Annotated in this window: 183 protein-coding genes, 2 tRNA genes, 2 pseudogenes and 1 riboswitch (2 of these 188 cut by a window edge); of the genes and pseudogenes, 78 read left to right on the top strand and 109 right to left on the bottom strand. The window is 60.5% G+C overall.

Features of this window, described 5'->3' with window-relative positions; all coding sequences use genetic code 11:
• Both pncB and nadE read left to right on the top strand, forming a co-directional pair.
• Positions 1-1,071, top strand: the 3' portion of a protein-coding gene (gene pncB, locus E4O98_RS14135) for a nicotinate phosphoribosyltransferase (protein WP_248135551.1). It extends 144 nt beyond the left edge of the window; only the last 1,071 of its 1,215 coding nucleotides appear in the window; its start codon lies off the left edge, out of view; it ends in the stop codon at positions 1,069-1,071.
• Between the two features lie 3 nt (positions 1,072-1,074).
• Positions 1,075-1,902: an ammonia-dependent NAD(+) synthetase gene (gene nadE / locus E4O98_RS14140; RefSeq protein ID WP_078820150.1), complete on the top strand. Its 828-nt coding sequence runs from the start codon at positions 1,075-1,077 to the stop codon at positions 1,900-1,902.
• Between the two features lie 109 nt (positions 1,903-2,011).
• Here nadE and azu read toward each other — a convergent pair whose 3' ends face one another.
• Positions 2,012-2,458, bottom strand: a complete 447-nt coding sequence (gene azu / locus E4O98_RS14145) for an azurin (RefSeq protein WP_122732382.1) — start codon at positions 2,456-2,458, stop codon at positions 2,012-2,014.
• Positions 2,459-2,790: 332 nt separating this feature from the next.
• Here azu and E4O98_RS14150 point away from each other — a divergent pair, with 332 nt between their 5' ends.
• Positions 2,791-2,973 carry a hypothetical protein gene (locus tag E4O98_RS14150; RefSeq protein WP_005784271.1) on the top strand — a complete coding sequence of 61 codons (183 nt, stop codon included), beginning with the start codon at positions 2,791-2,793 and terminating at the stop codon, positions 2,971-2,973.
• 46 nt (positions 2,974-3,019) lie between these two features.
• Here the strand turns inward: E4O98_RS14150 and E4O98_RS14155 are convergent.
• The 8 genes and pseudogenes from E4O98_RS14155 to E4O98_RS14190 all read right to left on the bottom strand — a co-directional run bounded on the left by E4O98_RS14155 (position 3,020) and on the right by E4O98_RS14190 (position 15,067).
• Positions 3,020-3,911: pseudogene (locus E4O98_RS14155) on the bottom strand (transglutaminase family protein).
• Positions 3,911-6,397 (bottom strand): circularly permuted type 2 ATP-grasp protein, encoded by a 2,487-nt coding sequence (locus tag E4O98_RS14160; RefSeq protein ID WP_032878180.1) that lies wholly within the window; start codon positions 6,395-6,397, stop codon positions 3,911-3,913. The pseudogene E4O98_RS14155 and the gene E4O98_RS14160 overlap by 1 nt, the downstream one beginning before the upstream one ends.
• A 158-nt stretch (positions 6,398-6,555) precedes the next feature.
• Complete coding sequence (locus tag E4O98_RS14165; RefSeq protein WP_248135553.1) at positions 6,556-9,846, bottom strand: transglutaminase family protein; 3,291 nt, start codon at positions 9,844-9,846, stop codon at positions 6,556-6,558.
• 201 nt (positions 9,847-10,047) lie between these two features.
• Positions 10,048-10,539: a hypothetical protein gene (locus E4O98_RS14170; protein WP_103733903.1), complete on the bottom strand. Its 492-nt coding sequence runs from the start codon at positions 10,537-10,539 to the stop codon at positions 10,048-10,050.
• Positions 10,536-10,976, bottom strand: coding sequence for a hypothetical protein (locus tag E4O98_RS14175; RefSeq protein WP_103733904.1), 441 nt, complete (start codon positions 10,974-10,976; stop codon positions 10,536-10,538). Before E4O98_RS14175 ends, E4O98_RS14170 begins: the two co-directional genes overlap by 4 nt.
• Before the next feature lie 206 nt (positions 10,977-11,182).
• Entirely contained in the window at positions 11,183-11,632 is a 450-nt protein-coding gene (locus E4O98_RS14180) for a hypothetical protein (RefSeq protein WP_103733905.1), read from the bottom strand.
• Positions 11,629-12,561 carry an NAD synthetase gene (locus tag E4O98_RS14185; protein WP_103733906.1) on the bottom strand — a complete coding sequence of 311 codons (933 nt, stop codon included), beginning with the start codon at positions 12,559-12,561 and terminating at the stop codon, positions 11,629-11,631. The genes E4O98_RS14180 and E4O98_RS14185 overlap by 4 nt, the downstream gene beginning before the upstream one ends.
• Positions 12,562-12,763: 202 nt before the next feature.
• Positions 12,764-15,067: a YgiQ family radical SAM protein gene (locus tag E4O98_RS14190; protein ID WP_248135555.1), complete on the bottom strand. Its 2,304-nt coding sequence runs from the start codon at positions 15,065-15,067 to the stop codon at positions 12,764-12,766.
• A 314-nt stretch (positions 15,068-15,381) separates the two neighbouring features.
• Between E4O98_RS14190 and E4O98_RS14195 the strand changes: the two genes are divergently transcribed.
• Entirely contained in the window at positions 15,382-21,684 is a 6,303-nt protein-coding gene (locus tag E4O98_RS14195) for an NEL-type E3 ubiquitin ligase domain-containing protein (RefSeq protein WP_248135557.1), read from the top strand.
• A gap of 12 nt (positions 21,685-21,696) precedes the next feature.
• Here E4O98_RS14195 and dnaB read toward each other — a convergent pair whose 3' ends face one another.
• From dnaB to rnr, 7 genes are all read right to left on the bottom strand, one after another.
• Positions 21,697-23,094 (bottom strand): replicative DNA helicase, encoded by a 1,398-nt coding sequence (dnaB, locus tag E4O98_RS14200; RefSeq protein WP_003188079.1) that lies wholly within the window; start codon positions 23,092-23,094, stop codon positions 21,697-21,699.
• Between the two features lie 111 nt (positions 23,095-23,205).
• On the bottom strand, positions 23,206-23,652 hold the full coding sequence (gene rplI, locus E4O98_RS14205; protein WP_003171376.1) for a 50S ribosomal protein L9: 447 nt from the start codon (positions 23,650-23,652) through the stop codon (positions 23,206-23,208).
• Positions 23,653-23,670: 18 nt separating this feature from the next.
• Positions 23,671-24,564: a hypothetical protein gene (locus E4O98_RS14210; RefSeq protein WP_005784252.1), complete on the bottom strand. Its 894-nt coding sequence runs from the start codon at positions 24,562-24,564 to the stop codon at positions 23,671-23,673.
• A gap of 36 nt (positions 24,565-24,600) precedes the next feature.
• Positions 24,601-24,831, bottom strand: coding sequence for a 30S ribosomal protein S18 (gene rpsR / locus E4O98_RS14215; protein WP_002551829.1), 231 nt, complete (start codon positions 24,829-24,831; stop codon positions 24,601-24,603).
• Positions 24,832-24,860: 29 nt separating this feature from the next.
• The gene (gene rpsF, locus E4O98_RS14220; RefSeq protein WP_005784250.1) at positions 24,861-25,277 is read right to left on the bottom strand and encodes a 30S ribosomal protein S6; all 417 of its coding nucleotides are present in this window, start codon (positions 25,275-25,277) and stop codon (positions 24,861-24,863) included.
• Positions 25,278-25,588: 311 nt separating this feature from the next.
• Positions 25,589-26,344 carry a 23S rRNA (guanosine(2251)-2'-O)-methyltransferase RlmB gene (gene rlmB / locus E4O98_RS14225; protein WP_021493242.1) on the bottom strand — a complete coding sequence of 252 codons (756 nt, stop codon included), beginning with the start codon at positions 26,342-26,344 and terminating at the stop codon, positions 25,589-25,591.
• Complete coding sequence (rnr, locus tag E4O98_RS14230) at positions 26,341-28,971, bottom strand: ribonuclease R (protein ID WP_032878192.1); 2,631 nt, start codon at positions 28,969-28,971, stop codon at positions 26,341-26,343. Before rnr ends, rlmB begins: the two co-directional genes overlap by 4 nt.
• Before the next feature lie 226 nt (positions 28,972-29,197).
• On the opposite strand from rnr, the gene E4O98_RS14235 reads away from it, so the two are divergent.
• The 4 genes from E4O98_RS14235 to E4O98_RS14250 all read left to right on the top strand — a co-directional run bounded on the left by E4O98_RS14235 (position 29,198) and on the right by E4O98_RS14250 (position 32,249).
• A tRNA-Leu gene (locus tag E4O98_RS14235) sits at positions 29,198-29,284 on the top strand.
• A gap of 154 nt (positions 29,285-29,438) precedes the next feature.
• A tRNA-Leu gene (locus E4O98_RS14240) sits at positions 29,439-29,525 on the top strand.
• 145 nt (positions 29,526-29,670) lie between these two features.
• Positions 29,671-30,696 (top strand): iron ABC transporter substrate-binding protein, encoded by a 1,026-nt coding sequence (locus tag E4O98_RS14245; RefSeq protein ID WP_032878194.1) that lies wholly within the window; start codon positions 29,671-29,673, stop codon positions 30,694-30,696.
• Positions 30,696-32,249 (top strand): iron ABC transporter permease, encoded by a 1,554-nt coding sequence (locus E4O98_RS14250; protein WP_032878196.1) that lies wholly within the window; start codon positions 30,696-30,698, stop codon positions 32,247-32,249. The genes E4O98_RS14245 and E4O98_RS14250 overlap by 1 nt, the downstream gene beginning before the upstream one ends.
• A 112-nt stretch (positions 32,250-32,361) precedes the next feature.
• Here E4O98_RS14250 and E4O98_RS14255 read toward each other — a convergent pair whose 3' ends face one another.
• The 12 genes from E4O98_RS14255 to E4O98_RS14310 form a co-directional block, all read right to left on the bottom strand.
• The gene (locus tag E4O98_RS14255; protein WP_248135559.1) at positions 32,362-34,296 is read right to left on the bottom strand and encodes a methyl-accepting chemotaxis protein; all 1,935 of its coding nucleotides are present in this window, start codon (positions 34,294-34,296) and stop codon (positions 32,362-32,364) included.
• Positions 34,297-34,435: 139 nt separating this feature from the next.
• Positions 34,436-35,725: an adenylosuccinate synthase gene (locus tag E4O98_RS14260; protein WP_005784238.1), complete on the bottom strand. Its 1,290-nt coding sequence runs from the start codon at positions 35,723-35,725 to the stop codon at positions 34,436-34,438.
• Positions 35,726-35,779: 54 nt separating this feature from the next.
• The gene (locus tag E4O98_RS14265) at positions 35,780-36,967 is read right to left on the bottom strand and encodes an ATP phosphoribosyltransferase regulatory subunit (RefSeq protein ID WP_032878199.1); all 1,188 of its coding nucleotides are present in this window, start codon (positions 36,965-36,967) and stop codon (positions 35,780-35,782) included.
• Between the two features lie 293 nt (positions 36,968-37,260).
• Positions 37,261-38,127, bottom strand: coding sequence for a protease modulator HflC (gene hflC, locus E4O98_RS14270; protein WP_003188064.1), 867 nt, complete (start codon positions 38,125-38,127; stop codon positions 37,261-37,263).
• On the bottom strand, positions 38,127-39,302 hold the full coding sequence (gene hflK / locus E4O98_RS14275; RefSeq protein WP_005784234.1) for an FtsH protease activity modulator HflK: 1,176 nt from the start codon (positions 39,300-39,302) through the stop codon (positions 38,127-38,129). Before hflK ends, hflC begins: the two co-directional genes overlap by 1 nt.
• Positions 39,303-39,398: 96 nt before the next feature.
• Positions 39,399-40,700, bottom strand: a complete 1,302-nt coding sequence (gene hflX / locus E4O98_RS14280; RefSeq protein WP_032878202.1) for a ribosome rescue GTPase HflX — start codon at positions 40,698-40,700, stop codon at positions 39,399-39,401.
• A gap of 12 nt (positions 40,701-40,712) precedes the next feature.
• A complete protein-coding gene (hfq, locus tag E4O98_RS14285; RefSeq protein WP_003188059.1) occupies positions 40,713-40,973 on the bottom strand; it encodes an RNA chaperone Hfq in 261 nt (86 codons plus the stop codon).
• Positions 40,974-41,067: 94 nt separating this feature from the next.
• Entirely contained in the window at positions 41,068-42,039 is a 972-nt protein-coding gene (gene miaA / locus E4O98_RS14290; protein ID WP_248135561.1) for a tRNA (adenosine(37)-N6)-dimethylallyltransferase MiaA, read from the bottom strand.
• Positions 42,039-43,940 carry a DNA mismatch repair endonuclease MutL gene (mutL, locus tag E4O98_RS14295; RefSeq protein WP_164699556.1) on the bottom strand — a complete coding sequence of 634 codons (1,902 nt, stop codon included), beginning with the start codon at positions 43,938-43,940 and terminating at the stop codon, positions 42,039-42,041. The genes miaA and mutL overlap by 1 nt, the downstream gene beginning before the upstream one ends.
• Positions 43,941-43,954: 14 nt before the next feature.
• A complete protein-coding gene (locus E4O98_RS14300; protein WP_248135563.1) occupies positions 43,955-45,376 on the bottom strand; it encodes an N-acetylmuramoyl-L-alanine amidase in 1,422 nt (473 codons plus the stop codon).
• Between the two features lie 17 nt (positions 45,377-45,393).
• Positions 45,394-45,864 (bottom strand): tRNA (adenosine(37)-N6)-threonylcarbamoyltransferase complex ATPase subunit type 1 TsaE, encoded by a 471-nt coding sequence (gene tsaE, locus E4O98_RS14305; RefSeq protein ID WP_032878210.1) that lies wholly within the window; start codon positions 45,862-45,864, stop codon positions 45,394-45,396.
• Complete coding sequence (locus tag E4O98_RS14310) at positions 45,852-46,712, bottom strand: NAD(P)H-hydrate dehydratase (protein WP_032878212.1); 861 nt, start codon at positions 46,710-46,712, stop codon at positions 45,852-45,854. The genes tsaE and E4O98_RS14310 overlap by 13 nt, the downstream gene beginning before the upstream one ends.
• Positions 46,713-46,775: 63 nt before the next feature.
• Between E4O98_RS14310 and queG the strand changes: the two genes are divergently transcribed.
• The gene (gene queG / locus E4O98_RS14315) at positions 46,776-47,840 is read left to right on the top strand and encodes a tRNA epoxyqueuosine(34) reductase QueG (protein ID WP_005784221.1); all 1,065 of its coding nucleotides are present in this window, start codon (positions 46,776-46,778) and stop codon (positions 47,838-47,840) included.
• On the opposite strand, the gene E4O98_RS14320 is transcribed toward queG, so the two are convergent.
• Positions 47,837-48,454, bottom strand: a complete 618-nt coding sequence (locus E4O98_RS14320) for a trimeric intracellular cation channel family protein (protein ID WP_172833454.1) — start codon at positions 48,452-48,454, stop codon at positions 47,837-47,839. The two genes, queG and E4O98_RS14320, sit on opposite strands and share 4 nt — an antisense overlap.
• A gap of 207 nt (positions 48,455-48,661) precedes the next feature.
• Entirely contained in the window at positions 48,662-49,204 is a 543-nt protein-coding gene (gene orn / locus E4O98_RS14325; RefSeq protein ID WP_005784217.1) for an oligoribonuclease, read from the bottom strand.
• Positions 49,205-49,312: 108 nt separating this feature from the next.
• Here orn and rsgA point away from each other — a divergent pair, with 108 nt between their 5' ends.
• Together rsgA and E4O98_RS14335 are read left to right on the top strand one after the other, a co-directional pair.
• Positions 49,313-50,344, top strand: a complete 1,032-nt coding sequence (gene rsgA / locus E4O98_RS14330; protein WP_005784215.1) for a small ribosomal subunit biogenesis GTPase RsgA — start codon at positions 49,313-49,315, stop codon at positions 50,342-50,344.
• A 240-nt stretch (positions 50,345-50,584) separates the two neighbouring features.
• Complete coding sequence (locus E4O98_RS14335) at positions 50,585-50,794, top strand: hypothetical protein (protein ID WP_078820139.1); 210 nt, start codon at positions 50,585-50,587, stop codon at positions 50,792-50,794.
• A gap of 61 nt (positions 50,795-50,855) precedes the next feature.
• Here the strand turns inward: E4O98_RS14335 and motB are convergent, their stop codons facing one another.
• Together motB and motA are read right to left on the bottom strand one after the other, a co-directional pair.
• Entirely contained in the window at positions 50,856-51,875 is a 1,020-nt protein-coding gene (gene motB / locus E4O98_RS14340) for a flagellar motor protein MotB (RefSeq protein ID WP_032878216.1), read from the bottom strand.
• 3 nt (positions 51,876-51,878) lie between these two features.
• Entirely contained in the window at positions 51,879-52,730 is an 852-nt protein-coding gene (gene motA / locus E4O98_RS14345) for a flagellar motor stator protein MotA (RefSeq protein ID WP_005784209.1), read from the bottom strand.
• A gap of 166 nt (positions 52,731-52,896) precedes the next feature.
• On the opposite strand from motA, the gene E4O98_RS14350 reads away from it, so the two are divergent.
• Genes E4O98_RS14350 through asd form a run of 3 tightly spaced genes read left to right on the top strand, consistent with a single transcriptional unit; the run spans position 52,897 to position 56,181 of the window.
• Positions 52,897-54,432, top strand: a complete 1,536-nt coding sequence (locus E4O98_RS14350; RefSeq protein WP_032878218.1) for an HDOD domain-containing protein — start codon at positions 52,897-52,899, stop codon at positions 54,430-54,432.
• Between the two features lie 57 nt (positions 54,433-54,489).
• On the top strand, positions 54,490-55,305 hold the full coding sequence (locus E4O98_RS14355; protein WP_248135565.1) for a rhodanese-like domain-containing protein: 816 nt from the start codon (positions 54,490-54,492) through the stop codon (positions 55,303-55,305).
• A gap of 15 nt (positions 55,306-55,320) precedes the next feature.
• Entirely contained in the window at positions 55,321-56,181 is an 861-nt protein-coding gene (gene asd, locus E4O98_RS14360) for an archaetidylserine decarboxylase (protein WP_032878223.1), read from the top strand.
• A 141-nt stretch (positions 56,182-56,322) separates the two neighbouring features.
• Here the strand turns inward: asd and serB are convergent, their stop codons facing one another.
• Entirely contained in the window at positions 56,323-57,537 is a 1,215-nt protein-coding gene (gene serB / locus E4O98_RS14365) for a phosphoserine phosphatase SerB (protein ID WP_057702577.1), read from the bottom strand.
• Between the two features lie 133 nt (positions 57,538-57,670).
• On the opposite strand from serB, the gene E4O98_RS14370 reads away from it, so the two are divergent.
• Positions 57,671-59,206, top strand: coding sequence for a histidine kinase (locus tag E4O98_RS14370; protein WP_248135574.1), 1,536 nt, complete (start codon positions 57,671-57,673; stop codon positions 59,204-59,206).
• A gap of 116 nt (positions 59,207-59,322) precedes the next feature.
• On the opposite strand, the gene E4O98_RS14375 is transcribed toward E4O98_RS14370, so the two are convergent.
• The 8 genes from E4O98_RS14375 to E4O98_RS14410 all read right to left on the bottom strand — a co-directional run bounded on the left by E4O98_RS14375 (position 59,323) and on the right by E4O98_RS14410 (position 68,209).
• Positions 59,323-60,036 carry an ABC-type transport auxiliary lipoprotein family protein gene (locus E4O98_RS14375; protein WP_005784196.1) on the bottom strand — a complete coding sequence of 238 codons (714 nt, stop codon included), beginning with the start codon at positions 60,034-60,036 and terminating at the stop codon, positions 59,323-59,325.
• Positions 60,037-60,209: 173 nt separating this feature from the next.
• The gene (gene parC / locus E4O98_RS14380) at positions 60,210-62,474 is read right to left on the bottom strand and encodes a DNA topoisomerase IV subunit A (protein WP_032878231.1); all 2,265 of its coding nucleotides are present in this window, start codon (positions 62,472-62,474) and stop codon (positions 60,210-60,212) included.
• A 73-nt stretch (positions 62,475-62,547) separates the two neighbouring features.
• A complete protein-coding gene (locus E4O98_RS14385) occupies positions 62,548-63,543 on the bottom strand; it encodes an esterase-like activity of phytase family protein (protein ID WP_248135576.1) in 996 nt (331 codons plus the stop codon).
• The gene (gene parE, locus E4O98_RS14390) at positions 63,543-65,447 is read right to left on the bottom strand and encodes a DNA topoisomerase IV subunit B (RefSeq protein WP_005784190.1); all 1,905 of its coding nucleotides are present in this window, start codon (positions 65,445-65,447) and stop codon (positions 63,543-63,545) included. The genes E4O98_RS14385 and parE overlap by 1 nt, the downstream gene beginning before the upstream one ends.
• A 46-nt stretch (positions 65,448-65,493) precedes the next feature.
• Positions 65,494-66,102, bottom strand: coding sequence for a YqiA/YcfP family alpha/beta fold hydrolase (locus E4O98_RS14395; protein WP_248135579.1), 609 nt, complete (start codon positions 66,100-66,102; stop codon positions 65,494-65,496).
• Between the two features lie 141 nt (positions 66,103-66,243).
• On the bottom strand, positions 66,244-67,056 hold the full coding sequence (gene cpdA, locus E4O98_RS14400) for a 3',5'-cyclic-AMP phosphodiesterase (protein ID WP_248135581.1): 813 nt from the start codon (positions 67,054-67,056) through the stop codon (positions 66,244-66,246).
• A 95-nt stretch (positions 67,057-67,151) separates the two neighbouring features.
• Positions 67,152-67,601 carry a DUF1249 domain-containing protein gene (locus tag E4O98_RS14405; protein WP_003209507.1) on the bottom strand — a complete coding sequence of 150 codons (450 nt, stop codon included), beginning with the start codon at positions 67,599-67,601 and terminating at the stop codon, positions 67,152-67,154.
• Positions 67,592-68,209 (bottom strand): NUDIX domain-containing protein, encoded by a 618-nt coding sequence (locus E4O98_RS14410; RefSeq protein WP_032878236.1) that lies wholly within the window; start codon positions 68,207-68,209, stop codon positions 67,592-67,594. The genes E4O98_RS14405 and E4O98_RS14410 overlap by 10 nt, the downstream gene beginning before the upstream one ends.
• 205 nt (positions 68,210-68,414) lie before the next feature.
• Between E4O98_RS14410 and E4O98_RS14415 the strand changes: the two genes are divergently transcribed.
• Complete coding sequence (locus E4O98_RS14415) at positions 68,415-69,161, top strand: RsiV family protein (protein ID WP_032878238.1); 747 nt, start codon at positions 68,415-68,417, stop codon at positions 69,159-69,161.
• Here E4O98_RS14415 and E4O98_RS14420 read toward each other — a convergent pair.
• Positions 69,130-69,471 (bottom strand): annotated as a pseudogene (locus tag E4O98_RS14420) (putative hydroxymethylpyrimidine transporter CytX); the annotation flags it as partial. The gene E4O98_RS14415 and the pseudogene E4O98_RS14420 overlap by 32 nt on opposite strands.
• A gap of 226 nt (positions 69,472-69,697) precedes the next feature.
• Positions 69,698-71,602, bottom strand: a complete 1,905-nt coding sequence (gene thiC / locus E4O98_RS14425) for a phosphomethylpyrimidine synthase ThiC (RefSeq protein WP_032878242.1) — start codon at positions 71,600-71,602, stop codon at positions 69,698-69,700.
• Positions 71,603-71,751: 149 nt separating this feature from the next.
• A riboswitch (TPP riboswitch) is annotated at positions 71,752-71,857 on the bottom strand.
• 196 nt (positions 71,858-72,053) lie between these two features.
• Here thiC and E4O98_RS14430 point away from each other — a divergent pair.
• The gene (locus tag E4O98_RS14430) at positions 72,054-73,493 is read left to right on the top strand and encodes a TolC family outer membrane protein (RefSeq protein WP_005784173.1); all 1,440 of its coding nucleotides are present in this window, start codon (positions 72,054-72,056) and stop codon (positions 73,491-73,493) included.
• Between the two features lie 318 nt (positions 73,494-73,811).
• Here the strand turns inward: E4O98_RS14430 and E4O98_RS14435 are convergent, their stop codons facing one another.
• The 6 genes from E4O98_RS14435 to E4O98_RS14460 form a co-directional block, all read right to left on the bottom strand.
• Positions 73,812-74,732: a hypothetical protein gene (locus E4O98_RS14435; protein ID WP_248135583.1), complete on the bottom strand. Its 921-nt coding sequence runs from the start codon at positions 74,730-74,732 to the stop codon at positions 73,812-73,814.
• Between the two features lie 7 nt (positions 74,733-74,739).
• Complete coding sequence (locus E4O98_RS14440) at positions 74,740-76,665, bottom strand: hypothetical protein (protein WP_248135585.1); 1,926 nt, start codon at positions 76,663-76,665, stop codon at positions 74,740-74,742.
• Positions 76,662-77,885 (bottom strand): metallophosphoesterase, encoded by a 1,224-nt coding sequence (locus E4O98_RS14445; protein ID WP_248135587.1) that lies wholly within the window; start codon positions 77,883-77,885, stop codon positions 76,662-76,664. Before E4O98_RS14445 ends, E4O98_RS14440 begins: the two co-directional genes overlap by 4 nt.
• The gene (locus E4O98_RS14450) at positions 77,875-78,687 is read right to left on the bottom strand and encodes a Dam family site-specific DNA-(adenine-N6)-methyltransferase (protein WP_248135589.1); all 813 of its coding nucleotides are present in this window, start codon (positions 78,685-78,687) and stop codon (positions 77,875-77,877) included. Before E4O98_RS14450 ends, E4O98_RS14445 begins: the two co-directional genes overlap by 11 nt.
• Positions 78,688-78,864: 177 nt before the next feature.
• Complete coding sequence (waaA, locus tag E4O98_RS14455) at positions 78,865-80,142, bottom strand: lipid IV(A) 3-deoxy-D-manno-octulosonic acid transferase (RefSeq protein WP_248135591.1); 1,278 nt, start codon at positions 80,140-80,142, stop codon at positions 78,865-78,867.
• A gap of 23 nt (positions 80,143-80,165) precedes the next feature.
• On the bottom strand, positions 80,166-81,056 hold the full coding sequence (locus E4O98_RS14460) for a LysR family transcriptional regulator (protein WP_032878246.1): 891 nt from the start codon (positions 81,054-81,056) through the stop codon (positions 80,166-80,168).
• 103 nt (positions 81,057-81,159) lie between these two features.
• Here E4O98_RS14460 and E4O98_RS14465 point away from each other — a divergent pair, with 103 nt between their 5' ends.
• Genes E4O98_RS14465 through E4O98_RS14480 form a run of 4 tightly spaced genes read left to right on the top strand, consistent with a single transcriptional unit; the run spans position 81,160 to position 84,545 of the window.
• Positions 81,160-81,495, top strand: coding sequence for a multidrug efflux SMR transporter (locus E4O98_RS14465; protein ID WP_005784167.1), 336 nt, complete (start codon positions 81,160-81,162; stop codon positions 81,493-81,495).
• A 55-nt stretch (positions 81,496-81,550) separates the two neighbouring features.
• Complete coding sequence (locus tag E4O98_RS14470) at positions 81,551-82,726, top strand: FAD-dependent oxidoreductase (RefSeq protein WP_078820133.1); 1,176 nt, start codon at positions 81,551-81,553, stop codon at positions 82,724-82,726.
• The gene (locus E4O98_RS14475) at positions 82,723-83,535 is read left to right on the top strand and encodes an aldo/keto reductase (protein WP_032878250.1); all 813 of its coding nucleotides are present in this window, start codon (positions 82,723-82,725) and stop codon (positions 83,533-83,535) included. Before E4O98_RS14470 ends, E4O98_RS14475 begins: the two co-directional genes overlap by 4 nt.
• Before the next feature lie 41 nt (positions 83,536-83,576).
• The gene (locus E4O98_RS14480) at positions 83,577-84,545 is read left to right on the top strand and encodes a hypothetical protein (protein ID WP_005784162.1); all 969 of its coding nucleotides are present in this window, start codon (positions 83,577-83,579) and stop codon (positions 84,543-84,545) included.
• Between the two features lie 68 nt (positions 84,546-84,613).
• On the opposite strand, the gene E4O98_RS14485 is transcribed toward E4O98_RS14480, so the two are convergent.
• From E4O98_RS14485 to msbA, 3 genes are all read right to left on the bottom strand, one after another.
• On the bottom strand, positions 84,614-85,549 hold the full coding sequence (locus E4O98_RS14485) for an NAD-dependent epimerase/dehydratase family protein (RefSeq protein WP_005784161.1): 936 nt from the start codon (positions 85,547-85,549) through the stop codon (positions 84,614-84,616).
• The gene (gene hldE, locus E4O98_RS14490; RefSeq protein ID WP_005784159.1) at positions 85,542-86,966 is read right to left on the bottom strand and encodes a bifunctional D-glycero-beta-D-manno-heptose-7-phosphate kinase/D-glycero-beta-D-manno-heptose 1-phosphate adenylyltransferase HldE; all 1,425 of its coding nucleotides are present in this window, start codon (positions 86,964-86,966) and stop codon (positions 85,542-85,544) included. Before hldE ends, E4O98_RS14485 begins: the two co-directional genes overlap by 8 nt.
• A 189-nt stretch (positions 86,967-87,155) precedes the next feature.
• Positions 87,156-88,961 carry a lipid A export permease/ATP-binding protein MsbA gene (gene msbA / locus E4O98_RS14495; protein ID WP_032878254.1) on the bottom strand — a complete coding sequence of 602 codons (1,806 nt, stop codon included), beginning with the start codon at positions 88,959-88,961 and terminating at the stop codon, positions 87,156-87,158.
• Between the two features lie 157 nt (positions 88,962-89,118).
• On the opposite strand from msbA, the gene E4O98_RS14500 reads away from it, so the two are divergent.
• Positions 89,119-90,960 (top strand): bifunctional O-antigen ligase/aminoglycoside phosphotransferase family protein, encoded by a 1,842-nt coding sequence (locus tag E4O98_RS14500; RefSeq protein WP_078820132.1) that lies wholly within the window; start codon positions 89,119-89,121, stop codon positions 90,958-90,960.
• Between the two features lie 19 nt (positions 90,961-90,979).
• Here E4O98_RS14500 and E4O98_RS14505 read toward each other — a convergent pair whose 3' ends face one another.
• The 6 genes from E4O98_RS14505 to E4O98_RS14530 form a co-directional block, all read right to left on the bottom strand.
• Positions 90,980-91,861, bottom strand: a complete 882-nt coding sequence (locus E4O98_RS14505) for a glycosyltransferase (protein WP_032878256.1) — start codon at positions 91,859-91,861, stop codon at positions 90,980-90,982.
• Positions 91,858-93,006: a glycosyltransferase family 4 protein gene (locus E4O98_RS14510; protein WP_032878257.1), complete on the bottom strand. Its 1,149-nt coding sequence runs from the start codon at positions 93,004-93,006 to the stop codon at positions 91,858-91,860. Before E4O98_RS14510 ends, E4O98_RS14505 begins: the two co-directional genes overlap by 4 nt.
• Before the next feature lie 85 nt (positions 93,007-93,091).
• Positions 93,092-94,498 (bottom strand): PIG-L family deacetylase, encoded by a 1,407-nt coding sequence (locus E4O98_RS14515; RefSeq protein WP_248135593.1) that lies wholly within the window; start codon positions 94,496-94,498, stop codon positions 93,092-93,094.
• Positions 94,495-95,391 carry a GNAT family N-acetyltransferase gene (locus tag E4O98_RS14520; RefSeq protein WP_122732419.1) on the bottom strand — a complete coding sequence of 299 codons (897 nt, stop codon included), beginning with the start codon at positions 95,389-95,391 and terminating at the stop codon, positions 94,495-94,497. The genes E4O98_RS14515 and E4O98_RS14520 overlap by 4 nt, the downstream gene beginning before the upstream one ends.
• A complete protein-coding gene (locus E4O98_RS14525; RefSeq protein WP_003187998.1) occupies positions 95,392-97,149 on the bottom strand; it encodes a carbamoyltransferase in 1,758 nt (585 codons plus the stop codon).
• A gap of 119 nt (positions 97,150-97,268) precedes the next feature.
• Positions 97,269-97,604, bottom strand: coding sequence for a YceK/YidQ family lipoprotein (locus E4O98_RS14530; RefSeq protein ID WP_032878260.1), 336 nt, complete (start codon positions 97,602-97,604; stop codon positions 97,269-97,271).
• 206 nt (positions 97,605-97,810) lie between these two features.
• Here E4O98_RS14530 and E4O98_RS14535 point away from each other — a divergent pair, with 206 nt between their 5' ends.
• Complete coding sequence (locus E4O98_RS14535; RefSeq protein ID WP_248135595.1) at positions 97,811-99,904, top strand: TonB-dependent receptor; 2,094 nt, start codon at positions 97,811-97,813, stop codon at positions 99,902-99,904.
• A 48-nt stretch (positions 99,905-99,952) separates the two neighbouring features.
• On the opposite strand, the gene E4O98_RS14540 is transcribed toward E4O98_RS14535, so the two are convergent.
• The 8 genes from E4O98_RS14540 to glnE all read right to left on the bottom strand — a co-directional run bounded on the left by E4O98_RS14540 (position 99,953) and on the right by glnE (position 110,067).
• Positions 99,953-101,398, bottom strand: a complete 1,446-nt coding sequence (locus E4O98_RS14540; RefSeq protein WP_223017955.1) for a lipopolysaccharide kinase InaA family protein — start codon at positions 101,396-101,398, stop codon at positions 99,953-99,955.
• Positions 101,398-102,150 carry a lipopolysaccharide kinase InaA family protein gene (locus tag E4O98_RS14545; RefSeq protein ID WP_032878263.1) on the bottom strand — a complete coding sequence of 251 codons (753 nt, stop codon included), beginning with the start codon at positions 102,148-102,150 and terminating at the stop codon, positions 101,398-101,400. Before E4O98_RS14545 ends, E4O98_RS14540 begins: the two co-directional genes overlap by 1 nt.
• A complete protein-coding gene (locus tag E4O98_RS14550) occupies positions 102,147-102,881 on the bottom strand; it encodes a lipopolysaccharide kinase InaA family protein (protein ID WP_005784139.1) in 735 nt (244 codons plus the stop codon). The genes E4O98_RS14545 and E4O98_RS14550 overlap by 4 nt, the downstream gene beginning before the upstream one ends.
• Positions 102,881-103,687, bottom strand: coding sequence for a lipopolysaccharide core heptose(I) kinase RfaP (gene rfaP, locus E4O98_RS14555; RefSeq protein WP_032878264.1), 807 nt, complete (start codon positions 103,685-103,687; stop codon positions 102,881-102,883). Before rfaP ends, E4O98_RS14550 begins: the two co-directional genes overlap by 1 nt.
• Positions 103,684-104,808, bottom strand: a complete 1,125-nt coding sequence (locus E4O98_RS14560; protein ID WP_005784135.1) for a glycosyltransferase family 4 protein — start codon at positions 104,806-104,808, stop codon at positions 103,684-103,686. Before E4O98_RS14560 ends, rfaP begins: the two co-directional genes overlap by 4 nt.
• Positions 104,808-105,869, bottom strand: coding sequence for a lipopolysaccharide heptosyltransferase I (waaC, locus tag E4O98_RS14565; protein WP_005784134.1), 1,062 nt, complete (start codon positions 105,867-105,869; stop codon positions 104,808-104,810). Before waaC ends, E4O98_RS14560 begins: the two co-directional genes overlap by 1 nt.
• 1 nt (position 105,870) lies before the next feature.
• Positions 105,871-106,905: a lipopolysaccharide heptosyltransferase II gene (waaF, locus tag E4O98_RS14570; protein ID WP_032878265.1), complete on the bottom strand. Its 1,035-nt coding sequence runs from the start codon at positions 106,903-106,905 to the stop codon at positions 105,871-105,873.
• Between the two features lie 222 nt (positions 106,906-107,127).
• Positions 107,128-110,067, bottom strand: a complete 2,940-nt coding sequence (gene glnE, locus E4O98_RS14575) for a bifunctional [glutamate--ammonia ligase]-adenylyl-L-tyrosine phosphorylase/[glutamate--ammonia-ligase] adenylyltransferase (RefSeq protein WP_078820123.1) — start codon at positions 110,065-110,067, stop codon at positions 107,128-107,130.
• A 383-nt stretch (positions 110,068-110,450) separates the two neighbouring features.
• Between glnE and aceE the strand changes: the two genes are divergently transcribed.
• The 4 genes from aceE to msrA all read left to right on the top strand — a co-directional run bounded on the left by aceE (position 110,451) and on the right by msrA (position 118,465).
• Entirely contained in the window at positions 110,451-113,096 is a 2,646-nt protein-coding gene (aceE, locus tag E4O98_RS14580) for a pyruvate dehydrogenase (acetyl-transferring), homodimeric type (protein ID WP_003187985.1), read from the top strand.
• Between the two features lie 11 nt (positions 113,097-113,107).
• On the top strand, positions 113,108-114,748 hold the full coding sequence (gene aceF, locus E4O98_RS14585; RefSeq protein WP_103733920.1) for a dihydrolipoyllysine-residue acetyltransferase: 1,641 nt from the start codon (positions 113,108-113,110) through the stop codon (positions 114,746-114,748).
• Positions 114,749-115,051: 303 nt separating this feature from the next.
• Positions 115,052-117,745: a GGDEF and EAL domain-containing protein gene (locus tag E4O98_RS14590; RefSeq protein WP_032878268.1), complete on the top strand. Its 2,694-nt coding sequence runs from the start codon at positions 115,052-115,054 to the stop codon at positions 117,743-117,745.
• Between the two features lie 72 nt (positions 117,746-117,817).
• Positions 117,818-118,465 carry a peptide-methionine (S)-S-oxide reductase MsrA gene (gene msrA, locus E4O98_RS14595; RefSeq protein WP_078820121.1) on the top strand — a complete coding sequence of 216 codons (648 nt, stop codon included), beginning with the start codon at positions 117,818-117,820 and terminating at the stop codon, positions 118,463-118,465.
• A gap of 136 nt (positions 118,466-118,601) precedes the next feature.
• Here the strand turns inward: msrA and rlmJ are convergent, their stop codons facing one another.
• The 4 genes from rlmJ to putP form a co-directional block, all read right to left on the bottom strand.
• Positions 118,602-119,438, bottom strand: coding sequence for a 23S rRNA (adenine(2030)-N(6))-methyltransferase RlmJ (gene rlmJ, locus E4O98_RS14600; protein ID WP_248135596.1), 837 nt, complete (start codon positions 119,436-119,438; stop codon positions 118,602-118,604).
• Positions 119,439-119,535: 97 nt separating this feature from the next.
• A complete protein-coding gene (locus E4O98_RS14605) occupies positions 119,536-120,261 on the bottom strand; it encodes a DUF4123 domain-containing protein (protein WP_032878271.1) in 726 nt (241 codons plus the stop codon).
• Complete coding sequence (gene tssI / locus E4O98_RS14610; RefSeq protein WP_248135605.1) at positions 120,261-122,282, bottom strand: type VI secretion system tip protein TssI/VgrG; 2,022 nt, start codon at positions 122,280-122,282, stop codon at positions 120,261-120,263. Before tssI ends, E4O98_RS14605 begins: the two co-directional genes overlap by 1 nt.
• Before the next feature lie 214 nt (positions 122,283-122,496).
• Positions 122,497-123,981 carry a sodium/proline symporter PutP gene (gene putP, locus E4O98_RS14615; protein ID WP_005784119.1) on the bottom strand — a complete coding sequence of 495 codons (1,485 nt, stop codon included), beginning with the start codon at positions 123,979-123,981 and terminating at the stop codon, positions 122,497-122,499.
• 461 nt (positions 123,982-124,442) lie between these two features.
• On the opposite strand from putP, the gene putA reads away from it, so the two are divergent.
• Positions 124,443-128,396, top strand: coding sequence for a trifunctional transcriptional regulator/proline dehydrogenase/L-glutamate gamma-semialdehyde dehydrogenase (gene putA / locus E4O98_RS14620; RefSeq protein ID WP_103733923.1), 3,954 nt, complete (start codon positions 124,443-124,445; stop codon positions 128,394-128,396).
• Between the two features lie 211 nt (positions 128,397-128,607).
• Positions 128,608-130,410, top strand: coding sequence for an acyl-CoA dehydrogenase (locus E4O98_RS14625; RefSeq protein WP_248135607.1), 1,803 nt, complete (start codon positions 128,608-128,610; stop codon positions 130,408-130,410).
• Here E4O98_RS14625 and E4O98_RS14630 read toward each other — a convergent pair.
• Both E4O98_RS14630 and E4O98_RS14635 read right to left on the bottom strand, forming a co-directional pair.
• A complete protein-coding gene (locus tag E4O98_RS14630; protein WP_032878275.1) occupies positions 130,407-130,697 on the bottom strand; it encodes a cell division protein ZapA in 291 nt (96 codons plus the stop codon). The genes E4O98_RS14625 and E4O98_RS14630 overlap by 4 nt on opposite strands.
• Positions 130,694-130,924 (bottom strand): hypothetical protein, encoded by a 231-nt coding sequence (locus E4O98_RS14635; protein WP_003187970.1) that lies wholly within the window; start codon positions 130,922-130,924, stop codon positions 130,694-130,696. The genes E4O98_RS14630 and E4O98_RS14635 overlap by 4 nt, the downstream gene beginning before the upstream one ends.
• 277 nt (positions 130,925-131,201) lie before the next feature.
• On the opposite strand from E4O98_RS14635, the gene E4O98_RS14640 reads away from it, so the two are divergent.
• The 5 genes from E4O98_RS14640 (at position 131,202) to trxC (ending at position 140,216) form a co-directional block, all read left to right on the top strand.
• Complete coding sequence (locus E4O98_RS14640) at positions 131,202-132,827, top strand: methyl-accepting chemotaxis protein (protein ID WP_248135609.1); 1,626 nt, start codon at positions 131,202-131,204, stop codon at positions 132,825-132,827.
• Between the two features lie 230 nt (positions 132,828-133,057).
• The gene (locus tag E4O98_RS14645) at positions 133,058-134,800 is read left to right on the top strand and encodes a potassium/proton antiporter (RefSeq protein WP_005784108.1); all 1,743 of its coding nucleotides are present in this window, start codon (positions 133,058-133,060) and stop codon (positions 134,798-134,800) included.
• A gap of 49 nt (positions 134,801-134,849) precedes the next feature.
• A complete protein-coding gene (mscK, locus tag E4O98_RS14650; protein WP_078820112.1) occupies positions 134,850-138,233 on the top strand; it encodes a mechanosensitive channel MscK in 3,384 nt (1,127 codons plus the stop codon).
• Between the two features lie 48 nt (positions 138,234-138,281).
• On the top strand, positions 138,282-139,745 hold the full coding sequence (gene selO / locus E4O98_RS14655) for a protein adenylyltransferase SelO (RefSeq protein WP_248135611.1): 1,464 nt from the start codon (positions 138,282-138,284) through the stop codon (positions 139,743-139,745).
• Positions 139,746-139,781: 36 nt separating this feature from the next.
• On the top strand, positions 139,782-140,216 hold the full coding sequence (gene trxC / locus E4O98_RS14660; protein WP_032878279.1) for a thioredoxin TrxC: 435 nt from the start codon (positions 139,782-139,784) through the stop codon (positions 140,214-140,216).
• Between the two features lie 130 nt (positions 140,217-140,346).
• Here the strand turns inward: trxC and E4O98_RS14665 are convergent, their stop codons facing one another.
• Both E4O98_RS14665 and E4O98_RS14670 read right to left on the bottom strand, forming a co-directional pair.
• Positions 140,347-140,565, bottom strand: a complete 219-nt coding sequence (locus E4O98_RS14665) for a DUF6124 family protein (protein WP_103733928.1) — start codon at positions 140,563-140,565, stop codon at positions 140,347-140,349.
• A gap of 391 nt (positions 140,566-140,956) precedes the next feature.
• Positions 140,957-141,727 (bottom strand): ParA family protein, encoded by a 771-nt coding sequence (locus E4O98_RS14670; RefSeq protein WP_248135613.1) that lies wholly within the window; start codon positions 141,725-141,727, stop codon positions 140,957-140,959.
• A gap of 315 nt (positions 141,728-142,042) precedes the next feature.
• Between E4O98_RS14670 and E4O98_RS14675 the strand changes: the two genes are divergently transcribed.
• From E4O98_RS14675 to E4O98_RS14770, 20 genes are read left to right on the top strand one after another with little or no spacing between them, the layout of a single operon-like run.
• A complete protein-coding gene (locus tag E4O98_RS14675; RefSeq protein ID WP_078820110.1) occupies positions 142,043-142,765 on the top strand; it encodes a beta-ketoacyl synthase chain length factor in 723 nt (240 codons plus the stop codon).
• Positions 142,741-143,553 (top strand): lysophospholipid acyltransferase family protein, encoded by an 813-nt coding sequence (locus tag E4O98_RS14680; protein ID WP_248135615.1) that lies wholly within the window; start codon positions 142,741-142,743, stop codon positions 143,551-143,553. The genes E4O98_RS14675 and E4O98_RS14680 overlap by 25 nt, the downstream gene beginning before the upstream one ends.
• Positions 143,531-143,800: a phosphopantetheine-binding protein gene (locus tag E4O98_RS14685; protein WP_248135617.1), complete on the top strand. Its 270-nt coding sequence runs from the start codon at positions 143,531-143,533 to the stop codon at positions 143,798-143,800. The genes E4O98_RS14680 and E4O98_RS14685 overlap by 23 nt, the downstream gene beginning before the upstream one ends.
• 9 nt (positions 143,801-143,809) lie before the next feature.
• Entirely contained in the window at positions 143,810-144,064 is a 255-nt protein-coding gene (locus E4O98_RS14690) for an acyl carrier protein (protein ID WP_003187949.1), read from the top strand.
• Complete coding sequence (locus E4O98_RS14695) at positions 144,061-144,606, top strand: hypothetical protein (RefSeq protein ID WP_078820107.1); 546 nt, start codon at positions 144,061-144,063, stop codon at positions 144,604-144,606. Before E4O98_RS14690 ends, E4O98_RS14695 begins: the two co-directional genes overlap by 4 nt.
• The gene (locus E4O98_RS14700; protein ID WP_248090452.1) at positions 144,603-146,273 is read left to right on the top strand and encodes an acyl-CoA synthetase family protein; all 1,671 of its coding nucleotides are present in this window, start codon (positions 144,603-144,605) and stop codon (positions 146,271-146,273) included. The genes E4O98_RS14695 and E4O98_RS14700 overlap by 4 nt, the downstream gene beginning before the upstream one ends.
• Complete coding sequence (locus tag E4O98_RS14705) at positions 146,266-147,000, top strand: glycosyltransferase family 2 protein (RefSeq protein ID WP_078820105.1); 735 nt, start codon at positions 146,266-146,268, stop codon at positions 146,998-147,000. Before E4O98_RS14700 ends, E4O98_RS14705 begins: the two co-directional genes overlap by 8 nt.
• Positions 146,997-147,932, top strand: coding sequence for a glycosyl transferase (locus E4O98_RS14710; protein WP_248135619.1), 936 nt, complete (start codon positions 146,997-146,999; stop codon positions 147,930-147,932). Before E4O98_RS14705 ends, E4O98_RS14710 begins: the two co-directional genes overlap by 4 nt.
• Positions 147,916-149,457: an aromatic amino acid ammonia-lyase gene (locus tag E4O98_RS14715; protein WP_248135621.1), complete on the top strand. Its 1,542-nt coding sequence runs from the start codon at positions 147,916-147,918 to the stop codon at positions 149,455-149,457. Before E4O98_RS14710 ends, E4O98_RS14715 begins: the two co-directional genes overlap by 17 nt.
• Complete coding sequence (locus E4O98_RS14720; RefSeq protein ID WP_032878289.1) at positions 149,450-149,878, top strand: acyl-CoA thioesterase; 429 nt, start codon at positions 149,450-149,452, stop codon at positions 149,876-149,878. Before E4O98_RS14715 ends, E4O98_RS14720 begins: the two co-directional genes overlap by 8 nt.
• Positions 149,872-150,567, top strand: a complete 696-nt coding sequence (locus E4O98_RS14725; RefSeq protein WP_032878290.1) for an outer membrane lipoprotein carrier protein LolA — start codon at positions 149,872-149,874, stop codon at positions 150,565-150,567. The genes E4O98_RS14720 and E4O98_RS14725 overlap by 7 nt, the downstream gene beginning before the upstream one ends.
• Positions 150,539-152,869, top strand: coding sequence for an MMPL family transporter (locus E4O98_RS14730; RefSeq protein ID WP_248135624.1), 2,331 nt, complete (start codon positions 150,539-150,541; stop codon positions 152,867-152,869). The genes E4O98_RS14725 and E4O98_RS14730 overlap by 29 nt, the downstream gene beginning before the upstream one ends.
• 33 nt (positions 152,870-152,902) lie before the next feature.
• Positions 152,903-154,150 carry an NAD(P)/FAD-dependent oxidoreductase gene (locus E4O98_RS14735; protein WP_248135625.1) on the top strand — a complete coding sequence of 416 codons (1,248 nt, stop codon included), beginning with the start codon at positions 152,903-152,905 and terminating at the stop codon, positions 154,148-154,150.
• The gene (locus E4O98_RS14740) at positions 154,147-154,896 is read left to right on the top strand and encodes a class I SAM-dependent methyltransferase (protein ID WP_078820101.1); all 750 of its coding nucleotides are present in this window, start codon (positions 154,147-154,149) and stop codon (positions 154,894-154,896) included. Before E4O98_RS14735 ends, E4O98_RS14740 begins: the two co-directional genes overlap by 4 nt.
• Positions 154,893-155,375 carry a DUF3261 domain-containing protein gene (locus E4O98_RS14745; protein ID WP_032878294.1) on the top strand — a complete coding sequence of 161 codons (483 nt, stop codon included), beginning with the start codon at positions 154,893-154,895 and terminating at the stop codon, positions 155,373-155,375. Before E4O98_RS14740 ends, E4O98_RS14745 begins: the two co-directional genes overlap by 4 nt.
• Entirely contained in the window at positions 155,372-156,538 is a 1,167-nt protein-coding gene (locus E4O98_RS14750) for a beta-ketoacyl-[acyl-carrier-protein] synthase family protein (protein WP_248135626.1), read from the top strand. Before E4O98_RS14745 ends, E4O98_RS14750 begins: the two co-directional genes overlap by 4 nt.
• Complete coding sequence (locus E4O98_RS14755) at positions 156,535-156,996, top strand: hotdog family protein (RefSeq protein ID WP_078820098.1); 462 nt, start codon at positions 156,535-156,537, stop codon at positions 156,994-156,996. Before E4O98_RS14750 ends, E4O98_RS14755 begins: the two co-directional genes overlap by 4 nt.
• The gene (gene fabG, locus E4O98_RS14760) at positions 156,993-157,721 is read left to right on the top strand and encodes a 3-oxoacyl-ACP reductase FabG (protein WP_032878297.1); all 729 of its coding nucleotides are present in this window, start codon (positions 156,993-156,995) and stop codon (positions 157,719-157,721) included. The genes E4O98_RS14755 and fabG overlap by 4 nt, the downstream gene beginning before the upstream one ends.
• The gene (locus tag E4O98_RS14765; RefSeq protein ID WP_223017970.1) at positions 157,721-158,947 is read left to right on the top strand and encodes a beta-ketoacyl-ACP synthase; all 1,227 of its coding nucleotides are present in this window, start codon (positions 157,721-157,723) and stop codon (positions 158,945-158,947) included. The genes fabG and E4O98_RS14765 overlap by 1 nt, the downstream gene beginning before the upstream one ends.
• 26 nt (positions 158,948-158,973) lie before the next feature.
• The gene (locus E4O98_RS14770; protein WP_078820097.1) at positions 158,974-159,369 is read left to right on the top strand and encodes a hypothetical protein; all 396 of its coding nucleotides are present in this window, start codon (positions 158,974-158,976) and stop codon (positions 159,367-159,369) included.
• A gap of 128 nt (positions 159,370-159,497) precedes the next feature.
• Here E4O98_RS14770 and E4O98_RS14775 read toward each other — a convergent pair whose 3' ends face one another.
• Positions 159,498-160,391, bottom strand: coding sequence for a LysR family transcriptional regulator (locus tag E4O98_RS14775; protein ID WP_216090630.1), 894 nt, complete (start codon positions 160,389-160,391; stop codon positions 159,498-159,500).
• Between the two features lie 124 nt (positions 160,392-160,515).
• On the opposite strand from E4O98_RS14775, the gene E4O98_RS14780 reads away from it, so the two are divergent.
• A complete protein-coding gene (locus tag E4O98_RS14780; protein WP_228309255.1) occupies positions 160,516-161,790 on the top strand; it encodes an MFS transporter in 1,275 nt (424 codons plus the stop codon).
• Positions 161,791-161,890: 100 nt separating this feature from the next.
• On the opposite strand, the gene hemE is transcribed toward E4O98_RS14780, so the two are convergent.
• From hemE to pilM, 10 genes are all read right to left on the bottom strand, one after another.
• Positions 161,891-162,958 (bottom strand): uroporphyrinogen decarboxylase, encoded by a 1,068-nt coding sequence (gene hemE, locus E4O98_RS14785; RefSeq protein ID WP_032878303.1) that lies wholly within the window; start codon positions 162,956-162,958, stop codon positions 161,891-161,893.
• A 252-nt stretch (positions 162,959-163,210) separates the two neighbouring features.
• Positions 163,211-164,629 (bottom strand): FAD-dependent oxidoreductase, encoded by a 1,419-nt coding sequence (locus tag E4O98_RS14790; RefSeq protein ID WP_003187920.1) that lies wholly within the window; start codon positions 164,627-164,629, stop codon positions 163,211-163,213.
• A gap of 32 nt (positions 164,630-164,661) precedes the next feature.
• Complete coding sequence (gene gltB / locus E4O98_RS14795; RefSeq protein WP_248135627.1) at positions 164,662-169,107, bottom strand: glutamate synthase large subunit; 4,446 nt, start codon at positions 169,105-169,107, stop codon at positions 164,662-164,664.
• 355 nt (positions 169,108-169,462) lie between these two features.
• Positions 169,463-171,034: an AAA family ATPase gene (locus tag E4O98_RS14800; protein ID WP_148852995.1), complete on the bottom strand. Its 1,572-nt coding sequence runs from the start codon at positions 171,032-171,034 to the stop codon at positions 169,463-169,465.
• A gap of 10 nt (positions 171,035-171,044) precedes the next feature.
• Positions 171,045-172,145, bottom strand: coding sequence for a 3-dehydroquinate synthase (gene aroB / locus E4O98_RS14805; protein ID WP_032878306.1), 1,101 nt, complete (start codon positions 172,143-172,145; stop codon positions 171,045-171,047).
• A 125-nt stretch (positions 172,146-172,270) separates the two neighbouring features.
• Positions 172,271-172,789 carry a shikimate kinase AroK gene (gene aroK, locus E4O98_RS14810; protein ID WP_248135628.1) on the bottom strand — a complete coding sequence of 173 codons (519 nt, stop codon included), beginning with the start codon at positions 172,787-172,789 and terminating at the stop codon, positions 172,271-172,273.
• Positions 172,790-172,793: 4 nt separating this feature from the next.
• Positions 172,794-174,119 (bottom strand): type IV pilus secretin PilQ family protein, encoded by a 1,326-nt coding sequence (locus E4O98_RS14815; protein ID WP_248135717.1) that lies wholly within the window; start codon positions 174,117-174,119, stop codon positions 172,794-172,796.
• A 69-nt stretch (positions 174,120-174,188) separates the two neighbouring features.
• Positions 174,189-175,160: a pilus assembly protein PilP gene (locus tag E4O98_RS14820; protein WP_078820090.1), complete on the bottom strand. Its 972-nt coding sequence runs from the start codon at positions 175,158-175,160 to the stop codon at positions 174,189-174,191.
• Positions 175,157-175,711 carry a PilN domain-containing protein gene (locus tag E4O98_RS14825; RefSeq protein WP_005784037.1) on the bottom strand — a complete coding sequence of 185 codons (555 nt, stop codon included), beginning with the start codon at positions 175,709-175,711 and terminating at the stop codon, positions 175,157-175,159. The genes E4O98_RS14820 and E4O98_RS14825 overlap by 4 nt, the downstream gene beginning before the upstream one ends.
• Positions 175,708-176,364 (bottom strand): type IV pilus assembly protein PilM, encoded by a 657-nt coding sequence (gene pilM / locus E4O98_RS14830; RefSeq protein WP_248090477.1) that lies wholly within the window; start codon positions 176,362-176,364, stop codon positions 175,708-175,710. The genes E4O98_RS14825 and pilM overlap by 4 nt, the downstream gene beginning before the upstream one ends.
• 230 nt (positions 176,365-176,594) lie before the next feature.
• On the opposite strand from pilM, the gene E4O98_RS14835 reads away from it, so the two are divergent.
• Positions 176,595-179,060, top strand: coding sequence for a penicillin-binding protein 1A (locus E4O98_RS14835; protein WP_148853004.1), 2,466 nt, complete (start codon positions 176,595-176,597; stop codon positions 179,058-179,060).
• Between the two features lie 206 nt (positions 179,061-179,266).
• Here E4O98_RS14835 and E4O98_RS14840 read toward each other — a convergent pair whose 3' ends face one another.
• From E4O98_RS14840 to rpmE, 3 genes are all read right to left on the bottom strand, one after another.
• A complete protein-coding gene (locus E4O98_RS14840) occupies positions 179,267-180,535 on the bottom strand; it encodes a malic enzyme-like NAD(P)-binding protein (RefSeq protein WP_005784034.1) in 1,269 nt (422 codons plus the stop codon).
• Between the two features lie 182 nt (positions 180,536-180,717).
• On the bottom strand, positions 180,718-181,524 hold the full coding sequence (locus E4O98_RS14845; protein ID WP_248135629.1) for a thermonuclease family protein: 807 nt from the start codon (positions 181,522-181,524) through the stop codon (positions 180,718-180,720).
• Positions 181,525-181,538: 14 nt separating this feature from the next.
• Positions 181,539-181,772, bottom strand: a complete 234-nt coding sequence (gene rpmE / locus E4O98_RS14850) for a 50S ribosomal protein L31 (protein ID WP_005784030.1) — start codon at positions 181,770-181,772, stop codon at positions 181,539-181,541.
• Positions 181,773-181,987: 215 nt separating this feature from the next.
• Between rpmE and E4O98_RS14855 the strand changes: the two genes are divergently transcribed.
• The 10 genes from E4O98_RS14855 (at position 181,988) to E4O98_RS14900 (ending at position 194,919) form a co-directional block, all read left to right on the top strand.
• A complete protein-coding gene (locus E4O98_RS14855; protein ID WP_216090625.1) occupies positions 181,988-184,207 on the top strand; it encodes a primosomal protein N' in 2,220 nt (739 codons plus the stop codon).
• A 206-nt stretch (positions 184,208-184,413) separates the two neighbouring features.
• On the top strand, positions 184,414-186,150 hold the full coding sequence (gene argS / locus E4O98_RS14860; protein WP_248135630.1) for an arginine--tRNA ligase: 1,737 nt from the start codon (positions 184,414-184,416) through the stop codon (positions 186,148-186,150).
• A gap of 1 nt (position 186,151) precedes the next feature.
• A complete protein-coding gene (locus tag E4O98_RS14865; RefSeq protein ID WP_005784023.1) occupies positions 186,152-186,853 on the top strand; it encodes an SPOR domain-containing protein in 702 nt (233 codons plus the stop codon).
• Between the two features lie 258 nt (positions 186,854-187,111).
• Positions 187,112-187,642: an ATP-dependent protease subunit HslV gene (hslV, locus tag E4O98_RS14870; RefSeq protein ID WP_003171209.1), complete on the top strand. Its 531-nt coding sequence runs from the start codon at positions 187,112-187,114 to the stop codon at positions 187,640-187,642.
• Between the two features lie 37 nt (positions 187,643-187,679).
• Entirely contained in the window at positions 187,680-189,017 is a 1,338-nt protein-coding gene (hslU, locus tag E4O98_RS14875; RefSeq protein WP_003171208.1) for an ATP-dependent protease ATPase subunit HslU, read from the top strand.
• A gap of 149 nt (positions 189,018-189,166) precedes the next feature.
• Positions 189,167-189,544 (top strand): DUF971 domain-containing protein, encoded by a 378-nt coding sequence (locus tag E4O98_RS14880; RefSeq protein WP_078820086.1) that lies wholly within the window; start codon positions 189,167-189,169, stop codon positions 189,542-189,544.
• 249 nt (positions 189,545-189,793) lie between these two features.
• Positions 189,794-191,473 carry a class II poly(R)-hydroxyalkanoic acid synthase gene (gene phaC, locus E4O98_RS14885; protein ID WP_248135631.1) on the top strand — a complete coding sequence of 560 codons (1,680 nt, stop codon included), beginning with the start codon at positions 189,794-189,796 and terminating at the stop codon, positions 191,471-191,473.
• Between the two features lie 179 nt (positions 191,474-191,652).
• A complete protein-coding gene (gene phaZ / locus E4O98_RS14890; RefSeq protein ID WP_005784015.1) occupies positions 191,653-192,498 on the top strand; it encodes a poly(3-hydroxyalkanoate) depolymerase in 846 nt (281 codons plus the stop codon).
• A 90-nt stretch (positions 192,499-192,588) separates the two neighbouring features.
• Positions 192,589-194,271, top strand: a complete 1,683-nt coding sequence (gene phaC / locus E4O98_RS14895) for a class II poly(R)-hydroxyalkanoic acid synthase (RefSeq protein ID WP_248135632.1) — start codon at positions 192,589-192,591, stop codon at positions 194,269-194,271.
• A 27-nt stretch (positions 194,272-194,298) separates the two neighbouring features.
• Positions 194,299-194,919, top strand: a complete 621-nt coding sequence (locus E4O98_RS14900) for a TetR/AcrR family transcriptional regulator (protein WP_148853015.1) — start codon at positions 194,299-194,301, stop codon at positions 194,917-194,919.
• A 174-nt stretch (positions 194,920-195,093) separates the two neighbouring features.
• Here the strand turns inward: E4O98_RS14900 and E4O98_RS14905 are convergent, their stop codons facing one another.
• The 3 genes from E4O98_RS14905 to E4O98_RS14915 all read right to left on the bottom strand — a co-directional run bounded on the left by E4O98_RS14905 (position 195,094) and on the right by E4O98_RS14915 (position 196,845).
• Positions 195,094-196,041: a phasin family protein gene (locus E4O98_RS14905; protein ID WP_078820082.1), complete on the bottom strand. Its 948-nt coding sequence runs from the start codon at positions 196,039-196,041 to the stop codon at positions 195,094-195,096.
• 12 nt (positions 196,042-196,053) lie between these two features.
• Positions 196,054-196,476, bottom strand: coding sequence for a phasin family protein (locus E4O98_RS14910; protein WP_032878324.1), 423 nt, complete (start codon positions 196,474-196,476; stop codon positions 196,054-196,056).
• A gap of 93 nt (positions 196,477-196,569) precedes the next feature.
• Positions 196,570-196,845: a polyhydroxyalkanoic acid system family protein gene (locus E4O98_RS14915; RefSeq protein WP_005784005.1), complete on the bottom strand. Its 276-nt coding sequence runs from the start codon at positions 196,843-196,845 to the stop codon at positions 196,570-196,572.
• 145 nt (positions 196,846-196,990) lie between these two features.
• Between E4O98_RS14915 and ubiE the strand changes: the two genes are divergently transcribed.
• The 11 genes from ubiE to E4O98_RS14970 all read left to right on the top strand — a co-directional run bounded on the left by ubiE (position 196,991) and on the right by E4O98_RS14970 (position 207,082).
• Positions 196,991-197,761: a bifunctional demethylmenaquinone methyltransferase/2-methoxy-6-polyprenyl-1,4-benzoquinol methylase UbiE gene (ubiE, locus tag E4O98_RS14920; protein WP_003171186.1), complete on the top strand. Its 771-nt coding sequence runs from the start codon at positions 196,991-196,993 to the stop codon at positions 197,759-197,761.
• Positions 197,761-198,384: an SCP2 domain-containing protein gene (locus E4O98_RS14925; RefSeq protein WP_005784000.1), complete on the top strand. Its 624-nt coding sequence runs from the start codon at positions 197,761-197,763 to the stop codon at positions 198,382-198,384. The genes ubiE and E4O98_RS14925 overlap by 1 nt, the downstream gene beginning before the upstream one ends.
• Entirely contained in the window at positions 198,381-199,985 is a 1,605-nt protein-coding gene (ubiB, locus tag E4O98_RS14930) for a ubiquinone biosynthesis regulatory protein kinase UbiB (protein ID WP_005783998.1), read from the top strand. Before E4O98_RS14925 ends, ubiB begins: the two co-directional genes overlap by 4 nt.
• Positions 199,986-200,026: 41 nt before the next feature.
• Positions 200,027-200,419 (top strand): phosphoribosyl-AMP cyclohydrolase, encoded by a 393-nt coding sequence (gene hisI / locus E4O98_RS14935; protein ID WP_005783996.1) that lies wholly within the window; start codon positions 200,027-200,029, stop codon positions 200,417-200,419.
• A 2-nt stretch (positions 200,420-200,421) separates the two neighbouring features.
• The gene (locus tag E4O98_RS14940) at positions 200,422-200,754 is read left to right on the top strand and encodes a phosphoribosyl-ATP diphosphatase (protein ID WP_003187881.1); all 333 of its coding nucleotides are present in this window, start codon (positions 200,422-200,424) and stop codon (positions 200,752-200,754) included.
• Between the two features lie 26 nt (positions 200,755-200,780).
• Complete coding sequence (locus E4O98_RS14945; RefSeq protein ID WP_005783993.1) at positions 200,781-201,059, top strand: twin-arginine translocase TatA/TatE family subunit; 279 nt, start codon at positions 200,781-200,783, stop codon at positions 201,057-201,059.
• A gap of 10 nt (positions 201,060-201,069) precedes the next feature.
• Positions 201,070-201,468, top strand: coding sequence for a Sec-independent protein translocase protein TatB (gene tatB / locus E4O98_RS14950; RefSeq protein ID WP_248135633.1), 399 nt, complete (start codon positions 201,070-201,072; stop codon positions 201,466-201,468).
• The gene (gene tatC, locus E4O98_RS14955; RefSeq protein WP_248128476.1) at positions 201,465-202,256 is read left to right on the top strand and encodes a twin-arginine translocase subunit TatC; all 792 of its coding nucleotides are present in this window, start codon (positions 201,465-201,467) and stop codon (positions 202,254-202,256) included. The genes tatB and tatC overlap by 4 nt, the downstream gene beginning before the upstream one ends.
• Complete coding sequence (locus E4O98_RS14960) at positions 202,253-202,960, top strand: 16S rRNA (uracil(1498)-N(3))-methyltransferase (protein ID WP_228309251.1); 708 nt, start codon at positions 202,253-202,255, stop codon at positions 202,958-202,960. Before tatC ends, E4O98_RS14960 begins: the two co-directional genes overlap by 4 nt.
• A 119-nt stretch (positions 202,961-203,079) precedes the next feature.
• The gene (locus tag E4O98_RS14965) at positions 203,080-204,996 is read left to right on the top strand and encodes a methyl-accepting chemotaxis protein (protein ID WP_005783986.1); all 1,917 of its coding nucleotides are present in this window, start codon (positions 203,080-203,082) and stop codon (positions 204,994-204,996) included.
• 178 nt (positions 204,997-205,174) lie between these two features.
• Positions 205,175-207,082 carry a methyl-accepting chemotaxis protein gene (locus E4O98_RS14970; RefSeq protein WP_103733947.1) on the top strand — a complete coding sequence of 636 codons (1,908 nt, stop codon included), beginning with the start codon at positions 205,175-205,177 and terminating at the stop codon, positions 207,080-207,082.
• Positions 207,083-207,086: 4 nt separating this feature from the next.
• Here E4O98_RS14970 and E4O98_RS14975 read toward each other — a convergent pair whose 3' ends face one another.
• The 8 genes from E4O98_RS14975 to pip form a co-directional block, all read right to left on the bottom strand.
• Positions 207,087-207,821, bottom strand: a complete 735-nt coding sequence (locus tag E4O98_RS14975; RefSeq protein WP_032878328.1) for an amino acid ABC transporter ATP-binding protein — start codon at positions 207,819-207,821, stop codon at positions 207,087-207,089.
• Positions 207,814-208,773 (bottom strand): amino acid ABC transporter permease, encoded by a 960-nt coding sequence (locus E4O98_RS14980; protein ID WP_248135634.1) that lies wholly within the window; start codon positions 208,771-208,773, stop codon positions 207,814-207,816. The genes E4O98_RS14975 and E4O98_RS14980 overlap by 8 nt, the downstream gene beginning before the upstream one ends.
• A 129-nt stretch (positions 208,774-208,902) precedes the next feature.
• Positions 208,903-209,700, bottom strand: a complete 798-nt coding sequence (locus E4O98_RS14985) for a transporter substrate-binding domain-containing protein (protein ID WP_005783978.1) — start codon at positions 209,698-209,700, stop codon at positions 208,903-208,905.
• A 219-nt stretch (positions 209,701-209,919) separates the two neighbouring features.
• Positions 209,920-210,720 carry a transporter substrate-binding domain-containing protein gene (locus E4O98_RS14990; protein ID WP_032878330.1) on the bottom strand — a complete coding sequence of 267 codons (801 nt, stop codon included), beginning with the start codon at positions 210,718-210,720 and terminating at the stop codon, positions 209,920-209,922.
• 187 nt (positions 210,721-210,907) lie between these two features.
• Positions 210,908-213,478, bottom strand: coding sequence for a glucans biosynthesis glucosyltransferase MdoH (gene mdoH, locus E4O98_RS14995; protein ID WP_005783974.1), 2,571 nt, complete (start codon positions 213,476-213,478; stop codon positions 210,908-210,910).
• Positions 213,471-215,207, bottom strand: coding sequence for a glucan biosynthesis protein G (locus E4O98_RS15000; protein WP_005783973.1), 1,737 nt, complete (start codon positions 215,205-215,207; stop codon positions 213,471-213,473). Before E4O98_RS15000 ends, mdoH begins: the two co-directional genes overlap by 8 nt.
• Positions 215,208-215,473: 266 nt before the next feature.
• Complete coding sequence (gene dtd / locus E4O98_RS15005) at positions 215,474-215,911, bottom strand: D-aminoacyl-tRNA deacylase (protein ID WP_005783971.1); 438 nt, start codon at positions 215,909-215,911, stop codon at positions 215,474-215,476.
• Positions 215,908-216,879, bottom strand: a complete 972-nt coding sequence (gene pip / locus E4O98_RS15010) for a prolyl aminopeptidase (RefSeq protein WP_005783969.1) — start codon at positions 216,877-216,879, stop codon at positions 215,908-215,910. Before pip ends, dtd begins: the two co-directional genes overlap by 4 nt.
• Positions 216,880-217,169: 290 nt before the next feature.
• Between pip and E4O98_RS15015 the strand changes: the two genes are divergently transcribed.
• Entirely contained in the window at positions 217,170-218,555 is a 1,386-nt protein-coding gene (locus tag E4O98_RS15015; RefSeq protein WP_158254342.1) for a M10 family metallopeptidase C-terminal domain-containing protein, read from the top strand.
• Positions 218,556-218,695: 140 nt separating this feature from the next.
• Here the strand turns inward: E4O98_RS15015 and hutG are convergent, their stop codons facing one another.
• The 10 genes from hutG to hutU form a co-directional block, all read right to left on the bottom strand.
• On the bottom strand, positions 218,696-219,496 hold the full coding sequence (hutG, locus tag E4O98_RS15020) for an N-formylglutamate deformylase (RefSeq protein WP_248135635.1): 801 nt from the start codon (positions 219,494-219,496) through the stop codon (positions 218,696-218,698).
• A gap of 11 nt (positions 219,497-219,507) precedes the next feature.
• On the bottom strand, positions 219,508-220,713 hold the full coding sequence (hutI, locus tag E4O98_RS15025; protein WP_032878334.1) for an imidazolonepropionase: 1,206 nt from the start codon (positions 220,711-220,713) through the stop codon (positions 219,508-219,510).
• A gap of 15 nt (positions 220,714-220,728) precedes the next feature.
• On the bottom strand, positions 220,729-222,138 hold the full coding sequence (locus E4O98_RS15030; protein ID WP_032878336.1) for an amino acid permease: 1,410 nt from the start codon (positions 222,136-222,138) through the stop codon (positions 220,729-220,731).
• 158 nt (positions 222,139-222,296) lie between these two features.
• Positions 222,297-223,829, bottom strand: a complete 1,533-nt coding sequence (hutH, locus tag E4O98_RS15035) for a histidine ammonia-lyase (RefSeq protein ID WP_032878337.1) — start codon at positions 223,827-223,829, stop codon at positions 222,297-222,299.
• A 32-nt stretch (positions 223,830-223,861) separates the two neighbouring features.
• Positions 223,862-225,370, bottom strand: a complete 1,509-nt coding sequence (hutH, locus tag E4O98_RS15040; RefSeq protein ID WP_032878339.1) for a histidine ammonia-lyase — start codon at positions 225,368-225,370, stop codon at positions 223,862-223,864.
• Positions 225,371-225,491: 121 nt separating this feature from the next.
• Entirely contained in the window at positions 225,492-226,316 is an 825-nt protein-coding gene (locus tag E4O98_RS15045; protein WP_050549364.1) for a glycine betaine/L-proline ABC transporter ATP-binding protein, read from the bottom strand.
• A complete protein-coding gene (locus E4O98_RS15050; protein ID WP_032878340.1) occupies positions 226,313-227,164 on the bottom strand; it encodes a proline/glycine betaine ABC transporter permease in 852 nt (283 codons plus the stop codon). Before E4O98_RS15050 ends, E4O98_RS15045 begins: the two co-directional genes overlap by 4 nt.
• A 71-nt stretch (positions 227,165-227,235) precedes the next feature.
• Entirely contained in the window at positions 227,236-228,201 is a 966-nt protein-coding gene (locus E4O98_RS15055) for an ABC transporter substrate-binding protein (RefSeq protein WP_148853046.1), read from the bottom strand.
• A 69-nt stretch (positions 228,202-228,270) separates the two neighbouring features.
• Positions 228,271-229,716, bottom strand: a complete 1,446-nt coding sequence (locus tag E4O98_RS15060) for a cytosine permease (RefSeq protein WP_103733952.1) — start codon at positions 229,714-229,716, stop codon at positions 228,271-228,273.
• Between the two features lie 140 nt (positions 229,717-229,856).
• Positions 229,857-230,686: the end of a urocanate hydratase gene (hutU, locus tag E4O98_RS15065; RefSeq protein ID WP_032878345.1), read on the bottom strand. 841 nt of this gene lie beyond the right edge of the window; the window shows 830 of its 1,671 coding nt (coding positions 842-1,671); its start codon lies beyond the right edge, outside the window — the gene reads right to left on this strand; it ends in the stop codon at positions 229,857-229,859.

A 230,686-nucleotide genomic window follows, 5' to 3' on the forward strand; every position in this document is an offset into this window, starting at 1 on the left:
CTGCGCCCGTACCTGGCGGAAATCCGTTACCAGATCGAACGCCTCGCCGAGTTGAGCCTGAGCCCCGATCAATTGGGTTTTCTGGAACGCATCAGCTTTATGAAGCCGGATTTTTTGCGCTTCCTCGGGCTGTTCCGCTTCAATATGCGGTATGTGCAGACCGGTATCGAGAACGGTGAGTTGTTTATCCGCCTGCGCGGACCGTGGCTGCATGTGATCCTGTTTGAAGTGCCGATGCTGGCCATCGTCAGCGAAGTGCGTAACCGCTATCGCTACCAGACCGTGATCCTCGAACAGGCCCGCGAACAGCTGTACCGCAAGTTCGATTGGCTGACGGCCAATGCCGCCAGCGATGAACTCTCGGAACTGCAAGTGGCCGACTTCGGCACGCGCCGCCGCTTCTCGTACCGCGTGCAGGAAGAAGTGGTAAGCGTGCTCAAACACGACTTCCCAGGGCGCTTTGTCGGCACCAGCAACGTGCACCTGGCTCGCGAATTCGATATGAAACCGCTGGGTACCATGGCCCATGAATGGATCATGGCCCACCAGCAACTGGGCCCGCGCCTGATCGACAGCCAGATCGCCGCCCTGGATTGCTGGGTACGCGAGTACCGTGGCCTGCTGGGCATCGCCTTGACCGACTGCATCACCACGGACGCCTTCCTCGGTGACTTCGACTTGTACTTTGCCAAGCTGTTCGACGGCCTGCGCCACGACTCCGGCGATCCGATTCAGTGGGCGGAAAAAGCCATCGCTCACTATCACAAGCTGGGCATCGAGCCGATGAGCAAGACCCTGGTGTTCTCCGACAGTCTGACGCTGCCCAAGGCGTTGGAAATATTCCGCGCGTTGCGGGGTCGGATCAATGTGAGCTTTGGTATCGGCACCAACCTCACCTGCGACATTCCGGGGGTGGAACCGATGAGCATCGTGCTTAAAATGACCGCCTGCAATGGCCAGCCCGTCGCCAAGATTTCCGATGAAGCGGGCAAGACCCATTGCACCGACCCGAATTTTGTCGCCTATTTGCGTCACGTTTTCAAAGTACCTGCCCTATCCAGCAAGGAGTGAAGCATGCAAGCCGTACAGCGTGAGATTGCGCAGCAGCTCAAGGTGCAAGCGCCGTTCAAAGACCAGGCCGCACTGGAGGCAGAAGTCGCCAGGCGCGTAGCCTTTATCCAGGACTGCCTGCGCAATTCCGGGCTCAAGGCCCTGGTGCTGGGCATCAGCGGCGGCGTCGACTCCCTGACCGCAGGCCTGTTGGCCCAACGTGCCGTGCAGGAACTGCGCGCCAGCACTGGCGATGAGGCTTATCGTTTTATCGCCGTGCGCCTGCCCTACGAAACCCAGTTCGACGAACACGAAGCCCAGGCTTCGGTGGACTTCATCGAGCCGGACGAGCGCCACACCGTCAACATCGGCCCGGCGGTCAAAGCCCTGGCCAATGAAGTAGCAGCGTTTGAAGGCAAGGCGGCGGTGTCCCGCGACTTCGTACTGGGCAACACCAAGGCGCGTATGCGCATGGTGGCGCAGTACACCATCGCCGGCGCGGCCAGTGGCCTGGTCATTGGTACCGACCATGCGGCGGAAGCGGTGATGGGCTTTTTCACCAAGTTCGGTGATGGTGCCTGCGATCTGGCGCCATTGAGCGGGCTGGTGAAAAACCAGGTGCGAGCGATTGCCCGGCATTTTGGTGCGCCCGAGTCACTGGTAGAAAAGATCCCGACGGCGGACCTGGAAGACTTGTCGCCGGGCAAGCCGGACGAAGCGTCACATGGCGTGACCTATGCAGAGATTGATGCGTTCCTGCACGGTGAGCCGGTGCGTGAGGAAGCGTTCAGGATTATCTGCGAGACGTATCGCAAGACTGAGCACAAGCGGGTGATGCCGTTTGCGCCGTGAGGTAGACCGCCATCGCAGGCAAGCCAGCTCCCACACTTGACCGAGTTCCAACATGAGAATGCGGTCGAATGTGGGAGCTGGCTTGCCTGCGATGAACGATAACGCGGTCTTACTTCAGAACCACAGTGCCTTTCATCATCGAGATGTGGCCAGGGAACGAGCAGAAGAAGCTGTACTTCTCATCGGCTTTGAGCTTGGAGACGTCGAAGGTCACCGAGTCTTTCTCGCCAGCACCAATGATCTTGGTGTGGGCGATGATGCGCTCATCACCGGCTTTCAGATAATCCTTATCGATACCTGCAGCCATACCGTCAGTAGCCACAGGCTGCATGTTGGCTTCAGTGGTCAGCACCCAGTTATGCCCCATCACGTTCTTGGGCAGGTTGCCCGAGTGAGTCAGCTCAACGGTGAACTGCTTGCAGCTCTTGTCGATGGTGATTTCTTTGGTATTGAAAGACATCTGGTCGGTGGAGTCGACAGTGACCTTGCACTCTGCAGCAAGCAACTGGCCGCTAGCCAGAGTCAGCAGGGAAACAGCAACGAGTTTGGCGAACATGTGAATCTCCAGGGCAGGGTTAGAAAACGCGTATTGCGACAAGGGTGCCTCAAGCAGGCTTAGTTTCTTATGATCTGCATCAACAGATTGTATACAACTTTAGGCTATCAGGTTGATCAACACAATCAACCAGCCAAACTGCCGCACCCTGCCTATGATCGCCCCATCACTCACGGGAGTTCATGCCATGCACCTCAATCACCTGTTCAACGGCCTGCTGGCCGCCTACGCCTGCGGTAAGTGAAAGCAAAGGGCCCCCTGAAGCTGCTACCATGACGACCCAAGGCAGCTGCGCGCCGCCTACCCTCACCTTCGACCCTAGAGGATCGCCCATGGCCAAACCTAATTACTCCTTCGCCAAACGTCAGAGAGACTTGGCAAAGGAACAGAAGAAAGAGGAAAAGCTGCAACGCAAGAAAGCCGCTGCAGACGAAGAAGCCGGCGCGCTGAACCCGGATGCGGAAGGTGAAGCAGCAACTGACGAGACCGAAACCCCGAAAGACCCGGCTGAATAAATTTTGTTGAGGTGAGCAGGCCCTCCCTGTTCACCCCAACCCACCGCTACTCCAGCGGCATCACCGTCACCCGCACCTCCGGGTCATGGCTCCCTCCTCCCAGAATCACCCCACGCAACGGCGACACATCGGAGAAATCCCGGCCCCAGGCCAGAGTGATGTGCTCCAGTGCCGGCTGCACATTGTTGGTCGGATCGAAATCCACCCAGCCCGACCGCGGGCAGAACACCGAGACCCACGCATGGGACGCATCGGCGCCGATCAGCCGTGGCTGGCCGGGCGGTGGCTGGGTCAGCAGGTAGCCGCTGATGTAGCGCGCCGCCAGGCCCCCGTGAGCGCAGGCAGGCGAGCATCAGGTGGGCGAAGTCCTGGCACACACCGCGACGGCGCTCCAGCACCTCCACCAGCGGCGTGGCGACCTGAGTGGCTTCGGCATCAAAAGTGAATTCGCTGAAAATCTTTTGCATCAACGCCTGCGCGCCGACCAACAACGGCTCGCCAGGCGGGAAGCAGCTTTCAGAGAACTCGACGAAGGTTTTTTTCAGATGCACGTAAGGCGATTCGAAGCGATAGCGGCAGGCTTCAATCACCTCCATCGACAGCGCCTGGCTGCTGTAGGTAAAACTGTCACGGGTGCGGTCCCACGCCGGCGATTGCCCCAGATCCAGCGCGGGTCGCGCCAGCACTTCCACGGTCAACCCGGCATTGACCAGCAGCTCATCATGAGGACGCTCGAACGCCAGGCGCGTGATCGGGTTGCCAAACACGTCCAGCTCATCACGGCGTGAAGAGGGCGGCGGGCTGATGTCCAGGGTTTGCCAGGTGCAACGCTGCCACGCACACGGCCGTGGCCACAAATGCGCCAGCTGCTGGGCCAGGGACACCGGGCTGTCGTAGTGGTAATGGGTATCGTGAAAAATCTGATAGCGCGCACTCATCACACCGACACCGTTTGCTGGCTGACATCATCCACATGGGCAAAATGGCGCAGCGCCAGGCGATCCGACACTTGCCCGCTCTCATCGGCGACCGCTTGCAGCAGGTCGGCCAGGCCATCCAGCGCGGCACGCACACTGGGCTCGCCAAACAACGGGTTCTCCAGGCACCCCAGGTCAAAGCGCCCCAGGCGCTCCACCAACGGCGCGAGGCCGGTTTCCCTGGGCACCCCAAAATCATCATTGAGGCGACGCACGGTACGGCTCACCAGTTTGAGCTGGAACAGCACCGCATGGGGATTCTGCTCATCGAGTAACAACAGGTCGAGCACCGGGATCAGCTGCGGCACCGCCAGGTAGCGCGAGCGATAGGTGATGCTGCTGTTGCCCAGCTCCAGCAACCACTCCAGCCCCGCCTGATCGAACACCGCCACACCGCGCAGGAACGCTGCCAGGCTGGTACTCAGAAATTGCAGACGCTCAATGCGCCGGCCCATCATCAAAAAGCGCCAGCCTTCATCGCGGGTCATATCATCCAGGGCAAACCCGGACAGCGCCGCCAAAGACATCACCAAACGGTTGAGAAAATCCAGCAGCTCGCCGAAGTCCGGGGCCTGGCTTTCCAGCTCCATGGCTTCGCGTTGCAGCTCCACCAGGGCCTGCCAGTTTTCCCGCGACAGCTTGCCGCGCACCTGGGACGCTGCCCACTGCAAGCGCTGCAAATTGGCGCGCAGGCTTGAGGGCCAGTCATCACCGAGCAAGGCCGCGAGCAGACGCTCCGGTAGCTCGCCCTCCTCCGGCAACAGGCGCAGGCTTTCTCCAAGTTCGACCGCCGCCTGCAATGCCAACGGATCGTCGCCGTCGACATAACGCGCCAGCACAATGCGCAGCCAGCGCGCACTGTCATCGCAGCGTTCGCAATAACGGCCAAACCAGAACAGGTTTTCCACCACCCGTGACGGCAGATACGGGTCGCGGCGCACCAGATCATGCACGCCAATGGCGCGCTGGGCACGCCACTGTTCACCAGCGCTGGCGCGCTCGCCGAGCACCCATGTGTCCTTGCTCGCACCGCCGCGTTGCATCGACACCACTTCGGCATCGGCGTCGGCGGCCACACGGGTCAGGCCACCGGGCAGCACGCGATACCCCTCATCGCTGGCTACCGCGTACACACGCATCCCGATGGCGCGGTGTTGCAGATGATCTTCTTCGGTATGCCACACCGGCGCCTGGGACAACTGCGCCAGCTCCTGGGCGACATAGGCGTAAGGCCGCGCGCGCATCCGCTCGGCCAGGGCCTGGCGTTGTTGTTCATTCAAATCACGACCGAACACCGGGGCGAAACTTTGCGAAGGAAACGCCGGCTTGATCAACAGTTCCGGGAGCTTCTCCAGTGCCTCGGCCAGCACCGGTGCCTCGCCGCACCACCAGGTGGCAATCGACGGCAGGATCAGCGCTTCACCGAACAGGAACTCGTTGATCTTCGGCAGGAACCCCAACAAGCCCGGCGACTCCAGCACGCCGCTGCCCAAGGCATTGGCCACCAGCACATTGCCTTGGCGCACGGCGTCAAGCAGGCCGGGCACGCCCAGGGCCGAGTCGGTACGCAGCTCCAGAGGGTCGCAGAAATCGTCATCCAGGCGGCGCATGATCGCGTGGACCCGGCGCAGACCGCTGAGGGTTTTCAGGAACACCGTGCTGTCGCGCACGGTAAGGTCGCCGCCTTCTACCAGTGGGTAGCCGAGCTGGCGGGCGAGATACAGATGTTCGAAATAGCTTTCGTTGAAACGCCCCGGCGTGAGCAGCACGATCAGTGGCGGCTGGTCATCGCCGGGCGCCTGGCGGGCCAGGGTTTCCTGCAAGGTGCGAAAAAAACCGGTGAGGTGCTGCACCTGCAAGTCACGGTACAGATCCGGGAAGGCGCGAGACACAATGGTGCGGTTTTCCAAGGCGTAGCCGGCGCCCGACGGCGCCTGGGTACGGTCGGCGGTGACCCACCAACGGCCATCGGGAGTACGCGCCAGATCCACGGCGTACAGGTGCAGAAAAGCACCGTCCGGCGGCTGGATACCCTGGCACGGCCATAAAAAGTTGTTATGCCCAAATACCAGCTCGGCAGGCAACAGCCCCTCTTTGATCAGGCGTTGCGGACCATAGAGGTCGGCGAGTACCGCATTGAGCAGACGCGCGCGCTGGGCGATACCGGCCGACAACTGCCGCCACTCATCAGCGGCCAGCACATGGGGCAGCAGGTCCAGCTCCCACGGGCGATCAGCGCCCTTGGGGTCGGCGTAGACGTTATACGTCACGCCGTTTTCCTGGATCTGCCGCGTCAGCAACGCCTGGCGCTGGGCCAATTGTGCGGGCGTACTGCGTTGCAGATGGTCGAGCAGGCGCTGCCAATGGGCACGCACCGCGCCGCCGGCGTCCAGCAGTTCGTGATAGGTGCCCGCGGTCAGCGGGTAACGGTCGAGCAAGTCGGACATGGAACGCTCGGCAGAGGCAAGGGAAGTCAGGTTAACTCAAATTCACTACGATCCAATGTGGGAGCTGGCTTGCCTGCGATAGCGGTGTGTCAGTCACCAGAACTATCGACTGAACCACCGCTATCGCAGGCAAGCCAGCTCCCACACTTGGATCATGTTCATTCCTTATTTTTTGTAAAACGCCGCAAATCCAGGGTCATTGGCAATTCACCGTTCACCACTACAGTCGGCACCACAAGCTTGCCAGGGCTATGCCCCAACCGGAAAAACCGCGCCATTCGCCGGCTCTCTGCCTCATTGGCATTGACCGGCAAGCTGTCGTAATTGCGCCCGCCCGGATGCGCCACATGGTATTGACAGCCCCCCAGCGAGCGCTGCATCCAGGTGTCGAGCAGGTCGAACACCAACGGCGCATGGACTGCAATGGTCGGTTGCAGGCAGTTGGCCGGTTGCCAGGCGCGGTAACGCACACCGGCAACAAACTCTCCCACCCGACCGGTCGGTTGCAGCGGCACGGGTATGCCGTTGCAGGTCAGCAGATAGCGCTGCGCCGGCAGGCCAGTCAACTTGACTTGCAGGCGCTCCAGGGACGAATCCACATAACGTACCGTGCCGCCTACCGCGCCCTCCTCACCCAGCACATGCCAAGGCTCCAGGGCCTGGCGCAGTTCCAGTTCGATACCGCTGACGGCGTAATCACCCACTTTGGGAAAGCGGAACTCCAGATGCGCGGCAAACCACTCGGCCCGCAGCGGATAACCGGCAGCGTTGAGCTCGACAATGACGTCGGCAAAGTCCTGTTCGATAAAATGCGGCAACAAAAAGCGGTCATGCAGTTCGGTGCCCCAACGCGCCAGCTTCGGCGGCGCATAAGGTTCGCGCCAGAACCGTGCGACCAGCGCGCGCAGCAGCAATTGCTGAGTCAGGCTCATGCGCGCATGGGGTGGCATTTCGAAAGCGCGCAACTCCAGCAGCCCCAGGCGGCCGGTGGCACCCTCCGGCGAGTAGAGTTTGTCGATACAAAATTCGGCGCGATGGGTGTTGCCGGTCACGTCGATCAGCAAGTTGCGCAACAGGCGGTCCACCAACCACGGCGGGCATTCCTCGCCCGGTGCCGGCATCTGCGCGAAGGCGATTTCCAGTTCATACAGCGCATCGTTGCGCGCCTCATCCACCCGTGGCGCCTGGGAGGTCGGGCCGATAAACAGGCCGGAGAACAGGTAGGACAGCGACGGATGGTTATGCCAGTAGCTGATCAGACTGCGCAGCAAATCGGGGCGACGCAGGAATGGTGAGTCCTTGGGCGTCGCACCGCCGAGGACGAAGTGGTTACCACCGCCGGTGCCGGTGTGGCGCCCGTCGATCATGAATTTCTCGGTGGTCAGGCGGGTTTGCCGGGCTTCTTCGTAAAGAAATTCGGTGCGTTCCACCAACTCATCCCAGGTGGCGGATGGCTGCACGTTGACCTCGATCACACCCGGGTCCGGCGTCACGCGAAAATTGCTCAGGCGTGTGTCGGCGGGTGGCTCGTAGCCTTCCAGCAACACGGGGCAATGCAGTTCCTGGGCGGTGGCCTCGATGGCCGTCACCAGCTCCAGATAATCCTCCACGCGTTCCAGCGGCGGCATGAACAGGTACAGGCGTCCTTCCCGCGCTTCAGCGCACAGCGCAGTGCGGGTCAGCCAATCGGCGGATTCGTCGACCTTTGGCACACGCTCATCACTTGGGGCCGGCTCGTCGTGGCTGTGCAACTGCGCGGTCGTGGGCAGCTGCGGCTGATCCTGGTTCGGGTCGGTCGGGTGTATGAACGGATACTCCGCCGCTGTCACCCACGGCTGCGAAGCCAACGGCAGCCGATAACCCAACGGCGAATCGCCCGGCACCAGGCGGCAGTGGTCATCGCGCAAGTACCAGCGCCCACTCTGCCAGCGATCATTGGCGGCGGTGCGCGCCAACGGCAGCACTTGGCCGATGACCTTGTCCAGGCCCTGGACGAAGACTTTGCGCAGGCGTTCGCGCTCCAGTTCGTCGCTCAAGCGCGGGTCCTGGGCGCTAACGTTTTGCGGCAGTGTGCCTTCGCGCCACAGGTAGTAGAAGTTGTCCTCAAAGGCTGGGAACACAAAGCGCGCCGGCAACCTCAGACGCTCGGCGACGCTGGCCAGGAAACGTCCGGCCATCGCGCCGTCAGCCCCATAGTCCTCTTGCTCATCGGCGATCAGCGCACTGTTGTGCCAGATCGGCACCCCATCGCGGCGCCAGTAGCAATTGAGCGACCAACGCGGCAGTTGCTCGCCGGGGTACCACTTGCCCTGGCCGAAATGCACCAGGCCCTGGGGTGCATAGTGCCGGCGCAGGCGCTGGAACAGCTCGGCGGACAGGCGACGCTTGTCCGGCCCCAGGGCGGCGGTGTTCCATTCGGCGCCGTCGGGGTCGTCGATGGACACGAAAGTTGGCTCGCCGCCCATGGTCAGGCGCACGTCATGCTTGAGCAGGTCGCCGTCAATCTGTCGGCCCAGGGCCTGGATCGCCAGCCATTGTTCTTCGGTGTAGGGCTTGGTTACCCGAGGGGCTTCCCATATACGCTCCACCGACATCTCATGAGTAAATTCGCATTCGCACGGTTCCACCAACCCACTGATGGGTGCGGCAGACGATGGATCGGGGCTGCAGGCCAATGGGATATGCCCTTCACCGGCAAATAAACCGGAGGTGGCATCCAGGCCGATCCAGCCGGCGCCGGGCAAATACACTTCGCACCAGGCGTGCAGGTCGGTGAAGTCCACTTCGGTGCCGGAGGGGCCGTCGAGGGCTTTGACGTCAGCGGTGAGCTGAATCAGATAACCAGAGACAAATCGCGCCGCCAAGCCAAGATTGCGCAGCAATTGCACCAACAGCCAGGCCGAGTCGCGGCAGGAGCCGGAAGCGTTTTCCAGGGTGAATTCCGGGGTTTGCACGCCCGGTTCCATGCGGATCAGGTAGCCGATATCGGCGGCCAGGCGCTGGTTCAGCCCAACCAGGAAATCCACCGCAGGCAAGGGTGTGCGGTCAATACCGGCCAGGTAGGCGGCAAACCTTGGCGTCAGCGGCAAGGTTTCCAGGTACGGCGCCAGCTCGCGCTGCTCATCGGCGGCGTAGCTGAAGGGGATTTTTTCGGCGTAGGGTTCCAGGAAAAAGTCGAACGGATTGAACACCGCCATCTCGGCGACCAGATCGACTTCGATGCGCAGTTGGTCGGTTTTTTCCGGGAACACCAGGCGCGCCAGGTAATTGCCCTGGGGGTCTTGCTGCCAATTGATGAAATGCTGCTCGGGCAGCACTTTCAGCGCGTAAGACAGGATCCGCGTGCGGCTATGGGCTGCCGGGCGCAAGCGCACAATTTGTGGGCCGAGTTCGACAGCACGGTCGTAGCGGTAATGCGTAACGTGGTGCAACGCGACATGTATCGACACGGCGGCCTCCTGCGAGCCTGGGCATGAGTACAACGCGCGCAAGACTTATGCCACAGCGGCCGTCATTGCGCTTTATCGTGGAGCCCGGTGCAGTACAGCACCAAAACAGCGCCGTGCCTGCGGTTGTGGTGCAAGGGTTGCACAAATTTGTGGCGGGTGTGGGTGCAGAGGTAGCGATTGGGTGGACGGTGAGGTGGGGGATCACCTCGGTTTTTTTATTCTGATAATTGCGCACTCGTGTTTGCGGCGCTTTTTAACAGCTGCCACGACTTTCGCGCGCATGTGGCGAAGTTCTACGTAGGCGGCACGCATTTCCCGATGGCGTTTGCTGCGAAGCAGTAGCAGGCCGAGGATCGGCCAGAAGAAGCACTCAGCGTAAAGGAAGTTCGGCGAAAAATGATAACCTGGCACAGCAACCAACAGGCAGGCGATAAAAAGGGCATACATGCCCCAGGTCCACTTAGGACGCCCACAGACAATCATGAAATTGCAGTGGGTGATAAAAACGACCAACACCAAACCGGTAATCTCAGCAGCCGCGTTCGATAACAAGGGGAAGTAATAGTTTTCCACTAGCACCACAACAGCGGAGCTGCCAAATAGCCCCGAAAGAATTACGCCAATAAACACGGGGAAGTTACGAATCAGAAAAGGGCGGATGGGGACAAGATACCTCCTTGTGATAAGCCTCATTCTGGGCCCCCCTCATACAACCCAACTGCTATGGGCCGGATATTTCCGGACCGTAAGTTCCCAGCAACCGCCGATGCAGAATCAAGGGCATCAAGCATCTGAAAGATCGTTCCATTCCTGACTTCGGCCGAGGTGTAACGCTTTGGCATCTCTGCGGCGATTTGTTTGAGCTTGATCATTTTTCGGGGCATTTCCGGATGGTTGATCACCGCCGACGTACACGCCAATCCCGTATTCACCGCCTCGAACGCCACCTGCGACTCACGCGACACAATCGCCCGCATCTGAGCATCGAGATACACCACCCTCGCGCCGACAACGGCCGAATCAGCATCAATGGCCGCAAACAACTTACTTGGATCAATACTGCTTTCGACCCACTGCCGTGTCGTCAAATGCGCCCTGGGAAACCCGTCTTTCAACACGCTGGAAGTCATCCCTTTACTCCGGTTTTTCACAAGAGTGCAGAGATTAAAGAGTGGCAGTCCTCAAAAAATGTCAGAAGCTTCGCTTTAGCACGACAGGCACTTCCTGATCATGCCGAGCCGGCCAAGGGATTGCCCATGGGTGTTCTTCCTTGAAACGGTGGAGACTGGATTGATTTTCTGGCGAAGGCGCAGCCACAGCTGGTGAATCTACCCAATCAACGAGCTTTTCGCTGGGCAATCACCGCCTGGCGCAGGTGGCGTATTTCGAGTAACCGCTGGCGCATTTCACGATGGCGCTTGCTGTTGAGCAACAGCAATCCCAGCAGCGGAAACAACACCGCCGAGCCGTACACCAGGCGATTGAGGTCGTATTGAATCATCGGTAATACGAACAGCAGGCACGTGCCAAGGTAACCCGCCACCAGGCGCGCCGCCCATGGATAACCACGCGCGATCATCACATTGCCAAATACCAGCACCGCCACCAACACCAGGATCGCAGCCCCTGAACAGCTGGACTTGAGCGCAGGCTCAACACTGCGCAAATACGTCACCCCTGCCGTTGAGACCGCAACTGAACCAGAGAAAATCGCCATGAAGACGGTGCCCATGAACACGGGAAAATAACGGGCAAGAAAACTGCGCATATCGGGAACGCCGTTCATTCGGTCAAGTCCTCGTACAAGCCGATCGCTATGGTGCTGGCCGTACCGACATGCCCCGTTCGATAGCTGCCGACGACACCCAATACGCCGCCCAGCGCATCCTTCAACTGAGTCAGGGTGGCGTGGCGGATTTCAGTGTTGCTGAAGCTCTTGGTCAGCTTACCGGCGCGCTGTTGCAGTTTGAGCAACTTGGGCGTCAGGCTTGGATCCTTGAGGCTAAGCAGTTCCTTGGTCAACTTCTTGCGCTCCTGGCGGCTCAGGCCTTTGAGCAACTGATACCAGCTCTTGCCCAATGCAGCGGCCTTGTTGGCCTTGAGCAGTCTTAGCGTGGTAAAGGCCCCCGTGCCGATGCCTACCAAAGAGGCCGCATCCAGAATAGGTGAAACCGCGTCATACCATTGCGCATCGTCCATGCGGTCGTTGGCATCGGGATCGAGTATCTCGTTATAGGTACGCGCCACACCGAACCCGCATTGAGCGCTGCTGGCCAATGCCGCCGTGATGCCAATGCCCACCACAAAAGCACTGGCACCGGCCGTGAACGGTACCGCGACGCTGCCGCTGAACACCACGATCCAACCAATCACCGCCGCGCCGCAGGAAAGGCCCATATCAAAGGCTTCCTTTTGGAGGCGTCCTTCACGGGGATCGGTCTTCACCTGTTCTACAAACTGGGCAGGCGAGATGTACTTCTGCGCCTCGCGCAAAATGATGCGCTTGGGCCTGATGCTGCAAATGGGCTTGAATTCGCGCAGGGTTATTACGTTGAAGTCGGCGTCGATGTACACCACGCCGGCGCCGACAATGCCGGGGTCTGCGTCGATAGCCGCGAACAGCCGCGGCAGGTTGATCTGGCTTTCGATGCGCTGGCGCGCCATGAATTGGGAGCGGTTGGAGTCCATGCCGATGTTGAGCAAGGGGTTGCCCATAAGTGTTCTTCCTTGAAATCGAGAGTGCCCAGACCGGCCTCATCGCAGGCAAGCCAGCTCCCACAGGGGAATGCATTCCAAGTGTGGGAGCTGGCTTGCCTGCGATAGCAATCTAATGGGCGCCACCTTACCAAACAGACTCACCACCGACCAGAAAGCAAAACGCCAGCACGAGGCTGGCGTTTTGCATTTCAGGCGTCGATCAACGCGGCACAACCGGCTTGCGCGTAGGCTTGCCGCCCTTGCCCTTGGCCGCATCGCTGCGCTCTTTGGCCGCCTGCTTATTGCGCGCCTGGGCCGCAGCCTTGGCTTGCTCGCGCTTGTCCCACGGGTTGCTGCCGTCGCTGCCACGGGGTGGCAGGCCGGTGTGCTGGGTGAGGATCTTGGTGGTGGTTTCCTTGGCGACCTTATGGCTGCCGGCCGGCGTCGAGTTCTTACGCCGGGCGCTCTGGTAGCTGTCGGTGGACGGCTGGTGCAGCGGGATCAACTGGTCTTTACCCGGCCCGATCAGGTCGGCGCGGCCCATGCGCGTCAGTGCTTCACGCAACATTGGCCAGCCTTTCGGGTCGTGATAACGCAGGAACGCCTTGTGCAGACGGCGCTGCTCTTCGCTCTTGACGATGGTCACCGCGTCGCTCTTGTAGGTGACCTTGCGCAGCGGGTTCTTGCCCGAGTGGTACATCGCGGTGGCGGTGGCCATCGGCGACGGGTAGAACGCCTGCACCTGATCGGCACGGAAGCCGTTGCCCTTGAGCCACAGGGCCAGGTTCATCATGTCTTCATCGGTGGTACCCGGGTGGGCGGCGATGAAGTACGGGATCAGGTACTGCTCCTTGCCCGCTTCCTTGGTGTACTTCTCGAACATGCGCTTGAACTTGTCATAGCTGCCGATGCCCGGTTTCATCATCTGGTTGAGCGGGCCTTCCTCGGTGTGTTCCGGGGCGATCTTCAGGTAGCCACCCACGTGATGGGTCACCAGCTCTTTCACGTACTCAGGCGACTCGACGGCCAGGTCGTAGCGCAGGCCGGAAGCAATCAAAATCTTCTTCACACCCGGCAATGCACGGGCGCTGCGGTACAGCTGGATCAAGGAGGAGTGGTCGGTATTCAGGTTCGGGCAAATGCCGGGGAACACGCACGACGGCTTGCGGCACGCGGATTCGATTTCCGGGCTCTTGCAGGCAATGCGGTACATGTTCGCGGTAGGCCCGCCGAGATCGGAGATCACCCCGGTGAAGCCCGGCACCTTGTCACGGATTTCTTCGATTTCGCGAATGATCGACTCTTCGGAACGGTTCTGGATGATGCGGCCTTCGTGCTCGGTGATCGAGCAGAAGGTGCAGCCGCCGAAGCAGCCACGCATGATGTTTACCGAGAAGCGGATCATGTCGTAGGCCGGGATTTTCTCGTTGCCATACGCAGGGTGCGGCACGCGGGCATAAGGCATACCGAACACGTAGTCCATTTCTTCGGTGGTCATCGGGATGGGCGGCGGGTTGAACCAAACGTCCACGTCACCATGCTTCTGCACCAGGGCGCGGGCGTTGCCTGGGTTGGTTTCCAGGTGCAGCACGCGGTTGGCGTGGGCGTAGAGCACCGCGTCGCCGCGGACTTTTTCCACCGACGGCAGGCGGATCACAGTCTTGTCGCGGGTCATGCGCGGGCTGGCCAGGATCTGCACGACCTTGGCTTCTTCCGGGTCATCCACCGGACCTTTCTCTTGCTCGATGGCGCAGGCCTGGGTGTCCTGGGTGTTCACGTACGGGTTGATGATCTTGTCGACCTTGCCCGGACGGTCGATGCGCGTGGAGTCCACTTCGTACCAGCCCGCGGGTGTATCACGGCGAATGAACGCGGTGCCGCGCACGTCGGTGATGTCTTCGATCTTGTGGCCCCACGACAGGCGCTGGGCGACTTCGACAATGGCGCGCTCGGCGTTGCCGTACAGCAGGATATCGGCGGTAGCGTCGATCAGGATCGAGTTGCGCACCCGGTCCTGCCAGTAGTCGTAGTGGGCGATGCGCCGCAGGGAAGCTTCGATGCCGCCAAGCACGATCGGCACGTTCTTGTAGGCTTCCTTGCAGCGCTGGCTGTACACCAGGCTGGCGCGGTCCGGGCGTTTGCCGGCCATGCCGCCTGGGGTGTAGGCGTCGTCGGAGCGGATTTTCTTGTCGGCGGTGTAGCGGTTGATCATCGAGTCCATGTTGCCGGCCGCGACGCCGAAGAACAGGTTCGGCTCGCCGAGCTTCATGAAGTCGTCTTTGGACTGCCAGTTCGGCTGGGCGATGATCCCGACGCGAAAGCCCTGGGACTCCAGCAGCCGGCCGATGATCGCCATGCCGAACGATGGGTGATCCACATACGCATCACCGGTGACGATGATGATGTCGCAGGAATCCCAGCCAAGCTGATCCATCTCCTCCCTGCTCATCGGCAGGAATGGCGCAGGACCGAAACATTCGGCCCAGTACTTGGGATAGTCAAATAACGGCTTGGCTGTTTGCATGACGGTGACCGGTGTTGAGATGAAAAATCGCGGGCGCGGAATATAGCACAAATTTTGACCAATTCCGACGGCAATGGTCGGCTTTTAGCCACACCGCGCCCGACGGTGCTTATAGCCCGGTTTTGCTGGGGGGGCGAGGCCCACATAGGCGCGCTGATCACGCGTCGTCATTGAGGGTGCAACTACCAGGCGTTTTCAGCGCACAGCTTTATGCACCTCTTCTTCTGGTACTGCCGGCCCTAATGTCGCTCAATCTTTCCAACAGAGCGCCTGCCACGCTGCTGTGCCAAGCGCTCTCTTCCCGAGCACACACCATGACCAACTCAGTCACCTTTGATGCAGAGCAACCTGCATTACTCACCAACGAAAGCTGGGCCGAACAACAGATCTTTCAACTGATACAGGAAAACGTAAATGCCTTCATGGGCAAAATGGGCGTGGACGAGCAAAAAGAATACCTGCGTCTGAGCAAGGATCTGGTGGAGCGCGAGCAAACCCTCGGCAACGCCCTCACAGATCTTTACAACGACTTGAGCCAGCAAATGGTCGACGCTCTGGACAGCGCGCTGAAGAGCAAAACCGGCACGGTCATCAACTCGCGTACCACTTACCTGAAGACGCGGATCCGGCAGCTACCGGCCTCCCAGGATGACCTCCCCGCCAACGACCGCCTGGGCAACAACGTGCGCATCTACAAAGAGGACCTGGGCATACGTGAGTACGAACGCTCGATCACCTTGCTGGAGGCGGCGTATCGCAACTTCGGGTTTACTGCGTATTTCTCCACCGAAGAACAACGCGCCAGCTCTATCAGCGGCGACGTCATCAGCGTCAAAGCCTTCGTGGCCGTAGCAAGGAGCGTGGACATCGGCACGCGCATCAGCGACTACATCGAAAAAGAGTTCAAGAAGCGTCTGTCCAATCCGCTATTCGGCCTGCAAAGCACCAAGCTGCTGGTCGCATTGAGGGACGCCTACCGCACCAATGAGTCCTGGAGTATCAGCGAATGGGAATTCAATGAACTTAAAGACTGGCTGTTCGACACCAGCGTGTATTGGGACCTCTACCAACTGGACGCCGGCGGCGAAAAGATTGCCCTGCCGTTCTTTACTCGTCGCTTTGACACGCCCGACGGCTCTTGCGTCTACAGCTACTTCCCGGACCGCCCCAATGGCGCGCTACGCCGACATGCCTCCAGGCAAGAAGCCGTGGACTCGCTGCAGGACCAGATCCGCAACGACGTGGGGCTGGCACACTTCAGTTGGTTCATGAAGGCCATCTCCCTGAACAATCAGGAAAAGCTGCGAGCCTTTATCAAACCGCTGAAGGTCAACCGGGACGAGCTCGCCTGGCATGCCAAAATCCTGTATGACCTGTTCGCCAGCAAGACCCCAAACAGACAAAAACTGGCGGTGGAAAAAATCGGCACGGACATCCGTTGCCTCGCCCACACCTTGCCGATCCACCAGGCGTGGCCGATACAATCGGACCTTATCCGACTGGCCCGCACCAATAAACTCGCCGACCAGGAGGCCGCCGTTGCGTTGGCCACCTATCTGGTCAGCGAAACCTTGTCGATGCTGCTGATCCCCCTCCCCGGCGGTGTGACGGGCTTGGGCAAAATCATGTTGGTCGCAATGCTGGGCGCCCTCGTCTATCAGACCTGGTCTGCCATTGCGGCGCTGCGCCGAGGCCAGCAGGCCGAGCTGGTGCAAGCTGTCGGCGACATCCTTGACCTGCTGGTGGGGCTGCGCTTGCAGGGGGCGGCAGCCAAGTTGTCTGCACGCCGCACCCGTCAGTTGATGAACGCGCTGGGTAACCCCAACTATGCTCTTGGCACGAACGGCAAGCCTGGGTTGTGGTTCATCAACGACTACACACAAATCGACCCCAACTACCTGTCGGGAGTTGAACAAAACCCTCAAGGCCTGTTTGAAAAGGACAACCGAAGCTACATCAAGCTACAGGTCGACAACCAAACCAGATTCGCCCAGGTCACCCTCGAAAAAATCTCCGGGCGCTATCAACTGGACATGCACGGTTCTTCAAGCATTCAGCCCTACGTTACCTATTCAGCCAAGCATGACCGCTGGACACTCGACCCGATCGATACCCGTGCGCTGAACGAAGCCCAACTGTTGCAGCACATGATCTCGCCCAGCGAGCTGCCGCTGAGCCCGACAGCTTGTAAGCGCTCGCTGGATGTCGCGCGGGTGGATCGCCAGGATCTGCTGGATATCTGGTTCGATCGCCGGCGCGCGCCCGTCGCACTGACGCAGGCCATAGAGAATCAGCAACTGCGCGAAGGGCTCACCCAGTTACAAGCGGCGCTCAGGCAGAGCGATGGCCCGCTGCCGCCCATTGCCGATCAGGTCATGCCTGCGCTACTGGCCGACCTGGGCACCTGCACGATCAAACTGTATGCCCCTGACGGCAAAACCTTGCTGTCCAGCCACGCACCGGTGCTCGCGGGCAACACACAGCCCTTGGCCACAATCGAACTACGCCAGGACGGCCGCGATCGTTACCTGGCACTGGCATTTGGCTCGCCGGTGGGCTCGCTCATGCAACAGGTATTGCAGGAACATGAACGGCTCGTCCCCAATAGCAGGTTGGGTAAGACAGGCCACAGCAGTGAAGATCAACACCTGGCGAGCCGATTGCTTGAGCTGAGAAAAAAAATAGCGACACACCTTCAAGCACATCAAGCCGCTGTGTATGAGGCGTTACGCGACGGCCAACCGCGCGACCACCTGAATGCAAAAAATTCAGCAGCTCGGTTTGCACCCACGGCGCTGTCCGGCCAGCCCACCAGTGATGACCTGGCAATCGGCCTGTTGCGGCGTCGCTTTCCGGACCTTTCACGGGCAATGGCTGCAGACTTGCTGCGTCGTCATCCCTCATTACGCGACGTCGGCCTGTACTCCTTCCTGGAAGCTCCGGTACGCGAGGCCATTCACAAAAGTCTTCAACAAAGCATCATCACTGAGGCGCTCAACGCACTTTCGGACCCAAGCGGCCTCGGCCTCAACGCGCACAGTGAAGCCCTGTTCTGCAATCTGCTGACGCTCTTGCCAGGTTGGCCAAGCGATGTCGGCGTGCAGGTGTATCAAGGCTCTACCGATCAGACCGGGCGGACCATCCGTCGAGGATCCCTGCTGGACACCTATGGGAGCGAAGACGCAGACAGCTTCGTCATGTTGGTCAAGTCCGGCACTGAATATGCTGGCTACCGACCGGACAGTGGCGATCTGAAAACGGCGGCCGTCGGGGAAAACAGCTTACTCGGTGCCACCTTGCGCACTCTCACCGAAACCCAACGCAATGAGCTGGGCCTTGGTCGCCACGACACCGCCGTGCTGGCTCAGGACGTGCTTGAGCAAGCGCGCGTACAGCAGGCGTACCTGCCAGAATTCCTCACACAATCGCGGGAGTCGCCGCTATCGAACCAGAGCATCAGTGGTTTGCGGATACCCCACAAGCAGGTGCCGGACAATGCCGATGCAGACGGCGTCCATGCCCTGAGCGGGCGTCAATACGTGACGATCGACGGCGGCACCTATCAAGTCATGCTCGACCGCGATGCTTCCTCGGCGGCAGGCAAAGTCTGGCGCATCGTCAAACCTGGCGATCCCGTGGCGATGGACGCGGCTAACGTCTACAACAGCAGTCGCCTCGGTGCAAGCCACGCCATCAGGCGCAACGCCGCCAATGTCTGGGTCAGCGCCATCGTCGGCGCACCGGGGGGCGTACGAGGCGAGAGACATGACTGGTCGTTCTTCCGGCAAGTGGCCGACAGTGCCAGCGCAGCCTTAAATCAACTGCGCAGCCCGCAGCGTCGGGTACACAGCTTGTTCCCGTCATTTGACGAAGGACAGATCAACGCGTTTATCCAGTCTCTTGGCAATGACATTGCTGGCGGGCTGGATAGACGAGAAGCCGAGTACAGAAACCTCAGCAGGGAGTTGAAGGCATGGCGACATGCAAACGCTTCCGAATCTACAAGCTGGGCCAAGCTTGCTACCGATGAGATCAAGCGCTGCTGGCGTCGTGAGACCGGGACATCATTCACAATGCCGTCAGGCACCTCCGCGCTTCCCGGGTTGAAAGCCGACTTCAGCCATGTGCGGGAGTTGGATCTTGTGTCGATTAACTGGTCGGATGCGACGGATACGTTCATGGGCAATTTCTCCAACCTGGAGCGACTGAGCATCACACACTCCAAGCTCGACAAACTCCCCACCGCGATCGGCAACATGAGTCAATTGACCACGCTGAACTTGAGTTCGAACCAGATCAGGCTGGATGTACCCAGTGCTGAAAAATTGGCCGGCCTTACCCAGCTTGAACATATCGATCTATCGGAAAACCCGCTGGGGATAACGCCCGACTTCAGCGGTATGTCGAAACTGCAAACACTGGACCTCAGCAGTACAAAGATTGATCAGTGGCCCGCCGGCCTACTGAGTCAGACCAACCTGAAAAGCCTCAACTTGCTCAATAACAAACTGCGTGCAGTTCCCGAAACCTACCTGAAACCGCCGGCCGACCAGTTGGAAACCATCGTCCGGATCAATAACGTCACCCAGCTACAAGGCAATGACTTTCCCTCTCAATACTGGAGAAAATTCGAAAGCTACTGGCGCAATCTGCATGAAAACCATCCGGACCTGATCAAAGACGCAATTGACAGCGCGTTTGACTCGGGTAACCCCAGGATAGAAAGGTATCAGCGGCTATATCCGGGCAAGACCCTCAAGCAGGCTAGGGAGTTTCTTTGGAGCTTGCCCAAAGGAACAGTGGCGGCAGAGTTGGACAGACTCGAACTTGAGTTCCATAAGCTCCAAACCCAACTGGACGCCTGGGCGTTTTCAGGCGGTGTTCGCCGCCAGGGTTATGTTCGCTCTGGCCAACTCGCAACCAATGCAGTGACTTGGGACGATCGTAACATCGCCCTGGAACGCATTTTGAGTTGCTGGAGACAGGAAACACCGCAGATGCTGGCCAAGGATGGCACACCGATTGGCCTGGAACTCGATCTCAGTGGCCTGAGGCTGCCGAGTCTGCCGGACCTGGACGTGGACTTCAGTCACGTAGGCTCACTCAAACTGAACAACATGTACCTAAGCGTTTCTCCAGAAAGCTTCCTGACACGATACCGACACGTACGCTGGCTCGACCTGGCAGACAATCAGCTCAGGGACCTTCCTCCAGCCTTGGGCGAAATGCATGGGCTCACCCGTTTATATCTGCAGAACAACCGGATTCGCCTGACCCCGGACACCGCCCGCATCCTGGCGGAACGCGTCACGCTCAGAGGCCTCGTATTACAGGGAAACCAACAACTAGGCGTGACACCCGACTTCAGCCAGATGCCCGACATCCGCTCGATTAATCTGTCGGGTACAGGCATTGAGACATGGCCGACCGGCCTGGCAGAGCAACCGCTACTGGACACGATCGACCTGAGTGCCAATCAGATAACAGAGATTCCTGACTCCGTCATCGCGCCTACAGACGCGCTCCTGCCCCGTTCGGCACGGCTCAATAACTTGACCTCTGTCACCGGTAATCCGTTGTCCGATCAAACGTTGGCACGGGTCAGGCGTTACGCAGCCCGGTTGATCACAGCCGGACTCGCCGAAGTGGGGCAGCCAAACCGTTTAGTGGTCACATCCACGCTAAACAGACCGCCAGCACCCTTTAGAAATCGGGGCGACGAGTCGTTTCGACGCTTGACCAAGGGATTGGACTCAGCTCAGGTTTCGGCCAGGCGATCGCAATGGACTACGCTACGCGAACAGCAGGGGGCGGATCCCTTCTTCGACCTGCTCAAGCGTCTAGAGCAACTGGGTACGGGCCAGGAGGATCATCGGCGAAGAGTCTGGGAGTTGATCGACGCTATTACCGAAAACTGTTCGGAGTCCGAACAGTTGCGCAAAGAAATCTTCGATCGAGCCGGCGAACCTGCGTGCTGCGACCGAGCGGCCTTCTCGTTCGGCAACCTGGAAACCGCAGTCCTGGTATACAGGGCCCAAAGTCAGGCGATGGATCAGTCACAAGGCAAGCCGTTATCGGCATTGTCCAGAAGCCTGTTCCGATTGCATGAAGTGGACAAAATCGCCTCAGCCGACATCCTGCGCAGCGAAACGATTGTCAACGATCCGACGGTATCGGAAGAAGCGAAGCGCCCGCATCGCCTGCGCCTGGGCGAGGAGGTCGAGATCAGACTGGCTTATCGCTACGGCCTTAAAGACCGCCTCCAACTGCCTGGGCAGCCTCAGCGGACGGCATACACCCATATGGGTGGAGTCACACAGGGCATGCTAGACAGCGCCTATGAAAAAATAGTGGCACTGGATAATTCACCCGAGGAATTCCAGGCGCTGCTTTCCAGAGAGTTCTGGCAAGTCTATATAACCAACAAATACCAGGCGCAATTCGAAGCGCAGCGTCAGCCCTTTCAGGAACGACTTGAGGCACTACGCGATAGTCTTACCGCCGGTTTACTGTCGAAAGCGGCCTACAAGGAGCAAACCGATAGCCAGCAGGCCCTGCTTGCGATTGAAGAAGCCGAGCTGATCCAGACACTGACTCGACAAATCCTGGCCGAGTGACTCGGCCAACGGTTACTCGTCGTCGTCGAAGTTGTAACTGCCCGGCGCCAGGTTCTCGAAGCGCGTGTACTTACCGATGAACGCCAGGCGAATAAAGCCGATCGGGCCGTTACGCTGCTTGCCGATAATGATCTCGGCAATGCCTTTGTGTTCCGTTTCGGGGTGGTACACCTCGTCGCGGTACACGAACATGATCACGTCGGCGTCCTGCTCGATCGCTCCGGATTCACGCAAGTCGGAGTTCACCGGACGCTTGTTGGGGCGTTGTTCCAGGGAGCGGTTGAGCTGGGACAGCGCCACCACCGGGCAGTTGAATTCCTTGGCCAGGGCTTTGAGGGACCGGGAGATTTCGGAAATCTCGTTGGTACGGTTATCGCCGCTGGAGCCCGGAATCTGCATCAACTGCAGGTAGTCGATCATGATCAGGGCGATATCGCCGTGTTCACGTACCAGGCGGCGGGTACGCGCACGCATCTCGGACGGGCTGATACCGGCCGTGTCGTCGATGAACAGCTTGCGGTCATTGAGCAGGTTGACCGCCGAGGTCAAGCGCGGCCAATCGTCGTCTTCCAACTGGCCGGAACGCACTTTGGTCTGGTCGATACGACCCAGGGACGAAAGCATACGCATGATCAGCGATTCGCCTGGCATTTCGAGGGAGTACACCAATACCGCTTTGTCGCTGCGCAGTACGGCGTTTTCCACCAGGTTCATCGCAAAGGTGGTCTTACCCATGGACGGACGGCCGGCGACGATGATCAGGTCGGACGGCTGCAGGCCGCTGGTCTTTTCGTCGAGGTCGGTGTAGCCGGTGGAAATACCGGTAATGGCCGCGTCGGTGTTGAACAAGGTATCGATACGGTCGATAGCCTTGGTCAGCAGGTCGTTGACGCTGACCGGGCCACCGGTTTTGGGCCGTGCTTCGGCGATCTGGAAGATCTGGCGTTCGGCTTCATCAAGGATCTCGGCGGCGGTACGGCCTTCCGGGTTGAAGGCGCTGTCGGCGATTTCGGTGCTGATGCCGATCAACTGGCGCAGGGTGGCGCGCTCGCGGACGATCTGCGCATAGGCCTTGATGTTGGCGACGGACGGCGTGTTTTTCGCCAGTTCACCGAGGTAGCCCAGCCCGCCAACCTGGGAGGTCTGGCCTTCCTTGTCCAGCTGCTCGGCCAGGGTCACCACGTCGATCGGTGAGTTCTGGTCGGCCAGCTTGGCGATGGCGCGGAAGATCAGGCGGTGGTCATGGCGATAGAAGTCACCGTCCGAGACTTGATCCAGCACGCGTTCCCAGGCGTTGTTGTCCAGCATCAAACCACCGAGCACGGCCTGTTCGGCCTCGATGGAATGCGGCGGCACCTTCAGGGCAGCGGTTTGCAGATCGTATTGCTCAGGAGCGGAGATTTCGTTCATGGCCACTTGGAATTTAAGGGTGTGTAGAAAAACAAAAGGCACGACCTGTAAACAGGATCGTGCCCGATGTTAACCGGCTGACACGCGAGGTGCCAGTCAGTTAGGTGCGACTTAAGCTGCTACCACGACAACGCGTACGGTGGCTTCAACTTCGGCGTGCAGGTGCACGGCTACGTCGAATTCGCCTACGTTGCGGATGGTGCCGTTCGGCAGACGAACTTCGCTCTTCTGCACTTCAACGCCGGAGGCGGTCAGTGCATCAGCGATGTCGTGGGTGCCGATCGAACCGAACAGCTTGCCTTCGTCACCGGCGGTGGCAGTGATAGTCACTTCCAGCTCAGCCAGTTGGGCAGCGCGAGTTTCGGCCGAAGCTTTTTTGTCTGCTGCGGCTTTTTCCAGCTCAGCACGACGCTCTTCAAACGCAGCCAGGTTGGCAGCGGTTGCAGCGGTGGCTTTGCCGTATGGCAGCAGGTAGTTACGACCGTAGCCGGCCTTAACGTTCACTTTGTCGCCCAGGTTGCCCAGGTTGGCGACTTTTTCCAGAAGGATCAGTTGCATGTGAAAATCCTCTAACTTTTAACCTTCACCGTTCGCGCTATCGGCATCTTTCGACGCCAGACGTCCGCGAAAATCAATCAGGCCGTCGACAATGGCCAGAACCACGAGTAACGGATAGATCAGCTGCATGAATAGCAACAGCGTGACGTACAACCCCACCAGCCAGAACCTGGCCAGGCGCTTTCGCGCAACCAGCCCGTGAATCAGGGCCAGCCCGGCAAACACCAGCGGTACGCTGCAAATCGGCGCCAGCAAGGCCATCTGTGGACCGAAGTTCGGTCCGACAACCATGCACGCCAGCAGCAACATCGCCGGCCCCGCAGGGATTCTGATACTGCGAAACTCGCGACCAAAACCACCCGGGTTGTACAACAACGCCTGCCAATAACGCCCAAGAATCAGGCTCAGCACGCTGACGACCTGCAACAATGCCGCAATCAGGCCGGTCAGGACCGGGGCAATCAGTGACGCAAACCGCGCTCGCTCATCTACCGACAACTGCTGGTAGAGATCCCCGAGAGCCAGTGGCAGGATCTTGACGATCTCCTGCGACAGCGCCTCGATTTGCGGGCGGAAAGCCGCGCCAAGCATCACTGAGTACACCAACCCCAATGCCACGCTGACCAGCAGCGTACGGACCCAGGACTCACTTGCGCGCAGAACCAACGCAAGGCTCGATGACCCCAGCAGTACCAGAAGTACCCGTGGATCACCCATTTGCAGCCACCAGATCAAGGCCGGCAACAAACCCAGGGCAAGAACGCCAAGGGCGTCCTTCAAACCGCGCCGCAGCAGCACAAGGCAACCTGCGGCAGCACCCAACCAATAAAGCAACGGCAATGCCGCACAGCCAGCCACTACCAGAGTGGCCTGCACGCGACCGCGCATGATGAACTCAGCTAAGGCGCGCATGCATTCAATCCCTTACTACTTGTCGACTGCCCGGTCTCAGCGGCCGTGGCTGTCGGTGTAGGCCAGCAGGGCCAGGAAGCGGGCGCGCTTGATAGCGGTGGCCAGCTGACGCTGATAACGTGCTTTGGTACCGGTGATACGGCTTGGAACGATTTTGCCGGTCTCGGATACGTAAGCTTTCAGAGTGTTGAGATCTTTGTAATCGATCTCTTTCACGTCTTCAGCGGTGAAGCGGCAGAATTTACGACGACGGAAGAAACGTGCCATTTGATAGGCTCCTTAATAAGGTCCGTGGATTACTCGTCAGCGTTATCGCTGTTGTCACTGTCATCAGCGCTATCATCAGCGCCTTCTTCAGGACGGTCGCGACGCTCACGGCGCTCACTGCGGTTTTCTTCAGCCTTGAGCATCTCGGATTGGCCGGTAACGGCTTCTTCGCGACGGATGACCAGGTTACGGATCACTGCATCGTTGTAGCGGAAGTTGTCTTCCAGCTCGGCCAGGGCCTTGCCAGTGCACTCAACGTTCAGCATCACGTAGTGAGCCTTGTGAACATTGTTGATTGCGTAGGCCAGTTGACGACGGCCCCAATCTTCCAGACGGTGGATTTTGCCGCCGTCTTCTTCGATCAGCTTGGTGTAACGCTCAACCATGCCGCCGACTTGCTCGCTTTGATCCGGGTGGACCAAAAAGATGATTTCGTAATGACGCATGAATGCTCCTTACGGGTTGTAGCCTGCCGCTCAAAAACGGTCAGACAAGGAGTGAATGACACTTATGGATCTTGCCGTAGGGGAGGCACATCGGTGCCTGCCAGGAAGGCAAGGGGCGCAATTGTAGAGAAGGGGGAGAAGCGGCGCAAGGTGATTGGTGATTATTTGAACAACTTTCCAAACACCACAAAATTAAATGTGGGAGGGGGCTTGCTCCCGATTGCGGGAGTTCAGTCACATCATCTGTAACTGACCCACCGCTATCGGGAGCAAGCCCCCTCCCACATTTTGGTTCTGTGCCAGGCTCGGGATTACTTCTTGGCTTTGACCTTGGCACCACGCTGACGCTGGGCTTCAAACAGGCACACGCCCGTCGCCACCGATACGTTCAGGCTGCTGACGCTACCGGCCATCGGCAAGTGCACCAGGTAATCACAATGCTCACGGGTCAAACGACGCATGCCTTTGCCTTCGGCGCCCATGATCAGGATGGTCGGGCCGGTCAAGTCCTGGTCATAAATGCTGACCTCGGCCTCGCCTGCCGTACCCACGACCCACAGGCCGCGCTGCTGGAGTTTCTCCAGGGTGCGCGCCAGGTTGGTCACGGCCACCAGCGGAATCACTTCTGCCGCGCCGCAAGCCACTTTGCGCACCACCGGCGTCAAGGTTGCAGACTTGTCTTTAGGCACGATCACCGCAAGCGCGCCGGCAGCATCTGCCGAACGCAGGCAGGCGCCGAGGTTGTGCGGGTCGGTCACGCCGTCCAGTACCAGCAACAGAGGCGCGCCTTCGGTACGGTCGAGCAGCTCGTCGAGCATCGCCTCGCCCCATACCTGGCTCGGGCTGACGTCCGCGACCACGCCCTGGTGTACACCTTCAACCCACACGTCCATTTCACGACGCTCGGCCTGGCCGATGGCAACCTTGTTTTGGGTGGCCAGTTCGACCAGCGCCTGCACACGCGGCTCACTGCGGCCTTCGGCCAACCAAACCTGCTTGACCCGCTTGGGGTGATGACGCAGCAGTGCTTCTACGGCGTGCACGCCGTAGATTTTTTCCAGACTCATGACTTGGCCTTAGGTTTGCGCGACCCGCCGCTTTTCGCGGGGGCAGAGCCCGCTTTTGGCGGGCCTTTACGATGTTTACTTGGCTTGCTCGACGGTTTTTCCGCCCCTTGGGACTTTCCCCCAGACGCCGCTTTACCACCACTTTTGGCTTCGTTGAGCAGCTGCTGCTTCAACTCGCGGCTCTTGCGCAGCTCGGCGTTTTTCGCCGCAGCATCGCTTGGGCGGTAGGCTTCAGGAGCCTTTTCCTTGGCGGAAGAGCGACGCCCCGACTTGGCAGGTGCAGGCTCGGCAGCCGTCTTCGCGCCAGTGGCCTTGCCTTTGGAAGCCGGCGCTGCGGTTTCGCTGCCACGCTTTTTGCGGCCAGCCGGCTCAGCGGGCTTGTCAGGCATACCGAAGTCGATCTTGCGTTCGTCCAGATCGACGCGCATGACCTGCACTTCGACGGTATCGCCCAAGCGGAAGCTGCGACCGGTGCGCTCGCCCGCCAGACGGTGGTGCACAGGATCGAAGTGGTAGTAGTCACCCGGCAAGGCGGTGACATGCACCAGGCCCTCGACGTAGATGTCGGTCAGTTCCACGAACAGACCAAAGCCCGTCACAGCAGTGATCACGCCCGGGAACGATTCGCCCACGCGATCCTTCATGAACTCGCACTTGAGCCAGTTCACTACGTCGCGGGTGGCTTCGTCGGCGCGGCGCTCGCTCATGGAGCACTGCTCGCCCAACTGCTCCAGGGCCGCCTCGTCGTACGGATAGATCCGCGCCTTCGGAATGGTCATGGCACCGGCGCGCTTGACGTGCGGGGTGTTCTGCCTGGAGTGGATCACGCTGCGGATCGCCCGGTGCGTGAGCAAATCCGGGTAACGACGGATCGGCGACGTGAAGTGGGTGTACGCCTCGTAGTTGAGGCCAAAGTGGCCCTGGTTATCGGCGCTGTACACCGCCTGGCTCAGGGAACGCAGCATCACGGTCTGGATCACGTGGTAATCCGGACGATCCTTGATGCTGGCCAGCAAAGCCTGGTAATCCTTGGGCGTCGGGCCGTCCTTGCCTTTATGCAGGGACAGGCCAAGCTCACCAAGGAAGGCGCGCAGTTTTTCCAGGCGCTCCGGCGGCGGACCGTCGTGGACGCGGTACAGCGCAGGAATTTCGTGCTTCTTCAGGAACTCGGCAGTGGCCACGTTGGCCGCCAGCATGCATTCCTCAATCAACTTGTGCGCGTCGTTACGGGTGGTCGGGGTGATAGCGGCGATCTTGCGCTCGGAACCGAAAACAATCCGGGTTTCCTGGGTTTCAAAATCGATCGCGCCACGGGTATGACGGGCGCCCAGCAACACCTTGTACAGCGAGTACAACTGCTTGAGGTGTGGGACCACGCCAGCGTACTCGGTACGCAGGGCCTTGGCTTCGCTGGTCTTCGGTGTTTCCAGAATGGTGCTGACCTTGTTGTAGGTCAGACGCGCCTGGGAGTGGATCACCGCTTCGTAGAACTGGTAGTCGGTCATTTCGCCGGTTTTGGAGATGGTCATCTCGCACACCATGGCCAAACGGTCGACTTTCGGGTTCAGGGAGCACAAGCCGTTGGACAGCTGCTCAGGCAGCATCGGGATCACGCGCTCAGGGAAGTACACGGAGTTGCCGCGCACCTGGGCTTCGTTATCCAGGGCCGAACCGATCTTCACGTAGCTGGACACGTCGGCAATCGCGACGTACAGCTTCCAGCCGCCGGAGAACAGGCGCAGCTTGCCAGGCTTGGCTTCGCAGTAGACCGCATCATCGAAGTCGCGGGCATCTTCGCCGTCAATGGTGACGAACGGCAGATGACGCAGGTCGATGCGTTTTTCTTTGTCTTTCTCTTCGACTTCCGGCTTGAGCTTGGCGGCTTCCTTGAGCACGGCATCAGGCCAGACGTGAGGAATATCGTAGGTGCGCAGCGCAACGTCGATTTCCATGCCGGGCGCCATGTAGTTGCCGACCACTTCAACGATATCGCCCTGGGGCTGGAAGCGCGCCGTTGGCCAATGGGTGATTTTCACCTCGACGAACTGGCCGACCTTGGCGGCACCGTTGCGGCCGGGGGTGATCAGCACTTCCTGCTGGACCTTCGGGTTATCCGGAACCACAAAGCCGATGCCGCCTTCTTCGAAGTAACGGCCGACGATGGACTCGTGGGCACGGGACACCACTTCGACGATCACGCCTTCGCGACGACCGCGACGGTCCAGACCGGAAACCCGCGCCAGGGCGCGGTCGCCATCGAACACCAGGCGCATTTGCGCCGGGCTCATGAACAGATCGTCACTGCCGTCATCCGGGATCAGGAAGCCGAAACCGTCACGATGGCCGGCAATGCGGCCCAGGATCAGGTCGAGCTTGTCTACCGGCGCGTAAGTGCCACGACGGGTGTAGATCAATTGAGCATCGCGCTCCATCGCACGCAGACGGCGGCGCAGGGCTTCGAGCTGGTCTTCGGTGGTCAGACCGAATTCTTCGACCAACTGCTCGCGGCTAGCAGGCGAACCACGATCGGCGAGGTGCGCCAGGATCAGTTCGCGGCTAGGAATAGGGTTTTCATATTTTTCCGCTTCACGAGCGGCCTCGGGATCGAGGGACTGCCAATCGGCCATTAGAGAGTTTTCACCTTGTCTATATGTGGGTTAGTTTGGCATACGCGTATTGAAACGGGAAATTTCAGGTATCAACAAGCGTTTAAAAGACCTTTACGCCCCCCCACCGCGCACCTTGCACGACCACTGGCGAAATTTTCCAGGGTTTTTTCATGGCAGGGGTTTACAGCTCAAATATCGCTCCGTATAGTGCGCGCCATCGACGACGGCAACGTTGTCAGATAATGCCCAGGTGGTGAAATTGGTAGACACGCCAGCTTCAGGTGCTGGTGATCGCAAGGTCGTGGAAGTTCGAGTCTTCTCCTGGGCACCAAATTCAGATCAAACCCGCGAAAGCGGGTTTTTTCGTTTCAGACCTTTGATTTTTAACGGAAAAATTGATTTATATTTTTCGAATCAGGGGTTTACAGATCAAAAAGCCCGCCGTATAGTTCGCCCCATCAACAGCGGCAACGTTGTTAGATAATGCCCAGGTGGTGAAATTGGTAGACACGCCAGCTTCAGGTGCTGGTGATCGCAAGGTCGTGGAAGTTCGAGTCTTCTCCTGGGCACCAAATTCAGATCAAACCCGCGAAAGCGGGTTTTTTCGTTTCTGACGCTCGAAAAACTCCCCAGCGATTTCCCCCCCTCGTCCGCACTTGAGAAGTTTTATCGTTTATCCTTGCAATGATTTGTTGCATATAGCGAGGAACACTTCGGATGATGATCCGCGATAACCGTCTCAAAACATCCCTTCTGCGCGGCCTGAGCCTCACCCTGCTCAGCCTGACCCTGCTCTCGCCCGCCGCCTATTCTGCCGACAAGATCGCCCTGACCTTGTACAACGGCCAACACAAGGAAGTCGGCGATGAACTCGCCAAAGCCTTTGAAGCCAAGACCGGCATTCACGTCAACGTGCGCAAAGGCAGCAGCAATCAGTTGGCCAGCCAGGTCGTCGAAGAAGGTGACCGCTCCCCCGCCGACGTGATCTATACCGAAGAATCGCCGCCGCTGAACAAACTCGGCGAGCAAGGCTTGCTGGCGAAGATCGATGCCAGCACCCTCGACGTGCTGCCCAAGGATTACGTCGGTCGTAATGGTGACTGGATGGGCGTGACTGCACGCACCCGCGTGGTGGCGTTCAATCCAAAACTGATTGCTGAAAAGGACCTGCCCAAATCCGTCCTGGATTTCGCCGGCCCCGAGTGGCAAGGCAAGGTTGGCTTCGTGCCCACCAGCGGTGCCTTCCAGGAACAAGCCGTGGCGATCATCAAACTGCACGGTCGCGAAGCCGCCGAAGAGTGGCTGACCGGCCTGCGCGCCTTCGGCAAGGTGTACAGCAACAATATGGTCGCCCTCAAGGCCGTTGAAAATGGCGAAGTGGCCACCGTGCTGGTGAACAACTATTACTGGTTTGCCCTGAAAAAGGAAAAAACCAACCTGGACTCCCAACTGCACTACTTCACCGATGGCGATGCTGGCGGCCTGATCACCGTATCCTCCGCTGCCGCACTGAAATCCAGCAAACACCCCAAAGAAGCTCAGCAACTGCTGGCATTCATGGCCAGTGAAGAAGGCCAGCGCGTGATCACCAACACCTCGGCCGAGTACCCGCTGCGCAAGGGCATGCAATCCAACCGTGGCCTCAAGCCCTTCAGCGAGCTGCAGCCGCCGAAAGTCACCCCAGCCGACCTTGGCAACGCCGAAGAAGCCCTGGAACTGGAACGTGACGTTGGCTTGAACTGATGACCGCATCGCTAACGGCCGGGGCATTCAGCCCACGGCGCAAACGCCCGTCGATCTGGCTGTTGCTGCCGGTACTGCTGCTAGTGGGCCTGAGCCTGCTGCCGCTGGCGTATGTCGGGCTCAAGGCCTGGCAAGCGGGCTGGGCAGAGGCGGTGCATCTGCTGTGGCGGCCTTATGTGTTTGGCCTGCTGCGCAACACCCTCGCGCTGATGGTCGGCGTGACCGTGACCTGTGGTGTGATCGGCCTGTCCCTGGCTTGGCTACTGGAACGCAGCAACCTGCCGGGACGAAGGATCTGGGGCGTAATCCTGTGCCTGCCGTTTGCGGTACCTGCGTTTGTCAGCAGCTTTACCTGGGTGTCCCTGAGCGCGAGCTTCGAAGGGCTCGGTGGCGCGATTCTGGTGATGAGTCTGTCCAAGTACCCGCTGGTATTTCTACCGGTGGCAGCAACCTTGCGCAACCTTGACCCGTCCCTGGAAGAGTCCGCGCGCACCCTGGGACTGAATCGCTGGGGCGTGTTCTTTCGCGTCACCTTACCGCTGCTATGGCCGTCGCTATTGGCCGGGGCACTCCTGATAGCCCTGCACATGCTGGTGGAGTTCGGGGCCTTGTCGATCATCGGCCTGCAGACCTTTACCACCGCGATCTACCAGCAATTCGAACTGGAATTCAGCAACGCCAATGCCGCGATGCTCTCGGCGGTGTTGCTGGTGATGTGCCTGACCTTGCTGTGGCTGGAGTTGCGCGTGCGTGGCAAAGGCCGACACGTGCGCATTGGCCAGGGCGCGGCGCGACATGCCGAGCAGGTCCGGCTGGGCAAGTGGGCACCATTGGGGCAGGTGTATTGCCTGGCGCTGGCGATCATTGGCAGCGGCATTCCACTGGGGATGCTCGGTTATTGGTTGGCCGTCGGATCTTCCGCCGCGTTTCCACTGGCTGAAATTGGCGAGGCGTTGCTCTCCTCACTTGCCTTGTCGCTGGGAGGCGCGGCGTTGTGCCTGGTACTGGCGGTGCCCGTAGGTTTGCTGGTGGTGCGCTACAAAGGCCAGTTGGCACTGTGGGCCGAACGCCTGCCTTACCTGCTACACGCCCTGCCCGGCCTGGTGATTGCACTGACACTGGTGTATTTCGCGCTGCATTACGTGCCCGCGCTGTACCAGACCTCGGCGTTGTTGCTGATCGCTTATGCGTTGCTGTTTTTGCCATTGGCCCAGGCGCCGATTCGTACGGCCTTGAACAAAGCGGCACCACAACTGGAGGAGGCGGCGCGCACGTTGGGCGCTTCGTCGTTCAGTGCGTTTTGCCGAGTGACGTTGCCGATTATCTTCCCGGCGTTAGGGGCGGCATTTGCGCTGGTGTTTCTGGATGCGATGAAGGAATTGACGGCGACTTTGCTTCTGAGCCCGACCGGGTTGAATACCTTGGCGACGGCCGTGTGGGCGCATACTTCGAATGTGGAGTTTGCGGCGGCGGCACCGTATGCAGCGTTGTTGATATTGGTGTCGGGGTTGCCGGTGTATCTACTTACGACTCGGATGTATCTGAGTCGCTGAGACCGCTATCGGGGGCAAGTCGAATCGTCGCACCGCCCCTCCCACATTTGAATGTGTTCGCAAATCAAGTGTGGGAGGGGGCTTGCTCCCGATGTGGCCGGTATGGACACCACTAAGCCCGGAACTGCCCCAGGCTCGCCTTCAACTGCGCCGCCAACCCATCCAGCACCTTGCCACTGGCCGTCGTCTCCACCACAGCCTGCGCCGCACGCTCGGCCTGGGCATGGATCACTTCCACCCGCCCACGCACCGCATGGGCGCCCTGAGCCTGGTGCTCAGCCGCACGCGTCGCCAGACCAATCGCGGCGTGCACCTGCTCCACCGACGCTTGTACTGTCTGCTGCAAACGCACACTGTCGCGCAACACCAGCAAGCCCTCATTGGCCTGGCGGCCAGCCTTGCCGATTGTTTCCACCGCCTCACGCGCGCCCTGTTGCAACGCCACGATATGCGCCTGGATGTCGCCGGTAGAGCTTTGGGTCTTGCTGGCCAGCGCACGCACTTCGTCCGCCACCACCGCAAAGCCACGTCCAGTCTCGCCCGCCCGCGCCGCTTCGATAGCCGCATTCAGGGCAAGCAAATTGGTTTGCTCGGCGATACCGTGGATCACGGTGAGCACGACTTCGATCTGCTCGCTTTGCTGCGCCAACCGCTCGATCACCTGGGAGCCAGCCTGCACCTGCCCCGCCAACGCCTCGATCAAGCTGCCGACCTCAGCCGAGGTGCGCGAGTTCTCATCCGTGGCCTGGCGAATATCCACCACCTGCTGCAAGGCCGCTTGCATGGCGTGACTTTCGGCCTGGGCCTCGTCAGCCATTTGCGAAAGTGCGCGCAAGCTCTCTGCAACCTCGTCGCGCTGCAAACCCGCTGCCGCGTCGGCGCCCGCGTTACGCAATGTCATGGCGCCGATTTCCACACCGGTACGCTGGGCCACATCGCCCGCCTCACGCACGATGGGCTGCAACTTATCCACAAAGCGATTGACCGCCGAAGCCATATCACCGATTTCGTCCTTGCTGTTGATCTGCACACGCTTGGTGAGGTCGCCCTCGCCTGCCGCCAGGTCGTCCATGGCGGCAATAAGCAGCTTGAGACGATTGACCACGCGCCGGCCCAACACAACAGCGAGCAACAGCAATACGCCAAGCCCCACCAATGCCAGGCCCATGCCGATACGCCAACGCAGGGCGCCCGCCGCTTCTTGCACGGCGCTGGAGGTGTTTGCAGTCATTTGGGTGGCAGTTGCCTGTGCCGACTGCAGCCTGGCGCCCATGGCGCTGGCACTATCAGCCGCCGCCCCCTGGAGGCTATCGCCCACCAGTTGATCACCGCTGGCGATCAGCGCGGCAAAGCGCTTATCCAACGCTTGCAGGTCGGCCTCAACCGCAGCGGTCGACACGCCCATGCGCACCTTGCCGATTTCCACACCATTTGGGCTGATGGAGGCTTCGACGTAGTACACCGACGGGTCTGTCTTGGCCGCGTTCAGCACTTTATCGAGGGCACGCTCACCCGCACACTTTGCCAGCAACGCCTGGTTGATCGGGTTATCACGGTTCAGATAACGCGTCAGGTGCTCACCCGCGGCGTCGTCATACACGACGAACAACACGTTGGGATTGCGTTGGGCACGCCGGGCAAATTCCGAGAGTGTTGGCACATCGCTGTCCCACATGGCGCGGGGCGCGACCGAGGCCAGCAACTGCGCCATGTCATTGGCGGAGTCCTTCAGGTCTTTTTCCAGGGTCGCACGCAGTTGCTTCTGCTCTTCCTGCAGACGCGTGGAAAGTCCGGCTGTCAGGCGCTGGCGCGTGCTGGAGGACAAGCTGTCGAGGCTGGACGTGACCTCCTTGCCGGCCTGGGCCAATTCGCCAGACAGTTTCTGACTATCGATGCCCAGACGATTACCCAAATCAGCTTCCAGCGCGGTCACGGTGCTCCGCGTCAGCGCGACGGCAACCAGCACTTGCACCAAAAGGGCGATACCAAGGGTAACGAACACCGGCCGCAACAGACGGCTTTGTAACAACGAGAGAACGGCAGACACTGGAAACCCCTCCACCACGGGTGCCACTAATTTGATAGCACCTCGAAAGAGGGAAACACAGCAAGGGTCGTGCCGTTTGCCAGGCAGAAACGACAAAGGGCTCCCGAAGGAGCCCTTTGCTTTTTACATCAACAATTTATTAAGCGAACGGGTGCCGCAGAACGATGGTCTCGTTGCGGTCCGGGCCGGTCGAAATAATGTCGATCGGTGCACCGATCAGCTCTTCCACACGCTTGATGTAAGCGCGGGCGTTGGCTGGCAGTTCTTCCAGGGTCTTGGCGCCCACGGTCGATTCGGTCCAACCTGGCACTTCTTCGTACACAGGCTGCAGGCCCACGTAGCTGTCAGCGTCGGTCGGGGCAACGTCGTTGCCTTGCGCGTCTTTGTAGCCGACGCAGATGTTGATGGCTTCCAGGCCGTCGAGTACGTCCAGCTTGGTCAGGCAAATGCCCGAAATGCTGTTCACATCGATAGCGCGACGCAGGATAACGGCGTCGAACCAACCGCAACGACGAGCACGGCCAGTGGTGGCGCCGAATTCGTGACCTTGCTTGGCCAGGTGCGCGCCAACGTCGTCGAACAGCTCAGTCGGGAACGGACCCGAGCCTACACGGGTGGTGTAAGCCTTGGTGATGCCCAGGATGTAGTCCAGGAACATCGGACCAACGCCTGAACCTGTGGCAACGCCGCCAGCAGTGGTGTTGGAGCTGGTCACGTACGGGTAGGTGCCGTGGTCGATGTCCAGCAACGAGCCCTGGGCGCCTTCGAACATGATGTCTTTGCCGGCGCGACGCAGGTCGTGCAGCTCGGCGGTCACGTCCAGCATCAGCGGCTTGAGCAGCTCTGCGTATTCCTTGCACTCGGCCAGGGTCTTGTCGAACTCGATGGCAGGCTCTTTGTAGTAACCCACCAGCATGAAGTTGTGGTAATCCACCAGTTCACGCAGCTTGTCTTCAAAGCGCGGCATGTTGAGCAGGTCGCCCACACGCAGGCCACGACGCGCAACCTTGTCTTCATAGGCCGGACCGATGCCGCGACCGGTAGTGCCGATCTTCAGCTCGCCACGGGCCTTTTCACGGGCCTGGTCCAGTGCAACGTGGAAGGACAGGATCAGCGGGCAGGACGGGCTGATGCGCAGGCGCTCGCGCACCGGTACGCCTTTCTCTTCCAGCTTGGTGATCTCGCGCAGCAAGGCGTCAGGTGCAACTACCACGCCGTTGCCGATCAGGCACTGCACGCCTTCGCGCAGTACGCCCGACGGAATCAGGTGCAAGACGGTTTTTTCGCCATCGATGACCAGGGTGTGGCCAGCGTTGTGGCCACCCTGGTAGCGCACTACGGCGGCAGCATGTTCGGTCAGCAGATCAACGATCTTGCCTTTGCCCTCATCACCCCATTGGGTGCCCAGGACTACGACATTCTTACCCATAACACTTGTCCTCATTCGCGCAAACTTGGTGCCGGCGATGGCCGGCAGGAAAACTCAAGAAGCCAGTGGCGATACTTGCCAAAGCCCGTTCTGCTGAATCAATTGCCGGTCGCAGTCCGCTTCACGGGCGGCGGCCAATGGCTGCCCAGGCAAGGCCTGGACCACACGCTGACCCTCACTGCGTAACTGGCAAACCTGCTGCCAGAGCGCCGCGTCCGTACTGTCGGGCATCCAGATGCCACCAGACGGCAGCTCGACCTCAGCACGCCCCAGGGTCACCAGGGTTTTCAAATCGGTGGAAAAACCAGTGGCCGGACGCGCGCGACCGAAGTCGGCGCCGATATCGTCGTAACGACCACCTTGGGCGATGGCCTGGCCAACACCCGGGACAAATACCGCGAACACCACACCGGTGTGGTAGTGGTAGCCGCGCAACTCGCCCAGATCAAAATACAGCGGCAGCTGCGGGAACCGCGCCGACAAGCGTTCGGCAATCGCCAGCACGTCATCCAGTGCCGCCAATACCGGCGCCGGCGCATTGGCCAGGCGCTCACGCGCAGCCACCAGCACTTCACGACCACCGCACAGGTCCACCAGCGCACGCAGCATACCGGCCAGTTCAGCCGGCACACCCTCGGTCAGGGCGATCACTTCGTCGATCGCCTTGCGCTGCAGGGCATCGAACAACTGTTGCTCCACTTCACCGGACAAGCCAGCCGCACGGGCCAGACCACGATAGATACCGACGTGGCCCAGGTCCATGTGGACATCGGGCACGTCAGCCAGTTGCAGCATGGCCAGCATCAGGCTGATCACTTCAACGTCGCTGCTCGGGCTGGCATCGCCGTACAACTCGGCACCCAACTGGATCGGGCTGCGCGAAGACGACAAGGCTCGCGGCTGGGCATGCAACACGCTGCCGGCGTAGCACAGGCGGCTCGGACCTTCGCGGCGCAGGGTGTGCGCGTCGATGCGCGCCACTTGCGGCGTGATGTCGGCACGGAACCCCATTTGCCGGCCCGATTGCGGGTCGATCACCTTGAAGGTGCGCAGATCCAGGTCCTGGCCCGCGCCGGTCAGCAGGGATTCCAGGTACTCGATATGGGGAGTCACGACAAACTCGTAACCCCAGCTCTGGAACAGATCCAACACCTGGCGACGCGCTACTTCAATGCGCGCAGCTTCTGGTGGCAGTACTTCTTCGATGCCATCTGGCAGCAGCCAGCGGTCTACCGTTGCCATTACGCCATTCCCCTTTGATCCGGGCGGCCAGCCCTCGGCCGAGCCTTGAGTGAAGCAGAAAATACCCGCCTCCTGCATAAACCACGCGCAAGAGCGACGTGACGAACGGCCTGCAAACGGCCTCGTCGGGCACTTTCCTCGAAAAACCTGTCACGCCTGCCGAATCAAACATGCAGACGCAAAAAAGCCGGGAATTTCCCGGCTGCCGCATCATACACCCGTTTTCTGAAAGGATCACCCCGCCAGGCATTTTAGCCGCCCGACGGAGTGCCCCCTACAGAATCACAGGCCTGTTACTTGGACTTTTCCAGGTAGCGGAAGAAGTCGCTGCTTGGGTCCAGCACCAGTACGTCGGTTTTGTTCGCGAAGCTTTCACGGTAGGCACGCAGGCTACGGTAGAACGCGTAGAACTCCTGGTCCTGGCCGTAAGCCTTGGCGTAGATCGCCGCCGCTTGAGCATCACCATCACCGCGGGCCTCTTCAGACTCACGATAGGCCTCTGCCAGCAGGACTCGGCGCTGACGGTCAGCATCGGCGCGGATACCTTCAGCCAGCTCGTTACCCTTGGCACGGTGCTCACGAGCTTCACGCTCACGCTCGGTGCTCATACGTTCGAACACGCTGCGGTTCACTTCCTTGGGCAGGTCAATGGCCTTGACCCGGACATCGACGACTTCGATACCCAGCTCTTTTTCCGCCATGGTGTTCAGCGAACGGGTGATATCCGCCATCAGCGCATCACGTTCACCAGAAACCACCTCATGCAGGGTGCGCTTACCAAACTGGTCACGCAGGCCCGATTCCAGACGACGGGACAAACGCTCGTCGGCAATCTGCTTGAGGCCGGAGGTCGCGGTGTAGAAGCGCTCGGCATCCTTGACGCGCCACTTGGCGTAGGCGTCAACCATCACGGCTTTCTTTTCCAGGGTCAGGAAGCGCTGTGTCGGTGCATCCAGGGTCATCAGGCGGGCGTCGAACTTGCGCACCTGGTTGACGTAGGGGACTTTCACATGCAGGCCTGGCTGGACATCCGCCTGGACCACGCGACCGAATTGCAGCAGCACCGCACGCTCGGTCTGAGCCACGATGTAGAAGCAGTTCCAGGCAGCGATGACCACGACGACGCCCACAATCAGGGCGGTCAGCGATTTATTGCTCATCAACGACTCTCCCTGGTACGTGTTTGCTGTTGCAGCAAGTCAGCGGCCGCACGGGCGCTCGCTTCGTTGGCAGCGGCATTCGAACCGGTGGACGGTGCGCTGGTGCCGCTACGACCACTTTCGATCATCTTGTCCAGCGGCAGGTACAGCAGGTTGTTCTGCCCACCCTTGTTGCCGGTCACGAGAACCTTGCTGGTGTTGCTGAAAACTTCCTGCATGGTGTCCAGGTACAGACGCTCACGCGTGACTTCCGGCGCCTTGCGGTACTCGGCAACCAGCTTGGTAAAGCGATCTGCCTCACCCTTGGCGCGCGAGACCACTTCGTCGCGATAACCGTTGGCATCTTCAAGGATGCGCTGGGCCTGACCACGGGCTTCCGGCACAACGCCGTTGGCATAGGTTTCAGCCTGGTTGCGCGAACGCTGCTCGTCTTCACGGGCGCGGATCACATCGTCAAACGCTTCCTGCACTTCACGCGGTGCCGCGGCGCTCTGTACGTTCACCTGAGTGACAGTGATACCGGTGCGGTAGGTATCGAGGAACCGTTGCAGGCGCTCCTTGATTTCACTGGCCATCAATTCACGACCTTCGGTCAGCACCTGGTCCATGGCGGTGGAGCCCACCACATGGCGCAGGGCACTTTCGGTTGCGTGTTGCAGGCTGATCTCCGGCTGATCAACGTTCAGCACGAAATCCTGCAGGTTGCTGATCTTGTACTGCACGGTCAGCGGCACTTCGACGATGTTCTCGTCTTCGGTCAGCATCTGGCCCTGCTTGGTGTACGCACGCTCACGCGTGACGTTTTCCATGTACTTCTTGTCGATCGGCGGGAAATAGATGTTCAGGCCCGGCCCGACAGTCTCGTAGTACTTGCCGAAGCGCAGCACCACGGCTTGCTCCTGCTCGTCCACCACGTAGACCGCGCTGTACAGCCATACGGCCGCGAGCACGACAAGACCCAGGCCCAGCAGGCCGTAGCCGCCGCCCTTGCTGGTGCGACCGCCGTCGTCACCGCCACGTTTTTTTCCACCACCGAACAACCCATTCAGGCTTTCCTGCAGCTTTCGGAAGGCCTCGTCGAGATCCGGTGGCCCCTTGCGGTCGCCATTATTGCGGCGCTTACCACCCCAAGGATCCTGATTATTCGAGTTGCCACCCGGCTCATTCCAAGCCATAGCGCTCTCCATCTGATAAAGCAAAGACGCACCCACGGCGCGCCGACCAATGCTACAGAATGCCTGCTACTGCGGCACAACCGCTTTCTCAGGCTTTTATTGCAAAGTGTGTTGTTCAATGAACTCCGCCGGCACAACACCCTCGCGACTGACCAGTCGATTGAGCTCCGAGCGTGGCAATCGAACGGCCAGCAAGCTGACACCTTCTTCGTCGTGTTCTTCTTTCTGTACCGCACCCAGTTCGAAAAACTGTGCCCGCAGTCGAGCAAAACGCTGCGGCAAGCGCAAGGTGCCGACAAACAAATCGCTGCCCAGCAGTTCGGCAATTGCTTGCTCAAGCAGGTCCAAACCACTGCCATCACGCGCCGACAGCCAGACCCGCTGGGGCTTGCCGTTTTCGTCACGCTGGATTTGTGGCTCAACACCTTCAAGCAAATCGAGTTTGTTATAGACCTCGAGGATCGGCAAGTCCTGGGCACCAATCTCGCCCAGCACCACCATGACCTGTTCAATCTGCAACATGCGATCCGGTTCGGCCGCATCGATCACGTGCAGCAGCAGGTCGGAATTGCTCGACTCTTCGAGCGTAGACCGAAATGCCTCGACCAGCTTGTGCGGCAAGTGACGAATGAAACCCACGGTATCGGCCAGGACAATCGGCCCCAGGTCGTCTATGTCCAGACGGCGCAAGGTCGGGTCGAGGGTGGCGAACAGTTGGTCGGCCGCGTACACGTCCGATTTCGTCACGTTGTTGAACAGCGTGGACTTGCCGGCGTTGGTATAGCCCACCAGGGACACGGTAGGGATATCCGCACGGGAACGGCCACGGCGCGATTGTTCGCGCTGGCTGCGGACTTTTTCCAGGCGGCCCTTGATCTGGCGCAGGCGAACCCGCAGCAGACGCCGGTCGGTTTCCAGCTGGGTTTCACCCGGACCGCGCATACCGATGCCGCCACCTTGACGCTCAAGGTGAGTCCAGCCGCGAACCAGGCGGGTGCTCATGTGATCAAGCTGGGCCAGTTCGACCTGGAGCTTGCCTTCATGGGTACGGGCGCGCTGGGCGAAAATATCGAGAATCAGGCCGGTACGGTCGATCACGCGACACTCGAAAACACGTTCGAGGTTACGTTCCTGACTGGGCGTGAGGGTGTGATTGAAGATCACCAGATCGGCTTCTTCAGCGTGAACCAGGTCGCGCAGTTCCTCGACCTTGCCGCTGCCGATCAGGTATTTGGCGGTTGGCCGATGACGCGGCACGTTAAAAAACGCAACGGTCTCGGCGCCGGCCGAATTTGCCAACTCCTGAAACTCCTGCGGATCTTCGCGCGCCTCAGGGTCCTGTCCATCCAAGTGAACGAGGATTACTCGCTCACCACCACCGTGGCGCTCAAAGAACAAAGGAGACTCCTATCAGGCGTTACCTGGCTCAGCGTCACCCTGTTCATCACCTGCTGCGCTAGGCAGACGGATTGGACGAACTGGAACGACTGTCGAGATAGCGTGTTTGTAGACCATCTGGCTGACGGTGTTTTTCAGCAGGATCACGAACTGGTCGAACGACTCGATCGTGCCTTGCAACTTGATACCGTTGACCAGATAGATGGAAACCCCAACTTTCTCTTTACGTAAAGTGTTCAAGTAAGGGTCTTGTAGCGAATGCCCTTTTGACATGTGCCGCACTCCTTTAAGGATCAATAATAAAAAATCGGAAAATAGATAGCTTATGGCCGTCACACCCCCAAGGATAGACGGCAATTGCAAGGACTCAGCTCAATATGGAGACCGTTCCCAAGTATTTCAAGGCGCGTGACAGATTGTCGCTGTCCAGGCTGTCCAACCAGTGCAAATCGCTCCAGCTGCGCAGCCAGGTGAACTGGCGCTTCGCCAATTGGCGCGTGGCGATGATGCCGCGCTCCTGCATTTCGGCTGACGTCAGCTTGCCATCCAGATGATCCCAGACTTGGCGGTAGCCTACAGCACGTATCGAAGGCAGCCCGGCATGCAGGTCACCTCTTGAACGCAGTGCTACGACCTCGTCCACAAACCCCTGTTCCAACATAATTGTGAATCTTTGTGCAATTCGTTCATGCAGCACCTGGCGATTTGCCGGAGCGATGACCAGATTCGCCACAGTATAGGGCAATTGTGACTGTCCAGATGCGCCTGCATCAGCACTTTGCGCACTTTGTTTCAGCCGATGTTCAGTCATGGTCTGGCCGCTGACACGCCAAACTTCCAGGGCACGGGTAAGGCGCTGGGGATCATTGGGGTGGATGCGCGCTGCGGACACGGGGTCCACCGCTGCCAACTGGTCGTGCAGGGCTTGCCAGCCAAGGCGTACAGCCTCTTCTTCGAGTTCGGCGCGCACCTGGGCATCGGCAGGCGGCATATCGGCCAGCCCCTCCTGCAATGCCTTGTAGTAGAGCATGGTGCCACCCACCAGCAGCGGGATATTACCGCGCGCGGTGATCTCGGCCATGGCCGCCAGGGCATCGGTGCGAAAATCCGCAGCCGAATAGCTCTGCGCCGGGTCGATGATGTCGATCAATTTATGCGGATATTGGGCCAATAGCGCTTTGGACGGCTTGGCCGTGCCGATATCCATGTCCCGGTAAACCAGGGCAGAGTCGACACTGATCAACTCGCAGGGCAGCACCTTGGTCAGCTCGAAAGCCAGGTCGGTCTTGCCGGCGGCCGTGGGGCCCATCAGGAAGATCGCGGGGGGCAAGGCGCTCATCAACGGCCGCGCAAGAACAGTTTGTCCAGATCGTCCAGGCCCATTTGGGTCCAGGTCGGTCGGCCATGGTTGCATTGGCCGCTGCGCTCGGTGTTTTCCATGTCACGCAGCAGGCCGTTCATTTCCGGCAGGGCCAGGCGGCGATTGGCGCGGATGGCGCCGTGGCAGGCCATGGTGCCGAGCAATTCGTTGATATGCGCCTGGATACGGTCACTGGTGCCGTATTCCATCAGGTCTGCCAGCACGTCGGCCACCAGGCGGTTGGCTTCGGCCTGCTTGAGCAGCGCGGGAATCTGACGGATCGCCAGGGTTTCCGGGCCCAGGCGTTGTAGCTCAAAACCCAGCTTCTGGAACACGCTGTGGTGTTCTTCGGCGCAATCGGCCTCGCGCTGGCTCACGGCCAGGGACTCCGGCACCAGCAGCGGCTGACCGCTGAGGCCTTCGCTGGCCATGGCGATCTTCAGGCGCTCGTACATGATCCGTTCGTGGGCGGCATGCATGTCCACCAGCACCAGGCCATGGGCGTTTTCCGCAAGGATGTAGATGCCCTTGAGCTGCGCCAGGGCATAGCCCAGCGGTGGGATATCACCGCCGCCTTCCGGCAACGAGGGAGCAGCACCCGGCTCGGCACCCGGCAGCGGCGCGAAAAACTCCCGGTAAGCCGCCTGGGCCTCGGCCACCGGCACCGTCGATTGCGGGCGCGGTGTGTATTGGTACTGGTAACCCGCACCGGCACCCGAGTTTGGCGCCGTGTAGGCTGGCTGCGACGGCGTCGATTGCAGCAGGTTGGCCGCCAGGCTCATTTCACCTTGCGGACCGAACTCACCGGCCTCAGGACCGCTCGGGCGCACCACCGCCGTGACAATCGGCGCTGACAGTTGATCATCCGGGCGCACATCGCCCAAGGCGCGGTGCAGCGTGCCATACAGGAAGTCATGCACCATGCGCCCGTCCCGGAAGCGTACTTCGTGCTTGGTCGGGTGCACGTTGACGTCGACCACCGACGGGTCGACCTCGAAGAACAGCACAAACGTGGGGTGCCGGCCGTTGAACAGCACGTCGCGATAAGCCTGGCGCACCGCGTGGGCTACCAGCTTGTCGCGAACCGCACGGCCATTCACAAAGAAGTACTGCAAGTCGGCCTGGCTACGGGAGAACGTCGGCAACCCCACCCAACCCCACAACCTCAGGCCATTGCGCTCGATTTCAATCGGCAGCGCCTGCTCCAGGAAACCGCTGCCGCACACGGCTGCCACACGTCGTGCGCGGGCGGCGTCGTCGTTGGCTTCGTGCAGACTGAGGATGGTCTTGCCGTTGTGGCGCAGGTGAAACGCCACATCGAAACGGGCCAGGGCCAGGCGCTTGATGACTTCTTGCAGGTGATCGAATTCGGTTTTCTCGGCCTTGAGGAATTTGCGCCGCGCCGGGGTGTTGAAGAACAGGTCGCGCACCTCCACCGAAGTGCCCACCGGGTGTGCAGCCGGCTGGACCCGAGGCGCCATGTCGCGGCCTTCGGTTTCCACTTGCCAGGCTTGCTCGGCGTCGCGGGTGCGGGAGGTCAGGGTCAGGCGCGCCACGGAACTGATGGAGGCCAGGGCTTCACCGCGAAAACCCAGGCTCATGACCCGCTCAAGGTCTTCCAGATCACGGATCTTGCTGGTGGCGTGACGGGCCAGAGCCAGCGGCAGATCATCGGAGGAGATGCCGCTGCCGTCATCACGTACCCGCAGCAACTTGACGCCGCCCTGCTCCACGTCGACATCGATGCGCCTGGCACCAGAGTCGATGCTGTTTTCCAGCAGCTCCTTGATCACCGACGCAGGGCGCTCGACGACCTCACCCGCAGCAATCTGGTTAGCCAGGCGCGGGCTGAGCAATTCGATGCGCGAGCCGCTGTTCAACAAGGATTCGCTCATTACTGTGCCGCCAATTCAGTGCCGGGAATGGTCAACACCTGGCCGATCTTCAACTCATCGGTTTTCAGGTTATTGGCGCTGCGCAGGGCCGCAGGCGTGACCTGGAAACGTACCGCCAGCATGGCAACGGTGTCGCCGGGCTGCACACGATGGTCACGCGGGCCCTGGGCGATTTTGCCGGAATCGCGTAGCCAGGCGATATAAGTGCCCGGTGGTGGGTTCTGCTGGAAGAACTGGCGCACGCCCGCACTGATGGAACGCGCCAGCGCTTGCTGGTGGCTGGCGCTGGCCAGCTTGGAGGCCTCGTTGGCGTTGGAGATAAACCCGGTTTCCACCAGGATCGACGGGATGTCCGGCGACTTCAACACCATGAACCCGGCTTGTTCCACCCGCTGTTTATGCAGCGACGTCACACGACCGATATTGCTCAGGACTTTCTGGCCAACGTTAAGGCTGGAGGTCAGCGAGGCGGTCATCGACAGGTCGAGCAGCACACCGGCGAGCATCTTGTCCTTGTCATCGAGGGACACGTTGCCGGCCCCGCCGATCAAGTCGGAGCGGTTTTCACTGTCGGCCAGCCAGCGGGCGGTCTCGGACGTGGCACCGCGATCCGACAGGGCAAATACCGAGGCACCAAATGCAGCAGTTGAAGGCGCGGCGTCGGCGTGAATGGACACGAACAGGTCAGCGCCCTTCTTGCGCGCAATTTCGGTACGGCCACGCAACGGAATGAAGTAGTCACCGGTACGGGTCAGCTCGGCGCGGTAGCCTTTCATGCCGTTGACCTGGCGTTGCAGCTCGCGAGCGATGGCCAGTACCACGTCTTTCTCATGCTGGCCGCGTGAGCCGGAAGCCCCCGGATCTTCGCCACCGTGGCCGGCGTCGATCACCACGATAATGTCGCGCTTGCCTGCCGGCGCGGGCGGCGGCGGTGGCAATTTGACCTGGGGTTGCGACGGGTTGACCGGCACCGCAGGCACGGTAGCCACGCTTGGCGTCGGCGCAGGCGGTGGTGCCGCGTCGGCGGGGGTGTCGAACAGGTCGACCACCAGTCGGTTACCGTATTGGGCGTTGGGCGCCAGGGAGAAGCTCTTTGGCGTCACGGCCTTTTTCAGGTCGATGACCACGCGCAAGTCGGTCGGCGTACGCTGGGCCGAGCGCATGGCGGTAATCGGGGTATTGGCGGTAGACACCTTCAGCGGCGCGGCCAGGCTCGCACCGTTGATGTCGATCACCAGGCGATCAGGCGCCGTCAGGGTAAAGACGCTGTGCTGGACCGGGCCAGACAGGTCGAACACCAGTCGCGTGTTATCCGGCGCTCGCCACAGACGAACGCTCTTTACCTGTGAAGCAGCCAGAGCATTGACAGTCATTGCCGCAAGCAACACCCCCACGACAGCAACCAACGCGCGAAAGCGCATACCTAACCCCACCAATTTTATTTGAATTCCAATGCCAGAGCGGTGCACCACGCTTCAGCGCGCACGCTCTGGGGCAACAACTTCAGCTGACGTCCGTGCTCATGCGGCGTAATGGTAATGGTCATGTCTGGCTTTGGCAAAAAGCCTGTGCCTTTATCTGGCCATTCGATCAGGCACAGCGCATCTTCATCGAAGTAATCACGGATGCCCATGTACTCCAGTTCCTCTGGATCTACCAGGCGATAAAGATCGAAGTGGAAAGCACGCACGTCGCCGATCTCGTAGGGCTCGACCAACGTAAAGGTCGGGCTTTTTACCGCGCCGGTATGGCCCAGGCCGCGAATAATCCCCCGGGACAATGTGGTTTTGCCTGCGCCGAGATCGCCTTCGAGAAAGATCAACCCTGCCCCTTGCGTGACCTGCGAAAGACGCTGCCCCAACGCGACCATGGCCTCTTCATCTGCCAGGAAAAGAATTACTTCAGGCACGGCGACTGCTCCTCCAGCAATTGACGAATGGCAGGGATCAGGTCGCTGGCAGCCAGCCCCCGACCAAAACTGCCCTGGCGGTCGCCAGCGGTAGCGTGCAACCACACGGCCAGGCAGCTTGCCTCGTACGCGGGCATACCCTGAGCCAATAGCGCGCCGACCAGACCAGCCAAGACATCCCCAAGCCCCGCCGTCGCCATCGCCGGGTGGCCTTGATCACAACGGGCAAGCCGTCCATCCGGGCTGGCAATCAAACTGCCAGCACCCTTGAGGATAGCCACTGCATTGAATTTTTGGCTCAACGCGCGCGCCACATTAAGGCGATCGGCCTGAACCTCGGCTGTCGATAGCCCCAACAAACGCGCAGCTTCGCCCGGATGAGGAGTAATCACACAGTTGGCCGGCAGCTCGACGCTGCCAGTGGCCAGTTGATTGAGCGCGTCGGCGTCCCACACCTGCGGCTGGCGGGCATTGGCCGCGACCGACAACAGGCTTTTGCCCCAAGCGGCATCGCCCAGGCCTGGGCCAATGACGATCACCGAGATTTTTTCCAGCAGGCCCATCAACTGGTTGGCCGAGCTCACGCCGACAGCCATGACTTCCGGCAGCCGGGCCAGAGCGGCTGGCACATGTTCCGGTCGAGTTGCCAGCGAGACCATGCCGGCGCCACCGCGCAGGGCACTTTCGGTGCTCAGCAGCGCCGCACCGCCAAAGCCACGGTCACCACCGATGACCAGCAGGTGGCCGAACTGGCCCTTATGGGCGTCCGGAGAACGCGCAGCCAGTTGCGGCAAATGGCCGGGCAACAACAGCTGAACGTCGGTAATTGGGTGTTTTGTCTGAGGCATGCGTCTTCAAGCTCCGATGTCTGGCAGAATTATACGCATCTAACCTGTGGTTTCCCGTGTCTCATGCCTGCTATTACCTCCGATCTGCCCGCCCTCGCCCAATCGATCAAAGACTGGGGCCGCGAGCTGGGCTTTCAACAAGTCGGCATCAGTGGCCTGGACCTGGCTGAGCATGAACAGCACCTGCAACGCTGGCTCGACGCGGGCTACCACGGCGAGATGGACTACATGGGCGCCCACGGCAGCAAACGCTCCCATCCCGATGAACTGGTACCCGGCACCTTGCGCGTGGTGTCACTGCGCATGGACTACCTGCCCGGCGACACCCAGATGGCGCAACTGCTGGGCCAGCCGGAAAAAGCCTATATCTCGCGCTACGCCCTGGGCCGCGACTACCACAAGCTGATCCGCAAGCGCGTGCAGCAGCTGGCCGACCGCATCCAGGCGCAGATCGGGCCGTTCGGCTTTCGCGCCTTTGTCGACAGCGCGCCGGTCCTGGAAAAAGCCATCGCCGAACAAGCCGGATTGGGCTGGATCGGTAAAAACACCCTTGTGCTCAACCGCAAGGCCGGCAGTTATTTCTTCTTGAGCGAACTGTTTGTCGATTTACCGTTGCCGGTGGACCCACCCCACACTACCGAGCACTGCGGCCGTTGCACGGCGTGCCTGGACATCTGCCCCACCAACGCCTTCGTCGGTCCTTACGTGCTGGACGCCCGGCGCTGCATCTCCTACCTGACCATCGAACTCAAGAGCGCCATTCCCGAGGACCTGCGCCCACTGATCGGCAACCGCGTCTTTGGCTGCGATGACTGTCAGATCGTTTGTCCATGGAATCGTTTCGCTCGACCCACTGCCGAAAGCGATTTCAAGCCCAGGCACAACCTGGATAACGCCGAGTTAGCCGAACTATTTATGTGGGACGAGGATAAATTCCTCAGCAGCACCGAGGGCTCCCCCCTGCGCCGCGCCGGTTACGAGCGCTGGTTACGCAATCTGGCGGTGGGCCTGGGCAATGCGCCGTCAAGCATTCCGGTATTGGAAGCCTTGAAGGCGCGGCGGGACTACCCCTCAGAGCTGGTTCGCGAGCATGTGGAATGGGCGCTGAACCAGCACGCGGCCCGCTAGTGTACGTCGTCGTTGTAGACGAACTTGGGCATTTCCCAGTGAAAACGGATCGCCAGCAGGCGCAATAGAAAGCCGCTGAACAGCGTCAACAGAATCGCCTGTTCGCTCGGCAGTTCCAGATACAGGCACAGCAAGTAGAACCAGGCGGCCAGGAACGACACGCTGGCGTACAACTCGCGGCGGAAGATCAGCGGAATGTCGTTACAGAAGATATCCCGCAGGATGCCCCCGAATACGCCGGTGATGACCCCGCTGACGGACGCCACCAACATGCCGTGACCCATTTCCAGGGCGGTCATGCAGCCGATCAGGGTGAATGCCACCAACCCCAAGGCGTCCAGCGCCAAAAACAGTGAGCGCAGGCGGCGCATCAGCGGCGCGATAAAGATCGTCACCAGCGCCGCGACGGAGGTCAGCACCAGGTACTCCGGGTGCTTGACCCAGGTCAGCGGGTAGTGGCCGAGCAGCACATCGCGCACCGAACCACCGCCCAGGGCCGTCACGCAGGCGATGAGCACCACGCCAAACCAGTCCATGCCGCGCCGACCGGCGGACAAGGCGCCGGTCATGGCTTCGGCGGTGATGGCGATGAGGTAGAGCATCAACAGCATGATGGCGATCCTTGCAGGGAGGCCGGCAGTCTAATCATTTGCTGATGGCACCAAAAGGGGGCAAACGCTCTCCAACACTTGGATTTGCAAACCCATTCAAGTGTGGGAGGGGGCTTGCTCCCGATGAGGGAGTGTCAGTCAATGCATCTGGGGCTGACACAACGCCATCGGGAGCAAGCCCCCTCCCACATGTTCAGCAGTCGCCCGTTTTCAAGCCTTGATGAAATGCTTGCGGTAATGCTGCAACTCGGCGATCGACTCACGAATATCATCCAGCGCCAGGTGCGTGCTGCCTTTATGGAAGCTGTCTTTGACTTCCGGCGCCCAACGCGCAGCCAGCTCTTTAAGCGTCGATACGTCCAGGTTGCGATAGTGGAAGTAGCTCTCCAGCGCCTTCATATGCGTATAAAGGAAGCGACGGTCCTGGCAGATGCTGTTGCCGCAGATCGGCGACTTGCCCTTGGGCACCCATTTTTCCAGGAATGCGATGGTTTCGGCTTCGGCTTCGGCCATGCTGATGCGGCTGTCGCGCACACGCTGGGTCAGCCCGGAGTTACCGTGGGTGCGGGTGTTCCACTCGTCCATGGTGGCGAGCACGGCGTCGCTGTGGTGGATGGCGATCACCGGACCTTCGGCCAAGGTGTTGAGGTTGCTGTCGGTGACAATCGTCGCCATCTCGATGATGACGTCGCTGTCGGGGTTCAGACCGGTCATTTCCAGATCGATCCAAATCAGGTTCTGTGGGTTTTGCATGGCTTGATTCTCTTGGCACCTTGGCGTAGCTGCGCAGTTTAGCAGGCGGGGCCGTGCTAGACTCGCGACCGTTTTACCCAACTTTTGCATTATCGACACGGAACACCAATGGCCAAACGCCAGCTCAACCGTCGCCAAAACTGGCGCATCGAAAAGATTCAAGGTGAACGCGCAGCGCGTGCCGCCAAACGTGAATCCTCCGCCGTGGAAGCGCTCGAGGGCGGCGACTTGGGCCCCGAACAAACGGGCCTGGTGATCGCGCACTTTGGTGTGCAAGTCGAAGTCGAGGCGCTGGAAGGCGAACTCGCAGGCTCGGTGTCCCGTTGCCACCTGCGCGCCAACCTGCCTGCGCTGGTGACCGGCGACAAAGTCGTGTGGCGCGCCGGCAACCAGGGCATCGGCGTGATCGTCGCCCAGTTGCCGCGTAGCACCGAACTGCGTCGCCCCGACAGCCGTGGCCAGCTCAAGCCGGTGGCAGCCAACGTCGACATGATTGTGATCGTGTTCGCACCGTTGCCCGAGCCCCATGCCAACCTGATCGACCGCTACCTGGTCGCGGCCGAACACGCCGGCATCCGCCCGCTGTTGCTGTTGAACAAATTCGACCTGATCGACGAGCAAAACGCCCCGGCGCTCAATGCGTTGCTGGCGGTCTATCGCACCCTGGGCTACCCGGTGCTGGAAGTGTCGGCCCATCACGGCAACGGCATGGAACAGCTGCAACAGCAGCTGGACGGGCGCATCAGCGTGTTTGTCGGCCAGTCTGGCGTGGGCAAGTCATCGCTGGTCAACAGCCTGTTGCCGGAAGTCGATACCCGCGTGGGGCCGCTGTCGGAGCTTTCCGGCCAAGGCACCCACACCACCACCACTGCGAGGCTGTTCCACTTCCCCGGTGGCGGCGAGCTTATCGACTCCCCGGGTATTCGTGAATTCGGCTTGGGCCACGTCAGCCGCAGCGATGTGGAAGCGGGCTTTATCGAGTTCAACGACCTGATCGGCACCTGCCGCTTCCGCGACTGCAAACACGACCGCGAACCGGGCTGTGCATTGCTCAAGGCCCTGGAAGATGGCCGCGTGCAACAGCAGCGGATGAACAGCTATCGGTCGATTATTGCGAGCTTGCCTGAGAGCAGTTATTGACGGTCAATTTCTTGATACACATAAACCACGGCGCTGAACGCCCTAGCCCATTGATTTAACAGGAGCGGGAATCAAGAATCCGGATCAACTGGGTGGCTCATACACACAAGCCAGCTTGTATTCAGATTTCCTGATGCCCATAATTGCTCCGTCACCAGCGAAAGCTGGCAGGAGTCTGGATCCTTTTCGGGGTTGATCCAGCGGCGCAGAAGGGGCGAAGCAAGCTCCGCTGCGTGTCGAATGAAGCCGCCTTCGGGCGGCTTTGCTTTTTGTGGGGAATTAACATTGGCTCTCTACTATCACCCCAAACAAGGCGACGTGCTGCTGTGTGACTTCACACGAGGTTTTGTTGCACCGGAAATGCTGAAAATCCGCAAGGTTGTCCCACGCCTGTGCGCCGACGACATGCGAGGCGTAGTTAATGGTGTCAAAGCCTACCTGCCACTCTGACCGCCAATGAAAACGCCCCGAATGATTCGGGGCGTTTTGGTTTCTGCTGTAGAGAGATAAGTTACGAGGCCGGCGCAGGCACCGTAGGATCCTTCATCCCACCGTCATCAAACAGGTTCAGCTTCTGCCGCAACTCATGGGCCGGCAGTGGTTCCTGCTCAGGCGGCAGTGCGTTGGGGTCGGCCGGCACTTCGCCAGGGGCACCATCGCCCTGAGTCGGTACCGGTGGCGGTGGCTGGTCGCCTTCAATCGCACGCTGGGCCTTTTTGGTCAGCACCACGATATCGATACGGCGGTTGACCGGGTTGAACGGGTCTTTGGGATCAAATAACTGCGATGAGGCAAAGCCCACCACCCGTGCCACTTGTGGGTCCGGATAGCTGCCGGCCACCAGCGCACGGCGGGCGGCGTTGGCGCGGTTGGCCGAGAGTTCCCAGTTGCCGAAGTCGCCCTGGCCCGCGTAGGGCTTGGCGTCGGTATGGCCGCTGATGCTGATCTTGTTCGGTACCGCCTTGATGGTGTCGGCCATGGCCAGCAGGATGTCTTCAAAGTACGGCTTCAAGCGCGCACTGCCGGAATCGAACATCGGCCGGTTGGCGGCGTCCGTGATCTGGATGCGCAGCCCTTCGGGCGTGATCTCGAACGAAATCTGGTCCTTGAACTTCAGCAGTTGCGGGTTTTCCTCAACCTTGGTCTGCAACTCCTGCAGCAACAGTTCCAGGCGTTCCTGCTCGACCTGCTCGGCCATGGTTTCGACGGTATCGCGCTCAATCGGGATTTTTTCCTGGGGCGACTCAGTTTGCACTTCCGGGTTGATGGTGCGCTCTGGCGCCAGTTGCGGCGAACCGCCCAGATCGATGACAAATGGCGTACCGCTTTCCGAAAAGCCAATCGGGTCTTTGAAGTAACCGGCGATGGCGATCTTCTGTTCCGGTGTGGCGGTGGACATCAGCCACAGCACCAGGAAGAACGCCATCATCGCCGTGGCAAAGTCGGCAAACGCGATTTTCCAGGCACCACCATGGTGCCCCGCAGCGAAGCGCTTGACGCGCTTGATGATGATCGGCTGGTTGTTTTCCATGGCTTAGCGACCGCGAACCGCTTGTTCCAGCTCGGAGAAACTTGGGCGATGCTTGGGGTACAGCACCTTGCGCCCGAACTCCACGGCCAGCGATGGCGGCATCCCCGATGCTGATGCCACCAGGCACGCCTTGATCGCTTCGTAGAGGTTGACCTCTTCCTTGGCATCGTGGGCCAGGGAAGTAGCGAGCGGGCCGAAGAAGCCATAGGCCGCGAGAATACCGAAGAAGGTACCCACCAGCGCCGCACCCACGTGCATGCCGATGGCCGCTTGATCGCCCTCGCCCAAGGACGCCATGGTCACCACGATACCCAGCACCGCCGCGACAATGCCGAAACCGGGCATGCCATCGGCGATGCCGGTCACGGCATGGGAAGGATGCTCCAGCTCTTCCTTGAGGCTGAACAACTCCATGTCGAACAGGCCTTCCAGCTCGTGGGGAGCCATGTTGCCGGAGGACATGATGCGCAGGTAGTCACAGATATAAGCGGTCATGCGCTCATCTTTGAGCACGGCCGGGTACTTGGCGAAAATCGGGCTGGCGGCGGCGTCTTCGATGTCGCCTTCGATCGCCATCATGCCTTCGCGGCGGCTCTTGTTGAGGATCTCGTAGATCAGCCCCAGCACTTCCAGATAGAAGGTGTGGGAAAAACGCGAACTGAACATGCCCAGCGATTTCTTGATCACGTGCATGGTCATGTAGCCGGGGTTGGCCTGCAAGAATGCGCCAAACGCGGCGCCGCCGATGATCAGCACTTCGAAAGGTTGGATCAATGCGGCGATTTTACCGTGGGAGAGGACGTACCCTCCGAGCACACTTGCGATGACGACAATGATGCCGATAATTTTAGCCATAGGAGATGGGTACTTGCGCCGTCGGGTTCATGGACATAGTGGGTGCAGCAGAAAACTCTTGTTCTACTTATCGGCAAAACTGCGCCAGACTATAGCCCGTTAAGGCGAAAAGCCAATTCGGCCCGTTCCGGGTGTGTTGAACACAAGTGATGATCGCGCCCCAATCATGGCAATCGAAACGACAGTCCCAACGAACCGCCCCACCACCCTCGCCGCTTGGATCAAGCGCCTGGACGACGTGCTGCTGCCCGTTCCCCAGGCCAACCATGAGCGCGTGTGCAAAGCCATCCGCGACAGTCGCAGTTCATTGCGAGATATTGCCGAGCTGATGCAAAACAGCCCGGCGCTGGTGCTGAGCGTGATGCGCGAGGCCAACAGCCAAGCCCATGGGAGCCTGGCCGAGCCCGCCGAAAACCTCGAAGTAGCGCTTAACCGTCTCGGCCTCAAACGTGCCGAGGAGTTGCTGGCACGCCTACCTTCGGTGCCGGCTGGAGAAATCCCAGCCGCATTGCGCCAACTGCTGCTGGTCAGCCAGCACGCGTCCCAGCAAGCCAACGGCTTGTTCGGCAGTCGCCTGGCGCGGCTATGGCAGGACATCCACTGGGGCAGCCTGCTGTTTCTGTCGCCACTGTGGCCGATGGCCGTCGCCTACCCCAAGCTTTTGGAGGAATGGGAGCTGCGGGTGATTCACAAGGGCCAGTCGGCGCGCCAGGTCGAGCAGGAACTGTTCGGTGTGCGCTTGCTGGACCTGTGCCTGGGCCTGACCGAAGCCTGGCACCTGCCGATCTGGGTTTCGCAGGGCTACAAGCTGCTGCTGGCCGAGCAACGCCTGCTGGTCAAGGCGCTGCACATTGCCCGCGAAGACGACGCCTTGCGCCACCAGCAATTGCTCGACGCCGACCCCAACCTGCGCCGCTGGCTGAACCAGCCAGCCAATACCGTGTTGCTGGCCAACGGCCTGGCGATGTCCGCCCAGGAATCCTGGACCTGCCCGCACACCGAACGCTGGCAATACCTCACCGCGCTATACCTGCAAGTGCCCTTGAGTGATGTGCAACAACAGGCGCACCAGCAGGCAGTCACGAGCGCCCGCACCACCTTGATGCCCGACCTCTGGCACCCGGCGCTGTCGCTGATCTGGCCGTGGCATGTGCAAAAAGTCCATCGCGGCTTGTTGCCCGCGCCGCCGCCCACGGCTGAAGCCCTGGCCGTATGGCGCACTCATTGCACCGAGTTGCTGGTCGAGCCGAGCCGCTTTGCCAACGCCATGCACCTGACCACCTGCGCCAAGCACGCCTTGGTTGCCAGTGGCATGCAGCGGGTGTTGTTGTTCATGGCCGATCGCGCCCTGAGCACCCTGCGCGTGCATCAGGCCGACGGTTTGCCCAGGGACGCCGCGCACCTGAGCCTGGATGTGGTCAACAGCACATTGCTGCAACGCCTTCTGGAAAAGTCCGCTCAGGTGCGTCTGACCCCCGACAACCATGCGCAGTTTTCCGCCCTGCTGCCGCCTATCCTGCGTCGCCTGTTTACGGGCGAGCACTTGCTGCTGCGTTCGCTGAGCTGCAATGGCCGCGTGGTGATGCTGGTAGTGGCGGACCAAGGCGGCGGACCATTCTCGGAAACCACCGTGCAGGCGTTCGGCAAAACCGCCCAATGCATCGAAAAAGCCCTGCACAGCTTTACCAACCGCAGCGCCTGATGCTTGCGCTACAATCAGCGGCCTTTATCACCAACATTTGTGCCCAGGAGACCTCACATGCCTGACTTCTCTGGCTTGCCGCTGGTGATCGAATCCAGTGACCTGCTCGCTCAACTGGATGCCGAGCACTTGATTCTGGTGGACCTCACCAGTGCCGCCCGCTACGCCGAAGGGCATATCCCCGGCGCGCATTTTGTTGACCCCAAGCGCACCCAACTGGGCCAGCCACCGGCACCCGGCTTGCTGCCGAGCAAGGCCGACCTGGAAAAACTGTTCGGCGAACTGGGCCACACCCCGGACGCGACCTACGTGGTCTATGACGACGAAGGCGGCGGCTGGGCCGGACGCTTTATCTGGATGCTCGACGTGATCGGTCACCAGAAATATCACTACCTCGACGGCGGCCTGCTGGCATGGCTGGAGGAAAAGTACCCACTCTCCATCGAAGTGCCCGCGCCGGCAGGCGGCCCCGTCAGCCTCACGTTGCACGATGGCCCCACGGCTACCCGTGAGTACCTGCAAAGCCGTCTCGGCGCGGCCGACCTGGGCATCTGGGATGCCCGCGGCCCGCTGGAATATTCCGGCGAAAAAGTGCTCGCCGCCAAGGGGGGCCATATTCCCGGCGCGGTGAATTTCGAATGGACCGCCGGCATGGACAAGGCGCGCAACCTGCGCATCCGTCGCGACATGCCACAGGTCCTCGAAGAGCTCGGGCTGACCCGCGATAAAGAAATCATTACCCACTGCCAGACTCACCACCGCTCTGGCTTCACCTACCTGGTGGCCAAGGCGCTCGGTTATCCACGAGTCAAAGGCTATGCCGGTTCCTGGGGCGAATGGGGCAACCACCCCGACACCCCCGTTGAGATTTAAGGTTTAAGGACAGTTATGAAAAAGCAGTTGTTTATCCTCAGCCAGTACTTGCTGCCACACCACTTGCTCTCGCGCCTGGCCGGCTGCATTGCCGAGTGCCGCGTGCGCTGGTTCAAGAACGCCTTCACCGCCTGGTTCGCCAAGCGCTATCAAGTGGACATGTCCCAGGCCCTGGTTGAAGACCTGAGCGCCTATGAGCATTTCAACGCGTTCTTCACCCGCGCCTTGAAAGACGGCGCCCGCCCGCTCGACCAGACTCCCGGTGCCGTGCTGAGCCCGGCCGATGGCGCCGTCAGCCAGCTAGGCCCTATCGAACATGGCCGTGTGTTCCAGGCCAAGGGCCACAGCTTCAGCGTGCTGGAATTGCTCGGTGGCGACGCGGCGCTGGCTGCACCGTTCATGGGAGGCGATTTTGCGACTATTTACCTGTCACCCAAAGACTACCACCGGGTGCACATGCCACTGGCCGGCACCTTGCGTGAGATGGTCTATGTGCCAGGTCGGATTTTCTCGGTCAACCAGACCACCGCCGAAAACGTACCGGAGCTGTTTGCGCGCAACGAGCGGGTTGTATGCCTGTTTGACACCGAGCGCGGCCCGATGGCCGTGGTGTTGGTGGGTGCGATGATCGTCGCGTCGATTGAGACGGTGTGGGCCGGGTTGGTAACGCCGCCCAAGCGCGAGCTGAAAACCTTCCGCTACGACGAAGCCGCACGTGCGCCGATTCATTTGGAAAAAGGTGCGGAGCTGGGCCGTTTCAAGCTGGGCTCGACCGCCATCGTGCTGTTCGGGCCGGATCAGGTGAAGTGGGCTGAAGAACTGGCAGCGGGTACGCCAGTGCAGATGGGCCAGGGTATCGCATTGCCGAAAGCCTGATATTGCTGGTGACATCCTATGTGGGAGCCGGGCTTGCCCGCGATAGCGGAGTGTCAGTCAACACATCATTGACTGAACTGCCGCTATCGCGGGCAAGCCCGGCTCCCACATTTTTGACTGTATTTCTACAGTGAGATCGGCTTATAACTGACCGTCGCGGTCGCGCAAGCCCAGCAGATACAACACGCCATCGAGCCCCAGCGTTGAAATCGCCTGTTTGGCCGACTGCTTGACCAACGGCTTGGCGCGAAACGCCACACCCAATCCTGCAATCGCCAGCATCGGCAAGTCATTGGCGCCGTCGCCGACCGCAATGGTCTGCTCCAGACGCAAGCCTTCCTTGTGCGCCAATTCCTTGAGCAGGTCGGCCTTGCGCTGCGCATCGACAATCGGCTCGACGGCCACGCCGGTCACTTTGCCGTCCACCACTTCCAGCTCGTTGGCGAACACGTAGTCAATGCCCAACTTCGCCTGCAACTGCTTGGCGAAGTAGGTGAAGCCGCCCGACAGGATGGCGGTCTTGTAGCCCAGGCGCTTGAGTTCGGCGAACAGGGTTTCGGCGCCTTCCGTCAGGCGCAGGGATGCGCCGATGGAGTCCAGCACGCTCACGTCCAGGCCCTTGAGCAACGCCAGGCGCTCCTTGAAGCTGGCACGGAAATCCAGCTCACCGGCCATCGCCCGCTCGGTAATCTCGCTGACTTGCTCGCCGACTCCCGCTGCCTTGGCCAGTTCGTCGATGACTTCGGCTTCGATCAGGGTGGAGTCCATGTCGAACACCGCCAAACGACGGTTGCGACGGAACAGCGAATCTTCCTGGAAGGCAATATCGACATTCAACTCCTGGGCCACGCTCAGGAATTCGGCCCGCAGCGCTTGCGCGTCAGCCGGTTCACCGCGTACAGAAAACTCGATGCAGCCCTTGCCTTTGTCGGCCGGGGTGTCCAAGGGCATACGACCCGACAGACGGTCGATATGGTCGATATTCAACCCGTAGTGGGCCGTGATCGAGCTGACACGCTGCAATTGTTCAGCCGTTACCTTGCGAGTAAGCAGCGTCACGATATGGCGTTTTTTGCCCTGGCCTTCTACCCAGTGTTGGTAATCGGCTTCGGACACGGGGGTGAAACGCACCTGTTGATCCAGCTTATAGGCCGTAAACAGGATGTCCTTGAGTACCGACGAAGCCTGTTCGGTGCTGGGGATCTCCACCAGAATGCCGAACGACAGGGTGTCGTGGATCACCGCCTGACCGATGTCGAGGATGTTCACACCACCCTGGGCCAGGACGCCGGTAATGGCCGCGGTGAGACCCGGTCGGTCTTCACCCGTGATGTTGATCAGGACAATTTCGCGCAAAGCGCACCCCCAGGCTGGAAAAAAACCGCATTCTACCCACTTTCAGTGACCATCGGGCACAGCCAGTGCTTTGCCGGTCATGGGCCTGTCGCTATACTGCGCGTCAACTTCACGGACCAAGAGCCGAGCGCAAGTGAACCGGCCCACGCCAGTAAAAACCGATAACTTCTTCCTGCTGATCTTCCGGGCACTGCGCCACCGCCGTGTACCGATCGCATTACGCATCGCCAGCCATAACGTGATCCTGGTCGCCTTGGCCCTGGTAATCTACGCCTGCGTGATGGGTTTGCAGTTCAAGCAGGCCATGCATGAGCAAGCCGACGCCCTGGGTGCGAGCCTGACGACCCAGACGGCCACCTCGGCGACTGAGTTGCTGGTGTCCAACGACATCCTCAGCCTCAACGTGCTGCTTAACAACCTGACCAAGAACCCGCTGGTGGCCCACGCCGCTATTTATAGCGTGGACAACCGGATCATGGCCGAAGCCGGGCAGCGCCCGAAGAACGGCTTGCTGGGTGAAGCCGAGGGCCTCTACCAGAGCAATATCACCTTTCAGGATGTGAAAGCCGGCCAACTGCGTATCAGCCTCGATATGCAGCAGTTCCAGCAGCCGATGACCATCAGCCTGCAAAGCATGGGTATCTTGAGCGCGATCCTGCTGGCCCTGGCCCTGGCCTTGAGCCTGCGCCTGGGGAGGCATATCTCCACACCGCTGATGCAACTGCGTATCTGGCTGCGGGATATCGACGAACACACCCCGGCCACTGATCGCCAGGATGAAATCGGCGACCTCGCGCGCCAGCTCCATACCAGCTTCGCTCCGGAGCCGAAAGCGCCTGAAGTCGAACCGGACCCCGAATACGACGATACCGACGACTACAGCGATGAGCCTGAGTTTGAAGTACGTGACCTGCGCGACCCGGGCTTTGACGAAAGCGCTCCGGTGGCCGGCCTCAAGCCTGCACCGCGCCATGTGGTCAAGGCCGAGGAAGACGAACTCGACGAGGAAGACCCCTTCGCCGACCTGCGCGATACCTCGGCCGTGGCCCCGGCCGCTGCGACAAAACCCGTTGCGGTGGTCAGGAACACCGAGCCGCAGCACAGTGCAGTACTCGCCGTGCAACTGGGCTCCCAGGAGCAGCTGCGCCGCCTGCCTCGTGCCCGGCTGACCGAACTGCTCGAACGCTACCGCGACTGTCTCGACCAGGCCGCCTCGCTGTACCAGAGCGAGCTGCACACGTTGAACGATGGCAGCACCCTGATGCTGTTCCACAGCGAAGACAGCGGCGAAGACTACCTGACCAATGCAATTTGCTGCGGCGAATTGCTGCGCGCGCTGGGCCATGCCCTGCAGATCGAAGTGGCCGACAGCGGCATTACCCTGCAATTGCAGCTTGGCTTGACCGTGGGTGATGACCTGTTCGGCATGAGCCAGATCGACCTGCTGCTCACCGAAATCGCCCAGGATGCCCTGGCCCTGTCCCAACACAGCCGCAACCTGCTGCTGGTGGAACGCAAGATCAGTGAAGACACGCTGATCCGCCAACGCGCACGTATCCGTCCGATTGCCAGCCCTGAAGGGGCCAGTTGCGTAGAGCGGCTGATGGAACCGTACCCCTCGATGCTCGAACGCCAGCTGGCGCGGATGCATGAGAGCCGCAAGCCCTGAAATACCTACTGTGGAGTGGGTCCCGCTCCCACAGTTGATCTTCAACATGACTCAAATCCTGCGCAAACAAAAAGGCCCGCTTATTCAGCGGGCCTTTTGTTTGGCTGCGATTCAGATCAGAACCTGAACACTTCCAGATCGGTACGAATCGGCGTAGCCATCGGCATCTTCGGCTTTTCCGGGGCTGCCGGTTTGGCCTGGGCTGGGGCCTGTTTACGCGGCTGCACCTCGGCAATCGGCGGCTGGTTCGCCAATGGCTTGAGCGCCACCGACAACTGCTGCGCCAAGTGCTGCAACAGCACACCCTGGGCCTGGACCTGAGAAGCGGTGGTGCCGGTATGTTCTTCCTGCAGGTGCACGATGCGGTTATCCCGTACTTGCCCGCGACGGTCGATCAGGCGCCACTGTGCATCCAGAATCGCCGGTTGCGATTTGCCGGAGTCGAGCCGCGTAATCGTCAGCAGCACCTGCACATCCGGAGTGAATCCCGATGGCCCTGGTGCCAGGACCACACGCTGGCTATCCAACTGCCCTGCAACCTGACGCAACATCAGTTGATTGATATCGGACGACAAGCTGCCCGCCCAACGACCATCAGTGGAACCTTGCAGGCTGCCGTCGTTCTGACGTTGCAGCAGGGTTTCGCGTTGCAGGTAATCGGCAACGACTACCGGACCGAGCAATACCGCCATGCCAGCCGTTTGGGCTGGCTGAGCCGGGCTACCGCTGTCCAGCTGGTACAGCGACACCGGTTGGTGCGTGCTGCAACCCGCCAGCCCCAAAAGGCCAGCGAGCATCAAAAATAGAGGAAGGCGTGGAGCAGTCATCATCCCATCCAAGTGGCTGCCACAAGGCGAACCACAATGTAATACTAAAAATAACCTGAACACGCTCGGCCACGCCGGCGCTGGAAAGGCCATATCATCCGTGAATATGCGCCATGACTCCAGCGCGAAAGCGTCGATCTACGCGTTAAATCGTAGATCGAGGCCTCTAGTACAGCTTAAACCGGCGTTTCCACCAGCAAGGCGTCCACTCGCTGGAAGCCGCGAGGCAGTTTATTACCACGCCGCCCGCGTTCGCCCTTGTAGTGTTCCAGGTCGTCAGGGCGCAATGACAACGTGCGCTTGCCGGCCTGGAGCACCAGGGTAGAGCCTTCCGGGACCACGGCGATGTCGGTCACGTACTCTTCGCGACTGGCCACCCGGTCACCGGGGATCCCGATAATCTTGTTGCCCTTGCCTTTGCCCAGTTGCGGCAAATCGCTGATTTTGAACACCAGCAGACGCCCTTCGGTGGTCACCGAAGCCAGCCAGTTGCTTTCACGATCATCCACCGGCCTTGGCAGGATCACCTTGGCGTTGTTTGGCAGGCTCAACAGCGCCTTGCCCGCCTTGTTCTTGGCCTGCAGGTCTTCGCCCTTGACCACGAAACCGTAACCGGCGTCGGAGGCGATGACGTACAGCGAATCATCGTCCGGCAGCAGCACGCATTCGAAATTCGCCCCAGGTGGCGGCGTGAGGCGTCCGGTCAACGGCTCGCCCTGCCCCCGTGCGGACGGCAGGGTGTGGGCCGGCACCGAATAACTGCGCCCGGTCGAGTCGATAAACACCGCGAACTGATTGGAGCGCCCGGCGGCGGCGGTCTTGAAGCCATCACCGGCTTTGTACGAAAGGCCGGTGGCGTCAATATCATGCCCTTTGGCGGAACGAACCCAACCCTTTTCCGACAAAACGACGGTAATTTTCTCGTTAGGCAACAACTCGGTTTCTGTCAGAGCCTTCGCCTCAGCACGCTCGACGATCGGCGAACGGCGGTCGTCGCCATAGGTTTCGGCGTCTTTGATCAGCTCACTGCGTACCAGCTTCTTGAGCTTGGCTTCGCTGCCCAGCAGCGCTTGCAGCTTGGCTTGTTCCTTGAGCAGCGCGTCTTGCTCGTCGCGCAGCTTCATTTCTTCCAGGCGTGCCAATTGGCGCAAGCGCGTGTCGAGGATGTAGTCAGCCTGGATTTCGCTCAGCTCGAAACGCGCAATCAACTCGGCTTTCGGGTGCTCGGCGGTACGAATGATATGGATCACTTCATCCAGGTTGAGGTAGGCAATCAGCAAGCCGTCCAACAGGTGCAGGCGGCGCTCGACCTTGTCGAGACGAAATTGCAGGCGGCGGCGCACGGTCTGTACGCGAAATTCCAGCCACTCCACCAGCAGGTTGCGCAGGTTCTTCAACTGCGGCTTGCCGTCCAGACCGATGATATTGACGTTGACCCGGTAGCTGGACTCCAGGTCAGTGCTGGCGAACAGATGCTGCATCAGCACTTCATGATCGACCCGGCTGTTGGTCGGGATGATCACGATACGGCACGGGTTCTCGTGGTCGGACTCGTCACGCAGGTCGGCAACCTGCGGCAGTTTCGACGGCTTGGCCTGCATCAACGCGGCAATCTGCTCCAGCACCTTGGCACCGGACACCTGGTGCGGCAGCGCGGTGACAATAATGTCGCCGTCTTCGATATGGTAAACGGCGCGCATACGCACCGAGCCCTTGCCGGTTTCGTACATCTTCAGCAGGTCGGCGCGCGGCGTGATGATTTCCGCTTCGGTCGGGTAATCCGGGCCCTGGATATGTTCACACAATTGCTCGACCGTGGCCTTGGGCTCGTCCAGCAGGCGCACGCAGGCAGTGGCAACTTCGCGCAGGTTATGCGGCGGCACATCAGTGGCCATACCAACGGCGATACCGGTGGTGCCATTGAGCAGGATATTCGGCAAACGTGCTGGCAATACCAGGGGTTCGTCGAGGGTGCCGTCAAAGTTCGGCCCCCAGTTCGCCGTGCCCTGGCCCAGCTCGCTGAGCAGCACTTCGGAATAACGCGACAGCCGCGCTTCGGTGTAACGCATGGCGGCGAAGGACTTGGGATCATCCGGCGCACCCCAGTTGCCCTGCCCGTCCACCAGCGTATAGCGATAGCTGAATGGCTGGGCCATCAGCACCATGGCTTCATAACACGCAGAATCGCCGTGGGGGTGGAACTTGCCGAGTACGTCACCGACGGTACGCGCCGACTTCTTGTGCTTGGAATCAGCGTCCAGGCCCAGCTCACTCATGGCGTAGATAATGCGCCGTTGCACGGGCTTGAGGCCGTCGCCGATATGCGGCAGGGCACGGTCCATGATCACGTACATGGAGTAGTTGAGGTAGGCATTTTCGGTGAAGTCAGCCAGCGACCGGCGTTCTACGCCATCTAAGCTGTCTGCGAGGATGTCACTCATGCGGGCCTCATCATTGTTGGGTAACGCGCAGCGGAACTGCCGCTGCGCCGGGTCAATTGAAAAAACGGCTGGCTCATGGCTGGGCGCTCCAGCCACCGGCAGGGGCGGCGAAACGATAGACCACGGGGCGTTTTTCACCATCGGCGCGGGGGCCGAAATTGTTGTCTATACCGATCCATGCACCGTCGGCGTCCAACAGCAGGGCTTCGGCCAGGCCGTAAGGCTGTGGATAACGCCGCTGCGGCGTCAGGGCCTCTTCAGCAAACGACCAGCACAGCTCAACCTTGGCCGTGACTGTGTCGCGTCGGCAAATCTGGAACGCATTGCGCTCCAGGGTAAACAGCTTGCCATTGAACAGCGCCAGGTCGGCAAAGTCATTGGACACCGCCTTGGCGTTGGTAAACTGCGCCGGTTGCACTTCCTGCCCGGCCTCGCTCAACAACACGCACCGGCCATCGCAATCCCATACGCTCTGCCCGCGCTTGATCGAGATCAGGCCGCGACGCTCACGCTCGGCGGCCAGCCAGATCTGGTTGCCTTCGGGGTTCACCGCCAGTCCCTCGAACAAGGCATTGAAGTGCAGCAACATGCCACTGGCCCGCGCCTCACGCACCATGCCCGGGGCGATTTTCAACCACTCGGGCGCGCCCGTCGCAGGTACCTGCAGCACTGCAGCATGGGCTTCGCTGACAATGTAGCGGTTACCTGCGGCATCACAGCTGATGCCCTCGAAATCCAGGTCACCACCGCGAATGAACGACGCGGCCTTGGTGCGTGAACGCAGTCCCCAGGGCAAACCCGACTCGGGCACGGGCGGCACGTCAATCTTCAGAGCTTCGGCGTTCCAGGTCGGTGCGCGGGTATCCAGGCGGTAGATCTGATCATCATCGCGGTCGGAAACCGTCCACAGTTCTGCGCCACACAACGCCAGGCCCGATAGGTTACCGCCGCGCATGCCGTCCACCGGGTGCTCGGATACCAGCTTCAGCTCTGCCACGCCGGCTGCAACCACGTGGGGAGTTGCCAGTGCGCTCAACATCAGCATCGCCAGGGCGAAGCCTGTGCGCATCAGCCCAGAACCTCGGCCAGGTTGCCCTTGGATTCCAGCCAGGCTTTGCGATCCGGCGCACGCTTCTTCGCCAGCAGCATGTCCATCATTTCCGAGGTGCCGGCGAAGTCTTCCAGGGTCAGTTGCACCAGGCGCCGAGTGTTCGGGTCCATAGTGGTTTCGCGCAACTGCGGTGGGTTCATTTCACCCAGGCCCTTGAATCGCGTGACCTGTGGCTTGCCGCGTTTTTTCTCGGCCACCAGGCGATCGAGGATGCCATCGCGCTCGGCTTCGTCCAGGGCGTAGAAAATCTCCTTGCCCAAATCGATGCGGTACAGCGGCGGCATGGCGACGTAGACGTGACCGGCATCCACCAATGGGCGGAAATGCTGCACGAACAACGCGCACAACAACGTAGCAATGTGCAGGCCGTCGGAGTCGGCGTCGGCGAGGATGCAGATCTTGCCGTAGCGCAGCTGGCTCATGTCCGCCGCGCCAGGGTCGACACCGATAGCGACAGCGATATTGTGCACTTCCTGGCTGGCGAGCACTTCGCTGCCGTCGACTTCCCAGGTGTTGAGGATCTTGCCGCGCAACGGCAGGATCGCCTGGAACTCTTTGTCCCGCGCTTGTTTGGCGGAACCGCCGGCAGAGTCACCTTCCACCAGGAACAGCTCGGAACGCATCGGGTCCTGCCCGGCGCAGTCGGCCAGTTTGCCGGGCAATGCCGGGCCCTGGGTGATGCGCTTGCGCTCGACTTTCTTGCTGGCCTTCAGGCGACGACCGGCGTTGTTGATCGCCAGCTCCGCCAGGGCCAGGCCCAGTTCCGGGTGCTCGTTGAGCCACAGGCTGAAGGCATCCTTGACCACACCGGAGACAAATGCCGCCGCCTCACGGGACGACAGGCGCTCTTTGGTCTGGCCGGAGAATTGCGGCTCCTGCATCTTCATCGACAGCACGAACGCGATGCGCTCCCACACGTCTTCCGGCGCCAGCTTCACGCCGCGCGGCAACAGGCTGCGGTATTCGCAGAATTCGCGCATGGCATCCAGCAAGCCTTGGCGCAAACCATTGACGTGGGTGCCGCCCTGGGCGGTGGGGATCAGGTTGACGTAGCTTTCCTGTACGCTGTCGCCACCTTCGGGCAACCACAGCAGGGCCCAGTCGACGGCTTCCTTATTACCCGCCAGGCTGCCGCAGAACGGCTCGTTGGGCAGGCGTTCGAAGTCGCTGACGGAGTCTTCCAGGTAGGAGCGCAGGCCATCTTCGTAATGCCATTCGACCTTCTCGCCGGTGCCTTTGTCTTCAAAGCTGACCAGCAGGCCGGGGCACAATACGGCCTTGGCCTTGAGCACATGCTTGAGGCGGCTAATGGAGAATTTCGGCGAATCGAAGTATTTGGGGTCCGGGGCGAAGTACACGCTGGTGCCGGTGTTGCGCTTGCCAACGGTGCCAACCACTTCCAGGTCGGTGGCTTTATAGCCATCGGCGAAGGTCATCTGGTACTCGTTGCCGTCGCGCTTGACCTTGACCCGCACTTGCGTCGACAGGGCGTTGACCACCGAAATACCCACGCCGTGCAAACCACCGGAGAACTGGTAGTTCTTGTTGGAGAACTTGCCGCCGGCGTGCAGTTTGGTGAGGATCAGCTCGACGCCCGACACGCCCTCTTCCGGGTGAATGTCCACCGGCATGCCGCGACCATCGTCGGACACTTCAAGGGAGTGATCGGCATGGAGGATGACTTGTACCGACTTCGCGTGCCCGGCCAAGGCTTCGTCGACGCTGTTGTCGATGACTTCCTGGGCAAGGTGGTTCGGCCGGCTGGTGTCGGTGTACATGCCGGGGCGTTTGCGCACCGGGTCGAGGCCCGAGAGGACTTCGATGGCGTCGGCGTTATAAGAGCTAGCGCTGGGAGTGGCCATGGGGTCTCGTCGTGAGTCGTTCGATTAAAAAGTGACCTGCGATTTTTTACAGTGACGAAAAATCGAAGGATTGATACTGATCTGCGCCAATGCCGGCAAAACTCAACAAGGCCGGCAGTTGCTCGGCGAACCCTTGGTAACCATGATCGCCACCGGCCTGGATGCGCAAGGCACAGGCTCGGTAATACGCTTGGGCGAGGCGATAATCCAGGGTTTCGTCCCCGGTCTGCAACCACACCTGATACCGCCCTGCATCCTGCGGCGCCGATACTTCCAGCTCGGCCAGCGCTGCGACGTGATCATGGGTCAACTCCCAGGTCTCATCGGTGTAGAGGTTCTTCTGGGTGCCCAGGTAACCGTCGAACATCCGATGGGGGCTGACCGCCGGGTTGACCAGCAGCGCCTTCAGGCCATGGCGTTCGGCAAGATGGGTTGCATAGTAGCCGCCGAGTGAGCTGCCGACCAGCAGCGGCCGCCCCAGTTGGTCAATGGCCTGCTCCAATTGCAGAATCGCCTGACGCGGGTGGTGATGCAGGGCCGGCACACGCAAACGGTCGGACAGGCCAAGCTTGCCCATTACGGTGATCAACTGGCTGGCCTTGTTGGAGGCTGGCGCACTGTTGAAGCCGTGGATATACAGGATCGAAGCGGACATGCCGGGCTCTCCGTGCTTGGGCCAAAGAGGCGCAGTTTACAGGGATCGGAGTGAGGTGTGAGCACCCGATCTTCCAGACACCGCAGAACCCATGTGGGAGGGGGCTTGCTCCCTCCCACATTTGATCAGTGTTTGCAGGTCTTAATAGCCGTTGCTGCCGTAGTCGACGGTAAACGCGAAGTCCCGAAGCCGCTCTACCCCCGTCTCCAACCGCCCGTCGGCATACAGGCGCAGCCAGCGATACCCCGGCGCTTGCTCGCTGACCTGGAAATCCTCGCTGCCCGGCGCGAACTGGATGCAGGTAGACGGTGAGGCCAGCAACCGCACGCCGTTGCGCTCGCGGTCGATTTCCTGATGCACATGCCCCCAGAGCAGCGCCTTGACCTGCGGGAAGCGGTCAAGCACGGCAAACAGCGCCTCGGGATTGCGCAGGCCGATCGGCTCCATCCACGCACAGCCGATGGACACTGGATGATGGTGCAAGCACACAAGATGATGGCGGCTGGGCGCCTCGCTCAGGGCCTGGGCGAGCAATTGCAGTTGCGAATCCTGCAGGTAACCGGGCACCGAACCCGGTACTGCGGAGTCCAGCAGGGTTATGCGCCAGTTGCCCACGTCCACCACGGGCTCGAGCAAATCGCTTTGCACAGCGGCCTCGGCCATGACCTGCGGCTCGTCATGATTACCCGGGATCCAGCGCGCCGGCGCACCGATGGGCGCGGTCATGTTCCGAAATAGCTGGTACGACGCCAGTGTGCCGTCCTGGGACAAGTCGCCCGTCGCCAGCACCAGGTCAATACGCGGCTGTTGCTCGTGCACCAAGTCGATCACGCTTTGCAAGCTTGCACGGGTGTTCATGCCCAGCAGCGTACCGCCCGCTTCGGCAAACAGATGGCTGTCGGACAATTGCACCAACAACGCAGCATCAAGGTTCATGGTCGGTACGCGAGGCAAGGCGCTCTCCCTGGCAATCACAGGCATGGATAATTTGACGATTATGCTAGGGCAGGACTCAAAGAGGAAACCTGAGAAACAGGCTCAATTCACATCTAGCGCACAACTTCGAACTCATGGCCCAGGGCCAGGCAGTGGCTCAGCCATTCACCGAGGAACACATTGAGCTGTGCTTTCTCATCGGGTTGGTGCATGAACACATTCGGGTAAGGATAGATGCTGCGAAAGCGTCGCGCATGTTCGGCGCTGATCACTTCGGCCATACGCGCGTCGTGGTACACCTGCACTTCAAGTTGCGGCACCGGCAGCCAGGGCAGGCTGTGTTCCTGGCGTACGCGCAGGGTGGTGGTGTACGGGCAATTGACGATGACTTCCAGGGTCAGCACACCAAGCATCTGGTCGCCATGGGTCACGGCGATACGCCGCGCCTCGGGAGTGTGGCGCATGTCGGGAAGCAGGCGCATCAGCCGCGCATAATTGGCCTCGCAGGCGGCTTGCAGCCCGATCAGGTCAACTCGATAACGTTCCCGTGCCTTTACTGCCATAGCCCCCTCACTTCCGCGCGGTTAAGCGCAAGCCACTGCAGGGCGATGATGCTGGCTGCATTGGAAATTTTGCCGTCGCGCACCGCTTGCAGGGCGTCTTCGAATGCCCAGACAGTGACGCGGATATCTTCTGCCTCTTCTTCCAATCCATGGATGCCACCAGCACCCGTGCCGTCGCAACGGCCCAGGTACAGGTGGACAAATTCGGTACTGCCGCCGGGCGACGGGAAGTACTTGGTGATCGGCCACAGCGCGGAGAACGTCAACCCAGCTTCCTCCTCGGCCTCGCGGTGTGCAACCTCCTCCGGTTGCTCATCCTTGTCAATCAGGCCGGCGACCATCTCTACCAACCACGGGTTGCCGGCGCGGCCCATGGCGCCCACGCGGAACTGTTCGATCAGCACCACCTCGTCACGTTGCGGGTCGTAGGGCAGCACGCACACAGCGTCATGGCGAACGAAGACTTCGCGGCTGATCACGCGGCTCATGCCACCGTCGAATTTCTCGTGGCGCAGTTGCACGTGATCGAGCTTGTAGAAGCCCTGGTAGCTATTGTCGCGCTGAACGATCTCGATCTTGTTCGGCGTGGACTTCGCGGTGTCCGTCATGTGTTTCCTCTCTTTGACAAGGAGTGTGCTTGTGCAATTGGCGCCATCCTAACGCGCCGTTGCCCGTTGATGCAGCCCCTTTCCGGTTGCCGGGACCGGCGGCGGACGTCAAACTCTCCCCCATCAGTCTAGTGGCGAACTGACTGCCTTGTTGGCAGTCCAAGCGCTACTCTTTTCGCTTTCCATCGATTTACGAAGGACACACATGTCGCTTTTCAAAATCGCCTCCATGGCCTGTATTGCCTTGACCCTGGGTGCTTGCCAGAGCCTGTTCCAACCCGGCCAGCTCAAGCCGCTGGACGTCACGACCGACAAGTCGGAACAGATCAAGCCTGGCTGTGATAGCCCGGACTGCCCACTGGTGAACATCGATACCGTGCACTTCCCCGCCGACCCGCAACTCGACAGCCTGGTGGAACAGCGCCTGCTGCAGATGACCCGCACTACGCCCGGCGCCAGTGTGCCTGCCACGCTCAATGCCTATCGAGACAAGTTCCTGCGCGAATCCGCGGACCGCCACAGCATGTATCTGCAAGCCAAGGTACGCGAGCAACATGACGCACTGGTGATCGTTGAAGTGTCCAGCTACCTCGACACCGGCGTCGCTCATGGTGAGCCGGGCCGTGGTTTCATCAACTATTCGCGCCTGCTGCACAAGGAGTTGAGCCTGGCTGACATGTTGCTGCCGGGCCAGGAGCAGGCATTCTGGAACACCGCGAAAGTTGCGCATAACAGTTGGTTGATCAACACCAAGATGGACCGCGATCCGGAGTTCCTGAAGAACTGGCCGTTCCAGAAAACCCCGAACGTGGCCTTGACCAGTGGTGGCGTAGTACTCAAGTACAACGTTGCCACCATCGCCCCTTACGCACAGGGGCTGATCGAAATTACCATCCCCTATACGCGCCTCACGGGTGTGATCAAGCCTGAACTGATGCCTGCACGCCACTAACCCGGCCCAGAATCAACTGCAACAGCCCTGCCAGCAGCAATGCCGGCAGGGTCGCACCGACCACGCCGAACAGCGGCGCAAACACTGAGCCGATCAGCAGCAGGAAGTTCTGGTATTGCGCCAAGGGTGCAAAACAGGCAATCAAGGTACAGACCAGGCCAATGGCCAACGCCAGGTGCTCGACTTTCATACGCAATAGCATCCCACTGGACACCGCCGCCGAGTGAATATCGGCAAAGGCGTTTTCCGGCTCATCGAGCAGAATCAACAGCAGCGGAATGCCGAGCCCGGCGCCCGCCAGTGCCAGCAGCCAAATCCCCCATTTGCGCAGGATTTGCCGTACAAACGTCAGCGGGCCACTGACCGCCCAAGGGTGTGATCTCTAAGGGGCACTTGTTGTTTGGGAGATCGCTATCGCGGGCAAGCCCGCTCCCACAGGGGACCGGCTGTGGACACAAAAATTGTCTACAACTCGATCAACTGTGGGAGCCGGGCTTGCCCGCGATGACGGCCGTGCAGGCACCGCCGACTCGGGATCAGACCTTCTTGTAGAGCTGACTGCCTTCGCGCTTGAACCGCTCCGCCTGCTCGGCCAACCCCTTGGCCACGTCCACATCCACCGCTTCAATACGCTGGTTGGCCGCATACTCACGCACTTCGTGAGTCACCTTCATCGAACAGAATTTCGGCCCGCACATGGAGCAGAAATGCGCCACCTTGGCCGACTCCTTCGGCAGCGTTTCGTCGTGAAACGCCCGTGCGGTGTCTGGGTCCAGGCCGAGATTGAACTGGTCTTCCCAACGGAATTCGAAGCGTGCCTTGCTCAAGGCGTTATCGCGAATCTGCGCACCCGGATGGCCCTTGGCAAGGTCTGCGGCGTGTGCGGCGATCTTGTAGGTGATGATCCCGGTCTTCACATCATCCTTGTTCGGCAAACCCAGGTGTTCCTTGGGCGTGACGTAGCAGAGCATGGCGCATCCGAACCAGCCGATCATCGCCGCGCCGATACCTGAAGTGATGTGATCGTAGCCCGGCGCGATGTCGGTGGTCAGCGGGCCGAGGGTGTAGAACGGCGCCTCGTCGCAGCACTCCAGTTGCTTGTCCATGTTCTCCTTGATCAACTGCATCGGCACATGGCCGGGGCCTTCGATCATGGTTTGCACGTCGTGCTTCCAGGCGATCTTGGTCAACTCGCCCAGGGTTTCCAGCTCGCCGAATTGCGCAGCGTCGTTGGCATCGGCCACCGAACCCGGGCGCAGGCCGTCCCCCAGGGAGAAGCTGACGTCATAGGCCTTCATGATTTCGCAGATTTCTTCGAAATGCGTGTAGGCGAAGTTTTCCTTGTGGTGGGCCAGGCACCACTTGGCCATGATCGCGCCGCCACGGCTGACAATGCCGGTCACGCGGTTGGCAGTCAGCGGTACGTAACGCAGCAACACGCCGGCGTGGATGGTGAAATAGTCCACACCCTGCTCGGCTTGCTCGATCAGGGTGTCGCGGAACAACTCCCAGGTCAGATCCTCGGCCACGCCGTCGACTTTTTCCAGGGCCTGGTAGATCGGCACGGTGCCAATTGGTACGGGCGAGTTACGGATGATCCATTCGCGGGTTTCGTGAATATGTTTGCCGGTGGACAAGTCCATGATGTTGTCCGAACCCCAGCGGATCCCCCAGGTCATTTTCGCCACTTCTTCTTCAATGGACGAACCCAAGGCGCTGTTGCCGATATTGCCGTTGATCTTCACCAGGAAGTTACGGCCGATGATCATCGGTTCCAGCTCGGTGTGGTTGATGTTGGCCGGGATAATTGCGCGGCCGCGGGCGATTTCTTCGCGCACGAATTCAGGCGTGATGATTTTCGGAATGCTGGCACCAAAGCTGTGCCCGGCATGTTGTTGCTTGAGCAGGCCGGCTGCACGGGCTTCTTCGAGCTTCATGTTTTCGCGGATGGCCACGTATTCCATCTCGGGCGTAATGATGCCTTTTCGTGCGTAGTGCATCTGGCTGACGTTGGCACCGGCCTTCGCCCGACGCGGGTTTTGCAGGTGGGCAAAGCGCAGGTAGGCCAGGTCCGGGTTATCCAGGCGTTCCTGGCCGTATTTGGAACTCAGGCAGGACAACCGCTCGGTATCGCCACGCTCTTCGATCCACGGCGAGCGCACATCAGCCAGGCCTTTGCGCACATCGATGATGACGTTGGGGTCGGTATAGGGGCCGGAGGTGTCGTAAACCACCACAGGGGCGTTGATTTCGCCGCCAAACTCGGTGGGGGTCACATCCAGGCTGATTTCCCGCATCGGTACGCGGATGTCGGGGCGCGAGCCCTGCACGTAGATTTTCTGCGAGCGGGTAAACGGCTGCACGGAACCGGAGTCGACCTTGGCCGATTCACTCAGGTGCACAGTATTTTTTGGTTTTGTACTTTTTATCTCAGTGCTCATCACGGGCTCTCCAACTGATCCAGGCGGTGGATTTTTGTCGGAGCGAACCTGTGACGGACGGACGCACTGGAATCAGTGCTGTGCTTGGCGCACGAGGGCTGTTCGATTGTCGAACAACATCCCGGACGAAGCACAAGAGGACTCGCCGGGTGACGAGAAATCTTGTTCCCTACGCAGGCGCTAACCTGATCAGGTTCAACGGGATCCGGTATTTACCGATCTCAGCCTTCCAACAAGGCACCCCGACAAGAACGCGGCCAGTCTAGACCATGGCGTGGGCAAATTGCCAATAGCGGTGCATTCAGCGTGATGAATGGCGTGATCGTGGGATTGTTGTGCGCAGGTCCGGCAACTACACTCGGGCACTGCTTCAAGGCTTGACGCCAGGAATGGCCAGCCTTAGCCTTGAGCGCTAAATTATTGCCGTAATATTTAAATTAGGGATCGCCTCATGCTGCGCAAACTTTCACTGGCTCTTGCCGTGTCTTGTGCGACCAACGGACTGGTCTGGGCAGCTGAAGCGCCCTTGTCCACCAACACCGATCTGGTCAGCGTTTATCAGGAAGCGGCGAGCAACAACGCCGACCTGGCCGCTGCCCGCGCTCAATATGGCGCGCAAAAAGAGGTGGTGCCCCAGGCGCGCGCAGGCTTGCTGCCGAACCTGTCGGCCGGCGCCGACAGTAACAATGTGCGCACCCAGATCGACCAGCCCGCCGCCACGGCCAACCGTGACGCCCACTCCTGGCGCGCTACCCTGAGCCAGCCGCTGTTCCGCGCCGATCGCTGGTTCCAGCTGCAAGCTGCCGAAGCCGTCAACGAGCAAGCCTCGCTGCAACTGTCGGCCAGTGAGCAGAACCTGATTTTGCAAAGTGCCGAGAGCTACTTCGCCGTGCTCCGTGCCCAGGACAACCTGGCGTCGACCAAGGCCGAAGAAAATGCCTTCAAGCGTCAGCTCGACCAGTCCAATGAGCGCTTCGATGTGGGCCTGTCGGACAAGACCGACGTGCTGCAATCCCAGGCCAGCTACGACACCGCCCGGGCCAACCGCATCGTGGCCCAGCGCCAGGTAGACGACGCTTTCGAAGCGCTGATTACCCTGACCAACCGCCAATACAACTCGATCCAGGGCATCGTCCATACGCTGCCGGTGCTGCCGCCGGCGCCGAACGACGCCAAGGCCTGGGTCGAAACCGCCGGGCGTCAGAACCTCAACCTGCTGGCCAGCAATTACGCCGTGACCGCCGCCGAAGAAACCCTCAGGCAGCGCAAGGCCGGCCACCTGCCGACACTCGATGCGGTCGCGCAATACGAAAAAGGCGACAACGACGCCCTGGGGTTCAGCAACCCGAATCAGTTGCCTATCCCGTACGGTGGCGATGTGTCGCAACGCACCATCGGCCTGCGTTTGAACATCCCGATCTACAGCGGCGGCCTCACCAGTTCGCAAGTGCGCGAATCCTATTCACGCCTCGACCAGTCCGAGCAACAGCGCGAGGGCCTGCGCCGCCAGGTGGTGGAAAACACCCGCAACCTGCACCGTGCAGTGAACACCGACGTGGAGCAGGTGCAGGCACGCCGCCAGTCGATCATTTCCAACCAGAGCGCGGTAGAAGCCACGGAAATCGGTTATCAGGTGGGCACGCGCAACATCGTCGATGTGCTGGACTCACAGCGCCAGTTGTATGCGTCAGTGCGTAACTACAACAACAGCCGCTACGACTACATCCTCGACAACCTGCGCTTGAAACAGGCCGCGGGCACCCTGAACCCAGGGGACCTGCAAGACCTGGCGCGCTACCTCAAGGCCGACTACAACCCGGACAAGGACTTCCTGCCGCCGGACCTGGCCAAGGCCGCTGCCGAACAGCTCAAGGCCCGCCCGGGCTATTAAGCTCACCGCATAACCAATGTGGGAGGGGAGCTTATCTGCTCCCTCATTTGATTTACGTGTCCATCATGCCAAACCATCCAGCAAGCGCTTAATCGCGCCTTGGTTGGCCGGCATCATCTTGAGCCCTGACCTGCGCCCTTCAGGGACAATTCGAATAACCGTCACGCCGACTCGGCCACGCCCTCTTCTATATTATCCACCTTTCAAAACTACCAGACGTCGCGATCACAGCTCCGATTGCGGACATTAAATAGGGCCGAATAATAGCCGTCGCTTATACAGTAAGAAAAATAAGTAATCTTCAAAGTAGGAGAATTATTAGTCTACTTTACCCACTGCGAAAACGCACTCAAACCCGCAGGAATGCTCGGAGGCAAAGTTATTAACTATTTCTTCAGGGTGATTACCGGTGACATACCATACACCAACCTCGGGGTGGCAAAGACTTTGGATCAAGCATAGAAAAAATAATATCTTTGGGCCAAATGGCATTAGAACAGGATTCGTGGTTTTTGAAAGCAAACTCACAACTTGCTCTAGCTGACCGAATGTCATCTCTGGATCGTCAACTTTATAGTAAATGGTCCTATTTTCAGCCTCTGAGCGATTGATGAGTTGCTGATTATTCTCAATCACTTTTGGAAGATAATCAGTCACAGGGGACTCTGGAACAAACACCCATTGATCATAAGGTTCAAAAAACTCAGATGCTCCCTCTGCTTTAAAAGGCTCATATCCCAATCCCAACACCAAACTAGTAGGTTTTGAATCAGCATGCGACCAACCAGAGAAATCACTATGCACCGCCTCTATACCTGCGTTCGCGCCTATATCATTCGGCGGAAGCGAATAACTGGCAATCGTATATTTAATCCGAATCTTCACAATACAACCGGAAAAAAAAGACAAAATCGACGACAATAGATGCGACATAACGTCACGTGGCATGCAAGAGATATCAAGCAAGACATTGACACATTTTCCATCAAGATCGACGCATCTCAAAACTTGCTCAAAGGCAGACAACTCAACATCTACAAATCCAAGGTCCTCCAGTTGTTTTGAAAACGAACTACCGGAAATTTTATTTTTAATAATTATCTTTTGAATAAATCGACCTTCAAAAGAGCTGGCAAAAAAACGAGCTCGATCATCGATACTTTGATTAGTTACAAAGACATCATAGCTGACATCGTCCGCTACCGACGAATCCCAATTACTCAGAGAAATCAATTCCATACTCACCTCAAAAAAGACTGATCTGCTCATTCAAAATAGGCTTTTGATCGCTCTTGGCTTTGGGCTTCGTAGCGATTTTTTCAATTTTTACGATAGGTACTACTGGCTCGCTTTTGAAATGCAACGCAGAACTAAGTCTAACTTGTTTATTGGATCTCAGAGGCAAGAAAAACAACGGAGCAAGACGGTAGCAAATTCGAACTTTTCGATCTTCAAGAGCCTTTCCACCTAACAGCAGACTCGAATCATCCGACGACGACGGATCAATAATAACTAATGCTCCGAGATGAATACATGTTTCTATTATTTCGCCGTACATTTCAGTAGCCTGCTTATCAACTACAAAAGACAACGATGGATCCGCAGTAAAGGAATTAACATAAATTTTATTATCCAGATGCGATGCAAGCTGCTCTATAAACTTAAATATTGTAATATTTTTAGAAGCCGCCGTGCCTACGGGGTACACCTTCAACATCGACATAAATCGCTTTGCAAAAGATTCAATCGATGAGTTTTGAACGCCCTGCTGCCGTACGCTAGTTGTTTTAGCTTTAGACTGTGAAACTTCAGCAGCTAAAGTATCAGCCAAATTCAAAATCCATCTTGGATTCCCCTCGGTAAGATCTAATAAATTAGGAAACCCTGAATATGGCTGAGTAGAAATTTTTGAACGACGAACTACAGAATTTGGACTCCAGCTTTTCAAAACATAATTTCTAAAATAAACCAGCGGCGATATTTTCCTAACTAAAGGCCCATTCTTTGAGTCATCAGAGGTAGAAAGCTCCGATATATTTATACCTTTTTTATCTAGAAACTCTTTAAACGATTCATCCTTGACGCTAAGCTCTGAAAATTGCTGCCGCTTTTGCTCCAGCGATAACTTTCCCTCTGCAACTTCATCTTGCTCTGCATTCTTAGACCAATCTAAAGCCTCCTCAATAGACTGGGAGTCATCTACTAGCCCTCTTGCTACTAATGAGGCTCTCAATAGTCTACTCGAAAAAACTCTTATCTGATCCCTATCCGTATGCCATAAACGAACCACCTTGAAATCATTGCCCGGAGTAGGATCAGAGGTATCAAGTTTGGAAAGCAACTCCGTCTTGGTTCCTGTAGGGCTTATAGAATATTTAAAAAGCAAATTACCAAATGTCGACCTTAAAGGTGCAGTAATTAATCGGAGCAACTCCTCGGGAACAATTTCCAACTCATCGACCAACAGTGCCCATTTCTGAGCAGGACAACCAAAAATATCATTTACTATTTCTACCGCACCACCAAGAGCATCGAGCCAACTAATCCCCAAAAATAAGTTTTCACCCATCAAACGTTCTATACTTACTCCACTAGTTAAGCTCAGCGCAATACGAGGTAGAAAAGATTGACAGAGGCGTAACTCCTGCTTCAAAGCACGAAATGATGGTATATCCGTCTGAACGCCCCATATGCGCGCTAAAGCCCTTACAATCTCAGCCTCCTCAACCCGAGAGATAAAAAAGCCGTCTGCTCCTGGAAACTTAATCTCACCAAGTGCTATAGCTTGTTCCAACGCATCTAAAAATGAAATGCAAACAGAACCAGAAAATGCCGCCTCACATATCAGCGAACGTTCGGAACTTGAGGTAATCCCACCTAATTTAATCGCCAACTGCTTAGCCCAACGAATATCAGCCGGAACAAATACACCTATAAAGTCGACTCTACGCCGATTTTCTGAGTTTAGCTCTCTCCATGTCTTTAATGCCTGAACTTGCAACATCTTCAGAAGGGTAGTTTTCCCGCTCCCTCTGGCACCTACAAGCAGGCAATGATTATTATCTAATAATTGGTCGAATTGGGGAGGAGGAATGAAGGCCTGCGCCACTTGAATAGATGTGAGGTGCCGAGCGTTGAAAGTTTCATTTGATGAGCTCATTAGGGTAGTCATGATATCGATAGCTGCTCAGGGAACCAATGATCCGGCTCTGTTAGTCCTTTAATACCGAGTTTTAGAAGCGCCACTCTCAAAGACTTGATATCGCCAGGCGTTAGATAGTTCAAGTCACTTATCTTTGCTTTTAACTCCGCCCAAGTGAACCAGGGCTCACTGGAAATCGTCTCTCTTATCATGACTGCTAGTTTGGGCACATCTAATCTTCGACTTAAATCAAATCCACATAAATTTGGAAGCCCTTGACTAACATTAACTACTGGTTTCCACTCGGTTAACTCCCAACAAAAAGAATTGAAGCGAGCTTTCAATCTTTCATCACCAATAGCGTCCTCATGCGTTTCAAAATCCACTATATAAAATTGATTCTTTGTCTTAGTAGCCATGTCACCTTTTAAACCAGCACCAAAACTTCCCGCGCCAAATATCATCGGAGAATGGTCACTATCCCCCTGCCGAATAAGCCTTTGATAATGTTTATGCCCATGAACCACTAACCAGTCCAATCCTGTTTCTTCCAACATATTTAAGAAGTGGACACCGTTAAACATCGGTTCCCTGCCCAAATCAACACCCTGCTCTTCATGATTGTTAGGTGGGTGATGGATGAGGACAAATCGAAAAACCTTATCTTTAGCAAGATCACCAAGTGTAAGACGAAGTTCTTCGAGAGCAGACTGCCCAACACGCCCTCGTTCAAACTCATTAGCAAGTTGTGTAGAATGAAAGTGGCACGAGTTCACAATAAGAACCAACCAGCTATCTCCAACTATTACCTCATACCCTCTCCCCCAATAGACCCACCGCTGATGAGGCAATGCAAATACTGCGGGATAACCTTCCGTTTTTAGCAGATGTTCTTGAGGGTCAACGTGCAACTCTACATTACCCGGGGTTTTATTTATATCAGCAGAGCGAGATACTATTTCGTGATTACCTGTTGAAGCGATTAAATGCTTAGCACCCAAATTTCTACTGAGATTATTGAGATCTCCCCAACCAGAACTAAAACTCTCAATACAGGCTCTAGTTGTTATATCGCCAGGGCAGAGGACAAGATCGACACTATCAATCCCTTGCTCTCTTAAGAACCCGGACAACCTATCCATCGGGTCAATCTTATTTCCACTCGAACAAACTTCGGGCTTAGGACTTAGCTGACCATCCTTCACATAATGAAGATCTGTTATTACCGCGACTCTTAATTTATTCGTCATTTACGAAATTCTTTATTAGAACCTCATCAACCTTCATTCGCCCCTTAGAAAATCCCGACACACTTCGCCCCACAGAAACTGTTTCTATATACCAGCTCGAGAACACTTGTCGAATTAAGGGTATATCTGCATAAGAGAGTAAAATTTTTGCCCCTCTTGCAGATGCTTGCACTAGGGCAGCATGAAGACGCTCAATATCACTTTCAGCAAATTTAACTTGCCCATACTCACCTCGATCCTTAACATTACGTCCGGCGTAAGGTGGATCTAGATAGATAAAATCATTTAGCCGTGCCCGATCTATAATAGCTTCAAAATCACTTGTCTCGAATTTAACTTTTCGCACAAATCGACTGAAATCCATTATCTCATTAGCGGATGGTACGCTGGTCAACTTAGAACCATACGGAACATTAAAATGCCCCAACTTATTAGTACGATAAACACCATTAAAACAATGTCTATTTAGAAAGAAAAACCTGACAGCCCTTTCTTTTTTAGTCAGGCTCGATGGATTTAGACTACGAAGCCTATAATAATTTTCTTCGGTTGACTCAAGCTTAGCCATTTCATTAGAAATGTAACTCGGACTAACTTTTACAACTTTATAAAAATTAATTAGTTCGTCATTTATATCAGACAAAACTGCTTGCGACGGTGGAAGCTCAAGAAACAGACTAATAGAGCCGCAAAAAGGCTCTATATATCTTTCGAAGCTTACAGGAACACTTTTTTTGATAACCGGAATTAACCTTTTCTTACTTCCAGCCCATCTAACTAAGGCGCGTTTCGGGATTATCATTAATTTTTTGATTCTATGAGTTAATTTCTTTCAGGTTCTCAGAGCACATGCTCTGGCCCCCCTTTGAGTTCCTTATACCTTTAACGCATAGCGTTTAGCAAAAGGTAAAATTGGGCTTCCCAATTTTCATGCTGTGTTACAACGAATACATGAGTGTGGAAGTGCACCGCTAAAGGCCTACATAGCTATCAGGTCAACCAATTTGTCCAGCAAGCGCTTCAACGCGCCCTGATTAGCCCGCATCACCTTGAGCCCCGCCTCTGCCATCCTGCGCGCATCCTGCGGCAGCTCGAACAGCTGCCTCACCGCTTCGGCCAAACCTTCTGCGTCATCCACCTCGCGCAACGCCCCGGCGTCGCGCATCATCGCGGTGATGTCGAGGAAGTTGAATACATGGGGCCCCATGATCACCGGCTTACCCAAAGCCGCCGGCTCCAGCGGATTGTGCCCCCCCGTCGGCACCAGGCTACCGCCGACAAAGGCACTGTCGGCCAAGGCGTAGAGGAATAGTAATTCGCCCATGGTGTCGCCAAGCAAAATCGAGGTTTGCGCGCTGACCGGCTCGCCACAGGAGCGACGTACAGTGGCATAGCCCTGCTGCACGCAACGCTCAAACACCGGGCCAAAGCGTTCCTGGTGACGCGGTACTAAAATCAGCAACGCATTGGGGTAGCTGGCGAGCAATTGGCGATGCGCCGCAAGCACCACTTCATCTTCGCCTTCGTGGGTACTGGCCGCGATCCACACTGGCCGGTCGCTGGCGCCCCACTGTTCACGCAGGTCAGCGGCGCGGGCCGTCAATTGGGGGTCGATGGTCAGGTCGAATTTGATCGAGCCAGTCACCTCCACCGTTTCAGGCCGTGCGCCCAGACTGCGAAAGCGCTCCGCCTCGGTTTGCGTCTGCACGGCGAACAGGCTCATTTGCGCCAGCATCGGCGCCGTCAGCTTGGCAAACCGGGCGTAGCCCTTTGCCGAACGCGCCGACAACCGTGCATTGGCCAGCGCGACCGGGATACCGCGTTGAGCGCAGGCATGGATATGGTTGGGCCATAGCTCGGTTTCCATGATCACCGCCAGCTTGGGCTGCACACGGTCGAGAAAACGCTTGGCGGCGCAAGGCAAGTCGTAGGGCAAGTAGCAATGCTGGATGCGCGGCTCATTGGCGAACAACGCCTGGATACGCTCGGAACCGGTAGGCGTCATGCAGGTGACAGTGATCGGCAGTTGCGGATACCGCGCCAGCAAAGCGCGAATCATCGGCGCGGCGGCAATGCTTTCGCCCACCGAAACGGCGTGCACCCAGATGCCGCCGGGGCGCATCACCGGCAAGCCATAGGAAAACCGTTCGCCCACACGCTTGGCATAGGCCGGTGCCTTGCGCGCGCGCAGCCATAAACGTAAGGCCACCAACGGCAGCGCCAGGTAAAACAGACAGCTGTAGAGAGTTCTATTCATGGCGGCGGAGTTTATCGGCTTTTTCAGTCGATCGCCTGCAAGCACTCGGCAAATCGTTTGGCCAGGAAGCGAGCGGCGGGCCCCAGATGCTCATCGCGCCTCCATACCAGTTCCACGACCAGCGCCGGCGGTGTCCATTCGCTGGCTAACTCGACCATCTGTTGTTGGTAGGTCGGGTATTGCACGATGTGCCGAGGCAGCCAGGCCCAGCCCAGGCCGCTCATCAGCCATTCGGCCAATACGTAGAAGCTGTCGGCGCGCCACACCAGAGGGCTGGCCGCTTCGCTGCCGGGATAGACGCTGGTCTGGGTCGACATCAGCAACTGCCGATGCTGGGCCAAATGCTGGCAAGTCACGTAAGTTTCCTTGGCCAGCGCATGATTCACCCCGCATACCGTGACCATTTCCACACTGCCCACTACCCGCCGCTCAAGGGCCTCCGGGATTTGGTCGTGATAGAACAACAACCCAAGGTCCGCCTGGCGCTCCACCAGCTTGCGCGCCACATCGCCCTGGGCGGCGCTGGACAGCTGCACTTCCAGGAGCGGGTATTGCACCGCCAGCGCCTCCAGGCTGTCGAGCACCGGCTGAAACAACATCGCCTCATCCTGGGCCAGCCGCAGGCAGGCTTCCTCGCCGCGGGTGAGGGACAGCGCCCGGCCGTTAAGCCGCTCGCATTGGCGCAGCACTTCACGTGCTTCTTCCAGCAACACGCTGCCGGCTTCGGTCAGGCGTGGCTGGCGGCCGCTACTACGCTCGAACAGGCTGACGCCCAGGTCCGCCTCCAGCAGGGCGATGCCATTGCTGACCGCCGATTGCGCCTTGCGTTGCCCGCGCGCTACGGCAGAGAACGAACGCTGCTCGGCAACGCTGACAAACAGGCGCATCTGTTCCAGATCCCACTGCACGCTCATGGCTGAACCTATCTTTAATTCGGATAGGTAATGACTTTACCGCATCTGTTGAACCTCTAGAATGCCGACCTTATCAAACCAGCTTCACCTTGAGGATTGCCCCATGAACGCCGCCTACTGCTACCTGGCCATTGCCATTTGCTCGGAAGTGATCGCCACCGTCTCCATGAAAGCGGTCAAAGGCTTGAGCACACCGATCCCGCTGCTGCTGATGATCGCGGGTTATGGCGTAGCGTTCTGGATGCTCACCCTGGTGGTGCGCACCGTACCCGTGGGCGTGGCTTACGCGGTCTGGGCAGGGCTGGGGATTGTGATGGTCAGTGTCGCGGCGCTGTTCATCTACGGGCAGAAGCTGGATGTGCCGGCGATGCTGGGCATGGGCTTGATCGTGCTGGGCGTGGTGGTGATTCAGCTGTTCTCGAAAACCGCCGGGCACTGACCGTCACTCAACAGCCTGTATACTGCGCCTCTTGTCTTGAACACTGAGGTCGCCGATGCCATCCGTTATTTCCACCGACGTTCTGATTGTCGGCGCCGGGGTTGCCGGGCTCTGGCTCAATGCGCGCCTGCGCCGCCAGGGGTTTTCCACGGTACTGGTAGAAAGCGCCAGCCTGGGCGGCGGGCAAAGCGTGAAGTCCCAGGGGATCATTCACGGCGGTGCGAAATACGCCCTGCATGGCGCCCTCACCGGCGCCTCCGAAGCCATTGCCGACATGCCGCGGCGCTGGCGTGAAGCCCTTGCGGGTGACGGTGAGCTGGATCTGTCTGGTGTGCGCGTGTTGTCCCAAGCGCATTATTTGTGGTCCCCGGGCACCCTCGCCGGCAACCTCACCAGCTTTTTTGCCAGCAAGGCCGTGCGCGGCCGCGTTGATCAGGTCAAGGGCGAAGAGCTGCCTGCTGCCCTGCAAGACCGCCGCTTCAAGGGCAAGGTCTATCGTCTGGCGGAGTTGGTGGTGGACGTACCGAGCCTGATCGAACGCCTGGCGCAACTGGCGGGTGACGGCTTGCTCGCAGGCCAGCAAATCGAGCCGTTGCTGGACGGTAATACGCTGGTGGGCTTGAAGGTCGATGGCCGCGAGATCCGTGCCCAGCGCATCGTGCTGAGCGCCGGCGCCGGCACCGCTGACCTGCTCGCGGCCCTGGGCCTGAGCCAGCCGGCCATGCAAAAGCGCCCGTTGCATATGATCATCGCCAAAGGCCCGGGCCTGAAGCCGCTGTATGCCCATTGCCTGGGCGGCGGTACCAAGCCACGCATCACCGTAACCACCCACCCGGCCGCCGATGGCAACTGGGTGTGGTACCTGGGCGGGGATATCGCCGAGGCCGATGGCGTGGCGCGTACGCCTGACGAACAAATTGCCACCGCCCAGAAAGAGCTGGCGCACCTGCTGCCCTGGATCGACATGAGCCAGACCCGGTGGGCGACCCTGCGGGTGGAGCGCGCCGAGCCGCTGCAATCGGGGCTGAGCCGGCCCGACAACGCCTTTCTGGCCGAAGACGGCCGCCTGCTGGTCGGTTGGCCGACCAAACTGGCCCTGGCACCGGACTTCGCCGACCGCGTCCTCCACGCTCTGGAGCGAGACGGCATTCGCCCCGGCGCCAGCACCCCACTGCCCGAACTGCCAAAACCGGCTATCGGCCAACCCGCCTGGGAGCAACTGTTGCCATGAGCCTGCCAACCCTGCACGACCTGCATCGCCCGTTGGGCAGCACCGGCCTGCTGGTGTCGCCATTGGGACTGGGCACCGTCAAGCTGGGCCGCGACCAGGGGGTCAAATACCCCAGCGGCTTTCAGATTCCCGGCGACGACGAGGCGCGAATGCTGCTGCGCCAGGCTCGCGAGCTGGGCATCAACCTGATCGACACCGCCCCCGCCTACGGCATGAGTGAGGAACGCCTGGGCCCGTTGCTGCGTGGCCAGCGCAACGAGTGGGTGATTGTCAGCAAGGTCGGCGAAGAGTTTGCCGATGGCGTGTCCCGTCACGACTTCAGCGCGGCCCATACGCGAATGTCGATCGAACGCAGCCTGAAACGCCTTGAAACGGATTTTATCGATTTGGTGCTGGTGCACTCCGACGGTAACGACTTGCACATCCTCAACGACTGCGAGGTTTACCAGACCCTGGCCCAACTGAAGAAGGACGGCAAGATCGGCGGTTTCGGCTTCTCCGGCAAAACCGTCGAAGGCGGCATAAAGGCCCTGGAACAGGGCGATTGCGCGATGGTCACCTACAACCTCAATGAACAGGCCGAGAAAGCCGTGATCGATTACGCGACCACCCATGGCAAGGGCATCCTGGTAAAAAAAGCCCTGGCCAGCGGTCACGTGTGCCTGGAGCCAGGAATGGATCCAATTCATGCCAGTTTCCAGCTGTTGTTTGCGCAAACGGGCGTCGCCAGTGCTATTGTCGGGACCATTAATCCGCTGCACCTGGCCCATAACGTGGCAACCGCTGCCCGAGTCATCCGTCAACTCTGATGCCGCCCACGCGGCCGACCCCGTCGCACAAAGGAGCCGACATGCCGCGTACGCTCATAAGAAAGAACCCCAGTAACTTCAAGACACTGCCGCTGCACGTAGAGGCCACCCCCGAAGGCCTGAGCTACCAGAGCGTCGGCATGCCGCTCAACTTTGCCCAGACCCTGCAACGGCGCAAGCCGGTGGAGGTGCCGGATGCCGAACGCTTCGCCCTGGAACTGGCGAACCTCGGCGTCTCGGTGCGCCTGACACTGCACTGGCAAAACAAGGATTACTGGGTGCTGGTGCGCCAGCGTCGTCAGGACCGCGGCGATGTGGTGCTCAAGCTGATCTCCGGCTACGTACCGGCCCATGAACTGAACCTGCCGCTGCACACCGCGATCCAGGAAATTGCCGAAGAGTGCCTGCTGGAGACACCTGAAGGCTGGCTCGGCGGGCGCTTCAATGACACCTGGCTACCGGCGCCCTACTCCGCCGCCCTGCATTACCGCGAAGCCCTACCGTTTCGCCTGAGCCCCCTGTCCGGCGCCGCACGCCCGGTACGCTGCGCCACCACGCAACTGATCGAGCGCCCACGGGCCTATGTGCACCTGCCGACGGCATCGCTGCAATTGATTTATGACCTGCGCCTGGAAGTGCCAAAGGAAGCCAAGTCCCTCAGTTTGTTCCATGTGGATGAACGCCTGGAAGGTGACCAACTGGTGGCGCGCCTGGATCGTCAGCGCCCGGATCTGTACCTGATGCCATTGAAAGACGGCGAGCCGTTGGCCGAACTGTATACCGTCAAGAAAGATCAGCTGTACCCGGCCAGCACACGCGGTTTGTACCTGGCGGAAAGCTTTGCCCAGCAAGAGGGCTGGCTGGTGCGCGATGAGCGGATTCGCTGGAAGGATTGGCTGCGCCAGCAAGGCCTGGCAGAGCCGGAAAAGGACTCGAAACTCAAGCGCCTGACCGGCAAGGCGCGGCAGATGCTGCGCAAGATCGTACCTAAGAAAAACATCAGGAGCTGATGCGCTAACCTTTCATTGAGGCGCGAGGAGGACGGTTCTGTCCACCTCGGCTCATGCAGGTAAAACCGTCAGCTGTTCAACAGGCGCTCCAGCCCCACTTTCAACGGGGTAGGCTCGGGCGGCGTGAAACTGGCCAACAACCGTTGGTTATTCGCCCTTGAATGCCGAATATCGCCCGAGCGCGCCGCTTCATATGTCACAGCAGGCAACGAGCCCAAGGCCTCTTCCAGCGCCTGCAGAACCTGCCTGAGGGTGGTGGTGCGGCTCCAGCCGACGTTAATGGCCCCCAAGGGAGCGTCTGGCACTTCAACGGCCTGCACCAGCACATTGACTAGATCTTCCACATACATGAAATCGCGGGTCTGCTCACCATCGCCGTACACGGTGATAGGCAAGCCACGCTGGGCACGCTCGCTAAAGATGCTGATCACGCCGGAGTACGGCGATGACGGATCCTGGCGGGGTCCGAAAATATTGAAGAAACGAAAAATCACCGGCTCCAGCCCATGCTGGCGGCGGTAAAAATCAAAATAGTACTCGCCAGCCAACTTGTCCGAAGCATAGGGCGTCAATGGGGCTTTAGCTGTCTGCTCGTCAATCGAAGCACCTTCACCATTGTTGCCATACACAGCTGCGCTGGAGGCAAATACCACACGCTTCACACCGGCCTTGCGCATACCTTCGCAGACATTCAAGGTGCCGACGAAATTGCTCTGATGGGTGCTGACGGGATCATCCACCGATGCTTGTACCGAAGCTACAGCCGCCAAGTGCACCACCGCCGTCACACCAACAAGGGCCCGCGCCACCTCTTCGGCATTGGCGACGTCACCTTCAAGCAGTTCGACTCGCTCGTTATCGAGCGGCAAATTGCTTCGCTTGCCAGTGGACAGGTTATCCAGCACGCGGACCCAATAGCCTCCAGCAAGCAGCGCATCAACCAAATGTGAGCCGATGAAGCCAGCGCCGCCAGTGATCAGAACCCACTTTTTAGTATCAATCATTATTACGGATCTTCTCGACGATAGCGGTGGTTGAGCTGTTTTCAACTAGGCCCAGCACTTTGACCTTACCGCCGTAGGCGCTGACGATATCCGCCCCCACGACCTGGTCGACGGTATAGTCACCACCCTTTACCAGCACGTCAGGCTTGACCTGGGCCAGCAGATTTTGCGGAGTATCCTCGGAGAAGCTGATCACCCAGTCCACCGCGCCCAGGCCCGCCAGCACCGCCATGCGCCGGTCAACACTGTTGATCGGACGGCCCGGCCCCTTCAGGCGGCTGACCGAAGCATCATCGTTGACCGCGACGATCAAGCGATCGCCTTGGGCACTCGCCTGCTCCAGGTAGGTCACATGCCCGGCGTGCAGGATGTCAAAGCAACCGTTGGTGAACACAATGCTTTCGTTATGGGCACGTGCATCGTCAATCGCCAGCAGCAACTGCTCCAGGCCCAGCACGCCGCGCTCCGAGCCTTCGGAGCGCTGAATCGCACGGCGCAACTCCGGTGCGCTGATGGCCGCGGTACCCAGCTTGCCCACCACAATGCCCGCCGCCAGGTTGGCCAGGGCCACGGCGTGGGGCAGTTCCTCACCGGCCGCGATAGACGCCGCCAGGGTGGAAATCACGGTGTCACCGGCACCGGTAACGTCGAACACTTCACGGGCCCGCGCCGGCAGGTGCATGGCCGGATGGTCAGGTCGCAGCAGGGTCATACCGTGCTCGCCACGGGTCACCAGCAAGGCGCCCAGATCAAGCTCGGCCATCAGCGCCGCGCCCTTGCTCACCAGTTCGTGCTCATCGGCACAACCGCCGACGATGGTTTCGAACTCACTGAGGTTAGGCGTCAGCAGGCTGGCGCCTCGATACACCGAGAAATCCTTGCCCTTGGGATCGGCGAGTACCGGAATGTTGCGAGCCTTGGCGGCCTGGATCAGCACCTGGTGATTCTGCAAGGCGCCTTTGCCGTAGTCGGACAATACCAGCACCTTGATACCTTCGAGCAGCGCCTCGACCTGGTCGCCGAGGGCCAGGGCGTCGGTGGCGAAGGGCTCTTCAAAATCGATACGCAGCAATTGCTGGTGACGGCTCATGACCCGCAGCTTGACGATCGTCGGCTGATGGGCGATGCGCTGGAACAGTGCACGCACGCCGGCCCCCTGCAGGCTGTTGGCCAGGCTTTCGGCAGCTTCGTCGTCGCCGGTCACACCCACCAGGGAAGCCGGGGCACCGAGGGCGGCAATATTGAGAGCGACGTTGGCAGCGCCACCCGGGCGGTCTTCGATTTGCTCGACCTTGACGACCGGTACCGGAGCCTCAGGGGAAATCCGTGAGGTACCACCATGCCAGTAACGGTCGAGCATGACATCGCCGACCACCAAGACAGCGGCTTGATTGAATCGCGGCATGGACAACTTCATGGAGCAACCCACATACAAAATGAACAGGGGCGCGATATTAGCACAGGGTTTGCGGTCGCTTGCGCGCACTGCAGGCCAAATGTGGAAGGGGGCTTGCGCCCGATGGCGGTGTATCAGCTTGCACAAATGCCGGCTGATCCACCGCTATCGGAGGCAAGCCCCCTACATTAGCTCTGTGTCGCTGCTGGATCAGGTGATGTCAGCCGCTACTGGCGCATCCAGCCCCATGGCATGCAGGCGAGCGTAATAGCCGTTCTGCGCCAGCAACTCGCCGTGGGTGCCGCGCTCGACAATCCGCCCGTCATCCATAACCAGAATCAGGTCGGCTTTCTCGATAGTCGACAATCGGTGCGCGATCACCAAGGTCGTACGGCCTTGCATGACTTTGTCCAGTGCCGCCTGGATATGCCGCTCGGACTCGGTATCAAGGGCCGAAGTGGCCTCGTCGAGAATCAGCAGCGGCGCGTTCTTGAGCAAGGCGCGCGCAATCGCCAGGCGCTGACGCTGGCCGCCGGACAACAGCACGCCGTTCTCACCGACCTGGGTATCGAAGCCTTTGGGCAACTGGTCGATGAAGTCCTTGGCATTGGCATCCGCCGCCGCCGCTTCAACGTCGGCGCGGGGCGCACCGGCCAGGTCGCCGTAGGCGATGTTGTTGGTTACGGTGTCGCTGAACAGGGTCACGTGCTGGGTGACCTGAGCAATATGCTTGCGCAGGTTGAGCAGCTTGTAGTCTTCGATCTCTACGCCATCGAGCAGGATCTCACCGCTTTCATGGTGGTAGAAACGCGGGATCAGGCTGGCCAGGGTCGACTTGCCGCTGCCTGAACGGCCCACCAGAGCGATCATCTGCCCAGGCTCGGCGGTGAAGCTGATGTCCTTGAGCACATGGCGTTCGGTGCCTGGGTAGGTGAAGTTCAGATTGCGCACTTCCAGGCGGCCATTGACCTTGTCGCGCTCGATGGTGCCGTGGTCGACCTCAACGTCTTCGTCCAGCTGTTCAAAGATGCTCTCGGCGCCCGCAACACCTTTCTGGATGGTCGAACTGACCTCCGAGAGCTGACGGATCGGCTTGGGCAACAAGCCAGCCAGGGTGATGTAGGCCACCATGTCACCCGCCGAGGCATCGCCACGCAGATACAGGACCAGGAACATCAGCACGGCCATGGCGGAGTAGATCACCAACTGCAGCGCCGGGGTGTAGATCGCCCCGGTGCGAGTCATGCGCAGTTGCTTGTTGGTGTTGCTCTGGCTGGCCTTGAAAAAGCGCTTCTCTTCGTAGACTTCGCCACCAAAGCTGCGCACTACGCGGTAGCCCTGGATGGTTTCCGAGGCCACGTGGGTCACGTCGCCCATGGCCACCTGGATCTTCTTGCTCTGCTTGCGGAATTTCTTGCTGGCGGTGCTGACCATTACCGCAATCAACGGCAGGATCGCGATCATGACCAGCGTCAGGCGCCAGTTCATGTACAGCAGGGAGGCGAACAGGAAGATCACCGTCATGCCTTCGCGAATTACCACCTTGATGGCATCGGTTGCCGCACCCGTGACCATGGTCACGTTGAAGGTGATGCGGGAAATCAGGTGCCCGGAGTTGTGGTTATCGAAGTAACGGTTGGGCAGCGTCAACAAGTTGTTGAACAACTGCACCCGCAGGTCATGGACCAGCCCCAGGGAGACCTTGGCCAACAGATAGTTGCCCAGGAACGAACCCAGGCCCTGCCAGGCCGCGATCAGGATGATCAGCAGCGGCACCGCCTGCAGCAGTTGCAGATCGCGCAGGAAGGGTACGGTGGGGAACAACACGGCTTCCGGATTGGAAAGGCCGTCTACAAAGTACTTGAGGATGTAACCCAGCATCGGTTGGGTCGACGCGAAAATCAGAAATCCAAGGATACTCAACGCGAACAAGCCCATGTAGGGCTTAACGTAACTGAGCAGGCGGAAGTATATTTTCAAGCTCGAAGGGCTTGCGCTCGGACTGGAGTCGGTCATATCACGCGGCGTTTTGAAAAAGGAGGCTGACTTTAGCACAGCTTCTCTGTTGTACTTGCACCCGGTATACCCGCGGCCCGGTTGGATCTGACCGGCGACATTACATAGCCACTAGCTTAAGATGGTTGGCTTTCTATTTGTGGAATGGCTCTACTGTATGCACTCCAAGCGCCTTATCTATGGCTCAAACCGCGTTTTCGACTTCCTGGTCCTTTGGATTTTACCTGTTGGCTTGCTGCTGCTCCTGAGTGCACTTTTCTTCGTCGGCAATCGTAATGTCCTGCACCGGATCGTCTACATCCTGTTCAGCGTACCGACCTTGTTTTTACTGTGCATGCGCCCCCGGGAGCTCAGGGATCTGCTACGAGAGCCCCTGGCTATCGCCTTTCTAGCCTTTTCCGCCTGGGCCTTGGCCAGCCTGCTCTGGAGCCCTGAGCCCAGTTCCGATACCGACCTTTTCAAGCGGCCGCTCAATACCTTCATGCTGTTTGGCGGCTGCGGGCTCCTGCTGCATTACCGTAATGAACTGTTCAAGCCGATCTTCTTTGGTGCCGCCGTCATTGCGCTGGTGGTAAGCCTGTGCAACCTGGTGGTGTTCGTCAAATCATTCCAGCCCGGCATGCGCATGATCGGCGGCCTTGGCGCCCTCGACAACCCGTTGCTCAGTTCGCACCTTTTTGGTTTTTTCACTGTGTATTGGCTGTACGCCTGCATGACCACCCAGCGCTTGAAGGTATTGTGGTTCAGCGTACCGGCCCTGGCGATCATGACGGCGGCGGTGCTGGCGACCGGCTCACGCACGCCGCTGGTGGCGTTGACGCTGGCGATCCTGTGGATGAGCTTTGTCAGCCGCAACCGCCGCTCGGCATTGCTTCTCGGCGGTATGGTCCTGGGTGCCGTCGCGCTCCTGGTGCTCTACCCCGAATCGATCACTGAACGAGGCAGCTCATTCCGCCTTGAACTGTGGAGCATGTCGTTGCGGCTTATCGCCGAACACCCGTGGATCGGTCACAGTTACGACTCCGAACTGTTCCTGACCCTGGCAGATGGCGACCAACTGCGCGAACCCCACAGCTTTGCGCTCGGGGTGCTCTACTACGTCGGTATCATCGGCTTTATTCCGTGGATCTTCATGCTCGGGTGGGGCCTGTATAAGGGCCTGAAGGAGCGCGCGCAGCCGTTGTTCATCCTGGCATCGTCGCTGCTGGCCTATGGCATCGGCGCTGGCCTGACCGAAGGCGGCGGCATTCTGTCGCGGCCCAAGGAACATTGGTTCGTACTCTGGATTCCGTTGGCAATTATCACAGGTCTGAGCCTCGCCCAGCGCCACCGCAGCCTGCTGCGCATGCCGGTACAGAACATCAAGGCCCCGGCTTTCGAGCAGCTGTGCAGCAACGCCCATGTCATTGAAGCCGATGGCCTGGGCCCCAAAGTACTGCGCCTGCAAGACGGTAATTTCCTCAAGGTGTTCCGCCCCCGCCGCTGGTACACCTCCGGCAGTTTCAACCCCTATTCCGAGCGCTTTGCCAGCAACAGCGAGCAACTGCGTACCCTGGGGATCCCCGCTCCGCAAATCCTCGGGCTGTATCGTTTGCCCGATGCCAGCAGTGCCGTCACCTACACCCCCCTGCCCGGCCTGACTTTGCGCCAAGCGTTGCAAAGCCTGGACAGCAGCCTGCGCGAATCACTGGTGGAGCGTTTTGGCCGGTTCATGGCGCAGTTGCACGAGCGTGGGGTGTACTTTCGCTCGTTGCACCTGGGCAATGTGTTGTTGATGGACGATGGCGAGTTCGGCCTGATCGACATCGCTGACCTGCGCATCTACCCCTCTTCACTGCGTTATGCGCTGCGCCAACGTAACCTGCGTCACATGCAGCGCTACCCACAAGACCGCAACTGGCTGTTCGAAACGCATTTCGAACAACTGGTCAAAGGGTATGCCTCGGTGGCAAGCCCGGCCGCCACTGCGAAAATCCGCGAGCAGGTACAGGGCCTGTAGCAGGAGGGATGGCGCCGTTTCAGTTCCTGAGCGGCGCCAGATACAACCTCACCAACCCACGCAAGGTCTTGCGCCCCCAGAACTTCAACGGGATCTGCTTGAGAATCTCGCGCGCCAACGGGCGGTCGCGGTCGGCGGTCTTGAGGAACATTGAGTTCAGGAAGTTGTAGCGCACCTGATCATAGGCCGGGTGATCGCTGAACAATGCGTAAGTCTTGAGAATGTTCTGGATCATGTAACGGTGGTTCTTGTACGTGTTGGTAGCGTGCTGGCGATATTTGGCCATCACCACACCCAAAGCGTCGATGGTATAGCCCGCCGCCGTGATCTTCAGCTGGATCAACAAGTCCTCCAGGGGAATCTGCGGGTCGAACCCGCCGACCTCCTCCAGTACGTCGCGACGAATCAGCATGGTCGGCGCCGGCGGAAAGGGCTTGCGGTCCAGGAATATGTCGTCGAAGTCGAGGCTGCGAAACGGCACGTCGCGACGTTGCTTCTTCTCCGGGTGCAGGTTGCCGTCACCGTCGATCAGCTCGATATTGCCGGCGCACATGCCCACCTTCGGCTTGCCCTCCATGTACGCAACCTGAGTGGCGAGACGGTCTGGCAACATGATGTCATCCGAACCGAACGGCGCGATCAGGCTACCCTTGGCACGAGCGATCGCACCGTTCAAGGTGGCGCTGAGGCCTTGGTTCTGCTGCACCTGGAAATCAAAGCCGTGCTCGGCCTGCAAGCGCTGGATGCGTTCGACGCTGTCATCCTTGGAACCGTCATCCACCACCAGCAGTTCGATATTGGGGTAGGTCTGCCCCAGCACACTGAGGATGCTCTGTTCGATGTACTGGCCATGGTTATAGGAGGCGATGATCACCGAGACCAGGGGCTGTTGCTGATTCATGCTCTACCTACTTCACGCAAACCGGTTTCAATCAGGGTCAGGTACTTGTGCTTGAACTCGTCAAGGGTGTGGTTGGCCTCCAGATAGCGGAACACCTCTTCACCCTTTTCGCGCAGCTGTTCATCGCTCAGTGCCAGATAAGTATCCAGGGCTGCAGCCAACTGCTCGACGTTGCCCGGGTCATGGGACAACCCACCCGCGCCCTGCACCAGGGGCAGCATTGCCGGTCCGTTGGAGGCAATCACCGGCAGATGACCGCTCATGCCTTCCAGCAGCGCCAGGCCCAGGCCCTCGAATAGCGACGGCATGGTCCAGATGTCGAAGCCGCGCACGTACTTCATGCCGTCTTCGCGAAAGCCCAGTAAGTGCGCACGACCGTTCAGGCCCAGGCGTTCGATATCGGCACGCAAATCGGCTTCGGCGCGCCCGGAACCAATGATGCCCACCTGCGCCTCAGGGTATTTATCCTTGAGCGTGGCGAAGGCCTGCAGCAGATGAGTATGGCCCTTGATCGGCACCAGGCGGCCCAGAGCGCCGATCATCCGTGCTTCCATTGGCAGGCCCAGGGCCTTGCGTGCGTCCTCACGGGACAGTTGCAAGGCTTCTGCCTGGGGAATGTCGATGGCGTTGGTGACGTAGCTGGTGTTTTCACGGGTGAACCCACAGTTGAGGTCCACCAGGTAGTCCTTCACCGCTTCCGACACGCCGACAAAACGCCAGGCCGGGCTGACCCAGCGCTGGGTCTGACGCCGACGGTAACCACGGGCATATTCGCCAAAACCGTGGGAGATACCGATGCACAGAGGGATTTTCAACCAGCGATTGAGCGACAGCATCATGTTCACCGATTTGAAGCGGTTACAAATGACCACATCGAACTTCTGCTCGCGGCAATACTTGTAGATCTGCCACATGGCGCCAAAACGAATGCCCTTGAGAGACTTCTCCGGCAGCTCGAAATAGTGGGAATGCTCAGCCACGCTCAGGGGCTGGCCGGGCAGCGGACGACCGCTTAGAAACCCGGAGGTCACCTCGAAACGTTCAGGCGGCAGGGATTTGACGATTTGCTCACCCAGGTCGGCGAAGTCATGGGTCTTGACGTTGTAGTCCGGCTGTAACTGCAAAACCTTGAAACGCGGCTTCATAACTCTCCATGCAGCGATCTGGCTACGGGCGCACGGCCCGGTAAAATGGGCGGCAGACCCACGCTGGCCTGCCTTCGAGAGGGTTTCAGTCCTGCTTAAGGACCCACAACAGCTCGTGACGACGCACGGCTTTGCGAAAGAATTCGTTCTCGCCGTAAGGCGATGGACTACGTCCGGCCAGCACTTGCTGCAACCACTTGCGCACCCGGCGCTTGAGCGGCGCGCGCGGCTGCAAGTCGTGCATCATGCCCAGGGCCATGGCCTTGTCCTGCTGCTGGCTCAAGGTGAGTGCAAAGCTGCACGGCACCATCTCGGGCGATGAATCGAAACGTGGCGGCAGCGCCATCCCAGCACCGGAGTCACCCATGGGCCAGCGGTCATTATCATGCAGGTGGTTGGCATAACCGAGCAACGTGTCGGGCTGCCACTCCAGGCCCTGCAGAGCTTCAAGCACCGCCGCATGGGCGCAGATGTGGTCAGCGTGGGGGTCCAGCAATGGCGTGGGCAACACGATCACCTGAGGGCGCGCCTTGAGCAGCAGTGCGCGCAGGTCGGCGATCAGGTTGTGCCAGGTCGGTGCGCCATCTGAATCACCCGGCAGGGCAAAGCCGTTGAACTGGCGAAATAGCCGCGTGTCGGCCAAATCCGCTTCGCCCGACGCCTGAGGCTGGTCCGGCGCAGCCTGCATGGCCTGCAATTGCATGCAGAAGTAACCCAACTGCACGCATTGTGCTTCGGGCACCCCGGCCCAACGCGGCACGGCAACGCTGTCCCAGGCACGCAAGCGGCCCTTGAGGCGTGATGCTTGGGCCTTGGGCAAACCCATCTGCTGATAGTGCTCGGCTTCGATCTCCCCGGCGGTCAGGGTCACGATCCAGCTTTCAGCCGCTTGACTGTAAAGGCTGAACGCGGCCAGCTCGGCATCGTCGGCGTGAGGAGCGATCACCATCACACGTTGCTGGCGATAGTCCGGTTGGTGGAAACGCCACAGAATCGGCTGCCCCTTGATCCGGCAAAAGCGCCCGCGCAAGCTGATGTTGCCCGCCGCCAGTGCTTGTGCAGCGCCGGTCAGGTTGAGATAGCGACGCCCGTTGACGCCACGTTCAAAGGTTTGGCGGTCCGCTGAGTCAAGGCCCAACAGGTCCACCGCCGGGTCTAGGAAGCGCCCCAGCCACGAACTTTTCAACTCAACGCCAATAATCAGGGTTTCATCGTTCGCCAGCGGCGCATCCAGCAACAGCCGCCCCGACTCCAGGCGCAAACCGGGCTGCTCGCTGCCGGCTGGGAATGCGTACTCATAGTGGTCGCTGGGCGAGTAGAACAGGTGATCGGCAAACCACGCTTCATGGGCCGCCCATAGCAATACCGCCAACATCGGCGGCAGCCACCAGGCCACCATTACACCGGTGGCAACCAGCACCGCCAAGCCGATCAACAGCGCGATGCGCTTGTTGCGCCGATGGCGCTTGAGCAGTTGCTGTTTGCGACTCATACGCTGAACACCGGCACCGGGTTGCACCAGCGCTCCTTATACTCTCGGTCGGAACGACCGAAGGAAAAGCGCAGCGACTTGTTCGCCGCCCGCGCCTGCTCCCAGGCGCTTTGGGTATTGAGGAAACTCAACACGCTGCCAGGGCTGAACGCACGGGTTTGCGGGTCGACGCCGCCGTTGACGTACTCGGCGCTGAACCATTCATTGGACTGCACCTGATACACCAATTGCACCGCAATCGCGGCGTCATTGAGAAACAGCACCGAGCCGAACACAAACTCCTTGAGCAGCTCCAGCACCTCGGCCAAACGCGCCGCACCAGCCGCCGGGAACCCCCAGCGACGCTGGAACAGATCGCAATAAATCGCCGCCAGCTCCACGCTGGAGAACTCACTGACCGCCCGCACCACGCCGCCCGCTTCTTCCAGCAAACGCAATTCACGTCGTTGGTTGTAGCGAAACTTCTTCGACAGCTCTTCGGGCGTGCGCGCCATGGCCAATTGCTCGGCCTGGGGCTTGAGGGTACTGACGCGCCCTTCGTTCAACGCCGACAGGTAGCGCGCCCGGTGGCGCAGCGGCACCTGCGCATCCGCGGCAATCGGCAGGATGACCTCGGCATTACCGAGGTCAAACAGGCCTTTCTTGCCGGTGCGCTTGAGCACGTCCTTGGAGAGAGCCAGGTCGCGCCCCCAGGTGGCTATCGCCCCCTTGAGTTCGCCACCTTGTTCCCAGCCCAGGTAGCGCACCGGAATCTGCGCCAGACCAGCCAACCGCTCGATAACCTGCGGGTGGGTCGCCACGCTGCCGCCGTAACGCTGCCAGGCCTGGGCGTAAACCTCGGCCTCGACAGGCGCCCAGCCACGTTCACGCCAGCCCTGGAAGCGGTTCAGCATTTAAACCACGGCGTCATAAGGGTCCACGCCGTCTTTCACGACTAGGATGTCTTCCATGATCAGGTACTGCAGGTCCGAGCCGAAGAACATGTTCAGCGCGTCGGTCGGCGAGCAGATCATCGCTTCGCCACGACGGTTGAGCGAGGTGTTCAGGGACACGCCGTTGCCGGTCAGCACTTCCAGTTCTTTCATCATGTCGTAGTAGCGCGGGTTGTATTCGCGCTTGAGCACCTGGGCGCGGGATGTGCCATCTTCATGCACCACTTCCGGCACGCGAGTCTTCCACTCTTCCGACACCTCGAAAGTGAAGGTCATGAACGGCGCCGGGTGATCGACCTTGATCATCTGCGGGGCCACGGTGTCGAGCATCGACGGGCAGAAAGGCCTCCAGCGCTCGCGGAACTTGATCTGGTGGTTGATGCGGTCAGCCACGCCGGTGGCGCTTGGGCAGCCGATAATCGAACGCCCACCCAAGGCACGCGGGCCAAACTCCATGCGGCCCTGAAACCAGGCCACCGGGTTACCGTCGACCATGATCTTGGCGATGCGCTTGGGCATGTTTTCGATCTTGCGCCAGTTCGGCTTGCTCTCGTGCTTGGCGCAAGCGGCGATCACGTCTTCGTTGCTGTAGGACGGGCCGAGGTACACGTGCTCCATCTTCTCCACCGGTACACCACGAGCGTGGGATACATAGGCGGCCGCGCCGACAGCCGTGCCGGCATCACCGGACGCCGGCTGCACGAACAACTCTTTCACGTCGTCGCGGGCAATGATCTTCTGGTTCAGCTTGACGTTCAGCGCACAGCCGCCGGCGAAGGCCAGCTTGCCGGTGTCCTTGAGGATGTCGCCCAGGTAATGGTCGATCATCTGCAAGGCCAGCTTCTCGAACAGCGCCTGCATACTGGCGGCGTAGTGGATGTACGGCTCGTCGGCAATGTCGCCTTCGCGCTTGGGGCCCAGCCACTCAATCAGTTTTGGCGAGAAGTAGAAACCCTTGCCCTTCTCTTTGTAGCGACGCAGGCCGATGACGTTGGCGTAGTCGGTGTTGATCACCAGCTCGCCGTTTTCAAAGGACGCCAAACGAGAGAAATCGTACTTGCTGGCATCACCGTACGGCGCCATGCCCATGACCTTGAACTCACCGTCGAGCATCTCGAAACCGAGGAACTCGGTGATCGCACCGTACAGGCCGCCGAGAGAATCCGGGTCGTAGAATTCCTTGATCTTGTGGATCTTGCCGTTTTCGCCATAGCCGAAGAACGTGGTGGCGTACTCACCTTTGCCGTCGATGCCCAGGATCGCGGTTTTTTCCTGGAAACCCGAGCAGTGGTAGGCGCTGGAAGCGTGGGCCAGGTGGTGTTCAACCGGTTCGATCTTGATTTTCTTCGGATCGAAGCCCAGTTGTTCCAGGCACCAGACAATCTTGTTGCGATAGCGCTTGTAGCGACGGTTACCCATCAGGATCGCGTCGAGGGCGCGGTCCGGGGCGTACCAGTAGCGCTTGGCGTAGTGCCAGCGTGCCTCGCCGAACAGGCTGATCGGGGCGAATGGGATCGCCACCACGTCAACGTCCGAAGGCTTGATGCCAGCCTGTTCCAGGCAGAACTTCGCCGACTCGTAGGGCATGCGGTTCTTTGCATGTTTGTCGCGTACGAAGCGCTCTTCTTCGGCGGCCGCAATCAGCTTGCCGTCGATATACAGGGCTGCGGAAGGATCATGGCTAAGGGCGCCGGACAGGCCAAGAATCGTCAATGCCACTGGGGTCTAGCCTCTTTTAGTCTGCATGCAGGCGCATCGCGCCTGAAAAAAGTGTGCTTCCCGCCCGGGCGGGAAACAGCTAAAGGGCGGGATTATAGCTTAAAAGCAGTAGGAAGCTGTTAGCGCAGCTCGATGCTACCGTCGGCGCTTTGGCGGTAGATGGTGTAGGGCAAGACGAGCGTGTCCAGCACCGCGGAAACCGGCGCATCCAGAATGACCCATGGAATCCCGTTCAACGAGAGCCCACCCGCAGAGTTGGGAGGCCCATGCAAGACGCAGAGGTCATAAGCTACGCCACTGTAGATTCGCGAAACGGACTGACAGTAGGTTTTCTTGCCCTTGAGGTCACGAACAGTAACGTCATCGCCACGCAGCACGGTGGTCGCCGTGCCGCAGCCTGCAACGATCAACGACATTCCCAGCAACATCAGCAAGCGCAGGATAGGAGTCCACATAGTTGATTCTTCTTTTCGTTTGATAAAGATCGAAAACCTAGCACCACAAAACCAAGACTTCAGGCTTGCGCAGTCGACGCTAAGCGTAGGAAGCGTCCCAATGCGCCAGGCGGTAAGGAGTTCGGCAAATCAGAGGACGAGTCGTTAAACTTGTCACATTTGCACCTACACCCCTTACTTGCGTGCGCTACCCACTCGGCCTTTTCATGACTCCTTCTGCTCCAACCTGCCTTGCCTTACTGCTGGGCCTGTGCAACACCGCCCAAGCCGACAATGCGCCCCTGATCCTGGATCCCAGCGTGGTCACCGGCTCGCGCAGCGCCAGCCCGACGTTCGACCTGCCGTATTCGGTAGACGGCATTAATCGTGAACAAATCAGCAACGGCCAACTGGGCATCAACGCCTCCGAAGCCCTGTCCCGCGTGCCCGGCCTGGTGGTGCAGAACCGCCAGAACTATGCACAGGACTTGCAGATCTCGTCCCGCGGCTTCGGCGCCCGTTCGGCGTTTGGCGTACGAGGCATCAAGCTGATCGCCGATGGCATCCCCGCCAGCACCCCCGACGGCCAGGGCCAGGCCGCAACGTTCAACCTCGACACTGCCGAGCGCATCGAAGTGCTGCGCGGCCCGGCGGCGACTCTGTATGGCAGTAACGCCGGCGGTGTGATCCAAATGTTCTCCCGCGACGGCGAAGGCCCACCGCGCATCGGCGCAGAAACGCTGGTGGGCAGCGACGGGCTGAACAAGAACCACCTTAGCGCGGAAGGCGCGGCGAATGGTGCCGGGTTCGTGCTCGATGCCTCACGCATGGACACCAACGGCTACCGCGACCACAGCAGCGCCCGGCGCGACCAGACCTTCGCCAAGCTCAACTTCCAGCCGGATGACGACAGCAAGCTGGCATTGATCTACAGCAGCCTGGAGCAGAACGGTACGCAGGATCCGCTGGGGCAGACCTGGACAGCGTACAAGGCCGATCCGCGTTCGGTAAGCGCCAACGCGCTGACCTATAACACGCGTAAAAGCATCGATCACCAGCAATTGGGAATGAACTACGAGCGCTACATCGGCAATGCGACGTTGCAGGTCAATGCGTATACCGGGCGCCGCAGTGTGATTCAGTACCTGTCGATCCCGGACAAGTTTCCCAGCGGCGCAACCAACCCTGCTAACGCCCGTGGTGGCGTCGTGGCATTTGACCGAAAGTTCTACGGCGGCTCCATTCATTGGCTGCAACCCATCAGCAGCGTACCGGGCGACCTGACAATCATCAGCGGCCTCGATTACGACCGCAGCGAAGATGATCGCCAAGGCTACTCCAACACTTTGAACGGCGTACATGGAGTCAAAGGCGCCCTGGGCCGCGACGAAATCGACACCGCCACCAGCGTTGATCCCTTCGTGCAAGCCAACTGGTTACTGGGCGATTGGACCCTGCAAACTGGCCTGCGGCACAGCACCATGAAAATGCAGGTCGACGACCATTTCCTAAATGATGGCAACGACAGCGGCAGCAAGACTTATCAAAAAAACACACCATCGGTCAGCGTGATGTACGCCTTCACCCCTGACTTGCACGGCTACATGAGTGCGGGCAAAGGCTTCGAAACCCCCACTCAAGCTGAATCAGCCTATTCAAGCACCGCCAACGGCTTCAACTTTGCTCTCAAGCCGTCTGTCAGCAAGCAGTTCGAAGTCGGCTTGAAGGCCCGTCTAGGTCAAGACACCCGCATCAACGCCGCAGTGTTCCAAATCACCACCGAAGACGAACTGGTCGTGCAACAGGCAAGCGGGGGCCGCACAACTTACCAGAACGCCGGTCGCACACTACGTCGCGGCTTCGAACTGGGTGTTGAAAGCCAACTGAACGAGCACTGGAGCACCAGCCTCGCCTATACCCGCCTCCAAGCCACCTACGACAGCGATTTCGCCAGCGGCGCCAACACCATCGACAAGGGCAACTACCTCCCCGGCGTCCCCCAAACCACACTGTTCGCCGAACTGAACTGGAAGCCACGGGACTGGGTCAGCACGGCCATCGAAGGTATGTACCGCAGCAAAGTCTATGTCGAAGACACCAATAGCCAACATGCCGCACCGGGCTACAGCGTCTTCAACTGGCGGGCACGGTTTGAGCAGAAGGTGGAGCACTGGACCTTTCACCAGACCTTGCGCCTGGATAACCTGCTGGATCGTCAATATGTGGGGTCGGTGATTGTGGGTGACGGCAATGGGCGCTACTACGAAGCAGCACCGGGGCGCTCGTGGTATGCCGGCGCTGGAGCTGAATATCAATTCTGATGTGGGAGGGGGCAGGCCCCCTTCCACATTTGGGTATCAGGCGCCCGCTTAACCCACGATGGTTTTAGGCAACCGCTGATCGATCACCTGATACAACGCACTGCCCTGCGGCCAATTGCGCATAAACCGTGCGCGATCCTTGGCATAGGCCGGTGCGAAGCTGGCAACGGAACTGTGCTGACACATGGCATCCAGATCAATCATCGCCCAACGCCCGTCATTCCAGAACAGGTTATGGCCTTTGAAATCGCCATGACTGATGCGCTCGCCAATCAACTGGGTAAACAACTGTTCCAGTGCGAGCAGCTCGCTCTCAGGCGCATCGCCGTTTTCAACATACGGCGCAAAGCGCTCGATGATGTCCGGCCCCGGCAGAAACTCGGTGACCAGATACGCACGGCTGCGCAGCCATAAAAAGCGCTTCTCCAGCACCGCCAGTGGCTTGGGCGTAGCAAAGCCGAGAAACGCCAGGCGGTTACCCTCGCGCCAGGAATGCCAGGCTCGGCTCGGGCGCCAGAAGCGCTTGAGCCAGTGGGCAAAGCCTTTGATGTTGTAGCGCTTGATCACCAACGGTCGACCAGCCACTTCGACCTTGGCCACACTGGCCGCGCCGCCAGTCTTGTACAGGTGGCCCTGGTCGAGCAAGGCGTCTGCCTGTTCCAGCACCGGTAACATGGCCGTTTCTTCTTCGCGACGAATCGCACGCAAGCCAAAGGCGCCACGCACCACGCTGAACAGCGTGCATTCGCGGCCAGTCTTGTCCAGAAAGTCCTTCAAGCGCCAGGCGCTGACTTTGCGCACCTGCTTTTCCAGGGCTTGCAGCGGCAAGGCGTGCTCACCATTACCCAGCAGGTAGTACACCAATAATTCTTCGGTAAACGGCTCAAGGTTTTTCGGCAGCTGGGCGAAAAACACGCCGAGGTTTTCCAGCACGCGATTGCGCGACAACGGCTTACCCGCCTCCTCGACACAAATGCCTGCGCCATCGATCAAGTACAGCTTGCCGTCCTGGCGCAGCAGGTTGTCCAGGTGCAGGTCTTCCTGCCACAGGCCTTTGGCATGCATTTGCGCAATCGCGCCCAATGCTTCGGCGAGCACGGCGGTTTGTTCGTCCGCCAACGGCGGCAGATGTTCGACGGCGTGCCACGCATCGGCCAGGCTTTGGGCGCCCTCGATAAACTCAAACAGCAGCCAGCCGCCCTCGCCGTCCTGCAAGCCATCGGCCAACAACAACGGTGTGGTCAGGCCTTGCTCAGCCAACAAACGCACACCCTTGAGTTCACGCTGAAAATGCCGCGCCGCCTTGCTGCCAACCAACAATTTGGCCAATACCGGGCGACCACGCCACACTGCCGCGCCCACGTAGCGCTGCCCGGGCAACACCCGCAGCAGGCTCAGCAGTTGCAACTGCCCCGAACCTGCCGCATCCGCCAGATCGATGGTCAACGGCAGGCTGGGGCTACGGCCGGCATTTTTCAGCTCGGATAAACGCATCAGCGGTTCTCCTTGTGGCTGCGGCGTGCGGTCAGGCGCTGGTGCCAAGTGGAGACCAGGTCGCTGTCCTCGGGCTGCTCAAGATACGCCGCCAGCAGCTGGCGCACCTGCGCGTCCGACCATTGGGGCGCGCGACGCAGCAGCGGTTCCAGGTCCTTGACCCGGTCACGCCAGCCAAACAGCAACGGACGGGTTTTTTCCAGGTCGATCAGCTGCGCGGCATAACCCTCAGCGGTGGCCTGCAGGAAAATATGCTTGGGGTAAAAACAGCCATGCACCTGCCCGACGCTGTGCAGATGACGCGCCAGCTTGCCGCACGCCGACAGGATCGCACTGTGCTGGGCGACGCTCAATTGCTGCCACTGCTCCAGCAACGAATCCAGGTCGTTCCAACCATCCAGAGCACGGGTAAGCAGCATTGCCCGGCGCTCGCCCTTAACCTTGCGCTCACCGAAGAACGCCGCCTGCAGAGCAGGGATTCCGAGCTTTCGATACAGGCTGATATTACGGAACTCGCGCGCAAAACTCGGCTCGCCAAACGGCCGGTGCAAGGTGCGCGTCAGGTAGTTGCTCTGGCGCTTGAGGTAATAGCCCTGCCCTTCAAGCTCCAGGCGATACACACTGCTCCAGCCGCCGTGACTGGTATTGGGCTCGTCCACTGCGTCCAGTTGCTTGGCCCACAGGGCGTCAAACGTCGCCAGACCGTTGCGCTCAAGCAAGGCGCGGTCTTCGGCCGCCAGGAAGTCACTCATTCGCGTCCCTCAAAAAACTTCACCACGTGACGAATTCGCCGTTTGTCCGACGCCGACAAGTGCGTGCGCTGGCGGTATTGCAGGTAGAAACGCAGGCGCTGGGTGGCCGACAGGTGATATTTGGCGACCTTGTCCAGGCAAGCCAAGTCCTTGGTGATGCGGTACTTGAGCCAGAAACCACGCCAGAAATCACCGTTGGGGCAATCGATCAGGTACAGGGTTCGTTGGTCGTCCACCAGCAGGTTGCGCCACTTCAAGTCGTTATGAGTGAAGCGGTGCTCATGCATGGTGCGCGTGTATTCGGCGAGCTGGCGGCTGATGCCATCGACCCACCGGGGGTCTTTCAGGCGTTCGTCATTGCGCTCGGCCAGCACTGACAAGTCTTCCGTCTTGGGCAGCTCGCGGGTAATCATCGCGCCCCGGTTATAAGCCAGGCCCTTGCGGTCCAGGCCCCAGGCGACGACATCAGCCGTCGGGATGCCCCACTTGGCGAAACGCTTGAGGTTCTGCCATTCGGATTTCACCCGCGGCCTGCCCAGGTAACGGCGCAAGCCTTTGCCGGCGCCCACGTAGCGCTTGACGTAATAATTGACCCCGCCGCGCTCGACCCGGATGACTTCCGACAGCGGGTCGCGGGTCAATCGCTCGCCTTGCAAGGCAAATACCGCCTCCAGGCTTCCAAAGTCATCCGCCAGGGCGGCATAGGCAGGTTCCAGGTTCCAACCCGCCATCAGAGCGCATCCCCGTATCGTTGCTTGCGCGCGTAAAGCTTGGCGGCCATGCGCTCAAGCTCAGACAGCAGCGCAGCTTGCTCCGCCAGGATCTGGCGCAACGGCTGCTGGAAGTACGTCTTGAGAAAGCGCAGCTTGTCGCGCTGGGTCAGGCCGATCTCCAATGCGGAGTAATACAGGCCGGCCAGGTCCTTGTTACGCCAGCGCAGTGGAATCGTCGGACGCACCTGCGCACGGTGCAGGTCGATCACCGACAATTTCAGATTGTCGACGGTAATGGGCTGGTCCGTGTGCAACAGGAAATGGCAGAGGTAGCAGTCGCGATGGTTCACGCCACCGCGGTGCATCGCGCCGACGGTGCGCGCCAGCTCACGGGTCAAGGCGTGTTTGATGGCCGGCACGGGCGGTTGCTTGACCCAATCGAGGGTCAAGTCTTCCAGGCTGATAATCGGCGTCAGTTCCTGGGTAATGATGAACGAATGCTGGTCGGCCGGGTTGCTGCCTTTTTCGCCAAAGGCCACGGCGGTCATGGTCGGCACGCCCAGCGCTTGCAGGCGCTGGATCGCCAGCCACTCCAGGCCTGCGCCCAGTACCGGCAACTTGGCCGTGACCAGGTTCTTGAGGATTTCGCCCCAGCCAATGCCACGGTGAATCTTCACAAAGTAAGGCTGGCCTTCGACCACCGTACGCAACGTACGGCGAGCGGCCAGCTCGCGGAACACCTGGCCTTGCAGCTTCTCGACCTCGGCGAACGCATCGCGTCCGGCCCAGAGGGTCTTGAAGGGTTCGGCTAGAATCAACTTCATCGATTTGGCTCCGCCAGAATCAGGTCCGCAGCGTACTGCGGCATGCTATAAAGGTCGGCCGTCTCGGCGAAGGCCAGACCATTGCGACTCCAGGTCGCACGCGCGTGTGGATCGTCGAGCATATCCACCAGGTACTGGTTGAGCTGGGCTTGCTCGAACGGCTCGTCCAACACCCGGCCGCTCTGGGCCTTGTCGATGTAGAACGCGTAGCCACACACCCGGCTCACCAGTACCGGGAGGCCGGCGACCACCGCTTCGACCAGCACCATGCCGGCCGCCTCGTTGTACGCAGGGTGAATCAGCAGGTCGGCGCCCAGCAGGAAACGCGGGATATCACTGCGGCCCTTGAAGAACTGCACCTGATCGCCCAGGCCCAATGCCGCACTCTGCAATTGGAATACCTTGGGGTCGTCCTGGCCGATTACAAACAGTCGGGTGCGCTTCTTCAGCTTGGAAGGCAAGGCGGCCACGGCCTTGAGGCTGCGGTCGACGCCCTTGGTCTTGAAGCCCGAACCGATCTGCACCAGCAACAGGTCGTCCTCGGCCAGGCCGAACTCACGACGAAACTCGGCGCGGATTTCGGCCGCGTCAGGCGGAGCGCGCCGGTCGCGGGCAATGCCCGGCGGCAGCAAGTGGAAACGCTCGGCCTGGGTGCCGTAATACTGGGTGAACAACTTCTGCTGATGTTCGGACAGCACCATGATTTGGGTCTTGGCGTCCTTATCGAACACCGCGCGCTCGTATTCGGCGAAGTGCCGATAGCGCCCGAACCAGCGGTACATGGGGTTGCGCAGGTTTTGAGCCTTGTCTTCGAACACCCCGTCGGCGGCAAAATACACATCCAGCCCCGGCATCTTGTTGAAGCCCACCACGCGATCCACCGGCCGCTTGGCCAGGTCGGCCTGGATCCAGGCATACAGCTTTTCATTGCGACGGTGATTGACCAGCGCCTTGACCGGCGCCACCAGTACTTCGAAGCCGGGTGGGATGTCGCCTTCCCAGATCAGCGTATAGACACGAATCTTGTGGCCGCGCTGCTGGCACTCCAGGGCGATGCGCATGAAGTCGCGCTGCAAGCCACCGAAGGGAAAGTACTTGTACAGAACAAAAGCCAGTTGCATCAGTGCTGCTCCTCAGCCAGTAACAACGTGCTCAGCCGGCTTGCTACACGCTCAGGATTCAAGCGCGTGAAGCACAGGGGCGACTCACGCTTGATGTCGAACCGCCGCAGGTCGTCGGCGGTAGGTTGATAGGTACACTGCTTTTGCAGGCACGGCGCACACGGCCAGTCGCTGGCCAAATGGATCTGGCCCTTGCCGTAAGCGCCAGTAAGGCCCGGATTGGTGGGGCCGAACAGGGAAATGGTCGGCACATCCAGCGCTGCCGCCAGGTGACCGAGGCCGGTGTCCACCGCCACACAGGCGCGGGCGCCCGCCAACACGCCGGCCACGCCCGCCAGGTTGAGTTTGGGCAGCACTTCGGCGTTGGGCAGGCCTTGGGCCAGGCGCTCGGCCCGAGCCTTTTCGGCGGCGTTACCCCACGGCAATTTCACGTCCACGCCCAGGCGCCCCATGCGTTCGGCCAGCTCACGCCAATAGGCTTCGGGCCAGTGCTTGGTGTCCCAGGTAGTGCCGTGCAGCAGCAACACAAAGGGTTTTTTCGGCGGCAGGCCCAGCAGCTTTTCAACGCTCAGGCCATAGTCGCCCAAGCCTTTGGGCAGGTCGTAGCCCAGGGCCACGGCGAACAGTTGGCGCAAGCGCTCTACCGCGTGTTGCCCGCGGGCCACGGCCAGGCGTCGTGAATAAAAACGCGCAGCGATCGGCTCACGGGCCGAGTTTTTATCAAAGCCGGCCACTGGAGCACGCACATAGCGGGTCAGCCAGGCGCTTTTCAGCAGGCCCTGGGCGTCGATCACCAAGTCATACTTGGTCGACTGCACGGCCTGCTTGAAACGGCGCCACTCGCCGCTCTTGATGGTTTGCCAAAGGTTCTTGCGCCAGCGGCGAATCGCCACCGGGATCACCTTGTCCACCGCCGGGTGCCAGGTCGGGATTTCGGCAAAGCCTTCTTCCACCACCCAATCAAAGCGAATGCCGGGAATCGCCCGTGCTGCATCGGTCAACGCCGGCAAGGCATGGATCACATCGCCCAGGGATGAGGTCTTGACTACCAGTACCCGCAACTCAGTGAACCTCGACCACATCGCCCTGCAACCGCTGCAAGGCATCGGTTACCGGCTGCGGCAGCAATTGGCGCAGGCAGTTGTAGTGGCCGAAGCGGCAGGTGCGATCAAAACACGGGCTGCAATCCAGGCCCAGGCGCACCACTTCGACCTTGTCGGCCAAGGGCGGGGTGAAGCCTGGGGACGTGGAGCCGTACACCGCTACCAGCGGGCGGTTCAGCGCCGCCGCCACATGCATCAGGCCGGAGTCGTTGGACACCACCGAGTCGGCGCAGGACAACAAGTCGATAGCCTCGGCCAGGGACGTGTCGCCACTGAGGTTCACCGCCTCTTCGCGCAGGCCGGGAATCAGGCGCTGACGAATATCTTCACCTACCGAATGATCGTTCTTCGAACCGAACAGCCACACCTGCCAGCCTTCGCGGATCTTGGTCTCGGCGACCTTGGCGTAATGCTCCGACGGCCAGCGCTTGGACTCGCCAAACTCGGCGCCAGGGCACAAGGCCAGAACCGGCCGATCAAGGGTGAGGCCGAACTTGGCCAGCGCCGCATCGCGGGTCACCGGGTCGATCTGCAAGCTGGGCCGCGGGTACGGCGTGGGCAATTGCGTGCCGGGCTCGTAGGCCAGGGCCATGAAGCGCTCGATCATCAGCGGGTAGCGGGCTTTATCCAGGGTGCGTACGTCATTGAGCAGCACATAGCGAAACTCACCGCGCCAACCGGTGCGCTTGGGGATACCGGCAAAAAAAGGCACCAGCGCCGACTTGAGCGAGTTGGGCAACAGGATCGCCTGGTCGTACTGGCCGGCCATGGATTTGCCGATGCGTCGGCGGGTCGCCAGTTCCAGGGCACCGTGGCCGAGCGGAAAGCTCAAGGCCTTGCGCACCTCGGGCATGCGCTCCAGGATCGGCCGGCTCCACTCAGGGGCGAGCACGTCGATCTGGCAGTCTGGATAGCGCTGGCGCAGGCACTGGAAAAGTGTCTGTGCCATCACCATGTCACCGACCCAACTGGGCCCAACGATCAGAATATTCATGTAGTTTCCACAAACGATGCGGGGAGGCTTATGCCTCCCCGCCTCGATAATGACTGTAGATCGCGGCGCGCCAGGGAGCATCTTTATGTGGGAGCTGGCTTGCCTGCGATTGCATCACCTCGGTATCACTGATAAACCGAGGCGCCTGCATCGCGGGCAAGCCCGGCTCCCACATTAATCCGCATCCCATATAAAAATTGGCGTCGCCCAATCAGTCGAGTTTCAATTTAAGCCCAGCGCTTGCCAGATTCGCATCACCTGTCGCCGTTCGTCGGCAAACTGGTCCCCGGCGACCGTGCCGGCCTCGTTCTGCAAGGCCTGGCGGTGGGCGGCGGAGCGGTAGGCCTTATATACCTCACGCAGCAAATGGGCATCGGCGGCGGGCATCAGCCCGACCTGCTCAAGGCCCTCCAGAATGCGAATATTGTCGGTGTAGCGCAGCAACGATGGATGTTGCGCAGACCACGCCAAAGCCGCGTATTGCACCATAAATTCAATATCGACGATACCTCCGGCGTCCTGCTTGAGGTCGAACACCGCCGTGGCCTCGAAGGCATTGGCGCCCCTGCCGGCCGCCGTGGCCTTGGTACCCAGGTTATCGCGCATCTTGGTGCGCATCTCGCTGACCTCCTGGCGCAGCTTCGCCAAGTCCCGTTCACGCCCCAATACGTTGGCACGTACCTGCTCGAATGCATGGCCCACATCCTGGCTGCCCACCAGCACCCGTGCGCGGATGAGCGCCTGATGTTCCCAGGTCCAGGCTTCATTTTGTTGATAGCGATCGAAGGCGCCCAGGGAACTCACCAGCAAGCCGGAGGCGCCGGAAGGTCGCAGGCGCATGTCCACTTCATACAGTTGGCCGGAGTTGGTCTGGGTGGTCAGCAGGTGAATGATGCGCTGGCCCAGACGCGTGAAGAACTGCGCGCCGTCAATCGGCTTGGCGCCATCGGTCTCGGCCTGGGGGTCGCCATCGTGGATAAACACCAGATCCAGGTCCGAACCATGCCCCAGTTCGATGCCGCCGACTTTCCCATAACCGACAATGATGAACCCAGGATCGCACAGGGTACCGTCCAGGCGCTGCGGCGCGCCGTGGCGGGCGACAGTCTGGCGCCAGGCCAGGGCCAGCACTTGCTCAAGAATGGCTTCGGCCAGCCAGGTGAGGTAGTCGCTGACTTTCATCAGCGGCAGGCTGCCAGCGATTTCCGAGGCCGCGACTCGCAGGCGGTGCGCCAATTTAAAGTGACGCAGGGCCTCCATTTGCTGTTCAAGGTCGTCCTCGGGAATGCGGGTGAGGCGCTCGCGCAGCTCGGCAGCCAGCTCCGGCGCCAGCGGCGGCTTGAACAGGCGGCCCTCGTTGAGCAGCTCATCGAGCAACAACGGGAAACGGGTGATCTGTTCGGCGATCCACGGGCTGGCGGCGCACAGGGTCAGCAGGCGACGCAGCGCATCCGGGTTCTCGGTGAGCAACACCAGATAGGCCGAACGCCGGGCGACGGCCTCCACCAACGGCAACACGCGCTCCAGCACCAGGTCCGGGTTGGCGTGCTCGACCGCCTGGGCCAGCAGGCGCGGAATGAATGCATCCAGACGCTCGCGCCCCAGCCGCTGCATGGCACGCAACTGCGGGCTGCCACGCAGGCCGGCCAAGGCCTTGAGGGCTTTGGGTGCATCGGTGAAACCGCCCTCGGCCAATTGACGGCATGCGGCGTCGTCATCCTGGGATTCCTCCCACAGCGGCAACCACTCACCACCGACGACCAATTCACTTTCTTCGCCTTCTTCTTCATCAGGGTCGGCAATCACTTGACGAAAGTGCCAGTCCACGCGGCCACGCCAGTACATCAGGCGTTCGTGGAACGCAGCCCAGTCGCTGAAGCCCAGCATGAAGGCGATACGCGCCTGATCTTCGGGATTGTGCGGCAGCATTTGGGTCTGGCGGTCGGCAATCGCCTGGATGGCGTGCTCGGTGTAGCGCAGGAATTCGTAGCCATTGCGCAGTTCGGTGATCACCGCAGCCGGCAGGTAACCCTGCCCCTCAAGCGTACCCAGCACGTTCAGCAGTGGGCGTTGTTGCAGGCTGAGGTCGCGGCCGCCATGAATCAGCTGGAACGCCTGGGCGATAAACTCCACCTCCCGAATGCCGCCTGAGCCCAGCTTGATGTTCTCGGCCATACCCTTGCGCCGTACTTCCTGCTGGATCAACTGCTTCATGGTGCGCAGCGCTTCGATGGCGGAAAAGTCCAGGTAGCGGCGGTAGACGAACGGGCGCAGCATATCGAGCAACTGCGCGCCGGCCACTTGATCACCGGCCACTACGCGCGCCTTGATCATGGCGTAGCGTTCCCAATCCCGGCCCTGATCCTGGTAGTACTGCTCCAACGCGTTGAAGCTGAGCACCAGCGCACCGGCCGAGCCGTAGGGACGCAGGCGCATATCCACACGGAAGACAAAACCGTCGACCGTCATAGGATCCAGGGCCTTGATCAATTTTTGACCAAGACGAATAAAGAATTCCTGATTGTCCAGGGAGCGCTTTACCCCCACCGTCTCGCCGCCTTCGGGGTAGGCAAAAATCAGGTCGATATCCGACGAGAGATTCAGCTCCACCGCACCGAGCTTGCCCATGCCGAGGATGACCATATGCTGCGCCTCACCGCTGCGCCGCCCGGTCGGCGTGCCGAACTGCGCGCAGTGGCGCTGGTACAGCCATTGGTAGGCCTGGTCGATGCTGGCGTCGGCCATGTCGGAAAGGTCGCGACAGGTTTGCACCAGGTCGGCCTGGCGCGTCAGGTCGCGCCAGATGATGCGCACCTGCTGGCGCGTGCGCTGGCGGCGCAGCACGCGGCCCAACTCATCTTCTGTTTCGGCCTGTTGCACGGCGCCGGCAATCTGGCTGCACAGCTCACCGGGCGCAAAGCTGCGGTCCAGCTCACCCCAGGCCACCAGTTCGAGCAACATCAAAGGGTCACGAACACTCTGTTCAATGACAAAATCACTGGCAGCGCACACGCGGGCGAAGTCGGCCCACCGTTGCGGCGTCCACGCAGAAAGGCCATGATCGTCGTCCAGCGCGGCCACCGCGTCACGAAATGACTGCTCGGCCCGCTGGGCATAAGGCAAGAGAATGGCCGGCAGTTCGGCCAGCGTTGGAAGGCTCATGGTCTATCCTTGATCGGCGTGTAATTGGCGTGTAGTTGTGAACGCAAGAGCCATGCTCGATGAAGGACTGTCGAACAAAAGTTAGAAATAGCTGAAATTAAATTAATCTTGGCAGGCAACATCAAACTTTCACCTTTTCTTGTTCGCAATAGACCAACAATAACGATTATGCTCACCAGCAAGACCGAGCCATACGCTCAGTCTTGTGTAGTTTTACTACTCGTATATACATTCGAAAGGCTGAAATGGCCGACGATTTGTAGTAAAACTACAGGACGCCGAAGCAACCTTCGGCCATCCAAGAATTTATGTCGTCTGCCCACAAGGCCAGTCGCAAACTTCAGGCAACCGATTCTGGTAGCCTTTCCGCCCTGGAGCAAGCCATGCAAGACCTCGATCCCGTCGAAACCCAGGAATGGCTGGACGCCCTGGAATCGGTTCTCGACAAAGAAGGCGAAGACCGTGCTCACTACCTGATGACCCGTATGGGCGAACTCGCGACCCGCAGCGGCTCGCAACTGCCTTACGCCATCACTACGCCATACCGCAACACCATCCCCGTTACCCACGAAGCACGCATGCCTGGCGACCTGTTCATGGAACGCCGCATTCGCTCGCTGGTACGTTGGAACGCCATGGCGATGGTAATGCGCACGAACTTGAAAGATTCGGACCTGGGCGGTCACATTTCCAGCTTCGCTTCCAGCGCCACCCTGTATGACATCGGCTTCAACTACTTCTTCCAGGCCCCGACCGACGAACACGGCGGCGACCTGATCTACTTCCAGGGCCACACCTCGCCAGGCGTCTACGCCCGTGCGTTCATGGAAGGTCGCATCAGCGAAGAACAAATGAACAACTTCCGCCAGGAAGTCGACGGTCAGGGCCTGTCGTCCTACCCGCACCCTTGGCTGATGCCTGATTTCTGGCAGTTCCCGACCGTTTCCATGGGTCTGGGCCCGATCCAGGCGATCTACCAGGCACGCTTCATGAAGTACCTGGAAGCCCGTGGCTTCATCCCGGAAGGCAAGCAGAAAGTCTGGTGCTTCCTGGGCGACGGCGAGTGCGACGAGCCGGAATCCCTGGGGGCCATTTCCCTGGCCGGCCGCGAGAAGCTCGACAACCTGATCTTCGTCATCAACTGCAACCTGCAGCGCCTCGACGGCCCGGTTCGCGGCAACGGCAAGATCATCCAGGAACTCGAAGGCGTGTTCCGTGGTGCTCAGTGGAACGTGACCAAGGTCATCTGGGGCCGTTTCTGGGACCCACTGCTGGCCAAGGACGTCGACGGCATCCTTCAACGTCGCATGGACGAAGTCATCGACGGCGAGTACCAGAACTACAAGGCCAAAGACGGCGCGTTCGTTCGCGAACACTTCTTCAACACGCCTGAACTCAAGGCGATGGTTGCCGACCTGTCCGACGACGAAATCTGGAAGCTCAACCGTGGCGGCCACGACCCGTACAAGGTCTACGCGGCGTACCACGAAGCGGTCAACCACAAAGAACAACCGACCGTCATCCTGGCCAAGACCATCAAGGGTTATGGCACCGGTGCCGGCGAAGCGAAGAACACCGCGCACAACACCAAGAAAGTCGATGTCGACAGCCTGAAGTTGTTCCGCGACCGCTTCGACATCCCGGTCAAGGACGAAGAGCTGGAGAACCTGCCGTTCTTCAAGCCAGAGCCAAACAGCGCCGAGGCCCGCTACCTGAGCGAGCGCCGCAGCGCACTGGGTGGCTTCGTGCCACAGCGCCGCGCCAACAGCTTCAGCGTACCGACGCCGGACCTGAGCACCCTCAAGGCCATCCTTGACGGCTCGGGCGACCGTGAAATCTCCACCACCATGGCCTTCGTGCGCATCCTCGCGCAATTGGTCAAGGACAAGGACATCGGCCCGCGCATCGTCCCGATCATCCCGGACGAAGCCCGTACCTTTGGTATGGAAGGCATGTTCCGCCAGTTGGGCATCTACTCCTCCGTCGGCCAGCTCTACGAGCCAGTCGATAAAGACCAGGTGATGTTCTACAAGGAAGACAAGAAGGGCCAGATCCTCGAAGAAGGCATCAACGAAGCGGGCGCCATGAGCTCCTTCATCGCTGCCGGTACTTCGTACTCCAGCCACAACCAGCCGATGCTGCCGTTCTACATCTTCTATTCGATGTTCGGCTTCCAGCGTATTGGCGACCTGGCTTGGGCAGCAGGCGACAGCCGTACCCGTGGCTTCCTGATCGGCGGTACCGCCGGGCGTACCACGCTGAACGGCGAAGGCCTGCAACACGAAGACGGTCACAGCCATATCCTGGCTGCCACCATCCCGAACTGCCGCACCTTTGATCCAACCTACGGCTATGAGCTGGCGGTGATCATCCAGGACGGCATGAAGAAGATGACCGAAGAGCAGCAGGACGTTTTCTACTACATCACCGTGATGAACGAGTCCTACCAGCAGCCAGCCATGCCGGCCGGTGTGGAAGAAGGCATCATCAAGGGCATGTACCTGCTCGAAGAAGACACCAAGGAAGCGGCGCACCACGTACAGCTGATGGGCTCCGGCACCATCCTGCGCGAAGTGCGTGAAGCGGCGAAGATCCTGCGTGACGAATTCAACGTCGGCGCCGACGTGTGGAGCGTGACCAGCTTCAACGAACTGCGTCGCGACGGCCTGGCCGTAGAGCGCAGCAACCGTCTGCACCCTGGCCAGAAGCCAGCCAAGAGCTACGTCGAAGAGTGCCTGGCCGGCCGTAAAGGTCCAGTCATTGCCTCTACCGACTACATGAAACTGTTTGCTGAACAAATTCGCCAGTGGGTCCCGTCCAAGGAATTCAAAGTCCTGGGCACCGATGGTTTCGGCCGCAGTGACAGCCGCAAGAAGCTGCGTCACTTCTTCGAAGTCGACCGTCACTTCGTGGTGTTGGCAGCCCTGGAAGCCTTGGCTGACCGTGGTGAGATCGAACCCAAGGTGGTGGCTGACGCCATCGTCAAGTTCGGGATCAACCCGGAAAAACGCAACCCACTGGACTGCTGAGGAGATTTTTTGTGAGCGAACTCATTCGCGTACCTGACATCGGCAGCGGTGAAGGTGAAGTAATCGAGCTGTTTGTGAAGGTCGGCGACACCGTCGAAGCCGACCAGAGCATCCTGACCCTGGAGTCGGACAAGGCGAGCATGGAAATTCCTGCTCCCAAGGCCGGCGTGGTCAAGAGCCTGAAGGTCAAGCTGGGCGACCGCCTGAAAGAAGGCGACGAACTGCTGGAACTGGAAATCGAAGGCGCCGCTGATGCAGCCCCTGCGGCGGCTCCGGCTGCCGCTGCTGAACCTGCGCCTGCCGCTGAAAAACCTGCTGCCGAGGCCCCAGCGGCCCCGGCTGCTGCACCTGCCGCCGCCACCGTCCAGGACATTCACGTCCCGGACATCGGCTCGTCGGGCAAGGCCAAGATCATCGAGCTGCTGGTCAAGGTCGGCGACACCGTCGAAGCCGATCAGTCGCTGATCACCCTGGAGTCCGACAAGGCCTCCATGGAAATCCCTTCGCCGGCTGCCGGCGTAGTGGAAAGCATCGCGGTCAAGCTGGAAGACGAAGTCGGCACCGGTGACTTCATCCTCAAGCTGAAAGTACAAGGCGCTGCCCCGGCCGCCGCTCCAGCACCGGCGGCTGCTCCGGCTGCCAAGGCTGAAGCCGCTCCGGCCGCTGCTGCCCCGGCACCTGCTGCAAAAGCCGAGGCCACACCGGCCCCTGCTGCTGCCGCACCTGCGCCAAGCGGTGCCAAGGTGCACGCCGGCCCTGCCGTGCGTCAGTTGGCCCGCGAGTTCGGCGTCGAGCTGAGCGCCGTCTCGGCCAGCGGCCCGCACGGTCGTGTGCTGAAGGAAGACGTGCAGGCTTACGTCAAAGCCATGATGCAAAAGGCCAAGGAAGCACCGGCTGCCGGCGCGACGGGCGGCTCGGGCATTCCGCCGATCCGTACCGTGGATTTCAGCCGCTTCGGCGAAACCGAAGAAGTGCCGATGACCCGCCTGATGCAAATCGGCGCGGCCGGCCTGCACGCCAGCTGGCTGAACATCCCGCACGTGACTCAGTTCGACCAGGCCGACATCACCGACCTGGAAGCTTTCCGCGTTGCGCAGAAAGCCGTGGCCGAGAAGGCCGGCGTGAAGCTGACCGTGCTGCCACTGCTGCTCAAGGCCTGCGCGCACCTGCTCAAGGAACTGCCGGACTTCAACAGCTCGCTGGCGCCAAGCGGCAAGGCGATCATTCGCAAGAAATACGTCAACATCGGCTTTGCCGTCGACACTCCGGATGGTCTGCTGGTACCGGTCATCAAGAACGTCGACCAGAAGAGCCTGCTGCAACTCGCTGGCGAAGCGGCTGCGCTGGCTGCCAAGGCCCGCGACAAGAAGCTCACCCCGGATGACATGCAGGGCGCCTGCTTCACTATCTCCAGCCTCGGGCACATTGGCGGCACTGGCTTCACGCCAATCGTCAACGCGCCGGAAGTGGCGATCCTGGGTGTTTCCAAGGCCACCATCCAGCCTGTGTGGGACGGTAAAGCGTTCCAGCCCAAGCTGATGCTGCCACTGTCGCTGTCCTACGATCACCGTGTGATCAACGGCGCCGCCGCTGCACGCTTCACCCAGCGCCTGAGCCAGTTGCTGAACGACATCCGCACCATCCTGCTGTAAGCCGCAGAGCCTTCCCTTTACGGGGAAGGCCCTTGCCGCACCGATTTCCGAGCGCCACGCTCGTACCTCAACCCCGCCACTTGGCGGGGCTTTTTTTGTGCGCTCGGTGTACGCACAGAACAGGTTTGTACACCTTCTGTCACTTCGATTGCAGAAATCCCCCGCACGGCCGATAACTGCCTTATAGCACTTAGCCTTCATCCTCTCTTGTCAGTGCGTGCCGCATGATGCAACCTTGCCGCAGGCGACAGTAAAGAGGGCGTGAGCCGGGCGCCACGCGCATTTTCCCAAGCGAGTTTCCCCATGAAAAGCCAACCCGATGTCGCCCGTATGGCGGCCGAGGTAGTGACGCAATTACCGGTGCCTTCGCGCCTCGGTATGCTGCGTTTCGAGCGGCTTAATGAGGCAAGCTGGGCCCTGCTGTACCTCGATCCCAATTGCGAGCGCCAGTTCGGCCTGCCAGCTGTGGAACTCTGCGCGCTGATCGGCACGCCCTACGCCAGCCTGATGGAGCCCCAGGCCCGCTATCAGCTGCACGACGCAATCCAGCAGCAACTGACCCACAGCCCCCATTACCTGGTGCGCTATACCCTGCACACCCATGACGGCCCGATGAGCCTGCTGGAAATGGGCGAGGCCTACAAACAACACAACCGCCATCTGCTGCGCGGCTACCTGATGGTGGTCGACGGGCTGTTCAGCGATACCACCGCGCCCGCCCCGACCGCTGACCTGGAAAACCAGAACAGCCGCCTGCAGATCGCCCTGGAACTCAACCAGCGCGCGCAGCAGGAACAGTTGCAACACCTGGAACGGGTGCGCGCCCAGCAGGAGCTGATCCTGCTGCTGGCCCGACAGCGCTACACCACGCCCAATTCGCTGCAAGAAGCCGCTGAGCTGATCACCCGTAGCGCGTGCGACATCTACCAGATCGACTGCGCCAGCATCTGGCACCTCGAAGGCCAGCATCTGGTGCCTATCTCGGCGTACCACCGCGCCGACCAACAGCACCGCCTGCCCCAAGCCATCGATGCCAGCGGTTTCCCGGATTATCTGGAAGCCCTGCACTCCAGCCGCGCCATCGACGCCACTCATGCCCAACGTGACCCGCGCACCCGGGAAATGGCCGAAAGCCTGCGCGCCAACGATATCCACGCGATGCTCGACGCCAGTATTCGTGTCGACGGCCAGGTCGTCGGCGTGCTGTGCCTGGAACAAAGCGGCAGCTCACGTGCCTGGCAGTCCGATGAAATCGCGTTTGCCGGCGAGCTGGCAGACCAGTTCGCGCAAGTCATCAACAACCACAACCGCCGTACCGCCACCAGCGCCCTGCACCTGTTCCAGCGTGCTGTGGAACAAAGCGCCAATGCCTTTCTGCTGGTCAATTGCGACGGCGTGGTGGAGTACGTCAACCCCAGCTTCACCGCAATTACCCAATACAGCGCGGAAGAAGTCCACGGCCATCGCCTGGCGCAACTGCCAGCCCTGGAAAATCTCAGTGAGTTGCTGTTCGACGCGCCGTCGGCCCTGGCCAAAAGCAACAGCTGGCAAGGCGAGTTCAAAAGCCGGCGCAAGAACCTGGAGCCCTACTGGGGCCAGTTGTCGATTTCCAAGGTGTATGGCGATAACCGCGAGTTGACCCACTACATCGGCATCTACGAAGACATCACCCAGACCAAGCTGGCGCAACAGCGCATCGAGCGTCTGGCCTACACCGACAACCTGACCAACCTGGGCAACCGACCGGCGTTCATCCGTAACCTCGACGAACGCTTTGCCCGCGACAGCGACAGCCCGATCAGCCTGCTGCTGGTGGACATCGACAACTTCAAGCGCATCAACGACAGCCTCGGCCACCAGACCGGCGACAAGTTGCTGATCAGCCTGGCCCGCCGTTTGCGCAATAGCTTGAGCAGCGGTGGCAGCCTGGCACGCTTTGCCAGTAACGAGTTCGCAGTGCTGTTGGATGATTCCGACCTGGAGACCGGCCAGCAGGTCGCCAGCCAGTTGCTGGCCACGCTCGACAAGCCGATGTTCGTCGACAACCAGTTGATCAGCGTCACCGGCTCCGTGGGCCTGGCCTGCGCGCCGCTGCATGGCCGCGACCCGCAGACGCTGATGCGTAACGCAGGGCTGGCGCTGCACAAGGCCAAGGCCAACGGCAAACACCAGGTGCAAGTGTTTACCGAAGCGTTGAATGCCGAAGCCAGCTACAAGCTGTTCGTGGAAAACAACCTGCGTCGCGCCCTGACCCAGAACGAGCTGGACGTGTTCTACCAGCCCAAACTGTGCCTGCGCAGCGGCCGTCTGCTGGGCATGGAAGCGCTGTTGCGCTGGAACCACCCGGAAAAGGGCATGATCCGCCCCGACCAGTTCATCAGCGTGGCCGAAGAGACCGGGTTGATCATTCCGATCGGCAAATGGATCGCCCGCCAGGCGTGCCGCATGAGCAGGCAGTTGAGCGCCGCCGGCATGGGCAATTTGCAGGTGGCGATCAACCTGTCGCCCAAGCAATTTTCCGATCCGGACCTGGTGACCTCGATTGCCACCATCCTCAAGGAAGAACAGCTACCGGCCAACCTGCTGGAGCTGGAGCTGACCGAGGGTTTGCTGCTGGAAGCCACCGAAGACACGCGCCTGCAACTGGACCAGTTGAAAAGCTTTGGCCTGACCCTGGCCATGGACGATTTCGGCACCGGTTACTCGTCGCTGAGCTACTTGAAAAAATTCCCCATCGACATCATTAAGATTGATCGCAGCTTTATCCACGAGATCCCGGATAACCAGGACGACATGGAAATCACCTCGGCAGTGATCGCCATGGCTCACAACCTCAAGCTCAAGGTGGTGGCCGAAGGCATCGAGACAGCCGAACAGTTGGCGTTCCTGCGCAGACACCGCTGCGATGTCGGCCAGGGCTACCTGTTCGACCGACCGATCCCCGGTGCAGAGCTGCTGACAATGCTTAAACGCTACCCGCGCGGGCCAATCGCCTGACAGCGCTGTAACACTCGGGCACACTGACTGTCTGACAATTTACTGTTACTCAACCTGACGAGAGGACTGATCATGGTCTTGCGCTCGGAAATTCTGGTGAACAAAAACGTGCTGCCTACTCAAGAACAAGCTTTGCCTGGCCGTGAAACCCCGATGAAGCTGCCGGAAACGCACTTCGTCAACGGCAACCCGCTGCTGGGTCCGTTTATTGATGACGTCGGTTTTGCGATCTTCGGCCTGGGTTGTTTCTGGGGCGCTGAACGTAAATTCTGGGAACGCGACGGCGTGGTCAGCACGGTGGTCGGCTATGCCGGCGGTTTCACGCCGAACCCGACCTACGAAGAAGTCTGCTCGGGCCTGACCGGCCACAGCGAAGTGGTGCTGGTGGTGTATGACCAGGCCAAGCTCAAGTATGAAGACCTGTTGAAGATGTTCTGGGAACTGCATAACCCGACCCAGGGCATGCGCCAGGGCAATGATATTGGCAGCCAGTACCGTTCGGTGATCTACGCCACCACGCCTGAACAACTGGCGGCGGCCAAAGCCAGTGCCGAGGCTTATCAGCAAGAGCTGAACAAGGCCGGCCTGGGTGAGATCACCACGGAAATCGAAGAAGCACCGACGGTGTACTTTGCCGAGGCGTATCACCAGCAGTACCTGGCGAAGAATCCGCAGGGGTATTGCGGGATCGGCGGCACAGGCGTGACCTGCCCGATCTAAGGTCAACATAGAACCAAATGTGGGAGGGGGCTTGCTCCCGATTGCGGTGTGTCAGTTACAGAAGTACTGACTGACACTCAGCAATCGGGAGCAAGCCCCCTCCCACATTTAGTTTTGTGTGTGGCCTGAGCGCTGACTATTCAGCGATAAGCCAATCCATCTGCCACCCACCCTGGGTCTGCCCAAGTTTCTTGGACAGCCACGGCAGCAACTCACGCAACTCCTCTTCCAGACCCCACGGCGGGTTGGCAATCGCCAGGCCCGAGCCGGTCAGGGTGTTGGGCGTGTCCAGTGGATGCACCAGCAGTTCCACCCGCAGCAGCTTCGGCGCACCGGTACCGGCCAGGTCCTGGTAGAAGCGGCGCAACATGCGCTGGTCCTTCACCGGGTACCAGATCGCCGCGACCGTCTGGCGCATGCGGCTGACGGCTTCCTTGAGGGACGCCGCACAACGCTGCATTTCGTCGAGCTTCTCGAACGGCGGGTCGATCAGCATCAACGCGCGTTTTTCCGGCACCGGCAACAGGGCACGCGGCACATGCCAGCCTTCGCCCAGATGCACTCTGACCCGGCGATCACCCTTCATATTGTCCTTGAGCAGCACGCCATCTTCGGGGTGCTTCTCGTTGAGCAGCACACGGTCCTGGGGACGCGTGAGGCGTCGCGCCAGCTCCGGCGAGCCCGGGTAGTAGCGCAACTGGCCGTCCGGGTTCATCTCGTGCAGCACGCGCATGTAGTCCGCGGTGAGCGGCGGCAGGTCGCTTGCGCCCCACAGGCGAGCGATGCCTTCCAGGTATTCACCGGTGCGGTTGGCCTGGTCGCCCTGCAAGTCGTACAGGCCAATGCCGGCATGGGTGTCGAGGTAGGCGAACGGCTGCTCCTTGCGCGACATCAGGGCGATGAGGCGGGTCAAGGTCAGGTGTTTGAAGACATCGGCATGGTTGCCGGCGTGAAAGGCGTGACGATAATTCATGGTTGCTCCTGCGCAGGGGGCGAAGTTTACCTTCTACCGGTGCAAAGGTGCAGGGCCGCATGGCGGGCGGTACGGATATCACGCGAGCCTCATGGGTTTAACTCAGTTGTACGCCAAGGTAGTCCGCCACCTCGGCATGGCCGATATCCGGCCTGCGTGCGAAGTAGGCGACCTTGTGCTGCAGGATCGTGGGTGTAAACGCAGTGTATAAGTCGGGACGCTGCTCCTGGAGCCATTGCAACACGTTGTAGATCAGCACCTGGGGCGAGTGTTGCGCCAGGCTTGCCAACAATGGCGCCGGCACTCGCCACCAAGGGCTGGGTTTGGCCGCAGCCACCTGGCGGGGCGAGACTGCCAACGACTGTCCATTGATTAAGTAACGCTGGAATACGGGCAGCACAGTGGCGGCATCGTCACCCAACTGCTGCAACATCGGCAAAAACTGCGCGCCATCCCAGAAGCGCAAAAATACCGGCTGATCTTCAGGCAGGTACACCTGGGTCAAACCCTTCAAGTGATCGATCACAACCTCCAACGGGCACGAAGACACCGCCAGCCAGCCCCAGTCCAAGGCCTGGGTGGTGGCTACCCAGTCGAGAAAAGCACTGCCAGGCTCGACAACGCCAACATAAGGCATCACCTCATTCCAATCGGCATAGGGCGTGCCCGCCCACACCGGTTGCGGCGGTGGTGCGACCGCTATGGTTTGCCAGGCTGCAAACGGCTTGGCCTCGCTGGTGTTGCCCATGACGACGTATAGCTGCTCATCAGGCTGCAACGGTTTTTGGGCCAGCCAGGCGCGGGGCGTCAAGGGTGAGGCCATCAGGGGAAACTCCGTGCGTGGGCGCTGATATCGCACTGCCCGTTTTTGCAGCGCTCACACTCTTCGCAAAACGGCGCACTGCGCTTGAGGCTGGCCACTTGCGCAGGGCTTAGCGGCGCGGGAATAACGGCCAACAATGTTTCCTTCACCCCCGGCATTAACGGCGGCGCCGCCGGAACAGGCGCGCCGCCTGGCTGGATTGGCACACTGCTGAATATCCCGCCCGCCGACAGCGTGATCGACTGCCCGCCCGCTTGAATCGTCACGCTGGCCCCCGCATCAATGACGATGCTTTGCCCAGCGCCCAATTGAATGGTCTGCCCGGCACGCATGTACTGCGAACCGCCGACCGCCAGATGATCATCCTGCTTGAGTTCAGTGAGGCGGTTGCCATGGGTGATGCGCCGCTCTTCACCCTGCAACTCATGGTGCGACTCGCCGCCCACCCGCACACGACGCTGGTTATCGACCTGCACCTGTTGGTCATTGAGCACATGCTGGGTCCAGTCCCGCTGGGCGCGCAGGTAGATTTCCTCGGCCCCCTTACGGTCTTCGATGCGCAGTTCGTTGTAGCCTCCACCGCCCGGGCTGCTCTGGCTACGCAGGATACTGCGGGTCTTGTCCGCCGGCAGGTCGAGGGGCATCGGCGTGGCGGCATTAGGCAGGCACCCCACCACCAGCGGCATATCCAAATCACCATTGACGAAGCCCACCAGCACCTCCATGCCGACCCTGGGTATCAGCACCACACCATAGCGGTCATGGGCCCAGCCGCTGGCCACCCGCAGCCAGCAACTGGAATGATCGTTGTGCTCGCCGATGCGATCCCACGCCATCTGCACCTTTACCCGTCCGTATTCGTCGCAATGGATCTCACTGCCAACCGGGCCAGTGACCACTGCGCTTTGGTAACCCGATATCGTCGGGCGCGGCTGCTCAGCCAAGGGCGGGCGAAAGATTGCATCCCACGGCGTGGCAACAAAGGTGTTGCCATACCCCTGACGAAACGCCCCGCCAACCACCTCGGTGACCGCTTCCTCCAGCACCTGGGGCTGTTTGCCTTCGTGGGTGACTTGGGTGACCAGCCATAAGTCATTCCACTCCTCGCGCGGGTGCTCCCTCAATTGCAGGAACCTGCCGCCGGACAAGGCCGGTTCGTCGCTTTGCCCCTGGGCGATGCGGTAGTCGCTGCGGTGCCGCTCCAGGCTACGCTGGGCGAGGTATTTGCCATGGGCCCGGTCGGAAAAATAGCCGGGGAACTGCTGCGCCTCAAGCTTGGGCAACTGCGCGTCGGCCGCCGTGCTTTGCAGCTCGAGGTGCGGTTTGCAAAAATCGTAATCGCGCAGATTGACCGCCGTGGTGCGGGCTGCCAATTGCAGTGTGAAACGCTTGATCGCCGGCGCCTGGGCAACCATGCCCGACCCAGGCCGGTACGGCGTGGGCTGATCGACCTGGGCAAATACCGTCTGGTCATCGCCAAACACCAGCAAATGAGCATCGGGGCAATGCTGAAAGTGATAGTGAATGCCGACTTCGGCACACAGACGTTGGATGAACGCCAGATCCGTCTCACCGAATTGCACGCAATACTCACGCTCAGGGTATTGACCGCTCAGCCGGAACTCAAAGCTGTCACTGTGGATGCCCTGCCCCGCCAACACCTGCGCAACGATCTGCGGCACCGTCTGATGCTGGAAAATCCGCTGATGACTGCTGTGCGCCAGATACGCCAGGTGCGGCGCCAGGCTGAGCTGGTAGCGTGTCAGGCGCCGTCCGGAATCGCCCTGGGCGACCCGGTACACCAGGCCATGCACACCATGGCCGCGGTCATCGAAACCCAGGTATACCTGACGATGCAGCAAGCTCTCCAGGTCGATATCCGGCTGCTCGCTGACCAGCTCAAGTTCGAAACGGTAAGGCTGGCTGATGGCCTCGGAGCCACTGAACTCATACACCTTAAGGTCACTGGGCGCCCCATCCAGGGCCAGGGTAAATGCACTTTGGTTGGCAGGAGCGAACATCCGGTGTTTCTCTGCGAAGGGTGGCAGCCGATTCTGCACCAGCTTTTTGCCCGGCCGGGCGTATCGCCGGCAAATCAGTAAGGTCCTACCTGTGCCTTCATCCAGCCACCCTCGAAGGCAACCAGGCGAACTGGCCGAAACAAAAACGGCCCGCCATCCAAAGGACGCGGGCCGTTTTTGTTTCAACTGGACAGGCGCTCAACGCCCGGCGCAGTTATTTGTTGAGGTTGTAGTCTTTTTCCGCAGCATCAAAACGCTCGACCATACCAACCGTCGGTGCGCCCATCTTGCTCACGAAGTAGATCGCCAGACTGGCGAAGATGAAGCCTGGGATGATTTCGTACAGACCCAGCAGTTCAAAGTGCTTCCACACGATCACGGTGATCGCGCCGACCAGGATGCCGGCCAGTGCGCCGTTGCGGGTCATGTTTTTCCAGATCACCGAGATCAGCACCACAGGGCCGAACGCAGCGCCGAAACCGGCCCAGGCGTAGCTGACCAGGCCCAGCACGCGGTTTTCCGGGTTGGCGGCCATGGCGATGGCGATCAAGGCCACTACCAGCACCATGATCCGACCGACCCAAACCAGCTCAAGCTGGGAAGCGCCTTTACGCAGGAACGCCTTGTAGAAGTCTTCAGTCAGGGCGCTGGAGCACACCAGCAACTGGCAGCTCAAGGTACTCATCACCGCCGCGAGGATCGCCGACAGCAATACACCGGCAACCCATGGGTTGAACAGGATTTTGGCCAGTTCGATAAACACTCGCTCAGGGTTTTCAGTGACCGGGCCAGCCACTTCCGGATGCGCCGAGAAGTAAGCGATACCGAAGAAGCCCACCGCCACGGTGCCGCCCAGGCACAGGATCATCCAGGTCATGGAGATGCGACGTGCGTTGGCAATCGACTTCACCGAGTCGGCCGCCATGAAACGCGCCAGGATGTGCGGCTGGCCGAAGTAGCCCAGGCCCCAGCCCATCAGCGAGATGATGCCGATGAAGGTGGTGTTTTTCAGCATGTCGAAGTTGGTCGGGTCTTTGGCTTCGATGGCCAGGAACGTGGTGTCCACACCGCCGGTGGCCAGCAGCACGATGATCGGCGTCAGGATCAGCGCGAAGATCATCAGCGTGGCTTGTACGGTGTCGGTCCAGCTGACCGCCAGGAAACCACCGATAAAGGTGTAGGCAATCGTTGCCGCAGCACCGGCCCACAGCGCGGTCTCGTAGGACATGCCGAAGGTGCTTTCGAACAGGCGGGCACCGGCGACAATGCCGGAGGCGCAATAGATGGTGAAGAACACCAGGATCACCACTGCCGAGATGATCCGCAGCAGGCCGCTTTTATCTTCGAAGCGGCTGGAGAAGTAATCCGGCAGGGTCAGGGCGTCGCCGTTGTGTTCGGTCTGCACCCGCAGGCGGCCAGCCACGAACAACCAGTTGAGGTAAGCACCGGCGATCAGGCCGATGGCAATCCAGCTTTCCGACAGGCCGGACATGTAGATGGCGCCCGGCAGGCCCATCAACAACCAGCCGCTCATGTCGGAAGCACCGGCCGACAAGGCTGTCACCACGCTACCGAGGCTGCGACCGCCGAGGATGTAATCGGAAAGGTTGTTGGTGGAGCGATAGGCCATCAAGCCGATCAGCACCATTGCTGCGATGTAGATCACGAACGTGATCAGGGTTGGATTGCTAACGCTCATATGAGTGACGCCCTGGCTTTGTTTTTATGTAGCGACGGTCTGTCAGATCGCCACTGGTGGATAACCGAGTAGACGAGCCTGCTAGCCGCGCATTTATGACTGGCGTTTCCCCAGGAAAGCCGCCAGCCGATGAACCAAACCTTAGAGGTGGTTGCACCTTGGTGCGCGAATGCTATTCAACAAAGCAAATAAGGTGCAACCAGTTTCTTGCGAATAAGTTGCACCCAGGTGTGATTTAGGACAAACGCCGTGTTTTTGCTCCTTTTCGGAGCAAGAACAGCCGATCTCAGAAGCAAACGCACCAATGCCGAGCGGATTTTGTCGAAGGCCAATTTTTTTCCGATCAACCGTCGAAAATTTCCTGAACAAAAGGGTTGCACCCGGTTGCACCTCTGCATGGGCAAAGCTAATCTTGCCGCCAGCAGATGCCACTCGGTAGTGGCACCCATGAGGATAAGAAAATGGCAACGACCACCCTTGGGGTCAAACTCGACGACCCGACCCGCGAGCGCCTGAAAGCCGCCGCGACCTCCATTGATCGCACGCCGCACTGGCTGATCAAGCAGGCAATTTTCAATTACCTGGAGAAACTCGAGGGTGGTGCAACCCTGTCCGAGCTCAATGGCTTGAGCAGCAAGGACGCCGAAGACGCGGGCGAGATCCAGGCTGACCACGCCCACCAGTGCTTCCTTGAGTTCGCTGAAAGCATCCTGCCGCAATCGGTACTGCGCGCATCGATCACCGCCGCTTACCGTCGCCCGGAACCGGAAGTGGTACCGATGCTGATCGAGCAGGCACGCCTGCCGGCAGACATGGCCGAAGCCACCAACAAGCTGGCTGCCACCATTGCCGAGAAACTGCGTAACCAGAAGAGCGCCGGCGGCCGTGCCGGTATCGTCCAGGGCCTGCTGCAAGAATTCTCCCTGTCGTCCCAGGAAGGCGTGGCGCTGATGTGCCTGGCCGAAGCGCTGCTGCGCATCCCGGACAAAGGCACCCGTGACGCGCTGATCCGCGACAAGATCAGCACCGGCAACTGGCAGCCGCACCTGGGCAACAGCCCGTCGCTGTTCGTTAACGCCGCCACTTGGGGCCTGTTGCTGACCGGCAAACTGGTCGCCACCCACAACGAAGCGGGCCTGACCTCCTCCCTGAGCCGCATCATCGGCAAAAGCGGCGAGCCGATGATCCGCAAGGGCGTCGACATGGCCATGCGCCTGATGGGCGAACAGTTCGTCACCGGCGAAACCATCGCCGAAGCCCTGGCCAATGCGAGCAAGTTCGAAGCCAAGGGCTTCCGCTACTCCTACGACATGCTCGGTGAAGCCGCCCTCACCGAACACGATGCCCAGAAGTACCTGGCTTCGTATGAACAAGCCATTCACTCCATCGGCAAAGCCTCCCATGGCCGTGGGATCTATGAGGGCCCTGGCATCTCCATCAAGCTCTCCGCCCTGCACCCGCGCTATAGCCGTGCGCAGTACGAGCGCGTGATGGACGAACTGTACCCGCGCCTGCTGTCGCTGACCTTGCTGGCCAAGCAATACGACATCGGCCTGAACATCGACGCCGAAGAAGCCGACCGCCTGGAACTGTCCCTGGACCTGCTGGAGCGTCTGTGTTTCGAGCCGCAACTGACCGGCTGGAACGGTATCGGTTTTGTGATCCAGGCCTACCAGAAGCGTTGCCCGTATGTAATCGACTACGTCATCGACCTGGCCCGCCGCAGCCGCCATCGTCTGATGATCCGCCTGGTAAAAGGCGCGTACTGGGACAGCGAAATCAAACGCGCCCAGGTCGAGGGCCTGGAAGGCTACCCGGTGTACACCCGCAAGGTGTACACCGACGTTTCCTACATTGCCTGCGCACGCAAACTGCTGTCGGTGCCGGAAGCCATCTACCCGCAGTTCGCCACGCACAACGCCCACACCTTGTCGGCCATCTACCATATCGCCGGTCAGAACTATTACCCCGGCCAGTACGAGTTCCAATGCCTGCACGGCATGGGTGAACCGCTGTACGAACAAGTGGTGGGCAAGGTATCCGAGGGCAAGCTGAACCGTCCGTGCCGTGTGTACGCGCCGGTCGGTACCCACGAAACACTGCTGGCCTACCTGGTACGCCGCCTGTTGGAAAACGGCGCCAACACCTCGTTCGTCAACCGCATCGCCGACCAATCGATCTCGATCCAGGAGCTGGTGGCCGATCCAGTGGCCAGCATCGAGCAGATGGCCACGCTGGAAGGCGGCTTCGGCTTGCCGCACCCGCGTATTCCACTGCCGCGTGACCTGTATGGCAGCGACCGCGCCAACTCGGCCGGTATCGACCTGGCCAACGAACACCGTCTGGCGTCGCTGTCCTGCGCCCTGCTGGCTACCGCGCACAACAACTGGAAAGCCGCGCCGATGCTCGGTTGCGCCTCCAGCCAGGAAGCGGCCCAACCGGTGCTGAACCCGTCCGACCTGCGGGATGTGGTCGGCCACGTACAGGAAGCTACCGTCGAAGACGTCGACAACGCGATCCAGTGCGCGATCAGCGCCGCGCCTATCTGGCAGGCCACCCCGCCCGCCGAACGCGCCGCGATTCTGGAGCGTGCCGCCGACCTGATGGAAGGCGAGATCCAGCCGCTGATGGGCCTGCTGGCCCGTGAAGCCGGCAAGACCTTCGCCAACGCCATCGCCGAAGTGCGTGAAGCCGTGGACTTCCTGCGTTACTACGCGGTGCAGGCGCGCAACGATTTCACCAACGATGCCCATCGCCCACTGGGCCCGGTGGTATGCATCAGCCCGTGGAACTTCCCGCTCGCCATCTTCAGCGGCCAGGTGGCTGCGGCATTGGCCGCCGGTAACCCGGTACTGGCCAAGCCTGCCGAACAGACCCCGCTGGTCGCCGCCCAAGCCGTGCGCATCCTGCTCGAAGCCGGCATTCCCGAGGGCGTGCTGCAACTGCTACCCGGCCAAGGCGAAAGCGTCGGTGCCCGCCTGGTGGGTGATGATCGCGTCAAAGGCGTGATGTTCACTGGTTCCACCGAAGTTGCTCGCTTGTTGCAACGCAATGTCGCCGGGCGCCTGGATGCCCAGGGTCGCCCGATCCCGCTGATCGCCGAAACCGGTGGCCAGAACGCGATGATCGTCGACTCCTCGGCACTCACCGAACAGGTGGTGATCGACGTGGTGTCGTCGGCTTTCGACAGCGCCGGCCAACGTTGCTCGGCCTTGCGTGTACTGTGCCTGCAGGAAGATTCGGCAGACCGCGTCATCGAAATGCTCAAGGGCGCCATGGCTGAATGCCGTCTGGGCAACCCGGAGCGCCTGTCGGTGGATATCGGCCCAGTGATCGACGCCGAAGCCAAGGCCGGCATCGAGAAACACATCCAGGCCATGCGCGACAAAGGCCGCAACGTTTATCAGGTTGCAATTGCCGATGGCGAAGAGATAAAGCGCGGCACCTTTGTGATGCCAACCCTGATCGAGCTGGAAAGCTTCGACGAGCTGCAACGCGAGATCTTCGGCCCGGTGCTGCACGTGGTGCGCTACAAGCGTAAAGAGATCGACCAGTTGATCGGCCAGATCAATGCGTCGGGCTACGGTCTGACCCTGGGCGTGCATACCCGCATCGACGAGACCATCGCCAAGGTGATCGACAACGTCAACGCCGGTAACGTCTACGTCAACCGCAACATCGTGGGTGCCGTGGTCGGCGTGCAGCCGTTCGGCGGCGAAGGCCTGTCGGGCACTGGCCCGAAAGCCGGCGGCCCGTTGTACCTGTACCGCCTGCTGTCGACTCGTCCTACCGACGCGATCGAGCAATCCTTCGTACGTGGCGACGCATTGACTGCACCGGACGTACGTCTGCGCGACGCCATGAGCCAACCGCTGACAGCCCTGAAAACCTGGGCCGACAGCCACAAGTTCAGCGAACTGAGCGCGCTGTGCACGCAATTCGCGGCGCAGTCGCAAAGCGGTATCACCCGGCAACTGGCCGGCCCGACCGGTGAGCGCAACAGCTACGCAATCCTGCCGCGTGAACACGTGCTGTGCCTGGCTGAAGTGGAAGGTGATCTGCTGACCCAACTGGCGGCAGTGCTGGCCGTCGGCGGTTCGGCGGTATGGCCGGAAACCGAGCTGACCAAGGCTCTGTTCCCACGCCTGCCGCGAGACATTCAGGCGAAGATCAAGCGCGTGGCCGACTGGACCAAGGACGACGTAGTGTTTGACGCCGTGCTGCATCACGGTGATTCCGACCAATTGCGTGCGGTGTGCCAGCAAGTGGCGCAGCGCGGTGGGGCGATTGTTGGGGTGCATGGGATGTCTCAGGGTGAGACGGCCATTGCCTTGGAGCGATTGGTGATCGAGCGGGCGTTGAGCGTCAACACCGCAGCGGCAGGCGGTAACGCCAGCCTGATGACTATAGGTTAAAACCTGTGGGAGGGGGCTTGCTCCCGATAGCGGAGTGTCAGTCAGCACATTGGACACTGACACACTGCTATCGGGAGCAAGCCCCCTCCCACATTGACTGCATTTCAATTCCCTGCCTGCGTTTTGCCCTTCCATCACCCAGATCAATCTTGCTATCCAGCCTTTATTCACGCGCTTAGACTCAGGCCAATTCCTTCAAAGGTAATCCGCCATGTCCGAGACGCTGCTCAGTTCCCGCAATCTGGCTTTCGAGCTGTACGAAGTCCTCGATGCCGAGGGCCTGACCCAGCGTGAGCGGTTTGCCGAACACAACCGCGAAACCTTCGACGCTGCGATCAGCACGGCGCGCAGCATCGCCGAAAAGTACTTCGCCCCCCACAACCGCAAGAACGACGAAAACGAACCGCGTTATGAGAACGGCCAAGCGATCCTGATCCCGGAAGTCAAACCCGCCGTAGACGCCTTCCTGGAGGCCGGTTTCCTCAACGCAGCCCGCAGTTTCGAAGCAGGCGGCATGCAACTGCCGACCTTGCTGTCCCAAGCCTGCTTCGCCCACTTTCAAGCGGCCAACGCCGCATCGACCTCCTACCCGTTCCTGACCATGGGCGCCGCCAATCTGATCGAAAGCTTCGGCACCGAGGAGCAGAAACAGCGCTTCCTGCAACCGATGATCGACGGGCGCTTCTTCGGCACAATGGCCCTGACCGAGCCCCACGCCGGCTCCTCGCTGTCAGATATTCGTACCCGCGCAGAACCGGCGGCTGACGGCAGTTATCGCCTCAAAGGCAACAAGATCTTCATCTCCGGTGGCGACCACTCGCTGTCGGAAAACATCGTGCATATGGTGCTGGCCAAATTGCCGGACGCACCCGCGGGCGTGAAGGGCATTTCGCTGTTTATCGTGCCCAAGTTCCTGGTCAACGATGACGGCAGCCTGGGCGAACGCAACGATGTGCTGCTGGCCGGGCTGTTTCACAAGATGGGCTGGCGCGGCACCACGTCCACGGCGCTCAACTTCGGCGATAACGGCAACTGCGTCGGCTACTTGGTGGGCAAACCGCACCAGGGCCTGAGCTGCATGTTCCAGATGATGAATGAAGCACGCATTGGCGTGGGCATGGGCGCGGTGATGCTTGGTTACGCCGGCTACCTCTACTCGCTGGACTACGCCCGCGAACGGCCCCAGGGTCGCCTGCCCGATAGCAAAGACCCAGGCACCGCGCCAGTGGCGATCATTCAGCACGCCGACATCAAGCGCATGTTGCTGACCCAGAAAGCCTATGTGGAAGGCGCCTTTGACCTGGGCCTTTACGCAGCCCGACTGTTTGACGACACCACCACCCTGGCAACCGACACTGAGCGCAAGCACGCCCACGAACTGCTGGACCTGCTCACCCCCATCGTCAAATCCTGGCCGTCGGAGTTTTGCCTCAAGGCCAATGAACTGGCGATCCAGATTCTCGGCGGCCACGGCTACACCCGCGAATACCCGGTGGAGCAGTACTACCGCGACAACCGCTTGAACCCGATCCATGAAGGCACCCACGGCATCCAGTCCCTGGACTTGCTTGGGCGCAAATTGGCGCAGAACGGCGGCGCCGGCTTGAAGCAATTGATTCGCCTGATCGCCGAGACCGGGGCCCGTGCGCAGAAGTACCCGTCACTTACGGCACTGCGAGAGCCGCTGGAGCAACTGGTCAATCGACTGCAAAGCGTCACCATTGGCCTGCTGACCGATCTCGCCCAGGGCAAGGTCAACAGCAGCCTGGCGAACTCGGCGCTGTACTTGAAAGTATTCGGGCATACGGTGATCGGCTGGCGCTGGCTGGAACAGGCGATCCGCGCTGAAGAAGGGCTGGCCAAGGGTGAGGCGGCCGATGCGGCCTTCTACAAGGGCAAGCTCCAGGCCGCCCGGTACTTCCTGACCTGGGAAGTACCGAGCTGCCATCACGAACTGGCAATTCTGGAGGCACGCGACGATACGTGCCTGGGGATGCAGGATGAGTGGTTCTAAGGCTGGATCGCCTTGGCAATCACCTCGACCGTGGCGCTGACTTGCTCTTGGTAACGGTCGAGTTCCTGCTGGTGAGCCTGTTGCATTTCGATCTGCTCGGCGCACAGGTTCAGCGCGGCCAGTACCAATAATTTGTCACCGATCAGGGTCGGGTACTTTTTCTTGGTAACCGCCAGGGAAGCCTTGAGCATGGTCACGGCATGCATCAGGGTCTGATCTTCGCCGGCCGGTGCCTTGATCGAGTAATCCTCTCCGAGAATCGAAACGACCTTTATCCCCTCATTCATGCGCTGACAGGCCCTGCACTCACACGCTCAACCAGGGCCTGGATGCGGGCGGCGGTGGCGCCGTGCTTTTCTTCCTGCTCCATCAGGTTCAGTTGCAGGCTGTCGTTTTCATCCTTGGCGCGAGCCAGTTCGGCCTTGAGGGATTCGTTGCTGCCCAGCAGCTCTTGATTCTGCTGTACCAGGTCGCTGACCAGTTGTTCCAATTGGCTGAGAGATGCTTCTAACATTTTGATTTCCCGGGCTTTTAAAAGGGCGGTGACGATAAAGAAAATTCACCTCGGATGCCAGGGATATCCCCGGCGTGCAGCCCGATTTATCGGGGCCGGGCCGCACTTTCGAGCCTTAGTGACTGCAATTACCCGATCTGGTTCCTCCAATGCCCCCAACCCTTCGTCAGATGCGACAAAAGCGCGCAGCCCCTTAAGACTTTAGTCGCAGGGCCGATAACGCAGGCACACCTCGTCTCATGGCCGCACGGATCGCGCTTCCTCCCAGGATTCCAGCATGTCTCTTCGTAATATGAATATCGCCCCGAGGGCCTTCCTCGGCTTCGCGTTTATTGGCGCCCTGATGTTGTTGCTGGGTGTGTTCGCCCTGAACCAGATGAGCAAGATTCGCGCAGCCACCGAAGACATCACCTCAGCCAGCGTGCCAAGCATTCGTGCCCTCGACGAATTCACCCAACTGACCCTGCGCCTGCGCGTGCTGTCGTATCGCTTGCTGACCAACCGCGAGCCGGATGTACAGCAAAAGACTTTGGAAGCCTTCGAGTTGCGCAATCAGCAGATTCGCACGGCCCACGGCATCTACGAAAAATTGATCACCAGCACTCAAGAGCGCAACGCCTACGACGAATACGTGCGCCTGCTGGGCCAGTACCACCAGATTGAAGAGCGCATGAAGAGCCTGTCACGCGCCAATCAGGTCGACGAGCTGCGCAACTTGCTGAACACCGAGTTGCTGAGCAACTCCGAGCAAGTCAACGCCGTATTGACCCGCTTGCTGGATATCAATAACGACGACGCCAACGCCACCAACCAGCAAGCCAAAGACCAATACGACATGGCCTTCGACCTGGTGGTGGGCCTGCTGGTGGTTGCCACGGCGCTGACCGTGTTGTTCGCCTGGTTGCTGACCCGCAGCATCACCCTGCCCATCGCCCGTGCCCTTGAAGCCGCCGAAGAAGTGGCCGAAGGTAACCTGACGCGCCCGATCACCGTAGACGGCAACGACGAAGCCGGCCGCCTGCTCGCCGCCATGGCCAAGATGCAAAACAAACTGCGCGATACCCTGCAACGCATCGCCGGCTCCGCCACTCAGTTGGCGTCTGCCGCCGAAGAGCTGAACGCCGTCACCGACGAAAGCGCCCGTGGCCTGACCCAGCAAAACAACGAAATCGAACAAGCCGCCACCGCCGTCAACGAGATGACCAGCGCCGTTGAAGAAGTCGCACGCAACGCCGTGAGCACTTCCGAAGCTTCGCGCAACGCCACCACCTCTGCCGGTGATGGTCGGGACCTGGTGCAGGAAACCGTCAGCGCCATCGAACGCATGAGCGCTGACGTGCAGGCCACCGCCTCCCTGATTGGCGACCTGGCCAATGAATCGCGGGATATCGGCAAGGTGCTGGACGTGATTCGCGGCCTGGCCGACCAGACCAACCTGCTGGCCCTGAACGCGGCGATTGAAGCCGCACGCGCCGGGGAAGCCGGACGTGGTTTCGCCGTAGTGGCCGACGAGGTGCGAGCGCTGGCCCATCGCACGCAACAGTCCACCAGCGAGATCGAGCGCATGATCGGCAGTATCCAGACGGGTACTGAGCACGCAGTGGATTCGATGCGAAACAGCACCGAGCGGGCCGAATCGACGCTGAACATCGCCAAGGGCGCGGGCATGTCGCTGGACACCATCAACACCGCAATTGTCGAGATCAACGAGCGCAACCTGGTGATCGCCAGCGCGGCGGAAGAACAGGCCCAGGTGGCGCGGGAAGTGGACCGTAATCTGGTGAATATTCGCGACCTGTCAGTGCAATCCGCTACGGGCGCCAGCCAGACCAGCGCCGCGAGCAGCGAATTGTCGCGCCTGGCAGTGGATCTGAATGGGATGGTAGGCCGCTTCCGCCTCTAACTGACGGCACTTGAAAATGTGGGAGGGGGCTTGCTCCCGATTGCGGTATATCAGTCAACTTATCTGCGGCTGACCCACCGCTATCGGGGGCAAGCCCCCTCCCAAATTTGCTTCTGCAAAAATTCAGAAAAAGCTTTTTGACAGCGCAGCAATTCAACAGGTTAGAATCGCTGGCACGCAGACTGCATGGTCAGTTCGCGCCCCGTCTTCCCTGCTCTGGAGTACTGCCTTTGAATGCGACGACCATCAACAGCCTGTTCTTGATCGGCGCGTTGCTGGTAAGTGCGAGCATTCTGGTGAGCTCCCTTTCGTCCCGCCTGGGCATCCCGATCCTGGTGATCATCCTGGCCGTGGGCATGACCGCCGGTGTCGATGGCGGCGGCATCATTTTCGATAACTACCCGACTGCCTACCTGGTGGGCAACCTCGCCCTGGCCGTGATCCTGCTCGACGGCGGCTTGCGCACACGGGTGGCGAGTTTCCGCGTGGCGCTGTGGCCGGCCTTGTCCCTGGCCACGGTGGGGGTGTTGATTACCACCGGCCTCACCGGCATGGCGGCGGCCTGGCTGTTCGACCTCAATATCATCCAGGGCTTGCTGATTGGCGCCATCGTTGGCTCAACGGACGCCGCGGCAGTGTTCTCGCTGCTGGGCGGCAAGGGCCTCAACGAACGGGTCAGCGCCAGCCTGGAAATCGAATCCGGCAGCAACGACCCGATGGCGGTGTTCCTTACCGTCACCCTGATCGACATGCTCGCCAGCGGCCAGACCGGCCTGCACTGGAGCCTGTTGACTCATCTGATTCGTGAATTCGGCATCGGTGGCCTGGTGGGCCTGGGCGGCGGCTGGCTGATGCTGCAGCTGGTCAACCGCATCAACCTGGCCAACGGCCTGTACCCGATTCTGGTAATCGCCGGCGGCCTGTTCGTTTTCGCCCTGACCAACGCCCTGCACGGCAGCGGCTTCCTGGCCGTGTACCTGTGCGGCCTGGTGATTGGCAACCGCCCGGTGCGCAGCCGCCATGGCATTTTGCATATGCTCGATGGCATGGCCTGGCTGGCGCAGATCGGCATGTTCCTGGTGCTGGGCCTGTTGGTCACGCCCCATGACCTGCTGCCCATCGCCCTGCCCGCGCTGGGCCTGGCGCTGTGGATGATCCTGTTTGCGCGGCCTCTTTCGGTGATGGTTGGCCTGCTGCCGTTCAAGGCATTCCACGGTCGCGAAAAGGCCTTTATCGCCTGGGTCGGCCTGCGCGGCGCGGTGCCGATCATCCTCGCGGTGTTCCCGCTGATGGCCGGCCTGCCCCATGCGCAGCTGTACTTCAACCTGGCGTTCTTTATCGTGCTGGTGTCGCTGCTGGTGCAGGGCACAAGCCTGCCGTGGGTGGCCAAGTTGCTCAAAGTCACCGTACCACCGGACCCGGCACCGATTTCCCGCGCAGCCCTGGAAGTGCACGTCACCAGCGAGTGGGAGCTGTTCGTCTACCGCCTCGGCGCCGAGAAATGGTGCATCGGCGCGGCCCTGCGCGAGCTGAAAATGCCCGAAGGCACGCGCATCGCTGCACTGTTTCGCGGCCAGCAACTGCTCCATCCGTCGGGTAGTACCGTGCTGGAAGTCGATGATTTGCTCTGTGTGATCGGCCATGAACACAACCTGCCGGCCCTGGGCAAACTGTTCAGCCAGGCACCGCAACGGGGCCTCGATTTGCGCTTCTTCGGCGACTTCGTGCTCGAAGGCGACGCCCAGCTGGGCGCGGTTTCGGCCTTGTACGGGCTCAAGCTCGAGGGTATCGACCCGGACATGCCGCTGAGTCGCTTCATCACCCAGAAGGTCGGCGGTGCACCGGTGGTGGGCGACCAGGTGGAATGGAACAACACCATCTGGACTGTCGCGGTCATGGACGGGAACAAGATTGGCAAAGTCGGCGTCAGATTCCCCGAAGGAAGTCGCCCGGGTCCCGGACTCTTCCTCTAAACTGCGGGGCAACAACGCCCCGATTCTTCACCTTGCAAGACCGGTCTCTATGCCAACCCTGCGCACTTTTATCGCCACTGCCCTGCTGGGCCTGACCCTTTGCGTCGGCGCCGTTCACGCTGCCGACCCGCCCAGCGCCGACGCCATCCAGCAAACCCTGGATAAACTGCCCGACCGCAAGCTGCCCGACGCTGACATGAAGGCGTTGCAGGGCATCCTGCAGCAGACCCTGACGTACCTGGCGAACCAGCAGGATTACGAGCAGCGCCTGGCCGATCTCAAGCGCCAGCTGGAAGAGGCCCCACGCCAGACCGCCGACAACCAGCGCGAGCTGGCCCGGCTCAAGGCCACCAAAATCATCCCGGTAGCCCAACGCTACGCCTCGCTGCCCGTGCCGCAGCTTGAGCAATTGCTGGTGCAACGCAGCACCCAGCAAGGCGACCTGCAAAAAGAGCTGGCCGACGCCAACAGCCTGACCATCGCCGCCCAGACCCGCCCCGAGCGCGCCCAGACCGAAATCAGCAGCAGCCAGACGCGCATCCAGCAGATCAATGCCACGCTCAAGCTGGGCAAAGACAACGGCAAAGCCCTCAGCGGCGACCAGCGCAACCAGTTGAACGCTGAACTGGCAGCCCTGAATGCGCTGATCCCCCTGCGCCGCCAGGAGTTGGCCGGCAACAGCCAGTTGCAAGACCTGGGCAACAGCCAGCACGACCTGATCCAGGAAAAAACCGCGCGCCTGGAGCAGGAAATCCAGGACCTGCAAACCCTGATCAACCAGAAACGCCTGGCCCAGTCCCAGCAGACGGTGACGCAACAGTCCATCGAAGCCCAGAAAGCCGGGGGCAGCAGCATCCTTGCCAAGGAAAGCGCCGACAACCTGAAGCTGTCCGACTACCTGCTCAAGAGCACTGACCGTCTCAATGACCTGACCCAGAAGAACCTGCAGACCAAGCAGCAACTGGACACGGTCAACCAGAGCGATTCGGCCCTGGACGAGCAGATCAACGTGCTCAAGGGCAGCCTGCTGCTTTCCAAGATTCTGTATAAGCAAAAACAGGCCCTGCCGCGCCTTACCGTCGACCGCGACCTGGCCGACGATATCGCCAACATTCGCCTGTACCAGTTCGAGGTCAACCAGCAGCGTGAGCTGATCAGTTCCCCCAGCGCCTATGTGGATAACCTGCTGGCCAACCAGCCACCGGACGAAGTCACGCCGCAACTGCGTCGCACCTTGCTGGAACTGGCGATCACCCGCAGCGACCTGCTGGAGCGCCTGAGCCGCGAGCTGAGTGCGCTACTGAACGAATCGATCACCCTGCAACTGAACCAGAAGCAACTGTTGAGCACCGCCACTACACTGCGCGCGACGCTTGATGAGCAGATGTTCTGGATCCCGAGCAACAAGCCGCTGGACACCGAATGGCTGGAAACCGTGCCGGCGCACCTGAGCAAGCAAGTCGCCACCCTGCCCTGGGCGTCCAGTGTCAGCGAACTGTATGACGGCCTGACCCAGCGCCCGTTGCTGTTCCTGCCGCTGCTGCTGTTGCTCGGCGCGCTGTTGTGGCGGCGCAAGGCGTTGTATCAGCGCCTGAACAAGGTCCACCTGGACATCGGTCACTTCAAGCGCGACAGCCAGTGGCATACGCCGCAGGCGATCCTGATCAATATCCTGCTGGCAATGCCGGTGTCACTGGGCCTGGCGCTGTGCGGCTATGCCTTGCAGATCGACGCCCGCGGGCAAAACGCCAACCTGGGCTCGGCCCTGCTGCAGATCGCCCAGGCGTGGCTGGTGTTCTACACCGCCTACCGCATCCTTGCGCCGGGCGGCGTGGCCGAACTGCACTTTCGCTGGGAGAAACCTCAGGTCCAGTTCCTCCAGGGCTGGATACGCAAGCTCGGGCTGGTGGTACTGGCGCTGGTGGCGGTGGTGGCGATTGCCGAACACCAACCGGCGGCACTGGCCGAAGACGTGCTGGGCATCGCCGTGGTGCTCACCTGTTATGGCTTGATGGCGTGGCTGCTGAGTCGCCTGTTGCTCAACAGCCCCACCCATGAAAAGGCCTCGCTGTTTCGCAAGGCCATCGGGCTGGTGTTCACCGCCCTGCCGATCGCGCTGTTCATCGCCGTGTGCTTTGGCTACTACTACACCGCCCTGAAACTCAGCGACCGGCTGATCAACACCCTGTACCTGCTGATGTTCTGGCTGGTGATCGAAGCCACCTTCGTGCGCGGCCTCGGCGTGGCCGCCCGGCGCCTGGCCTATGCCCGCGCCCTGGCCAAACGCCAGGCCGCCAAGGAAGCCGGTGATGGCGAAACGGTGATCGAGGAGCCGACCCTGGACATCGAACAGGTCAACGAACAGTCCATGCGCCTGATCCGCCTGGCCTTGCTCGGCGGCTTTATCGCGGCGCTGTACTGGGTGTGGTCGGACCTGATCTCGGTGTTTTCGTACCTGGATAACGTCACCCTGTACGAATACACCAGCGGTACGGGTGCCAATATCAGCATGGTGCCCATCAGTATCGGCGACCTGCTCGGCGCGTCGATCATCATCGGCATCACCTTCGCCCTGGCGCGCAACCTGCCCGGCCTGCTGGAAGTGCTGGTGCTGTCCAAGCTGGACCTGGCCCAAGGCAGCGCCTATGCCACCACCACCTTGCTGTCCTACATCATTGCCGGCGTAGGGTTTGTCACCACCCTGTCCACCCTCGGCGTGAGCTGGGACAAGCTGCAATGGCTGGTTGCAGCGCTGTCGGTGGGCCTGGGCTTCGGTATGCAGGAGATCTTCGCCAACTTCATCTCCGGCATCATGATCCTGTTCGAACGCCCGGTGCGCATTGGCGATACCATCACCATCGGCAACCTGTCGGGTACGGTGAGCAAGATCCGCATTCGCGCCACCACCATCACCGACTTCGACAACAAGGACATCATCGTCCCGAACAAGACTTTCATTACCGGCCAACTGATCAACTGGTCGCTGACCGACACCATCACCCGCGTCACCTTGAAACTCGGCGTGGACTACGGCTCCGATCTGGATCTGGTGAAGGAATTGTTACTCAAAGCCGCACGGGAAAACCCGCGGGTACTGAAAGAACCCGAACCCCATGTGTACTTCCTCAACTTCGGCGAAAGCACCCTGGACCACGAGCTGCGCATGCATGTGCGCGACCTCGGCGACCGCAACCCGGTGCTCGACGAGGTCAACCGCTTTATCAACCGTGAGTTCAAGAAACAGCACATCAACATCTCGTTCCGGCAGATGGAGATCTACCTGAAAAACCTCCACGGCCAGGAATACAAGCTGGTGCCGGCCGAGGATGAGCGCAAGACCATCGTCGAGCCCGTCGACAAGCCCGACGCACCAGAGCCACCCGCCGGCAAAGTGGTGGATGCGCCGGAGCCGCCACCGAGCAAACTCGACTAAACGCCCTGTCCCCAGCAGAATGCTCGGACATTCTGCTGGAGATGGCCGGTGAAAGCCCTCGACGAACTGACCTTCGACAACCGCTTCGCACGCCTGGGCGATGCGTTCTCAACCCACGTTCTGCCCGAGCCTCTGGACGAGCCGCGCCTGGTCGTGGCAAGCAAGGCCGCCATGGCGCTGCTCGACCTCGACCCGGCCGTGGCTGAAACGCCCGTGTTTGCCGAACTGTTTGGCGGCCACAAGCTGTGGGCCGAAGCCGAACCAAGGGCGATGGTCTATTCGGGGCATCAGTTTGGCGGCTACACCCCGCAATTGGGCGATGGCCGCGGGTTGTTGCTGGGCGAGGTCTACAACGACGCCGGCGAGCATTGGGATTTGCACCTCAAGGGCGCGGGGATGACGCCTTACTCGCGCATGGGCGACGGGCGTGCGGTGTTGCGCTCTTCGATCCGGGAATTCCTTGCCTCTGAAGCCCTGCATGCGCTGGGCATCCCCAGCAGCCGCGCCCTATGCGTGATCGGCTCCAGCACCCCGGTCTGGCGTGAGAAACAGGAACGTGGCGCCATGGTGTTGCGCCTGGCCCATAGCCATATCCGCTTCGGGCATTTCGAATACTTCTACTACACCAAGAAGCCCGAACAGCAGGCCGAGTTGGCCGAACACGTGCTGAACCTGCATTACCCCGAGTGCCGCGAGCAGCCTGAGCCGTACCTGGCGATGTTCCGCGAAATCGTCGAGCGCAATGCCGAAATGATCGCCAAGTGGCAGGCCTATGGCTTTTGCCACGGGGTGATGAACACCGACAACATGTCGATTCTGGGCATCACCTTCGACTTCGGGCCCTTCGCGTTTCTCGATGATTTTGACGCGCACTTCATCTGCAACCACTCCGACCATGAAGGGCGCTACTCCTTCAGCAACCAGGTGCCTATCGGGCAGTGGAACCTCAGCGCCTTGGCCCAGGCGCTTACGCCGTTCATCAGCGTTGATGCCTTGAAGGAGGCACTTGGCCTGTACCTGCCGTTCTACCAGGCCCACTACCTGGACCTGATGCGCCGCCGGCTGGGGCTCACGAGCGCTGAAGAGGATGACCAGAAACTGGTGGAAGACTTGCTCAAGCTGATGCAGAACAGCGGCGTGGACTACACACTGTTCTTCCGACGCCTGGGCGATGAATCCGCGGCGCTGGCCGTGACGCGGCTACGTGACGACTTTGTCGACCTGGCCGGGTTTGATACCTGGGCCGAGCGGTACAAGGCCCGCGTTGCGCGGGACGGGGATTTCACCCAGGAACAGCGCCGTGAGCGGATGCATGCGGTGAACCCGCTCTACATCCTGCGTAACTACCTGGCCCAAAACGCCATCGCCGCCGCCGAATCAGGCGACTACAGCGAAGTGCGACGGCTGCATGAAGTGCTAACCAGGCCGTTTGAAGAGCAAGCGGGGATGGAGCAGTACGCGCAACGGCCGCCGGATTGGGGTAAGCATTTGGAGATTAGTTGTTCGTCGTAAGTCCTGAAACCCATAGCCACCCCCAAGGAGCCCCCGATGTCCGAATCTCTTGTCATCCCCTGCCCACATTGCAACGGCCTCAACCGCATCCCCGGCGAACGCCTGGGTGATGCGCCCAAGTGCGGGCGTTGCAAGCAGTCGGTGTTGCTGAGCAAACCCTTTGATTTGAAACAGGGCGACTATGCCAGCCAGATCAAGGGCGACCTGCCGCTCCTGGTCGATGTGTGGGCCGAATGGTGCGGGCCGTGCAAGTCGTTTGCGCCGGTATTCGAGCAGGCCGCCGGGCAGCTTGAAGGCAAGTGCCGGCTGGCGAAGCTGGACAGTGAGGCTAATCAGCAGCTGTCGGCGCAGTTGGGGATTCGTTCTATTCCCAGTTTGATTCTGTTCAAGAACGGTCGCGAAGTGGCGCGCCAGAGCGGGGCGTTTCCGTTGCCGCAGCTGATGAGCTGGTTGCGTAGCCAGGGCGTATAAACATCCCCCGCCATCAACTCGGTCAATGTGGGAGCTGGCTTGCCTGCGATGCAGGCGACTCGGTCTGCCTGGTACACCGAGGCGATGCTATCGCAGGCAAGCCAGCTCCCACATTGAATGCATTTCAGCTTTAGGTCAGGGGGGCTTCGCGGTCCATCATCTGGCCGACCAGCATGACACCCAGTTCGCTTAATTGGTGAATCGCCAGGGCCACATCGCGATGTTCGCCTGTGAGGTCGTTGGACAAGTTGAGTAATAGCGTGCGCACGGAGGAGAAGGTTTCGTAGCTGTTGAGCACGAGGGCTTCGGTGGGGAGGTTGGGTGAAACATTGAAAAGACGGATAGACATGCATTTGTTCCCTGATAGGGCCACTACCGTTTCGCTACTAAACGAAGGGTGGCAGCTGTACGCAGGTTAGTAGACCGGGGAACAAAGCAAAGACCGGCGCACCCGAAGGTGCCCTGCGCACAGCCACCATCAGATAGGCGATAACGCCATGCTTTTGGAGCAGGTGCACATGCTTTGGTCGGTCGGGCTACTAAACCCGATCACTGAACATTCAGCGACCGGCAAACCTTAGAGACGCCCATCCAGACGCACAAGCCGGCGGATTCTGGCGTAGCTGTAGGCAAGGTTACAAGGCACAAGCCCAATTGCCAGACCCTTCCTACAGACCCTGTGGGACAAATCCAACCCACCTGCCGAAATGCAATCCAAACTGTGGGAGCTGCCTGTGGGGTCAGGCGTTTTCCAGCAGGCTATGCAACTCCACAAACTGCTGAGTCAGCTTGTGCCGTGGGTCGAGGTGGATCAGCGGCTTGCTCTCCTGGTGCGACTCGCGCATTCGCACCGAGCTGGCCAGGTACACCGGCAGCACCGGCAGCCCTTCGGCAATCAGTTCATCCAGAATCTGCTGCGGCAGGCTGGCCCGGGCCTGAAACTGGTTGACCACGATACCTTCCACTTCCAGGCCTTCATTATGGTCTTCCTTCAGTTCTTCGATTTCCGCCAGCAGGCCATACAGGGCCTGGCGCGAAAAGCTGTCGCAATCGAAGGGGATCAGCACACGATCAGCCGCAATCAGCGCAGAAACCGCATAGAAGTTCAACGCGGGTGGAGTATCGAGGTAAATCCGGTCGTAATCCTCGCTCAACTCATCCAGCAGCTTTCGCAGCTTGTTGATCTTGTGCTTGGCTTCGAGCTTGGGCTGCAGGTCTGCCAGCTCGGCGGTGGCGGTGATGACGTGCAGGTTGTCGAACGGCGTTTCGTAGATATCAACCTTGTTCTTCTTCGAAAACGGCCCGGAAGACAACGTTTGCTTGAAAAAATCCGCGATCCCCATGGGGATGTCTTCGCCCGTCAACCCGGTGAGGTACTGGGTCGAGTTGGCTTGCGCATCGAGGTCCACCAACAGGGTTCGATAACCTTCGCTGGCGCTGACCGCCGCCAGGTTGCAGGCGATGCTGGACTTGCCCACGCCGCCTTTTTGATTGAACACCACGCGCCGCATGGAAAAACCTCCGTGTATCAATGAATGACCGAGTGTAGAGCGCAAAAGCGCCAGTTAGCTACCTCGTTCATCCATACGCTGTGCCTGGCTCACAAATGAATGGGAAATCTCCGACGACCCAGCCTGGCCTGTGATCGCCGACAATCTGTAAATTCTTCCAACTTATTTGTGATCAATAGTGAACAAATTTTCACCACTATTTGCTAGAACCCCGCGGCACCGGGATAATGCGCGCCATTCGGCTATTGCTCTCTGTCCCGGAATCCGGGGCCATTGGCCGCACATGGAAGCCCGCAGGGGCGGGATAACTTCTCAGTGATCAACTTCAACATCGCCCAATGGCGCGCCTGGGCTCCTGGCCTTGAGAGTGCGCACGACTGGCACGCCTGGTGCCGGGACCCGGTGTTGCTGCCCGTCAGCGAAGCCTGCCCGGATGTGTCATTTCTGCCAGCTATGCAGCGCCGCCGCTTGAGCCGGCTGGCGCGCATGGCATTCAGCGTCGGCTGGCCGCTGGCCGAGGGCCTTGCAGAGCTGCCGCTGGTGTTCATTTCCCGCCACGGCGAAACCCCGCGCACCCTGGATATCCTCAGTGATCTGGCCAACGAGCAGCCGCTGTCGCCCACCCAGTTCAGCCTGTCGGTGCACAACGCGGTGATCGGCCTGTGGTCGATCCTGCGCAATGAAACCGCCGAGATGACTGCCCTCGCCGCCGTTGGCGATGGCCTGGAGCACGGCCTCCTCGAAGCCGCCGCACTGCTCAACGAAGGCGCCCCGGCGGTGCTGCTGGTGATCACTGAAGAACAGCCGCCCGAAGCCTACGCCGGCTGGATCCATGACGTACCGTTCCCCTATGCCCTCGGCCTGTTGCTCACACCGGGCGACGAGTGGCAGCTGGAACTTACCACCGGCACTGTCCAACCCTCCACCATCGCCCAGTGGCCCCACGCCCTGAACCTGCTGCGCACCCTGCTGACCGAACAGGGCGCCTGCCAACATGCCTGGAAGAACCGAGTATGGAACTGGCAACGCAAGCCCTGACCGACAAGCCTCGGGACGCCTATTACTGGCGCCTGCTCGCTACCGCCGCGAGCTTTTTCCTGTTCGGCGTGGGCGGGTTGTGCCTGCGTTTGCTGGTGTTTCCATTGCTCAGTTGCTTGCCGGGCAGTGCCGAACAGCACCAGCGCCGTGCACGTCACACCATCAGCCGGCTGTTCTGGTTCTTTGTGCGGTTGATGCAGCGTGTCGGCGTGCTGACCTACAGCGTGGAAGGCGCCGAGAAGCTCGGGCGCCCAGGGCAGATGATCGTTGCCAACCACCCGTCGCTGATCGATGTGGTGTTCCTGATCGGCCTGATGCGCCAGACCAACTGCGTGGTCAAGCAGAGCCTGTTCCAGAACCCCTTCACCCGCGGGCCGGTGCGTGATGCCGGCTACATCAGCAACGACGGCAGCGCCGATATGCTCGATGCGGCTGCCGATGCCCTGCGCGCCGGCCAGACCCTGATCATCTTTCCCGAAGGCACCCGCACCACACCCGGCGCGGCCCCCGCCTTTCATCGCGGCGGCGCGGCCATTGCCCTGCGGGGTGCGACAATCATCACCCCGGTGGTGATCAAGGTCAGCCCCACCACCCTGACCAAGGCCGAACCCTGGTATCGCATCCCCAAACGTCGATTTCACTTCAGTTTGCGCGTGGGGGCCGATATAGAGCCACAAGCGTTTGCCGCGCTCGGCGCCGCGCCCCAGGCTTCACGCAAGCTCAACGATTACCTGCATCACTATTTCATTAAGGAGCTCGCCGAAGATGAGCAACCAAAAAAGCCTTGAGCACGACATAAAGACGCTGATCATCGAGGCCCTGGGCCTGGAAGACATCAGCGCCGACGACATTGGCAGCGAACAGACTCTGTTTGGCGAAGGCCTGGGCCTGGACTCGGTCGATGCCCTGGAATTGGGCCTGGCGATCCAGAAAACCTACGGCATCAAGATCGATGCCGACGCCAAGGACACCCGCAATCATTTCACCAACGTGGCCAGCCTTGCGGCGCTCGTCACGGCCCGACAGGCAGCTTGAGACCGTACCATGCAAACTCGTGACGATATTTTCAACACCCTGCGCGATGCCTTGGTGGAACTGTTTGAACTGCCCCCGGAGCGCGTCACCCTCGACGCCAACCTGTATCAAGACCTGGAAATCGACAGCATCGACGCCGTGGACCTGATCGACCACATCAAGCGCCAGACCGGTAAGAAGATCGCCGCCGAAGAATTCAAGGCGGTGCGCACCGTGAACGACGTGGTTGAGGCGGTATACCGTCTGGTCCAGCCCGCCGCATGAGCCGGCTGATCGGCCTTGGCCTGTTGTTGGCGGGGCTGCTGTACCCCTTTGCGGTGTATTACGGCACCGAGCATTTTGCACCGTGGCAATTCGGCCTGTTGCTGGGCAGCCTGTGGCTGTTGCGCGCCCTGACCGCTGGGCGGCGCCCGGGCAGCCGCTGGATGGCGGTGACGGTGATCGTGTTCTGCGTGCTGCTGGCCTGGTTCGATAACCCGCAGTGGCTGCGTTGGTACCCCAGCCTGGTCAGCGCGTTCATGTTGGCGCTGTTCGGCCTGAGCCTGAAATACGGCCCGCCGATGGTCGAGCGCCTGGCACGCATGACTGACCCGCAACTGCCGCCGAAGGCAATCGTGTATACCCGCCAGGTCACCGTGGTGTGGAGTGCATTTTTTCTGTGTAACGGCTTGCTCGCCGCCGCGCTCACGCTGTGGGCGCCGCTGAGCTGGTGGACGTTGTACAACGGCTTGATCGCCTACGGGCTGATGGCGCTGTTGTTTGCCGTGGAATGGCTGGTACGACAAAGGGTTCGAGGCCGCGTATGAATGGGTTGAAACTTGAGCACTTGTTGCTTGAGCCGCTGCAACAGCGCTGGGTCACCACCGAGCCTGACATGAATCACGCCCAGCTGTGGGAAGCATCCCTGCGCCTGGCGGCCGGCTTGCAGGCGCGAGGCATCCAGCGCCTGGCCGTGTACCTGGAAGACGCGGGCGTCCTGGCGATTGCCTTGCTGGGCGCCTGGCGCGCCGGTGCCAGCGTACTGCTGCCGGCCGACCTGCAGCCCCAGACCCGCCATCGCTGGGATCCTGCCGTCGACGCCTGGTTGATCGAAGCCGCTGATCTCGAGGCGCTGTACCAGGCGCCACTGAGCCCTGCGGTTCTCGACCTGGACACCTGCCAACTGAGCCTGTGCACCTCCGGTTCCAGCGGCGAGCCCAAGCGCATCGACAAGTCCCTGCGCCAACTGGCCAATGAAGTCGAGGCGCTGGAAGCCCTGTGGGGGGCGGACCTCAAAGACGCCTGCATCATCGGCAGCGTCGCCACCCAGCACATCTACGGCTTGCTGTTTCGCGTGCTGTGGCCGCTGTGCGCAGGTCGCACCTTTGTGCGCAAGCAACTGGCGTTCCCCGAAGACATGCAGCGCGCCAGCCGCGAGCACCCACAATTCGCCTGGGTCGCCAGCCCGGCGCTGCTCAAACGCATGGGCGACAACCTCGACTGGCCGGCACTGAGCCAGGTTGCGCGGGTGTTTTCCTCCGGTGGCGCGCTGCCCGTTGAAGCCGCCGGCAGTCTGTATGACCGCTTGCAGCAATGGCCGACGGAAATTCTCGGCAGCTCGGAAACCGGCGGCATCGCCTGGCGCCAGGGCGCGCAACCCTGGCAGCCGTTTGCCGATGTGCAACTGAGCCAGGATGCCGACGGCGCGCTGCGCATCGCGTCAAAGTACCTGCCCGAAGGGCACATCGAACAGACCGCCGACGCTGCACGCATCCATGCCGATGGCCGCTTCGAATTGCTGGGCCGCCTGGACCGCATCGTCAAGCTGGAAGAAAAACGCATCTCCCTGCCGATGCTCGAACAGGCATTGATGACCCATCCCTGGGTCGCCGAAACCCGCTTGGGTGTAGTGCAGGAAAACCGCGCCTCCCTTGGCGCGCTGGTGGTGCTCAGCAGCGATGGCCTGCATGCCCTGCGCAACCAGGGCCGGCGCACGCTCACCCAAACCCTGCGCCAGCACCTGGGCCAACATTGCGAAGCCCTGGCCCTGCCCCGTCGCTGGCGGTTGCTGCGCCAATTGCCGCTCAACAGCCAGGGCAAGCTGCCCCAGGCCGATATCGAAGCACTTCTGCTGGCTCCCCGGCCAAAAGCCCCCGAAGTGCTGGAGCAGGTCGAAGCCGATGGCGAATGGACCGTGCAACTGAGCGTTCCGCCGGACCTGGCCTATTTCAGCGGACACTTCCCGGTAACGCCCGTGCTGCCGGGCGTGGTGCAAGTGGAATGGGCGTTCAACCTGGGCCAGCAACTGCTCGACTTGCCGAGCACCTTCGCCGGCATGGAAGTGCTCAAGTTCCAGCAACTGGTGCGCCCGGGCGATCAGATTGAACTGCACCTGCGCTTTGACCCGGAACGCAGCAAGCTTTATTTCACCTACCGCAACGGCGTTGCCGCCTGTTCCAGCGGTCGCATACAGTTGGTGACTGCGAATGCATAACCCCTGCGCCCTGATTCCGGTGTACAACCACGAAACTGCCGTACCCGCCGTGGTCCGCAGCCTGCTGGGCAGCGGCTTGCCGTGCCTGCTGGTCGACGACGGCAGCAGCCCGGCCTGCGCAGCGGTGTTGGCGCAATTGGCCACCCTCGACAACGTCACCCTGTTGACCCTGCCCAGCAACCAGGGCAAGGGTGGCGCCGTGATGGCCGGCTTTCGCGAAGCGGCGCGCCAGGGCTACACCCACGCCCTGCAAGTGGACGCCGACGGCCAGCACGACCTGCGTGAAGTCGAGACCTTTATCGACACCTCGCGCCGGCACCCTGACGCCGTCATCTGCGGCTACCCCGAATACGACGACAGCGTGCCCAAAGGCCGTTTGTATGCGCGTTACCTGACCCACGTATGGGTGTGGATCAACACCCTGTCGTTGCAGATTCGCGACTCGATGTGCGGTTTTCGCGTGTACCCGCTGGCGCCAACCCTGGCCTTGATGGACTCGGCCTACATCGGCACGCACATGGATTTCGACTCGGACATCCTGGTGCGCCTGGCCTGGCGCAACCAACCGATGCGCTGGCTGCCGACCCAGGTGCACTACCCGGCCGACGGCCTGTCGCACTTTCGCTTGTTCCGCGACAACGTTCGCATCAGCGCCATGCACACGCGGCTGTTTTTCGGCATGTTGGTGCGTGCGCCGATGATCCTGTGGCGACGGTGGCAGGCATGAGCGACAGCACCAAGCACTGGGCCGACCGCGAGGAACGCGGCAGCTTCTGGCTGATGAAGCTCACGGCGCTCGCCGCAAAAGTCCTGGGTCGTCGCCTGTTGAGCCCTTTGCTCTACAGCATCGTTTTCTACTTCTTTCTGTTTGACCGCACGGCGCGCCGCAGCGCCTGGCAATATCAACAGCGCCTGGCCCAATGGAGTGGGTGCGATGAACTGCTGCCCAGCCACCGGAAAGTCTTCGGCCAGTTCATGGCCTTCGCCGATTCCCTGCTCGACAAGCTCGACGTATGGAACGGCAAGCTGGGCCTGGAACAGATCGAAATCAACGACCCGGCGCAATTGCGCGGGCAACTGCGTGGCGAGCGCGGGCAGATGCTGGTGGGCGCGCACCTGGGCAACCTGGAAGTGTGCCGTGCACTGGCGGAGATCGGTGAACAGGTCACCATGAACGTGTTGGTGCACACCAAGCACGCCGAGCGTTTCAACCGCCTGTTGGGTGAAGCCGGGGCCAGCCATTTGCGCCTGATCCAGGTCAGCGAGCTGGACCCGGCCACCATGCTGCTGCTCAGCCAGCGCCTGGACGACGGCGAATGGCTGGCGATTGCCGGTGACCGCATACCGTTGCACGGTGGGCGCACGGTGCGCGTGGATTTCCTCGGCCACCCGGCTGCGCTCCCCCAAGGCCCGTGGCTGCTGGCCGGGCTGCTCAAATGCCCGGTGAACCTGCTGATGTGCCTCAAACACCAAGGCCGCTATCGCCTGACCATCGAGCCTTTCGCACCGTTGATCGAATGGAAGCGCAGCACCCGCGAGCAGGTGATTGCCGAGTGGACCGCCCGCTACGCCGCACGCCTGGGCCAGTTCTGCCTGCAAGCGCCCCAACAATGGTTCAACTTTTACCCTTTCTGGAAGACCGATGACGACGCATCTTGAGCCGGTAACCTTTGGCGAACGCCCCTTGCGCATCGAAGACGTGCTGGCCCTGGCCAACCGTCAGGCGCCCACGCAATTGCAGGGTGATGCTGCCTATCGTCAGCGCATCGCCAAGGGCGCGCAGTTTCTCGACTCGCTGCTGGACAAGGAAGGCGTGATCTACGGCGTCACCACCGGCTACGGCGACTCCTGCGTGGTGGCGGTACCGCTGGAACACGTCGAAGCCTTGCCGCGTCACCTGTACACCTTTCACGGTTGCGGCCTGGGCAAGCTGCTCGACGCCCAAGCCACCCGCGCCGTGTTGGCGGCGCGTTTGCAGTCGCTGTGCCATGGCGTGTCGGGCGTACGCGTGGAACTGCTGGAACGCCTGCACGCCTTCCTCGAACACGATGTGCTGCCACTGATCCCGGAAGAAGGCTCGGTGGGCGCCAGCGGTGATCTGACGCCGCTGTCCTACGTGGCAGCGACCTTGTCCGGCGAACGTGAAGTGCTGTTTCGTGGCGAACGCCGCCCGGCGGTCGACGTGCACCGCGAACTGGGCTGGGAGCCTTTGGTGCTGCGCCCCAAGGAAGCCCTGGCCTTGATGAACGGCACCGCCGTGATGACTGGCCTGGCCTGCCTGGCTTTCGCCCGCGCCGACTACCTGCTCCACCTGGCGACGCGCATCACCGCGCTCAATGTGGTGGCGCTGCAAGGCAACCCGGAACACTTCGACGAGCGCCTGTTCGCCGCCAAGCCGCACCCTGGGCAGATGCAAGTGGCCGCGTGGCTGCGCAACGACCTGGCGATTGATGCGCCAGCGGCGCCGCTGCATCGCTTGCAGGATCGCTACTCGCTGCGCTGCGCCCCCCATGTGCTCGGCGTGTTGGCCGACAGCCTGAGCTGGTTGCGCTCGTTCATCGAGATCGAACTCAACAGCGCCAACGACAATCCGATCATCGACGCTGAAGAAGAACGCGTACTGCACGGCGGGCACTTCTACGGCGGGCATATCGCCTTCGCCATGGACAGCCTCAAGACCCTGGTGGCCAACGTCGCCGACCTGCTCGACCGCCAGCTCGCGCTGCTGGTGGACGTGCGTTACAACCATGGCCTGCCAAGCAACCTCTCGGGCGCCCCCGCCGACCGCGCGATGATCAATCACGGTTTCAAGGCCGTGCAGATCGGCACCAGCGCCTGGACCGCCGAAGCATTGAAGAACACCATGCCGGCCAGTGTGTTCTCACGCTCCACCGAGTGCCACAACCAGGACAAGGTGAGCATGGGCACCATCGCTGCCCGCGATGCAATCCGCGTACTGGAGCTGACCGAACAAGTAGCCGCCGCCGCCCTGCTCGCCGCCAACCAGGGCGTGTGGCTGCGAGCCCAAGCAGAAGATGCCCGAGCGCTGCCACCGGCACTGGCCGCAATGCACGCAGAATTGGCCATGGACTTCCCGCCAGTCATCGAAGACCGTGCCCTGGAAGGCGAACTGCGCCTGTGCCTGCAACGCATCGCCGCGCAACACTGGAGGCTGCATGCGTAGCCCCGGCGTATTGCACTGCGACACGCAAATCCTCGTGCCGTTTTTCGATATCGACACCATGAACGTGGTGTGGCACGGGCACTACGTGAAGTACCTGGAAGTGGCGCGCTGTGCGCTGCTGGACAAGATCGGCCATAACTACACGGCGATGCTCGAGTCCGGCTACGCCTGGCCGGTGATCGACATGCAGCTACGCTATGTACGTGGCGCGACCTTCGGCCAGACGCTCAATGTGCGTGCCAGCCTGGTGGAGTGGGAGAACCGTTTGAAGGTCAACTACCTGATCACTGACCTGGCGAGCGGCGAGCGCTTGACCCGCGCCAGCACCGTGCAAGTGGCGGTGCAAATCGCCAACCGCGAGATGCAACTTGCCTCGCCCAAGATATTCACCGATGCCGTAGAAAGGGCCCTGAAATGCTGACCCCTGTGGGAGCGGGCTTGCCCGCGATGGTCGTTAACGATAACGCACGACGCCTGACACTACGCAGCGTCCTCAGGTTCTTCGCGGGCAAGCCCGCTCCCACAGGGATTGTGCTTATCCTGCTGTTGGGCGTTCCAGGCTTGGCCCAGGCGTTCGACTTGCAGCAGTTGAGCGATCAGCTTGCAAAACCCTCTGTCATCCACGGCAGCTTCACTCAGGAAAAACACCTGCGCGCCCTGCCCCAGCCGCTGGTCAGCAAAGGCACCTTCGTGCTCGCCAAGGACCACGGCCTGTTATGGCTGCTCAAGACCCCGCTGCAACAGGACTACCGCATCACAGGCCAAGGCATCGCCCGGCGTGACGCCAACGGCTGGCAACCGCTGCCGAACAAGAGCGCCGGGGCCGAACAGAATCGCCTGTTTCTCGCCGTACTCCAGGGCGACAGCAGCGGCTTGCAGCGTGACTTCGAACTGCAACTGCAAGGCCAGCCCCACAACTGGAAGCTCACGCTGACCCCGCGCTCATTGCTGCTCAAGCAAGTGTTCACCCGGATCAATATCGACGGCGGCGAACTGGTGCAAACCATCGAGCTGCTGGAAACCCAGGGCGACAGCACTGTATTGCGTATGCAGGACAGCACGGCCGACCAACCCTTGAGCGATGCGGAGCAACACGACTTTGCCCAGTGAGCGCCTGCTGCCGCGCCTGTTCCTGATCCTGCTGGTGGCCGTGCTGGCCCTGGCCGGCTGGCAGTGGCGCCATGGCGCGCCGTTGTCGGCCAACCTGATGGAACTGGTGCCGGGCAGTACGCCGGACGCCCTGGAACAGCAGGCCGAACAGCGTATGCAAGAACCGCTGAACCGCGAGATGCTGGTACTGGTGGGCCATGCCGACCGCCAGCAAGCACTGGCCGCGGCGCAGCAAATGGGCGAGCGTTGGCAGGCCAGCGGTCTGTTTGAACAGGTGCAATGGAACCTGCAAGCCGACTTGCCGGCGTTGCGCGAGCAACTGCTGCGTGGGCGTTTGTCGATGCTCTCGGCCAACGACCGTGAGCAACTGATCGAACGCCCCGGCGCTTTTATCCAGCAGCGGGTACAAGCACTGTTCGACCCGTTCACCGGCTTCAGCCTGGTGCCGAGCCAGGACGACTGGCTCGGCCTGACCGGGCGTATCCAGAACAGCCAGCCACAACACGGCGCGGTTCAGCTGGACATCGGCAGCGGCGCCTTGATCGCCGAAGCCGACGGCCAAAGCTGGGTGCTGGTGCGGGCACGCACCAACGGCAATGCCTTCGATATGAAATTGCCGTTGCAAGTGGCGGATTTACTCCAGGCCAGCCGCGAGCAGGCTGGTGAGCACGGCGCGCAATTGCTCGCCGCCAGCGGCTTGCTCTACGCGGCCAATGGGCAGCAGCAAGCCACGCGGGAAATCACCTGGGTCGGCGGTGGCGCAACCATCGGCATCCTGTTGTTGCTGTTGCTGGCTTTCCGACGCTGGCGGGTGTTGCTGGCATTTGTGCCGGTGCTGGTGGGCATGCTGTTTGGCGCAGTCGCTTGTGTGGCACTGTTTGGGCATATGCATGTGATGACCCTGGTGCTGGGCTCCAGCCTGATCGGCGTGGCGGTGGATTACCCACTGCACTACCTGTCCAAAAGCTGGAGCCTGCAACCCTGGCGCAGTTGGCCGGCGTTGCGCCTGACCCTGCCGGGGCTGAGCCTGAGCCTGGCCACCAGTTGCATCGGCTACCTGGCGCTGGCCTGGACACCCTTCCCGGCGCTGACGCAAATCGCAGTGTTCTCCGCCGCCGGGCTGGTGGGGGCTTATTTGTGTGCGGTGTGCCTGCTGCCTGCGCTGCTCAAGGGCGTGGAGCTGCGCCCGGCGCAATGGCCGCTGCGTGTCGCCCAGGCCCTATGGCAACTGCGTACCGCCTTGATCAAACGCGTGCCCGGTTCTGTGCTGCTGGTGGCGGTGCTGGTGTTCTGCGCCGCCGGCCTGTGGCAGCTCAACAGCAAGAACGATATTCGCCAGTGGATCGGCGCGCCGCCGCAATTGCTCCAGGAAGCACAGGCCGTAGCGCGCATCACCGGGTTCCAGCCCACCAGCCAGTTTTTCCTGGTGCGCGCAGATAATCAGCAACAGTTGCTGGAACGCCAAGCCGCCCTGGGCAAACGCCTGGATCAGTTGGTGAACATGGACAAGCTCCAGGGCTACCTGGCGCTCAGTCAACTGGTGAACCTGCCCGAGGAGCAGCAACAACTGCGCGATGCGCTGAACACTCTGGCGCAACACTGGCAACCGCTGCTGGACCTCGGCGTGCCCGTCAGTGCCCTGCAGGCTGAAGTCGCGCAGTTGCAGGCGCTGCCCACTCAAGACATTGACGCAGCGCTGCAAGGCCCGCTGGCCGAACCCTGGCGCACGCTCTGGCTCGGCCCGGTCGACGGCGGCGTGGCGGCCATGGTCAGCTTGCAAGGCTTGAACAACCCGGCGTTGCTGCGGGTGCAGGCGCTGGATTTGCCCGGCGTGCAACTGGTCGATCGCTTGGGCGACTTGAACCGCGTGTTTGCCGACACGCAAATCAGCGCAGCCGAATTGAAGTTGCTGTCGTGCGTGTTGATCGTGCTGTTGCTGATTGCGCCCTTCGGTTTTGGCGGCGCCTTGCGTATCGTCGCCCTGCCCCTGCTGGCCGCGCTGTGCAGCCTGGCCAGCCTCGGCTGGCTGGGCCAGCCGCTGACCTTGTTCAGCCTGTTTGGCCTGTTGCTGGTCACGGCCATCAGCGTTGACTACGCGATCTTGATGCGCGAGCAGATCGGCGGCCCGGCCGTCAGCCTCTTGGGAACACTGCTGGCGGCGTTGACAACCTGGTTGTCGTTCGGCCTGCTGGCGGTGTCGAGTACACCGGCCGTGAGTAATTTCGGTTTATCGGTCAGCCTGGGCCTGGCATTCAGCTTTATGCTGGCGCCCTGGGCAGCCCAGCAGAAACACACCTTATGAATGCGATTATCGCCCATGCGGCAAGGAGCCCTCGTGCCCACAGTTGAAATGGAACGTCGCCAGGTGGTGGTGATCGGTGCCGGGCCATCCGGTGCCATTGCGGCCGCGCTGCTAAAGCGCAAAGGGCATGATGTATTGATCATCGAACGCGAGCATTTCCCGCGTTTTTCGATTGGCGAAAGCCTGCTGTCGCACTGCATAGACTTCATCGAAGAAGCCGGGATGCTGGACGCTGTGCAAGCGGCGGGCTTCCAGGTAAAAACCGGCGCCGCGTTCGCCTGGGGCGAGCGCTACAGTGCGTTTGACTTTGGCGACACCTTCAGCAACGGCAAGCCCACCACCTTCCAGGTGCAGCGCGGCGAGTTCGACAGGTTGCTGGCCGATCAGGCGGCGCTGCAAGGTGTGGAAATCCGCTATGGCCAAAGCATTGTCGGTGTGGATTTCTCCGGCGAGTGCCGCTACCTGCATGTGCGCCGACAGAACGGCAGCGAGTACCACATCAAAGCCAAGTTCGTGCTCGACGCCAGCGGCTATGGCCGCGTGCTGCCGCGCCTGCTGGACCTTGAGGCGCCCTCGAACTTCCCGCTGCGCCAGGCCGTGTTCACTCACATCGAAGACCGCATCGAACACCCAGGCTTTGATCGCAGCAAAATTCTGGTCACCACCCACCCGACCCAGCGCGACATCTGGTTCTGGACCATCCCGTTCAGCAACGGCCGTTGCTCGGTGGGCGTGGTTGCGGCCAAAGAGCATTTCGATGGCCGCGACAGCGACCTTGACGCCTGCCTACGCAGCTTTGTCGATGAAACGCCAAGCCTGACCGCCGTGCTGCAAAACGCCGTCTGGGACACCCCGGCACGCAGCATCGGCGGCTATTCGGCCAACGTCAAAAGCCTGCACGGCCCAGGCTTTGCGCTACTGGGCAATGCGGCGGAATTTCTCGACCCGGTGTTCTCGTCCGGCGTGACCATCGCCATGCGGTCGGCCAGCATGGCCGCCGCTGTGCTGCACCGTCAGCTCAACGGCGAGACCGTGGACTGGCAAAGCGAATTCGCCGAACCCTTGAAGCGCGGTGTCGATACCTTCCGCTGCTACGTCGAAGGCTGGTATGCCGGTACGTTCCAGGATGTGATTTTCCATCCTGGCAGCTCACCGGAGATTCGCCGCATGATCAGTTCGATCCTGGCCGGTTACGCCTGGGATGAGCGCAACCCGTTTGTCAGCGAGCCTAAACGGCGATTGCGGATGTTGTCGGATATTTGTGCGAGTGAAGCGGTATGAGCAGTCCTGCCGTTGAAAAAAACTACCTGAGCAAAAATTATGTCGAGGAAACCAGGTTCGGCTTCTGGTTCCTGCGCAGCCACACCTGGCAGCATCACGTATTGCGCGTGGCGATCAACGACCTGCGCAGCCTGTTCAGCGAGCCGCTGCCGGTGGCCCCGGTGTTGCTGGACGCCGGTTGTGGCCAGGGTAAGTCCTTCCGGTTGCTGCAGCAGGTGTTTGCGCCTTCACGCCTGATCGGCCTGGATGCCGACCCCCACAGTCTGGAGCTGAGCCGTGAAGAGGCTGCGCGCCAGGGCCTGGCTGTCGAGCTGATCGGCAGTGACTGCGCCACCCTCGATGTACCGGACGCCAGCGTCGATATCGTGTTTTGCCACCAGACCTTTCACCATTTGGTCGAGCAACATCGCGCGCTCAAGGAGTTCTACCGGGTACTCAAACCGGGCGGCTATCTGCTGTTTGCCGAATCCACCGAAGCCTATATCGACACCTGGGTGATTCGCTGGTTGTTCCGCCACCCGATGCATGTGCAAAAAAGCGCCGAAGAGTACTTGGAGATGCTGCGCGAGCAAGGCTTTGAATTCGACTCGCAGAATGTCTCGTACCCCTACCTGTGGTGGAGCCGCTCCAGCGACTTCGGCCTGCTGGAGCGCTGGGGCCTGCGCAAGGCGCCGCCGGTGGGCCAGCGCGAGGAAACCCTGGTCAACTGCGTAGCGCGCAAACCTTTGGAGAACGCCGCCTCATGATGCGCCTGCTGTTAATGGGTTGCCTGTTGCTGCTCAGTGCCTGCGCCAGCCAGGCACCGCTGCCGGAAAAAATCCCGGCGCTGGCCTTGCCGATGCAACTGCATGTGCAGCGCCTGGCGGACGGGCAGCGCCAGGACTGGCTGCTGGTGATCCAGCGCGAAGGCCACGCGATTCGCTGGTCGATGATGGACCCCTTGGGCATTCCCCTGGCCCGGCAAAAACTGCTCGATGGGCAGTGGCAGGCCGACGGCTTGCTGCCACCCAATCCCCAGGCGCGGGAGCTGTTTGCCGCGCTGCTGTTTGCCCTGACCCCGGCCGGTGACGTGCCGGCGTTGTATCCACGCGCCCAGGCCATGGACCTGACGCGCACGCTGCCGGGCCATTGGCAAATCATCTATCAGTCTTCCGAGGTGTTCAGCGTGAACATGGCCGGCCAGCCGTTGAGTTATCGCATCACCCCGCTGGGTATCAGCCGATGACCGCTTACCTCAATGCCCTCGGTGTGATCTGCGCCCTTGGCCGCGGCCAGGCCGAAGTCAGCCGCAACCTGTTTGCCGGTGACTGCTCAGGGATGCGCGCCGAAAGCGGCTGGGTGCCGGAGCGCGTGGTGCCGGTGGCTGCCGTCCAGGGCGAACTGGTGCCTCTGCCGGTGGAACTGGCTCAACAAAGCAGCCGCAATAACCAGTTGTTGCTGGAAGCGGCGTTGCAGATTGAAGATGAGATCCGTCAGGCCATTCAAACCTATGGCCCAGGGCGAGTCGGCGTGGTGCTTGGCACCAGCACCTCGGGCATCGACGAAGCCAGCCGTGGCATTGCTCATTACCTGCGCGACAAGCAGTTCCCTGCCGACTACGACTACCAGCAACAGGAACTCAGCGCCCCGGCAAACTTCCTCGCCGACTGGCTGCAATTGAGCGGCCCGGCCTATGTGATTTCCACCGCCTGCACCTCAAGCGCCCGTGCCTTGATGAGCGCCCAGCGCCTGCTGAACCTTGGGGTATGCGATGCGGTGATCTGTGGCGGCGTGGACAGCCTGTGCAAGCTGACCCTGAACGGATTTACCTCGCTGGAGGCGGTATCCAGCGAGCGCTGTAACCCGTTCTCGGTGAACCGCAACGGCATCAATATCGGTGAGGCGGCGGTACTGTTCCTGATGAGCCGCGAGCCGGCACCGATCGCCTTGCTGGGCAGCGGTGCCAGTTGCGACGCTCACCATATCTCCGCGCCCGAGCCCAGCGGCAAGGGCGCGTTGCAGGCGATGCGCAAGGCCCTGGCCAGCGCAAAGCTGGCTCCCGAACAGATCGGCTACCTGAACCTGCACGGCACCGCTACCCAACACAACGACGCCATGGAAAGCCTGGCGGTTGCCAGCCTGTTCCCCGGCGGTGTGGCCTGTTCGTCGACCAAGCCCATGACCGGCCACACCCTTGGCGCCGCCGGAGCGCTGGAAGCGGCGTTCTGCTGGCTGAGCCTGGCTCAGGGCCAGCTGCCGCCTCACGTGTGGGATGGCCACGCCGACCCGGCGCTGCCGCCCTTGCAATGGACGCACAGCGGCGACACCTTGAAAAAAACCTGCCTGATGAGCAACTCGTTTGCCTTCGGCGGTAATAACGTCAGCCTGATAATCGCAGAGGCCCCATGATCGATTGGCCACTTGCCGAGCTGCTACCCCACGCGGGCGACATGATCCTGATCGACCAGGTGCTGTCGTTCGATGATGAGCAGATCCGCACCCGCGTCACCGTCAAGCCCGACGGCCTGTTCAACCGCCCTGACGGTAGCCTGCCGGCCTGGGTCGGCCTGGAATTGATGGCGCAAAGCGTCGCCGCTTATGCCGGCTGCCATGCACGCCAGCAAGGCCGCGCGGTGGAACTGGGCTTCCTGTTGGGTACACGCAAGTTCGAGTGCAATGTCGAGTACTTCCCGGCAGGCGCCGAGCTGAATATCCACGGCCTGCGCTCCCTGGAAGACGACAACGGCATGGGTGTGTTCGAATGCCACCTCACCGGTAAGGGTATCCAGGCCAGTGCGCGCCTGAACGTATTTCGACCGCCCCAGGCGGCCAACTATTTAGATGAATCGAAGGACCCAACGTCATGACTGAATCCGTACTGGTCACCGGCTCCAGCCGTGGCATCGGCCGCGCCATTGCCCTGCGCCTGGCCCAGGCCGGCCATGACATCGTGCTGCATTGCCGCAGTGGCCGCGCCGAAGCCGACACCGTGCAGGTCGAGATCGAGGCCCTGGGTCGCAAGGCGCGGGTGCTGCAATTCGACGTGTCCGACCGCGCCAGTTGCAAGGCCATCCTTGAAGCCGACGTGGAGCAACATGGCGCCTACTACGGCGTGGTGCTCAATGCCGGCCTGACCCGCGACGGCGCCTTCCCTGCCCTGTCGGAAGACGACTGGGACGTGGTGATGCGCACCAATCTCGATGGTTTCTACAACGTGCTGCACCCAGTGATGATGCCGATGATTCGACGTCGCGCCGCTGGGCGTATCGTGTGCATCACCTCGGTGTCCGGGTTGATCGGCAACCGCGGCCAGGTCAACTACAGTGCTTCAAAAGCCGGCCTGATCGGCGCAGCCAAGGCGCTGGCGATCGAACTGGGCAAACGCAAGATCACCGTCAACTGCGTGGCGCCGGGGTTGATCGACACGGCGATGCTGGATGAAAACGTCCCCGTCGAAGAACTGATGAAAATGATCCCGGCACAGCGCATGGGCACGCCGGAAGAAGTGGCTGGCGCGGTAAATTTCCTGATGTCGGCCGAAGCGGGCTATATCACACGCCAGGTGCTGGCCGTGAACGGAGGCTTGTGCTGATGAAGCGCGTCGTTGTCACCGGCATGGCCGGCGTGACGTCCCTGGGCAGCGATTGGGACACCATCGCCGCCAACTTTCGCGCCAACCGCAGCGGTATCCGGCGCATGGATGAATGGGACCGCTTTACCGAATTGAACACGCGCCTGGCCGGGCCGATTGATGAATTTGTGGTGCCTGCGCACTGGACCCGCAAGCAATTGCGCAGCATGGGCCGTGTCTCGCGCCTGGCGGTGTGGGCAGCGGAGCAGGCACTGCAGGATGCCGGCTTGCTCGGTGACCCGTCGATCAAGGACGGGCGCATGGGCGTGGCCTGTGGCTCGTCCACCGGCAGCACCGATGAGATCAAGGCGTTCGGCAATATGCTGCTCAATTCCGTGGCCGAGGGGCTAAACGCCAACTCCTATGTGCGGATGATGCCGCACACCACCGCGGCGAATATCAGCATTTTCTTTGGCCTCACCGGGCGCTTGATCCCCACGTCCAGCGCCTGCACCAGCGGTAGCCAGGGCATCGGCTATGCCTATGAAGCGATCAAGTTCGGGCGCCTGCCCTTGATGCTCGCCGGTGGCGCCGAAGAACTGTGTCCCACCGAAGCCATGGTGTTCGATGCACTCTACGCCACCAGCCTGAAAAACGATGCGCCGCAAACCAGTCCGCGCCCCTACGACAGCGGCCGTGATGGCCTGGTGATTGGGGAAGGCGCCGGCATCCTGGTACTGGAAGAGTTGGAACACGCGTTGGCGCGGGGCGCGCATATTCACGCTGAGCTGGTTGGCTTTGGCAGCAATGCCGACGGCCAGCACACCACCCGCCCGGAACAGAAAACCATGCGCCGTGCCATGGAACTGGCACTGGAAGACGCTGGGCTTGCACCTTCTGCCATCGGCTATGTGAACGGCCACGGCACCGCCACCGACCAAGGTGACATCGCCGAAACCCTGGCCACCAGCAGCCTGTTCGGCAGCCGTATGCCGATCAGCTCGCAGAAGAGTTTCCTCGGCCACACCCTGGGTGCCTGCGGCGCGCTGGAGTCGTGGTTCAGCATCGAGATGATGAACCGCGACCACTACGTGCACACCTTCAACCTGGATTCGGTCGACCCGCAATGCGGCGAGCTCGATTACCTGCAAGGGGGCTTTCGCCAGATGCACAACGACTACGTGATGAACAACAATTTTGCCTTCGGCGGCGTCAACACCTCGCTGATCTTCCGCCGCTGGGCCTGACTTTTTAATCGATTGGAGAAAACGGAATGTCTTCCCTGCTACGCGCTACCCTGATCACCCTGGCCCTGTTGACCACTGCCGGCTGCACCAGCAAACCAGTGCTCAACACCCAGCACGAACTGCCGGCCACGACCCAGGTCAGCGAAGAAAAAATGAAACAGGTGATCGTCGCTGCCCTGCAAAAACGTGAGTGGACAGTACAACGCCTGAGCCCGCAACTGGTGCAGGCCGAGATCACCGTGCGCGGCCAGTTCTATGCAGCAATCGATATCCGCTACACCCGCAACAGCTACGCCATCACCTACCGCGACAGCCGCGACCTGGGCTACAAGGACGGCAAGATCCATCGCAATTACAACCGTTGGGTGAGCATGCTGGACCGGGATATTCTGGCGGGGATACGCTCGGCCGGGATGCAGTAAGGCCAAATGTGGGAGGGGGCTTGCTCCCGATAGCAGTGTGTCAGTGTCAGTCTCAGTCTCTCTAACTGAACCACCGCTATCGGGAGCAAGCCCCCTCCCACATGAGATATGCCATGTTCTCAAGGGCGTTATTCAGATGCCCTGTGCGTCAACAACTCCACAAACCCCTTAGCCATCGGCGTTTGCACGCCCTTGCGCTGCACCAGCCACACCGCTGTCATCGCCTCCGGGTCCAGCAAGGTGCGATAGACCACCCCATCAATGCGGATACGCTGGTAAGACGCCGGCAACACCGACACGCCCAACCCCGCCGCCACCAGGCCGATGATGGTCATCGCCTCCCCCGCTTCCTGGGCAAAATGCGGGCTGAACCCGGCGTCGCGGGCCAGGTTGAGCAGTTGGGCATACAGGCCGCTGCCGTAGGTGCGTGGGAAAAATACAAAGGGTTCCTGCGCCAACTGCGCCAGGTGCAGGCCGCGCTCGCTGCCTTCCACCAACGGATGGCCGGCGCTCAATACGGCAACCAGCGGCTCGCGCATCAACTCGACCACGCTCAGCGAATCAGGCAACGGCAAAGGCCGCATCAGCCCGACCTGGATCGACTCATCCACCAATGACTCGGCCACCTCCGTGCTGCTCATCTCCTGCAGATTGAGGTGCACTGCCGGGAAAGCCTGGCGAAACGCAAAGATCGCCTGGGGAATACTGGAATTGAACGGCGCGGAAGATGTGAAGCCGATCTTCAACTCCCCGAGCTCTCCTAATTGCGCTCTGCGCGCCACGTCTGCCGCCTTGTCGACCTGGGCCAGCACCAGCCGCGCCTCTTGCAGGAACAGGCGCCCGGCCTCGCTCAGCTCGACCCGACGATTGGTACGCTCAAATAACCGCGCCCCCACCTCTTGCTCCAGTGCCTGGATCTGCTGGCTCAAGGGCGGTTGCGATATGCCCAGCACCTGCGCGGCGCGGCCAAAGTGCAGTTCTTCAGCGACGGCGATGAAGTACCGCAGGTGACGTAATTCCATGCACACCTCATTAGGTCGTAGAACCTATCAAACAGGTCGAACAATATATTGGAAAGAATCATTAGCCAGCTATATTCTTTTTCGTATTGTCAGTCCTGGCAGACTTTCCTCCCCGAGGTCCCCCGTGAATCCTGCTGTTGCTCCACTTGCCCAACACACCCCGCCCTCAGCCCTCGATGACGTGGTGGCGCAGCTTAATGACGAGTACATCGAAAAAGGCACGCCGATGTTCATGCGCACGGTGTTGGCGCTGTTCTCCGGCGGGTTTGCCACCTTCGCCCTGCTGTATTGCGTACAGCCGATGATGCCGGCGCTGTCCCATGAATTTTCCATCAATGCGGCGCAAAGCAGCCTGATTCTTTCGGTCGCGACCGCGATGCTTGCCTGCGGCCTGCTAATCACCGGGCCGATTTCCGACCGGCTGGGGCGCAAGCCGGTGATGGTCGCCGCGTTGTTCTGTGCGGCGCTGGCTACCATCGCCAGCGGTCTGATGCCGACCTGGGAGGGGATTCTGCTGATGCGGGCGCTGGTGGGCCTGTCCCTGAGCGGCCTGGCTGCCGTGGCGATGACCTACCTCAGCGAAGAGATCCACCCGCAGCACATCGGCCTGGCCATGGGCCTGTACATCGGCGGCAATGCGATTGGCGGCATGAGCGGCCGACTGATCATCGGCGTATTGATCGACTTCGTCAGCTGGCACACCGCAATGCTGATCATCGGCGCCCTGGCGTTGATCGCCGCCACGGTGTTCTGGAAGATCCTCCCCGAATCGCGCAACTTCCGCGCCAGCAGCCTCAAGCCGCGCAGCCTGGTGGACGGCTTCGTCATGCACTTCAAGGACGCCGGCCTGCCGTGGCTGTTCCTTGAAGCCTTCCTGCTGATGGGCGCCTTCGTGACGATGTTCAACTACATCGGCTATCGCCTGCTGGCCTCACCCTATGAGCTGAGCCAGGCGGTGGTTGGCCTGTTGTCAGTGGTGTACCTGTCGGGCATCTACAGCTCGGCCAAGATCGGCTCCCTGGCCGACCGCCTCGGCCGCCGCCGAGTGCTGTGGGGCACCATCGTGCTGATGCTCGCCGGCATGGCCCTGACGCTGTTCACCCCGCTGTGGCTGGTGGTGCCGGGCATGTTGATCTTCACTTTCGGCTTCTTCGGCGCCCACTCGGTGGCCAGCAGCTGGATCGGCCGCCGTGCGGTGAAAGCCAAGGGGCAGGCGTCGTCGCTTTACCTGTTCTGCTATTACGTGGGATCGAGTATTGCCGGGACGGCAGGCGGGTTCTTCTGGCATTTTGCCGGGTGGAACGGGATTGGCGGATTCATTATCGCGCTACTGATCGGCGCGTTGCTGGTGGCGTTGAAGCTGGCGAAGTTGCCGCCGTTGGGGCATGTGGAAACCTGAGGCTACTTGCTTTATGTGGGAGCTGGCTTGCCTGCGATGGCGGCGGTGAATTCAACACCGCCATCGCAGGCAAGCCAGCTCCCACATTTTGTTCTGCGTTTTACTCGTGGTATTGCGCCGACAGTTCGTGCACTGCACGCAGGAACGCGCCGGCATGCTCCGGGTTCACTTCCGGGGTGATGCCGTGGCCGAGGTTGAACACGTGGCCACTGCCTTTGCCGTAGCTAGCGAGGATGCGCCCGACTTCCGTGCGGATCGCTTCCGGCTTGGCGTACAGCACAGTGGGGTCCATGTTGCCTTGCAGCGCAACCTGGTTGCCAACGCGACGGCGGGCTTCGCCGATATCGCAGGTCCAGTCCAGGCCCAATGCATCGGCGCCAGCATCGGCGATGCTTTCCAGCCACAGGCCGCCGCCCTTGGTGAACAGGATGACCGGAACCTTGCGACCTTCGTGTTCGCGGATCAGGCCGCTGACGATCTTGCGCATGTAGGCCAGGGAGAATTCCTGGTACGCCGCCGCCGACAGGTTGCCGCCCCAGGTATCGAAGATCTGCACCGCTTGCGCACCGGCCATGATCTGGCCGTTGAGGTAGGAGGTCACCGACTGTGCCAGCTTGTCCAGCAACAGGTGCATGGCTTGCGGGTTGTCGTAGAGCATGGCCTTGGTCTTGCGGAAGTCTTTCGACGAACCGCCTTCGACCATATAGGTGGCCAGCGTCCACGGGCTGCCAGAGAAGCCAATCAGCGGCACGCGACCGTTGAGCTCGCGGCGGATGGTGCTGACCGCGTCCATCACATAGCCGAGGTCTTTGTGCGGATCAGGAATCGGCAGGGCTTCGATATCGGCCAGGGTGCTGACGACCTTCCTGAAACGCGGGCCTTCGCCGGTCTCGAAGTACAGGCCCTGGCCCATGGCGTCGGGGATGGTAAGGATATCGGAGAAGAGAATGGCCGCATCCAGTTGTGGGTAGCGGTCCAGCGGCTGCATCGTGACTTCGCAGGCGAACGCAGGATTCATGCACAGGCTCATGAAGTCGCCGGCGTGGGCGCGACTGGCGCGGTATTCCGGCAGGTAGCGACCGGCTTGACGCATCATCCACACGGGGGTGACGTCTACAGGTTGCTTGAGCAGGGCACGAAGGAAACGGTCGTTCTTGAGGGCAGTCATGTCGGCATCCGCAAAAAAAGTGCGGGCATTTTCTCAGAGCGCGACGCAAAAGGCACGGCAAGAGCGGAGCCTTTTGTCTATCGGGTCAATTTGTCGCAATGACTGGCAACACAAACCTCAATGTGAAATGAGGTTTGTGTGGGAGCTGGCTTGCCTGCGATAGCATCAACTGGGTCTGGCTGACAGACCGAGTTGCCTGCATCGCAGGCAAGCCAGCTCCCACATTTGATCGCATTTCAGACTGAAATTTGATCAGACCTGCAGGTAGTCCAGGATCCCTTCGGCGGCATTGCGGCCTTCGAAGATCGCCGTCACTACCAGGTCAGAGCCGCGCACCATATCGCCACCGGCGAAGATTTTCGGGTTGCTGGTCTGGTGCTTGTACTGGCCTTGCTCCGGGGCTACCACGCGGCCCTGGCTGTCGGTCTGGATTTCGAACTGCTCGAACCAGGGCGCCGGGCTTGGACGGAAACCGAAAGCGATGACCACGGCGTCAGCCGGGATGATTTCTTCGGAACCCGGGATCGGCTCGGGGCTGCGACGGCCTCGGGCATCCGGTTCGCCGAGACGGGTCTCGACCACCTTCACGCCTTCGACGCGGTCTTCACCGACGATCGCAATCGGCTGGCGGTTGTAGAGGAATTTCACGCCTTCTTCCTTGGCGTTCTTCACCTCTTTGCGCGAGCCGGGCATGTTGGCTTCGTCGCGACGATACGCACAGGTGACCGACTTGGCGCCCTGGCGGATCGAGGTACGGTTGCAGTCCATCGCGGTGTCGCCACCGCCCAGCACCACGACCTTCTTGCCTTTCATGTCGACGAAATCTTCCGGCGACTTTTCAAAGCCCAGGTTGCGGTTGACGTTGGCGATCAGGAAGTCGAGCGCGTCATACACGCCCGGCAAGTCCTCACCGGCAAAGCCGCCCTTCATATAGGTGTAGGTGCCCATGCCCATGAACACCGCATCGTATTCGGCGAGCAGTTGCTCCATGGTGATGTCTTTGCCGATCTCGGTATTGAGGCGGAACTCGATACCCATGCCGGTGAACACTTCACGACGGTGACTCAGTACGGTTTTTTCCAGCTTGAACTCGGGAATACCGAAAGTCAGCAGACCACCGATCTCCGGGTTCTTGTCGAACACCACCGGGGTCACGCCACCACGCACCAACACGTCGGCACACCCCAGGCCCGCCGGGCCCGCGCCGATGATCGCGACACGCTTGCCGGTCGGTTTGACCTTGGACATATCCGGGCGCCAGCCCATGGCGAACGCGGTGTCGGTGATGTACTTCTCCACCGAACCGATGGTCACTGCGCCGAAGCCGTCGTTGAGGGTGCAGGCACCTTCACATAGACGGTCTTGCGGGCACACCCGGCCGCAGACTTCCGGCAGGGTGTTGGTCTGGTGCGACAGCTCGGCGGCGGCGAGAATGTTGCCCTCGGCCACCAGTTTGAGCCAGTTGGGAATGAAGTTGTGCACCGGGCACTTCCATTCGCAATACGGGTTACCGCACCCCAGGCAGCGGTGGGCCTGATCGGCCGAGTGCTGGGGCTTGAAGGGTTCGTAGATTTCCACGAACTCTTTCTTGCGTTGACGCAACAGTTTCTTCTTCGGATCTTTGCGCCCGACATCGATGAACTGGAAGTCGTTATTCAGACGTTCAGCCATGTTAAAACCTCATCAAACTGTTCAGGCGCATATCACTGCGGGTTGGCACGGATGCTGGAAAGCAACGATTTCAGGTTGGCAGCCTTGGGCTTGACCAGCCAGAAACGACGCAGGTAATCATCGAGGTTTTCGGCGAGATTGCGACCCCATTCACTGCCGGTCTCCTCGACATACTCGTCCAGCACGTGCTGCAAGTGGTTCCGGTAGGATTCCATGGCTTCACCGCTGATCCGCTGGATCTCGACCAACTCGTGGTTGACCTTGTCGACGAAGGTGTTGTCCTGGTCGAGCACGTAGGCGAAACCGCCGGTCATGCCCGAACCGAAGTTGTAACCGGTCTTGCCCAGTACCGCGACAAAGCCCCCGGTCATGTACTCGCAGCAGTGATCGCCAGTGCCTTCCACCACGGTGTGGGCACCGGAGTTACGCACGGCGAAGCGCTCACCGGCAGTACCCGCGGCAAACAGCTTGCCACCCGTGGCGCCGTACAAGCAGGTGTTGCCGATGATGGCACTGTCCTGGGTCTTGTACACGCTACCGGCTGGCGGGACGATAACCAGCTTGCCGCCGGTCATGCCTTTGCCCACGTAGTCGTTGGCATCGCCTTCCAGATACATGTGCAGGCCACCGGCGTTCCACACACCGAAACTCTGGCCCGCAGTGCCCTTGAAGCGGAAGGTGATCGGCGCTTTCGCCATGCCCTGGTTGCCGTGCTTGCGCGCGATTTCACCGGAGATGCGAGCACCGATGGAACGGTCGCAGTTGCAGATATCCAGGGCGAATTCGCCACCGCTGGCATCGCTGATCGAGGAGCCGGCCATTTCGACCATTTTCTCGGCCAGCAGGCCTTTGTCGAACGGCGGGTTGCGGTCCACTTGGCAGAATTGTGGCTTGTCTGCGGGGGTGTGATCGCTGCCCAACAGCGGTGTCAGGTCCAAATGCTGTTGCTTGGCGGTCTGGCCTTCGAGGATGTCCAACAGGTCGGTGCGACCAATCAGCTCTTCCAGCGAACGCACGCCCAGCTTGGCCAGCCACTCACGGGTTTCTTCGGCGACGTAGGTGAAGAAATTCACCACCATGTCGACGGTGCCGATGTAGTGGTCCTTGCGCAGTTTTTCGTTCTGAGTCGCCACGCCAGTAGCGCAGTTGTTCAGGTGGCAGATACGCAGGTATTTGCAGCCCAGCGCGATCATGGGCGCAGTGCCGAAGCCGAAACTCTCGGCGCCGAGGATCGCGGCCTTGATCACGTCGAGGCCGGTTTTCAGGCCACCGTCGGTCTGTACCCGCACCTTGCCGCGCAGGTCGTTGCCGCGCAGGGTCTGGTGGGTTTCGGCCAGGCCGAGCTCCCACGGCGCACCGGCGTACTTGATCGAGGTCAGCGGCGAAGCACCGGTGCCGCCGTCGTAGCCGGAGATGGTGATCAGGTCGGCATAGGCCTTGGCCACGCCAGCGGCGATGGTGCCGACGCCCGCTTCTGCGACCAGTTTTACCGAGACCAGGGCCTGCGGGTTGACTTGTTTGAGGTCGAAAATCAGCTGCGACAAATCTTCAATCGAGTAGATGTCGTGGTGCGGCGGCGGCGAGATCAGGGTCACGCCCGGCACTGCATAACGCAGCTTGGCGATCAGGCCGTTGACCTTGCCGCCTGGCAATTGCCCGCCCTCACCCGGTTTGGCGCCTTGGGCAACCTTGATCTGCAGCACTTCGGCGTTGACCAGGTACTCCGGGGTCACACCGAAACGGCCGGTTGCCACCTGCTTGATTTTCGAGCTTTTGAGCGTGCCATAACGCGCCGGGTCTTCGCCGCCTTCGCCGGAGTTGGAACGCGCACCCAGGCGGTTCATGGCTTCGGCCAGGGCTTCGTGAGCCTCAGGCGACAAGGCGCCCAGGGAAATACCGGCGGAGTCGAAGCGCTTGAGGATCGATTCCAGTGGCTCGACTTCGGCGATATCCATCGGCGTGTCCAGGGTCTTCACCTTGAACAGATCGCGGATCATCGACACCGGGCGGTTATCCACCAGGCTCGTGTATTCCTTGAACTTGGCGTAGTCGCCCTGCTGCACGGCGGCTTGCAGGGTACTGACCACGTCCGGGTTGTAGGCGTGGTATTCGCCACCGTGCACGAACTTGAGCAGGCCGCCTTGCTGGATCGGCTTGCGCGCGCTCCAGGCTTCGGCTGCCAGGGCTTTCTGCTCGGCTTCGATATCGACGAAACGTGCGCCCTTGATACGGCTCGGCACGCCACGGAAACTCAGCTCGCAGACTTCTTCGGACAGGCCGATGGCTTCGAACAATTGCGCACCGCGGTAGGAGGTGACGGTGGAGATGCCCATCTTCGACAGGATCTTCAGCAGGCCCTTGGTGATGCCCTTGCGGTAGTTCTTGAACACCTCGTAGAGGTCGCCCAACACTTCACCGGTACGGATCAGGTCGCCGAGTACTTCATACGCCAGGAACGGGTACACCGCCGAGGCGCCGAAGCCGATCAGCACCGCGAAGTGGTGCGGGTCACGGGCAGTGGCGGTTTCCACCAGAATGTTGGAATCGCAGCGCAGGCCTTTTTCGGTCAGGCGGTGGTGCACCGCGCCGGTCGCCAGGGACGCGTGGATCGGCAACTTGCCCGGCGCGATATGGCGGTCGGTCAGTACGATCTGAGTGCGGCCGGCGCGCACAGCTTCTTCAGCCTGGTCGGCGACGTTGCGCACAGCGGCTTCAAGGCCGAGGCTCTCGTCGTAGTTCAGGTCGATGATCTGGCGGTCGAAGCCTGGACGCTCCAGGGTCATCAGCGAGCGCCACTTGGCCGGGGAAACGACCGGCGAGCTGAGGATCACACGGGAGGCGTGCTCAGGCGATTCCTGGAAGATATTGCGCTCGGCACCGAGGCACACTTCCAGGGACATCACGATGGCTTCGCGCAGCGGGTCGATCGGTGGGTTGGTCACCTGGGCGAACTGCTGGCGGAAGTAGTCGTACGGCGTGCGCACACGCTGGGACAGCACAGCCATCGGCGTATCGTCGCCCATGGAGCCTACGGCTTCGTAGCCTTGCTCGCCGAGCGGGCGCAGCACCTGATCACGTTCTTCGAACGTGACCTGATACATCTTCATGTATTGCTTGAGCTGGTCGATGTCGTAGAAAGCCGAACCGTGGTCATTGTCTTCCATGGTCGCCTGGATGCGCAGGGCGTTCTTGCGCAGCCATTGCTTGTACGGGTGACGCGACTTCAGACGGTTGTCGATGGCGTCGGTGTCGAGGATCTGCCCGGTTTCGGTGTCCACGGCCAGGATCTGGCCAGGACCGACACGGCCTTTGGCGATCACGTCTTCAGGCTTGTAGTCCCACACGCCGATTTCCGACGCCAGGGTGATAAAGCCGTTGGTGGTGGTGACCCAGCGCGCCGGGCGCAAGCCGTTACGGTCGAGCAGGCACACCGCGTAGCGGCCGTCGGTCATGACCACGCCGGCCGGGCCGTCCCACGGCTCCATGTGCATCGAGTTGTATTCGTAGAACGCCCGCAGGTCCGGGTCCATGGTCTCGACGTTCTGCCACGCAGGCGGAATGATCATGCGCACGCCACGGAACAGGTCGATGCCACCGGTGACCATCAGCTCAAGCATGTTGTCCATGCTGGAGGAGTCGGAACCCACGCGGTTGACCAGCGGGCCGAGCTCTTCGAGGTCCATCAAATCGTTGGCGAACTTGGTGCGACGGGCCACGGCCCAGTTGCGGTTGCCGGTGATGGTGTTGATCTCGCCGTTGTGGGCGAGGAAGCGGAATGGCTGGGCCAGCGGCCATTTCGGCAGGGTGTTGGTGGAGAAGCGCTGGTGGAACACGCAGATCGCGGTTTGCAGGCGCTCGTCGCTCAGGTCTGGATAAAAGGCGGTGAGATCCGCCGGCATCATCAGGCCTTTATAAATGATGGTCTTGTGGGAAAAGCTGCAGATGTAATGGTCAGTGTCGGCGGCGTTGAGCACCGACGAACGACGACGGGACGTGAACAGCTTGATCGCCATGTCCTGGTCACTCAGGCCGTCACCCGCGATGAACACTTGTTCGATCTGCGGCAGGCGCTCCAGGGCCAGGCGGCCGAGCACGCTGGTGTCGATTGGCACTTTGCGCCAGCCGACCAGTTGCAGGCCGGCAGCAACGATCTCGCGGTTCATGTTCTCGCGAGCGGCTTCGGCTTTTACCGGGTCCTGGTTGAAAAACACCATGCCCACGGCGTACTGCTTGGGCAGGTCGGCCGCAAAATGCTCTTTGGCGACAGCGCGCAGGAACTGGTCGGGCTTTTGAATCAGCAAGCCGCAACCGTCACCGGTCTTGCCGTCGGCGTTGATCCCACCGCGGTGGGTCATGCAGGTCAGGGCCTCGATGGCCGTTTGCAAAAGGGTATGACTGGGCTCGCCCTGCATGTGGGCTATCAGGCCGAAACCGCAGTTATCCTTGAATTCATCGGGTTGGTACAGACCTGCTTTCATAGACACTTTCTCACCAGGCTGCCTCTTATATCGAGGCAAATTTCTTTTCAATTCAACCGGTTACCTTCCACGCCGAACGTACGCCGGCTTAGCGGGGGCAAAAGGGAGGTCATTGTACATACCGACACAGACGCTCACAAATTTAGCGACGAAATGTCGCAAATCTATGTCGCATTTATGAAAGGTTTAAAGCGATATGCTGTGCTAGTCAAAACTTTTTTAATTCTGACCGCTACGACTCAAAAGCTACTGTGGCGCAGACACCACAAAGCGCGCGGTCCTTGCGGGGGACTGCACGCCTTGCGATTGTTTTTTGAGGTGCCGGGAGGGCGGCCTGGGTAAGGCCGCCGGATCTTCAGCGAGTTGCTGCCAGTTCTTGTTGAACGCTGGCAACAGTGCGAGGCCAAGGTTTACCAGCCTGAACCTTCGCTGGCAAGGCCTTGATGGCAGAATCGGCTGCGGCGCGGCTTGGGAAGCTGCCGTAGGTGATCACGTAGAGAGGCTTGCCGTTGAGCACTTTCTTGAAATAACGGTACTGGCCGCCCTGCTCCTTGACGAACGCCTGGGCGTTGGCCTCAGAGCTGGTGCCGAGGATCTGCACCACGAAATTGCCGGTAGGCTGGCTGCTGTACCAGCTGCTGCCAGCGGCGCCGGCCTTGGCCACGGTAGCGGCAGGTTTTTCAGCAGGCTTAGTCGCGGGGGCCGGTGCCGGCTTGGCAACTGGTGCTGCGGGCTTGGCTGTCGCTACTGTCGGCGCCGGGGTCGGCTTGGCAACTGGCGCAACCGGTGCGGCAGGCGCTACTGGGGTTGCTGGCGTGCCGGCCGGTACGCCCGCTGGTGGCGCGGTGGTGGTCACGGTCGGCGGCGTGGCGCTGGAGCCTTCCACCGGCACGCCGTCGTCGCCTTCGGAGATGCCACCGGCTTCTTCAGCCAGCGGGCCGCGCATTACAGGCTGGCCGACCATAGGCAGATTGGTTGGTTGGCCGGAGTTGGCGAATTCGACATTTGGCGTGGGCTTGCCCAGTGGCAACTGCGCCTGCTCAGTTGGCGCGCCGGTTGTTGTCGGTGCCTTATTGCGACCCGGGATCAACCAGGCGGCGGCTACAGCGACCACGACAACGGCGGAAATAGCCAATACGTGCTTCTTAGGCATAGTGAACCCCATCTTTGGACGCTTGACCGCAGAGCGGCTGGCAATCATGGCTTCGATCATTGCATCGCGGGCAACCTGGTTGATGTTTCCAGGCCATCCATCGGAGCTTTCGTGAATATCAGAGATCTGCGCAGCGGAGAAAAGTTCGATACCGGCCCCTGCACCCTCGAGGCGCTGAGCCAGGTATTCGCGGGTTTCTTCCTCTTCGTACGGCTGCAATTCGATGACGTGGAACAGCTCTTGCTCACCGCTGATCTGCTCCAGATCGGCGATCAACGACGACTCGCCAAACAGGAACACATGCGGGCGGCCTTCCGGCGTGCCCGCGGCCAGCGCCAACAGCGCTTCCAGCGCGGATTCGTCAAGCTGCTCGGCGTCGTCGACCAGCAGGTAGACTTCCTGGCCGGTCAGGCCCAGTTGCACCACCTGTTTGAGAATCGCGTTCGGCTCGGCGTTGGATACGTCCAGGGCCTGCGCAACCTGGCGCAGTACACCCGCTGCGTCACCGGCGCCACGGGCCGATACCACCACGCTCTGCACCGATTGCTTGTTGGTGCTGGCGACCAGCGCCTGGCGCAGCAAGGTCTTGCCACTGCCCAACGGTCCCGTGACCACCAGCAGCAACTGGCTGTAGCGCGCCAGATGATGCAGTTGCCCCAATACCGGCTTACGCTGCGCAGGGAAGAATTTGAAACCAGGCACCCGTGGAGCAAAAGGGTCATGGCTCAAGTGATAATGGCCGAGGAACGCCTCGTCGGCATGCAAACTAGTCATCGGGATCTTATTAACCTTTAAGCTGGGCCAGGGCGCGGTAATCCGCTCCCAGCGTGGCCTGTAAAATCTCTTTCGGATAATCGTCGGTCACCACCGCCTCGCCCATGTGGCGCAGCAGTACCAGTCGCAGTCGACCGTCGATCACTTTCTTGTCTATTGCCATATGTTCGAGAAAATCTGCCTCGGTCATCTCTGTGGGAGGGATGACCGGTAAGCCGGCGCGCTGGAACAGGCGGATACCGCGATCACGCTCCTGGGCGGTGATCCAGCCCAGGCGTTGCGACATCTCCAACGCCATCACCGTGCCAGCCGCTACGGCTTCCCCATGCAGCCACACACCATAGCCCATGTGCGTTTCGATCGCATGGCCGAAGGTGTGGCCCAGGTTCAGGGTAGCGCGCACGCCGGACTCCCGTTCGTCGGCATTGACCACCAGCGCCTTGGCGGCGCAGGAGCGGGAAATCGCTTCGGTCAAGGCCACCTGGTCGAGTGCGCGCAAGGCATCTACATGTTCTTCAAGCCAGCTCAGGAAGGGCTCGTCACAGATCAGCCCGTACTTGATGACTTCCGCCAGGCCCGCCGACAACTCACGCGGTGGCAGTGTGTTGAGGGTAGCGGTGTCGATCAGCACGGCCTGTGGCTGGTAGAACGCACCGACCATGTTCTTGCCCAGCGGGTGATTGATACCGGTTTTGCCGCCCACCGAAGAATCGACCTGGGACAACAGGGTGGTCGGCACCTGGATAAAGTCCACGCCACGCTGGTAGCAGGCTGCAGCAAAACCGGCCATGTCGCCGATCACACCGCCGCCCAGGGCAACCACGGTGGTTCGACGGTCATGGCGCGCAGTCAGCAGGCCATCAAAGATCAGTTGCAGGGTTTCCCAGTTCTTGTGGGCTTCGCCGTCGGGCAACACCACGGAAATCACCGAATACGCCGCAAGGCTGCGGCTCAAACGCTCAAGATACAGGGGCGCAACCGTTTCGTTGGAGATGATCGCCACCTGCCGACCGGCAATATGCGGCGCGAGCAGTTCGGGCTGGTCCAACAGACCTTCGCCAATGTGGATCGGGTAGCTGCGCTCGCCTAGATCGACCTTAAGTGTCTGCATGTTTCCCCGCGTTGAAGATGTATTGACGACCGGCAATGTCGCAATCCGACATCACCTGATGGCTCTACGCCACACCTCACAAGGTTATGGCGCGCCGCCGAGAATAGCGCATTTCGGGCCAGGCTTTAACGGGGTGGCAACCGCTGCAGGCACTCCAGAATATCGAGCACCACCATCCGAGGGGGTCGCTCATCGGTTTCCACCACCAGATCGGCGATTTCCCGATACAGCGGATCGCGCAGCGCCAGCAGGTCCCGCAGGGTTTTTTCCGGGTTGGCGGTGCGCAGCAACGGGCGATTGCGATCGCGGGCGGTGCGGCCCACCTGCTGCTCGACCGAGGCATGCAAATACACTACCCGACCACCGGCATACAGCGCTCGACGGTTTTCGTCGCGCATGACGGCGCCACCGCCGGTCGCCAATACCACGCCATCGCAGCCACACAGCTCGGCAATCATCGCCTGCTCGCGGTCACGAAAGCCCAGCTCGCCTTCTTTATCGAAGATCCATGGGATATTGGCACCCGTGCGCAATTCAATTTCCTTGTCGGAATCTTTGAACGGCAGGCGCAGCTCTTTGGCCAGCAAACGGCCGATGGTGCTCTTTCCAGCCCCCATCGGCCCTACAAGAATCAAATTTCGCACAGAATCAACGACTCACAGCAATCGCCTGGTTATTCATGATACGCGGAGTCAGGAATACCAGCAGCTCGGATTTTTTCTCCGCCAGCACATCGCGCCGGAAAAGGCGGCCAAGATACGGCACATCGCCCAAAAATGGCACTTTATCTACCACTTTGCTTTGGGTATTGGAGAAAACCCCACCGATGACGATGGTCTCGCCATCCCTGACCAGCACCTTGGCGTTGACCTCGTTTTTCTTGATCGGCGGTACATCATTGAGCCTGTTCAAGTAATCGGGCTCATCCTTGGTGACCTTGACCGCCATGATCACGTGGTCGTCGGGGGTGATTTGCGGCGTGACCTCCAGCGAAAGCGAAGCCTCCTTGAACGACACCGAGGTAGCGCCCTGGGAGGTGGACTCTTGATAGGGAATTTCGGTGCCCTTGAGGATGCGTGCCGTCTCCTTGTCGGACGTGACCACCTTGGGCTGCGAGACGATTTCGCCGTTGCCGGTTTTCTCCATGGCTGTCAGCTCAAGGTCCAGCAGTAGATTGCCGGTGATGTAGGCCACGCCCAGACCCGAGGTGCCGGTCAGCGAACCCAAGTCGACAAACGGGGAGCTGGGCGGGTTTTGCGGCGGTTCGGCGCCGTCTGCCACGGGCTTGGAAATACCTCCGACACTTCCCCTGCCATGACTGAGCCGCCCACCCCAGCGCACGCCCAGGCTTTTGTCGTAGTCGACATTGGCCTCGACAATTCGCGCCTCGATCATCACTTGGCGGACGGGAATATCCAGTTGCGCCACGATACGCCGCAGCTCTTCGAGCCGTTCGCCGGTCTGGTAGGCGATGATGTTGTTGGTGCGATCATCCACCGCCACCGAGCCGCGCTCATCCGTGGAGCCTTCAAAACCTGTGACCGACTGAAACAGCTTGGCCAGGTCCGCCGCCTTGGCATAGTTGACCTGCAGCAGCTCCCGACGCAGCGGTGCCAGTTCCGCCATCTGCTTGCGCGACTCCAGCGCCAGCAGTTCGCGAGCGGCCAACTCATCCGCAGGTGCCACCAGCAACACACCGGCTTTCACGCGCTTATCCAGACCTTTGGTTTGCAGCACCAGATCCAGCGCCTGATCCCAAGGCACATCCTTGAGCCGCAGGGTAATTGAGCCCTGCACTTCATCACTGGTCACCAGGTTGAGCCCGGCGACATCGGCGATTTGCTGCAAGACCGCCCGCAGGTCGATGTCCTGGAAATTCAGGTTCAGCCGGGTGCCTGTATAGCTGACCGACGCTGCACTGTCGGGCGGCGGCAGGTGGATCAGGTCCAGGCGATTGGGCACAGCAGCAGCCATCGGTGCCGTGAACGCTATCCATAGCGCCACACCGAAGGACGAGAAAGTCCTTTTCATTGTTTGATTCCGTTATGAGTTGACGTTCAACACAAGGGTTCGCGGGCGTTCGAGCCAGCCGCCCTGTTCATCGGGAAACCGTTCGACCAAGTGGATAGACCCCTCTTGAATGGCCGTGACCTGGCCATGATCCGGCCCCAGGTAATCACCAATCGTCAGCCGGTGCACCCTGGCTCCGGCACGCAGCAGGGCAAAAGCCTGCGCCCCCAACGACAGCGTGCCGACCATTTTGAACTGATCGATGTTCATGCCTTCCAGCAGCCCCCGTGGCCGAGCGAGATCCGGCGCAAGGGCCGGTCGCCCCGGCACGCGAGTTACTTGCAAACCGGGCGGCTGAAACGGGTCGCGCACAAACGATGGGGTGTAGACCAATGGCTGGGCCGGGTCGAACGCTTCGCGGGCCTTGGCGCTTTGCGTGGTACGCCGATAGGTCTTTGCCAGCATGTTCAGACGCAGCAAGGCGCCGTCATGCCCCAGTGCAACATCCTGCACGGTGACGACGCGCGGTAACCCACCCAGGGCGCCGACGAATGCTGCCAAGTCGTGGTAGCCCCCGGTGACGCCGATTTGCATGGGTTGCTCGATATAGAGCTGACGAGGCTCTTCATCCAACACCGTGATGCCCTCGACCCATACTCCATTGGCAATCGCCAATCGGGCGATATCTTCAAGCAAGGCCGGCACCTCTGACTGGCCGGGCAATTGACGTAGAAGGCCTGTGACCTTGTCCTCCATTGCCCTGAACTGATCGGTGCGCGCCTCAAGGCTGGAGGCCAGTTCAGCTTTTTCCGCCAACTGCTGCTGTAGCGTTTGCTCCCGCGCCTCAAACCCGTGCAATCGCTCACGTGACGAGCTCAGGTAGGTAACCTCTCCTATCAGCAGCACCAGGCCGGCCAGCCCACAGCCAAGCAGGACCTTGCCAGGCAAGGGCCATTTAGCAGCGTTGTAGAAGAGCGTGGGAAAATCGAGCCTGGGCAGGCTCATGGTTGCGCCTCGCTGGATTCCCCCTGGCGCACCATCAGTTGAAACTCACTTTCGCCGCGCGCTCCATCAGCCTGCACGCGCTGCAGACGAGTCGAACTGGAGCCCTGGGATGACTGCTTGAGCTGCTGCATCAACCGGGCAATGTCCTGGTTGCTTTCAGCCGTGCCGCGAATGCTGATGGTGTCACCGTTTGCGACCACCTCATGCAGATGGACACCTTCAGGCATTGCACGAGCCAATTGCTCGAACAATCGAGCGCCGGAAGAGCGGGCATCGTGCAGGTCCTGCACCACCTTCATGCGTTCGGCCAGTTGCTGGCTTCGTTCCTGCAGGTCGTCGATGGTCCTGATCCGCGAATCCTGGGTAGCCACCTCCTCACCCAAGCGGCTATTGCGGCTCACTTGCCGATCTATCGCCTGGTCGATCACCTGGTCAGCCAGCCACACGGCCGCCAGCGCCAGGCAGGCAAATGCCAGCAATAGCACCATGAAATACCTGCGCTTGCGCTCTGCCAGCGCCTGACGCCAAGGCAAAAGATTGATTCGTGTCATCCAGCGAAACTCCTCAGGGCCAACCCGCAAGCCACTCCCATCCCTTGGGCATCCACGGCCCATTGTGCACCATCGACTCGATGACCCGGCGTGAAGCTGGCAAAATCCTGACGGCAAGCGCGCTCCAATGCAAACCCTTCGACATCGACCACCCGCGGCACCAGCCCCGCCAGGGCTAAAACCGCCACTCGCGCCTGGACCTGCTCGCGCAGACAGGCCGCCAACATGACGTCAACCCACTGCGGCCCTTGGGCCGATGGACCCTGGACCTGAAAGTCGATCGCCACCTCATCCAATGGATAAGGAATGAACTGGTCGGCTTCCATGTGGATCTTCCAGGCCATTTCTTCGTCGCGCAGGCCCGCATCCATCTCGATCAACCGCGTGATCACCGAAGGGCCCGCCACTGCCACAGCGGCGTGTCGAGCCGAAGTGCGCAGGCAGGATAACGCTTGTTGCAAGGCTCGCCCCACGCCCTCGACGTCCAGCAAGGCGCCATCGACGACCGCATGGGCGGGCAGCGCCTGGGTGGCATAGCCCTGGACACTGAAACCACCCGATGAACGGCCCAGCTCGATCAGCTTGATACCGCTGTCATTGATGTCGACACCCAAGACGATGTCGGCTTTTCGCCTGAAAAATCCCTTTCCCATAAAACTCCCCAAAACTTTCCCTGTCATACCGGCTGTCATCTCGCTTGATTGCTGCCAGGCACCCTGCATTCGGTCGGCTTGTTCGAGGCACGCGAATGACGCCCCAAGCTGAAAAATGCTTTAATGCCCAGCGTTTTTTCCCGCTTTTTTATCTGCTGCCCGGGTCGATCCATCGTTTGCCATGCATCCCCGACGCGTAACTCATTCTTTTCTCTGGAAATCCAAAAGCCTTGATTCGTCTGCTGAAGTTTTTCGGGTACTCCATTGTCGCGATCGTCTGCGGGCTGCTGCTCGTACTCAGCGGGGCCTACCTCTACCTTAGTCCGGGTTTGCCCTCCGTAGAGGCCCTCAGAAGTATCCAGTTGCAGATTCCTTTGCGGGTCTACAGCAGCGACGAAAAACTGATCGCGGAGTTCGGCGAAATGCGCCGCACACCGATCCGTTTCGCCGACATTCCACCCAATTTCATCAGTGCATTGCTGTCGGCAGAAGACGACAATTTTGCCAACCACTACGGCGTCGACCCCAGCAGCCTGGTGCGTGCGGCCACGCAGTTGGTAAAGAGCGGACACATTCAATCCGGCGGCAGCACCATCACCATGCAGGTGGCGAAGAACTTCTTCCTCACCAGCGAGCGCAGTTTTTCGCGTAAAGCCACCGAGATCCTGCTGGCGCTACAGATTGAACGCCAACTGACCAAGGACGAAATCCTCGAGCTGTACGTCAACAAGATCTACCTGGGCAATCGCGCCTACGGCATTGAGGCCGCCTCCCAGGTCTACTATGGCAAATCGATTCGTGACGCCAGCCTGGCGCAGATGGCCATGATCGCCGGCCTGCCCAAGGCGCCGTCGCGCTTCAACCCGCTGGCCAACCCGGCGCGCAGTAAAGAACGTCGCGACTGGATCCTGGGGCGCATGTACAAGCTGGGCAAGATCGACCAGGCCGCTTATGAAAGCGCCGTGGCCGAGCCGCTGAACGCCAGCTATCACGTGCCGACGCCGGAAGTGAATGCACCGTACATCGCCGAAATGGCCCGCGCCGAAATGGTTGGCCGTTATGGCAGCGATGCCTACACCGAAGGCTTTCGCGTGACCACGACGGTTCCGAGCAACTTGCAGGAAATCGCCAACCACTCCGTACACGAAGGCTTGATCACCTATGATCAACGTCACGGCTACCGCGGCCCCGAGTCGCGCCTGCCGGGCAAGACCCTGAGTGCCTGGACCACCGAACTGGGCAAACAGCGCTCGATCAGCGGCCTGGAGCCGGCCATCGTCACCGAGGTGACCAAAGACGGCATTCAAGTGCTGACCCGCGCCGGTGAAGCCCACGTGGCGTGGGACAGCATGAAATGGGCGCGCCCGTTCCTGAACACCAACAGCATGGGGCCGATGCCCAAGCAGCCGTCCGACGTGGCCAAGGTGGGTGATTTGATCCGCGTGCAACGCCAGAAGGATGACAGCCTCAAGTTCAGCCAGGTGCCGGTCGCCCAAGGCGCCCTGGTATCCCTCGATCCGCAGAACGGCGCAATCCGCGCACTTGTCGGCGGTTTCGCCTTTGAGCAGAGCAACTACAACCGTGCGATACAGGCCAAGCGCCAGCCGGGTTCAAGTTTCAAGCCATTCGTCTACAGCGCCGCACTGGACAACGGCTACACCGCCGCCAGCCTGGTCAACGACGCACCGATCGTGTTTGTCGATGAATACCTGGACAAGGTCTGGCGGCCGAAGAACGACACCAACACCTTCCTCGGCCCGATCCGCATTCGCGAGGCGTTGTACAAGTCTCGCAACCTGGTATCAATCCGCCTGCTGCAGGCCATGGGCGTAGGCAAGACCATCGACTACATGACGCGCTTCGGCTTCGCCAAGTCGGACTTGCCGCCCAACCTGTCCCTGGCGCTGGGTACCGCAACCCTTACGCCGATGGAAATCGCCACTGGCTGGAGCACCTTTGCCAACGGCGGCTACAAGATTGCGCCGTACCTGATCGACAAGATCGAAAGCCGCAACGGCGACACCCTGTTCACCGCCAACCCACCACGGGTACCCGGTGATGTGGTCAATGGTGTGGCGGCAACCGATGGTCTCGCAGCACCAGGCAACGGCGGCATTACCATCGAGCCCACGCCAGGCACAGCGCCGGACGCAAACGCTCCCGCAACGACCGAGCCGCAAGCGCCAGCGGTTGCCGAGCGCATCGTGGATGGACGCACCACCTATATCCTCAACAGCATCCTGCAGGACGTGATCAAGAAGGGCACCGGCCGCCGCGCACTGGCCCTGGGCCGTGCGGATATCGCGGGTAAAACCGGTACCACCAACGAGTCCAAGGATGCCTGGTTCTCCGGCTACAACGGCGACTACGTGACCACGGTATGGACTGGCTACGACCAGCCGGAAAGCCTGGGCCGCCGTGAGTTTGGCGGCACCGTCGCACTGCCGATCTGGATGAGCTACATGGGCGCCGCGCTCAAGGACAAGCCGCTGCACACCCAGCCTGAACCGGAAGGCATCCTCAGCCTGCGCATCGACCCGGTGAGTGGACGTGCGGCGTCGCCGAGTACGCCGAATGCGTACTTCGAGCTGTTCAAGAGCGAAGACACGCCGCCGTCAGTTAACGAGTTGGGCAATGGCGTGGTGCCGGGCAGCCCGCTACCGGCGGATGAAGGCGCGCCGATCGATTTGTTCTGACCCGATCCAAGACGCAACATAGATCCAAATGTGGGAGGGGGCTTGCTCCCGATGGCGGACTGTCAGTCAATGAATATGGCGACTGATACACCGCCATCGGGAGCAAGCCCCCTCCCACATTTGACCTCTATAGGCTTCAAGAGAATTGCCATAAAAAAGCCCCGACTCATTCGAGCCGGGGCTTTTTGTTGGTGCGCTATAACGGCTTAGCCGTTGAACACATCATCCACGCTTTGCAGCGGGTAGTTCTTTGGATACGGCAGGGTTGCTACACCGGTCTCGATCGCGGCCTTGGCCACGGCATCGGAGATCAGGGTGATCAGGCGCTTATCCATTGGTTTTGGAATGATGTACTCACGACCGAATTCCAGCTTGGCACCACCGTAGGCGTCGCACACATCCTGAGGCACCGGCAGCTTGGCCAGTTCACGCAGGGCGTTGGCAGCCGCTACTTTCATTTCTTCGTTGATGCGCTTGGCGCGAACGTCCAGGGCACCACGGAAGATGAACGGGAAGCCCAGTACGTTGTTGACCTGGTTCGGGTAGTCCGAACGGCCGGTAGCCATGATCACATCGCTACGGGTGGCGTGAGCCAGCTCAGGCGAGATTTCCGGATCCGGGTTGGAGCAGGCGAACACGATCGGGTTCGGCGCCATGGATTTCAGGCCTTCGGCGCTCAGCAGGTTCGGGCCGGACAGGCCGACGAACACGTCGGCACCGTCGAGGGCGTCAGCCAGGGTGCGCTTGGAGGACGGGTGGGCGAACATCGCCTTGTACTGGTTCAGGTCGGTACGCTCGGACTGGATCACGCCCTTGCTGTCGACCATGTAGATGTTTTCCAGCTTGGCGCCCATGCTGATGATCAGCTTCATGCAGGAAATGGCCGCAGCACCGGCGCCCAGGCAGACGATCTTCGCCTCACCCAGGGTTTTGCCGGCGATTTCCAGGGCGTTGATCATGCCGGCCGCGGTAACGATCGCGGTGCCGTGCTGGTCATCGTGGAATACCGGGATGTCGCACTGTTCGATCAGGGCCTTTTCGATCTCGAAGCACTCAGGTGCCTTGATGTCTTCCAGGTTGATGCCACCGAAGGTGATGGAAATGCGCTTGACCGTGTCGATGAAAGCCTGCGGGCTCTCGGAATCGACTTCGATGTCGAAAACGTCGATGCCGGCAAAGCGCTTGAACAGCACGCCTTTACCTTCCATGACTGGCTTGGAAGCCAATGGGCCGAGGTTACCCAGGCCAAGGATCGCGGTGCCATCGGAAATCACTGCAACCAGGTTGCCCTTGCCGGTGTACTTGTACGCCAGTTCTGGGTCACGGGCGATTTCACGTACGGGCTCGGCAACACCAGGGCTGTAGGCCAGCGACAGGTCGCGAGCAGTGGCAGTGGCTTTGGTGAGCTCTACACTCAGCTTTCCTGGACGAGGATGGGCATGGTATTCGAGAGCGGCAGTTTTCAAATCAGACATATCGGCATTCCGCTTTTACTGTTGGTCGACGGACCGCCGAGGATACGCGTGTCGCAAAGTCCCTACAAGACTGGGCAGTCACAGGTGTCAAGGGCCCTGGGCTACGACTTTTGGCCAAGAGCCACGGGATACAAGGGCTCAACTGTTCACAATCGGAATAAAAAATGTCTACAATTTTTTATTCAAAGCGTCGATTTCAGCATGCCGGGATCGGTTATTGGCAGGAGCCAGCGTGATTGACCTCTTTTCAAACCACCACGGCGGGAGCGATCCTGCACCCAGCCGCGCGCTTCAATAGTGCGACCTTGCAGACCATTGAGCATGGCCGGATCGAACTGACTGATCAGTTCGGGGGCAATACGTAATACCAGTGAACCCTGGATTTCAATCCAGATGCCACCGCGATTGCGCTCGATCTTGCTGACCCGGCCAGTTACCAGCGCAAACCCGGAGCGCTTGAGTTGTGCCACCGTTTGCACCGGCGATTGGCGCCACAGCCCCAGGCGCGCCTGGCGGGCGCTGTTTTCCGCCGCCTGCTGGCAGGTGGCGAGGTCTACATTCGGCGCCACCCCCACCTGGAAACCCAAGCCCTCGGCGAGCAATTGCGCTTCCAGGTTCTCGCCATTGGCGCCGTAGAGGTGGGCCAGGGTGCGGCCGTAATGATCCTTGCCCTCGCGGCCAGGCACCAAACCGACACGCCCATCACTGGCCTGCACCAACGCTTGTAGACGCTGGCGGGCGGCGACGGCAAACGGCTCGTCAGCACGACCCTTCTTGCCGGTTTCCGGCGCATTGAGGCCGATCATCCGCACGCTGCGGCCATCCTTGAGGCGCACGGTGTCGCCGTCCACCACGCGCTGCACTTCTACCCGCGCCATGGAAGCTGGTGCGGGGCAGAATACCGCGGCCTGGGCGGTTGCCAGCCAAATCCCGGGCACAAAAAAGGCGCCCGCAAGGGACGCCTTTTTCAACAGCTGGCAAAAGCCCATAAGGCTTTTGAGCCTTACTCTGCTGGAGTAGCAGCAGGCTTCTTGCCGAAAGCACCAAAGCGATCTGCGAAGCGCTGTACACGGCCGCCGGTGTCCAGAGTTTTCTGCTTACCGGTGTAGAACGGGTGGCACTCGTTGCATACGTCAGTACCCAGTGGCTTGCACAGGTTCGAACGAGTTTCGAACTTGTTGCCGCAGCTGCAGGTAACTTCGATGGTTTCGTACGCTGGATGGATATCGGCTTTCATGGCACTTCCTCGGGCTAGCGTGCCGCCACTCGACACTATTGTCGAATACCGCACGTAATTAGGCCGCGGATTCTACCAGACCTTTTTAAACGCGCAAGCGGCGCTACTGACCAAAAACCTCCTTTCATCAGAAAACCATGGCATACCCAAGCCCTCCCCGCTCTGCTAGGCTCGCGCCCCTGCACCACTGCCTGCCTTTATATGAGATGCCCCGCGTGCCCGACGCCATTTTGCGCCTAGCCCTGCCCTCCCCCCTGCGCCGCCTGTTCGATTACCGGGCCCCGGCTGGAGTGCTGCGGACGCAGTTGCAGCCGGGGATGCGCGTGCGTGTGCCGTTTGGGCGCAGGGAAATGATCGGCATTCTGGTGGAGGTCACGGACCACAGCGAGGTCCCGGCGGAAAAGCTCAAGCCGGCCCTGGCCATCCTCGACGCCACACCGCCACTGCCGCCGGCACTGTTCAAGCTGTGCCTGTGGACTGCGCAGTATTACCAGCACAGCTTGGGCGATACCTTGAGCTGGGCGCTGCCGGTGCTGCTGCGCCAGGGCGAACTGGCCGAAGCGCGCCAGGAGCGTTTCTGGTCGATGGTGCCCGGCGCGCGCCTCGACGACCCGCGCATCGCCCGCGCCCCGCGCCAGCGCGAAGCCCTGGCCACATTGGCCCAGCACCCCCATGGCGTGGCCCACCAGTTGTTGAGCAAGCTGATGCTGAGCAAGGACAGCCTCGACCTGCTGCTGGCAAAGGGACTGGTGCAGGTGGAAATCCGCAAGCACGCCCCAGACCCACGCCACGAACATTGGCTGGCACAGCCGGAGCTGCCGCTGAACCCCGAGCAACGCGCTGCCTATGAGGCGATTCGCGCCGGTTTCGACAGCTTCCACGCCTTCCTTCTGGCTGGCGTCACCGGCAGCGGCAAGACCGAAGTGTATTTGCAACTGATCCGCGAAACCCTGCAGGCCGGCAAGCAGGCACTGGTGCTGATCCCGGAGATCAACCTGGGCCCACAGACCCTGGCGCGTTTCGAGCAGCGCTTCAACGCGCGCATCGCCCTGGTGCACTCAGCGGTCAATGACCGTGAGCGCCTGGAGTCGTGGCTGGCGGCGCGGGACGGCGAGGCAGACATCATCATTGGCACCCGTTCGGCGCTGTTCACCCCAATGAAAAACCCCGGGCTGATCATCATCGACGAGGAGCACGACGGCTCCTATAAACAGCAGGAAGGCCTGCGTTACCACGCCCGCGACCTGGCGCTGGTACGCGCACGCCAGGAAGACATCCCGATTGTGCTGGGTTCGGCCACGCCGTCCCTGGAAAGCCTGCATAACGCCTACACCGGCCGTTATGGCCTGCTACGCATGAACGAGCGCGCCGGCGGCGCCAAACAACCGCGCTTCCTGCGCCTGGACGTGAAAAGCCGCCCGCTGGACAGCGGTATTTCCGGTCCGATGCAACAGGCCATCGGCCAGACCCTCGCCGCGGGCCAGCAAGTATTGGTGTTTCTCAACCGTCGCGGCTTTGCCCCGACACTGCTGTGCCATGACTGCGGCTGGATGTCCGAGTGCGAGCGCTGCGATGCGCGCATGACCGTGCACCAGCGCCACGGCGAATTGCGCTGCCATCACTGCGGCCATGTAGAGCGGGTGCCACGCCATTGCCCGCAGTGCGGCAAGGTCGACCTGCGCCCGGTAGGGGCCGGCACCGAGCGCGCCGAAGAGCGTCTGGGCATTCTGTTCCCGGATTACCCGGTGCTACGGGTCGACCGCGACAGCACGTCGCGCAAAGATGCAATGAACCAGTTGTTTGCCACCATTCAGAAAGGTCAACCGTGCATTCTGATCGGCACGCAGATGCTCGCCAAAGGGCACCACTTCCCACGGGTGACCCTGGTGTCGATCCTGGATGCCGACGGCGGGTTGTTCTCCGGGGATTTCCGCGCCAGCGAACGCATGGCGCAGTTGATCGTGCAGGTGGCAGGGCGCGCCGGACGGGCCGAAGAGCCGGGCAAGGTGATTATCCAGACGCACCTGGCCGACCACCCGCTGCTGATTCAACTGACGGAACAAGGCTATTTTGCCTTCGCCGAGCAGGCATTGAGCGAACGCCGCGCTGCCGGCTTGCCACCCTTTGCGCACTTGGCGTTGCTGCGTGCCGAAGCCCACAAACCCGGCCAGGCCGAAGGTTTCCTCGATCAAGCCTGCAGCGTTGCTGAACGCTTGCTGGGCGAGTTGGGCCTGACCGGTATCGAACTGCTCGGCCCTGTGCCTGCGCCCATGGAGCGGCGTGCCGGGCGTTATCGGGCTCAGCTACTCTTGCAGGCAACCTCCCGTGCGCCGCTGCATCGACTGCTAAGTAGCTGGATGCTTGAGCTGGAGCAAATGCCCAGCGGCCGGCAGGTGCGATGGTCGTTAGATGTAGACCCGGTAGATTTATATTGAGGGTAATTACGTCATCGCAGGCAAGCCAGCTCCCACATTATGAAATGTGCCCCCCCCCTTAAATGTGGGAGCGGGCTTGCCCGCGAAGAGGCCCGCAGGTCCGCCATCTAGTCTGAACGGTTGGCAAGCTCGCCCTCGCCACGGATAATGCCCAGTTTTTCCACCTGCGCATCGCGCGCCGCCGCTTGCGGTCGAAAGAGAACACCATGAAAGACACCATTCGCCAGCTGATCCAACAAGCCCTCACCCAACTCGTCAACGAAGGTGTGTTGCCTGAAGGCCTGTCGCCGGCGATCCAGGTGGAGAACACCCGCGACAAGACCCACGGCGACTTCGCCAGCAACATCGCGATGATGCTGTCCAAGCCGGCCGGCATGAAACCGCGCGACCTGGCGGAAAAAATCATCGCGGCACTGCCGGCTGACGCCAGTGTCACCAAGGCTGAAATCGCAGGCCCGGGCTTTATCAACTTCTTCCAGAACACCCAGGCCTTGGCTTCGCGCCTGGACGCAGCCCTGGCCGATGCCAAAATCGGCGCACACAAGGCTGGCGACAGCCAACGCGTGGTCATCGACCTGTCGGCGCCGAACCTGGCCAAAGAGATGCATGTCGGTCACCTGCGCTCCACCATCATCGGCGACGGTGTGGCGCGGGTGCTGGAGTTCCTCGGCGACACCGTGATCCGCCAGAACCACGTCGGCGACTGGGGTACCCAGTTCGGTATGTTGATGGCCTACCTGCAGGAAAACCCGATCACCAGCAACGAGCTGGCCGACCTGGAGAACTTCTACCGCGCCGCCAAGAAGCGCTTCGACGAATCCGAAGAGTTTGCCGACCGCGCCCGTGGCCTGGTGGTCAAACTGCAAGCCGGCGACCAGGAATGCCTGGCGCTGTGGAACCGCTTCCGTGAGATTTCCCTGTCCCACTGCCAGGAAATCTACGAACTGCTCAACGTGAAACTGACCATGGCCGACGTGATGGGCGAAAGCGCCTACAACGACGACCTGATCAACGTGGTCAACGACCTCAAGGCCAAGGGCCTGCTGGTCGAGAGCAACGGCGCGCAGTGCGTGTTCCTCGAAGAATTTAAGACCGCCGACGGCGAGCCGCTGCCGGTGATCATCGTCAAGGCCGATGGCGGCTATCTCTACGCCACCACCGACCTGGCTGCTGTGCGCTATCGCAGCGGTGTGCTCAAGGCCGACCGTGCGCTGTACTTCGTCGACCAGCGCCAGGCCCTGCACTTCCAGCAAGTGTTCGAAGTGGCCCGTCGTGCCGGCTTCGTCACCCACCCGATGCACATGGAACACATGGGTTTCGGCACCATGAACGGCGCCGATGGCCGCCCGTTCAAGACCCGTGACGGCGGCACCGTCAAGCTGATCGACCTGCTGACCGAAGCCCAGGAACGTGCCTACAACCTGGTGAAGGAGAAGAACCCGGAGCTGGCCGAGGCCGACCTGCGTAATATTGCCCGCGTGGTGGGCATTGGTGCGGTGAAATACGCCGACCTGTCCAAGCACCGCACCAGCGACTACAGCTTCAACTTCGACCTGATGCTCAACTTCGAAGGCAACACCGCGCCGTACCTGCTGTACGCCTACACCCGCGTGGCCGGCGTGTTCCGCAAGCTGGGCAAGGACTTCAGCGAAGTCGAAGGCCAGATCGTGCTGGACGCCGCCCATGAACAGGAACTGGCGGCCAAGCTCGCGCAATTTGGCGAAGTGCTCAACAGCGTTGGCGAAAAAGGCACGCCGCACATCCTGTGCACCTATTTGTACGAAGTGGCCGGCCTGTTCTCCAGCTTCTACGAGAACTGCCCGATCCTGACCGCCGACGACGAAGCCCAGAAACAAAGTCGCCTGCGCCTTGCCGCATTGGCTGGACGCACCCTCAAGCAAGGCCTGGAACTCTTGGGCCTGGAAACTCTGGAGCGTATGTAAGTTGGCTGCCAAGAAAAAACCTGCACCCAAACGCGGCGCCAGCCGTTATCAGGCCCCGGCGAAGCAGCCGATCCCGGGCTGGCTGTGGATGGCCATCGGCCTGACGGTCGGTGCCTTCGTTGTGTTTCTGATGAAGCTGGAGCCTGGCCAGGGCGATGACGTCAAGCGCGTCAAACAGGAGCAGCAGAAGGCCACGAAAATTGCCGAGGCCAACAAGACTGCGCCAAGCCCGACCGCACCGGTGAAGCCGAAATACGACTTCTACACGCTGCTGCCGGAATCGGAAGTGATCGTGCCGCCCGACGCCGTGCCGGAGAAAACCCTGCCGACCCCGCAAGTGCCGACCACGCCCGTAACCCCAGCGGAAGCGGCGAAAATCGATACGGCTCGCGCCCAGGCTGCACTGGCCGGCATCACTCCGCCGCCAGCACCGCCAGTGGCAGCGACCAAGGCCGCGCCTGTGACCAAGTTCTTCCTGCAAGCCGGCTCGTTCCCGAAACAGGCGGATGCCGATCGTGTGCGTGCACAGATCATTCTGTTGGGCCAATCGGTCTCGGTTGAGTCCGGCACGGTGAAGGACGCGACCTGGTATCGCGTATTGGTGGGGCCGTTCAGCAACCGTGAGCAACTGACCGTGGCGCAGAAACAATTGGCCGGGGCCGGGTTTAGCAATCTGTTGTTACAACAGCGCCAGAGCCGCTGATTTCGAAGACATAGCAGGGCTAATGTGGGAGGGGGCTTGCCCCCGATGGCGGTATATCAGTCAATATATTCAGTGACTGACACACCGCGATCGGGAGCAAGCCCCCTCCCACATTTGGTTTTGCGGTGTTCTTGAATAGGTGTCGGATCAATAAACACCACTCGTCCGCGCACCCGTCCTACGGTTGAAATCCCCCCCGCCACCCCCATATGAGTTCTCATCAGGGCATTTTCGCCCCGCTGCGTGGAGACTCTCCCCTTGACCACCATCGTTTCAGTACGTCGCCACGGCAAAGTCGTCATGGGCGGCGACGGCCAGGTTTCCCTGGGCAATACCGTGATGAAAGGCAACGCGAAAAAAGTGCGTCGCCTGTACCACGGCCAGGTACTTGCCGGTTTCGCAGGCGCTACCGCCGACGCCTTTACCCTCTTCGAACGTTTCGAAGGCCAGCTTGAGAAACATCAGGGCCACCTGGTGCGCGCCGCTGTGGAACTTGCCAAAGAATGGCGCACCGACCGTTCCCTCAGCCGCCTGGAGGCCATGCTCGCCGTCGCGAACAAAGACGCTTCCCTGATCATCACCGGTAACGGCGATGTGGTTGAACCCGAACATGGCCTGATCGCCATGGGTTCAGGCGGTGGCTATGCCCAAGCGGCAGCCAGTGCGCTGCTGAAGAAAACCGACCTGTCGGCCCGTGAAATCGTCGAGACCGCCCTGGGTATCGCCGGCGATATCTGCGTGTTCACCAACCACAACCAGACCATTGAGGAGCAGGACCTCGCCGAGTAAGCCGTAGGCTTATTCCCGCTTGAGGCCGCCAGACACTATGTCCATGACCCCCCGCGAAATCGTCCATGAACTCAATCGCCATATCATCGGCCAGGACGATGCCAAGCGCGCCGTTGCCATTGCGCTGCGTAACCGCTGGCGCCGGATGCAACTGCCCGAAGAACTGCGCGTTGAAGTAACCCCCAAGAACATCCTGATGATCGGCCCGACCGGTGTCGGTAAAACCGAAATCGCCCGGCGCCTGGCCAAATTGGCGAACGCCCCGTTCATCAAGGTCGAAGCGACCAAGTTCACCGAAGTCGGCTACGTGGGCCGTGATGTCGAGTCGATCATCCGTGACCTGGCCGATGCCGCCCTGAAGATGCTGCGCGAACAGGAAGTGACCAAGGTCAGCCACCGTGCCGAAGACGCAGCGGAAGAGCGCATCCTCGACGCCCTGCTGCCACCGGCCCGCATGGGTTTCAACGAAGACGCCGCACCGTCGTCGGATTCCAATACTCGCCAGCTGTTCCGCAAGCGCCTGCGTGAAGGCCAGCTGGATGACAAGGAAATCGAGATCGAAGTGGCTGAAGTGTCCGGCGTGGATATTTCTGCCCCGCCTGGCATGGAAGAAATGACCAGCCAGTTGCAGAACCTGTTCGCCAACATGGGCAAGGGCAAGAAGAAAAGCCGCAAGCTCAAGGTGAAAGAAGCGCTGAAGCTGGTGCGCGACGAAGAAGCCGGGCGCCTGGTCAATGAGGAAGAACTCAAGGCCAAGGCCCTGGAAGCGGTCGAGCAGCACGGCATCGTGTTTATCGATGAGATCGACAAAGTGGCCAAGCGTGGCAACTCCGGTGGCGTCGATGTATCCCGCGAAGGTGTGCAGCGTGACCTGTTGCCGCTGATCGAAGGCTGCACAGTCAACACCAAGCTGGGCATGGTCAAGACTGACCACATTCTGTTTATCGCTTCCGGTGCGTTCCACCTGAGCAAGCCAAGCGACCTGGTGCCCGAGTTGCAAGGCCGCCTGCCGATTCGCGTGGAACTCAAGGCACTGACCCCTGGCGACTTCGAGCGCATCCTCAGCGAACCCCACGCCTCGCTCACCGAGCAGTACCGTGAGTTGCTGAAAACCGAGGGCCTGGGTATCGAGTTCCAGGCGGACGGTATCAAGCGTTTGGCGGAAATCGCCTGGCAGGTCAACGAGAAGACCGAGAACATCGGTGCCCGACGCCTGCATACCTTGCTTGAGCGCTTGCTTGAGGAAGTGTCGTTCAGTGCCGGCGACATGGCGGGTGCGCAGAATGGCGAAGCGATCAAGATCGATGCTGACTACGTCAACAGCCACTTGGGCGAATTGGCGCAGAACGAAGACTTGTCTCGTTATATCCTGTAAGCCTCACACAGAACTGCTTTGCTTCAAATGTGGGAGGGGGCTTGCTCCCGATGGCGGTGTATCAGTATCAGATGAGCTGACTGACACACCACCATCGGGAGCAAGCCCCCTCCCACATTTTCAAGCCGGTTTATTCAGGAGCATCCCATATGGTCAAGTTTCCTACTGCAGTAAACCTGCACAAAACCTCCAATACCCTTGGCCTGACTTACGGGCCGGATGAAACCTACCAACTGCCCGCCGAATTCCTGCGGGTTCACTCGCCTTCGGCCGAGGTTCAGGGCCACGGTAAACCCATCCTGCAATTCGGCAAGCTCAATGTCAGGTTGACCCAGGTCGAACCGGCCGGCCAGTACGCACTGAAATTGACCTTCGATGACGGCCATGACAGCGGACTGTTCACTTGGGACTACCTCTACCAGTTGGCCGTACGTCAGGACGCGCTATGGGCCGACTACCTGGCCGAGCTCAAAGCGGCCGGAAAAACCCGCGACCCGAGTGAGTCGGTCGTGCGGCTGATGCTCTAGCACAGGCATCTTGGTCTTTAGAGCGCATTTTCTAATTTCATCTGCTTGAATGCCCTGTCGCGTGGCCAATGATCGGCCCGCTTGCGAAAAAAAATAAACTCGGGTAACCAATGGAGCTGGCAAGTTCCCTGCATTTGACGATGCGGTATCAACGGTCACCCGGGTCGCAGTACCAGGCTGGTGTCGTGTATCGAAATTGGGTGCGCAGCAATCGCCGGTACTCGTCTTTCGGACAATGGAGCGTCGTAGATGAGTAACAAGAATAACGATGACTTGAAACGCCAGGCCTCGGAAAACACCCTGGGGCTGAACCCGATCATCGCGTTACGCAAAAAGGATTTATTGGCCTCGGCCAAGATGGTGCTGACCCAAGCCATCAAGCAGCCGTTGCACAGCGTCAAGCACGTCGCCCACTTTGGCGTCGAGTTGAAGAATGTGATGTTCGGCAAATCCCAACTGGTGCCTGAAGGCGATGACCGTCGCTTCAACGACCCGGCCTGGAGCCAGAACCCGCTCTACAAACGTTATTTGCAGACTTACCTGGCGTGGCGCAAGGAACTCCACGACTGGATCGACGACAGCAACCTGCCGGCACAAGACATCAGCCGTGGCCACTTCGTGATCAACCTGATGACCGAAGCCATGGCCCCCACCAACAGTGCGGCCAACCCGGCGGCGGTCAAGCGCTTCTTTGAAACCGGCGGCAAAAGCCTGCTCGACGGTTTGTCCCACTTGGCCAAGGACATGGTGCACAACGGCGGTATGCCGAGCCAGGTCAACATGGGCGCCTTTGAGGTCGGCAAGACCCTGGGCACCAGCGAAGGTGCGGTGGTGTTTCGCAACGATGTGCTGGAGCTGATCCAGTACAAGCCCATCACCGAGCAGGTACACGAGCGCCCACTGCTGGTGGTGCCGCCGCAGATCAACAAATTCTACGTATTCGACCTGTGCCCGGAAAAGAGCCTGGCGCGTTTCTGCCTGCGCAATGGGCAACAGACCTTTATCGTCAGTTGGCGCAACCCCACCAAGGCCCAGCGCGAGTGGGGGCTCTCTACTTATATCGAGGCGCTCAAGGAAGCGGTCGATGTGGTCACGGCAATTACCGGCAGCAAGGACGTGAATATGCTCGGCGCCTGCTCCGGTGGCATCACCTGCACCGCACTGCTGGGCCACTACGCGGCGCTGGGCGAGAAGAAGGTCAACGCCCTGACCCTGTTGGTGAGCGTGCTGGACACCACCCTGGACACCCAAGTGGCACTGTTTGTCGACGAGCAGACCCTGGAAGCAGCCAAGCGCCACTCCTATCAGGCCGGCGTGCTGGAAGGCCGCGACATGGCCAAGGTGTTTGCATGGATGCGCCCCAACGACCTGATCTGGAACTACTGGGTCAATAACTACCTGCTGGGCAACGAACCGCCGGTGTTCGACATCCTGTTCTGGAACAACGACACCACCCGCTTGCCGGCCGCTTTCCATGGCGACCTGATCGAACTGTTCAAGAACAACCCACTGGTACGCGCCAACGCCCTGGAAGTGTGCGGCACGCCCATCGACCTCAAGCAGGTCTCTGCCGACATCTACTCCCTGGCCGGCACCAACGACCACATCACGCCGTGGCAGTCGTGCTACAAGTCGGCGCAGTTGTTTGGCGGCAAGGTCGAGTTCGTGCTGTCCAGCAGTGGGCACATCCAGAGCATCCTCAACCCGCCAGGCAACCCCAAGGCGCGCTACCAGACCAGCGAGGGCTTGTCGGGCAGTGCGTTGCAGTGGCAGGAGAACGCCACCAAGCACACCGATTCGTGGTGGCTGCACTGGCAGGTGTGGCAGGCGGAGCGGGCGGGGAAGTTGAAAAAAGCCCCGGCGACATTAGGCAGTAAAACCTATGCCGCCGCCGAAGCGGCGCCAGGTACCTATGTACATGAGCGGTAGATTGGAATGAGATCCAAATGTGGGAGGGGCGGTGCGACGATTCGACTTGCTCCCGATAGGGATGGATCAGTGTCAGGTGTGCTCAATGACACACCGCCATCGGGAGCAAGTCGAATCGTCGCACCGCCCCTCCCACATTTTGACTGTATTCCTCCTGTAACACTTCACAGGGCTTGAGCATGGCGCAACCGTTCATCTTCCGTACCATCGACCTGGATGGCCAGACCATCCGCACGGCGGTACGCCCGGGCAAGCCGCACTTGACCCCGCTGCTGATCTTCAACGGCATCGGCGCCAACCTTGAGCTGGTGTTCCCGTTCGTCCAGGCCCTGGACCCGGACCTGGAAGTGATTGCGTTCGACGTGCCCGGCGTTGGCGGTTCCTCGACGCCGAAGCGGCCCTATCGCTTCCCCGGCCTGGCCAGGCTCACCGCGCGTATGCTCGATTACCTCGACTACGGCCAGGTGAACGCCGTGGGTGTGTCCTGGGGCGGGGCACTGGCGCAGCAGTTCGCCTATGACTACCCGGAACGCTGCAAGAAGCTGATCCTGGCGGCCACAGCTGCCGGGGCCTTTATGGTGCCGGGCAAACCCAAAGTGCTGTGGCTGATGGCCAGCCCCCGGCGTTATATCCAACCCTCCCATGTGGTGCGCATCGCGCCGATGATTTATGGCGGCTCGTTCCGCCGCGATTCGAACCTGGCCGCCGAACATGCGAGCAAAGTGCGCTCGGCTGGCAAGCTGGGTTACTACTGGCAATTGTTCGCCGGGCTGGGCTGGACCAGCATTCATTGGCTGCACAAGATTCGCCAGCCCACCCTGGTATTGGCCGGGGACGATGACCCGCTGATCCCGCTGGTCAACATGCGCATGCTCGCCTGGCGCATCCCCAATGCGCAGTTGCACATCATCGATGACGGGCACCTGTTCCTGATCACCCGGGCTGAAGCCGTGGCGCCGATCATCATGAAGTTTCTCGAAGAGGAGCGCTTGCGCGCAGTGATACATCCGCGACCGGCGGTGTGAAGGACCACACCACCGCGCAAGTTGCCAGGAACCGACTATGGTTCTGGATTGGCGTGCCTGCTTGATGTCTTGACGAAGGAGTGTTGGCTCATGCGAGAAAGACCCGTGACGAACCCGGCGCCCACCCCCGCTGCGTTCATCAACGCACAAAATGCGATCACCGGCCTGCGCGGCCGCGACCTGCTGTCAACCCTGCGCACCGTCGCCGCGCACGGGCTGCGCAACCCGGTGCACACCGCCCGCCACGCCCTGGCCCTGGGCGGCCAACTGGGCCGTGTGCTGCTGGGTGAGACCGTGCACGAGCCCAACCCCAGGGACAATCGCTTCAGCGACCCCACCTGGAAGCTCAACCCGCTGTACCGGCGCAGCTTGCAAGCCTATCTGAGCTGGCAGAAACAGACGCGGCAGTGGATCGATGACAGCACCCTCAGTGACGATGATCGCGCGCGTGCGCAGTTCGCCTTCGCCCTGCTCAACGACGCCGTCTCCCCTTCCAACACCCTGCTCAACCCGCTGGCGATCAAGGAGTTGCTCAACTCCGGCGGCAACAGCGTGGTGCGCGGCGTGAGTAACCTGTTCGAAGACCTGCTGCACAACAACGGTTTGCCCCGCCAGGTCAGCAAACACGCCTTCGAAGTCGGCAAGACGGTGGCGACCACGCCCGGTTCGGTAGTGTTTCGCAACGAACTGCTGGAGCTGATCCAGTACAAGCCCATGAGCGAAAAACAGTACGCCAAGCCGCTGCTGGTGGTGCCGCCGCAAATCAACAAGTACTACATCTTCGACCTCAGCCCGGCCAACAGCTTTGTGCAATATGCCCTTAAAAATGGCCTGCAAACCTTCATGATCAGTTGGCGCAACCCGGACGTGCGGCATCGCGAATGGGGCCTGTCCACCTACGTGGCGGCGTTGGAGGAGGCACTGAATGTCTGCCGGGCCATCACCGGCGCCCGCGAGGTCAACCTGATGGGCGCCTGCGCCGGTGGCCTGACCATCGCCGCCCTGCAAGGCCACCTGCAAGCCAAGCGCCAGCTGCGGCGCATCTCCAGCGCCAGTTACCTGGTGAGCCTGCTCGACGGCCAGATCGACAGCCCCGCAACCTTGTTCGCTGACGAACAAACCCTGGAAGCCGCCAAGCGCCGCTCCTACCAGGAGGGCGTACTGGACGGCCGTGACATGGCCAAGGTGTTTGCCTGGATGCGCCCCAACGACCTGATCTGGAACTACTGGATCAACAATTACCTGCTGGGCAAGGAGCCGCCGGCCTTCGACATCCTGTACTGGAACAACGACAACACGCGCCTGCCCGCCGCCTTGCACGGCGACCTGCTGGACTTCTTCAAGCACAACCCCCTGAGCCATCCCGGTGGCCTGGAGGTGTGCGGCACGCCCATCGACTTGCGCAAGGTCACGGTGGACAGCTTCAGCGTGGCCGGGATCAACGACCACATCACACCGTGGGACGCGGTGTATCGCTCCACCCAACTGCTGGGCGGCGAGCGGCGCTTTGTGCTGTCCAACAGCGGACATATCCAGAGCATCCTCAACCCGCCGGGCAACCCCAAGGCCAACTACGTCGAGAACCTCAAGCTGAGCAGTGACCCGCGTGCCTGGTACTACGACGCCCGGCATGTCGAAGGCAGCTGGTGGCCGCAGTGGCTGGAATGGGTACAACAACGCTCCGGGGTACAACGCGAAACGCTTACCGCCCTGGGCAACCAGAACTACCCACCGATGGAAGCAGCGCCAGGCACTTATGTGCGGGTGCGTTGAGCTCAACGATCACATTAAGAAGACTGGATGAAGACCCGCGACCGTATCCTTGAATGTGCCTTGCAGTTGTTCAACCACAAGGGCGAACCGAACGTATCGACCATGGAGGTGGCCAATGAAATGGGGATCAGCCCCGGCAACCTCTACTACCACTTCCACGGCAAAGAGCCGTTGGTGCTGGGGCTGTTCGAGCGCTTTCAATGCGAGTTGGCGCCATTGCTCGATCCTCCCGCCGATGCGCAACTGGAGGCCGAGGATTACTGGCTGTTCCTGCACCTGATTGTCGAGCGCATGGCCCACTACCGGTTCCTGTTCCAGGACCTGTCGAACCTGGCCGGGCGCCTGCCGAAGCTGGCCAAGGGGATTCGCACCCTGCTCACGGCGCTCAAGCGCACCCTGGCCTCATTGTTAGCGCGGTTGAAAGCTGCGGGGCAACTGGTCAGTGACACCCAGGCATTGGGACAGCTGGTGGAACAGATCACCATGACCCTGCTGTTTTCCCTGGATTACCAGCGCGTACTGGACCGTGAAGGCGAGGTGCGAGTGGTGGTGTACCAGGTCATGATGCTGGTGGCCCCCCATCTGTTACCGACGGCGCGGAAGGCGACTGAGAAGTTCGCCTTGAAATATCTGGATGACACTGATTAAACATGTGGGAGCGGGCTTGCCCGCGATAGCGTTGGATCAGCCAATGCCTGTATGACTGACACTCCGCCATCGCGGGCAAGCCCGCTCCCACATTGGAAATGCAGCGTTTTTTAGGCTTGCATAAAAAAACGCCCGGTCTTCGCAGACCGGGCGTTTTTTTGTGTCCCGGAAAAATCAGGACTGACTGGATGGCGTCGGGGTGACCGGCGTTGCAGTCGGGGTAGCAGCCGTATGCGTCGGTGCGGACACCGAGTTGGCGGTAGAAGCGGCCGGTGCTGGCGCCGCTGCCGGCTTGGCCGCTGCGGCAGGCTTTGCTGCTGCCGGTTTTTTCGCTACCGCAGGCTTTTTGGCCGCTGCAGGTTTGGCCGCAGGCTTGGCTGCTGGTTTCGCAGCAGCGGGCTTGGCAGCAGGTTTGGCAGCAGCGGTTTTAGCCGCAGGTTTGGCAGCCGGTTTAGCCGCAGGTTTCGCGGCGGCTTTAGCGGCCACTGGCTTAGCGGCAGGCTTGGTGGCCGGTTTGGCGGCAGCGGTTTTAGCCGCTGGCTTGGCCGCAGGTTTCGCAGCGGCTTTGGCTGGTGCTTTGGCAGCGGGTTTTGCAGCCGGCTTGGCGGCGGCTTTAACCAGAGGCTTGGCGGCAGTTTTCGCGGCGGGTTTTGCAGCGGCTGTTTTAGCCGCAGGTTTGGCAGCCGGTTTTGCTGCAGGCTTGGCCGCGGCGGTCTTGGCAGGAGCCGCTTTGGCGCCGGTCAGTTTTTCAATTTGCTTGGTCAAGGTATCGACCTTGCTGTGCAGCGTCTTCAATTCAGCCTTGCTGGGTACGCCCAGTCGCGAAATTGCACTATTGAGGCGCTTGTCGAAGGTTTCTTCCAACTTGCCCCAAGTGTCAGAAATGCTCGACTTGGCAGAACCGGCAGTTGCCTTGGCCGCGTCCACTTTTTTACCGACTGTGCTCTTGGTCAACTTCTCGGCCTTCTCGCCGTCCTTGACCAGAGTCTCGAAGTATTTACCGCCGTCACTGCTAACCTTCGAGTACACGCCTAAACCAGCAAGCCAGATTTTGCGGGAATATTTTTCAACTTCCCCGACCCACGAGCTGCCTTCTTTCTGAGTAGTCTTTTTAACAGCCATCCCGATGTCTCCTTAGTGTTTACGCGCGACACGTTCGAGCAATGCCGTCAGCTCTTCGAGCTTAGCAGAGAGTGTCTCCACGTCATGTTTAGACGCAATGCCGATTCGATTCAAGGCACTTGCAACACGCGTGTCAAAAGCTTTTTCAACTTTATCCAGCTGAACTTCAACCAAGCCCCTGACGCCGGAGACGTTACTCTTTACTTGATCAATCTGACTGTTGGCGGCATCAAGTTGTTCAACTACAACTTTTTTACCTTTACTTTCAACGCGTTGGCCGCTCTTGACCAGCTCTTTGAAGTATTCGCCGCCCTCGCTGCCGACCTTTGCATAGGCACCAAGGCCCGCCAGCCAGATCTTGCGGGCATAGCTTTTAACCTCACTCAGGGGGGTGGTTTGAACGTCGATTTTTTTCTTCAAAATAACTTTGGCCATGGTGCACCTCACGCAAAAAGGGTGGAGGACGGCCCGCAGGAGTTGAGGGCTTGGGCACAAAGTAGGGGTTAAAATTAGAATCGGCACCCTAAGTCAGGCCAACGCCTTATCCAAGGCTTTTTCGATTTCGGACTTGATCGTGCCACTCATGGCCGACATCAACAGGCCGAGTTCTACCTCGATGCGCAGCGAGTCATCGGCCACCGCGACGGTGCCCTTAACCCCGGAACGTTTCAGCTTCAGGGTATCGCCGGCCCATGAAGACTCCACACCATATTTATCCTCGAGTTTGCGCGCCAATTGCTCAGCCTTGGCCCGCGCCTGTTCTTTCCCCAGGGTATGTTCACGCTCAACGGTAATACGGGCCATTGCAATGACTCCTCTTTATAACGACTCGGAACACCCGCCATGCGGCAAATGGCCTCGGTGAGCATCTATCTTACCTGCAGCCTTGCCAAGACAAAGTAGGCCTTGGGGATTATCATGTCCCGCATTCTCTTTTGGTGACAGCGATATGACTGATCAGCGCAAAGGCAGCGATGCCGAACCCACCACTCACTTCGGTTTCAAGAACGTCCCGGAAAGCCAGAAAGCGGAAAAAGTCGCTGAGGTGTTTCACTCCGTGGCGGCCAAGTACGACCTGATGAATGACGTGCTTTCCGGCGGCATGCACCGTCTGTGGAAGCGCTTCACCATCGAGTTGTCGGGCGTACGCACCGGCAACCGGGTACTGGATATCGCCGGCGGCACGGGCGACCTGGCCGCCAAGTTCTCCAAACTGGTCGGCCCCACCGGTCAGGTGGTTTTGGCCGATATCAACGGTTCGATGCTCAAGGTCGGCCGCGATCGCCTGCTCGACAAAGGTGTGGCCGGCAATATCGAGTTCGTCCAGGCCGACGCTGAGAAGCTGCCGTTCCCCGACAACCATTTCGACTGCGTGACCATCGCCTTCGGCCTGCGCAACGTCACTCACAAGGAGGACGCGATCCGCTCGATGCTGCGTGTCCTCAAGCCAGGTGGCCGCCTGCTGGTGCTGGAATTCTCCAAGCCGACCAACGCGCTGATGTCCAAGGTCTACGACACTTACTCGTTCGCCTTCATGCCGCTGATGGGCAAGTTGATCACCAATGACGCCGAGAGCTACCGCTACCTGGCCGAATCCATCCGCATGCACCCCGACCAGGAAACCCTGAAGTCAATGATGGTGGAGGCCGGTTTCGACCGCGTGACCTATCACAACATGACCTCCGGCATCGTTGCATTGCACCGAGGTATCAAACCCTGATGCTGCTCGCAGGCCTTCTCGCAAGCGTCGAACATGGCCTCAACCGTGTTCTGCGCCTGGACAGCACCGCCCTGGCACGGCTCGCGCACTTGAACGGCAAAGTCATTGCCGTCGACTGCCGCAGCCCCGCTGTGCAGCTGTTTATCCTGCCCAGCGATGAAGGCTTGCTGCTCGCCACTCAATGGGCCGCCGACGCCGACTGCACCTTGCGTGCGCCGGCCTCCAGCCTGTTGCACCTGGCGCTGAGCCGCAACAAGACCGCCATCCTCCACAGCCCCGAGGTGGAGCTGGAAGGCGACAGTGCGGTGCTGATGGACCTGGCCGCCGTGCTGCAGGACCTGGAGCTGGATTGGGAATACGAACTCTCGCGCTGGATCGGCCCGGTCGCCACCCAGTTGCTCAGCGGGCACCTGCGCAGCCGCTCGCGCTGGTACCAGCAAGGGTTCGCCAGCCTGAACCAGAACCTCGCCGAATACCTGAGCGAAGAATCGCGCACCCTGGTCGGGCAACGGGAAGCGCAAGCGCGCTTTCGTGAGCTCGACAAGGCCAAAATCGACCTGGAACGCCTCGAGGCCCGCTTCGAACGCCTGAGCCGCTCCCTTGATCCAAGCGATAACGCATGAAGCTGCTCGCCGTCCGCCGTTTGTTTCGTATCCAGCGCGTCGTAATCCGTTACCGCCTCGATGACCTGCTGTTTGCCCTGCCCCTGCCCTGGTTCCTGCTGGCGGTGCGTTATGTGCTGCCGTGGCGCTGGTTCCCGCGCAAACAGCTGGAGCTCAGCCGAGGCGCGTGCCTGCGCCTGGCGTTGCAGGATCTGGGGCCGATCTTTATCAAATTCGGGCAGATCCTCTCCACCCGCCGCGACTTGCTGCCTGAAGACATCGCCGACGAACTGATGCTGTTGCAGGACCGTGTGCCGCCTTTCGATTCACAGCAGTCGATGGCGTTGATCGAAGAACAACTGGGCCAGAAGATCAGCGAGGTGTTCAGCCGCTTCGATGTCGAGCCCCTGGCCTCGGCCTCGGTCGCGCAGGTCCACGCCGCACAGCTCAAGACCGGCGAAGAGGTGGTGGTAAAAGTCATTCGCCCGGGCCTCAAGCCGATCATCGGCCAGGACCTGGCGTGGCTGTTTATCCTGGCTCGGGCGGCCGAACGTTTTTCTGCCGACGCGCGTCTGCTGCACCCGGTGGATGTGGTCGCCGACTACGAAAAAACCATCTACGACGAGCTCGACCTGCTGCGCGAAGCGGCCAACGCCAGCCAATTGCGACGCAACTTCGAAGGCTCGCAACTGCTGTACGTGCCACAAGTGTATTGGGACTGGTGCCGGCCGAAAGTGCTGGTGATGGAGCGCATCTACGGCGTGCAGGTCACCGACCTGGCCACCCTCGCCGACCAGCGCACCGACATGAAGATGCTCGCCGAACGCGGGGTGGAGATCTTCTTTACCCAAGTATTTCGCGACAGTTTCTTCCACGCCGACATGCACCCCGGCAACATCTTCGTCAGCACCGTCAATCCGTGGAGCCCGCAGTACATCGCGATCGACTGTGGCATCGTCGGCAGCCTGACCCCGGAAGACCAGGACTACCTGGCGCGCAACCTGTTTGCTTTCTTCAAGCGCGACTACCGCCGCGTGGCGCAGTTGCACATCGATTCAGGTTGGGTGCCGGCGGAAACCAAGCTCAACGAATTCGAAGCGGCGATCCGTACCGTATGCGAACCGATCTTTGAAAAACCGTTAAAAGATATTTCCTTCGGTCAGGTGCTGATGCGCCTGTTCCAGACTGCGCGGCGCTTCAATATGGAAGTACAACCGCAGTTGGTGCTGCTGCAAAAAACCCTGCTCAACATCGAAGGCCTGGGCCGCCAGTTATATCCGGACCTCGATCTGTGGAACACCGCGCAACCGTTCCTGGAGCGCTGGATGCGTGAGCGGATGAGCCCGAAGACCATGTTGGGCAACCTGCACAGCCAGTTCGAACAACTGCCGCACCTGGCCAACATGACCCGCGATCTACTGGAGCGCATGTCCCAGCCCCACGCCAAAGACCCCGAGCCGCCTTGGCGCAAGCGCAAGGACGACTGGTTCCTGCGCCTGCTCGGCGCCGCGCACCTGGTGGGCGGTGTGATGCTAGTGATCGGCGGGCCGCTGAATCAACTGGGTCACTGGCCAGCCGGAATCATGGTGGCGGTGGGTGTTTATCTGATCGTGCGTCGATAGCCAATCCGGTTATACACTGTCGCAAATTGCCGGAGCCGAACATGAAAAACTGGCTGGACGAGATCAAGTGGGACAGTGACGGCCTGGTGCCGGCCATTGCCCAGGACTACAAGACCGGGCGCGTATTGATGATGGCCTGGATGAACCGCGAGGCGCTGAGCCTCACCGCCACTGAGCAGCGCGCCATCTACTGGTCACGTTCGCGTGGCAGACTGTGGCGCAAGGGCGAAGAATCCGGACACGTGCAGGTTCTGCATGAAATGCGCCTGGACTGCGACGCTGACGTGGTGATCCTGATGGTCGATCAGATCGGCGACATCGCCTGCCATACCGGGCGCCACAGCTGTTTCTATCGCGTCTTCGAAGACGGCGAATGGAAGACAGTGGACCCAGTGCTTAAAGACCCGCACGCCATTTATTCGGCAGGACACTGAACATGAGCGATACCCTGAACCGTGTGGCCCAGGTGCTGGAAGACCGCAAAGGCGCGGATGCCGACAGCTCCTATGTCGCTAGCCTTTACCACAAGGGTCTGAACAAGATTCTGGAAAAACTCGGCGAAGAATCCGTCGAGACCATCATTGCGGCCAAGGACGCGCAAATCAGCGGTGATTACAGCGATGTAATCTATGAGACCGCCGACTTGTGGTTCCATAGCCTGGTCATGCTTGCCCAACTGGGGCAGCATCCACAGGCCGTGCTGGATGAACTGGACCGTCGCTTCGGCTTGTCCGGGCACGCCGAAAAGGCCTCGCGCCCGTCCGCCTGATTAACCAAGACTTGAGGATTTGCAGCATGGGCATTTTTGACTGGAAACACTGGATCGTCATTCTGGTGGTGGTTGTTCTGGTGTTCGGCACCAAAAAACTGAAAAACCTCGGCACCGACGTCGGCGAGTCGATCAAGGGCTTTCGTAAAGCCATGAACGACGACGAGAAACCCGCCGAGCCAAGCGCAAACCCGGTGCCACCGGCCCAGCCTGTGCACCCGCAGGCCGCTCAGCCGATCACCGAGCGTCGTACCTTCGACGTGCAGGCTGAAAAAGTCCAAGAGCCGACCCGCAAAGACTCGTGAGCACTGACTAATGTTTGGTATCAGCTTCTCTGAACTGCTGCTCGTCGGCCTGGTGGCCCTGCTGGTACTGGGGCCGGAACGCCTGCCCGGTGCCGCACGCACCGCCGGCCTGTGGATCGGGCGCCTGAAACGCAGTTTCAACGCGATCAAACAGGAAGTTGAACGTGAAATCGGTGCCGACGAGATCCGCCGGCAATTGCACAACGAACATATCCTGTCGTTGGAGCAGGAGGCGCGCAAGATTCTTTCCCCGGTGCAGGAGCCGGCCAAGCCGGTCACTCCGGTGGCCGAGCAGAGCATCGCGCCAGTGTCCCCTGCCGAAGCCGTTCCCACCCCGATAACGCCTGCGCCGACGCCCGTCGCGTCGCCCGCGCCCAATGACCCTACACTGCCGCCGCGAGCCCCATGAGCGCTGATAAACCGGAAAACGACCAGCACATGCCGCTGGTCTCGCACCTCACCGAGTTGCGTACCCGCCTGCTGCGTTGCGTAGCGGCCATCTTCATCATCTTTGCAGGGCTGTTTGCGTTCACCCAGCAGATCTACACCTTCGTTTCCACACCGTTGCGCCAGTACCTGCCTGTCGGCGCGACGATGATTGCCACCGACGTGTCGTCGCCGTTCCTGACGCCATTGAAGCTGACCATGATGGTTTCGCTGTTCCTGGCGATCCCGGTGATCCTGCATCAGATCTGGGGCTTTATTGCGCCGGGCCTGTACAAGCACGAGAAGCGCATCGCAGTGCCGTTGCTGGTGTCGAGCATCCTGCTGTTCTATACCGGCATGGCCTTCGCCTACTTCCTGGTGTTCCCGCTGATCTTCAAGTTCTTCGCCGCCGCCACCCCGGCCGGCGTGGAGATGATGACCGATATCACCAGCTACCTCGACTTCGTGATGACGCTGTTCTTCGCCTTTGGCGTGGCCTTCGAAATCCCGGTGGCGGTGGTGTTGCTGGTGTGGATCGGAGTGGTCGACGTCAAATATCTGAAGAAGATCCGCCCGTACGTGATCATCGGCTGCTTTGTGGTCGGCATGATCCTCACGCCGCCGGACATCTTCTCCCAGACCTTGCTGGCCGTGCCGATGTGGATGCTGTTCGAAGTGGGCATCCTGTTCAGCGGCTTGATCAGCAAGCGCGGCGAACACCCGGACGACCAGGCTGCCGACGACGACCAGCCGCCAGCGACCCAGCCGTGAACCTGCTGCTGCTGGAAGACGCCGACTTCATCGCGGCCGACCGCGTGGTGCTGCGTGATCGGCGCCTGGTGCATATGCAGGAAGTCCACCGCGCCGCCGTAGGCGACAACCTGCGTGTGGGCCGCATTGGTGGGCTGATGGGCAATGCCCAACTGCTGCGCCTGGACGCAGGCGAAGCCGAGCTGCAAGTCAGCTTCGACCAACCGCCGCCGCCAAAGCTGCCCCTGACACTGCTGCTGGCCCTGCCCCGCCCGAAGATGCTGCGCCGGGTGCTGCAAACCGTGGCGGCCATGGGCGTGCCCAAGGTCGTGCTGGTCAACAGCTACCGCGTGGAAAAAAGCTTCTGGCAGACCCCATTCCTGGAACCTGCAGCGGTTCGCGAGCAACTGATCCTCGGTCTGGAACAGGCGCGGGACACGGTGCTGCCCGAGATCATTATCGAAAAGCGCTTCAAACCGTTTGTCGAAGATCGCCTGCCGGCCATGGTTGAAGGCACCCTGGGCCTGATCGGCCATCCCGGTGATTACCCTGCGTGCCCCCGGGGGCTGGATGAGCCGGTGACGCTGGCGATTGGCCCAGAAGGTGGTTGGATTCCCTATGAGGTGGACCTGCTGACCAAGGCCGGTCTACAGCCGGTGCAGCTAGGTGCGCGCATCCTACGGGTTGAAACCGCCGTGACGGCCCTGCTCGCCCGACTGTTCTGATATCAAATCCAAAAACACTACAGCCCCCTCCCACATTGGATCTCTGGCGCTACAGAATCCTATGCCCATGCCGATAGCCTCTGAATAAGTCCAAGCCTTGTTCCAGGGGAGTTCGCAGCATGTATCGTTGGTTAGCCGAGAAACTGGGGAATGTAAGCGTCAACCGCAAGCTGAGCGTCGGCTTTGGCCTGGTGTTGATCCTGACGCTGTTGATCACCTTTACCGGCTGGACCGGCCTGGGCGACGTAATCAATCGCGGCGATAAGCTGGGTTTTATCTCCAGCCTCAATGGCCTGACCAAAGACCTGCGCCTGGCGCGCCTGGACTTTGATATGCGCCGCGGCGAACAAGGCACTGACGCGGTCACCGGCCTGATTACTCAGTTGGACAATGGCCTTGAAACCGCCGCGCAGTTAATCGAACAGCCCAATGACAAGGCCCTAGTCGAACAACAACAGGAAGCGTTGAGCCAATACAAAAAAGCCTTCGCGGCCATGGTCCAGGCGGGCCTCAAGCGTGAGGGCGCGCGCAGCAAGCTCGGCGACACCGCCGACAATGCCGTGGCCAAAACCAACGAGATTGAAAAAAGCCTCCTGCAAGGCGACAGCGTCACCCAGTTCAACAGCGTGGTTGACCTGAGCAAGCTGATCCAGCAAGCGCGCTTCCAGGTACGCGGCTACACCTACAGCGGCAAAGTCGAGGCCGAGCAACCGGCCCTTGATGCCATCGACAATGCCCTGAAAAAAATCACCGAACTGCAAAGCCAACTGCCAGCGCCCTACCAGGCCAACCTGCAAGAGGCTGGTGTCTCACTGCAAGCCTATCGCGCCGCCGTCAGCCAATATCGCGACTCCCAAGTGGCCAGTGCCGCCGCCCTTAAAATCATGAGCGCCCAGGGCGATATTCTGCTGGGCCATAGCGAGAAACTCACCACGTCGCAAACCGCAGTGCGCGACCACGATGTGGCCCAGGCCAAGTATCTGTTGCTGCTCGCCACCGTACTGGCGATGGTCTTCGGCCTGTTCGCAGCCTGGGCCATCACCCGCCAGATCGTCATCCCGCTAAACCAGACCCTCAAGGTCGCCGAGCGCGTGGCCTCCGGCGACCTGAGCCACAACCTGGACTCTGGCCGCCAGGACGAGCTGGGCCAGTTGCAACGCGCCATGCAGAGCATGACCGTGGGCCTGCGCGCGTTGATCGGTGGTATCAGCGACGGCGTCACCCAGATCGCCAGCGCGGCCGAGCAGTTGTCGGCCGTGACTGAACAGACCAGCGCGGGGGTCAACAGCCAAAAGGTCGAGACCGATCAGGTCGCCACCGCCATGAACGAAATGGCCGCCACCGTGCAGGAAGTTGCACGCAATGCCGAGCAAGCCTCGGAAGCTGCTGTAGCCGCAGACCAACAGGCCCGTGAAGGTGACAAGGTGGTCGGCGAAGCCATCGCCCAGATCGAACGCCTGGCGACCGAAGTCGGCAACTCCACCCTCGCCATGGGCGATCTGAAGCGCGAAAGCGACAAGATCGGCAGCGTGCTTGACGTGATCAAATCCGTCGCCCAGCAAACCAACCTGCTGGCGCTGAATGCAGCCATTGAAGCGGCGCGTGCCGGGGAGGCCGGGCGTGGCTTCGCGGTGGTGGCCGATGAAGTGCGCAGCCTGGCCCAGCGCACACAGAAGTCCACCGAAGAGATTGAAGAGCTGATCGTCGGCCTGCAAAACGGTACCCAGCAGGTGGCCTCCATCATGGACAACAGCCGCGGGCTGACCGACAGCAGCGTTGAACTGACGCGTCGCGCCGGCAGCGCATTGGCGAATATCACCCGCACGGTTTCAACCATCCAGGCGATGAACTCACAAATCGCCACCGCCGCCGAGCAACAGAGCGCCGTAGCCGAAGAGATCAACCGCAGCGTGTTGAATGTGCGTGACGTATCCGAACAGACGTCCTCGGCCAGCGAAGAAACCGCTGCGTCGAGTGCAGAACTGGCGCGCCTGGGCATTCATCTGCAAGCATTGGTCGGCCGCTTCAGGGTCTGACACGCTCACACCAGGGAGTGGCCCGTGCGGGGTCCTCCCTGCAACTTGTGAAATTTCCTACACGTCTTTCAGGTCAATTCTTACGCGCCCCGTGCCGAAAAGATTTAGCGTTCCCACTCCTCCTGACCTGCGTCAGTCGGACTGCGAGACGCTTTCTCTTTGCTGATGGAGGTGCATCATGTTTCGACCACTGACCCGCGTATTGGGCAATACCAGCGTCACCCTCAAGCTTATCCTTGGCTTCGGCCTGGTGCTGGCACTGTGCATTGCTGTCGCCCTGACGGGATGGCAGGCACTGAACGACTCGCTCTTTCGTGCACAAACCTTGACCACTCTTTCTCGATTGGCCGTGACCGGTGAAGAACTACGCGCCGAACGGATTTTGTACCGCACCCTCAATGAACCGACGAACTTCGACAAGATCGGCCGGCACATGGAAAAAATCGACGGTTACCTGGTCGAGTTGGCGGATCGCCTGAAAATCCAGGCACATCTGCAGCAAGTCCAAGACTCCAGTCGCCTCAGCGCGCGCTTCAAGACCGCACTGGGCGGGCTACCCACCTTGATGCAACAACGTGAGCAAGCGCAGAAGGGGCTCACCAGCAGTTCTGTGGCGGCCAGCGACACCCTTGGACAATTTTCCAGTGACTTGCCCGACCAGAACGATGAGAAAGCCTTGGATAGCGTGGAAAACCTGCGCCTGGCCTTGGAAAAAGCCGAAGACCGCGCCAAGGCACCGGCATGGGCCGCAGACACACTGCAGATTTACACCCAAGGCGTGGACGACGCGCTCAAGGCCCTCGACGGTGCTCAGTCTGCCGTGACGGCTTTACCGGTCGACAGCACCGCTCTGAACAGCGCCCTGCTCGACTATCGCGCCCAACTCAACCGCGTCAAGGACGCGCAGGTCACTGTTGAAAACACCCAGAATCAACTGGAGCAGTGGCTGGACCAGTTACTCTCGCAAAGCGACCGCCTGAGCGAGGAACAGACCCTGCAACGCGACAAAGAAGCAGACTTGGCTCGCCTGATGTTGCTCTACGTGACAGGCGCAGCGCTGCTGCTCGGGGCCCTCGCTGCCTGGCTGATCGCCGGCCAGATCGTGCGGCCGTTGCGCCAGGCGCTGCTGACAGCCAACCGCATCGCCGAGGGCGACCTGAGCCACGATATCACTACCTCGCGGCGCGACGAACTGGGCCAATTGCAACGCAGCATCGGCCAGATGACGCTCAACCTGCGCGCCCTGATCGGCGGTATCAACGACAGCGCCCGCCAGATCGCAAGCGCCGCCGAGCAACTGTCCGCCGTCACCGAGCAAACCCGCGCCGGGGTCAATGGCCAGAAACTGGAAACCGAGCAAGTCGCCACCGCCATGAACGAAATGCTCGCTACCTCCCAAGAGGTCGCTCGTCACGCAGAGCAAGCCTCGATTGCCGCCACTGAGGCTGATCAACAAGCAGGTGTGGGCGACCAGGTGGTGGCCGAAGCGATTACCCATATCGAACATCTGGCCGAGCAGATGAACCGCTCGAGCCTGGCGATGCAAGGCTTGCAACAGGAAAGCCAGAAGATCGGCAGCGTGCTGGAGGTGATCAAATCGGTGTCCGAGCAAACCAACCTGCTGGCCCTTAACGCCGCTATCGAAGCGGCACGCGCGGGTGAAGCCGGTCGCGGTTTCGCTGTAGTGGCCGACGAAGTACGCACCCTGGCCCAGCGCACCCAGCAATCAGCCGAGGAAATCGAGATGTTGATCGAGGGTTTGCAGCGTGGCACGCAACACACCGCCGATATCCTGGACAACAGTCTCAGCCTGACCGACAACAGCGTGGAGCTGACGCGCCGCGCAGGCGCAGCTCTTGCCAACATCACCCGTACGGTATCGGTGATTCAGGAGATGAACCCACAGATTGCCGCAGCAGCCGAGGAGCAAAGCGCGGTGGCCGAAGAGATCAACCGCAGCGTACTGAAGGTCAAGGATGCGTCGGAACAAACCTCGACCGCCAGTGAGCAGACGGCGGCGGCCAGCATCGAGCTGGCGCGCCTGGGCACAGACCTGGCGCGCTCGGTAGGCCGGTTCAAGGTCTGAGCAGTTACAACACCTGGCGCAGGAAGGCTTGAGCCCGCGGGTCCTGGGGGGCTGCAAAGAAGGCTGCGGGCGCGGCATCTTCGAGCAGTTTGCCATGGTCGAAGAACAGCACCCGGTCCGCCACTTCGCGGGCAAAGCCCATCTCGTGGGTCACACAGACCATGGTCATGCCTTCCAGGGCCAGGGTCTTCATGACGTCGAGGACTTCGCCAACCATTTCCGGGTCGAGCGCCGAGGTGGGCTCGTCAAACAGCATCACCTTGGGCTCCATGGCCAGCGCTCGGGCAATCGCGACCCGCTGCTGTTGGCCGCCAGACAGGCGCGATGGAAACTCATGGGCCTTCTGCGCGATACCCACCTTTTCCAACAGAGCCAGGGCCTTGGCCTCGCGCTCTTGCTTGCCGCGCTTGCGCACGACCTTTTGCGCCAGGCACAGGTTTTCCAGCACGGTCATGTGGGGGAACAGGTTGAAATGCTGAAACACCATGCCGACTTCACGGCGATAGGCGTTCACATCGGTTTTAGGATCGGCCAATTGCAGGCCATCAATGCTCACCGAGCCCGAGTCGAACTCCTCCAACCCATTGAGGCAGCGCAGGAAGGTGGACTTGCCGGAACCGGACGGGCCAATGACCACCAGCACTTCGCCCTTGGCCACCTGGGTGGTGACGTGATCAACCGCGCGTACCACATGCCCACGGGTGTCGAAGACTTTTACCAGATCGCGCACTTCAATCACTTTGGGCGAGCCTCCGCTCAAGCCGGCTGGCCATTTTCGACAGCGGCAGGTTGATCAGCAGGTACAGGCCTGCCACACAGAACAGGATCTCGAATGGCGAAAACGAGGTGGTGATCACTTCGCGGCCACTCTTGAGCAATTCGGTAATCGCGATCACCGACACCAGGGACGTGTCCTTGACCAAGCTGATAAATTGCCCGGCCAGGGGTGGCAGCACGCGCTTGAAGGCTTGCGGTAACACCACATGGCGCATCGACTGGCTGGCGCTCAAGCCCAAGGAACGCGCCGCTTCATCCTGGCCACGAGTGATGGACTGCACGCCGGCGCGGACGATTTCGGCCACGTAGGCGCCGGTGAACAACGACAGCGCGGCGATCCCGGCAAACTCCCGGGAGAGGTTGAGCACCGTGCCGATGAAGAAATAGAAAATGAAAATCTGCACCAGCAGCGGCGTACCGCGCACCAGTTCGACGTAGATCGTCGACAAATCCCGCAGGGTCGGGTTTTTGGAGAGCCGGCACAAACCGGTCGCCAAACCTATCGCCAAGCCCAGGATGCCGGACACCACCGACAGCCACAGCGTGGTCCACAAGCCCCACATCAGCGGCCCCAACGCCCACTGGCGGGTCACGCCGACCACATCGCCCTCAGCCACATCATCACCGCGCGCCACTTGCAGGCTGTTGTCGGCAACCGTGAGCTTTTGCTCGGCCCCCGCGTCGTTGCGCAGGGTGACTTCGGCCACATCGCCTTTGCGCACCAAATCGACCACGGTGGAAATATCCGCGGCGCGCTGGGAGGTTTCGGCTTGATAGGCGAAGTATTGCGGCACGCGGTTCCAGCGCCACTCGTAGGACATCAACGAGGTGGCGTAGTACAAGGCGCCAGCCAGGCCGACCAGCACGACCACCGTCAGCAGGTGCCAGGGCCATTGGGCTTTTTTCTGTTTCATTTCACTTTCCGGATATGTGTTGCCTGATAGGCCGCCATCGAGGGCAAGCCCCCTCCCACATTTGATGTGTAAATACAGTCAAATGTGGGAGCTGGCTTGCCTGCGATGCAGGCAACTCGGTGTCAGGCCTTATTCCATGTCCTTGAGCCACTCGGAGCTCTTGAACCACTTGTCATGGATACGATCGTAGGTGCCGTCGTTACGGATCTGGTGCAGGAAGTTGTTGATGAAGTTGATGCTGTCGTAATCGCCTTTCTTCAAACCGAACGCCAGGGGTTCAAAGGTGAAGGGTTCTTCCAGGAACACCAGCTTGCCGTTGCCGACTTTCTTCTCGGCTACTACGTTATACGGTGCGTCATAGACGAAGGCGTCAGCCTTGCCGTTGACCACATCCAGCACGCCTTCCTGCTCGTTGTCGTAGCCGTGGTACTTGGCCTTGGAAATCAGCTTTTTGGCGACCATCTCACCGGTGGTGCCGAGCTTGGAGGTCAGACGGTATTTCTCATCGTTCAGGTCTTTGTAGGACTTGATGGTGCCTTCCAGGTCCTTGCGGATCAGCAGGGTCTGGCCGACCACGATGAAGGGTTCGCTGAAGTTCAGGCGCAGGTTGCGCTCCTGGGTCAGGGTCATGCCGCTGCCGATCATGTCGAACTTGCCGGTCAGGAAGGCCGGGATGATGCCGTCATAACCGGTGGACACCAGCTCCAGCTTGACCCCCATGGACTTGGCCATGGCCTTGAGGATGTCGACTTCGAAGCCGATGATTTCACCGCGCTTGTCAGTCATTTCGAACGGCATGTAGGTCGGGTCCATGCCGACTTTCAACGTGCCGCGCTTGACCGCATCGTCGATGGCACCGGCCTGGGCCGCAGTGGCAGCGACCATCGCGGTGACGCCGAGCATCAGCATCGAAAGATACTTTTTCATCTTCAAGACCCCTGAACGATTCTTATAAGGTCGGCGCACAAAAGGGCTGCGCCATTTCGGGATGCGATCCTAACCCACTCGTTGTCCGTCACAAAGGTTTCAGCGGTAAATGTTATCGGCGTATGTCGTAAAAGTCCTACGGCGGTGCAGTCAAGCGCAGGGGTAGACGCGTCTACGCAGCCCCTCGACAATTGATTGATGTGTAAGTAGTTATGACGATCACTCAATCTCTGCCATCCAGGCCGTGTCCCTGAACCACTTGTCATGCAGGTGATCGTAGGAGCCATCCTGAGCGATCTGGTTGAGAAAGTGATTGATCCAGTTGAGGCTGTCGTAATCACCCTTTTTCAAACCAAACGCCAGGGGCTCAAAGGTGAAGGGTTGTTCCAGTGTCAACAAGGCGCTGTTCTGCGGCCGGCTCATCGCGATCAGGTTGTAGGGCGCATCATGGATAAACGCATCGAACTTGCCTTCCACGACCTGCCGCACACCGTCTTCCGGTGTCGTCACCGTGCTCAGTTGAGCAGCCCCCAGAAAACGCTGGGCTGCTGCCTCTCCGGTCGTGCCCTGGATAGTCACCACCCGGTAGCTGGCGTCGTCCAGCTCTTCGATGCTGGAAACGATGCCGGCCAGGCGGGGGTGCAGCAGCACGGTCTGACCCACCACAATGAAAGAGTCGCTGAAGTTGAGCTTCAGGTTGCGCTCTTGGGTGACGGTCATGCCACTGCCAATCAGGTCGAATTTCTTCGCCATCAACCCCGGTACCAAATCCGTATAGGGCACCGCAATCAGCTCAAGTTCCACGCCCAGTGCACGGCTCATGGCGCGGAGCAAGTCAATTTCAAAACCGACGATGCGCCCCTGCTTATCGAGCATCTCGAAGGGCACGTAATTGGGCGTGGTCCCCACCTTCAACACGCCGCGACGAACAGCATCGTCCAGGGCGCCCGCACTCAGCAGACCCGCGTAAGCCCATAGGAAAACGCTAACCAGCAATACCGAACAATACCTTTTGATCATGAATGCCCCCGTGGCGAGTCAAATTTTGGGGGGCGATGCTAACCCAGCGACAGGCACGACAATATGCCTCGATCAAAGGTCTTTTGTTTCGAAATAACAAGGAGTTAGGGATAAAAGGAAGCGACTGTAAACGCTGTAGGACCAGCGTCTGCAGCGCCCCCGAGGCGAGCCCTCGGGGGCGTCTGAATCAGGCCGGTTGGGCCTGCGGCGACTGCGGTTGCAGAGGCAGCAATGGCGCGTGCGGATCTGCCTTGATCGAAGCACGCCAGGCACCGAGCCACTCGGCATGACCTTCGTTCCAGACCTGCTCATGCAGGCGAGCCAGGGCTACCGGGTCGCTGAGCAGGGCCAGGCGTTCGCTGTTGTTGAGGCCGGCAGGGCCGACTTTCAACGCATGGCGAACGCGCTCCATGCGCAGATACTCGATCGGCTCGGCCTCACGGTGACGCGAGGTCGCCAAGGCACAGGCCAGGGCGTTCTGCTGCGGGTCGACCACCGAACGCACGAAACCGTCATTGAGGGCGTGCCAACGGTTTTCGTGGGTGTACTTCTCGGTCGACAGCAGCGCTTGCGGCGGATTGTACTCCTCGGGGATCAGGAACAGGCTCTCGTCACGGGACTTGAGGCCCAGCTTGACCCGGCTGGAAATCACCGACACCGGAATCGACAGCATCAGCGAGCCGACAATCGGCACCAGCCACCACAGGAAACTTGGGTTCAACCACACCACCAACAGTGCCCACAGGAAGCCGAGGATAGTTTGCGGGCCGTGACGCTTGACCGCTTCACTCCAAGGCGTGGAGTCGTCGTCACGCTGCGGCGAGTTCCAGGTGGCAGCCCAACCGAGGAAAGCGGCGAGGACGAAACGGGTGTGGAAAATCATCCGCACCGGCGCCAGCAGCATGGAGAACAGCATCTCCAGCAGCATCGACAAGGTCACCTTGAACTTGCCGCCGAACTCCTTGGCACCCTTGGCCCAGATCAGGATGATGCTGAGCAGCTTGGGCAGGAACAACAGCACGATGGTGGTGGAGAACAGCGCCACCGCCTTGTCCGGGTGCCATTGTGGCCATAGTGGGTACAACTGGCGCGGCGCCATGAAGTACTGCGGCTCCATCAGGGTGTTCACCGCCAGCAACGCCGTGGACAACACCAGGAAGAAGAACCACAACGGCGCCGACAGGTAGGACATCACGCCGGTCAGGAACACCGCACGGTGCACCGGGTGCATGCCTTTAACCAGGAACAGGCGGAAGTTCATCAGGTTACCGTGGCACCAGCGACGGTCACGCTTGAGTTCGTCCAGCAGGTTCGGCGGCAGTTCTTCGTAACTGCCCGGCAAGTCGTAGGCAATCCACACGCCCCAGCCGGCACGGCGCATCAGCGCGGCTTCAACGAAGTCGTGGGAAAGGATTGCACCGGCGAATGCGCCCTTACCTGGCAACGGCGCCAGGGCGCAGTGCTCGATAAACGGCTTCATGCGGATAATGGCGTTGTGACCCCAGTAGTGGGATTCACCCAACTGCCAGAAGTGCAGGCCGGCGGTAAACAATGGGCCGTATACGCGGGTAGCGAACTGCTGCATACGCGCATACAGAGTGTCCATGCCCGACGCCCGCGGCGCGGTCTGGATAATCCCCGCATCCGGCGTGGCTTCCATCAGGCGTACCAGGCTGGTCAGGCATTCGCCGCTCATCACGGAGTCAGCGTCGAGAACGACCATGTATTTGTAGTCGCCACCCCAGCGACGGCAGAAGTCGTCGAGGTTGCCGCTCTTGCGCTTTACACGACGGCGGCGGCGGCGATAGAAGATCTTGCCAAAGCCGCCAGCTTCGCGGCACACGTCGAGCCAGGCTTGCTGTTCGGCGATGCAGATGTCGGCGTCGTTACTGTCGCTGAGCACAAAGAAATCGAAGCGATCCAGGTCACCGGTGGCGGCTACCGATTCGAACGTGGCACGCAAACCTGCGAATACCCGCGGCACGTCTTCGTTGCAGATCGGCATTACCAGTGCGGTGCGCGCATCCTTCGGAATTGGCTCGTTACCGGCACTTTTACCGGAGATTCGGTATTTATCGTGACCGGTCAGCAGCTCCAGGAAGCCCATGAGTGCGGTCCAGAAACCGGCCGAGACCCAGCAGAACAGAATCCCGAACATGATCAGGATGCTGGTTTGCAGCGCGTAAGGCATTACCTGAGTGGCGGTTTGCAGCAGGGTCTGGTTGCGGATTTCATCGAAGTCGACCAGCGACCAGCCCTGGTACGGCATGATGCCTTTCATGTACCAGCCGGCGACAATGGTCTGGCCCAGCATCAACACCAGCAGGATATAGCGACGGATCGAGCCCACGGTACGCCAGCGGGCAGCGGGCAGTACGCGCTCATCCTTGGGTGGCTTGGGCGGATTGGTGCGACCCGTCATCCGGCGCCAGCCGCGCACCAGGATGTTGGTGCGCCAGGGCTCGGGCACCACTTTGGTCCGGCGGATCGGCGGCGTGGCTTTAAGACACACGCGACCGCTGGCGTCGAGCGCCAGCATCTCGGCGTCTTGCAGCTCTTCGGCGCTGTTGAGGGTCAAGCGACGGCCGACCGAAGCCTGGGCGGCCTCAGTCGGTGCGTCGAAAGTCGACGACGACAAGCGTTCGTGCAATTCGCTGAACGAGTTGCAGCCCGCCAGCTCGGCGCGCTGCTCAGCGGTCAACGGGAGGTGCGCCAGATACTCGCTCAGAGTCTCTGGCCGGACATTTGAATTACTCATCGGCAGGCAACTGATAGCTCCAGGTTTCGGTCAGGACTTGTTCGGTCTTGGCCGGCTCCGGTGTGGCTGGGGCAGCTTCTGGCTGCGGGTCTTGCTTGTCTTTTGCGTCTTTCCTGGCCTGTTTCTCGTGCTGCTTGGCCAGGACTTTGTCAGCCTTCAACACGTGATTGGAAACCGGCTCAGGCGCTGGTTGCACCACATCCTGCACCAGTGCCGCACGCATTTCGGTCGGTTTGCCTGCGTCCTTGATCTTCATACGCAGAGTCAAGCGCCAGCCTTTGGTGTGTTCGTTGTAGCGCACACTGTTTTCAACCAGTTCGGCGTTGTCGCCCACGCTCACCTGGCTGCGCACCGGGGCGTCCGGCAGCAGTTTCTTCAGGGCTGGGCCCTCGAAGTCCACCAGGTAGGCCACGCTGCCATCGGGCTGACGGATCAGGTTGGATTGCTTCACGTCACCGGTAGAACGCAGGGTCTGCTTGACCCAAGCGCTGTCCGGCGAATGGAATGCAGCGTCGTCCAGGGTCCAGTGCAGACGGTAGGCGATGTCCAGCGGCTTGCCGACTTCCGGCAGTTCGGCCGGACTCCAGAACGCCACGATGTTGTCGTTGGTTTCATCGGCTGTCGGGATCTCTACCAGGTCAACGGAGCCCTTGCCCCAATCGCCTTCAGGTTCGATCCAGGCGCTTGGGCGCTTGTCGTAGTTGTCGTCCAGGTCTTCGTAGTGGCTGAAGTTGCGGCCACGTTGCAGCAGGCCGAAGCCACGCGGGTTCTCGACGCTGAAGTTGCTGACCGACAGGTGTTTAGGGTTGTTCAACGGGCGCCAGATCCACTCGCCATTGCCGGCGTGGATCGACAGGCCGCTGGAATCGTGGAGCTCGCGACGGTAGTTAAGCACCTTGGAAGGCTGGTTGGCGCCGAACAGGAACATCGAGGTCAACGGGGCAACCCCCAGCTTGCTGACCTTGTCGCGCAGGAACATCTGGGATTTCACATCGACCACGGTGTCAGTGCCGGGGCGCAGGATCAGGCGATAGGCACCGGTAGCGCGCGGCGAGTCCAGCAGGGCGAAGATCACCAGGTGCTTGTCGCCCGGCTTTGGTCGCTCGATCCAGAACTCGGTGAACCGTGGGAACTCTTCACCGGACGGCAGCGCGGTATCGATAGCCATGCCACGGGCAGACAGGCCATACACCTGGTCCTTGCCGACGACGCGGAAATAGCTCGCGCCGAGCATGGTCATGATTTCGTCTTGCTTGTCGGCCTTGTTGATCGGGAAAAGCACACGGAAACCGGCATAGCCCAGCTGTTCGGTGGCTTTGGGATCAAATTTCACGTCACCGAAATCGAAGCGAGTCGGGTCGTACTTGATTTCATGCACGCTGTCGGCGGTGACTTCATTGATTTTCACCGGCGTATCGAAATGCATACCCTGGTGATAGAAGGACAGCTTGAACGGGGTGTTCTGATCGGCCCACTCGGCTTTTTCGTTGCGGAAACGAATCTTCTGGTAGTCAGCGAATTTCATTTCGCGGAATTCGTTCGGCAGATTGCTGCGCGGAGCTTCGTATTTCTGCCCGGCCAGCTCTTTTGCCTTGGCCGACACATCATCCAGACTGAATGCCCACAGTTGACCCGCGCCGAACAGGCAAAACAGGGCAGAGCCCGTTACCAGTGCGTTTCGTAACCGTTTGGCAGACAATTTTGGTGCATTACAGGGACTAACAATCACGAGCAACCCTCGCCGAAAACAGATCAAAAAACCAACGGCCAGCTATCTATATGCCAGGTTGGCGAGCAATGTTCCGACTCCCCCAAGGCAAAATGATTCCCCAAAGGCTATCGGACAAGGCTCTACCTAAGTCAAAAATGGACCAAACAACGCTGATCCCCGTAGCGCGCGATTATCTAGTAGCCCGCGAGACAACGCATCAGGGACAGCGAAGTATTTGTAGCGAAAACCTGCGTTTTTAGGCATTAAAGTCGTTTTTCATACATTCATGTCTGTAAGAGAAAGGTCACAGGGCCATCATTGACCAAATGCACCTGCATATCAGCGCCAAAACGCCCTGACGCCACCTTGCCATGCAATTGTTGCGCTTGTAACAACAAGTGCTCAAAAAGCGCCGCTCCCAAGGCCGGAGGGGCAGCGGTGGAGAAGCTTGGCCGCAGCCCGCTCTTCGTGTCCGCCGCCAGGGTGAACTGCGACACCAGCAGCAACCCGCCGCCGATATCCTTGAGCGAGAGGTTCATCTTGCCCTCGGCGTCACTGAACACCCGGTAGTTAAGCAGCTTGTGCAGCAGTTTGTCGGCGCTCTCGGGCGTATCTGTAGGTTCGACGGCGACCAGCACCAGCAAACCTTGGTCAATCGCCCCCACGACCTCACCGGCTACTTCGACGCGGGCGCCACGCACCCGCTGCAACAGGCCCTTCATGCTTCTTCAGGCGGCAGATCAAGCAGGCGCCGTGCCATCTCGCCGGTGGCGCGCACCAGCGCGTCGGTGATGCCCGGCTCAGACGCGGCATGGCCAGCCTCGCGAATCACCTGCAACTCACTGTTGGGCCAGGCCTGATGCAGCTCCCAGGCGTTATCCAGCGGGCAGATCATGTCGTAGCGACCATGGATGATGATGCCCGGCAGATGGGCGATCTTGTGCATATCGCGAATCAGCTGGTTGGGCTCCAGGAAGGAGTTGTTGGTGAAGTAATGGCACTCGATACGCGCAATGGACAGCGCGCGTTGCGGTTCGGAAAAACGCTCCACATGCTGCGGGCTCGGACACAGGCCGAGCATGCGCCCTTCCCAACCCGACCAGGCTTTGGCCGCATGCATCTGGGCGATCTGGTCGTTGCCGGTGAGGCGCTTGTGGTAGGCGGCAATCATGTCGTGGCGTTCTTCCACCGGGATTGGCGCCAGGTAGTCCTGCCAGTAGTCCGGGAAAAGACGGCTCGCGCCCTCTTGGTAGAACCAGTGAATATCCTGCGGGCGGGCCAGGAAGATGCCGCGCACAATCAGGCCAAGCACACGCTCTGGATGGGTTTGTGCGTAGGCCAGGGCCAGGGTTGAACCCCAGGAGCCGCCGAACAGCACCCATTTGTCGATGCCCAGGTGCTCGCGGATGCGCTCAAGGTCGGCGACCAGATCCCAGGTGGTGTTGTTCTCAAGGTTGGCGCGGGGGGTGGAGCGCCCGCAGCCACGCTGGTCGAAGGTGACGATGTGGTAGAGGTTCGGATCGAAATAGCAGCGGCTCTGGGCGTCGCAACCGGCACCTGGCCCCCCGTGGATGAACACGACGGGCAAGCCCTCGGGAGAGCCACTTTCATCGACATACAGCGTGTGGGTGTCATCGACTGCCAGATCATGCCGGGCGTAGGGTTTGATCTGCGGGTACCAAGTCTGCATTGCGCGCTCCGTAGGGTGTCGGGTTCATCCCTGGGGGGACGTCTATTATTTTGCCGTCTCGCATCATAAACCCGAATTGTGCAATGAGCATGTCATTGAGCGCTTAGACCTGTGTCAGCCCTTCGCTGCTCAGGTAATGCAGCACGTTATCGTCGAGTTGCTGCAATTGCGTCACTGCCCTTTCCTACAAATCAGCGAGCAAGACATCTCACTACTGCGGAAAACTCTTAATTGCGACTGGATTCGACATCGCCAAGCTCAGAGCTCGCCAACTTTGAATAGAGAATCCCATGTCGATCAGCAGACTTCCCCCGCAAGGAAGTGCCACATATCAACAAGTTGAACAGTTCAGGCGTCGTGATGATCGTGGCGGGCACATCGAAATCAACGGCCTGAAGTCCAAGACCGCAGAGGAAGCCACTGCGCGACTGATAAGCCCGAATCCGATCTGGAAGGATAAGAACGGCGATGGCGTCATCACCATCACCTATTCATTTACCCCCGGCTCCGATAAACCTGAAGGGCAACATGACAGTTACCAAGGCGTGACTGATGTGTCCGAAGCAAACAAAGCCAAAACCCGCGAGGCACTCAAGCTCTGGGAAGATGTGACAAACGTGAAATTTGTAGAAGGGCCGAGAAATGAACAAAGCGAAGGTCATATCAACTTCGGCAACTTCAAAACCAGACTGAATGACAAAGGTCAGTACACCCCTTTCAACCCCCACGCCTTGCCGCCGACGAAAGACAGGCTAACGGCGCATGTCTGGACCACAGAAAAAGAAAGTGCAGGCCCGAGCGGCATGACGACTCTGATCCATGAAGTCGGCCACACGCTTGGCTTGAAGCATCCAGGAGGCAACTACGGAACAAAATATGAACAGCAAAAACTCGGTTATGTGGAAGATTCCCGTTCCCACACCATTATGAGCAAATACCAGCATGGCTCGGTTGCGAAGTCCCCCCTACAGGATGACATCACCGCCATACAGACCCGGTACGGTGTGAACCACAATACTCGCAAAGAGGACACCGTCTACGGCTTCAACTCCAACGCCAACCGAAACTTCCTCAAGCTCAAGTCCGACAAGGATGAGCTCAGAGGTACCCTTTGGGATAGCGGCGGCAACGACACACTGGATTTATCCGGCTATCAGAAAAACCAAAAGATCAACCTGACGCCTGGCACCTTCACCAATGCCAATGGCCGCGATCGAAACCTCTCTATTGCCCGGGGCGTCATCATCGAAAACGCGATTGGTGGCAAAGGCAATGACCTGATAATCGGTAACGACGCCGACAACATACTCAAGGGTGGTGATGGCGACGACATTATTGATGGTGGCAGAGGCGCGGATAAACTGTGGGGCGGAAAAGGTGCCGACACCTATGTTTATGGTAGTTGGACTGAATCGAACAGCGTGGATGGAACCGACGAAATCATGGATTTTGAAAGCGGCAAGGACAAGGTCGATGTGTCGGGCATACGCAGTAAAATCGGAGACGCCCCGTTGCGATTTGTCGATGGCAAATCGGCGCAGATGCAAAAAGGCGACGCCTCCATATCCTACGACCCACACAAGAACATCAGCACACTGCGGGTCTTCGATGGCCAAGGTCAGCCACTGGAGGTGAAGGTGCACGGCGACCTGAAACAAAGCGATATTGTCCAGTGACGGTCAAACGCGCGTGCAACTCTTAGCAACACCGCCCGCCTCCTCAGCGCTGCTGTCGATTCCTGGCCGAGCCACCGATCACAGCAGTCATCCACAGGCCGGCAACGATCAGCAGGCGCGACTGGCTTGCGGTGGCGATTTCAGCCGTACTGCTTTTTCCCCCAGGCCAAACAACCTTGCAACAACTGCTTCAATACCTCCCGCGTCGGCTCAGCCAAATCCGCCCGATACCGAAACGGCTCAACCTCTTCCATATACGTGCATTGCCCCAACTCCAACTGCACCGCATGAATATCCTGCGCGGGGTTGCCGTAGTGACGGGTGATATGCCCGCCCTTGAAGCGCCCGTTCAACACATGGCTGTACTGCGGATGCCCGGCGCAGATGGCTTCCAGTTGGCTGGCCAACTCGGGATCACAGGCAGCGCCGTTGAAGGTGCCGAGGTTGAAGTCCGGCAGCTTGCCGTCGAACAGGTGCGGGATCACCGAGCGGATCGAGTGCGCATCGAACAGCAACGCGTAGCCGAATTCGGCCTTGAGCCGTGCCAGTTCCTCCTGCAGCGTGCGGTGATACGGGCCCCAAATCTTCTGCAAGTAACTGGCGCGCTCGGTCTCGTTCGGCTCCAGCCCCTCGCGGAACAAGGGCACACCATCGAACAGCGTCTCCGGGTACAGGCCAGTGGTAGCGCCGGCATAGAGCGGCTTGTTGTCGGAAGGCCGGTTCAAGTCGATGACAAACCGCGAGTACTCCGCCGCCAGGGTGCTGGCGCCCAGTTCTGCGGCAAAGTCATACAGCAGCGGAATATGCCAGTCGGTGTCCGGCAGGCTTTGCGCTTGGGGAATCAACCCGGCCTCGACCGCAGGCGTCAGGCGCACGCCGGCGTGGGGCATGCTGATCAGCAGCGGTACGCGGCCTTGTTTGAATGTCAGAACCTTATCCACAACACCACTCCTTACACAGTGACGTCGGCGCCGTGGCGCACAACGCGTTTATCCAGCTCGCCGCCCAGCCAGTAGGCCAGGTCAGCGGGGCGATCAATCTGCCAGGCGACAAAGTCAGCGACCTTGCCCGCTTCCAGGGAGCCATGGGTGTCGCCCATGCCCAACGCGGTGGCGGCGTGTTGCGTGGCACCGGCCAAGGCTTCTTCGGGAGTCATGCGGAACAGGGTGCAGGCCATGTTCAGCATCAGACGCACCGACAACGCCGGGGAAGTGCCGGGGTTGAGGTCGCTGGCGATGGCGATCTTCACGCCGTGCTTGCGCAGGGCCTCCATGGGCGGCAACTGGGTTTCGCGCAGGAAGTAAAAAGCGCCCGGCAGCAACACGGCGACCGTGCCGGCAGCGGCCATGGCGATGGCATCTTCTTCAGTCATGAACTCAAGATGGTCGGCCGACAACGCGTGATAGCGCGCCGCCAGGCTGGAACCGTGCAGCGATGAGAGTTGCTCGGCGTGCAGCTTTACCGGCAAGCCAAGCTGGTGGGCAACCTTGAACACGCGCTCGACCTGTTCGGGGGAAAACGCCAGGTATTCACAGAAGGCATCCACCGCATCCACCAGGCCCTCTGCGGCCAGCGCCGGCAGCATCTCATTGCAGATGTGCTCAATGTAGTCATCGGCGCGGTCCTTGTACTCCGGCGGCAGCGCGTGAGCGGCCAGGCACGTGGCGCGCACGCTGACCGGCAGCGCTTCACCCAGGCGCCGGGCCACGCGCAGCATCTTGCGCTCGTTGGGCAGATCCAGGCCGTAGCCGGACTTGATCTCCACGGTAGTCACGCCGTCACGCAAAAGGCTGCGCAGACGTTTTTCAGCGCTCAGGAACAATTGATCTTCCGTGGCTGCACGCGTGGCACGCACGGTACTGGCAATCCCGCCGCCCTTGGCTGCGATCTCGGCGTAGCTGACGCCTTCGAGGCGCTGCTCGAATTCGCCGCTGCGATTGCCACCAAACACGGTATGGGTGTGGCAGTCGATCAGCCCGGGGGTGACCCACGCGCCTTGCAGGTCATGCACCTGGGCGTAATCGGCCGTAGGTGCCTGGCTGCGCGGGCCGATCCACTCGATCAGCGAGCCCGCTGTCACCATGGCGGCATCCTCGATAATCGAGTATTTGCCTTGGGCCATGGTTGCGACGTGGCAGTGTTGCCAAAGGGTTTTCATCAACGCCTCCCTAAGTTATCGATGAGACAAAGCCTGTTCGTAATGGACCTTGGCCGCTTGCCCGGCAGCGGGCTTGACCCACAGCAGGTACGCGACGATCAGCAGCACGATCCACACAGCGCCGACCATCAAGGCCGCCTGGGTGTCCGGGAAGTAACCGAGCACACCAAACACAAACAGCATGAACACAATGGCCGCTGCCGGCGCATAGGGCCAGAACGGCACCGGGAATTTCAGTTCGGCGACCTGCTCCCTGGTCATCGAGCGACGCATGGCGACCTGGGTAAACAGGATCATCAGCCAGACCCACACGGTGGCAAAGGTGGCGATCGAAGCGATCAGCAGGAAGACGTTTTCCGGGATCAGGTAGTTGAGCACCACGCCGCCGAGCAACGCGGCGCCCATCACCACCACGGTCATCCACGGCACGCCTTGTTTGGACAACTGCGCAAAGCCCTTGGGCGCCTGACCTTGCTGGGCCAGGCCGTACATCATGCGACCGGCGCCGAAGATGTCGCTGTTGATGGCCGAGACCGCCGCCGAGATCACCACGATATTGAGAATGGTCGCCGCCGAGCCTATCCCCAGGTTACTGAAGATCTGCACGAACGGGCTGCCCTGGCTGCCAATTTGCGGCCACGGGTAGATCGCCATCAGCACGAACAGGGTCAGCACGTAGAACAACAGGATACGCAGCGGTACCGCGTTGATCGCCTTGGGGATCACTCGCTGCGGGTCCTTGGCTTCACCGGCAGTGATGCCGATGATTTCGATACCGCCGAACGCAAACATCACCACCGCAAACGAGGCGATCAAGCCACCAATGCCGTTGGGCATGAAGCCGCCGTGCGCCCACAGGTTGCTCAGGCCGCTAGCCTGCGTTTCACCCGCCGAGTGAATGCCGAACAGCATGATGCCGAAACCGCCGAGGATCATCGCCACGATGGCACCGACCTTGAGCAACGACAGCCAGAACTCCATTTCGCCAAAGACCTTGACGTTGCACAGGTTCAGGCCGCCGATCAAAAACACGATGCCCAGCACCCAGACCCAACGGGCTACCTCGGGAAACCAGAAGCCCATGTAGATGCCGAACGCGGTGACGTCGGCCAGGCAGACGATGATCATTTCAAAGGCGTAGGTCCAGCCGAGGATAAACCCCGCCATGGGCCCCAGGTAGGTGCTGGCGTAGTGGCCGAACGAGCCGGACACCGGGTTGTGCACGGCCATTTCACCGAGGGCGCGCATCACCATGAACACGGCGGCGCCGCCGATGAGGTAAGCCAGCAGTACGGCGGGGCCGGCCATCTGGATAGCGGAGGCAGAACCATAGAACAGCCCGGTGCCGATCGCGGAACCGAGTGCCATGAAGCGAATATGTCGGGCGTTGAGCCCGCGTTTCAAACCTTTTTCTGGCTGGTGCATTTCTCTTCCCTATTATTCTTATCCCGAGAAAATCTGAATCTGGCGAAAATCAATGTGGGAGCTGGCTTGCCTGCGATGGTGGACTTCCAGCCAGCCCATCTGGCGCAGACACACCGCTATCGCAGGCAAGCCAGCTCCCACATTGGGTACCGGTGAGCTTAAAGGCTCGGCAGCAACTTGGCCGGTACCAGCTCATTCAGGCAACGAGTGGCGAGCAGTTCGCTGGCGGCGTTGATGTCTGGGGCGAAGAAGCGATCCTTGTCATAGAACGCCACCTTATCGCGCAGGATGCCGCGGGCTTTTTCAAGTTTCGGCGAGGTCTTCAGGCCGTCGCGCAAATCCAGGCCCTGGCACGCTGCCAGCCATTCCACCGCGAGGATGCCACGGGTGTTCTCGGCCATTTCCCACAGACGCTTGCCCGCAGCCGGGGCCATGGACACGTGGTCTTCCTGGTTCGCCGAGGTCGGCAGGCTGTCGACGCTATGGGGATGGGCCAGCGCCTTGTTCTCGCTGGCGAGCGCAGCAGCCGTCACCTGGGCAATCATGAAGCCGGAGTTCACCCCGCCATTGCCCACCAAAAACGGTGGCAGTTGCGACATGTGCTTGTCCATCATCAACGAGATGCGTCGCTCGCTCAGGGAGCCGATTTCGGCAATCGCCAGGGCCATGTTATCGGCGGCCATGGCCACCGGTTCGGCGTGGAAGTTGCCACCGGAAATCACATCGCCTTCGGCGGCAAATACCAGTGGGTTATCCGACACCGCGTTGGCTTCCACCACCAGCACTTCGGCAGCCTGGCGGAACTGGGTCAGGCAGGCGCCCATGACCTGTGGCTGGCAACGCAGGGAGTAAGGGTCTTGCACTTTGTCGCAGTTCTGGTGCGACTGCGAGACCTGGCTGCTTTCGCCCAGCAGGTCACGATAGGCCGCAGCCGCATCGACCTGCCCACGCTGGCCACGCGCCGCATGAATACGCGCATCGAACGGCGAGCGCGAACCCAGTACGGCTTCTACGGTGAGGCCGCCGCAGGCAAGGGCGCCGGCGAACAGGTCTTCACCTTCGAACAGGCCGCGCAATGCATAAGCGGTGGACACCTGGGTACCGTTGAGCAGCGCCAGGCCCTCTTTGGCGGCCAGGGTCAGCGGTGTGAGGCCAGCCACTTTCAGCGCTGCGGTCGCGTCCAGCCATTCGCCTTTGTAGCGCGCCTTGCCTTCGCCGAGCAGCACCAGGGACATATGCGCCAATGGCGCCAGGTCACCGGATGCACCGACCGAACCCTTGAGCGGAATGTGCGGGTACACCTGGGCGTTGATCAGCGCAATCAGCGCGTCGATCACCTGGCGACGGATCCCGGAGAAACCACGGCTCAGGCTGTTGACCTTGAGCACCATGACCAGCCGCACCAGCGCATCGCTGATCGGCTCACCGACGCCGGCAGCATGAGACAGCACCAGTGAACGCTGGAGGTTTTCCAGGTCTTCACTGGCGATACGGGTCGAGGCCAACAGGCCAAAACCGGTGTTGATGCCATAGGCGGTGCGGTTCTCGGCGAGGATCTGCTCCACGCAGGCAACGCTGGCTTCGATCTGGGCCGAGGCGCTGTCATCCAGGCTGAGGGTTACCGGCTGCTGGTAGATGGCACGCAGTTGGGCGAGGCTCAGTTGGCCTGGAATCAGGTTTAGCGCAGTCACATTCGTTCTCCTTGTGAATTATTCTTAGGTGTTCAGTGCAAATTCGGTAACGCAGTGTCTTTAAGCAACTGGGCAGCGGCGGCAATATCCGGCGCCAGCCAGCGGTCCTGCTCGTAAGCGGGGACCACTTCGCGCAGCAGGCGCCAGGCGTGGTCGGTACCGGCGCCCAAGCGCTGGTCCTTGAGGAACTCGAACGCCTGGGCCGCCAGCAAGTATTCGATGGCAAGAATCTGGGTGACGTTGGCCAATACCTGGTGCAGCTTGAGCGCGGCGTTGGTGCCCATGCTCAGGTGGTCTTCCTGCAGGCCCGAGGTGACGAAGTTGTCGAGCACCGCCGGTTGCGCCAACTGGCGGTTTTGCCCGCACAAGGACGCGGCGACGTACTGCACGATCATCATCCCGGAGTTGACCCCGGGGTTGCTGACCAGAAAGGCCGGCAAGCCGCTGACGTGCGGATTGATCAGGCGATCCAGGCGGCGCTCGGCCACCGAGCCGATTTCGGCCATGGCGATGGCGAGCATGTCGGCCGCCAGCGCCACGGACTGGCCGTGGGGGTTGGCCTGGGACACCACGCGGTAGCTGACCGGCGTGCCGAGCACCAAAGGGTTGTCGGTGGCGCTGTTGAGTTCGGTCTCGATCTGGCGCGTGGCGTGCTCCACCTGATCGCGGGCCGCGCCGTGGATCTGCGGGATCGAGCGAATGCTCAAGGCGTCCTGGGTGCGGATACCTTTGCTGCTGGCGATCACCTCACTGCCGTCGAGCAACGCACGCAGGTTGCTGCCCACTTGCTGCATACCCGGGTGCGGCTTGAGGGCGATGATTTCTTCGTCGAAGGCATCGATCTGGCCGCGCTGGGCTTCGAAACTCATGGCGCCGATCACGTCGGCCCATTGCAACAGGTGGTGCGCGTCGGCCAGGGCCAGGCAACTCAGGCCGGTCATGCACGGCGTGCCGTTGACCAGGCACAGGCCATCCTTGGCACCGAGTACCACGGGCTGCAAGCCTTCAGCCTGCAACGCGTATTGCGCCGTGACGATCCGGCCGCGGTAACTCACATTGCCGATGCCGAGCAAGGCCACACCGACATGGGCCATGTGGGTCAAATACCCCACCGAACCCTGGGATGGCACTTGCGGCGTGATGCCGTGATTGAGCAGCGCCAGCAACGCGTGCACCACCTGCGGGTGCAGGCCGGATTTACCGTGGCTGTAGTTGATGATTGCCGCGCACATGATCGCGCGGGTCTGCTCGTCGCTGAGCACCGGGCCGACGCCGCAGGCATGGCTGAGCAGCGTATTGCGCGACAGTTGGCTCAGTTGCCCGCCCTCAAGCGACACATTGCACAACGCGCCCAGGCCGGTGTTCACACCATAGGCGCGCTCGCCGCTGGCGACGATGCGCTGCACGATGGCCTGGGCATTGTCGATGCGCGCCCAGGCGTGACCCGAGAGTTCGAGCACTGCGCCGTGGCGAGCAACGGCGGCGACGTCCTGCCAGCGCATCGGGGCGTCGGCGATGATGATTTTGGTTGCCTGGGACATCGTTGACCTCTTCATATTCTCTAAACCTTTGGCGGCCTCATCGCGGGCAAGCCCGGCTCCCACATTTGAACTGTGTGAACCCAATCAAATGTGGGAGCTGGCTTGCCTGCGATGGCGTCCGTCAGACCACCGCCGCCCGCCGCTGAACAAACCGGTCCACATACTCATCCGCCGGCGAATGCAAAATCTCCCGCGGCGTGCCGACCTGGATCAACTTGCCGTCCTTGAGGATCGCAATGCGATTACCAATGCGCACGGCTTCGTCGAGGTCATGGGTGATAAACACGATGGTCTTGTGCAGGGTCTTTTGCAGCTCGAGCAACTGGTCCTGCATTTCGGCGCGGATCAGCGGGTCGAGGGCGCTGAAGGCTTCGTCCATCAGGATGATGTCGGTGTCTGCGGCCAAGGCGCGGGCCAGGCCCACTCGCTGGCGCATACCGCCGGAAAGCTGGTGTGGGTATTTGCTTTCGTAGCCCTTGAGCCCCACGGTTTCAATCCAGTGCAGGGCGCGCTCAGCGCATACCTGCTTGGTTTCACCGCGCACTTTGAGGCCGTAGGCGACGTTGTCGAGCACGCTCTTGTGGGGCAACAGGCCGAAGCTCTGGAACACCATGCTGATCTTGTGGCGACGGAATTGGCGCAGGGCTTCCATGTCCAGTTGCAGGATGTCTTCGCCGTCCACCAGGATCGCGCCGCTGGTGGGATCGATCAGGCGGTTGAAGTGGCGCACCAGGGTGGACTTGCCGGAACCTGACAGGCCCATGATCACGAAGATCTCACCCGTGCCGATGCTCAGGGACAGATCGTTCACGCCGACCACGCAACCGGTCTCGGCCAGTACCTGATCCTTGGTCTTGCCCTGGCCGACCATCGCCAGGGCGTCCTTGGAACGGGCGCCGAAGATCTTGAAGACGTTCTTTACTTCGATTTTGCTGACAGTCGTCATTTGCTCGCCTCATGCCGTGGGCGGCCATAAGCCTGGGTAATGCGGTCGATGACCACTGCGAGAATCACGATCGCCAGCCCGGCTTCCAGGCCACGGCCGACGTTGAGGGTCTGGATGCCGACGAGCACGTCTTCACCCAAGCCGCGGGCGCCGATCATCGAGGCGATTACCACCATCGACAGCGCCATCATGGTGGTCTGGTTGATCCCGGCCATGATGCTCGGCAGCGCCAGCGGCAGTTGCACGCCGAACAGTTGCTGCCAGCGGTTGGCGCCAAAGGCGTTGATGGCTTCCATGACCTCGCCATCGACCTGGCGAATGCCCAGGTCCGTCAGGCGAATCAGCGGCGGCGCGGCGTAGATCACCGTGGCGAAAATCGCCGGCACCTTGCCCAGGCCGAACAACATCAGCACCGGGATCAGGTACACGAAGCTGGGCATGGTCTGCATGATGTCCAGCAGCGGCATCAGCACCGAACGCAGGCGATTGCTGCGCGCCGACAGGATGCCCAGGGGAATGCCGATCAGCACCGAGATCACCGTGGCGACCATCATCAGTGCCAGGGTTTGCATCAGCTTGTCCCACAGGCCAACCGCGCCCACCAGGAACAGCAAACCGACGATCACCGCTGTGGTCACCAGCTTGCGCGTGGCGTGCCAGGCGATGCCCCCGACAATGGCCAGCATCAGCCACCAGGGCGCCATGCGGAGCAGGCCTTCCAGGTTGACGATGGCCCATAGCAGGGTGTCGGAGATATGCCGGAACACATCGCCGTAGTTGGTGACCAGCGAGTCCACCCAACCGTTGACCCAGTCGGCGATGGAAAACGTAAAACTCTCAGGAAACATATCGTGCTCTCGATCCAGTGGGTTGTGGCCAGCCGCCCGGCCACCCCTGAGGGTAGCCGTGCACACTTGACCTACAAGGCCGCTTCGATTTTCTTGGCTGCGTCGTCGCTCACCCAGGCGTGCCAGACTTCAGGATGTTCCTTGAGGAAAATTTTCGCCAGTTTCGGCGACTCGATTCGCTCCTTGGCCATGCGGCCGAGGTTCTGGTTGAGCAGGTCGATGGGCAGGTTGACCTTTTCCAGCACGGCCACCAGTTCTGGCGCTTGTTCGTGGAAGGTCTTGGACAGGCCGACCTTGATGCTTACGCTCTTATCCACGCCGGGCTTTTCTTCCAGCTTGACCAGGTCGACCTGGCCCATCAGCGGTGTCGGTGACCAGTAGTAGAACAGGATCGGTTCGCCGCGCTTGTAGCTCGACAGCACCGCCGCATCCAGCGCCGGGCCGGTGCCTGGGCGGAAGTTGGTGTAGGTGCTTTCCAGGCCGTAGCTCTTGAGCATTTCGCTGTTGTCCAGCTCACAGGTCCAGCCGGCCGGGCAGTTGTAGAAACGGCCCTTGGAGGGCTCTTCCTGGTCCTTGAACACCGAGGCGTATTTGGCCAGGTCGGCGATGTTTTTCAGGTCCGGGGCCTTGGCTTCCAGCTTGCGCTTGGCGTCGCCCTCGATCACATAACGCGGCACGTACCAGCCTTCCACCGCGCCGACCACCGGGGCACCTACGCCGACGACTTTGCCGGCCTTCTCGGCCTTGTTCCAGACTTCGCTGCGGCCTACCCACTCTTCGGCGAAGACCTGGATGTCGTTGCTACCCAAGGCGTTTTCCATGGTGATGGAGTTGCCTGGCAGGCTGTCGGTTTTGCAGTCGTAGCCTTTTTCCAGCACGGTTTGCAGGATGTCGGTGAGCAACATGCCACTTTCCCAATTCAGGCCGGCGAATTTCACCGGCTTGCCGGATTCGCACCAGCCGGCCGCCTGGGCGCCGGCGCTTGCCAGCAAGCCCGCTGAGAACAAGGTAGCCAGCAAGGTCTTATTCATAGTCATTGTTGTGACGCTCCCAATCATGAAATGGATTACGGCAGTCAGTAGGCGTCCTGCCCTGTCCACGTCCCATCAGGCTTGTGCAGCCAGCCCGTTTGTTGTGGGTAAAGCGCCCTGCTCTGTCGGCAGGATCAGGTGATCGGGTACCGTGCCGTGCCATTTTTTCGCACACACGTAATACAGGGCCGCCGGCAGTACCAGGCCGATGATCCAGGAGATGTCCACGTTACCCAGCGCGGCCACCAAAGGGCCGGTGTAGAACTTGGTCGAGATGAACGGCAACTGCACCAGCACGCCGAAGACATAGACACTGATACCCAAGAGGTTCCAGCGGCCATAGCGACCGTTCGGGTCGGCCAGTGCCGGCACGTCATAGCGCTCGCGGGTGATGCAGTAGTAATCCACCAGGTTGATCGCGCTCCAGGGCGTGAAAAACGCCAGCAGGAACAGGATGAACGACTTGAACGCACCGAGGAACGAGTGCTGGCCAAGCAAGGCGATCAGGGTTGCCGTACCGACGATGGCGAGCACGAACACCAGGCGTTGCACACGCGTGACCTCCAGGCGACCACGAAAGCCGCTGATGATGGTCGCAATGCACATGAAGCTGCCGTAGGAGTTGAGCGTGGAGATGGTGACCTTGCCGAACGCGATGCTGAAGTACAGCAATGCAGCGGTGGCCCCCGTGCCGCTCAAGCCAACGATGTAGGCCACTTCATGCCCGGCAAATTGGCCATTGGACATGGCCGCAGCGAACACGCCGAGTACCATTGCCACCTGCGCGCCGATGACCGAACCCGCGCCAGCGGCGAGAAAGGTTTTCACCGACGACGTGTTGCTCGGCAGGTAACGCGAATAGTCCGCCACATAGGGGCCGAAAGCGATCTGCCAGGAGGCCGCAAGCGACACGGCCAAAAGAAAACTGCTCCAGCTGAAATGACGGATTTGCAGGAGCGCGCCCACGTCGGTCTGGCTCATCAACCGACTGAACAGGTACACAAAGGCAATCACGCCAATGACGCTGGCGACACGGCCGATGAAATGGATCACCCGATAACCCAGCACGGTGACCAGCACAATGACACTGGCGAAAATCAGGATACCGACGCTGTCGCTGACCCCGAACAACTGGCCCAGCGCCTGCCCCGACAGCACGGTGCCGGTGGCGGTAAAACCCAGGTACATCAAGCACACCAGTACGATCGGGATAGCCGCACCATACACACCGAACTGCACCCGGCTGGAGATCATCTGCGGCAAACCAAGCTTGGGGCCTTGCGCCGCATGCAGCGCCATGACCCCGCCACCGATCAGTTGACCGACCAGCAGGCCGATCAACGACCAGAACACATCACCACCCAGCACCACGGCCAGGGCCCCGGTGACAATCGCGGTGATCTGCAGGTTGGCACCCATCCATAGGGTGAACTGGCTCAATAGACGACCGTGTCTTTCCGCTTCCGGGATGTAGTCGATCGAACGCCTTTCGATCAACGGGGTGGTGTCGTTTGCAGCCATGTTGTTCAACCTCTGATGGATTGTCTTGGGGTTGCCGCCGATCCAATGTGGGAGGGGGCTTGCCCCCGATTGCGGTGTATCAGCCAACAGATCAGATGACTGACCCGCCGCTATCGGGGGCAAGCCCCCTCCCACATGGGTCACTTGATCATCGGCAGGTTGAGGCCCTGCTCTTTGGCGCAATCGATAGCAATCTGATAACCGGCATCGGCATGACGCATCACCCCGGTCGCCGGGTCGTTATGCAGCACCCGCGCAATCCGCTCGGCCGCTTCATCGGTACCGTCGCAGACGATCACCATGCCTGAGTGCTGAGAGAAGCCCATGCCCACGCCACCACCGTGGTGCAGCGAGACCCAGGTCGCGCCGCTGGCGGTGTTGAGCAAGGCGTTGAGCAGTGGCCAGTCGGACACGGCATCGGAACCGTCCTGCATGGCCTCGGTTTCGCGGTTCGGGCTGGATACGGAACCGGAGTCCAGGTGGTCACGACCGATCACCACAGGGGCGGACAGCTCACCGCTGCGTACCATTTCGTTGAAGGCCAGGCCGAGCTTGGCGCGCTGGCCCAGGCCGACCCAGCAGATACGTGCCGGCAGGCCCTGGAAGCTGATGCGCTCGCGGGCCATGTCCAGCCAGTTGTGCAGGTGGGCGTCGTCCGGGATCAACTCTTTGACTTTGGCGTCGGTCTTGTAGATGTCTTGCGGGTCGCCAGACAGCGCCGCCCAGCGGAACGGGCCAATGCCACGGCAGAACAGCGGGCGGATGTAAGCCGGTACGAAACCCGGGAAGTCGAAGGCATTTTCCACGCCCTCTTCCTGGGCCATCTGGCGGATGTTATTGCCGTAGTCGAAGGTTGGGATGCCTTGCTTCTGGAATTCCAGCATGGCCTTGACGTGCACGGCCATGGACTGCTTGGCGGCCTTGATCACGGCAGCCGGCTCGGTTTTGGCACGGGCGCGGTACTCGTCCC

This window comes from Pseudomonas sp. W2Jun17, assembly GCF_023127795.1.
Lineage (GTDB): Bacteria > Pseudomonadota > Gammaproteobacteria > Pseudomonadales > Pseudomonadaceae > Aquipseudomonas > Aquipseudomonas synxantha_A.

Coding starts and splice junctions, on each gene's coding strand:
- rnr (WP_032878192.1), bottom strand. CDS start 28,971: ATGGCCGATTGGCAGTCCCTCGATCCCGAGGCCGCTCGTGAAGCGGAA.
- E4O98_RS14185 (WP_103733906.1), bottom strand. CDS start 12,561: ATGGGCAACCCCTTGCTCAACATCGGCATGGACTCCAACCGCTCCCAA.
- E4O98_RS14880 (WP_078820086.1), top strand. CDS start 189,167: ATGGTCAAGTTTCCTACTGCAGTAAACCTGCACAAAACCTCCAATACC.
- mdoH (WP_005783974.1), bottom strand. CDS start 213,478: ATGAGTAATTCAAATGTCCGGCCAGAGACTCTGAGCGAGTATCTGGCG.
- gltB (WP_248135627.1), bottom strand. CDS start 169,107: ATGAAAGCAGGTCTGTACCAACCCGATGAATTCAAGGATAACTGCGGT.
- E4O98_RS15050 (WP_032878340.1), bottom strand. CDS start 227,164: ATGTTTCCTGAGAGTTTTACGTTTTCCATCGCCGACTGGGTCAACGGT.
- E4O98_RS14900 (WP_148853015.1), top strand. CDS start 194,299: ATGAAGACCCGCGACCGTATCCTTGAATGTGCCTTGCAGTTGTTCAAC.
- E4O98_RS14190 (WP_248135555.1), bottom strand. CDS start 15,067: ATGCAAACAGCCAAGCCGTTATTTGACTATCCCAAGTACTGGGCCGAA.
- E4O98_RS14335 (WP_078820139.1), top strand. CDS start 50,585: ATGAAGCCGCCTTCGGGCGGCTTTGCTTTTTGTGGGGAATTAACATTG.
- E4O98_RS14670 (WP_248135613.1), bottom strand. CDS start 141,727: ATGCGGCGCGTGGTGTTCAATCAAAAAGGCGGCGTGGGCAAGTCCAGC.
- E4O98_RS14485 (WP_005784161.1), bottom strand. CDS start 85,549: ATGATTGATACTAAAAAGTGGGTTCTGATCACTGGCGGCGCTGGCTTC.
- E4O98_RS14530 (WP_032878260.1), bottom strand. CDS start 97,604: ATGTGGACTCCTATCCTGCGCTTGCTGATGTTGCTGGGAATGTCGTTG.
- E4O98_RS14800 (WP_148852995.1), bottom strand. CDS start 171,034: ATGACTAGTTTGCATGCCGACGAGGCGTTCCTCGGCCATTATCACTTG.
- E4O98_RS14710 (WP_248135619.1), top strand. CDS start 146,997: ATGAGCGACAGCACCAAGCACTGGGCCGACCGCGAGGAACGCGGCAGC.
- E4O98_RS14815 (WP_248135717.1), bottom strand. CDS start 174,119: ATGGCTGCTGCTGTGCCCAATCGCCTGGACCTGATCCACCTGCCGCCG.
- tssI (WP_248135605.1), bottom strand. CDS start 122,282: ATGTTCGCTCCTGCCAACCAAAGTGCATTTACCCTGGCCCTGGATGGG.
- pip (WP_005783969.1), bottom strand. CDS start 216,879: ATGCAGACTTGGTACCCGCAGATCAAACCCTACGCCCGGCATGATCTG.
- E4O98_RS14605 (WP_032878271.1), bottom strand. CDS start 120,261: ATGGCCTCACCCTTGACGCCCCGCGCCTGGCTGGCCCAAAAACCGTTG.
- E4O98_RS14825 (WP_005784037.1), bottom strand. CDS start 175,711: ATGACACGAATCAATCTTTTGCCTTGGCGTCAGGCGCTGGCAGAGCGC.
- E4O98_RS14715 (WP_248135621.1), top strand. CDS start 147,916: ATGACGACGCATCTTGAGCCGGTAACCTTTGGCGAACGCCCCTTGCGC.
- rsgA (WP_005784215.1), top strand. CDS start 49,313: ATGGCCAAACGCCAGCTCAACCGTCGCCAAAACTGGCGCATCGAAAAG.
- E4O98_RS14175 (WP_103733904.1), bottom strand. CDS start 10,976: ATGACTTCCAGCGTGTTGAAAGACGGGTTTCCCAGGGCGCATTTGACG.
- E4O98_RS14635 (WP_003187970.1), bottom strand. CDS start 130,924: ATGTTAGAAGCATCTCTCAGCCAATTGGAACAACTGGTCAGCGACCTG.
- hutH (WP_032878339.1), bottom strand. CDS start 225,370: ATGTCCCAGGCAACCAAAATCATCATCGCCGACGCCCCGATGCGCTGG.
- E4O98_RS14680 (WP_248135615.1), top strand. CDS start 142,741: ATGGAACTGGCAACGCAAGCCCTGACCGACAAGCCTCGGGACGCCTAT.
- hutI (WP_032878334.1), bottom strand. CDS start 220,713: ATGAAAACCCTTTGGCAACACTGCCACGTCGCAACCATGGCCCAAGGC.
- rplI (WP_003171376.1), bottom strand. CDS start 23,652: ATGCAACTGATCCTTCTGGAAAAAGTCGCCAACCTGGGCAACCTGGGC.
- E4O98_RS14980 (WP_248135634.1), bottom strand. CDS start 208,773: ATGAAACAGAAAAAAGCCCAATGGCCCTGGCACCTGCTGACGGTGGTC.
- waaF (WP_032878265.1), bottom strand. CDS start 106,905: ATGAATATTCTGATCGTTGGGCCCAGTTGGGTCGGTGACATGGTGATG.
- E4O98_RS14355 (WP_248135565.1), top strand. CDS start 54,490: ATGCCTGACTTCTCTGGCTTGCCGCTGGTGATCGAATCCAGTGACCTG.
- parC (WP_032878231.1), bottom strand. CDS start 62,474: ATGAGTGACATCCTCGCAGACAGCTTAGATGGCGTAGAACGCCGGTCG.
- E4O98_RS14925 (WP_005784000.1), top strand. CDS start 197,761: ATGCTGCTCGCAGGCCTTCTCGCAAGCGTCGAACATGGCCTCAACCGT.
- putA (WP_103733923.1), top strand. CDS start 124,443: ATGGCAACGACCACCCTTGGGGTCAAACTCGACGACCCGACCCGCGAG.
- E4O98_RS14265 (WP_032878199.1), bottom strand. CDS start 36,967: ATGGCAACGGTAGACCGCTGGCTGCTGCCAGATGGCATCGAAGAAGTA.
- E4O98_RS15030 (WP_032878336.1), bottom strand. CDS start 222,138: ATGCACCAGCCAGAAAAAGGTTTGAAACGCGGGCTCAACGCCCGACAT.
- E4O98_RS14765 (WP_223017970.1), top strand. CDS start 157,721: ATGAAGCGCGTCGTTGTCACCGGCATGGCCGGCGTGACGTCCCTGGGC.
- hfq (WP_003188059.1), bottom strand. CDS start 40,973: ATGTCAAAAGGGCATTCGCTACAAGACCCTTACTTGAACACTTTACGT.
- E4O98_RS14475 (WP_032878250.1), top strand. CDS start 82,723: ATGAGCCTGCCAACCCTGCACGACCTGCATCGCCCGTTGGGCAGCACC.
- phaC (WP_248135632.1), top strand. CDS start 192,589: ATGCGAGAAAGACCCGTGACGAACCCGGCGCCCACCCCCGCTGCGTTC.
- waaA (WP_248135591.1), bottom strand. CDS start 80,142: ATGAATAGAACTCTCTACAGCTGTCTGTTTTACCTGGCGCTGCCGTTG.
- E4O98_RS14250 (WP_032878196.1), top strand. CDS start 30,696: ATGACCGCATCGCTAACGGCCGGGGCATTCAGCCCACGGCGCAAACGC.
- E4O98_RS14505 (WP_032878256.1), bottom strand. CDS start 91,861: ATGAATCAGCAACAGCCCCTGGTCTCGGTGATCATCGCCTCCTATAAC.
- dtd (WP_005783971.1), bottom strand. CDS start 215,911: ATGAAGGGCCTGTTGCAGCGGGTGCGTGGCGCCCGCGTCGAAGTAGCC.
- hemE (WP_032878303.1), bottom strand. CDS start 162,958: ATGACTGCCCTCAAGAACGACCGTTTCCTTCGTGCCCTGCTCAAGCAA.
- thiC (WP_032878242.1), bottom strand. CDS start 71,602: ATGAGCACTGAGATAAAAAGTACAAAACCAAAAAATACTGTGCACCTG.
- E4O98_RS14500 (WP_078820132.1), top strand. CDS start 89,119: ATGCACTCCAAGCGCCTTATCTATGGCTCAAACCGCGTTTTCGACTTC.
- mscK (WP_078820112.1), top strand. CDS start 134,850: ATGCCAACCCTGCGCACTTTTATCGCCACTGCCCTGCTGGGCCTGACC.
- asd (WP_032878223.1), top strand. CDS start 55,321: ATGAAAAAGCAGTTGTTTATCCTCAGCCAGTACTTGCTGCCACACCAC.
- E4O98_RS14590 (WP_032878268.1), top strand. CDS start 115,052: ATGAAAAGCCAACCCGATGTCGCCCGTATGGCGGCCGAGGTAGTGACG.
- E4O98_RS14790 (WP_003187920.1), bottom strand. CDS start 164,629: ATGGCTGAACGTCTGAATAACGACTTCCAGTTCATCGATGTCGGGCGC.
- E4O98_RS14520 (WP_122732419.1), bottom strand. CDS start 95,391: ATGCTGAACCGCTTCCAGGGCTGGCGTGAACGTGGCTGGGCGCCTGTC.
- dnaB (WP_003188079.1), bottom strand. CDS start 23,094: ATGAACGAAATCTCCGCTCCTGAGCAATACGATCTGCAAACCGCTGCC.
- E4O98_RS14705 (WP_078820105.1), top strand. CDS start 146,266: ATGCATAACCCCTGCGCCCTGATTCCGGTGTACAACCACGAAACTGCC.
- E4O98_RS14350 (WP_032878218.1), top strand. CDS start 52,897: ATGGCAATCGAAACGACAGTCCCAACGAACCGCCCCACCACCCTCGCC.
- glnE (WP_078820123.1), bottom strand. CDS start 110,067: ATGAGCCTTCCAACGCTGGCCGAACTGCCGGCCATTCTCTTGCCTTAT.
- E4O98_RS14450 (WP_248135589.1), bottom strand. CDS start 78,687: ATGATAATCCCGAAACGCGCCTTAGTTAGATGGGCTGGAAGTAAGAAA.
- E4O98_RS14415 (WP_032878238.1), top strand. CDS start 68,415: ATGTCGCTTTTCAAAATCGCCTCCATGGCCTGTATTGCCTTGACCCTG.
- miaA (WP_248135561.1), bottom strand. CDS start 42,039: ATGAGCGCCTTGCCCCCCGCGATCTTCCTGATGGGCCCCACGGCCGCC.
- E4O98_RS14395 (WP_248135579.1), bottom strand. CDS start 66,102: ATGTCCGCTTCGATCCTGTATATCCACGGCTTCAACAGTGCGCCAGCC.
- E4O98_RS14170 (WP_103733903.1), bottom strand. CDS start 10,539: ATGAGGCTTATCACAAGGAGGTATCTTGTCCCCATCCGCCCTTTTCTG.
- tatB (WP_248135633.1), top strand. CDS start 201,070: ATGTTTGGTATCAGCTTCTCTGAACTGCTGCTCGTCGGCCTGGTGGCC.
- E4O98_RS14940 (WP_003187881.1), top strand. CDS start 200,422: ATGAGCGATACCCTGAACCGTGTGGCCCAGGTGCTGGAAGACCGCAAA.
- E4O98_RS14720 (WP_032878289.1), top strand. CDS start 149,450: ATGCGTAGCCCCGGCGTATTGCACTGCGACACGCAAATCCTCGTGCCG.
- E4O98_RS14300 (WP_248135563.1), bottom strand. CDS start 45,376: ATGCGCTTTCGCGCGTTGGTTGCTGTCGTGGGGGTGTTGCTTGCGGCA.
- E4O98_RS14460 (WP_032878246.1), bottom strand. CDS start 81,056: ATGAGCGTGCAGTGGGATCTGGAACAGATGCGCCTGTTTGTCAGCGTT.
- putP (WP_005784119.1), bottom strand. CDS start 123,981: ATGAGCGTTAGCAATCCAACCCTGATCACGTTCGTGATCTACATCGCA.
- E4O98_RS14725 (WP_032878290.1), top strand. CDS start 149,872: ATGCTGACCCCTGTGGGAGCGGGCTTGCCCGCGATGGTCGTTAACGAT.
- E4O98_RS15015 (WP_158254342.1), top strand. CDS start 217,170: ATGTCGATCAGCAGACTTCCCCCGCAAGGAAGTGCCACATATCAACAA.
- motA (WP_005784209.1), bottom strand. CDS start 52,730: ATGGCTAAAATTATCGGCATCATTGTCGTCATCGCAAGTGTGCTCGGA.
- E4O98_RS14740 (WP_078820101.1), top strand. CDS start 154,147: ATGAGCAGTCCTGCCGTTGAAAAAAACTACCTGAGCAAAAATTATGTC.
- E4O98_RS14905 (WP_078820082.1), bottom strand. CDS start 196,041: ATGGCTGTTAAAAAGACTACTCAGAAAGAAGGCAGCTCGTGGGTCGGG.
- aceE (WP_003187985.1), top strand. CDS start 110,451: ATGCAAGACCTCGATCCCGTCGAAACCCAGGAATGGCTGGACGCCCTG.
- E4O98_RS14755 (WP_078820098.1), top strand. CDS start 156,535: ATGATCGATTGGCCACTTGCCGAGCTGCTACCCCACGCGGGCGACATG.
- trxC (WP_032878279.1), top strand. CDS start 139,782: ATGTCCGAATCTCTTGTCATCCCCTGCCCACATTGCAACGGCCTCAAC.
- hflK (WP_005784234.1), bottom strand. CDS start 39,302: ATGGCTTGGAATGAGCCGGGTGGCAACTCGAATAATCAGGATCCTTGG.
- fabG (WP_032878297.1), top strand. CDS start 156,993: ATGACTGAATCCGTACTGGTCACCGGCTCCAGCCGTGGCATCGGCCGC.
- rlmJ (WP_248135596.1), bottom strand. CDS start 119,438: ATGAATTATCGTCACGCCTTTCACGCCGGCAACCATGCCGATGTCTTC.
- E4O98_RS14965 (WP_005783986.1), top strand. CDS start 203,080: ATGTATCGTTGGTTAGCCGAGAAACTGGGGAATGTAAGCGTCAACCGC.
- rpsF (WP_005784250.1), bottom strand. CDS start 25,277: ATGCGTCATTACGAAATCATCTTTTTGGTCCACCCGGATCAAAGCGAG.
- argS (WP_248135630.1), top strand. CDS start 184,414: ATGAAAGACACCATTCGCCAGCTGATCCAACAAGCCCTCACCCAACTC.
- E4O98_RS14775 (WP_216090630.1), bottom strand. CDS start 160,391: ATGGAATTACGTCACCTGCGGTACTTCATCGCCGTCGCTGAAGAACTG.
- E4O98_RS14630 (WP_032878275.1), bottom strand. CDS start 130,697: ATGAATGAGGGGATAAAGGTCGTTTCGATTCTCGGAGAGGATTACTCG.
- E4O98_RS14430 (WP_005784173.1), top strand. CDS start 72,054: ATGCTGCGCAAACTTTCACTGGCTCTTGCCGTGTCTTGTGCGACCAAC.
- ubiB (WP_005783998.1), top strand. CDS start 198,381: ATGAAGCTGCTCGCCGTCCGCCGTTTGTTTCGTATCCAGCGCGTCGTA.
- E4O98_RS14625 (WP_248135607.1), top strand. CDS start 128,608: ATGTCCGAGACGCTGCTCAGTTCCCGCAATCTGGCTTTCGAGCTGTAC.
- E4O98_RS14915 (WP_005784005.1), bottom strand. CDS start 196,845: ATGGCCCGTATTACCGTTGAGCGTGAACATACCCTGGGGAAAGAACAG.
- E4O98_RS14750 (WP_248135626.1), top strand. CDS start 155,372: ATGACCGCTTACCTCAATGCCCTCGGTGTGATCTGCGCCCTTGGCCGC.
- E4O98_RS14820 (WP_078820090.1), bottom strand. CDS start 175,160: ATGAGCCTGCCCAGGCTCGATTTTCCCACGCTCTTCTACAACGCTGCT.
- E4O98_RS14770 (WP_078820097.1), top strand. CDS start 158,974: ATGTCTTCCCTGCTACGCGCTACCCTGATCACCCTGGCCCTGTTGACC.
- E4O98_RS14465 (WP_005784167.1), top strand. CDS start 81,160: ATGAACGCCGCCTACTGCTACCTGGCCATTGCCATTTGCTCGGAAGTG.
- rpsR (WP_002551829.1), bottom strand. CDS start 24,831: ATGGCACGTTTCTTCCGTCGTCGTAAATTCTGCCGCTTCACCGCTGAA.
- E4O98_RS14840 (WP_005784034.1), bottom strand. CDS start 180,535: ATGTCTGATTTGAAAACTGCCGCTCTCGAATACCATGCCCATCCTCGT.
- hflC (WP_003188064.1), bottom strand. CDS start 38,127: ATGAGCAATAAATCGCTGACCGCCCTGATTGTGGGCGTCGTCGTGGTC.
- rlmB (WP_021493242.1), bottom strand. CDS start 26,344: ATGAGTCTGGAAAAAATCTACGGCGTGCACGCCGTAGAAGCACTGCTG.
- queG (WP_005784221.1), top strand. CDS start 46,776: ATGCCTGCTATTACCTCCGATCTGCCCGCCCTCGCCCAATCGATCAAA.
- pilM (WP_248090477.1), bottom strand. CDS start 176,364: ATGGGAAAGGGATTTTTCAGGCGAAAAGCCGACATCGTCTTGGGTGTC.
- E4O98_RS14545 (WP_032878263.1), bottom strand. CDS start 102,150: ATGAGTGACTTCCTGGCGGCCGAAGACCGCGCCTTGCTTGAGCGCAAC.
- phaC (WP_248135631.1), top strand. CDS start 189,794: ATGAGTAACAAGAATAACGATGACTTGAAACGCCAGGCCTCGGAAAAC.
- aroB (WP_032878306.1), bottom strand. CDS start 172,145: ATGCAGACACTTAAGGTCGATCTAGGCGAGCGCAGCTACCCGATCCAC.
- E4O98_RS14985 (WP_005783978.1), bottom strand. CDS start 209,700: ATGAAAAAGTATCTTTCGATGCTGATGCTCGGCGTCACCGCGATGGTC.
- E4O98_RS14685 (WP_248135617.1), top strand. CDS start 143,531: ATGAGCAACCAAAAAAGCCTTGAGCACGACATAAAGACGCTGATCATC.
- E4O98_RS15060 (WP_103733952.1), bottom strand. CDS start 229,716: ATGGCTGCAAACGACACCACCCCGTTGATCGAAAGGCGTTCGATCGAC.
- azu (WP_122732382.1), bottom strand. CDS start 2,458: ATGTTCGCCAAACTCGTTGCTGTTTCCCTGCTGACTCTGGCTAGCGGC.
- E4O98_RS14410 (WP_032878236.1), bottom strand. CDS start 68,209: ATGACGGACACCGCGAAGTCCACGCCGAACAAGATCGAGATCGTTCAG.
- E4O98_RS14665 (WP_103733928.1), bottom strand. CDS start 140,565: ATGTCTATCCGTCTTTTCAATGTTTCACCCAACCTCCCCACCGAAGCC.
- msbA (WP_032878254.1), bottom strand. CDS start 88,961: ATGACCGACTCCAGTCCGAGCGCAAGCCCTTCGAGCTTGAAAATATAC.
- E4O98_RS14910 (WP_032878324.1), bottom strand. CDS start 196,476: ATGGCCAAAGTTATTTTGAAGAAAAAAATCGACGTTCAAACCACCCCC.
- phaZ (WP_005784015.1), top strand. CDS start 191,653: ATGGCGCAACCGTTCATCTTCCGTACCATCGACCTGGATGGCCAGACC.
- rfaP (WP_032878264.1), bottom strand. CDS start 103,687: ATGAAGTTGATTCTAGCCGAACCCTTCAAGACCCTCTGGGCCGGACGC.
- E4O98_RS14945 (WP_005783993.1), top strand. CDS start 200,781: ATGGGCATTTTTGACTGGAAACACTGGATCGTCATTCTGGTGGTGGTT.
- hslU (WP_003171208.1), top strand. CDS start 187,680: ATGTCCATGACCCCCCGCGAAATCGTCCATGAACTCAATCGCCATATC.
- E4O98_RS14445 (WP_248135587.1), bottom strand. CDS start 77,885: ATGACGAATAAATTAAGAGTCGCGGTAATAACAGATCTTCATTATGTG.
- E4O98_RS15045 (WP_050549364.1), bottom strand. CDS start 226,316: ATGACGACTGTCAGCAAAATCGAAGTAAAGAACGTCTTCAAGATCTTC.
- E4O98_RS14470 (WP_078820133.1), top strand. CDS start 81,551: ATGCCATCCGTTATTTCCACCGACGTTCTGATTGTCGGCGCCGGGGTT.
- E4O98_RS14540 (WP_223017955.1), bottom strand. CDS start 101,398: ATGCGTTTATCCGAGCTGAAAAATGCCGGCCGTAGCCCCAGCCTGCCG.
- E4O98_RS14195 (WP_248135557.1), top strand. CDS start 15,382: ATGACCAACTCAGTCACCTTTGATGCAGAGCAACCTGCATTACTCACC.
- E4O98_RS14260 (WP_005784238.1), bottom strand. CDS start 35,725: ATGGGTAAGAATGTCGTAGTCCTGGGCACCCAATGGGGTGATGAGGGC.
- E4O98_RS14385 (WP_248135576.1), bottom strand. CDS start 63,543: ATGCGCACAGGCTTCGCCCTGGCGATGCTGATGTTGAGCGCACTGGCA.
- ubiE (WP_003171186.1), top strand. CDS start 196,991: ATGACTGATCAGCGCAAAGGCAGCGATGCCGAACCCACCACTCACTTC.
- E4O98_RS14210 (WP_005784252.1), bottom strand. CDS start 24,564: ATGCGCGCCTTAGCTGAGTTCATCATGCGCGGTCGCGTGCAGGCCACT.
- msrA (WP_078820121.1), top strand. CDS start 117,818: ATGGTCTTGCGCTCGGAAATTCTGGTGAACAAAAACGTGCTGCCTACT.
- E4O98_RS14180 (WP_103733905.1), bottom strand. CDS start 11,632: ATGAACGGCGTTCCCGATATGCGCAGTTTTCTTGCCCGTTATTTTCCC.
- E4O98_RS14160 (WP_032878180.1), bottom strand. CDS start 6,397: ATGTCCGACTTGCTCGACCGTTACCCGCTGACCGCGGGCACCTATCAC.
- E4O98_RS14970 (WP_103733947.1), top strand. CDS start 205,175: ATGTTTCGACCACTGACCCGCGTATTGGGCAATACCAGCGTCACCCTC.
- orn (WP_005784217.1), bottom strand. CDS start 49,204: ATGCAAAACCCACAGAACCTGATTTGGATCGATCTGGAAATGACCGGT.
- E4O98_RS14745 (WP_032878294.1), top strand. CDS start 154,893: ATGATGCGCCTGCTGTTAATGGGTTGCCTGTTGCTGCTCAGTGCCTGC.
- E4O98_RS14510 (WP_032878257.1), bottom strand. CDS start 93,006: ATGAAGCCGCGTTTCAAGGTTTTGCAGTTACAGCCGGACTACAACGTC.
- E4O98_RS14730 (WP_248135624.1), top strand. CDS start 150,539: ATGCGGAGCAACACGACTTTGCCCAGTGAGCGCCTGCTGCCGCGCCTG.
- E4O98_RS14310 (WP_032878212.1), bottom strand. CDS start 46,712: ATGCCTCAGACAAAACACCCAATTACCGACGTTCAGCTGTTGTTGCCC.
- hldE (WP_005784159.1), bottom strand. CDS start 86,966: ATGAAGTTGTCCATGCCGCGATTCAATCAAGCCGCTGTCTTGGTGGTC.
- E4O98_RS14150 (WP_005784271.1), top strand. CDS start 2,791: ATGGCCAAACCTAATTACTCCTTCGCCAAACGTCAGAGAGACTTGGCA.
- E4O98_RS14375 (WP_005784196.1), bottom strand. CDS start 60,036: ATGATGACTGCTCCACGCCTTCCTCTATTTTTGATGCTCGCTGGCCTT.
- parE (WP_005784190.1), bottom strand. CDS start 65,447: ATGGCCACTCCCAGCGCTAGCTCTTATAACGCCGACGCCATCGAAGTC.
- hisI (WP_005783996.1), top strand. CDS start 200,027: ATGAAAAACTGGCTGGACGAGATCAAGTGGGACAGTGACGGCCTGGTG.
- E4O98_RS14245 (WP_032878194.1), top strand. CDS start 29,671: ATGATGATCCGCGATAACCGTCTCAAAACATCCCTTCTGCGCGGCCTG.
- E4O98_RS14515 (WP_248135593.1), bottom strand. CDS start 94,498: ATGAGTCGCAAACAGCAACTGCTCAAGCGCCATCGGCGCAACAAGCGC.
- E4O98_RS15055 (WP_148853046.1), bottom strand. CDS start 228,201: ATGACTATGAATAAGACCTTGCTGGCTACCTTGTTCTCAGCGGGCTTG.
- E4O98_RS14435 (WP_248135583.1), bottom strand. CDS start 74,732: ATGGAATTGATTTCTCTGAGTAATTGGGATTCGTCGGTAGCGGACGAT.
- rpmE (WP_005784030.1), bottom strand. CDS start 181,772: ATGAAAGCCGATATCCATCCAGCGTACGAAACCATCGAAGTTACCTGC.
- E4O98_RS14440 (WP_248135585.1), bottom strand. CDS start 76,665: ATGACTACCCTAATGAGCTCATCAAATGAAACTTTCAACGCTCGGCAC.
- E4O98_RS14640 (WP_248135609.1), top strand. CDS start 131,202: ATGTCTCTTCGTAATATGAATATCGCCCCGAGGGCCTTCCTCGGCTTC.
- E4O98_RS14700 (WP_248090452.1), top strand. CDS start 144,603: ATGAATGGGTTGAAACTTGAGCACTTGTTGCTTGAGCCGCTGCAACAG.
- motB (WP_032878216.1), bottom strand. CDS start 51,875: ATGGAAAACAACCAGCCGATCATCATCAAGCGCGTCAAGCGCTTCGCT.
- E4O98_RS14690 (WP_003187949.1), top strand. CDS start 143,810: ATGCAAACTCGTGACGATATTTTCAACACCCTGCGCGATGCCTTGGTG.
- E4O98_RS14405 (WP_003209507.1), bottom strand. CDS start 67,601: ATGGCAGTAAAGGCACGGGAACGTTATCGAGTTGACCTGATCGGGCTG.
- nadE (WP_078820150.1), top strand. CDS start 1,075: ATGCAAGCCGTACAGCGTGAGATTGCGCAGCAGCTCAAGGTGCAAGCG.
- E4O98_RS14845 (WP_248135629.1), bottom strand. CDS start 181,524: ATGGGCTTTTGCCAGCTGTTGAAAAAGGCGTCCCTTGCGGGCGCCTTT.
- E4O98_RS14480 (WP_005784162.1), top strand. CDS start 83,577: ATGCCGCGTACGCTCATAAGAAAGAACCCCAGTAACTTCAAGACACTG.
- E4O98_RS14535 (WP_248135595.1), top strand. CDS start 97,811: ATGACTCCTTCTGCTCCAACCTGCCTTGCCTTACTGCTGGGCCTGTGC.
- E4O98_RS14550 (WP_005784139.1), bottom strand. CDS start 102,881: ATGGCGGGTTGGAACCTGGAACCTGCCTATGCCGCCCTGGCGGATGAC.
- tatC (WP_248128476.1), top strand. CDS start 201,465: ATGAGCGCTGATAAACCGGAAAACGACCAGCACATGCCGCTGGTCTCG.
- E4O98_RS14695 (WP_078820107.1), top strand. CDS start 144,061: ATGAGCCGGCTGATCGGCCTTGGCCTGTTGTTGGCGGGGCTGCTGTAC.
- E4O98_RS14990 (WP_032878330.1), bottom strand. CDS start 210,720: ATGATCAAAAGGTATTGTTCGGTATTGCTGGTTAGCGTTTTCCTATGG.
- E4O98_RS14560 (WP_005784135.1), bottom strand. CDS start 104,808: ATGCAACTGGCTTTTGTTCTGTACAAGTACTTTCCCTTCGGTGGCTTG.